The sequence below is a fragment of the Psychrobacter sp. TS_SC_6 genome, from assembly GCF_056156305.1.
This window is the reverse complement of record NZ_CM149590.1, coordinates 1153430-1384115: the sequence shown is the minus strand read 5'-3', so window position 1 is coordinate 1384115 and position 230686 is coordinate 1153430. Positions and strand designations below refer to the sequence as shown.

Annotated in this window: 173 protein-coding genes, 1 tRNA gene and 3 pseudogenes (2 of these 177 cut by a window edge); 86 read left to right on the top strand and 91 right to left on the bottom strand. The window is 42.8% G+C overall.

What is annotated here, in order from left to right:
- From AC0J5Y_RS05905 to AC0J5Y_RS05885, 5 genes are all read right to left on the bottom strand, one after another.
- A protein-coding gene (locus AC0J5Y_RS05905) for a YbfB/YjiJ family MFS transporter (protein WP_475131972.1) crosses the window boundary here: on the bottom strand, positions 1-450 show its beginning. 867 nt of this gene lie to the left of the window's left edge; only the first 450 of its 1317 coding nucleotides appear in the window; its start codon is at positions 448-450; the stop codon falls past the left edge of the window.
- 62 nt (positions 451-512) lie between these two features.
- The gene (locus AC0J5Y_RS05900; RefSeq protein ID WP_475131971.1) at positions 513-1868 is read right to left on the bottom strand and encodes an ABC1 kinase family protein; all 1356 of its coding nucleotides are present in this window, start codon (positions 1866-1868) and stop codon (positions 513-515) included.
- A gap of 74 nt (positions 1869-1942) precedes the next feature.
- Positions 1943-2737, bottom strand: a complete 795-nt coding sequence (locus AC0J5Y_RS05895; protein WP_475131970.1) for a HesA/MoeB/ThiF family protein — start codon at positions 2735-2737, stop codon at positions 1943-1945.
- Between the two features lie 21 nt (positions 2738-2758).
- On the bottom strand, positions 2759-3682 hold the full coding sequence (prmC, locus tag AC0J5Y_RS05890; RefSeq protein WP_475131969.1) for a peptide chain release factor N(5)-glutamine methyltransferase: 924 nt from the start codon (positions 3680-3682) through the stop codon (positions 2759-2761).
- Positions 3683-3729: 47 nt separating this feature from the next.
- Complete coding sequence (locus tag AC0J5Y_RS05885; protein ID WP_475131968.1) at positions 3730-5391, bottom strand: AmpG family muropeptide MFS transporter; 1662 nt, start codon at positions 5389-5391, stop codon at positions 3730-3732.
- 494 nt (positions 5392-5885) lie between these two features.
- Here AC0J5Y_RS05885 and AC0J5Y_RS05880 point away from each other — a divergent pair, with 494 nt between their 5' ends.
- Together AC0J5Y_RS05880 and AC0J5Y_RS05875 are read left to right on the top strand one after the other, a co-directional pair.
- A complete protein-coding gene (locus AC0J5Y_RS05880; RefSeq protein WP_475131967.1) occupies positions 5886-6815 on the top strand; it encodes a LysR substrate-binding domain-containing protein in 930 nt (309 codons plus the stop codon).
- 399 nt (positions 6816-7214) lie between these two features.
- Positions 7215-8234 carry an LLM class flavin-dependent oxidoreductase gene (locus tag AC0J5Y_RS05875; protein ID WP_475131966.1) on the top strand — a complete coding sequence of 340 codons (1020 nt, stop codon included), beginning with the start codon at positions 7215-7217 and terminating at the stop codon, positions 8232-8234.
- A gap of 124 nt (positions 8235-8358) precedes the next feature.
- Here AC0J5Y_RS05875 and AC0J5Y_RS05870 read toward each other — a convergent pair whose 3' ends face one another.
- The 5 genes from AC0J5Y_RS05870 to ispF form a co-directional block, all read right to left on the bottom strand.
- Positions 8359-9318 (bottom strand): AEC family transporter, encoded by a 960-nt coding sequence (locus AC0J5Y_RS05870; protein ID WP_475131965.1) that lies wholly within the window; start codon positions 9316-9318, stop codon positions 8359-8361.
- A 249-nt stretch (positions 9319-9567) separates the two neighbouring features.
- Positions 9568-11466 (bottom strand): tRNA uridine-5-carboxymethylaminomethyl(34) synthesis enzyme MnmG, encoded by a 1899-nt coding sequence (gene mnmG, locus AC0J5Y_RS05865; protein WP_475131964.1) that lies wholly within the window; start codon positions 11464-11466, stop codon positions 9568-9570.
- A gap of 279 nt (positions 11467-11745) precedes the next feature.
- Positions 11746-12273, bottom strand: coding sequence for a hypothetical protein (locus AC0J5Y_RS05860; protein WP_475131963.1), 528 nt, complete (start codon positions 12271-12273; stop codon positions 11746-11748).
- A gap of 255 nt (positions 12274-12528) precedes the next feature.
- The gene (gene grxD, locus AC0J5Y_RS05855; protein WP_475131962.1) at positions 12529-12879 is read right to left on the bottom strand and encodes a Grx4 family monothiol glutaredoxin; all 351 of its coding nucleotides are present in this window, start codon (positions 12877-12879) and stop codon (positions 12529-12531) included.
- Between the two features lie 149 nt (positions 12880-13028).
- The gene (gene ispF, locus AC0J5Y_RS05850; RefSeq protein WP_475131961.1) at positions 13029-13535 is read right to left on the bottom strand and encodes a 2-C-methyl-D-erythritol 2,4-cyclodiphosphate synthase; all 507 of its coding nucleotides are present in this window, start codon (positions 13533-13535) and stop codon (positions 13029-13031) included.
- 370 nt (positions 13536-13905) lie between these two features.
- On the opposite strand from ispF, the gene mnmA reads away from it, so the two are divergent.
- Both mnmA and purB read left to right on the top strand, forming a co-directional pair.
- A complete protein-coding gene (mnmA, locus tag AC0J5Y_RS05845; protein WP_475132102.1) occupies positions 13906-15018 on the top strand; it encodes a tRNA 2-thiouridine(34) synthase MnmA in 1113 nt (370 codons plus the stop codon).
- A gap of 105 nt (positions 15019-15123) precedes the next feature.
- Complete coding sequence (gene purB, locus AC0J5Y_RS05840) at positions 15124-16515, top strand: adenylosuccinate lyase (protein WP_475131960.1); 1392 nt, start codon at positions 15124-15126, stop codon at positions 16513-16515.
- Between the two features lie 124 nt (positions 16516-16639).
- Here the strand turns inward: purB and AC0J5Y_RS05835 are convergent, their stop codons facing one another.
- Positions 16640-16825, bottom strand: a complete 186-nt coding sequence (locus AC0J5Y_RS05835; RefSeq protein WP_475131959.1) for an NF038104 family lipoprotein — start codon at positions 16823-16825, stop codon at positions 16640-16642.
- Positions 16826-16956: 131 nt separating this feature from the next.
- Here AC0J5Y_RS05835 and AC0J5Y_RS05830 point away from each other — a divergent pair, with 131 nt between their 5' ends.
- Positions 16957-18129: a JmjC domain-containing protein gene (locus AC0J5Y_RS05830; RefSeq protein ID WP_475131958.1), complete on the top strand. Its 1173-nt coding sequence runs from the start codon at positions 16957-16959 to the stop codon at positions 18127-18129.
- A 304-nt stretch (positions 18130-18433) separates the two neighbouring features.
- On the opposite strand, the gene guaD is transcribed toward AC0J5Y_RS05830, so the two are convergent.
- From guaD to AC0J5Y_RS05795, 7 genes are all read right to left on the bottom strand, one after another.
- Positions 18434-19891 (bottom strand): guanine deaminase, encoded by a 1458-nt coding sequence (gene guaD, locus AC0J5Y_RS05825; protein ID WP_475131957.1) that lies wholly within the window; start codon positions 19889-19891, stop codon positions 18434-18436.
- Between the two features lie 212 nt (positions 19892-20103).
- A complete protein-coding gene (locus AC0J5Y_RS05820; RefSeq protein WP_475131956.1) occupies positions 20104-21066 on the bottom strand; it encodes an XdhC family protein in 963 nt (320 codons plus the stop codon).
- Between the two features lie 16 nt (positions 21067-21082).
- Positions 21083-23653 carry a xanthine dehydrogenase molybdopterin binding subunit gene (gene xdhB, locus AC0J5Y_RS05815; RefSeq protein WP_475131955.1) on the bottom strand — a complete coding sequence of 857 codons (2571 nt, stop codon included), beginning with the start codon at positions 23651-23653 and terminating at the stop codon, positions 21083-21085.
- 164 nt (positions 23654-23817) lie between these two features.
- Positions 23818-25494 (bottom strand): xanthine dehydrogenase small subunit, encoded by a 1677-nt coding sequence (locus AC0J5Y_RS05810; protein ID WP_475131954.1) that lies wholly within the window; start codon positions 25492-25494, stop codon positions 23818-23820.
- Positions 25495-26254: 760 nt separating this feature from the next.
- Positions 26255-26944 carry a 1-pyrroline-5-carboxylate dehydrogenase gene (locus AC0J5Y_RS05805; protein ID WP_475131953.1) on the bottom strand — a complete coding sequence of 230 codons (690 nt, stop codon included), beginning with the start codon at positions 26942-26944 and terminating at the stop codon, positions 26255-26257.
- Between the two features lie 11 nt (positions 26945-26955).
- On the bottom strand, positions 26956-30213 hold the full coding sequence (gene putA, locus AC0J5Y_RS05800) for a bifunctional proline dehydrogenase/L-glutamate gamma-semialdehyde dehydrogenase PutA (RefSeq protein ID WP_475131952.1): 3258 nt from the start codon (positions 30211-30213) through the stop codon (positions 26956-26958).
- Between the two features lie 762 nt (positions 30214-30975).
- On the bottom strand, positions 30976-32271 hold the full coding sequence (locus AC0J5Y_RS05795) for an NCS2 family permease (RefSeq protein ID WP_475131951.1): 1296 nt from the start codon (positions 32269-32271) through the stop codon (positions 30976-30978).
- A 510-nt stretch (positions 32272-32781) separates the two neighbouring features.
- On the opposite strand from AC0J5Y_RS05795, the gene tolQ reads away from it, so the two are divergent.
- The 5 genes from tolQ to AC0J5Y_RS05770 all read left to right on the top strand — a co-directional run bounded on the left by tolQ (position 32782) and on the right by AC0J5Y_RS05770 (position 37003).
- Positions 32782-33513 carry a protein TolQ gene (gene tolQ / locus AC0J5Y_RS05790; protein WP_475131950.1) on the top strand — a complete coding sequence of 244 codons (732 nt, stop codon included), beginning with the start codon at positions 32782-32784 and terminating at the stop codon, positions 33511-33513.
- On the top strand, positions 33510-33968 hold the full coding sequence (gene tolR / locus AC0J5Y_RS05785) for a protein TolR (protein WP_475131949.1): 459 nt from the start codon (positions 33510-33512) through the stop codon (positions 33966-33968). The genes tolQ and tolR overlap by 4 nt, the downstream gene beginning before the upstream one ends.
- A gap of 107 nt (positions 33969-34075) precedes the next feature.
- Positions 34076-35083: a cell envelope integrity TolA family protein gene (locus AC0J5Y_RS05780; protein WP_475131948.1), complete on the top strand. Its 1008-nt coding sequence runs from the start codon at positions 34076-34078 to the stop codon at positions 35081-35083.
- A 136-nt stretch (positions 35084-35219) separates the two neighbouring features.
- A complete protein-coding gene (locus AC0J5Y_RS05775; protein WP_475131947.1) occupies positions 35220-36512 on the top strand; it encodes a translocation protein TolB in 1293 nt (430 codons plus the stop codon).
- Between the two features lie 320 nt (positions 36513-36832).
- Positions 36833-37003 carry a hypothetical protein gene (locus tag AC0J5Y_RS05770; RefSeq protein WP_475131946.1) on the top strand — a complete coding sequence of 57 codons (171 nt, stop codon included), beginning with the start codon at positions 36833-36835 and terminating at the stop codon, positions 37001-37003.
- A gap of 91 nt (positions 37004-37094) precedes the next feature.
- On the opposite strand, the gene AC0J5Y_RS05765 is transcribed toward AC0J5Y_RS05770, so the two are convergent.
- From AC0J5Y_RS05765 to AC0J5Y_RS05755, 3 genes are all read right to left on the bottom strand, one after another.
- Positions 37095-37712: a flavodoxin family protein gene (locus AC0J5Y_RS05765; RefSeq protein ID WP_475131945.1), complete on the bottom strand. Its 618-nt coding sequence runs from the start codon at positions 37710-37712 to the stop codon at positions 37095-37097.
- A gap of 125 nt (positions 37713-37837) precedes the next feature.
- The gene (locus AC0J5Y_RS05760; protein WP_475131944.1) at positions 37838-38797 is read right to left on the bottom strand and encodes a purine nucleoside phosphorylase YfiH/LACC1 family protein; all 960 of its coding nucleotides are present in this window, start codon (positions 38795-38797) and stop codon (positions 37838-37840) included.
- Between the two features lie 52 nt (positions 38798-38849).
- A complete protein-coding gene (locus AC0J5Y_RS05755) occupies positions 38850-39995 on the bottom strand; it encodes an RluA family pseudouridine synthase (protein WP_475131943.1) in 1146 nt (381 codons plus the stop codon).
- A gap of 805 nt (positions 39996-40800) precedes the next feature.
- On the opposite strand from AC0J5Y_RS05755, the gene AC0J5Y_RS05750 reads away from it, so the two are divergent.
- From AC0J5Y_RS05750 to yfaE, 11 genes and pseudogenes are all read left to right on the top strand, one after another.
- A complete protein-coding gene (locus AC0J5Y_RS05750; RefSeq protein WP_475131942.1) occupies positions 40801-41880 on the top strand; it encodes an outer membrane protein assembly factor BamD in 1080 nt (359 codons plus the stop codon).
- Between the two features lie 178 nt (positions 41881-42058).
- The gene (locus tag AC0J5Y_RS05745) at positions 42059-44209 is read left to right on the top strand and encodes a DNA primase (RefSeq protein WP_475131941.1); all 2151 of its coding nucleotides are present in this window, start codon (positions 42059-42061) and stop codon (positions 44207-44209) included.
- A gap of 553 nt (positions 44210-44762) precedes the next feature.
- Positions 44763-46682, top strand: a complete 1920-nt coding sequence (rpoD, locus tag AC0J5Y_RS05740; RefSeq protein WP_475131940.1) for an RNA polymerase sigma factor RpoD — start codon at positions 44763-44765, stop codon at positions 46680-46682.
- 314 nt (positions 46683-46996) lie between these two features.
- Positions 46997-47356: a YbeD family protein gene (locus AC0J5Y_RS05735; RefSeq protein WP_475131939.1), complete on the top strand. Its 360-nt coding sequence runs from the start codon at positions 46997-46999 to the stop codon at positions 47354-47356.
- Between the two features lie 562 nt (positions 47357-47918).
- Complete coding sequence (nrdA, locus tag AC0J5Y_RS05730) at positions 47919-50195, top strand: class 1a ribonucleoside-diphosphate reductase subunit alpha (protein ID WP_475131938.1); 2277 nt, start codon at positions 47919-47921, stop codon at positions 50193-50195.
- Between the two features lie 118 nt (positions 50196-50313).
- Positions 50314-51636, top strand: coding sequence for an STAS-like domain-containing protein (locus AC0J5Y_RS05725; protein ID WP_475131937.1), 1323 nt, complete (start codon positions 50314-50316; stop codon positions 51634-51636).
- A 189-nt stretch (positions 51637-51825) separates the two neighbouring features.
- Complete coding sequence (locus AC0J5Y_RS05720; protein ID WP_475131936.1) at positions 51826-52077, top strand: type II toxin-antitoxin system Phd/YefM family antitoxin; 252 nt, start codon at positions 51826-51828, stop codon at positions 52075-52077.
- Positions 52067-52354: pseudogene (locus AC0J5Y_RS05715) on the top strand (type II toxin-antitoxin system RelE family toxin). Before AC0J5Y_RS05720 ends, AC0J5Y_RS05715 begins: the two are co-directional and overlap by 11 nt.
- Before the next feature lie 39 nt (positions 52355-52393).
- Positions 52394-52750 carry a hypothetical protein gene (locus AC0J5Y_RS05710; protein WP_475131935.1) on the top strand — a complete coding sequence of 119 codons (357 nt, stop codon included), beginning with the start codon at positions 52394-52396 and terminating at the stop codon, positions 52748-52750.
- A gap of 67 nt (positions 52751-52817) precedes the next feature.
- Positions 52818-53951: a class Ia ribonucleoside-diphosphate reductase subunit beta gene (gene nrdB, locus AC0J5Y_RS05705; protein WP_475131934.1), complete on the top strand. Its 1134-nt coding sequence runs from the start codon at positions 52818-52820 to the stop codon at positions 53949-53951.
- Between the two features lie 53 nt (positions 53952-54004).
- Complete coding sequence (gene yfaE / locus AC0J5Y_RS05700; RefSeq protein ID WP_475131933.1) at positions 54005-54271, top strand: class I ribonucleotide reductase maintenance protein YfaE; 267 nt, start codon at positions 54005-54007, stop codon at positions 54269-54271.
- Positions 54272-54389: 118 nt separating this feature from the next.
- On the opposite strand, the gene AC0J5Y_RS05695 is transcribed toward yfaE, so the two are convergent.
- Complete coding sequence (locus AC0J5Y_RS05695; protein WP_475131932.1) at positions 54390-55718, bottom strand: S1C family serine protease; 1329 nt, start codon at positions 55716-55718, stop codon at positions 54390-54392.
- Between the two features lie 259 nt (positions 55719-55977).
- On the opposite strand from AC0J5Y_RS05695, the gene AC0J5Y_RS05690 reads away from it, so the two are divergent.
- The gene (locus tag AC0J5Y_RS05690) at positions 55978-56796 is read left to right on the top strand and encodes a Nif3-like dinuclear metal center hexameric protein (protein ID WP_475131931.1); all 819 of its coding nucleotides are present in this window, start codon (positions 55978-55980) and stop codon (positions 56794-56796) included.
- A 779-nt stretch (positions 56797-57575) separates the two neighbouring features.
- Entirely contained in the window at positions 57576-58784 is a 1209-nt protein-coding gene (locus tag AC0J5Y_RS05685; protein WP_475131930.1) for a transglycosylase SLT domain-containing protein, read from the top strand.
- A gap of 97 nt (positions 58785-58881) precedes the next feature.
- On the opposite strand, the gene AC0J5Y_RS05680 is transcribed toward AC0J5Y_RS05685, so the two are convergent.
- From AC0J5Y_RS05680 to AC0J5Y_RS05670, 3 genes are all read right to left on the bottom strand, one after another.
- The gene (locus AC0J5Y_RS05680) at positions 58882-61935 is read right to left on the bottom strand and encodes a lytic transglycosylase (protein WP_475131929.1); all 3054 of its coding nucleotides are present in this window, start codon (positions 61933-61935) and stop codon (positions 58882-58884) included.
- A 175-nt stretch (positions 61936-62110) separates the two neighbouring features.
- Positions 62111-62605: a hypothetical protein gene (locus AC0J5Y_RS05675; protein WP_475131928.1), complete on the bottom strand. Its 495-nt coding sequence runs from the start codon at positions 62603-62605 to the stop codon at positions 62111-62113.
- A 380-nt stretch (positions 62606-62985) separates the two neighbouring features.
- A complete protein-coding gene (locus AC0J5Y_RS05670) occupies positions 62986-64164 on the bottom strand; it encodes a hemolysin family protein (RefSeq protein WP_475132100.1) in 1179 nt (392 codons plus the stop codon).
- 631 nt (positions 64165-64795) lie between these two features.
- Here AC0J5Y_RS05670 and yajC point away from each other — a divergent pair.
- From yajC to AC0J5Y_RS05640, 6 genes are all read left to right on the top strand, one after another.
- Complete coding sequence (gene yajC / locus AC0J5Y_RS05665; RefSeq protein WP_475131927.1) at positions 64796-65122, top strand: preprotein translocase subunit YajC; 327 nt, start codon at positions 64796-64798, stop codon at positions 65120-65122.
- 305 nt (positions 65123-65427) lie between these two features.
- A complete protein-coding gene (secD, locus tag AC0J5Y_RS05660) occupies positions 65428-67305 on the top strand; it encodes a protein translocase subunit SecD (protein ID WP_475131926.1) in 1878 nt (625 codons plus the stop codon).
- A 9-nt stretch (positions 67306-67314) separates the two neighbouring features.
- On the top strand, positions 67315-68559 hold the full coding sequence (gene secF, locus AC0J5Y_RS05655) for a protein translocase subunit SecF (RefSeq protein WP_475131925.1): 1245 nt from the start codon (positions 67315-67317) through the stop codon (positions 68557-68559).
- 207 nt (positions 68560-68766) lie between these two features.
- Positions 68767-70185, top strand: coding sequence for an MATE family efflux transporter (locus tag AC0J5Y_RS05650; protein WP_475131924.1), 1419 nt, complete (start codon positions 68767-68769; stop codon positions 70183-70185).
- A gap of 210 nt (positions 70186-70395) precedes the next feature.
- Positions 70396-71127, top strand: a complete 732-nt coding sequence (locus AC0J5Y_RS05645; RefSeq protein ID WP_475131923.1) for an AzlC family ABC transporter permease — start codon at positions 70396-70398, stop codon at positions 71125-71127.
- On the top strand, positions 71117-71476 hold the full coding sequence (locus tag AC0J5Y_RS05640; RefSeq protein ID WP_475131922.1) for an AzlD domain-containing protein: 360 nt from the start codon (positions 71117-71119) through the stop codon (positions 71474-71476). Before AC0J5Y_RS05645 ends, AC0J5Y_RS05640 begins: the two co-directional genes overlap by 11 nt.
- A 110-nt stretch (positions 71477-71586) precedes the next feature.
- Here AC0J5Y_RS05640 and purF read toward each other — a convergent pair whose 3' ends face one another.
- From purF to AC0J5Y_RS05585, 11 genes are all read right to left on the bottom strand, one after another.
- Positions 71587-73122, bottom strand: a complete 1536-nt coding sequence (gene purF, locus AC0J5Y_RS05635) for an amidophosphoribosyltransferase (RefSeq protein WP_475131921.1) — start codon at positions 73120-73122, stop codon at positions 71587-71589.
- A 253-nt stretch (positions 73123-73375) separates the two neighbouring features.
- Positions 73376-73873, bottom strand: coding sequence for a CvpA family protein (locus AC0J5Y_RS05630; RefSeq protein ID WP_475131920.1), 498 nt, complete (start codon positions 73871-73873; stop codon positions 73376-73378).
- A 98-nt stretch (positions 73874-73971) separates the two neighbouring features.
- Positions 73972-75006: a quinone-dependent dihydroorotate dehydrogenase gene (locus tag AC0J5Y_RS05625; RefSeq protein WP_475131919.1), complete on the bottom strand. Its 1035-nt coding sequence runs from the start codon at positions 75004-75006 to the stop codon at positions 73972-73974.
- Positions 75007-75171: 165 nt separating this feature from the next.
- Positions 75172-75573: a DUF4870 family protein gene (locus AC0J5Y_RS05620; protein WP_475131918.1), complete on the bottom strand. Its 402-nt coding sequence runs from the start codon at positions 75571-75573 to the stop codon at positions 75172-75174.
- A 232-nt stretch (positions 75574-75805) separates the two neighbouring features.
- Positions 75806-76366, bottom strand: coding sequence for a type II secretion system protein GspM (gspM, locus tag AC0J5Y_RS05615; RefSeq protein WP_475131917.1), 561 nt, complete (start codon positions 76364-76366; stop codon positions 75806-75808).
- Between the two features lie 2 nt (positions 76367-76368).
- Positions 76369-77679 carry a type II secretion system protein GspL gene (gene gspL, locus AC0J5Y_RS05610; protein ID WP_475132098.1) on the bottom strand — a complete coding sequence of 437 codons (1311 nt, stop codon included), beginning with the start codon at positions 77677-77679 and terminating at the stop codon, positions 76369-76371.
- 117 nt (positions 77680-77796) lie between these two features.
- Positions 77797-78255 (bottom strand): phosphohistidine phosphatase SixA, encoded by a 459-nt coding sequence (sixA, locus tag AC0J5Y_RS05605; RefSeq protein WP_475131916.1) that lies wholly within the window; start codon positions 78253-78255, stop codon positions 77797-77799.
- Between the two features lie 95 nt (positions 78256-78350).
- A complete protein-coding gene (locus AC0J5Y_RS05600; RefSeq protein ID WP_475131915.1) occupies positions 78351-79649 on the bottom strand; it encodes an NAD(P)H-dependent glycerol-3-phosphate dehydrogenase in 1299 nt (432 codons plus the stop codon).
- Positions 79650-79847: 198 nt separating this feature from the next.
- Positions 79848-80507, bottom strand: coding sequence for a nitroreductase family protein (locus AC0J5Y_RS05595; protein ID WP_475131914.1), 660 nt, complete (start codon positions 80505-80507; stop codon positions 79848-79850).
- A gap of 182 nt (positions 80508-80689) precedes the next feature.
- A complete protein-coding gene (gene zapE / locus AC0J5Y_RS05590) occupies positions 80690-81796 on the bottom strand; it encodes a cell division protein ZapE (protein ID WP_475131913.1) in 1107 nt (368 codons plus the stop codon).
- Between the two features lie 243 nt (positions 81797-82039).
- Positions 82040-82699: an alpha/beta hydrolase gene (locus tag AC0J5Y_RS05585; protein WP_475131912.1), complete on the bottom strand. Its 660-nt coding sequence runs from the start codon at positions 82697-82699 to the stop codon at positions 82040-82042.
- A gap of 350 nt (positions 82700-83049) precedes the next feature.
- Here AC0J5Y_RS05585 and AC0J5Y_RS05580 point away from each other — a divergent pair, with 350 nt between their 5' ends.
- The 3 genes from AC0J5Y_RS05580 to xseB all read left to right on the top strand — a co-directional run bounded on the left by AC0J5Y_RS05580 (position 83050) and on the right by xseB (position 85466).
- Complete coding sequence (locus tag AC0J5Y_RS05580; protein ID WP_475131911.1) at positions 83050-83418, top strand: hypothetical protein; 369 nt, start codon at positions 83050-83052, stop codon at positions 83416-83418.
- Between the two features lie 199 nt (positions 83419-83617).
- Positions 83618-85162, top strand: a complete 1545-nt coding sequence (gene xseA / locus AC0J5Y_RS05575) for an exodeoxyribonuclease VII large subunit (RefSeq protein WP_475131910.1) — start codon at positions 83618-83620, stop codon at positions 85160-85162.
- Between the two features lie 58 nt (positions 85163-85220).
- Positions 85221-85466, top strand: a complete 246-nt coding sequence (gene xseB, locus AC0J5Y_RS05570) for an exodeoxyribonuclease VII small subunit (RefSeq protein WP_475131909.1) — start codon at positions 85221-85223, stop codon at positions 85464-85466.
- 39 nt (positions 85467-85505) lie between these two features.
- Here the strand turns inward: xseB and pncB are convergent, their stop codons facing one another.
- Both pncB and AC0J5Y_RS05560 read right to left on the bottom strand, forming a co-directional pair.
- Entirely contained in the window at positions 85506-86747 is a 1242-nt protein-coding gene (gene pncB, locus AC0J5Y_RS05565; RefSeq protein WP_475131908.1) for a nicotinate phosphoribosyltransferase, read from the bottom strand.
- 855 nt (positions 86748-87602) lie between these two features.
- Positions 87603-89075: a coniferyl aldehyde dehydrogenase gene (locus AC0J5Y_RS05560; protein WP_475131907.1), complete on the bottom strand. Its 1473-nt coding sequence runs from the start codon at positions 89073-89075 to the stop codon at positions 87603-87605.
- Between the two features lie 429 nt (positions 89076-89504).
- Between AC0J5Y_RS05560 and lipB the strand changes: the two genes are divergently transcribed.
- The 4 genes from lipB (at position 89505) to AC0J5Y_RS05540 (ending at position 92753) form a co-directional block, all read left to right on the top strand.
- Positions 89505-90362 (top strand): lipoyl(octanoyl) transferase LipB, encoded by an 858-nt coding sequence (lipB, locus tag AC0J5Y_RS05555; RefSeq protein ID WP_475131906.1) that lies wholly within the window; start codon positions 89505-89507, stop codon positions 90360-90362.
- 186 nt (positions 90363-90548) lie between these two features.
- A complete protein-coding gene (locus AC0J5Y_RS05550; RefSeq protein ID WP_475131905.1) occupies positions 90549-91079 on the top strand; it encodes an inorganic diphosphatase in 531 nt (176 codons plus the stop codon).
- Between the two features lie 130 nt (positions 91080-91209).
- The gene (locus AC0J5Y_RS05545) at positions 91210-91674 is read left to right on the top strand and encodes a hypothetical protein (protein WP_475131904.1); all 465 of its coding nucleotides are present in this window, start codon (positions 91210-91212) and stop codon (positions 91672-91674) included.
- Positions 91675-91835: 161 nt separating this feature from the next.
- Positions 91836-92753, top strand: a complete 918-nt coding sequence (locus tag AC0J5Y_RS05540) for an SEL1-like repeat protein (protein WP_475131903.1) — start codon at positions 91836-91838, stop codon at positions 92751-92753.
- 395 nt (positions 92754-93148) lie between these two features.
- On the opposite strand, the gene AC0J5Y_RS05535 is transcribed toward AC0J5Y_RS05540, so the two are convergent.
- Positions 93149-94636 carry a PepSY-associated TM helix domain-containing protein gene (locus tag AC0J5Y_RS05535; protein WP_475131902.1) on the bottom strand — a complete coding sequence of 496 codons (1488 nt, stop codon included), beginning with the start codon at positions 94634-94636 and terminating at the stop codon, positions 93149-93151.
- 449 nt (positions 94637-95085) lie between these two features.
- Positions 95086-96705 carry an AbgT family transporter gene (locus AC0J5Y_RS05530; protein WP_475131901.1) on the bottom strand — a complete coding sequence of 540 codons (1620 nt, stop codon included), beginning with the start codon at positions 96703-96705 and terminating at the stop codon, positions 95086-95088.
- Between the two features lie 169 nt (positions 96706-96874).
- Here AC0J5Y_RS05530 and AC0J5Y_RS05525 point away from each other — a divergent pair.
- The 3 genes and pseudogenes from AC0J5Y_RS05525 to AC0J5Y_RS05515 all read left to right on the top strand — a co-directional run.
- A pseudogene (locus AC0J5Y_RS05525) lies at positions 96875-97024 on the top strand (helix-turn-helix domain-containing protein); the annotation flags it as partial.
- 1113 nt (positions 97025-98137) lie between these two features.
- Complete coding sequence (locus AC0J5Y_RS05520; RefSeq protein ID WP_475131900.1) at positions 98138-99637, top strand: SulP family inorganic anion transporter; 1500 nt, start codon at positions 98138-98140, stop codon at positions 99635-99637.
- Positions 99638-99719: 82 nt separating this feature from the next.
- Positions 99720-100583: a universal stress protein gene (locus AC0J5Y_RS05515; protein WP_475131899.1), complete on the top strand. Its 864-nt coding sequence runs from the start codon at positions 99720-99722 to the stop codon at positions 100581-100583.
- A gap of 329 nt (positions 100584-100912) precedes the next feature.
- On the opposite strand, the gene arsJ is transcribed toward AC0J5Y_RS05515, so the two are convergent.
- From arsJ to AC0J5Y_RS05500, 3 genes are all read right to left on the bottom strand, one after another.
- Complete coding sequence (gene arsJ, locus AC0J5Y_RS05510) at positions 100913-102145, bottom strand: organoarsenical effux MFS transporter ArsJ (RefSeq protein WP_475131898.1); 1233 nt, start codon at positions 102143-102145, stop codon at positions 100913-100915.
- A 2-nt stretch (positions 102146-102147) separates the two neighbouring features.
- A complete protein-coding gene (locus AC0J5Y_RS05505; RefSeq protein ID WP_475131897.1) occupies positions 102148-103158 on the bottom strand; it encodes an ArsJ-associated glyceraldehyde-3-phosphate dehydrogenase in 1011 nt (336 codons plus the stop codon).
- A gap of 81 nt (positions 103159-103239) precedes the next feature.
- Complete coding sequence (locus tag AC0J5Y_RS05500) at positions 103240-104073, bottom strand: metalloregulator ArsR/SmtB family transcription factor (protein WP_475131896.1); 834 nt, start codon at positions 104071-104073, stop codon at positions 103240-103242.
- 138 nt (positions 104074-104211) lie between these two features.
- Here AC0J5Y_RS05500 and AC0J5Y_RS05495 point away from each other — a divergent pair, with 138 nt between their 5' ends.
- Both AC0J5Y_RS05495 and AC0J5Y_RS05490 read left to right on the top strand, forming a co-directional pair.
- Complete coding sequence (locus AC0J5Y_RS05495; RefSeq protein WP_475131895.1) at positions 104212-105273, top strand: ArsO family NAD(P)H-dependent flavin-containing monooxygenase; 1062 nt, start codon at positions 104212-104214, stop codon at positions 105271-105273.
- A 53-nt stretch (positions 105274-105326) separates the two neighbouring features.
- Positions 105327-105524: pseudogene (locus AC0J5Y_RS05490) on the top strand (arsenical resistance protein ArsH); the annotation flags it as partial.
- Between the two features lie 52 nt (positions 105525-105576).
- Here the strand turns inward: AC0J5Y_RS05490 and AC0J5Y_RS05485 are convergent.
- From AC0J5Y_RS05485 to AC0J5Y_RS05465, 5 genes are all read right to left on the bottom strand, one after another.
- Positions 105577-105798, bottom strand: a complete 222-nt coding sequence (locus AC0J5Y_RS05485) for a hypothetical protein (protein ID WP_475131894.1) — start codon at positions 105796-105798, stop codon at positions 105577-105579.
- 1223 nt (positions 105799-107021) lie between these two features.
- Entirely contained in the window at positions 107022-107909 is an 888-nt protein-coding gene (locus tag AC0J5Y_RS05480) for an SDR family NAD(P)-dependent oxidoreductase (protein ID WP_475131893.1), read from the bottom strand.
- Positions 107910-108074: 165 nt separating this feature from the next.
- Positions 108075-109106: a tRNA dihydrouridine synthase DusB gene (gene dusB, locus AC0J5Y_RS05475; protein ID WP_475131892.1), complete on the bottom strand. Its 1032-nt coding sequence runs from the start codon at positions 109104-109106 to the stop codon at positions 108075-108077.
- Between the two features lie 130 nt (positions 109107-109236).
- Positions 109237-111285 (bottom strand): BCCT family transporter, encoded by a 2049-nt coding sequence (locus tag AC0J5Y_RS05470; RefSeq protein WP_475131891.1) that lies wholly within the window; start codon positions 111283-111285, stop codon positions 109237-109239.
- Positions 111286-111502: 217 nt separating this feature from the next.
- Complete coding sequence (locus AC0J5Y_RS05465) at positions 111503-111943, bottom strand: HIT family protein (protein ID WP_475131890.1); 441 nt, start codon at positions 111941-111943, stop codon at positions 111503-111505.
- Between the two features lie 238 nt (positions 111944-112181).
- Here AC0J5Y_RS05465 and AC0J5Y_RS05460 point away from each other — a divergent pair, with 238 nt between their 5' ends.
- The 3 genes from AC0J5Y_RS05460 (at position 112182) to AC0J5Y_RS05450 (ending at position 116609) form a co-directional block, all read left to right on the top strand.
- Entirely contained in the window at positions 112182-112955 is a 774-nt protein-coding gene (locus tag AC0J5Y_RS05460) for a hypothetical protein (RefSeq protein WP_475131889.1), read from the top strand.
- Between the two features lie 180 nt (positions 112956-113135).
- Positions 113136-115046, top strand: a complete 1911-nt coding sequence (gene ilvD / locus AC0J5Y_RS05455) for a dihydroxy-acid dehydratase (protein ID WP_475131888.1) — start codon at positions 113136-113138, stop codon at positions 115044-115046.
- A gap of 318 nt (positions 115047-115364) precedes the next feature.
- A complete protein-coding gene (locus tag AC0J5Y_RS05450; protein WP_475131887.1) occupies positions 115365-116609 on the top strand; it encodes a cation:proton antiporter in 1245 nt (414 codons plus the stop codon).
- 7 nt (positions 116610-116616) lie between these two features.
- On the opposite strand, the gene AC0J5Y_RS05445 is transcribed toward AC0J5Y_RS05450, so the two are convergent.
- The 4 genes from AC0J5Y_RS05445 to AC0J5Y_RS05430 all read right to left on the bottom strand — a co-directional run bounded on the left by AC0J5Y_RS05445 (position 116617) and on the right by AC0J5Y_RS05430 (position 121623).
- On the bottom strand, positions 116617-118101 hold the full coding sequence (locus AC0J5Y_RS05445; protein WP_475131886.1) for a serine hydrolase domain-containing protein: 1485 nt from the start codon (positions 118099-118101) through the stop codon (positions 116617-116619).
- Between the two features lie 162 nt (positions 118102-118263).
- The gene (locus AC0J5Y_RS05440; RefSeq protein WP_475131885.1) at positions 118264-118821 is read right to left on the bottom strand and encodes a protein tyrosine phosphatase family protein; all 558 of its coding nucleotides are present in this window, start codon (positions 118819-118821) and stop codon (positions 118264-118266) included.
- A gap of 49 nt (positions 118822-118870) precedes the next feature.
- Complete coding sequence (locus AC0J5Y_RS05435; RefSeq protein WP_475131884.1) at positions 118871-119788, bottom strand: MaoC family dehydratase; 918 nt, start codon at positions 119786-119788, stop codon at positions 118871-118873.
- A gap of 434 nt (positions 119789-120222) precedes the next feature.
- Positions 120223-121623, bottom strand: coding sequence for a 3-oxoacyl-ACP reductase (locus tag AC0J5Y_RS05430; RefSeq protein WP_475131883.1), 1401 nt, complete (start codon positions 121621-121623; stop codon positions 120223-120225).
- A gap of 653 nt (positions 121624-122276) precedes the next feature.
- Between AC0J5Y_RS05430 and AC0J5Y_RS05425 the strand changes: the two genes are divergently transcribed.
- Positions 122277-123854 carry an acetyl-CoA C-acetyltransferase gene (locus tag AC0J5Y_RS05425; protein ID WP_475131882.1) on the top strand — a complete coding sequence of 526 codons (1578 nt, stop codon included), beginning with the start codon at positions 122277-122279 and terminating at the stop codon, positions 123852-123854.
- Between the two features lie 209 nt (positions 123855-124063).
- Positions 124064-125077, top strand: coding sequence for a polyphosphate kinase 2 (gene ppk2 / locus AC0J5Y_RS05420; protein WP_475131881.1), 1014 nt, complete (start codon positions 124064-124066; stop codon positions 125075-125077).
- 106 nt (positions 125078-125183) lie between these two features.
- Here ppk2 and AC0J5Y_RS05415 read toward each other — a convergent pair whose 3' ends face one another.
- The 10 genes from AC0J5Y_RS05415 to rsmG all read right to left on the bottom strand — a co-directional run bounded on the left by AC0J5Y_RS05415 (position 125184) and on the right by rsmG (position 135043).
- Positions 125184-125531, bottom strand: a complete 348-nt coding sequence (locus tag AC0J5Y_RS05415; protein ID WP_475131880.1) for a PilZ domain-containing protein — start codon at positions 125529-125531, stop codon at positions 125184-125186.
- Positions 125532-125669: 138 nt separating this feature from the next.
- The gene (locus AC0J5Y_RS05410) at positions 125670-126788 is read right to left on the bottom strand and encodes a DNA polymerase III subunit delta' (RefSeq protein WP_475131879.1); all 1119 of its coding nucleotides are present in this window, start codon (positions 126786-126788) and stop codon (positions 125670-125672) included.
- Between the two features lie 131 nt (positions 126789-126919).
- On the bottom strand, positions 126920-127726 hold the full coding sequence (gene kdsB / locus AC0J5Y_RS05405; protein WP_475131878.1) for a 3-deoxy-manno-octulosonate cytidylyltransferase: 807 nt from the start codon (positions 127724-127726) through the stop codon (positions 126920-126922).
- Between the two features lie 48 nt (positions 127727-127774).
- Positions 127775-128893: a tetraacyldisaccharide 4'-kinase gene (gene lpxK / locus AC0J5Y_RS05400; protein ID WP_475131877.1), complete on the bottom strand. Its 1119-nt coding sequence runs from the start codon at positions 128891-128893 to the stop codon at positions 127775-127777.
- Positions 128894-128895: 2 nt separating this feature from the next.
- Positions 128896-130692: a lipid A export permease/ATP-binding protein MsbA gene (gene msbA, locus AC0J5Y_RS05395; protein ID WP_475131876.1), complete on the bottom strand. Its 1797-nt coding sequence runs from the start codon at positions 130690-130692 to the stop codon at positions 128896-128898.
- 131 nt (positions 130693-130823) lie between these two features.
- A complete protein-coding gene (locus AC0J5Y_RS05390; RefSeq protein WP_263240125.1) occupies positions 130824-131255 on the bottom strand; it encodes an ExbD/TolR family protein in 432 nt (143 codons plus the stop codon).
- An 89-nt stretch (positions 131256-131344) separates the two neighbouring features.
- On the bottom strand, positions 131345-132079 hold the full coding sequence (locus tag AC0J5Y_RS05385) for a MotA/TolQ/ExbB proton channel family protein (RefSeq protein ID WP_475131875.1): 735 nt from the start codon (positions 132077-132079) through the stop codon (positions 131345-131347).
- A 79-nt stretch (positions 132080-132158) separates the two neighbouring features.
- Positions 132159-133274 carry a ParB/RepB/Spo0J family partition protein gene (locus AC0J5Y_RS05380; protein ID WP_475131874.1) on the bottom strand — a complete coding sequence of 372 codons (1116 nt, stop codon included), beginning with the start codon at positions 133272-133274 and terminating at the stop codon, positions 132159-132161.
- 145 nt (positions 133275-133419) lie between these two features.
- On the bottom strand, positions 133420-134199 hold the full coding sequence (locus tag AC0J5Y_RS05375; RefSeq protein WP_475131873.1) for a ParA family protein: 780 nt from the start codon (positions 134197-134199) through the stop codon (positions 133420-133422).
- Between the two features lie 127 nt (positions 134200-134326).
- Positions 134327-135043 (bottom strand): 16S rRNA (guanine(527)-N(7))-methyltransferase RsmG, encoded by a 717-nt coding sequence (rsmG, locus tag AC0J5Y_RS05370; protein WP_475131872.1) that lies wholly within the window; start codon positions 135041-135043, stop codon positions 134327-134329.
- Between the two features lie 352 nt (positions 135044-135395).
- Here rsmG and AC0J5Y_RS05365 point away from each other — a divergent pair, with 352 nt between their 5' ends.
- From AC0J5Y_RS05365 to AC0J5Y_RS05355, 3 genes are all read left to right on the top strand, one after another.
- Entirely contained in the window at positions 135396-138335 is a 2940-nt protein-coding gene (locus AC0J5Y_RS05365) for an AAA family ATPase (protein WP_475131871.1), read from the top strand.
- A 119-nt stretch (positions 138336-138454) separates the two neighbouring features.
- Entirely contained in the window at positions 138455-139591 is a 1137-nt protein-coding gene (locus tag AC0J5Y_RS05360) for a helix-turn-helix transcriptional regulator (protein WP_475131870.1), read from the top strand.
- A gap of 86 nt (positions 139592-139677) precedes the next feature.
- Positions 139678-140346, top strand: a complete 669-nt coding sequence (locus AC0J5Y_RS05355; protein ID WP_475131869.1) for a TerD family protein — start codon at positions 139678-139680, stop codon at positions 140344-140346.
- 247 nt (positions 140347-140593) lie between these two features.
- Here the strand turns inward: AC0J5Y_RS05355 and AC0J5Y_RS05350 are convergent, their stop codons facing one another.
- Complete coding sequence (locus AC0J5Y_RS05350) at positions 140594-141571, bottom strand: ion transporter (RefSeq protein WP_475131868.1); 978 nt, start codon at positions 141569-141571, stop codon at positions 140594-140596.
- Positions 141572-142011: 440 nt separating this feature from the next.
- Between AC0J5Y_RS05350 and AC0J5Y_RS05345 the strand changes: the two genes are divergently transcribed.
- Positions 142012-142410 (top strand): OmpW/AlkL family protein, encoded by a 399-nt coding sequence (locus AC0J5Y_RS05345; protein WP_475131867.1) that lies wholly within the window; start codon positions 142012-142014, stop codon positions 142408-142410.
- Between the two features lie 163 nt (positions 142411-142573).
- On the opposite strand, the gene AC0J5Y_RS05340 is transcribed toward AC0J5Y_RS05345, so the two are convergent.
- Both AC0J5Y_RS05340 and aceE read right to left on the bottom strand, forming a co-directional pair.
- Complete coding sequence (locus tag AC0J5Y_RS05340; protein WP_475131866.1) at positions 142574-144322, bottom strand: 2-oxo acid dehydrogenase subunit E2; 1749 nt, start codon at positions 144320-144322, stop codon at positions 142574-142576.
- A gap of 22 nt (positions 144323-144344) precedes the next feature.
- Positions 144345-147158, bottom strand: coding sequence for a pyruvate dehydrogenase (acetyl-transferring), homodimeric type (gene aceE, locus AC0J5Y_RS05335; protein WP_475131865.1), 2814 nt, complete (start codon positions 147156-147158; stop codon positions 144345-144347).
- A 588-nt stretch (positions 147159-147746) separates the two neighbouring features.
- On the opposite strand from aceE, the gene AC0J5Y_RS05330 reads away from it, so the two are divergent.
- From AC0J5Y_RS05330 to AC0J5Y_RS05310, 5 genes are all read left to right on the top strand, one after another.
- A complete protein-coding gene (locus AC0J5Y_RS05330) occupies positions 147747-149360 on the top strand; it encodes a hypothetical protein (RefSeq protein ID WP_475131864.1) in 1614 nt (537 codons plus the stop codon).
- A 222-nt stretch (positions 149361-149582) separates the two neighbouring features.
- A complete protein-coding gene (locus AC0J5Y_RS05325; RefSeq protein ID WP_475131863.1) occupies positions 149583-150047 on the top strand; it encodes a hypothetical protein in 465 nt (154 codons plus the stop codon).
- A gap of 82 nt (positions 150048-150129) precedes the next feature.
- Positions 150130-152238 (top strand): beta strand repeat-containing protein, encoded by a 2109-nt coding sequence (locus AC0J5Y_RS05320; protein WP_475131862.1) that lies wholly within the window; start codon positions 150130-150132, stop codon positions 152236-152238.
- 142 nt (positions 152239-152380) lie between these two features.
- Positions 152381-157678, top strand: coding sequence for an SdrD B-like domain-containing protein (locus tag AC0J5Y_RS05315; protein ID WP_475131861.1), 5298 nt, complete (start codon positions 152381-152383; stop codon positions 157676-157678).
- A 436-nt stretch (positions 157679-158114) separates the two neighbouring features.
- Complete coding sequence (locus AC0J5Y_RS05310) at positions 158115-158678, top strand: hypothetical protein (protein ID WP_475131860.1); 564 nt, start codon at positions 158115-158117, stop codon at positions 158676-158678.
- Between the two features lie 114 nt (positions 158679-158792).
- On the opposite strand, the gene AC0J5Y_RS05305 is transcribed toward AC0J5Y_RS05310, so the two are convergent.
- The 4 genes from AC0J5Y_RS05305 to glpK all read right to left on the bottom strand — a co-directional run bounded on the left by AC0J5Y_RS05305 (position 158793) and on the right by glpK (position 163763).
- Positions 158793-159485: a TetR/AcrR family transcriptional regulator gene (locus AC0J5Y_RS05305; protein WP_011513381.1), complete on the bottom strand. Its 693-nt coding sequence runs from the start codon at positions 159483-159485 to the stop codon at positions 158793-158795.
- 212 nt (positions 159486-159697) lie between these two features.
- Complete coding sequence (locus AC0J5Y_RS05300; protein WP_475131859.1) at positions 159698-160723, bottom strand: endonuclease/exonuclease/phosphatase family protein; 1026 nt, start codon at positions 160721-160723, stop codon at positions 159698-159700.
- Positions 160724-161072: 349 nt separating this feature from the next.
- The gene (locus AC0J5Y_RS05295; protein ID WP_475132096.1) at positions 161073-161543 is read right to left on the bottom strand and encodes a glycine zipper domain-containing protein; all 471 of its coding nucleotides are present in this window, start codon (positions 161541-161543) and stop codon (positions 161073-161075) included.
- A gap of 627 nt (positions 161544-162170) precedes the next feature.
- Positions 162171-163763: a glycerol kinase GlpK gene (gene glpK / locus AC0J5Y_RS05290; RefSeq protein ID WP_475131858.1), complete on the bottom strand. Its 1593-nt coding sequence runs from the start codon at positions 163761-163763 to the stop codon at positions 162171-162173.
- 449 nt (positions 163764-164212) lie between these two features.
- On the opposite strand from glpK, the gene AC0J5Y_RS05285 reads away from it, so the two are divergent.
- From AC0J5Y_RS05285 to AC0J5Y_RS05265, 5 genes are all read left to right on the top strand, one after another.
- Positions 164213-165868, top strand: a complete 1656-nt coding sequence (locus AC0J5Y_RS05285) for a TolC family protein (RefSeq protein ID WP_475131857.1) — start codon at positions 164213-164215, stop codon at positions 165866-165868.
- Between the two features lie 116 nt (positions 165869-165984).
- The gene (locus tag AC0J5Y_RS05280) at positions 165985-166839 is read left to right on the top strand and encodes a YihY/virulence factor BrkB family protein (RefSeq protein WP_475131856.1); all 855 of its coding nucleotides are present in this window, start codon (positions 165985-165987) and stop codon (positions 166837-166839) included.
- Positions 166840-166887: 48 nt separating this feature from the next.
- Entirely contained in the window at positions 166888-168099 is a 1212-nt protein-coding gene (locus AC0J5Y_RS05275; protein WP_475131855.1) for an HlyD family secretion protein, read from the top strand.
- Positions 168100-168102: 3 nt separating this feature from the next.
- Positions 168103-169407 carry an ABC transporter permease gene (locus AC0J5Y_RS05270; protein WP_475131854.1) on the top strand — a complete coding sequence of 435 codons (1305 nt, stop codon included), beginning with the start codon at positions 168103-168105 and terminating at the stop codon, positions 169405-169407.
- The gene (locus AC0J5Y_RS05265; RefSeq protein WP_475131853.1) at positions 169407-170603 is read left to right on the top strand and encodes an ABC transporter permease; all 1197 of its coding nucleotides are present in this window, start codon (positions 169407-169409) and stop codon (positions 170601-170603) included. The genes AC0J5Y_RS05270 and AC0J5Y_RS05265 overlap by 1 nt, the downstream gene beginning before the upstream one ends.
- 105 nt (positions 170604-170708) lie before the next feature.
- Here AC0J5Y_RS05265 and sthA read toward each other — a convergent pair whose 3' ends face one another.
- Together sthA and ppsR are read right to left on the bottom strand one after the other, a co-directional pair.
- A complete protein-coding gene (sthA, locus tag AC0J5Y_RS05260; protein ID WP_475131852.1) occupies positions 170709-172352 on the bottom strand; it encodes a Si-specific NAD(P)(+) transhydrogenase in 1644 nt (547 codons plus the stop codon).
- A 196-nt stretch (positions 172353-172548) separates the two neighbouring features.
- Positions 172549-173397: a posphoenolpyruvate synthetase regulatory kinase/phosphorylase PpsR gene (ppsR, locus tag AC0J5Y_RS05255; protein ID WP_475131851.1), complete on the bottom strand. Its 849-nt coding sequence runs from the start codon at positions 173395-173397 to the stop codon at positions 172549-172551.
- A gap of 425 nt (positions 173398-173822) precedes the next feature.
- Between ppsR and ppsA the strand changes: the two genes are divergently transcribed.
- The 6 genes from ppsA (at position 173823) to AC0J5Y_RS05225 (ending at position 179293) form a co-directional block, all read left to right on the top strand.
- The gene (ppsA, locus tag AC0J5Y_RS05250; protein WP_475131850.1) at positions 173823-176207 is read left to right on the top strand and encodes a phosphoenolpyruvate synthase; all 2385 of its coding nucleotides are present in this window, start codon (positions 173823-173825) and stop codon (positions 176205-176207) included.
- 167 nt (positions 176208-176374) lie between these two features.
- Positions 176375-177361, top strand: a complete 987-nt coding sequence (locus tag AC0J5Y_RS05245; RefSeq protein WP_475132095.1) for an RDD family protein — start codon at positions 176375-176377, stop codon at positions 177359-177361.
- Between the two features lie 290 nt (positions 177362-177651).
- A complete protein-coding gene (gene rpsF, locus AC0J5Y_RS05240) occupies positions 177652-178047 on the top strand; it encodes a 30S ribosomal protein S6 (RefSeq protein ID WP_011513370.1) in 396 nt (131 codons plus the stop codon).
- 16 nt (positions 178048-178063) lie between these two features.
- Entirely contained in the window at positions 178064-178294 is a 231-nt protein-coding gene (rpsR, locus tag AC0J5Y_RS05235) for a 30S ribosomal protein S18 (RefSeq protein WP_010198808.1), read from the top strand.
- A gap of 20 nt (positions 178295-178314) precedes the next feature.
- Entirely contained in the window at positions 178315-178827 is a 513-nt protein-coding gene (rplI, locus tag AC0J5Y_RS05230) for a 50S ribosomal protein L9 (protein ID WP_011513369.1), read from the top strand.
- 220 nt (positions 178828-179047) lie between these two features.
- The gene (locus AC0J5Y_RS05225) at positions 179048-179293 is read left to right on the top strand and encodes a hypothetical protein (RefSeq protein WP_475131849.1); all 246 of its coding nucleotides are present in this window, start codon (positions 179048-179050) and stop codon (positions 179291-179293) included.
- Positions 179294-179359: 66 nt separating this feature from the next.
- On the opposite strand, the gene AC0J5Y_RS05220 is transcribed toward AC0J5Y_RS05225, so the two are convergent.
- Genes AC0J5Y_RS05220 through cobT form a run of 3 tightly spaced genes read right to left on the bottom strand, consistent with a single transcriptional unit; the run spans position 179360 to position 181848 of the window.
- Positions 179360-179911: a histidine phosphatase family protein gene (locus AC0J5Y_RS05220; RefSeq protein ID WP_475131848.1), complete on the bottom strand. Its 552-nt coding sequence runs from the start codon at positions 179909-179911 to the stop codon at positions 179360-179362.
- Positions 179912-179947: 36 nt separating this feature from the next.
- A complete protein-coding gene (locus AC0J5Y_RS05215) occupies positions 179948-180784 on the bottom strand; it encodes an adenosylcobinamide-GDP ribazoletransferase (RefSeq protein WP_475131847.1) in 837 nt (278 codons plus the stop codon).
- The gene (cobT, locus tag AC0J5Y_RS05210) at positions 180781-181848 is read right to left on the bottom strand and encodes a nicotinate-nucleotide--dimethylbenzimidazole phosphoribosyltransferase (RefSeq protein WP_475131846.1); all 1068 of its coding nucleotides are present in this window, start codon (positions 181846-181848) and stop codon (positions 180781-180783) included. Before cobT ends, AC0J5Y_RS05215 begins: the two co-directional genes overlap by 4 nt.
- Positions 181849-182070: 222 nt before the next feature.
- Between cobT and AC0J5Y_RS05205 the strand changes: the two genes are divergently transcribed.
- Positions 182071-183429, top strand: coding sequence for a GntP family permease (locus AC0J5Y_RS05205; protein ID WP_475131845.1), 1359 nt, complete (start codon positions 182071-182073; stop codon positions 183427-183429).
- Positions 183430-183499: 70 nt separating this feature from the next.
- Positions 183500-184636 carry a glycerate kinase gene (locus tag AC0J5Y_RS05200; RefSeq protein ID WP_475131843.1) on the top strand — a complete coding sequence of 379 codons (1137 nt, stop codon included), beginning with the start codon at positions 183500-183502 and terminating at the stop codon, positions 184634-184636.
- Between the two features lie 38 nt (positions 184637-184674).
- Here the strand turns inward: AC0J5Y_RS05200 and AC0J5Y_RS05195 are convergent, their stop codons facing one another.
- The gene (locus tag AC0J5Y_RS05195) at positions 184675-185544 is read right to left on the bottom strand and encodes a LysR family transcriptional regulator (protein ID WP_475131842.1); all 870 of its coding nucleotides are present in this window, start codon (positions 185542-185544) and stop codon (positions 184675-184677) included.
- Positions 185545-185636: 92 nt separating this feature from the next.
- On the opposite strand from AC0J5Y_RS05195, the gene AC0J5Y_RS05190 reads away from it, so the two are divergent.
- Together AC0J5Y_RS05190 and AC0J5Y_RS05185 are read left to right on the top strand one after the other, a co-directional pair.
- Positions 185637-186137, top strand: coding sequence for a lactoylglutathione lyase family protein (locus tag AC0J5Y_RS05190; protein ID WP_475131841.1), 501 nt, complete (start codon positions 185637-185639; stop codon positions 186135-186137).
- Between the two features lie 201 nt (positions 186138-186338).
- Entirely contained in the window at positions 186339-187163 is an 825-nt protein-coding gene (locus tag AC0J5Y_RS05185) for an enoyl-CoA hydratase (RefSeq protein WP_475131840.1), read from the top strand.
- A gap of 106 nt (positions 187164-187269) precedes the next feature.
- On the opposite strand, the gene AC0J5Y_RS05180 is transcribed toward AC0J5Y_RS05185, so the two are convergent.
- The 4 genes from AC0J5Y_RS05180 to AC0J5Y_RS05165 form a co-directional block, all read right to left on the bottom strand.
- On the bottom strand, positions 187270-187692 hold the full coding sequence (locus AC0J5Y_RS05180; protein WP_475131839.1) for a tetratricopeptide repeat protein: 423 nt from the start codon (positions 187690-187692) through the stop codon (positions 187270-187272).
- Positions 187693-187848: 156 nt separating this feature from the next.
- On the bottom strand, positions 187849-188187 hold the full coding sequence (locus AC0J5Y_RS05175; protein WP_181210205.1) for a RidA family protein: 339 nt from the start codon (positions 188185-188187) through the stop codon (positions 187849-187851).
- A gap of 42 nt (positions 188188-188229) precedes the next feature.
- Entirely contained in the window at positions 188230-189477 is a 1248-nt protein-coding gene (locus AC0J5Y_RS05170) for an NAD(P)/FAD-dependent oxidoreductase (protein ID WP_475131838.1), read from the bottom strand.
- Positions 189478-189714: 237 nt separating this feature from the next.
- A complete protein-coding gene (locus AC0J5Y_RS05165; protein WP_475131837.1) occupies positions 189715-191916 on the bottom strand; it encodes an ATP-dependent helicase in 2202 nt (733 codons plus the stop codon).
- Positions 191917-192084: 168 nt separating this feature from the next.
- Between AC0J5Y_RS05165 and AC0J5Y_RS05160 the strand changes: the two genes are divergently transcribed.
- Positions 192085-192324 carry a hypothetical protein gene (locus AC0J5Y_RS05160; protein ID WP_011513355.1) on the top strand — a complete coding sequence of 80 codons (240 nt, stop codon included), beginning with the start codon at positions 192085-192087 and terminating at the stop codon, positions 192322-192324.
- Between the two features lie 104 nt (positions 192325-192428).
- Here AC0J5Y_RS05160 and AC0J5Y_RS05155 read toward each other — a convergent pair whose 3' ends face one another.
- Entirely contained in the window at positions 192429-193919 is a 1491-nt protein-coding gene (locus AC0J5Y_RS05155; protein WP_475131836.1) for an aldehyde dehydrogenase family protein, read from the bottom strand.
- A 276-nt stretch (positions 193920-194195) separates the two neighbouring features.
- Between AC0J5Y_RS05155 and AC0J5Y_RS05150 the strand changes: the two genes are divergently transcribed.
- From AC0J5Y_RS05150 to AC0J5Y_RS05130, 5 genes are all read left to right on the top strand, one after another.
- Positions 194196-194834, top strand: coding sequence for a TetR/AcrR family transcriptional regulator (locus AC0J5Y_RS05150; protein WP_475131835.1), 639 nt, complete (start codon positions 194196-194198; stop codon positions 194832-194834).
- 308 nt (positions 194835-195142) lie between these two features.
- Positions 195143-196363 (top strand): iron-containing alcohol dehydrogenase, encoded by a 1221-nt coding sequence (locus AC0J5Y_RS05145; RefSeq protein ID WP_475131833.1) that lies wholly within the window; start codon positions 195143-195145, stop codon positions 196361-196363.
- A gap of 102 nt (positions 196364-196465) precedes the next feature.
- Positions 196466-197515, top strand: coding sequence for an NADP-dependent oxidoreductase (locus AC0J5Y_RS05140; protein ID WP_475131832.1), 1050 nt, complete (start codon positions 196466-196468; stop codon positions 197513-197515).
- Between the two features lie 207 nt (positions 197516-197722).
- Positions 197723-198403: a type 1 glutamine amidotransferase domain-containing protein gene (locus AC0J5Y_RS05135; RefSeq protein WP_475131831.1), complete on the top strand. Its 681-nt coding sequence runs from the start codon at positions 197723-197725 to the stop codon at positions 198401-198403.
- Positions 198404-198432: 29 nt separating this feature from the next.
- Positions 198433-199068 carry a glutathione S-transferase family protein gene (locus AC0J5Y_RS05130; RefSeq protein ID WP_475131830.1) on the top strand — a complete coding sequence of 212 codons (636 nt, stop codon included), beginning with the start codon at positions 198433-198435 and terminating at the stop codon, positions 199066-199068.
- Between the two features lie 308 nt (positions 199069-199376).
- On the opposite strand, the gene pdxH is transcribed toward AC0J5Y_RS05130, so the two are convergent.
- From pdxH to cysS, 5 genes are all read right to left on the bottom strand, one after another.
- On the bottom strand, positions 199377-200027 hold the full coding sequence (gene pdxH, locus AC0J5Y_RS05125; RefSeq protein ID WP_475131829.1) for a pyridoxamine 5'-phosphate oxidase: 651 nt from the start codon (positions 200025-200027) through the stop codon (positions 199377-199379).
- A 46-nt stretch (positions 200028-200073) separates the two neighbouring features.
- Positions 200074-201441: a phosphoglucosamine mutase gene (gene glmM / locus AC0J5Y_RS05120; RefSeq protein ID WP_475131828.1), complete on the bottom strand. Its 1368-nt coding sequence runs from the start codon at positions 201439-201441 to the stop codon at positions 200074-200076.
- A gap of 245 nt (positions 201442-201686) precedes the next feature.
- On the bottom strand, positions 201687-203159 hold the full coding sequence (guaB, locus tag AC0J5Y_RS05115; protein WP_011280629.1) for an IMP dehydrogenase: 1473 nt from the start codon (positions 203157-203159) through the stop codon (positions 201687-201689).
- 499 nt (positions 203160-203658) lie between these two features.
- The gene (locus AC0J5Y_RS05110) at positions 203659-203937 is read right to left on the bottom strand and encodes a hypothetical protein (RefSeq protein WP_475131827.1); all 279 of its coding nucleotides are present in this window, start codon (positions 203935-203937) and stop codon (positions 203659-203661) included.
- 612 nt (positions 203938-204549) lie between these two features.
- Positions 204550-206016 (bottom strand): cysteine--tRNA ligase, encoded by a 1467-nt coding sequence (gene cysS, locus AC0J5Y_RS05105; protein ID WP_475131826.1) that lies wholly within the window; start codon positions 206014-206016, stop codon positions 204550-204552.
- 225 nt (positions 206017-206241) lie between these two features.
- Between cysS and AC0J5Y_RS05100 the strand changes: the two genes are divergently transcribed.
- Positions 206242-206850 (top strand): cob(I)yrinic acid a,c-diamide adenosyltransferase, encoded by a 609-nt coding sequence (locus AC0J5Y_RS05100; RefSeq protein WP_475131825.1) that lies wholly within the window; start codon positions 206242-206244, stop codon positions 206848-206850.
- A 239-nt stretch (positions 206851-207089) separates the two neighbouring features.
- Here AC0J5Y_RS05100 and AC0J5Y_RS05095 read toward each other — a convergent pair whose 3' ends face one another.
- Entirely contained in the window at positions 207090-208043 is a 954-nt protein-coding gene (locus AC0J5Y_RS05095; protein WP_475131824.1) for a hypothetical protein, read from the bottom strand.
- Positions 208044-208439: 396 nt separating this feature from the next.
- Between AC0J5Y_RS05095 and AC0J5Y_RS05090 the strand changes: the two genes are divergently transcribed.
- The 7 genes from AC0J5Y_RS05090 to AC0J5Y_RS05060 all read left to right on the top strand — a co-directional run bounded on the left by AC0J5Y_RS05090 (position 208440) and on the right by AC0J5Y_RS05060 (position 217651).
- Positions 208440-209168, top strand: coding sequence for a glycerophosphodiester phosphodiesterase (locus tag AC0J5Y_RS05090; RefSeq protein WP_475131823.1), 729 nt, complete (start codon positions 208440-208442; stop codon positions 209166-209168).
- A 449-nt stretch (positions 209169-209617) separates the two neighbouring features.
- The gene (locus AC0J5Y_RS05085; RefSeq protein ID WP_475132093.1) at positions 209618-210796 is read left to right on the top strand and encodes an acyl-CoA desaturase; all 1179 of its coding nucleotides are present in this window, start codon (positions 209618-209620) and stop codon (positions 210794-210796) included.
- Positions 210797-211178: 382 nt separating this feature from the next.
- Entirely contained in the window at positions 211179-212645 is a 1467-nt protein-coding gene (locus AC0J5Y_RS05080) for a protein adenylyltransferase SelO (protein WP_475131822.1), read from the top strand.
- Positions 212646-212974: 329 nt separating this feature from the next.
- Positions 212975-215296 carry an NADP-dependent malic enzyme gene (locus AC0J5Y_RS05075; protein ID WP_475131821.1) on the top strand — a complete coding sequence of 774 codons (2322 nt, stop codon included), beginning with the start codon at positions 212975-212977 and terminating at the stop codon, positions 215294-215296.
- A gap of 161 nt (positions 215297-215457) precedes the next feature.
- Positions 215458-216630, top strand: coding sequence for a tRNA nucleotidyltransferase/poly(A) polymerase-related protein (locus AC0J5Y_RS05070; protein WP_475131820.1), 1173 nt, complete (start codon positions 215458-215460; stop codon positions 216628-216630).
- A 58-nt stretch (positions 216631-216688) separates the two neighbouring features.
- The gene (locus tag AC0J5Y_RS05065) at positions 216689-217492 is read left to right on the top strand and encodes a pteridine reductase (RefSeq protein ID WP_475131819.1); all 804 of its coding nucleotides are present in this window, start codon (positions 216689-216691) and stop codon (positions 217490-217492) included.
- Positions 217493-217574: 82 nt separating this feature from the next.
- A tRNA-Ile gene (locus tag AC0J5Y_RS05060) sits at positions 217575-217651 on the top strand.
- A 208-nt stretch (positions 217652-217859) separates the two neighbouring features.
- Here AC0J5Y_RS05060 and AC0J5Y_RS05055 read toward each other — a convergent pair.
- A protein-coding gene (locus tag AC0J5Y_RS05055) for an IS3 family transposase (protein WP_475129904.1) occupies positions 217860-218947 on the bottom strand; the annotation gives its coding sequence in 2 pieces (ribosomal slippage) (positions 217860-218695 and positions 218695-218947; 1089 coding nt in all).
- Between the two features lie 230 nt (positions 218948-219177).
- Between AC0J5Y_RS05055 and AC0J5Y_RS05050 the strand changes: the two genes are divergently transcribed.
- The gene (locus AC0J5Y_RS05050; protein ID WP_475131818.1) at positions 219178-219336 is read left to right on the top strand and encodes a hypothetical protein; all 159 of its coding nucleotides are present in this window, start codon (positions 219178-219180) and stop codon (positions 219334-219336) included.
- Between the two features lies 1 nt (position 219337).
- Here AC0J5Y_RS05050 and AC0J5Y_RS05045 read toward each other — a convergent pair whose 3' ends face one another.
- Complete coding sequence (locus tag AC0J5Y_RS05045; RefSeq protein ID WP_475131817.1) at positions 219338-220180, bottom strand: IS3 family transposase; 843 nt, start codon at positions 220178-220180, stop codon at positions 219338-219340.
- Between the two features lie 125 nt (positions 220181-220305).
- Positions 220306-220476: a transposase gene (locus AC0J5Y_RS05040; protein ID WP_475131816.1), complete on the bottom strand. Its 171-nt coding sequence runs from the start codon at positions 220474-220476 to the stop codon at positions 220306-220308.
- 75 nt (positions 220477-220551) lie between these two features.
- On the opposite strand from AC0J5Y_RS05040, the gene AC0J5Y_RS05035 reads away from it, so the two are divergent.
- Positions 220552-220761, top strand: a complete 210-nt coding sequence (locus tag AC0J5Y_RS05035; RefSeq protein ID WP_475131815.1) for a transposase — start codon at positions 220552-220554, stop codon at positions 220759-220761.
- 223 nt (positions 220762-220984) lie between these two features.
- Here AC0J5Y_RS05035 and AC0J5Y_RS05030 read toward each other — a convergent pair whose 3' ends face one another.
- Complete coding sequence (locus tag AC0J5Y_RS05030) at positions 220985-221932, bottom strand: IS256 family transposase, variant Zn-binding type (RefSeq protein WP_475132045.1); 948 nt, start codon at positions 221930-221932, stop codon at positions 220985-220987.
- Between the two features lie 131 nt (positions 221933-222063).
- Positions 222064-230686: the 3' portion of an Ig-like domain-containing protein gene (locus AC0J5Y_RS05025; protein WP_475131814.1), read on the bottom strand. Its footprint extends 7160 nt past the window's final position; only the last 8623 of its 15783 coding nucleotides appear in the window; its start codon lies beyond the right edge, outside the window; its stop codon occupies positions 222064-222066.

Genomic DNA, 230686 nt, shown 5'->3' with positions numbered 1-230686 from the left:
GCGCTCAAGACTGAATCTTTGAACGACCAAAGATGAGCTTAAAATCATCGCCACACCACTTGCGACACCTGATATCAGCCGAATGCCATACCATAAATTTAATGACATATTTGGCACGACCAACAGCATGGTAGTAATGACACTAATTATTGTCCATAATATTAGCATATGCCATGTTAGACGCTGTGGCACAAACATCGCGATAAGCGCGCCAATAAAGTAGCCAATATAGTTGATTGAAGCGAGCCAACCTGCAATGGTCGTGGATAGCGACAATTGCAACATAATATCAGGTAAAGTGGCTGTAAATAAAAAGCGTCCAAACCCCATTACCACTGCCATACAGTACATACCGATCAACGCAACAGCTGTTTCATTGGTGATAGTAATAACAGCACGGCTTTTGAGAGCAGTCATCATGACAGGGCCATTTTGTGGCAAAAAGCACACAATCCTTTGTGTTAAAGTAGTAAAAAATAATTATGAACAAGTATTACATATACTATTTAATCCTACGAAACATTGAGTGTTGGACGATTTTCTTGCTCATTTCTCTCCGCCTGTCCCAACATCTGCACGCGCTGATCACTAAACATATCCATATCAGGTGCAAGCGTACGCATAAAGCGGTCAAAATAGAGCATTTGCTTGGTCAATAAAGCAAAATCACGCGGAAAATGAATACCATGACGCTTACCGACCTCAACTATCTCCAGCATCATTGTATTCAGCTCATCCGCCTGCTCTTTCGTATTAAAGGGCACACCACTGGTAAAGGCTTTGTCCTCTGCCATGATGGTCTTCATCATACGCTGCAAATCATCACCCAATGCCACCACATCAACCTGATTACCACCATGTGTCATCTCCATATCTATCATATGGCGTGCCATCGCATAATAATCATTATCCTGCATGGCTTGCATCATTCCCATGCAAGCGCGCCAGCTTTCAGCCTTCAATTTACCGACAATACCGAAATCTAAAAATCCGATACGTCCATCAGTTAATAGCATTAAATTACCCGCATGTAAATCCGCATGGAAACTATTACACAGCATCAGGCTTGCAAACCAAGTATTGAGCGTATCTGCCATCACTTGGGCAGGATCAGTACAATATTGACGCATCAAAGTTTCATCTACCATAGAGACACCGTATAAGCGGCTCATGGTCAACACACGCTTGGTAGTGTAGGCCTCATAGACTTTTGGTGCCACCACGCGTGTATTGCCTGATACTGCCAAAAACTGCTGAAAGTCGCGAATATTTTGTGCCTCAGCGATAAAGTCTGTCTCCGCAAGCATACGCAAACGAATCTCATCAATAATCGGCGCAATGCTGGCAAATCTCATTGAAGGCATCAACAATTCCACCAACTTTGTCACGCCATGCAATACACCCAAATCCGTCTGCATAATAGTTTCGACGCCAGGTTTTTGCACCTTTAAGACAACTTCATCACCATTATGCAAACGCGCTGCGTGGACTTGGGCGATAGAAGCAGAAGCCAATGGTTTTGAGTCAATATAGGCAAACGTCTCTTCAAGTATGAGTCCATTAACAGCTAGCTCTTCTGTTAATACTTGCTCGATATAAGCATAAGACAATGGCGTGGTTTGATCCAAACAACTTTGAAAGGCTTGCACATATTCACGCGGAAATAATGACGGCGTACTGGCAATAAACTGAGCTATTTTGATATAAGTCGTACCCAGTTGCTCAAAAGTTTCTTTTAACAGCATGGCATCAGGCTTTTCGCCCTTCGCCACTCTAAGCGCTGATAAACCAGCGACACTTGCTGTTTGACGAACACGGTTAACGACATTAAAGGTATGTTTTAATAAATGCGGACGATGAATTTTCATAAAAGACAACTGTGGTCATAAGAAGGAGATTTGAGAATCGGCGATTATAACTGGTAAAAAATCATTGATTGAAATTAGGAAAAGATATTACAGACAGGACATTCTGACTCTTTTCGATATCCCATCAAGCGTTGCTGCATCAGACTACCATCCCATATCAGCAGTTTGTTTGTCAGTGGATTTTTGGTTAATCCTAGATATTGCAAAGCAGCATTGGCTTGTAGATTGCCTATGATAGCTGTGGTACTGGCAAGCACCCCTGAATTGGCACACGTATGTTCATCCGCCTCGGCATCTAATACTACCGAACCAAATACACAGTGATAGCAGCCGGTATTTAGATGTGGCTCAAACAGTGCCAGTTGCCCTTGCATTGCAATAGCAGATGCCGATAATAATGGAATCTGATAGCGCACACTAATACGATTGATGATGTCACGGGTAGCAAAATTATCCGTACAGTCTAACAATAGGTCTGGCGTACCGGACGCCATATCAAGTAACTCATAAGCATTGTCTTCACTCAATCGCGCTATCGTACTGCGAGCTGTGATTAAAGGATTGATACGCATCAACATTTGCGCAGCAGTTAGAGCTTTAGGTTTACCAATATCCTCCGGTAAAAACAATGTTTGACGCTGTAAATTACTGGCTTCAATCTCATCGTCATCAATTAGGTGAATATGCCCAAGTCCTGCACGCACTAAGGTTTCAGAAGCTGGGCAACCTAGCCCACCTGCGCCTATCATGACGACACGTGATGATTTTAGTCGTAGCTGAGCATCAATATCCCAGCCATCAAGTAATATTTGACGCGCATAACGCAGCAGCTCATCATCTAACAATATTTCTGTTTCTACATTACTCATATGGATTACCAGTACTCAATATTACAGCTTATTTTTATTAAACTGCCCAAACGTCACTCTATCGTTCCCACCAAAATCTTTAATCGTTTGTACATTATCGAAGTGATTGTCCGCAAATAACTGGCGCGCAGTATGCCCTTGATCAAAGCCATGCTCAATCGCTAATAGCCCGCCTACTTTTAGGTACTGAGGCGCATGATGGACAATATGTTCGATATCAGCCAAACCCTGATTAGGGGCGCTCAAAGCACTAATTGGCTCTGCTAATAAATCTGCTAAATGCTCATCCGCCTCATCAATATAGGGCGGATTTGAGACAATCACATCGAACAAATGTTCGTCCTGAGTAGAGAGTGCATCATACCAGCTACTATGGATGAACTCGATATCTACAGCATTACTGACCGCATTATACTGAGCAATTTTTAGCGCCTCTAGCGAGAAATCAACAGCAACGACTTGCCAGCTTACTGATTCCAACTTACAAGCTAGCTTTAACTCGTGAGCAAGACTGATGGCAATGCAACCAGAACCTGTGCCCAGATCAAGCAGACGCTTATGGCTAGCAGCAGCGTTAGGTACAAACTCTTTATTGGCAGTATTTATCCAATGTAGTGCTTGCTCAACCAAAACTTCAGTATCGGGTCTGGGAATTAAGGTATGTTCATTAACGGTAAAATCAAGCGACCAAAATGCCTGTATACCCGTTAAATAAGCCAATGGTATACCTTGCTGCATTTTGGTCACACCAGCATTAAATCGCTCAACCTCAGCAACACTTAGCTGATAGCTATCATCCGTTATTAAAAATAGCGCGGGTTTATCAATGATATATAGCAGCCAATCCGTTATCCAAAATGTTGGAACAGATAATTCTTCCGCCATTTGCATCGCTTGCTGCTTGATTTGCCATATTGTTACGTCTGCTGCTTTTTGCGCTGTCATAAATGACTCTTAATAATAATATCTGCTTTATTTTTATAACCTTTAACCTACTCTGACGCGCGCGGTGGCTCATTGGTATTGGTTAAAGTAGGATTGGCTTTGGTTAACTCAACACCTTTATTACTGCCACTATTACTATCGTCACTGCCATCACCATAAATATCATCATTGTCACCAATGACGATATATTTATCAACATAATAAATCAGCGCTAAAACAGGAATACCAATCAGAAAAGTAAACATAAAGAAGAAGGGATAACTGGTGCTATCAACGATAGTCCCTGAATAACCACCCACCACTTTTGGCAATAATGTCATTAGTGATGAAAATATTGAATACTGGACGGCAGTAAATCGAATAGATGTTAATGCAGATAAAAAGGCAATAAATACGGCACTAGCAAGACCAGCTGCAAGATTATCAAGGATTACTGCCAAATACATATACGGCAAGCTCCCAGGATGGTATGTCAGTAGAATAAATAACAAGTTGGTCACGCAAGCAAGGACTGCCCCAACCATCATTGCGCGCATGATACGCATTTTTTGTGCTAATAAACCACCTAAGAAACCACCGGCAATCGCCATAACAACACCAACCAACTTAACGGCGTTGGCAATATCAACTTTAGTGAATGCCATGTCTTGATAGAAGACATTAGAGATAACCCCAGCAACAATATCGGAGATACGATAAAGACCAATCAGCGCCAATAACAATAACGCCTTTTTACCGTAACGGCGGAAAAAGTCAGTAATAGGTTCAATCCATGTGGTCTTAGCAAACTCTTGCTCCACAAGATTGGCTTTTACTAAGCCGTAACCGATAATCAAAGCCGCTGCCAAACTCGATACCATACGCACTACTTCGATTAAGAAGCCTGCGAACACACTTTCTGTCTCGGGTAAGACCAAGCCTGAATTAGCAAATACCAGTACAAAACCTATGACTGATATAGCGAATACTAATACTAAACGGGTATATTCTGACGTTTTACGTTCAACAATCACTTGTTGTCTAATCGGCTCATGAATCACCAAGGTGGTAATAACCCCAATGCCCATCACCGCTGCCATAATCCAATAAGTATTGCGCCACGCCTCATAGCTATAAAAGCTCTCGGTAGAACCAAAGTAATCGGCTAAATATAATGCCCCAGCACCAGCGACGATCATTCCGATACGGTAACCGGTCACATACATGGCAGACAAGACCGCTTGTAGGCTTGGGGGTGCCAATTCGATGCGATAAGCATCAATAACGATGTCTTGTGTCGCTGATGAAAAGCCCAGTAGTACGGCACCTACTGCCATCAGAACTAGGCTGCCTTCATTCGCTGGATTGACACTCGCCATGATACAGATAGCGGCAATAATCATAATCTGCGAGACCAAAATCCAGCTGCGCCTGCGACCTAATAGTTTGGTTAATATTGGCAATGGCACTGCATCAATTAATGGTGCCCAAATAAACTTAAAGGCATAACCAAGCGCCGCCCAGCTAAACATGGTTACTACGCTACGATCAATCCCTGCTTCACGCAACCATAATGATAAGCTAGAGAAAATTAGTAAGATAGGAATGCCAGCGACAAAGCCCAAGAACAGCATGATAAGTGAACGCCGATCAAGATAAGCCTGCAAAGATTCGCTAAGTGACTTTTTGGCAATAGGAGAATTGGGCGGAATAGGTTGGACAGCAGACATAACGACTCACCAAAAATTTAGACAAAAAATACGACAGTGCGCTACTTTTTATCCAAAATTTTATCTACTGGCAGTGTGACATTGAGACTATCAGAATAAAAAAGGACAAAAAATTGCCTAGCTCTGTACAAAGAAAATGACATTTGCTGCAAAATTGAATAATGGTACTTGAGAATACTCAAATTGACTAGATGTTTTTCCACTAACTACTTGATTGAGCATATCGGCTATATTCTATAGCTTGCTTTGGTAAGTACATGTATCTTAACCTTTCTTAAATATAAATTAAGCTATAATTTTTTGGTTTACTCCTATTAGATTTCAACCTAGCGTATTCTTCAAGCGATTTTCCTATATTCCTTATATGTATAAATAGATACCTATTTATTATATACAAGAATAATAGCTTTGATTTACACTACACGCTTGTTATGTTTTTTGGGCGTTTTAACTTTTATAAAGACGACTGACTCTTTATATAATGGGATTAACTTATGGCAATCGACGTAGTGGTCAATCAACGGCATCTGCAAATTCAACTCAAACAGTTGGAGACAGTGTGGCATACCGTAATCAATGGCTATAATTTAAGTCAGGCGGCGACGGTACTGCATACCAGCCAATCAAGTCTTTCAAAGCATATCGCAGCTCTTGAGAATCAGCTCAAAACTGAAGTGTTCGTGCGCCAAGGCAAACGTTTAACGGGGCTTACGACAATGGGTACGGCGCTCATGCCGCATATTGAATCTATCTTTACCGAAATCCGTACGATTGAAAACCTCAGCCTCGACTTTAATAATCCAAATGTCGGTACATTGACAATTGCCACGACTCATACTCAGGCACGTTACGTCTTACCAAAAGTCGTGAAAGAATTTAAAGAGCGTTTTCCTAAGGTTAATCTCATCCTGCAACAGGCAGATCCTGAAACCATCGCACAGATGGTGATACGAGGGCAGGCCGATATTGGTATTGCAACCGAGTCCTTACTACATAATAACTATTTGCGCTGCTATCGCTATTATGACTGGACGCATCGTGTCATCGTGCCAAGCGATCATGAATTGGCAGGACTAGAATCTATCGACTTACCAACCCTTGCCAGCTATCCAATCGTGACGTATCACGGTGGTTTTACGGGGCGCGGCGCTATTGACAAAACCTTTAGCGATGCCGGTCTTGAGCCAGATATCGTATTGGCAGCACTTGATGCTGATGTGATTAGCACCTACGTAGGGCTTGGCTTAGGGATTGGTATCATCGCAGAAATGGCATTTGAGCCGAGCCATTATCAAAACCTAACTGCCATACCAGTGGATCACTTCGGACGCTTTACCAGTTGGATGGCAGTACGTGATGACGCAGAGATTCGTCAGTATGGACGGGCGTTTATGGAGCTGTGTCAAAAACAGTTCAGTCAGTAATGACTGCTGTTTTCACTAATACGTGTAGCTAGTATTTGATTATTAAGTCAGTAATATAAATAGAAGATCAAAGTACTCGTAATTAAAGATACTCATAAAAGCATCATTATCTTTAGATAGTGATGCTTTTTCTTGTGAACTATTCTTTTCTAGTCAATGTCTGACTAAATCAACTGTCCTTATCCTCTATAGCTCATATGATTAAGATTTGTTATCAGCGTGAATACTGACCTTTATATCTTATTTAACCGCCCCATTATATAGAAGGTAAAGCGTTCAAGACTTGCATAGTGATAATTATATCACTAGTTGAATAATAACTACGCAAGCTGAGGCTCTTATAAATTTATAATAAATAATACTGCCATTAATCATATGGCATCTAAAAACAGGTGATTTATGAGTAACTCTATTCCCTTATCCTTCTTAGATTTAGCCCCCGTTCCTGAGGGTAAAAGCATTGCTGAAGGTGTCGCCCAAACTGTTGAAACAGCGCAGCAAGCCGAAAAATCTGGCTTAAATCGCTATTGGATGGCAGAACATCATAATATGCCTGGTATTGCTAGTGCAGCGACGTCAGTTCTATTGTCGCATATTGGTGCTCAGACCAAGCGTATACGTATTGGCGCAGGTGGTGTGATGTTGCCCAATCATGCCCCGCTTGTCATTGCTGAGCAGTTTGGTACCCTGCAAGCATTATATGGCGACCGCGTAGACTTGGGTTTGGGTCGTGCGCCCGGTACAGACGGTGCAACTTTTCAGGCATTACGTCGCCAGATGCAAGATGCTGATCGCTTTCCACAAGATGTGCAAGAGTTGATGTACTTTTTGGGAAATGGCACAGATGATAGTCCCGTACAGGCGTTCCCCGGTGCAAACTCTAATATTCCCATTTGGATACTAGGTTCTTCCCTTTTTGGTGCGACCTTAGCAGCGCACTTAGGGTTGCCATATGTGTTTGCTTCACACTTTGCACCGCAAATGCTTGGGCAAGCCATCAATGCTTATCGAGAGCAATTTAGACCATCAGCTTACTTAGACAAGCCTTATGTCATGCTAGCGGCAAATTTATTGCTTGCGGACGATGATGCGACCGCCCATTATCACTTTACCTCAGCACAGCAGAGCTTTGTGCGCTTACGCCGTGGTGAAACAGGTCAAATGCCAAAGCCTACTCATGATATGGATAGTATCTGGAGCGCTGCTGAGAAAATGATGGTGGATAGTGCGTTGTCGGTATCGTTTATCGGTTCTGTTGAAACTGTCAAGCCAAAGCTTGCAGCGTTCCTTGCTACCTATCAGCCAGATGAGCTGATTGTTACAGCAAACGTCTATGACCAAGCGGCCCGTGTGCGCTCACTTGAGCTGGTCTCTGAGCTTAATTTGTTTGATTTACAACCAACAGAAGCATTTGTATAACTAAAAAAACCTCCTCTTCTTAAACGATGAAGAGGTTTTTTAATCAGGGTTTGATAAACTCTTGATAACTGTCTTTTGATTTAACCACTGTTTTATACGTATGTAGTCATTTATCAAACAGTGGTTAAATTAGCCCCATAGCGCGTAATATTGCTGCGCCAATCGCCATGCCAAACATACCAACTACTGTGGTAAATGCCAAAATATTGGCGGCTAAAATATCATTACCACCCATCGCTTTTGCCATCACATAGCTTGCTGCTGCTGTTGGTGATGCAACCATCAAAAACAGTACGCCCATATGTACGCCTGTTAAGCCAAAAGCAAAACCAACCGCTATAGCAAACAACGGTGCAATAACAATGCGTCCAATACTTGCCTGCATGGAAAGTCCAGAAGGATGCAACATCGATTTCAAATTAATACTTGCACCGGCACAAATCAGTGCAAGCGGTAAAGCAACTGCTGCTAATAACCCACCGGTGATATGAATCACACCCGCTATTGGTGGTAGTGGCAACGCCTTATAAGTAAAGGCTGCAACGAGTGCAATGATGAGCGGATTGGTAAATAGCTTTTTAATAATCATGGTACTACGACTGAGCCAAGTATCTTCTATACTCTTAGACACTCGGCTGAGCGTAATCACCGCTAAAATATTAAACAGTATTGTCACCACACCCATATATACCGCACCAATACTTAAGCCAGTCGTCCCATAGGCGTTGGCAACGGTTGCCAGTCCAATAATCGCCATATTGCTGCGAAAGATACCTTGTACAAAAACCCCTTGATTGGCAGGGTCGCTGATAAAGCGCTTGGCATAGAGCTCAGAGCCGATAAACAATATAAAGGTCACCACAATGCCAGCGCCTATCAATACCATTTGCTTCGCATAATCAACGTCACTATCGACCACACTAAAAAACAGCAGACATGGCAGACAATAATTAAACACGAAACTAGAGGCCTGATCGATAAACACCTGATCCGCCTCACCGCGTCTTTTCATAAAAAACCCTAACCACATTAAGGCAAGGTTGGGCAAGACGATGGTCATAGCAAAAATAATAGCATCAATCATAAATAGGCTCAGTTTAGTGACAAGCCCATCATAATGTGGACAATAGTGAGGTGAATTAATAGAAAAGATGTAAGTAATAACAATAGAGTTGGTAATTCGTAGAGCCAGTATAAAGAGAAAGCAGCAACCAAGACAAGTGAGTACACCTCTTTCTTTGAACAACGATAGTATTTTGGCAATAAAAAAGCCCATAACGATTTCTCGGCATGAGCTTTTTGCTTTTCTATTTTTTAAGTCATTGATACATTATTATGATGCATTCAATGCTGCTTGTACTTTTTTCTGTTTCTTGACCGTCATTGCTAGTAGCTGGATAGCAGCCGGTGTGACACCACTGATACGTCCCGCTTGAGCCAATGTTGACGGACGGACTTGCGCAAGTTTTTGGACAATCTCATTGGACAACCCAGACACCACACTATAATCAAAATCTATTGGTAGCGCTGTATTTTCCAACCTCTTCATCTGATCAATATCTTCTTGCTGACGATCAATATAGCCTGCATATTTGACAGAAATTTCAATCTGCTCTCCCACTTGGGCATCGACTTTCGAATCAGTGATGGCAGCGATATCAGCAAAATGAATCTGCGGACGCTTGAGCAAATCAAAAGCTGTTGCCTCTTTGGATAGCACCTCGCCTGTTTGCTCTGTGACCTTTTTACCCAATGCATTGGCAGGAGTTGCCCACATATCTTTAAGGCGTGCGGTTTCTGAAGCAATGGCTTCCATTTTTTCTTCATACGCTTGCCAACGCACATCATCTACTAAGCCAAGCTTACGACCGGTTTCAGTCAAACGTTGGTCAGCATTGTCTTCACGTAGCAATAAGCGATACTCGGCACGACTGGTAAACATGCGGTACGGTTCAGTCGTACCATGCGTAATCAAATCATCGACAAGCACGCCAAGATAGGCTTCATCACGGCGTGGTGTCCAGACATCAAACTCATTGTTTTCACAAGTGACTAGAGCGGCATTGGTACCGGCTAATAAACCCTGTACGCCTGCTTCTTCGTAGCCAGTTGTACCATTGATTTGACCGGCAAAGTACAAACGGTCAATCGATTTGGTTTCAAGCGTTGGTTTTAGGTTTTGCGGATCAAAATAATCGTATTCAATCGCATAGCCTGGACGGGTAATATGCGCGTTCTCTAAGCCTTTCATACTATGAATAAATTCTAACTGCACATCGAACGGCAAGCTGGTTGAGATACCATTTGGATATAGCTCGTGGGTGGTCAAGCCTTCTGGCTCAATAAAGATTTGATGACTGTCTTTATCAGCGAAGCGATGAATTTTGTCTTCAATCGATGGACAATAACGTGGACCAACACCTTCGATTTTGCCAGAGAACATCGGTGAGCGGTCTAGATTTTCACGGATGATATCATGGGTACGGGCATTGGTATGGGTGATATAGCAATTGACCTGCTCAGGATGCATGGACACATCGCCCATATAACTCATTACCGGTAGCGGTGTATCACCCGGCTGTACGGTCATCACACTAAAGTCAACACTACGCGCATCAATACGGGCAGGCGTACCTGTCTTTAGGCGACCAACAGGAAGTTTCAGCTCACGTAAACGATCAGCAAGCTTGATAGAAGGTTGATCGCCTGCGCGACCACCTTTTGAGCTCTCAAGACCAATATGAATCACCCCGCCTAAAAAAGTACCTGAGGTTAACACGACCGTTTGCGTATTAAAAATAATACCAGTAGCAGTTACAACCGCTGTAGCACGACCGTTTTCAACTAAAATATCATCGGCTGCTTGTTGAAATATATCAAGATTTGGCTGATTCTCTAACGTATGACGAATGGCGGCTTTATAAAGAATACGATCTGCTTGCGCTCGAGTGGCTCGTACAGCGGCACCCTTACGACTGTTAAGTACTCGAAACTGAATACCCGATTTATCCGTTGCCAGTGCCATTGCGCCGCCAAGTGCATCAATCTCACGCACCAAATGCGATTTACCAATACCACCAATCGCAGGGTTACAGCTCATCTGCCCCAACGTTTCAATATTATGCGTCAACAGCAAGGTTTGCGCGCCCATACGTGCAGCCGCCAAAGCAGCTTCTGTGCCAGCATGACCACCACCGATCACCACCACGTCGTAATTTTTTGGGTATTGCATGTATGCCTCACTTGACTCTTAACGTTGCTTTTATCCAGAAACCATTATCATAACGTGCATCAAATAGCATGGCTGCTGGCAAATAAACGTCAGTCGAATTTAAAAGAGATAACAGCTCAGACAAGCCATTAAAAATAGGTTAGATAACCGTCAATTATAACAATTTTTTATCATTTAAAAAACGTTATACGAAAAACTATTGAGATTAACGATCAAAAAATTTTGATTAACGTTGATAGCATTTACCAATGCTCATTCTCAACATTGATTTGTCAGGACTTATTTGCCAGGACTAAGCGGCACAATACGATCCGCCTGCCCACTCGCCAGCATATGTTGGCTACCATAGCCTTCTGGATTAATCTGTAAATAGGCGTTCATCTGCCCAATGGCATCGCTATCATCACTCGCCAATATATACTGTTTTATTGTCTCAACGGGTGGTAGTGGCAAGTTTTTTAATAATGCCAAACGCTGTGCGTTATCGCCTTTATTGACCACTAGCTCAATGAGTTGACGCGCATCAATGGGCAAATCTGGCGTATTCTGTGCCAATAATGCCAAATGATAAGCGCCGGCAGCATCTTGATCCGCAACGATACGCTGTTCAATCGCAATATAAGTGGCTTCTGTTGCGCCGCCTGCCACGCTGAGCTGATGAATACATTTAAGCGCTGAATGTGGCTCACTGCCAGCGATTTCAATGATGCGTAGTGATTCACTTTTTAGATGCTCGCGACGTTTTTCAATCGCCGCTTGCTCGGTATCTTGTGTTTGTGCTGCTTGGCTGTTTAATTCATTGGTCATAAAAGGCTCTTATTATTGATTCAGTGTGTCAATGTTTCGCTGTTTCGAACATCGATATTGAGAATAATATGGGGACAAAGTTGGCAAAAACAATCGAACTTGCTGCGTATCAATATTAAAAAATAAAAAATCCGAGCAACCTTTAATATGGCTACTCAGATTTGGGGGCTTAGATTCGAACGTCACTTATATATCAATATTTTAATACTACTCAAATATCTAGACATCAAACGTCAATATAAAGTGCAATCGATATTAAGCAGATGGGCTATTTGCTTCAACCAAAGGCTTAAGCTCGCCTGATTGATACATTTGTAAAATAATGTCTGATCCGCCCATCAATTCACCATCAATCCATAGCTGCGGAAAAGTTGGCCAATTAGCGATTTGTGGTAACGTTGCACGGATCTCTGGATTTTCTAAGATATTGACGAAAGCAAATGGGCGGCCAATTTGTGTCAAGACTTCAATCGCTTTGGCAGAGAAACCACACTGTGGGAATTGCGGTGAGCCTTTCATATACAGAATGACTTTGTTGTCTTTGATTTGGTTACGAATCAGTTGTTCAATATCGTTGGCAGCAGTATTTGGGGTTTGCTCACTCATAAAAACTCCTATTAATTAAAACTATTTATAAAAAAGACATTTAAAGTTAAATTTATCATGTGGCTGCTTTATGGGGCAATCACTGCAATATTACAAGCAGTATTGATCACTAGCAGCCATAATCATACGCACTGATATACTATTGAGAATTAAACGCCAAGCGCATTCGGCACCAATAATACCACGGCATTGGCCATAATACCCTCTTGCCGACCGGTAAAGCCCAATTTTTCAGTGGTGGTTGCCTTCACACTAATATTACCTACATCGGTCTGCAAGTCGCTCGCGATATTGGCACGCATGGCTAAATTATGCGGTGCCAGTTTCGGGCGCTCACACATCACGGTGATATCAGCATTGCCTAACATATAACCGGCAGCTAATACTTTGCCATACACATAACGAAGCAATACGCGCGAATCCAAACCTGCATTTGCCGCATCGGTATCTGGAAAATGTTGCCCGATATCGCCGAGTGCCAAGGCGCCAAGCAAAGCGTCAGCAAGTGCATGCAGTACCACATCACCATCAGAATGCGCAAGTAAGCTGTACGTATGATCAATAGGGACACCTGCCAGCACTACATATTGCTGCTGCTGACCGTTATTATGAAACGCATGAACATCAATACCTTGACCAATTTTTATCATTATCATTCCAAGTAAATTAGTGGTGATTAGGATAATTGAAAACCATTATCTAAATTTTTAAAGCGATTTTACCGCCAGTAAGGTGCCATAGCTCGCCACCAGTTTCAATTAACTGGTATAATATGACGCTTATTTTATCATAATACCCAATCCAAAAGAAAAACCGGCACTACCAACTTGCGAAGCCTATCATTATAGCTATTGCATTAATCTTCAGTGCCATCATAAATCTTGGACAAAGTATAAATAGTTGAGCCGTTCTATGTCAGCCATACCAAACACTTCTAGCACCTCAGTTTCTGCTTCTTTTGACGCCCATCGCCCTCTAACGCTTGCTGATATCAATGATCCTAGCACTAAGCATGTGATTGTTGGCATGTCAGGCGGTGTCGACTCTTCTGTCTCTGCCGTATTGCTTCAGCAGGCAGGCTTTTTGGTCGAAGGTCTGTTCATGAAGAACTGGGAAGAAGACGACGGCACTGAATATTGTACCGCAATGGATGACTTAGCAGACGCGCAAGCAGTATGCGATAAAATCGGTATTAAACTACATACTGCCAACTTTGCGATGGAATATTGGGATCGCGTCTTTGAGCATTTTTTAGCGGAATATAAAGCAGGTCGCACGCCAAATCCTGATATTTTATGTAATAAAGAAATCAAGTTCAAAGCATTTTTAGACTACGCCTTAACACTTGGTGCTGATTATATCGCTACTGGTCATTATACTCGCCGCAGTGTGAATTATAAGAATAAAGAAGGCGTTGAAGTAGCACAATTGCTACGTGGTCTGGATAACAATAAAGACCAAAGCTACTTTTTGCACGCGGTTGGCGGTGATAAAATTGCCAAAACTTTATTTCCAGTTGGTGAGCTTGAAAAACCGGTCGTTCGTCAAATCGCTGAAAAGCATGACCTGATTACCGCCAATAAAAAAGACTCAACTGGCATTTGCTTTATTGGCGAGCGCCGTTTTAAAGACTTTTTACAGCAGTACTTGCCGGCACAAAAAGGTGATATCGTCACTGACGATGGTCATACCATTGGTACGCATGACGGTCTAATGTATTACACCTTAGGTCAACGCGGTGGTATCGGTATTGGCGGTGTCAAAGACCGTCCTGAAGAGCCGTGGTTTGTGCTGGCAAAAGACTTAGATAACAATCGTCTTATTGTCGGTCAAGGTCACGAGCATCCTATGATGCTAAGCAATGAATTACAGGCTTATAAGCTTGATTGGATAGATGGTTTACCACCAACGGATATCTTTAGTCCTGATGGTTTGCGCTGTATGGCAAAATCTCGCTACCGTCAGCCCGACCAAGCCTGTCGCGTGTTTGCTAGCAATGAAGACGGCTCTGAGGTGCGTGTTGTTTTTGATGAACAACAACGTGCCGTTACTCCCGGTCAATCTGCTGTATTTTATATCGATGAGGTTTGTTTGGGTGGCGGTGTGATTGCTGCTATTGATGCGCCTTGTGGGTTTTAAAGCTATTTTTCTGTAAAAATTAAACGTTGTATTATTTGTTAGTTTGTAGTCATTTTTAATTTTTAACCCTTCTGATCACTACTTGTCACTACTTAAGGCATCTTTATGAATCTACTTACCGCACTCTCCCCAATCGATGGTCGCTATGCATCTAAAGCCGACAGCTTGCGCCCTTACTTATCTGAGTTTGGTCTCATTAAAGCGCGCGTGACCGTTGAGATTCGTTGGTTACAGTCATTGGCGGAAAACAATGCGATTGGTGAATTGGCAGCATTTGATACCGATACCAATGCGTTTTTGAATGCTATCGTTGATGATTTTAGCGAAGCTGATGCACAAGCGATTAAAGATATCGAAGCAACCACCAATCATGATGTCAAAGCGGTTGAGTACTTTATTAAAGACAAATTCCGTGGTCAGGCAGCACTTGAAGATTCATTAGAATTCATTCATTTTGCTTGTACCAGTGAAGATATTAACAACCTATCATACGCACTAATGCTTAAAGACAGCCGTGAAATCGTGGTTGCTAAAATGCAAGAAATAACTGATAGCATCGTTAATCTAGCAATTATCCATGCTGATCAACCGATGCTTTCACGTACTCATGGTCAAACGGCAAGCCCGACGACTCTAGGTAAAGAGATGGCAAACGTCGCTTACCGCCTAGCCCGTCAAATCAAGCAAGTCGGTCAAGTTGAGCTATTAGGCAAAATCAATGGCGCGGTCGGTAACTATAACGCTCACTATGCTTCATACCCTGACGTTGATTGGCAGACCCATGCAGAGAAATTTATTGATGAGCGTCTAGAATTGACGTTTAACCCTTATACCACGCAAATTGAGCCGCATGACTATATCGCTGAATTGTTTGACGCAGTAAAACGTTTTAATACTATCCTAATCGATTTCAACCGTGATATTTGGCAGTATATTAGCTTAGGCTATTTTAAACAGCGCCTAAAAGATGGTGAAGTAGGTTCTTCTACCATGCCGCATAAAGTCAACCCGATTGACTTTGAAAACTCTGAAGGCAATTTGGGCGTAGCCAATGCCATGCTGGCTCATTTGGGTGAAAAGCTACCGATTTCACGTATGCAGCGTGATTTGTCTGACTCTACCGTGTTGCGTAATATCGGTGTTGGCTTAGCGCAAAGCATGATTGCTTATGATGCGTGTTTAAAAGGCGTAGGCAAACTTGAATTAAACGCCCAACGTTTAAACGATGATTTGGACAGCGCCCAAGAAGTATTGGCAGAACCGATTCAAACGGTGATGCGCCGCTACCGTGTTGAAAACCCATACGAGAAGCTTAAAGCTCTTACCCGTGGTAATGCTATGACTCGTGAAGCAATGCTTACTTTTGTTGATGGCGATGAATTATCGGCAGTCAGTGAAAGCGATAAAAACAGTTTGCGCGAAATGACGCCGGCTACTTATATTGGTAATGCGGCTGAACAAGCACGCACGATTAAAGAATGGATTGCTAAAATTTAACTGGTAACCAGCTCATCTCTATCAAATGCAAAAAAGATATAAATGAGCACTCATTTATATCTTAATAAAAACCTTACTCTAAACACTATTATTTTTTAAAATACATAGTTGATGGGTGAGGTTTTTATTCTTTATCGTCTTTATCACTGCTATCACCCGGTATAATAGCTTTACCCACAGCCACTGTACCTTTAACCACACCTTTAGTGGTTTTATAAGCAACTTTAGCAGGTACGGTAACAATTTTATGTACACAAGCTTGCAGCAAAAACATACTGGCAATAATAACGATAAAATGCAATTTTTTCATAAATGTCCTAAGAATAATTACAGGCTCTGATGACAGTCATCAGATAAGCAATAATCATAAACTAATAAATCCTGCCTATAAAGCCATCATTTCTATTAATCTTATCACCAATTAACCATACGGATTTATCCATGACTTCTATCCCCCTTTGTTTACCGAGTACCATTACTCCTGAGCAATTCTTAAGCGATTATTGGCAAAAAAAACCCCTCTTGATTAAGCAAGGCTTACCACAACTCATTGGTATGTTTGAGCCGGAAGATATCTTAGGTTTAGCCATAGATGAAGACGCTACTGCAAGGTTACTGACTCAAGCTGCGAGCAAACAAGAAGGTCAGCCGCAATGGCAACTTAAAAAGAACCCACTAACTGAAACCGACTTTGATAACTTATCTGAGCAATGGTCAGTACTGGTACAAAATCTTGAGCAATGGTCGCCGGAACTTGGCGCCTTATGGCAAGCGCTTGATTTTATACCGCAGTGGCAGCGTGATGATATTATGGTGTCTTATGCGCCAAAAGGCGGCTCGGTTGGCAAGCATTATGATGATTATGATGTATTCTTAGCGCAAGGGTTTGGCTCTAGGCGTTGGCAGTTAGGTAAGTTTTGTGATGAGCAGACCCAATTTGTTGCCGATGAGCCGATACGTCTATTTGATGATATGGGCGAGATTATCTTTGATGAAATCTTAGAAGCCGGTGATGTGCTGTATGTACCACCAAAGCTCTCGCACTTTGGTGTTGCACAAGATGACTGTTTGACCTTTTCATTTGGCTGTCGTCGTCCAAACTTGATGCAAATCATTGACAGCCTTGCCGATGTGGCGACCAATGACAGCGCTTTATTTATACCAATGTTATTACCACAAGCTATGCAAGCGTCAGGGGAATTACAGACTGACAGTATTGAGGCGATTAAAAATCAATTATTACAACTGCTCCAATCTGAGCGCGGTGATACGATTATTCGCCAAGCCGTGTCTGAAGTGGTTAGCAAGCGTCAATATGATGTGCTCGTCCCTGAAGAGTCGCTGACGACTGATGAGATGATAGCTGCATTGGCAGCTGGCGCGACGTTACAAGCTGATTATAGCAATCGTTTGTTATACACTCAGGCGGAGAATGACATCGTTTTATATGCCAATGGGCAGCGCCTAGATGATTTGCATGAAACATCAATAGCACTACTGGTACGCTTATCTAATGGCGAGCATTTAAGCCTTGATGATATGGAAGGGGTTGACCCTGATGAAGTGATGGAGTGGTTAGAGAATGGTTGGATATGGATGAATCATCCAGAGTAATGCCATATAGTGAGTTCAGTATAAGAACAATACAGCGGGACTGGAATGAATTTTTCGCAGCCCCTGTCTGCGAAGGCACAGTAAGCAAGAAAAATTTATACCAGTTCAGCGTTGAAATATAATGTATCTGTTTTATTTAGAATCGACTATAGTTATTAGCCAGTTTTTATAGCATATTGGCTATTAAGCATGATTTAAAAATCATCAGCGCCTATTTACTAAGATTTGAATGTCTTGATGAATAGGCGCTGATTTTTATGTAAACATGCTAACTCAAGCAAAAAAATATTTTTAATACCTCCCTTTATCCAGCAACCGCTTTTTTATAAAGACTCACGCCAGCGATAATCGTTTCTTCAATCACCCTATCATCACCTAACATCATCAGCACAAATAACTGCTCATCAAGCGACTTAGTCTGTGTCATACGGCGCTCAATTAAATCAGTGCCTCCCATATCTATCACCACAAAATCTGCTTCTTTATTTGGCATAAAGTTACCGATTTTATCGTCTAACAACAATGACTGCGCGTTGCCTAAAGTAATTTGATATAAGCCTTGATGCGCCGATAGTGGATTACTCTGTAATTGCTGAATTTTATAGGCTTCTGATAACGTGGTCAGCATCGATAAGCTAGTACCTGCGCCCACGTCGGTTGCGATACTAACGCCGGTATAGCTTAGGGTTTTGGACAAATCAAACAGTCCACTGCCTAAAAATAAATTGGACGTTGGGCAATGGGCTATTTGGGTGCCAGTATCACGTAGCACTTCATATTCTGATGTCGAGAGATGAATGCCATGCGCCAACGTCGTATGCCTGCCAAGTAAGCCCATATCATGATAAACGTCCAAATAGCCTTTATGATTGGGATAAAGCTCACGTACAAAAGCGATTTCATCAAGGTTTTCAGCCAAATGTGTTTGCAAATACACACTGTCATAGCTGCAATATAGCTCACCTGTCATCTGTAACTGCTTTGGCGTTGAGGTAATGGCAAATCTTGGCGTAATCGCCACATGCTGACGCCCGCGCTCATGCCATTTATCGATGATGTTTTGTGTATCACGGATGCCCTGCTCTGTTGGCACACACAGATGCTCAGGCGCGTTTTTATCCATCAATACGTTACCCGTAATCATACGAGTATTCAGACGGCAGCTTTCGTTAAAAAACGACTCTACTGACTGCGGATGACTGGTTGAAAATACCAAGGCGCTTGTTGTGCCGTTAGCAAGCAGCTGGTTTAAAAAGAACTTTGCGGTATCATCAGCAATCTTTGCATCGCCAAAATTGGCTTCGGTCACAAAGGTATAATTGTTCAACCAATCAAGTAATTGCTCGCCAAACGCAGCAATCATATCTATTTGCGGATAATGCACATGGGTGTCGATAAAGCCTGGCATGATAAGCTGATTTTGATAATCATGGATTTGTACTGGCGCTTGATTGTCTTGGCGACTGGCGTTGCCGTACTGCGATATCATTGACGCACAGTTGCCATAATCTAGGACTCGACCAGTCGCATCATCGACAACCAAGGCACCATTGGCGATATACTCAGGATAAACCTTGACGCCTGCCACCACCGGCAGCAAAGTAACGTTTTTATCGATCACCGTAATGCTAGGACGCTTAGCATTGGTTAAACTATCATTGGTTAAATCAGCCGTCTCTAAATGAGCGCGCTTGGCTCTGGTAGCCAGATTCTCTTCCGTTAAATAATGCAGCAGTTGTGCTTGATAAATATGTATGGTCATAAAAAATCTCACAATAATAGATAAGTATTTTGGTTAAAAATTCATCCATATTATGTGTCTACCCTAATACAATCAAAGAAATACAAGCACAAAGCTACTGAGCGCAGCCTATATTTTATGATGGCTGACGAAGCTAAGAACGATGTCTTAATGTATTTAAGGCAGACAGATAAATAGAGAATTAGAAAAATTTTAATTAAGATAAATGTTAGTTATAAATCATGATAAAGCTGCATCACTTGCGCCGCGATAGAGATCGCGACTGCCATTGGCTCTTTTCCGCCAGTATTAAGCCCTATAGGCATGGTCAATTTATCGACTATTTGCTCACTGTAGTCACGGTGTAGCAGGCGATCTCTGAAACGCTTGGCTTTGGTCGCTGAACTGATACAGCCAAGATAAGGCAAGAAGCTGCTATCTATGCCAATTTTTACATAAGCATCGAGCGTGGCACGCACCAAATCAAAATCAAGACTGTGATCATGTGTCATGACCAAAATAAAATACTGAGTGCCTTTTTTCGTTGACGCATTCATCAAGGCACTTTCAATGCTCTTGGCAACAAACGGTTGAACAAAATCAACTGGATCTTCATCAATATGCGGGCGAATGTGAGTAGGCAGTTGATAAGTCACTTGCCCCTCTACAGTATCCGGATTATGGGTTAGATAACGCTCAAACATCTCAGCACGGCTATCTACCCAATCAACTTGACAAGGTAGCTCAGCAAGAATGTTCATTAAGGCTGCGGCTACATGCCCTGCACCGAATACCAATAACGACATGGGCGGCGTTACATTAAAGCATTCAAACATCACCGTGACGCTACCGCCACAGCATTGAGCCAATGTAGCGCCCAATGGATAATGCTTGGTATAAACGGCATCGCGGCGTACTGCCTGCGCCTTTGCAGATTTACCTTCTTTTAATGGTTGCGTGCTTCTAGCGTCAGTGCCATTAATTTCACTATTTAACAATTGCCTAGCGGTTATCGTCACGTCATGTTCAAGGCTACCGCCGCCTAAGGTGTCACAGCATGCATCAAGCGTCACGATCATTTTTGATTGAAGCTCGCGGGGTGCTGAGCCATTCACCGTAACGACCGTCGCCAAAACGTGCGCAATACCTTGCTGCTGATATTGCGCCAGCCCGTCATACCATTTTGTTAGTGGCATCGGAGTGCTTAGTGACTTATTCACTATGTGCCGGTCCGCGAGCCGTAGATACATTTGGGTTTTGTATCGCTTCAGGCTGATCATCCGTCAGCTTACCTTCGACTTCTGTTGGATTAACATCTTTACCGTGTACGACTTGCTGCGGCTTGACTTTATCATCATCAATACCGCAATTACCATCGGTTACTGTTAGGCTAGGAATCGTATCTGTATCCGTTTTAAAAGCGATTTCCCATTCTTGACCTTGCATGCGCATGACCGATTTTAATACCGCTTCTGGCGTTGCCGGCATGGTCAGCTCAGGGTTTTTCTGGTAATCACCTAAGCTTGCAATCGCGTTGTTAATCGCGCACCAAACGCTAGCGGCAAGCATAAATGGTGGCTCGCCAACAGCTTTAGAGTTATAAATAGTCTGCTCTTCGTTTTTACGCTTGAACAGTTTGACGCTCCATTGTTTTGGTAAATCATGCGCCGTTGGAATTTTATAATTGGCGGCACTGTTTGACGCAAGGTTTCCTTTTTTATCCCAAACCAACTCTTCAGCAGTAAGCCAGCCCATACCTTGAACAAAACCGCCTTCAATCTGACCGATATCAATTGCAGGATTAATCGACTGCCCGACATCATGCAAGATATCGCAGCGCAATACTTTATATTCACCGGTTAAAATATCAATCTCAACCTCAGAACAAGAAGCACCCAAGGCAAAGTAAAAGAATGGGCGACCCCACGCTTTTGAGCGATCATAAAATATCTTTGGTGTTTTATAGTAGCCAGTAGACGATAAGCTAACGCGGTGCTGATATGCGAGTAACACCATTTCAGCAAAGGTTAGTGTTTCTTTATCACCGATATGGACATGATTGCGCTCAAATTTGACATCCTCTACACTTACCTCAAAGTGTTCAGTAGCAAATTCAACCAAGCGATCTCTAATAGTAATACAGGCATTTTGTGCTGCTTTACCATTCATATCAGTACCTGACGACGCGGCTGTTGGCGAAGTATTTGGCACTTTATCGGTACGAGTTGCGGTTACTTTTACGGTATCCAAGTCGACATCGAATTCATTGGCAACGATTTGGGCAATCTTAATATATAGCCCTTGCCCCATCTCGGTACCGCCGTGATTGATTTGAATGGTACCGTCGGTATAGATATGAACCAAAGCGCCTGCTTGGTTTAGCGTCTGTACTGTAAATGAGATACCAAATTTGACTGGCGTTAGAGCCAGACCAAAACGTTTGTCACTGCCCTCAGCCTTCGCTTTTTGATTGGCGGCTGTGATTTGCTCACGGCGCTTAGCATAATCGTTGTCATCAGCTAACGTCTGCATAATAGTTGCCAAATCAAAATGCTCAATTGGCTGCCCATAATGGGTGCTTTGACCATTTTGATATAAATTGGCTAGTCGCACTTGCAAAGGATCTTTGCCCAAACTGTAGGCGATATCGTCCATCATGTATTCAGCAGTTAGCAAACCTTGTGGGCCACCAAAACCTCGATAAGCGGTATTTGATACGGTATGAGTCTTGCAGCGATGACCTGCGATCTGAGCCGCTGGATAATAATAGGCATTATCACAATGGAACATTGCCCGATCGACAATAGCATCGGACAAATCTGGTGAATAGCCACACAATCCTGATAGCTGCATATCAACGCCAAGTACTTGACCTGTATCATTGACACCGACCTCATAGCGATTGGCAAATTCATGGCGTTTACCCGTTACCACCATGTCATCTTGGCGGTCTAAGCGCATACTGACTGGCACATTATGGCGTTTGGCAACGATACCGCACAGACACGCCCATGCTGCCGCTTGGGTTTCTTTACCGCCAAAGCCGCCGCCCATTCGGCGCACAATTGTCGTCACGGCATGAAAAGGTAAATCGACCACTTCGGCGACCAGCTGCTGCACTTCGCTCGGATGCTGTGAGGAGGTATAGACTTCAAGCCCACCATCATCACAAGGGACAACGTATGACACCTGCCCTTCCAAATAAAAATGCTCTTGCCCCAGCATATGGATATGCCCAGCAATACGAATTGGCGCACCCTCAAGCTCAGCCTGAGCATCGCCGCGCGTCATAAAATGACTTGGGCGTACAAACTGCTCTTGCTTTAGCGCCTCATCAATAGTGAGGATTGCGGTCAGCGGCTCATATTCCACAATGGCTTTGAGCACTGCTTTTTTTGCTGCACGGTGACTGGTGGCAACCACCGTAAATAGCGTTTGACCGACATATTCTGTGATCTGATCGACCATGAGTGGATCGCCGTCAAACACTGCCCCGATATCAGTCTTGGCTGGTAAATCTTTAAACGTGATGACATCGATTACCCCGTCCGCTGCTTGTACGGCGCTCAAATCCATATTCAATACACGAGCATGCGCGTGAGCACTTTTACCAATGGCTAAATGCAGGGTGTTTTGTGGTTTTAACATATCGTCCACATAAGTGGCGGTACCCATAACGTGACTAATAGCACTGTCATGTTTGGCTTGGGTGCCAATCTTGTCTTTTGGTGGACGCTGTCTGCGGGTACTGTAGCTGTCAAATAATGAAGAATGGTGGCTCATAATGGCTCTCTCTTATATTTTTAGCAAAACCTATCTCTCTAACAATAGCGTTTTGACTGTATCTTTTAGCGATGCGAAAGTCAGGTGAGTGAGCATAATCAAGCAAGTTCAAACACTAGGACTGTCTATTTAGCTTTTGTCGAGCTTACTTGCTATATGTTGACTTACGCATCTACTGCTTGCACATCAGCAACCAATTGCTTACCACACTTGATGATTAACCGCTGCATCACATGCATACGATACTCACGGCTGGCTCTCACATCGGTCATCGGCGAGACATCATTAGGTAGCCTTTGTGCTGCCTGCTCGAAACTGGCAACATTTACTGCTTGTCCAATCAGTGCCTCTTGACACTCTGCTGCCAATAAAGGTATCGCCGCCATGCCGCCAAGTCCAAACTTTGCATCTTGGATAGTCATGCCATCCGCTGACAAATCAAGTCTCGCAGCCAGCAAGCACGCTGAGATATCATCTTCGTAACGCTTACTAATCTTATGAATATAGAGATACTGATGGTCTTGCATCAGCGGAATATGAACGGCAACCACGTAACTACCAGCACGTAGCTTGGTCTTTTTATAATCTAAAAAGAATTTAGATAAAGGAATGATTTCATCAATACTAGAGGCCTGCTTTGAATGGACATTATTTACATTGATATCATCAGTAGCCCTGTCAATAGCACTATCAATAGCAGCACAATGACGCAGATGAATATGAGCATCTAGTGCTAATAGCACGGGGGGCAAATCGCCAATCGGTGAAGCATTAGCGACGTTACCGCCGATGGTGCCCATATTCCGGATTTGCGGAGAAGCAATACGTTCAAACAAATTGGCAAATTCAGGAAAATGCTGCTCAAGGACTGGAAACATGCTCTTATAGCTCATGCCAGCACCCAATACTAAAGCTTGTACTTCACTAGCACTGGTTGACTGCTCATCCGTATTTAAGCTTAACGCTTGTAGCGACCAAGATTTTAGCTCGTCAATCGCTGATAGTTGTACGATAATATCGTGATCAACCAAGTGTTGCGTCACACTCAAACCTAAGTCCGTACCACCTGCCCAAATGGTCGCTTTTGGATTAGCCGCTAGTACTTGGTTAAGCTCAGCAACAGACTGTGGAATGAATAACTTGCGTGACCCTTGAGTAAGCGCAGGCTCAATGAAGTTGGTTGTTGTTACAGAAGATAAAGGCTGCTTATGCTGTTGTTTGATGGTTGCTATCGCATCGGTTGCCAAATGAATGCTTAAATTTTTTGATACAGTTTTATCCGTATCTCTTTGTCTACCAATCTCACTCATTGCCAAACCCGCCTCGATAATAGGACGATAGCCTGTACAGCGGCAAAGATTCCCACCAATTGAAGCCACGATATCATCGTAGCTTAAATCATCTGTGATTGTCCCTTTTGCGACTTGCAAACGATGATTCTCGTAGGTGCTGGCCAGCGTCATCACAAATCCAGGCGTACAAAACCCGCATTGCGAGCCATGGCATTCGACCATTGCTTGCTGCGCAGGATGCAATAAAGCACGTTCTGGATGATGTTCAGGATTATCCGCGATATAAGCTGACGTCATCAGATGATGGCCATCCATCAATGACAGTAGCGTGATACAGGCATTAAGGGTATAAAAAGGCAAATCAGAAGAATCTTCACCACTGCTGGGTAAGCGCTGCGCCATCACTGTACAAGCTCCGCAGTCGCCACTGCCGCAGCCTTCTTTGGTATCAGTCTGGCGTTCGTGCAAGCGCAAATACTCAAGCACCGTCGTGTTCGGATTGAGGTCAGTTAATTGCTTATATTGACCGTTCAAATAAAAATGAATCATAGCAATGCTCAGCTGTCAGAATAAAAAGAAGATAAAAGACTGCTTTATCTTTGATCGAATCATAAAAACTTAACAATCAGTATCTTAAAAGATAAGCGCACACAGATGCACTGCCCTTAAGTGAGTACTTAATTACCATGTTAATAAATTTATACGATGATGATTATCATACCTACATCAATACTGAGAGTTATAACTGTATTGAATAAGCTGACTGCCTATCTGACTACTGACTTGCTCAGGCTTAATCTGTTTGCGGTTTGAACTTTTTAATTTACCTATGATGTATGAGCATCTTTAGTAAATGCAAAAGCATTATCAAGGGTTTGGGTATCGTCTTAATGACGACTACTCTATCGGAAAATCGAGGAATATAAGCACCGTTAAAACATGCTTTCGAAGCTTAGCTTACGTCAACGTTCCGTGTTAAAGGGATTTATTAACCATTTAGTGAATAATTGCTGACTAAACGGTTAACTTATACTATCACCATCTTTGTTTAACTTACAACTCAAAAAATACCTTATTTTGGTTGAAAAGCCAAGAAACTTCATTACTACAATTAGTACGTACTAAAATACCTACCTATCCCACCTCTAAATTTACGCATAAAAAAACGATCAGCAATTATTCACCAAATATTTGGGAATAATGACTGATCGTCATTTTTACTATTCAAACTATTTCTGTACTGCTACTAACATCCTTTTAATTATCTGTAAGAATATCAACGATTTATACTATATTTTTGCTGTGCCTGCTATGTGCCAAGCTCTAACAAGCTTGCATTTCCGCCAATGGCAGTGGTATTAATGGTCTTTACACGCTCAGTGACGAAGCGGTATAGGTAGTCAGGCGTTAACATCTCTGAGAAGCCGTCCATATCAGTGACGCTAATAACTTGCGTCAACATACCATCAGTTTTGGCAAGCTCTTGACTGACCGCTTGTACTTCTTGTCGATTACCAGAGACGGCAACTTGCGCAAGGCGATCGATGTATAAAAGCGTGACGGTTTGCGAGTCATTGGCGACACTTAGCACATCATCACTGATGCCACTCTCATAGAGGATCTTTGCCGCTTCAATACACATCTCATCTTGGCTTGGGCAATGCAGTATCACCTCATTACCCGTTAATAAGGCTGCTAATAATTGCCCAAGTACGGCCATCGCGCGAGCGGATTCACCGCCGATAACCATGGTCTTACCACGACCCGTTACGTACAGATCATTTGACTCGCCGGTAGCACCAGTCATACGGTGCTCTTCGTCAAGCGTGGGTGCGGCGCTCAATAAATGATTGAACAGACGCTTTGCCTTATTGGCATCACCGGTCAACAATGCCAGTCTTGGTGCCGCTTCTTGCAGATAAGTGGCACGATTCACTGCGCCAAGTAAACGCCAAGTTTCACAAACTTGGCCATGATTTTTTTTGAATTCAGTCGCCATAGTGCTACTCCTTATGCGATTATTGTTTGAGTACTGGTTGCAGCAGTATTGTCTATTAGAGTTACTTGCTCATCAGCCAATTGATTTGTCGTTAAGCTCATTAGACGGGCGACATAATGTGGACCACCTGCTTTGGGACCTGTGCCCGATAGACCACAGCCACCGAACGGCTGTACGTTAACGACTGCGCCGATCTGGTTACGATTGATATAAGTATTACCGACAAAGGCACGGCGCTCGATATGCTCTACGGTGTTTTCAATACGGCTATGGATGCCCAAGGTCAAACCAAAACCGGTTGCATTGATGGCATCAATCAGCTTATTTAGATCACGTGCATCATAACGCAGTACATGCAAAATAGGACCAAAATGCTCTCCACCGATCACATCAATGCTTTTTACTTCTATCGCCGTTGGCAATACAAACGTTGATTGCTCTTGACTAACTTCTGAGCTATCACTCATCGGTGTCTGCGCCAAAATCGTAGCTGTTGGCTCAGCACGCATGCGTTCGATATGCGCTTCAAGTCCGCGCTTGGCATCAATATCAATCACAGGACCTACATCTGTGGTCGCATATAGCGGGTTGCCAACGACCAATTCAGCCATATTGCCTTGCAACAGCTCAATCAAATCATCTGCCATCTCTTCTTGCACACATAATATACGACATGCTGAACAGCGCTGACCTGCTGAACCAAAGGCAGATAATACCGCATCTCTAACGACTTGCTCAGGCAACGCCGTTGAATCCGCGATCATGGCATTTTGCCCACCAGTCTCGGCGATAAATACAGGCAGCTCACCGCTGACTTGAACATGGGCGTTTAAGCTTTGGTTGATGCGCTGCGCTGTTTGGGTAGAGCCGGTAAAGATAACACCCGCGATATTATCAGCAGCAGTCAATGCAGCGCCAACGTCGCCTGCGCCAATCACAAGTTGCAATGCTTCTACTGGTACGCCAGCTTGATACATAAGCTGCGCAGCAAAATGAGCAATGAGGCTGGTTTGCTCAGCAGGTTTTGCCACCACGGTATTACCTGCAGCCAGTGCTGCAACTACCTGACCGGTATAAATAGCCAACGGGAAGTTCCAAGGACTGATACAAATAAAGGTGCCACGTGCTTTATAAACTTGACGCGATGGCTTGCCTGCCAAATCCGTAAACTCATAGACGACATCATCTAAACGCTCGGCTTCATCCGCATAAAAACGGCAAAAATCAACCGCTTCTTTGATCTCATCAATGCTGTCTTGTAAGGTTTTACCTGCCTCAACTTGGCATAATGCCATCAGCTCTGCATAGCTTTCTTCATACAAGTCCGCTATTTTACGCAATATAGCCGCACGCTTAGTAGCAGCAACCGCTTGCCACTCGCCTTGTCCAGCGACTGCCGCCGCAATCGCTTGCTGTGCGATAGTAGCATTGGCATAAACGACTTCACCAGCGATGACATCGTGATTCCAAGGTGCACGTACAGCTTGCTTGTCAAGCGGTTGTGTGTCGCCATCTACTGTATTATCAATGACTGCATTGCCATTGATAACAGAAGTCGCTGACCAAGTCTTATGCACATGACTGTCAATAGCTGCTTTAAACGGGATCCATTGCGACTCTACGAAGATATTGGGACCGAAACTGGCACGGCGCGCACCATAAATAGCTAACGGTAACGGGATATCTGGGTTATGCAGTGTTGCATTGGCAAGCAGCTTGTCATAAGGATGTACAGTTAGCTTCTCAATTGGATAAGACTTGTCTAATAACTGATGGACAAACGAGCTATTGGCACCGTTTTCGAGCAATCGACGTACTAAATACGGCAGCAGATCTTTATGAGCACCAACCGGTGCATAGATACGCACAGGGATTTGATAAGCTTGTAAGATATGGTCATAAAGCGCATCACCCATACCATGCAGACGCTGGAACTCAAAGTCTCTGTGCGAGCTCATGGTCATGATTGAAGCAAGCGTGTGCGCATTGTGGGTTGCAAACTGTGGCCAAATAAGACCACGCAAATGCTCTGATAATAAGAAACGCGCGCAGGCAAGATAAGCGGTATCCGTGCCTTCTTTACGTGTCCAGACCGGATAACCTGAGAGACCTTTTTGCTGCGCCAACTTGATTTCTGTATCCCAATAAGCGCCTTTTACCAGACGTACAGGAATGCGGTCACCAACCTCAGTCGCCAAGCGCGCAAGCCAAACCAAAATAGCAATGGCACGCTTTGAGTAACCTTGAACGACCAAGCCCAAGCCATCCCAATCGGCTGTTAGATTGTCGCGGTATAGAGACTCAAATAATTTCAATGATATTTCAAGACGATCGGCTTCTTCAGCATCAATACTGAGGTCGACATTGACGGCGCGAGCCGCTTCAATCAACAACAGGCAGCGTTGACGTAACAGTCCCATGACTTGCGCTTCTTGCGTGGCTTCATAACGCGGATGCAATGCAGACAGCTTGATCGAGACTGATGGCTTCGGCATGCCCTCTTTAACCTTCACACTTGCAGTGGCTTTGATAGCATGCAAATAATCATTAAAGTATTTTTCAGCATCTTTATGCGTAATTGCCGCTTCACCTAACATATCAAAGGAGTAGGTATAGCCTTTATTACGATATGGCTGGCTGTTTTTATTAGCGCCTTCAATCGTCTCGCCAAGTACAAATTGGTGTCCCATAATACGCATGGCTTTTTGCATGGCACTGCGAATAACAGGCTCGCCCATCTTTTTGGTCATACGATCCAAAAATCCAGATGCCGTGGTATCACTATCGATGCTCACCACGCGACCTGTCATCATCATGCCCCACGTTGAGGCATTGACCATAAAACCATTGTCATTTTTTAAATGCTTTTTCCAGTCAGCGACGCTCATCTTGTCATGAATCAGCGCATCAGCCGTATAATTGTCCGGCACACGAATCAAGGCTTCCGCCAAGCTCATGAGCAAAACACCTTCTTGGGTATCAAGGCTATACTCAAGCAATAATGAGTCGACCATTTTTACCGCTTTACCATCATTGCGCACATGCTCAACCAGCTGACGCGTCTGCGTAGCTGCACTGTCACGCTCGGCATCTGTCGGTTTGGCAAGTGGCAATAACTGCGTCAACCAGCGCTCTTCATCCACGCTATACAAAGGCGATATACGCGTATGTAGCTCTGTTGATGACTGAGCAATATATTCTGGTGATAACAAATCAATAGGATTAAATAAAATCGGCTCTTGCGGGGTAAATTGCTCTACTGGGTTCATAACAACTCCATAACTTGAAAATCCATCATAAGGGATGCGCTGGGGCTTTTTAACATTGAAACTTTCTGACATTGTGGCGATAAAACAACGTCGTAACGCTAAAGTATTGAAACGTTTTATCATCTACCCTATCGAAAACAGCAGCCAATCACAATCAGCTACTAGTAAGCAGTGTATAACTCGGCGTCGATAGCATACATAATAATGAACAGAACACACGACAATATTGAAAAACGAGAAAATCCAGCATAAGCTGGAAAAGTTCAAGTAGATCATTTGACTGTGCAACGGACTACGTCAACAATACAAAGGCAACAACATAAAACTAAGCGGCATTAGTGCCTTCTTCTTGTTCGTAGTGAAAGGAGAGTGTTTGCAATATAAAGTGGCCATATGCAATGCTGATTCACTGATAAGAAAAACCTCTACGGCGTTGATTGAGGTGATGCGCTTAATATCCGCATATTACCATGAAATAAATTTTCAAACTAACAATATTGCGCATTTTAGCCAATTACAATAGTGTTAAAAAACAAACAGTTATTGACGCATTCCCAAACGTGACGCTTTGGTTATAATTTATGATTTACTATTCATGATTAATTGTTTTAGGAATCAAACAGTTGGCACGACTATCACCAAACAACAGGAAAATTAAGGATAAAAAACCCTTCTTATCATTTAATAATAAGAAGGGCTTAAACCATATCTCTATAGCAATATCGACCTTGCTTAACATTGAGCGTTAGTCAATGTAAAAAGCTAGATAAAGACGATCTTAACCAGTAATACTACTGTCAATATCCAAACCGGAATACTGATGTCAGAGAATTTACCAGCGATTACCTTGATGGCAGTAAAGGTGATAAAGCCAAGTGCAATACCGTCAGCGATAGAATAGGTCAAAGGCGTAAACAATAATACGACCACAACGGGCGCCGATTCTGTTAAGTCATTCCATTTGACATCTTTTAACGTCCCCATCATGAGTACTGCTACATAAAAAATAGCGCCTGCCGTCGCATATCCTGGAATCATACCAGCAAGTGGTGAAAAGAACACACTGAGTAAAAATAACACGCCAACTGTCACTGCCATCAGTCCAGTACGACCACCTGAGGCGATACCTGACACACTTTCGATGTAACTTGTCGTTGATGACGTGCCCAAGAAAGTACCAGCTACCGTTGCCGTTGAATCTGCTAGTAGGGCTTTACCCATATTCGGAATTTTACCATCTTTACCAATCAAACCTGCCTGAGTGGTGGTTGCAATCAGCGTACCCGCCGTATCAAATAAATCGACGAATAAGAAGGCAAAAATAACACTGATCATCGCCACATCAAACGCGCCAGCAATATCAAGCTGCATTAGCGTTGGAGCAATAGGTGGTGGCGCTGAAATAATACCTGAAAACTGCGTATTTCCTGTGAGCAGACTGATAAGCGCGACTAGTAAAATACCAATAGTGACCGCACCTGGTACTTTTTTATGTGACAAACCTACGATGACAATAAAACCAAGGGCTGCCATTGCAGGTGAAAACGAGGTCATATCACCAAGTCCTACCAGCGTCGCATCATTATTCACGATAACACCTGCGGTTTGGAGCGCGATAAAGGCCAAAAATGCACCAATACCAGCGATAACACCTTGTTTAATACTGACTGGAATAGAATTAATAATAATTTCACGGATTTTAAACAAACTTAATAGGACAAAGATACAACCTGACAGAAATACCGCACCAAGTGCCGTTTGCCACGCGTAGCCCATACCCAAAACCACGCCATAAGTAAAGAAGGCATTGAGTCCCATGCCAGGCGCTAGCGCAACTGGCAAGCGGGCATAAATCCCCATAATAAAACAACCAATGGCCGCGGCAAGGCAGGTGGCTACGAATACTGCGCCTTTATCCATACCGGCATCAGCAAGTACATTAGGGTTGACAAATATGATGTAAGCCATCGTTAAAAACGTGGTTACACCCGCTAAAATCTCTGTTTTGATCGTGGTATTCTGACCATCGATTCCAAAATATCGTTCAATTGCGTTCATAGGAGTCGTTTCCAAATTGCAGTGAGTAAATTATCATTATCAAATGGTATTGATAAATGTCGCTTCCAGATTGCGACGATAAATGTCGCTTTTAACTCAAACATAAAAATACACCTAAATTGCGACGATAAATGACGCTTCCAAATTGCGACTGTAAATGACGCTATAAACTACGGTTGGAGATGATGTTTTTAGTCCTTTAGCCACACAAGATTTGCTAAAAATAAAACCACTGTGAAAAATTACAGCAACAAATCATAACATTCTATGCAAATAAATAGATAATTTCAATGAATGCCATGAACTTGTCAGTAAAAGAGCAAAAAATAGTTGACCATATGGACAATATTATAAAATAATAGTGCTGTCACCATAAATTTTAGGAAAAAACTGCTCATTATGTAATTAACACATTATTAATGATATTTACCAAGATTAGCAGTACACTAGGGGGTTAATATCAACACCCTATTTCTAATGACTATTATTAATTATCCATGAGTCCTTTACATGCCTGAATCCTTAAATATTATTGACCTTATTACTCAAGCGAGCCTGCTGGTTCAGATCGTGATGGCTCTATTGTTATTAGCATCGTTACTCAGTTGGGTGATTATTTTTCGTATGGCTGCGCGGCTTGGCACTGCTAGAAACTTTGACCAACAGTTCGAGGCGTGGTTTTGGTCGGGTGAAGATTTGGCAAAATTATATCAAGGTATTCAGGGCTCACCTGAGCGCCAAGGTCTTGAGCAGATTTTCTATGTCGGCTTCTCTGAATACTTAAGAATGCACAAAAAACGTCAACCAAAAGATGACATTATTGATGGCGTTGAGCGTAAGCTTAGGGTGGGTCTTGGTCGTCAGCAGTTACTTTTGGAATCAGGACTTACAACGCTTGCCAGCATCGGCTCCGTTGCACCTTACGTCGGTCTGTTTGGCACCGTTTGGGGTATCATGAATGCCTTTTTGGGCTTGTCACAAAATGAACAGGCTACCCTAGCCGCTGTGGCACCAGGTATTGCAGAAGCATTGATTGCTACCGCTATGGGTTTGTTTGCCGCTATTCCTGCGGTATTGGCTTATAACCATTTTACCGCCAAATCTAGTCGATTGTATGATTCACGTGCCTTATTCTGTGATGAGATGACCGGTATGCTCCAGCGCGAAACCAGTAACGAAAGCCCGCAGCCTAGCACTCAATTAAGCAAAGCCAATCAGGGTACTCAGGTGGCTGGTCTATGAAACAAAGTCCCTATCGCCGTGAAAAAAAAGCACTGAATGCGGAGATGAATGTTGTTCCTTATATCGACGTAATGCTCGTGCTGCTCGTGATATTCATGGTGACCGCGCCGATGCTGATCACTGGCGTCGATGTGGATTTGCCAAAAGAGCAAACCAACACCATGAGTCAAAGCCAACTACCAGTCATTGTCTCTCTGACCGGTAATGGTGAGATTTTTATCAGTTATGAGAGCAATGTTGACTTACCTGTTAGTGAGTCTGAGCTGATTGATACCCTGTCGACTTTGCAAAGCCAGAGCAGCGATGCCGGTGCTCAACCAGTACAAGTAATGATTAATGCCGACCAAAACAATCAATATGGCGCTATCATGACCTTGATGGCAACGTTGCAACAAGCTGGCATCCAGAAGGTTGGGCTATTAACTGGCGCTCCATTGCCTACACCAGCGGTTTAATCATTTTATAGTATTAAAAAACAGCCGTTTTGGTGTAGCCGGTTAGAATAAAGCAGATAATCTGATGTAGCTTATCTTTTAGTATCACGTTTTTGAGTATCACTACCATGCACAAGGCTCCAACCGTTTATGTACCCACTGAACCCGAAGGCAATGGGCTAACCTTACCCACGCTGCTCAGTTTTCTGGCACATGGTCTTGTCATTGGTATACTTATCTATGCCTACCAAAATATGGACGTTGAGACCGCAGGTAGTATTGAAACGACCATGGTATCTCCTGAACAGTTAGCCGAGATGCAAGGTCAAATCCTTGCCAATCGCGCCGCCGCAGCCAGCGCCATGCAAGCGGAAAGCGGCTCAAGTAGTTCAGCTACGCCAGCAGAAGCCTTTGATGGTAGCGTCAGCACTCCAAATCCTGCTCAACCAAACTCTCAGCGAGTGCCTGTCTTCACACGCTCAGATGAATCTGCTACTAGCCCGATGCTAATGAGTGAAGAGCAGCATCAACGCCTGCTTGAGCAAAACCAAGACTATGAGCGCAGTATGGCTGAATGGGCCGCGCGCTTAGACGAATCCGTCTTAGAAGAACATGACCAAATTGAAAAAGAAAGACGACAGCAGCTGATTGAAGAGCAAAAAAGGCTTGGGGATTTCCGCAATAAACAAAACAATCCTCCCAAGATTAAACGTCCCACTGCTACCGACCGAAATATAGAAATCAATACGGGCGGCTCTAGTAGTTCAGGTCAAACCCTTAGTCTATCAAACGATGGGCAGTCAACTTTATCCGGTGATAGCACAACCTCAAGCCCTTCAAAAGGCAACAGCCGCTCAGCATCAGGTGGCAGTCGCGGTGCTAGTAATAGTGAAATCATTAATCTTATCAGACGTAACTATAATCCACCAACTGCAGCAAAGGGCTCAACCCAGCGTGCGACCCTCACAATTACGGTCAATGCCAGCGGTAATATCACCAACGTTACTGCGTCAGGACCGGATGAAGCTGTCAATGAAGCTGCAAAACAAGCCGTATTGAACACAGGCAGCTTACCAATCGATGCTGACGATCCCAAATACCCGACCTTTACTCTACAGTTTAAAGGTAGCAATTAATCAGTTGCTCATGTCTTATATTATTGATAACGTTACTTTAAACAGCTTGTACTGTAGAAAGGACTGCCCTATCTTTATGGCGGACTAATAACCTATAAAAATGACAATCATACTGTTTCAGGAGCTTAAATTACTCATGCGCACTCATAAAAAACTACTCATATCATTACTTGCTAGCGCCTCAAGCTTACTTATCGCACCAAGTGTGTTGGCAGCGCCTGTCGTTTTAGAATTGGATTACGAGATTCCTGTACAACAGAACCAAGTGGCTTTTGTACCTTTCGCTGGTGATAGCGTGTTATCGCCTATTATTGTCAATGACTTAAGCAAAACTGAGCTCAAAGTTACTAGTCAGAATCTACCGCAGCAGCCACGCAGTAGCAGCGAGCTGGCAGGGACATTACCGGTATGGCAAAGTATGGGGATTCCCTATCTTGTCGTAGGTAGCACGCGCAGTAGCCGCGGTAAAGTGGTGACCGATTATGAAGTGATTGAGGTTAAAACGGGACGTGTGATCGAAGGCAAGCAAACTTTAACCGCTGATAACAATAAAGACAGCATGCGCTATGCCGGTCACGTCATCGCAGATAAAGTGTACGAGCTCATTACCGGCATTCCAGGGGACTTCTCAGGACGTATTGCCTATATTGAAGAAATTGGTGCCGGAAAAGCAAAAGTCTCTCGCTTAAAAGTCATGGATGCCGATGGCGAAAACGCCAAAACCATTACTGAGGTTGCAGGCTCTATCTTCTCTCCAGCATGGTCACCCGATGGCAATCGTATCGCTTATTCAGTACAGCGAGATAAATCTTATCCTGTTATTTATGTGCAAAGCGTGAGCGGCGGCGGTGCAACGCCATTGACACCTTTCCCTGGTAGTAACTTAAGTCCTTCGTTCTCACCAGATGGCAGCAAAATACTGTTTTCGAGTAGTTTTGAAGGCAGTGCTGATATTTATGAGATGAGTGCCAGCGGCGGTCAACCAAGACGACTGACCAACTGGCCAAGCAGTGAAGTACAGCCAAGCTACGCCCCTGATGGCAGATCTTTTGTCTTTGTATCTGACAAGACTGGATTTAATAAGCCGCAGATTTATCGTTATGAATTTGGTTCAGGGCGCACAACCAAAGTGTCTAATAGTGGTTATGCGACCAGCCCACAATTTAGTAGCGATGGCACGCAAATTGCCTTTTTAAATGGGCGCTCAGCGGCTGTTATGAACAGCGGCGGCGCGGTCACTGCTAATTTGGGCAATACCGGTATCGATGAAGCACCGAGCTTTTCACCAAATGGTAAGCGTGTCGTTTATGCATCAAAGCAAGGTGGTAAGGGCGTACTGACCATCAAATCACTAAACGGTGGCGAAGCCTTTGGTAAATCTGGGCAAGGTACGATTCGCTCACCTGTCTGGTCAGCCAGCCCCAGATAGAGCTAGAAATTCGTAATGTCTTAACCAAGAAAAGTACACAATCGATGATTGGGCGCTTTTTTACATGAGAGTAAATCGATCAGCTTTTTGCTATTGTTAGCCAGTGGCGGATAATATTTACTCTTTCTTTTAAAACGTTGCACTCCTTATTTGAATCTAGGTTTTTTGCCTGTACATAATGGATACATAACGCCCATCCTAAACGCTTCTTATAGAGCGTACTACTTCCGTTTATAATGAGATAATATCTTGCACAATCCCGTGCATTGGTTATGATGAGCGCTATTTCACCGTCGCTGATTGCCTTTTGAGATATTATTATGAAGTCATTAACCTTGACCTATATATTCACAGCTGCCTTATTTATGACAGGTTGTCAGTCGTTTCAATTTGTCGAAAGCCCGATTCCTGTCAAAAACGCCCCGAGCAAAAATCTGTTGGTTAAAACTGCCCCAGTTGCAGATATTGCCGTTGAAAATAACGGGCACTAAGATAGATATAAAAAGCTGACAATAAAAAAGCAGATATCAGTTTGATATCTGCTTTTTGGTATTTAGTACTTAATAAATAGCTTGTGAATTTTTATGAGGCGGGCTGATGTTTTATGATGGTTTTTGCCAGATGATCGCCAAACCAAATCGCCGTATCTATATCACCCGCGCCTGGTGTTTCCTCAGGTGGACCATCAAGCGACTGGGTCATCAAACCCAAGTTACTCGATAAACGGTTTAAATCATCGGGCTCATGTCCGGTCGGTCTGAGTGGCAAGCCTATCCAGTTCATCCCATGCTGCATACTATAAAGACAAATCTGTTGTAGTACAGCAAGCTTATCGCCGCTAAGCCCACCTGAGTTGGCAAAACCTGCTGACCACTTGCCTTGCCATTTTCCATGATACCAACGTTTCGATGTCGCATCCATAAAAGTCTTAAAACCTGCTGTCACACTGCCCATATATACCGCACTACCAAAAACCAACAGATCTGCTTGATCTAAAAACTCCCAATCGACGTCATTGACATCGACAGCCTTGGCTTGCTCTTCAGGTAGTTGCTGACGAGCGCCCTTCACGATTGCTTCCGCGACACGCTGAGTATGACCGTAGTTACTATGGTAAATAACGGCCATCGATATATTAGATACGCTAAGAGAAGTCTCGCCAAGAGGTAGTACAATAGACGGTGTAACAGATGTATTCATATAAACTCTAATAATGGCTATAAGTAATAAAAAATAAAGAAATACGTTAGGCTGATGACCATAAATGATAAAAAGAGGCCTTTATCATACGGCGGCAACTATTTTAAATAGTTACATTCTAACTACTATATAGAAGCACTGCGCACAATAATCAAGGCCATTCGCCCTGTCGCAGGTTGCTGCAAATGGGTCTGACGTCGATAAGAATAGTAATGCCCGTCAGCATAACTACAAGGAATAGAGGACTCATTGCATACAATAATCCTTGCTGCCTGCAATTGATCCGCAGCAATTTTTGGCAAACCTATATTAATTTTTTCCGCATAGACTGGCGTATTTTCTGATAACTTGTCCGCTGTACTCGCTGCGTCTAACTCGCTAGTACCTGACGACATCACGTAGCGCTCATCAAAATTGCTTATTGCATCTGCCATCAAGGCATTATTCGCGATGCAACCTGCCAATAACTTATCTCGGACTTGGCGGCCCACTTCGTAATTATCTTGACTGATACAAACGCCTATCCATGCCATAATCTCGCCGCTGTCACTAAAGCGTTCAGCCGTTTCTTTGATTACGCCGCATGCCAGCCCTTGCCAGCCAGCGTGAATCGCCGCTATCTGCCCAGTTGCTGGCTGATAAAGAACGATCGGTACACAATCAGCCGTCATTATGGCAAGCCCAGTACCATCTTGTTTGCTAACCATAGCATCAGCTGCCATAGGCACCATACTCAGTACCGTAGCATCGGTATCATGTATATCATTACCATGGACTTGATTAACCCAATGTAGCGCTTTGACAGGCACGCTATGAACAGGTAGGTTTTGCTGCGAGATCATCTGCTCATTAATGGTAGCAAGCACACGCATCCGATTACTTAATACTACGCTTGCATCATCATTGACATGCAGCCCCAAGTTCAGCTTCCCATAACTTGCTCGCTGTCGTTGATGTGGCTGCTGATTGATTTTAGACCGAGATATATCAATACTTGCATAGTCTATATCAGAAAAAGCAGCTGTTTGAAACACAGCCACATCATCGAGCTGTGCTAGCAATGTCATGGGAAGCGTATTTTTCATGGCATATTTACCGTTTTAATAAAACGTATTTGTATCACTTATTCGTTATCGTTTATTCTTCGTCATAACCGTCACTTAAGACCGCCATTAGCTGCTGCATATCTTCAGGCATTGGTGTAGTGACCTCGATGTCTTCACCAGTCGTTGGATGAACAAAACCCAATGTATAAGCATGGAGTGCTTGACGCGGGAAGTTATTAATCGCTTGACGCTGCGCTTCTGTTAGACCAGCACGTAGCTGACGACGACCGCCATAGACTCTATCACCAACAATAGGATAAGTAATATGACTCAGATGCACACGAATCTGATGCGTACGCCCAGTCTCAAGCCCTATATCCAACAAACAATAGTTACCATTAAGCGCGGTTACATTCAACAGGTGAGTCACAGCTTCGCGTCCTGCAGTCATCACCGTCATTTTGGTACGCTGATTACGATGGCGTCCAATGGGCGCGTCAATACGGCGATGACGAGATAGACTCGCTGCATCCCCTGCGACCACACATTGGTAATGACGATACACTGACTTGTCCTTTAGCTGCTCCATCAGTGCCAGCTGTGCGGGTTTGGTTTTACCAATCAACAATAGCCCTGAAGTATCTTTATCAATACGGTGGACTAAGCCTGCACGCGGCAAATGGTGCTGCTGCGGATAGTGATACAATAGCGCGTTTACTAAAGTACCTGTTTGATTACCGGCACCTGGATGTACCACCATGCCGACTGGCTTATTGATGACCAATACGTCATCATCTTCATAAACCACGTCGATTGCGATGTCTTCTGGCTGATCCTCACTATGCTGCTCTAAAGTCGTCGACAGATGCAAGATATCGCCAGCTTTAACACGGATCTTAGGTTTTTGTATGCTACCGTTATAAAGCAAGCTGCCATCACTTACCCAGCCTTGTAACTGAACACGTGAAAAATCGGTAAATATTTTTGATGCCAGTTTATCAATACGCAAACCTGCTTCGTCTTCTATGACCGTATGCTTCACGTCAACCACAACAGGCACAGATTGCCCTGCGACCGAGACTTCATCATCGCCATGCTCGTCTTCGTCATTAAGCAGCTCATCATCTGACACGTTATCATCGTCCATATGCTCGTCAAATTGCTCATTGATGGTTAATAATTCATTGGGTATCGTGGATTCTGGCACAGGTGAACCTTGCGTTGATAAGTCTGTCATTGATGAATCTTCAGTGGATTGGTTCGCGGGTAAATTGATAGTCATAGCATCATGTATTCATAGCAGATTTATATATGGTAAAGCCTCTGACTATGTTCAGTCGGAGCACTTCATAAGAAAACAGATTGGCACTTATAGACCATAAATAATAATCGTGGTCAAAAATGACAATCATATCGCTCTAGTGTAACATGCTGAGCGTCTAAGCCCTATAGAAGCCTCGTGTTATCTGGCAATTTATAGCACTCATTAGCTCTCTAAAATATAACATGGCTGTAATTTACTGTATATTTGTCACTGTCAGCACTATTGAATATCGCTCGTTACAGCCGCTCATGGTAAACTAGCGGGCGCAAATCATGATAAGCGTGGCGATTCAAACGTTGTACTATATTAGTGGAATGCACTTATGGTATCACTGAAAAAAATGCCTTATAGAGTAAGCTGGCGGTGCGCCTAACTACAAAATAGCTCATGAAAAAATAGACGCAGCAAATGTTATTCTATAAAGTAAGCCATGTTTTGCTGTATGCTATAGAACTGTGTCGTTATTGCAGCTCTTTTATAAAAGCTTTACATATGATGCACGCCTTATTGCATAACATGTCTACAGAATAAATTTTTAATAAATTAATAACTATGTTTTTTAATGAGCGTGTTTTTATAACGATAATATGCATGCTTGGTGATTGGCATGTAAAATGATAGACCATTATTGATGCACCAAGCATCGTTTTTTATCATCAATCTACTAAATAGTATGATAGCGTCGCTGCTATTATACGCCTTGTGTCGGAGAAGAAGTATGCAAGCTGTTGGCAATACGTTTATCAAACTGTCCTCAATCACTTTACTTGCCCTAAGTGTCAACTTAGTGGGTTGTCAAACCTTTAAAAACCTGACTGGTGGTAAAGACGTGGATGCAGTGGTCACTGCTGAGAAGTCAGAGCAAGCGTACTATAATGACGCGATTACTCAGATTGATAAAGGTCGCTATACCCAAGCGATCGAAGATTTAACCAACTTGCGTACTTTTTATCCGACTGGACAATATGCCGAGCAATCATTGCTTGATATGATGTATGCACAATATGCCAGTGGTAACTATGAAACTGCGGCTGCCAGTGCTGAGCAGTTCATTCGTCTGTACCCATCTAACCCGCAAGTGAGCTACGCTTACTATGTGCGCGGCGTTGCCAATATGCAAGGCTCATCTGAAGGTTTAAAACTGTTTAAGCTCAACCAAGCGGAGCGCGATACCGCTTACTATCGTATTGCTTTCGCCAATTTCCAAGAGCTGTTGAACAAATACCCAAACAGTCCTTACGCACCTGATGCCGCTCAGCGCATGACGTTTATTTATAATCAGTTTGCTGAAAGTGAGATGAGCGCTGCTAATTGGTATATTGAGCGTGAAGCTTATGTGGCTGCTGTCAATCGTGCCAAATGGGTCTTCCAATATTACCCACTCAGCGAATCTGTGCCAGATGCGATTGCCGTCCTTGCTTATAGCCATGAAAAATTGGGTCTAACTGATTTAGCAAACGAGTATAAAACTTTATTGCAAATTAACTATCCGAACATGCTAAGCGCTGATGGACGCGTCAAGCTCAATACCAAACGTGAGCGTTCTCTAGTGAACAAATTAACTTTTGGACAGCTGAGTCGTTTTGATAAAGACACCACAGTTTCGACTGGCAATTATAGCGGTGCGACTAAAACTCAAGTCATTCGCAATGCCACTCAACTGAGATTGCCAAGCGACAATGCTGCAAATACAGCAGCCCCAAGCAGCACTTCTCCGCTGCGTCTGACCGATGACAGTCGTCGTGTACGCTTAGGGGCAGTTGAAAATGACAGCACCGATATGACCGATAGCAATTAATCGTATTTTGGTATAATTGATTAATAGCGTTTATGCGCTTTAATCAATCATGCTGTTATGGCGTCAGACGTCAACTAAAAATAAGGTCAACGATACGGTTGGCCTTATTTTTTCTGTTTTAGTTTTTGCATTATTTTGAGCATCAACAATATTGCACCTATGGTAAACTGTTTTTCGCATGAGTATCCCAAATCACATTCTTGAACAATTAAATAGCCAAGCTGATTTAGTCAGTATCATTGGGCGTCATACTACGCTTAAACGTGCTGGTAGTGAGTTTAAAGGCTGCTGCCCTTTTCATGGTGAAAAGTCGCCGTCTTTTTATGTCAATCCACAAAAAAACATCTACCACTGCTTTGGCTGCAGTGTCGGTGGTAACGCCATCAGTTTTTTACGTGATTATGAAAATCTCACCTTTATCGAAGCGGTCAGTGAGCTGTCCAAGCAGACGGGCATTGAAGTGCCAAAAGAAGAACAGCAAAACGTCAGCTATCAGCGTGCCTCAGTTAAACCAAAATCCAAGCCAAAATCTGCTATTAACCCAGCAACATCGGCAACGCATCTGCGAAAAAATGATAGTCAGCCAGTAACCAATAATCAGTCAGCCATAATCATGCCAGCTGATGATACGCAGACGCTAATTTATGATGACCACCATAGTTATGACAATTACCCACCGTTAGATGCTTACGATGCCGTCCCTTATGTAATGGATGGCTATGATGCTCACTATCCAGATGACAATGGCTATCCGCCTGCATGGTTAACCGGTGATGATGATACTGCTCTCTACAATAATAATAATATCTCTGATAAAGATGGCAACTTATATGAGCTGCTAGAGCAGATACAGCAGTTTTATCAACATAATCTTAGTATTCACCCTCATGCTAAGCATTACTTCTTATCACGCGGTATTAGCGATGAAATCTTCGAAACTTTTGGCTTGGGCTACGCGCCTTTTGGTTGGCAGCATCTTGAGCATCAGTTCCCACAAGATATCGAAGGTCTCAAGGCGCTTGGCTTAGTACGGCGCTCAGAATCTGGACGCGATTATGACCTACTTCGTGATCGGGTCATTTTCCCTATTCGAGACAATCAAGGACGTACCATTGGATTTGGTGGTCGGGCGCTTGATGATGAGGTAAAGCCCAAATATATCAACTCCTCCGACTCGCCCGTATTTCATAAGCAGCATGTACTATATGGCTATTACGAATCACGCCAAAAACGTGCAAATGACTGGCTAGTGGTTGAAGGCTATATGGATGTGATTGCCCTATATCAAGTCGGTATTTATGGTGCCATTGCGTCAATGGGCACGGCAATTAATGAGAGTCAAATTTCACGTCTATTAACGCTAAATCCAACATTAACCTTAAGTTTTGATGGTGATAGCGCGGGACAAAAAGCCGCTTGGCGTACGCTTGAAGTGGCGCTACCGGTGCTCAGTGATGAAAAAGAGCTACGTTTTTTAACGCTACCCAATAATCACGACCCCGATACCTTTATAAAAAGTCAGGGCGCGGATGCCATGCGTGAGCAGATCACCAACGCCATGCCGCTATCACAGTATATCTTTGCCTATCTAAGTGAGCGTCATGATTTGACTTTGGTAGAAGGTAAAGCCAAGCTCATGTCGCAAGTGCGTGCCTTGACCACCGCCTTACCAAAAGGCAGTAGCTTCCGCTACCTGCTCAATAATGACATTTATCAAAAGCTTGGCGGCAAACGCAGTCAGAACGTTGAGGCAAAAGATGCACTGCTAGATTTTGATGGTGAGATGACCATCAGCCAGCAATTACAGCTGTGCTTTGTCTTTCAACCGCGCGCCTTGATTGATGATCCTATCGAGTCGATTTGGCAAAAAGCCGGTATTAATGAGTTGCACCTGCCCGCTCATCTCAAGCAAAAAGCCTCGGCTGATGTTTTACGCCCGCTGGCTTGGGAAGATATGCAAGACACGGCATTACTTGATGTCGTCAGCACTATTAAGCGCTGCCTGAAACATTTACCAAAAGATGCCAATGCCGCGGCGCATTTTATATTATCTAACGTCAAACCCTTGACCCAAGAGACGCTTAGCCGCGATTGGGGCAGTTTCTATAAAGCCTTGACCAGTCGTAATATTTTAAGTCTTGATGGTTTGGTCGAAGAGTTGGTCAGCCAGCTGATTGAACGTCATATGAAGAAGAAAACACAAGATTTGATTAAGAATCCTGACAATATAAAACTGGCGATTGTCCGCAAACAATCTCAGTTATTAAATGACTGGTTACGTGCGCAGCAAGCAGAGCAATCGGCACAAATGGCGACGGTTAAATCTTAATATGGTCATTAGATTTTATTTATAAAACAGCTGCCCTTTAAAAGGGTCGACATTGTCCCCACTATTAGTGATTATGCACTGTTGTCTTAGCTTATTAAAACAGTCTGTTATTAAAACTATGTTTAACATGGAATAACTGGTAAATAATCAGTAAAAAACAGTTGGTAGATATCACTACCTCGTGCTTGATTACACTGGTCTGTGTTAAACTATGTCGCTATATATTTATAGCATGGCTTAATGAATAACGACAAAATGATGATACGCCCGTATGATTGAGCACAGTTTTAGGTATAAATTTTTAAATGTTATCGTTAAAGCGCATTTTAAAACATTTATTTTTAGGTATTAGCCTTTTGAAAATTGTTGAGCGTTAGCGGTTTTATAACATTGTAATTGTAGTATTTTGAGCCTTTATTCATATCCACTCATTTTTGATATTATTGACTACCTTTACGCCATATTTTGATCAATCGATTGATAAGATCAACGCACCCAGCGAGCGATAGCCAGTCACAATATAAAAATGTCCGATGCAAGTAAGCGAGTATTTATGAACGATAAGTCAGTTTCTAAGTCCACATCTCAACTGGCCACCTTAATCCAAATGGGTAAAGAGCAAGGGTATTTAACCTATGCTGAGGTGAATGACCAACTGCCCGACTCTATTACCGAAAGCGATCAGATCGAAGATATTGTACAAATGCTAACCGACGTTGGCATCAAAATCTTTGAATCCGCGCCTGATGCCGATGACATCTTGATGAACGATGACTCAAGTGATGATGACATGGCAGCCGATGAGGCAGCAGCGGTTCTAGCTTCTGTTGAAACCGAACCTGGTCGCACCACTGACCCTGTGCGTATGTATATGCGTGAGATGGGTACGGTTGATCTATTAACGCGCGAAGGCGAGATTGCCATTGCCAAGCGTATTGAAGAGGGTATTCGTGACGTACAGCATGCCATGTCTTACTGGCCGGGTACGGTACAGTTCGTCCTTGACGAGTACCAAAAAGTTCAAGATGGTGAAAAAAAGCTTTCTGACGTTATCACTGGTTTCTTAGACCCTGAAACCGAAGAAGACAAAATCGCGGCACAAGAAGCCAAAGAAGCAGCGAAGGAAGAACGCGAGCGCATCAAAGAAGAAAAAGAAAACCCGCCGATCATCAAAGAAAAAGCCAAAGTAAAATCTGGACTTGATGATGACGAGGAGGACGAAGACGAAGTAGAAGAGGACGCTGAAGAAGAAACCAGCGGTATCGATCCAGAAGAGGTGCGCCTACGCCTAGAAGAGATCGAGCACTTATTTATCAAAGCCAAGCAAGCCTTGCTCGACTATGGTCGCGGTAGTGCACAAGCTAATGAAGCTTATGAAGAGCTTGCTAGCCGCTTTATGATGTTAAAGCTGAATAATCGTCTATCTGACCAAGTCATGGCAATCATGCATGACGTCTATGACGATGTGCGTAAACATGAGCGTCAAATCATGCGCTTGGTGATTCGCCGTGGTCGTATGCCGCGTGAAGAGTTCCGTAAGACTTTTCCAAGTAATGAGACCAACGTTGATTGGTTGATTGAGCGTATTAAAGGTAAGCCTGCTTTTGCTGCCACGTTAGAGAAAGTCGCTGACGATGTTATCTTGTTACAACGTGCTATCCGTGATTACGAGTATAAGCTCGAGATGGAAATCCACGACATGAAAGATGTGGCGCGCCGTATGGCTGTTGGTGAAGCCAAAGCCCGCCGTGCCAAAAAAGAGATGGTAGAAGCCAACTTACGTCTGGTTATTTCAATCGCTAAAAAATACACCAACCGTGGTCTACAATTCTTGGATCTGATCCAAGAAGGTAACATCGGCTTGATGAAAGCGGTCGATAAATTTGAGTATCGCCGCGGTTATAAGTTCTCGACCTATGCGACTTGGTGGATTCGTCAGGCAATCACCCGCTCTATCGCTGACCAAGCACGTACCATCCGTATCCCTGTACATATGATTGAGACGATTAATAAAATCAATCGTGTCTCTCGTCAATTGCTACAAGAAATGGGACGTGAGCCAACGCCTGAGGAATTAGGCGAACGCTTAGAGATGGACGAAGCCAAAGTCCGTAAAGTGCTAAAAATCGCCAAAGAACCTATTTCAATGGAGACGCCAATCGGTGATGATGAAGACTCGCACCTAGGTGATTTCATCGAAGATGGTACGATCTCAAGCCCTGTTGACGATGCGACGGCTGCTGGTCTACGTGAAGCGACGCGTGATGTATTAGGCAACTTGACTGAACGTGAAGCACGCGTGCTCAAAATGCGTTTTGGTATCGATATGCCAACCGACCATACGTTGGAAGAAGTTGGTAAGCAGTTTGATGTGACGCGTGAGCGTATTCGTCAGATTGAAGCAAAAGCCTTACGTAAACTCCGTCATCCATCACGCTCTGAGCATCTGCGCTCTTTCCTTGAAAATGACTGATAAGCTCCCTATAAAGACAGTAGCTTTTTAGCATATTCTCTTTATATATCGTGGATATATATAGCCCAAAAGCTGAGCGCGTCTCAGCTTTTTTGTGGTTAATCGATAGTCGTTTGTTAAAATATAGTTAAAATATCTCAAAAACGCTACAGTGCTGCTGGTATAAATTTTTTGCAGCCTCTGTCTGCGTAGGCACAGCAAGCAAGAAAAATTAATATCAGCAGTACTTAATGTATCGATATTACTTTTCCCTGACTATACCAGCCAATTTTAAGACCTAAGCCCCATTATAAAATAGCACTGAGGAGTCTACCATGAGCGATAATCAACAAAATCCTAAAAAAGATGTCAACGTCTCCCAGATATCGTTAGGCAATGACAAAATCAAAGGCAAAAAGACCGATATTCAAAATCCTGATTTGTGGGATTTTCCGATGAACTACCCGATGAGTATTATCGGCAATGAAGGTGAACATGAGACTTTATTAAACGAAGTCAAACTCATTTTGGGCAGCCAGTTTCCTGATTTTGACTTAGCGTCTATGCAAGTCAAACCCTCAAAAACTGGGCGCTTCCATTCTATACGGGTGAACTTATACTTAACGACTGCTGAGCAAGTCAATACCCTATACGCGTCTCTTGATGCCGCTAAGACCGTACGCATTGTGATGTAACTTATGATTGGGTCGGCGATATCTCGATGCCGTCTAGCAAGCCCTACTCTTATGAGCGCAAATTCACATAAGATAATGACAATCGTCACTCATTTGGGTGGCGATTTTTTTTGGTTTGATGTACAATCTGCGCCCGCATTCTGCTTGCCATGACCACGTGTATTAGTCAACAATTGACGATAAAATAAAAATCAAAGTGTGAGTAGATTTTTACAAAAAATTTATTATTAAGCTCATTTGCGTCTAACCCTTATACCATCGTCCTTTGCCCAAATTCGGACAAGGTATAAGCCCTCAGCAACATAGTTTGCCGCTAAAATCAATATAGCATTTTCAAAATTTTCCCGCTATATTGTGTCCACCTATTAACAAACACGCTATATGTAGTGCTCAGTGATTTTAACCATCACTATGAGCCGTGGTAAGATTTTGCCTCAAAAAAACACTCTATCATGAGCATATGTATCGCGTTATAAAGCATGCTTGGCGTCCTTACACCGCGCGGCATCACTAATAAGTCATTCATTAAATAACTATCAAGCAATCAACTTACGAGGTCAGCATGACACATATCGATAAAATCCAAGTAACCAAACGTGATGGACGTTTAGAGCCTATCGAGTTAGATAAAATTCACAAGGTTATCGAGTGGGCAGCTCACGGTTTAGATAATGTGTCGGTATCACAAGTGGAGCTAAAATCCCACATTCAGTTTTATGAAGGCATCAAAACACGTGATATTCACGAAACCATCATCAAGTCAGCAGCAGATCTTATCTCTGAAGAGACGCCTGATTATCAGTATTTAGCGGCGCGTTTGGCCATCTTCCATCTACGTAAGATTGCTTATAATAAATTTACCCCGCCGCACCTTTATGATCATGTCAAAAAACTGACAGACGCTGGCAAATATGATGAGCATATCTTAGCTGATTACAGCCGTGCTGAATTTGACGAATTAGAAGAGTATCTCGATCACTGGCGCGATATGAATTTGGCTTATGCTGCCGTTGAGCAAATGGCCGGTAAATACTTGGTACAAGATCGCGTGAGCAAAACCGTTTTCGAGAGCCCGCAGTTCTTATATATGCTGGTCGGTATGTGTTTGTTTAGCCGTTACGAAAAGTCAGAGCGTATGAACTATGTAAAACGCTTCTATGATGCGACCTCAGAGTTTAAGATCTCACTACCGACGCCTATTATGTCTGGTGTGCGTACGCCATCGCGCCAGTTTAGCTCGTGTGTATTGATCGAATGCGGTGATAGCCTAGACTCCATCAACGCCACCACCAGCGCCATCGTGCGTTATGTGTCACAGCGTGCCGGTATCGGCATCAACGCGGGTCGCATCCGTGCCCTTGGTAGCCCTATCCGTGGCGGCGAAGCACAGCATACTGGTTGTATCCCGTTCTATAAATTGTTCCAAACGGCGGTGAAATGCTGCTCACAAGGTGGCGTCCGTGGTGGTGCTGCGACTCTGTTTTACCCATTATGGCATTTAGAAGTTGAGTCACTACTGGTACTCAAAAATAACCGCGGCGTCGAAGACAACCGTGTCCGTCATATGGATTATGGTGTACAGCTAAATAAAACCATGTATACCCGCCTCATCAAAGGTCAAGACATCTCGCTATTTTCACCAAGTGACACGCCAGGCTTATATGATGCGTTCTTTGAAGATCAAGACAAATTCGAAGAGCTATACACCAAGTACGAAAATGATCCAAGCATTCGTAGCCGTCAAATCCCAGCGGCAGACTTGTTTAGTCTGATGATGCAAGAGCGCGCCAGCACAGGTCGTATCTACATCCAAAACGTCGATCATTGCAACACGCACAGCCCATTTGACGCGACGGTAGCGCCGATTCGCCAGTCAAATCTCTGTATGGAAATCGCTTTACCGACTAAGCCACTTGATAATATCAATGACGAGACGGGTGAGATCGCCCTATGTACGCTATCAGCGGTCAACTTGGGTAAAGTTGAGCACGTCAGCGACATCGAAGAGCCAGCCGAGCTAATCGTTCGTGCGCTTGATGCCCTGCTCGACTATCAAGACTATCCAGTCAAAGCGGCTCAAAACGGCAGCATGCGTCGTCGTACGCTCGGTGTGGGCGTGATCAACTATGCGTATTACCTTGCCAAGAATGGCGTGCGCTATTCAGACGACAGCGCACTTGGTCTGACCCATCAAACGTTTGAAGCATTGCAGTTCTACCTCTTGAAAGCGTCAAACAAATTGGCAAAAGAGCAAGGCGCGTGCCCTGCGTTCAATGAGACCACGTACTCGCAAGGTATCTTGCCGATTGATACGTACAAAGCCGACTTGGATAAAATCTGCCAAGAGCCGCTACATCTCGATTGGGAAACGCTACGTGGCGAGATCACCGAGCACGGTCTACGCAACTCTACCCTAACCGCCTTGATGCCGTCTGAAACCTCAAGCCAGATCGCCAACGCGACCAACGGTATCGAGCCACCACGTGGTCTGGTCTCTATCAAAGCGTCAAAAGATGGCATCTTAAAGCAAGTCGTGCCTGAGATTGATAAGCTAAAAAATCAGTATGAGCTATTATGGCAAATGCCAAATAATGACGGTTATCTAAAGCTGGTCGCTGTCATGCAAAAGTTCGTCGATCAAAGTATCTCTGCCAATACTAACTACGATCCTGTTCGTTATGAAGGTGGCCGTGTACCGATGAAGATATTGCTAAAAGATTTGCTAAACGCTTATAAGATGGGTGTGAAGACGTTGTACTACCATAACACGCGTGATGGTGCGAACGATGCGCAAGCGGATATGGAAGATGATTGTGCTGGCGGGGCTTGTAAGATTTAAGCTATTGATGAATGGCGGGTTTGGCTTTTGGGTTAAGCTCGCTACTTGTCGCTGTCTAGGTCAAACTGCTCATATTTTTGAGAAATAGATATAACTTGAAATCATGAAAAGGAAAATCATGAAAAACCACGCTATGGTTAACGCAATGGAACCTATTAAAAAAGAACTGTTAAAGTCGAATATAGTTACTATAAAACTACCTAGAAGGTTTGGTTTTAAAAATCACGATATAATGGATTTTGATACAATCTTAAGTCTTTTTGACTGGAATATTAAGAATAAAGTTGTAGAAATAGATTTCCGAGAATGTACATCTGCAGACTACCAAGCTGTATCACTAATTGTTATTTATACTTGGCATTTAAAAAGTAATGGATGTAGAGTTAAACATCTTATCAATCATGGAACAGATCAACATTCGAGTGCTATGTGGAAAAATTTGGGGGCGTTGGGTACATTTAACGTATTAACTCAACCAAATCAACAGTTTGGTTACAACAAATACAAGCCATTATTTGCTTTAAGAAAAGATAATAGTTATAGAGATTTTAAGAATGTAATCAAAAATATAGAAGATTACACTAGTGTTTTCGATATATCTTATATCGATACACTTAGATATATCCTTAGTGAGTTGATGTATAACACTATGGAACATGGGTCAACTTATTCCAACAATCTTAATAGAAAAATACCGTCTTTAGTTCAAATGAGTTGGTATCAAAAGAAAGAAGTGATGAACTTTATTATCGTAGATCTTGGTATCGGTATTAAGGAGCACTTAGAGCAAGCCTACTCTGGTATAGAATCTGATGAAGAAGCTATTAGATTAGCTCTTCAACCAGAGAAATCAGGAACATTCAGCAATAGTAATACCTATTTATCCAAAAACAATGCTGGTATGGGTCTGTTCTTATCATCCAATATTATTAGGCGACTGCAAGGGGATCTCTATATTATTTCGGGTAATGGTCATGTTCATATTTCCCCTAGAGATATTACTTCTAAAACTCTAGAACATGAATGGAAAGGCACTATTGCTTTTCTTTCAATCCGAATTGGTAAAAACACTACAACAGATTTAGAGTCAATACTTCAAGAACTGAGAAGCCAAGCTGAAAATGAAAGAAACATTAGAAAAGATCAAGCCGATGAAGAAAAATTCGTCCTTTCAATGTACAACTATTTTGGTGATTACGCTGAAATTAAAGAAGATGCAATTAAAATCCGTGACAAATATTTGATACCAAAAATAAAAGAGGGAAAGAAAATCATTATTGATTGCAGACATATTAAAAGTGCCCCTCATAGCTTCTTAAATGCCTTACTTGCTACTCCTATAAAAAGCCTAGGCATTAATGCATACAAAAAGATAAAAGTTATCAATGCGGAATCAAATGTTAGAGAAACAATTGACTTCATTTTTGAAGACAACACTTAAGTCACTAAAACTATCAATAGATTAGCTAACGTAGGATAGGTTTTTAATCTTGATATTGAATTGTTTACAAAGCGGTAGGCAGAATGGCCTACTTGACATATTTAAAATGAATACAATAACAAATAAGACCAAATTTTCGTGCTAAAATCAGCCCTATATTTAGAGCGTAATTTTAACGGAGAATGCGTCATGCAACCAATATTTGCGACACAAACAGCCAGTATCTCAGAGCTAAAAAATAACCCTTCGGCACTGATCAAACAGTCAGATGGTGAGTCCATTGCGATTTTAAACCACAACAAACCCGTGGCTTACTTAGTTTCGACAGATATGTATGAGCGGATGATGGAAGCGATGGACGATATGGTATTGAGCCAAACCGTAAACGCACGGATGAATGATGGGCAAATACCTATCAAGGTCACGTTAGATGATTTATAGTCTTGAGTTTCACCTGTTAGCATTAAAAGAGTGGAAAAAGATAGCACCAAATATTCAGCAGTAGTTTAAGAAAAAATTACAGCAGCGACTCTCAAACCCTCATGTGCCTGCGTCAAAACTCTCAGGACATACTGATACTTATAAAATTAAATTACGCACCGTGGGCTATCGTTTGGTATATACCGTCAAAGATGACGTGGTGGTGGTTTATGTATTGGCAGTTGGTAAAAGAGAAAACAACAAAGTATATGACAGTCTGGCAACACGTCAGCCATAGTGAAAACACGTAAACAGCAATAAGAATAACGGAGGTCATGTGCACTATACCGCAATCATCAAAGACGGTGGTTTGTTTATCCCAAACGTATTTTCAGACCTAAACGATGGTGGCTCGCATATCGTACAAGTCGAGGTTGATATTGCAGCAGTGCGTCAGCAGTTAGAGGCGAGCGAAGCGCCAAAGGCAGACGCGCCGAGAGTACCCAAAAAGCAAGTAAAGAAGCAGACCAAAAAAGAAGTACAAAAAGCTTTAGAAAATGCTGACGCGAGTACACTACGCAAGAGCGCACTTGATGAATTAGAAGCCTTAGATGATGGTGAGCTAAGTGAGATGTTTAAAGCGTATATGAATGACGGACAGACGCCAGAACAGATATCTTTAGAGCACTTGTAATATAATCAAACCAAATCTAGTCAAAACCCTATAACTTAATAACCATATCAATGATAAAGGCAGTCCCATGACTTATTCGATTTTTTCCCAAACGCCAAACAATGCGCTAACAGAGCCGATGTTTTTTGGTAATCCGGTCAACGTGGCACGCTATGATCAGCAAAAGCATCCTATCTTTGAGCAGTTGATCGAAAAACAGTTATCGTTTTTTTGGCGTCCAGAAGAAGTCGATGTGTCACGTGATCGTATGGATTACGGCAATTTGTCCTCACATGAGCAGCATATCTTTATCAGCAACCTAAAGTATCAAACGTTACTCGATTCTATCCAAGGTCGTAGCCCAAACGTCGTGCTATTGCCATTGGTATCGATTCCTGAGCTTGAGACGTGGATTGAGACGTGGACGTTTTCTGAGACCATTCACTCGCGCAGCTATACACATATCATTCGTAATATTATCAATGACCCTGCTATCGTCTTTGATGACATTATGCAGAACGAGCATATCCTAGGGCGCGCGGCGGACATCGCTAAGTATTATGATGATTTGTATTACAGCTCATCGCTATATAACCTATATGGTGCAGGCACGCACACGATCAATGGTAAGCAAATTACCGTCGATTTAAAATCGCTAAAAAAGCAGCTTTACTTGTGTTTGATGGCAGTTAACGTCCTAGAAGCCATTCGCTTTTATGTGTCATTTGCTTGCTCGTTTGCTTTTGCCGAGCGCAAACTGATGGAAGGTAATGCCAAGATTATTAAACTAATCGCTCGTGATGAGGCGCTACATTTAACGGGCACTCAGCATATTCTTAACCTCATGCGCATCGGTCGTGATGATCCTGAGATGGTCGACATTGCCGCCGAATGTTTCGAGGAAAGCATCGAGATATTTCATAAAGCGGCTGAGCAAGAAAAAGAATGGGCAGGCTATCTATTCAAAGACGGCTCAATGATTGGTTTAAATAAAGACATTCTCTGCCAATACATCGAATACATCACCAATTTACGTATGGAAGCGGTTGGCTTGCCAGTGGCTTTCCCTAAATCAAAATCAAATCCGATCCCGTGGATTAATACATGGTTGTCGTCTGATAATGTGCAAGTTGCCCCGCAAGAAACAGAAATTAGCTCGTACTTGGTCGGTCAGATTGATTCAGACTTATCAGACAGTGACTTTGATGATTTTGAGTTATAGAAGATGGCATAAAAGACAGCGAAAAATGCTAGGGAAACAAACAGGATAAAACTATGACTTGGGTAATGACGAGTAAGAAGCAATTTTACTTGCATGATGACGAAAGCTTGCTTGATGGATTGCTACGCACCGGACATGATATCAATTATCAGTGTAAGGAAGGTTATTGTGGCAGCTGCCGCATCAAGCGTATCGCCAGCTCACACGTTATTGATTATCCTTTTGAGCCGCTTGCAATGATTGAAAAAGATGAAATCCTACCCTGCTGCTGTATAGTACAAGGCGTCATTCATGTCAATCATGAGCTGATAGGAAAGTAGCTGCTAAATCATTAACCATTCGATCAATCAAAACTTATTAAAAAAGCGCGCTATCCATAAAATAGCGCGCTTTTTGCGGTTATGCTTAGAGAACAGAGATATCAGTAACGAATTTTCTTTATAGAGGGGCACCGTCTCTTTCGAACAATAACAAAAGCTCCTCACGCATACGGTCACGCTCGGCTTCTGACATCATTGGGGTATCTTGTTCTGGAGCTTGTAAGCTTGGCGGCTGATTACCTCCGAGCATTTCATCTTGAATCATAACGGGCACGGTGACAGGTTCTTCAACTGGACGCTCCTCTAGCAATATCTTCACTTGCGCATTCTTACCTTGACGTAGGATTTGAGCATGCAGCGTGGTATTAGGTGCTTTACGAGCGACATACTGGATCAAGGTATTGGCATCAGTCATCTCAACCCCATCAATGGTCAAAACAATATCGCCAACTTTTAGACCGCTCTTAGCAGCTGGGCTCTTAGGAACCACGTTAAGTACCTCTACGCCTGTTGATGATTCGAGCTGTGTCGGATCGCGCAATTGTGACTGTATCTCAATACCGAGCCAACCACGACTGACCTTGCCATCTTTGATCAAAGCATTCATCACTTGCTCAACGATAGCGGTAGGAATAGCAAATCCAATACCCATAGAGCCACCAGAGCGTGAGTAGATAGCAGTATTAATACCAATCAGCTCACCACGTGCATCAACCAAGGCGCCGCCCGAGTTACCCGGATTAATAGCCGCATCAGTTTGAATAAAGTCTTCAAACTTATTGACGCCAAGCCCTGTACGTCCTGTCGCTGAAATAATACCTTGGGTAACGGTTTGACCGACGCCAAAGGGATTACCAATCGCTAGTGCTACATCGCCTACCAGCGTTGGTTTTTCACGAAAGCCCAACGGTGTAAGCCCAGTCATATCGACCTTAATCACTGCCAAATCACTATCTGGGTCTGTGCCAATTAATTTTGCACGGCTTTTACGACCATCATTAAGAGCAACGGTAATTTCATCGGCTTTCTCAATTACATGGGCATTGGTGACGATATAACCATCATCCGATACGATAACGCCTGAACCTAGGTTGGTATTGCCTTGCTCGTCTGACGGTGCGCCATGATATTCAAAAAACCGGCGCAACACCGGATCATTCATATAAGGATGTTCTGCCATCGTCTGCGTGGTATAGATATTGACTACAGACTGGGAGGCTCGGGCCACACCATTATGATAAGAGGCGATAGGCGTTGGTGAGTCCGATACCGGCTCAGAAGCTTGTTGCTCAGCAGGCGTGGTCTTTGGCGGCTCCCATTTTGCCTCCGATGCTGTCTTCATGCTCGCAAATAACCAAATAAAGGCGGCTGTAACCAATAGCAGTAAAATCCAAGGCAACCATTTTACTAGACCAACCTTGTTACTGGCATTCGGGGATGACGACATATAAAAACCTCTATAATTTCACATAGACAATCGGTATTAAGCCATATCAGGCATACGCCTTGATATCAGGCACTTTCACATGTGTAAATTATAGCTGTCCTCATAATACAATGGTAGCGCATCGTGTACCGTTTCAGTTATTGTGCTTGTCTATTCTTTTGCCGCCTCATGTTAAAATAGTGTTTACGAGAAATAATTCATTATTTATAAATATTTGAGCTACTGCAATTATCAATTAAAATTTTTATAAGGGAATACTATGAGCACGCACGATGTATTAATCACATCATCAAATACAATTATTACTGCACAATCCCTAACTGAATTTTGCGATGATTATTTATCAGCGAATGCGTTTAAAGATTATGCACCGAATGGTCTACAAGTAGATGGCGGGCGGCCTATTCAGCGTATTGTTACTGGTGTGACTGCCTGTGAAGCATTGATTGATGCTGCCATTGCAGACAATGCTGATGCGATTATGGTACATCATGGCTATTTTTGGAAAGGTGAAGCTGCCCCATTGACTGGTATGAAAGGTCAGCGTATTCGCAAGCTTATGCAACACGGCATCTCCTTAATCGGCTATCACCTGCCACTTGACGCCCACCCTATCATTGGAAACAACGCTAAGCTGGCTGAGTTATTAGACATGACCATCGTCGGCGCACTTTATCCAACTGAAACACATCCGGTTGGTAATATTGCCACCTGTACACCGCAGACAGCTCAAAGCCTTATTACTCAGATTACTCAAGCATTGGGGCGTATACCATTACATATTGCCGCTGATTATAAAATCAATACTAGTACCAGCGATAAATTAATCGAACGAGTTGGAATTTGTACAGGCGGCGCACAAGATATGATTGAGCAAGCGGCATTGATGGGCTGTGATGCCTTTGTCTCTGGAGAAATATCAGAGCGTACCACTCATATTGCCCGTGAGCTTGGCATTGACTATTTTGCTTGCGGGCATCATGCGACAGAACGCGGCGGCATTGAAGCATTAGGTAGGATTGTTGCTCAACAGTTTGACTTACCAGTGACCTTTATCGATATCGATAATCCTGCTTAAGCAGCAGAAACTTATTTTCTCCTAAAAAAGACAGGTAAGCAGATTTTCTTACCTGTCTTTTTTATTTTTGCCAGCAACAGAGTAAACGTATATTCACTAAATCGAAATTATGCGACAAAAAACAGGCCAAATTATTACCATCTATAGTGCTATTGTTAAGTTTTATCGCATTTTTCTTAACCACACTTGAATAATTAGAAGAATATCCGCATATTACTACCTGATAGAAAGAAAGTCTTGTCATGAGACTCCCCATTATTATAGCTTCCGGTTATGGCACTAAAATGCTGATTGAGGTCTAAAATCCTATTATTTTCACTTTTTAATAGGGATGTAGACGGCAATCGATACAATATCACCTCGGCTTATATCTTCTTGAGTGACGTGATATTTTCTCTTTTAGTGTTGCAGTAGCGGTACAGCAAACTGCTTGATGGTTTTTTAACCATTGGCTTTATTAATCAGTCTTATTTATCAGACAGATTAATTTGCTTGCCTTTATTGCTGGATAAACGATATGAGTGACCATTTACTCTCAACATAGTCAGAGTATTTAATTATCCATGCCAGTGTAATCACTGTGAGCATGGTTTGCTCACGCCACGTTCTTCCAATAATTTATTCATGACCTTACCGATGTTTTAAAGTGCCTTTTAAATAGTGTCGTTTAAATATTTTCAATCAAAGCATCTAAAACGCACAACCACTTATGCTGCTACTGGCATGAGTTGAGCGTGCATTTTTATGGTAAGTAGGATGGCTAAAACTAGGAGACATCCATGCAGCGAATTACTTATCGTGCGAAAGCATCTGCGCGAGGAGCTAAACGCCGTATATCATATGTATTGCGTCCATCTAAACGCTTGCTAAACACTAAAAGTAACATCGTTCCAGCTATAACACCAATCAAAATAACACGTTTTGCCAAAACCAAGAAGTTGGCACAAATCTCAAGCATTGCCTTACTCTCACTCCCTGCTGAGAGTTTGACGACCATGAATACCCAAGTACCCGCTTATGACCACGTCATGCTCGATAAAACCTTGACGATTGCTGCTGTCCCGGGCGATAGCACTTATTTTGCGACCGATGGCTTCCAACATGGCTTTGGCTACGATTTAGTACGTAGCTATGCTGATGAGCTTGGGGGAGAAGTCACCCTAAGAGCTTATGCCGATGAGGAAGCTGCGCTAAGATCATTACGATCAGGCGATGCGGATATGGCATTGACCACTGCCAGTACCCAATTAAAAAGCCAGCTGAATTTGTCATCCATTAATGTCAGCTGTGGTTATGATGCCAGTTTGACCAAAAATGGCTTGCATCCTAAAGTAAGCTGGACTTTTAATTCTGCCAGCGATCCGTTATCAAAAAAAGCCAGCTATTTTTTATGTGATAGCATCAAGCTCGATAACACACAAAAGCTCGCCGCCTTTTATAATCAAGACTTATTAAAAGATGCCTATAGCCAAGACCATTTCAAAACCACACTGACAGAAAAGCTGCCCGATTATCGCTCTTCTTTTGAAGAACAAGCGCGTAACTATAATCACGATTGGGAGCTTTTGGTTGCCATGGGCTATCAAGAGTCGCACTTGGATGCCAACGCCGTCTCTCCGACTGGTGTTCGTGGCCTTATGATGCTAACCAACAGTACAGCAAAGGCAATGGGCGTCTCAGATCGGGTGGATCCTTACCAGAGTATCGGTGGCGGCGCTCGTTATTTAGAGCAGATGAAAGATGACTTTGCTGATGTGCCAAAAACGGATCGTATCTGGTTTGCGCTTGCGGCTTATAACATGGGACCAAATGCGGTTAAAGGTATTCAACGTAAATTAAGCGCTCAAGGTATCGATGATAAAAGCTGGGCAAATATTTATGCGTATCTATCTGAGAATCAAGCGTCAAATAGCCGTTATGGTCAAGCGATGCATTATGTCAGTAATATCAGAAGCTATCTTGAAACAATAAAAACCGCCACGGTTTAATAAGAGTGAAATACTAACCCTTGATATCACCATAAAAAAAGCTGCTCTTTAATAAGAGCAGCTTTTTTATAGCAGCGTTGATGCCAATACAAACAAATTAACGATTAGGCACTGTTAAGCGTTGACCGCGTTGCAGCATCGTATCGACTGCAATGTTATTCATATCTGCAAGCTCTTTGGTTGAAACATCGTATTTACGTGCCAGACCAATCAAGCTGTCTCCTGCGCCAACCGTATAGCTGACTGTTACTTTTGGTACTTTAATGGTTTGACCACGTTGTAACTGAGCTTTGGTAGATAAATCATTGGTAGCAGCCAAATCTTCAACTGAAACACCAAAGCGACGCGCTAAGGCAATGAGTCCATCGCCAGATTGCACCTTATAGTTTTCTGTATTGCCAAGCTTTTTACCACTATTATTACTGGCAATTGGTGTGCTCTCCGCCTTACTGGTCGTCTCTGTGCTCACCGAGCTAGCACTCTTACTAGCAGAAGCGCTCACGCTACCTTTTGCAGGAATGGTGATCGTACGACCAAGTATTAAGTTAGAGTTGGTCTTAAGGTTATTGGCTGCTGCCAAATCACTTAAGCCAATATTGTAGCGCTGAGCTACACCCGTCAACGTATCGCCTGATTTTACCTTGTAACTGACTGCCTCATCATTTAGCTGACGATCAACCAATTCTTTTAATACAGGAAGCTTAATGGTTTGACCACGTTGCAAACGTGCTTTAGCATCAAAATTACTGTTTACGGCCGCAATGTCTTCTGCGCTCACCCCAACGCTATTAGCAATGCCAATCAAAGTATCGCCTGATTTGACTTTATAATTACTGGTTGCCGCTGAGCTTGAACTGTTGGTTTTGGTTGTGGTGTTGCTACTAGCAGGGCGCTGCTGTGTAGTCGTAGGTGCACTGTTAGAAGTAAAATCTACGCTTGCAGGTACTTTTAATGTTTGACCGACATATAATGAATCTGTCGTGCCAATGTCATTAAGACTGGCCAATGTCTCAGTCGTTACATTAAACTGACGCGCAAGTGCGATCAAGCCATCACCCGCTTTGACTTTATAGTTTTTGGTCGCAGTAGATGACTTCTTCGCTTTAGTAGATGGCGCGGCAGGTGTGCTGACTGGCGCTGTTACCTTACCTGGGATAAGCCATAGTTTCTGACCTCTTAATAGGTCAGCACGGCTGCTCAAATTATTATAGCTTGCTAGCTGCGTCACTGATAAACCAAAGCGATTGGCAGTACCTATAAGCGTATCGCCACCTTGTACCACATAACTTTCGGGCTGGCTCGCGACAGTGCTGCTTGTAGCACTCAATGGCTCGATAATTTTGGCATTATATAGATACAAAGTACTACCAGAGAGTAGCTTGGCACTAGCATCCATCTGATTCCATTCGGCAATATCGCGCCAGCTCACACCAGAGCGACTGGCAATATTAGCCAAAGTATCGCCACGTTTGACCGTATAAGTGGTACGTGTACCTTGTGGTTTCGGCTTACTAACCGAGGTTTTTGGGAAGCTTAGCTTTTTCTCTTTTCCAGTCGCCTCTAGGACAGATTGTTGTGTCTGTACGGCTGATAGATTGATATTACCGTCAGCATTAACGACATTGGTTTCAGGTGTATTAATGCGGATTTGACTGGCAATAAAATCACGCTCCGCTTTACTTAGTGGCGGCTCTTGAATGATGGTATTGTTTTGAGTAATTTGTGCCGATGTGGTCGGTAAGCTGTTACTACTAATTAGCTCAGCATTGATTTTTTTGGTTTCAGCTGAGGTTAAAGGCGGCTCTGTCCGTACTGAGGCGCTGCTACTATAAACTGAGCTGCTGGTCGTTGACGACGATGGCGGAATATAGCTGGTGGTTTGCTGCGGTACACTGGCGCTCGCGGCATAATCTGCAAGACCTTTACCAGTAGATGGCAATGAAGTGCTGCCAGTATAGGGCTTATTATTATAGCTTGGGGTTGTTGACCCAGAGTAGCTTGGGGTCGTCGTAACAGCATTATTAGACGCAAGGATATTGCTACTGCCGTTACCTCTTAATGCACTTAGCTTCGCATCTGTCGTGAGACTGATATCATTAGGAATAATAATACGCTGTGGACCTGATGAGTCGATACGCGCTGAGGTTAACGCTGTATTTAATCTTTGTAACTCATCATAGCTAACACCTGTAACTTGTGATACTTCGGCTAAGCTGACGCCATAATTAACAGGCACACTACGAAAATGCTGACGGTTGGCAATAGCAGGCAGATAAACACCATATTGCTCAGGCTTAGCGACGATTTCGGCAACTGCCAAAAAGCGCGGTACATAGTTCATGGTCTCTGTTGGTAATCTAAGCGACCAATAGTCAGTCGGTAGGCCTTGAGCTCTATTAGCATCGATCGCTTTTTGTACACGACCAGGACCGGCATTATAAGCGGCCAATGCCAGCTCCCATGAGCCAAACTGATTGTGTAACGCGGTCAAAAAGTCATAAGCGGCACGGGTTGACTCGATGACATCACGGCGACCATCGTAGGTGCTGCTTTGATTAAGACCATAGATGCGCCCTGTACTTGGAATGAACTGCCATAAACCTGCTGCAGCCGCGCTACTGGTACCACTTGGATCATAGGAGCTTTCAATCACAGGTAGTAAGGCAAGCTCGGTCGGGATATTACGACGCTCAGCTTCTCGTACAGTGTGGTATAAATAGCGACTGGCACGCGCTGTTAAACGATTTAGATAATCCTGTCTACTGGTAAACCAGCCTTTTTGCCCTTCAATACGCTGATTATAAACCGGCTGTCCACCGTTCATACGGTAGCCTGCGCGCAGGCGATTCCATAAATCACCATATTGCTGAATAGCAAGCTTATTGCCTTCAACCATAGTCATGTCGGTGGCTTCTAATAAATCAGCAAGCTCATCTAAGCTTTCAGCATCCAAAAATGCGGTTGAATAATCTGCATTTTCCGTTGGCTGAACTTGTGTGGTAGGACGCTTAGTCACCACAGCTGTGCTGCCAGTCGCCCCCGTCTTTTTCACCGCTGATGTATTACTACACGCACTGATAAGAAGAGTTGACACCGCAAGCGTCAATGGTAAAGCTATAAATGAGCGATATTTTGATGACACAGTAGACATGATAATGGAAGTTTCCTAACAACGAGAAGTGATGAAATAAAGTTGATTCACAGTATAGTACGCAATATCGAATAAAGACCAGCTCAATATAAAATATAATGCACAAAAATTAATGTGCCCTATCATTGATGACTAAAGGTTCTGCTCATTAGCTGACTTTACTATTAGACGAAGACTAATTAATCGTAACTTGGGATACAGCACGCAGAAGTATAGCGTCACCAGTAGACAAAGCCAGTGTCACTCTTGAAGTAGTAACAAAGGAGACCTTTTGACCATCTTTTAACCAGCTTTCATTGGTAGTTACATTGGCTTTTGCTTGTTCACCTGAAATTACAATGTTATCAACATTGATGTCATAGCGATAGTCTGAGGTATTGCCCCAACTATTTTGCAGCAGTTGTAAATAAGCCTCTTTGTCCAAACTGGTAGACTTGCCTTTTCTTGACAATGAAATCAATGCCTCATCAGAAACCAAACGCGCCACCTGATTAATATTTCGATTATTAGCGGCAGACTTCATAGCAGTCGCGTAGTTTTGTACCAAGGCTTCAGTCATGGTTGCTGCTTGCGCAGTGATAGTTATGGTGCTGACAGCAGCAACGATTGCTGCCAAGCTGGCACCTTTTATCATTAGAGCCAATAGCCCTTTTCCCCATAGTTGTTTCATGATATTCCTTAATGGTGGCTTTATAATCATTACTATTGAACGACGATGAAATAGCTACGATTTAATCATAGAGGCTATTTATATCCAACAGATCTATACCCTGAGCTTTTAACTACTGATGAGCTATTATCTTCAATCAATGCAGTAATTAACCAGCATTTCTATCGATGGGCATTTCTAATAAGTGCTTTTATATTAGATTTCTAGCAGCCGCTTATTAGGATACATTTAGCCTATCACTTAATTCTCACAGCCATGTGACACCCTGTGTAATTATTGCGACTACCTCAATAAAGTATACTTTTTGAATAAATAAGCTATCTCATAAAAAGCATGCGCTAAATTATTAGTAGTTTACGCAATAAAAACGGATTAAGTTTTTACTGGTTATTGTCAGCCGTATAGTCTTCATAATGCTCATCATCGCTCAGCTTCATACCCAAACGCTCTACTCGTTTGTCCATCATTTGCCGAGCCAATGCCTGCATATCTTCGACACGATCTATTTCATCGACAATCTCAAGACCCAATAAGGTCTCAAATACGTCTTCTAGAGTGACTAAGCCTTTGACTTCGCCGTACTCACCAACCGTAATTGCAATATGAATACGGTTTTTTAGCATGAGCTCTAATAAATCAAACAGTTTCATTTTGGAAAAGACAAAGGTAATGTCTCGTTTAAACTGATTCAATGGCTTATGCATCGCATGATTGACTTTTGCCAATAACATGTCTGTTTTTAATACAAAACCAGTAATGTTGTCTAGGTCACCATCATAAACTGGCAAGCGTGAAAACGTGAGTTTTGGCCGATCAACCAACAGCTCAGCAACGGTTTTATTTTCTTCAAATGCTAGCATCACCGAACGCGGGGTCATAATATCTTCGACCTTAATAGCCCCAAATGCCAGTAAGTTACGAATAATACGTGACTCTAGCGGGTCAATTTGTCCTGATTCTTCACCGATACTGGCAAGCGCGGCAAACTCACGGCGGCTAAATGCTTGCGGTTCTTTACCCCGTACCAGCAGCTTGGTGAGTTTTTCTGAGATCCAAATTAGTGGATATAGCAGTAAAATAATGCCACGTACAAAGTAGGCAACCAGACCACTTAACTGACGCCAATATACTGTTCCCAGCGTCTTTGGGATGATTTCAGATAAAAACAAAATGGCCAAGGTCATAACGGCAGAAAACAGCCCAAACCAAGCACTACCAAACACAATCGTCGCCTGAGCACCAGCGCCGATAGAGCCCAAGGTATGAGCCACCGTATTCAAGGTCAAGATAGCGGCCAATGACTGATCGATATTATCGACCTTCAAACGTCTTAGCATATTTGCTTTTTTTGGATTGCTCTCTTGAACATCTGCGATATAAGAAGGTGTCATGCTCAACAATGCGGCCTCTGATAAAGAGCACACAAAGGAGATACCGATAGCAACGACCACAAAAAATATCAACAACAGCACACTCATGGCAGTTGGCTCTGCTACCAAACTTTCTGTGACTACGCCCCCCGCTGCAAAAGCGGAATAAGGCAATGACAACATCAGCATTGCTAGCAGTGCTGATAGCCCAGAAACCGATTTAATAGGACTAAAACGTTCAGAATCGCGTGTCATCGCGGGAAGTTTGGCAGACGCTTCTTGACAAGCGCGTGGACGACATAATCGAGGTGTAAACATAAAAGAGGTAAACAAGTTAGGTAACCTAAACAAAGAAGTAGAAGGAAGTCACAATATATCATGAGCAGAGGCAAGCAGATAGAAAATATTATCTGATATGGTCTGGATCTGTGATATATAAATGAGCACATATCGCTCAGCCCAATGGCTTAAATCTTACTGTAAAAACTGGCGACTATTTGCTTTAGATAGTAGCATTGATGTGCTTATTTCACAATAAATTGCTATATATTTCAATAATCACAATACATTTGTGAATGATAGAAATACGGGTTTCGCTTGATGGCATATTAACTATTTACTATTGGGCTTGTTTTATAAGTCAATGGATTCTATATAGTGTAGACAGTTTAAAAAGTAAGATAGGCAAAATAATGCGCTATCAACATGCCTTTAGCTTAAGAAAAACACCCCCAGCTTATGATTAACAGTTACCAAGTCTGGGATTTTTTGCTACTATGCGTCTAAATTAATTGTTATCTATAACCTGTCGAGAGAAACTATGTTGTTATTTATCCAAACCGCTCATGCTGCTGAAACTGCCGGTGCGGCATCATTGTTCGGTCAAATCTTATTACCAGTTGCTTTTTTTGCTATTTTTTACTTTTTGGTGATTCGTCCACAATCAAAACGTACTAAAGAGCATCGCGCTATGGTAAGTGCTTTGACAGTCGGCAGTGAAATCATATTTGCTGGTGGTTTGATGGGTCGTATCAAACATTTGGAAGGCGATTATGCAGTGGTAAGCTTAAATAATAATACAGATATCAAGGTACAACGTGCTTCTGTTATTTCAGTATTGCCAGCTGGTACTATCGAAAGCGTTTAAACGTCATTAACATCTTTGATAATTGACATATGTGATCGTTAGAGTTAGTCAGCACGATAATAGCTGACTATTGCTGTATCAGCATCAATTAACAGTTGTAATGATTATAAAATGACCGTACATTATTTACGGTCATTTTTGGCTTTACCGTTTTATGCTTTATTATCATCGCGGATGATCACAGTGGTGGACTATCATGGCTTCTATGGCAGCCAAATAAGCACCTCACCATTGTTATCGCTAACTTCCCATCTGCTAACTTGTGGCCTGCGTCGCCAGTAGTTTATCAACCTAAAGAAGTGATTATGCAATATCCCGCTTGGAAATACCTACTCATCACCGTCGTACTTATCATTGCCGGTCTATACGCTGCTCCTAACTTATATCCTGACGAACCTGCCGTACAGATTACCAGTGCTGCAGCAGGCACACAGCTGTCTGATGGCATTTTAACGCAGTCACAAGACTTGTTAAAAGAAGCTGGCTTGAACTACCATGATGGTACGTTTAAAGGTAACAGTGCGTTGGTACGTCTTGACAATTCAGTCGATCAGCTCAAAGCTCAGGAAGTATTGAGAAAAAACTTGGGTGAGAACTATGTGGTTGCACTGAACTTAGCGCAGACAACGCCGCAGTGGTTGCGTGATATCGGCGCAAAGCCCATGAAACTTGGTCTTGATTTGCGTGGTGGCGTTCGTTTCGTCTTAGAAGTTGATATGGACAAGGCGCTCGAACAACGTCTGACCAGTGCCAGTCGCGATATTCGACGAGATCTAAGAGCTGAGCGCATTGCTGTTAAAGGTATCAAAAACGACAAGCGTAGCGTGGTATTGCATTTTTCTGATACAGACACTCGTAACCGTGCACAAAACGTTTTGCAAAGCTCGATGGGTAACACCTTTGCCCTGCAATCTTCTATCGATAAGCAAGGTCCTGCCCTAATTTTATCGTATAACGATGCCACTTTAGATGAAATCAACAGCTATGCGGTCAATCAAAACTTAACTACCTTACGCAATCGTATTGCCGAGCTTGGGGTAACAGAAGCTTTAGTACAATCGCAAGGCGCTAGCCGTATCGTCGTTGAGTTACCAGGTGTGCAAGATACCGCTGAGGCAAAACGCGTCCTTGGTCGTACTGCCAATCTTGAATTCCGTATGGTTGCTGAAGGTGCCGAAAATTATACAGGCGGTATTCCACCTGCCGGTACTGAAGCGTTTCCATTTGAAACCCTCGATGGTCCGCCAGTATTATTGGAGCGCCAAGCGATTGTCACTGGTGATAAAGTTACCAATGCTCAAACCGGTATTGATGAAAGCGGTTCACCTGAGGTTAGTATCACTTTAGACAGTGCTGGTGGTAAGCTGATGCAGAATGCTACCCGTACAGCGGTTGGCAAACAAATGGCAGTATTGTTCATTGAAAATAAACAGCGCATCGCTTATGAAGAAGATCCAGTAACTGGCGAGACGACTGAAATTCGGACGCCATATTCTGAAACAAAAGTCATTAACCGTGCAAATATCCAAGCAGTCCTTGGCTCATCATTCCGTATTACCGGTCTTGATAGTAGTGCTGAAGCGGCTGAGCTTGCGCTGTTACTACGTTCAGGCGCATTAGCGGCACCGATGTATTTCGTTGAAGAGCGCACCATTGGTCCATCACTGGGTCAGGAAAATATCGATAAAGGGTTATTTTCTACACAGGTTGGTTATTTACTAGTCTTTGCATTTATGATTATCTTCTATCGTCTATTTGGTGTGATCGCTAATATCGCCCTAGCATTTAACGTTATTATCATCATCTCTATTATGTCAATCTTAGGCTCATCACTGACGCTACCTGGCATTGCTGGTATTGTATTGACCATTGGTATGGCAGTCGATGCTAACGTTCTGATTTTTGAGCGTATCCGTGAAGAGCTGGCAAATGGAGTGAGACCGAAATCGGCTATCGTGGCAGGTTTTGATCGCGCCTATAGTAGTATTTTCGATGCCAATATTACAACCTTACTGGTCGCCTTTATCTTATTTGCGATTGGTACAGGTCCGATTAAAGGCTTTGCGATTACTTTAGCGATTGGTATTGTCAGCTCGCTGTTCACCGCAATTTTGGTAACCCGTGCACTGATACAAATTGCTTATGGTAAGCGTAAATCTATCAAACGTCTGAGCATCGGTTAGGAGAAAACTATGGCAATCGATAATAACAATCCTCTAGAAAAACAGAACAATCCTGAACCGAATGGCTCAAATAATGAAGCAACTACGCGTCGCCGTAAAAAGCCGCGCCGTGATGGCAAAGGTAGCAATACCCAAACCAATAACGCCACTGCTAAAAAATCAGCTAATAAAAATCCGCGTAGTGGCAAAAGCGGTGATAAAGATAGCCAGATGCTCGCCTCTGCTGCTATCGATCCTAGCTTAGCATTAGGTGATGCCGCTGACGATGCTGCTGCCTATGCCGAAGGCGGTATCAAAGCCGTCGGTGATCAGCGTATCATCCCTTTTATGAAGCTAGAAAAGCCAATGGGCATTTTATCAATTATTTTGGTGATTGGTAGTATCATTGCAATTGCGGTCAATGGCTTAAACCTTGGCCTCGATTTTACCGGTGGCGTGTCAGCAGATGTGCGCTATGAGCAATCTGTCGAGCAAGGTGATGTGGTTACTGCGTTAGCAGATAATGGCTTTGATGATGCAGTCGTGCAGTATCTAGGCACCTCGCAAGAGCTGCTAATACGCTTGCCACCCCAATCTGATAACATCGATGGTCTTAACACCAGCTTGAGCGAAGCGTTAGCGCTACCTAATAACAATGTTGAAATCAGCAACGTTAATATCATCGGTAGCCAAGTTGGTAACGAGATCTATCTAAGCTCAGTCATGTCGATTGTGCTCGCACTAGTGTGTATGCTGGGATATGTTGCCCTGCGCTTCCAGTTCAAACTGGCACTTGGCGCAGTATTGTCCTTGTTTCATGATGCTATCGTGACCATCGGTGTCTTTGCCTTATTTGGCTTCCCATTTGATTTAACAGTACTAGCAGCCATCTTGGCATTGATTGGTTATTCATTGAACGATACCATCGTTGTCTATGACCGTATCCGTGAAAATTTCCGCCGTGTCCGCGGTATTAGTCCGCGTCAAACGATTGATTTGTCATTGACAGAGACCCTACGCCGTACGATTATGACTATCTCAACCGTACTATTAGTGGTATTAGCGATGCTATTCTTAGGCGGCGATGGCTTATTCTGGTTCTCAGCGGCACTGTTTATTGGTTTACTTGCTGGTACTTATTCATCTACCTATATTGCAAGCTCGATTCCTCTAGCAATGGGTCTGTCACGTGATGACTTTATCGTCAAAGTAAAACCTGAGTTTGAAGAAGAAATCGTGACTTTCAATGATCCAAAGATGTTTGAACAAGATTGATACTGGTACCCCTGCTCATTTGGTAAATTCTCTATTAAGTAAGTAGTTAAGCATTATTATGACAAAAGCACCTAGATTCTAGGTGCTTTTGTCTATGTATGATAGTCAAAATCAAATCAATACCCAAAGCGTTTAGCGCTGCTATAAGTTATTATCCTTAGCACTACCTATGAGCATTCTTAATCTGCCTATCTAAGCGATTGTCTTATGTCATCTACCCTACCGCCAAGTGCTATGCCGCCTATTGATACTGGCTATGCGCGTATTATCGCTATTGCATTGCCAGTATTACTGGCAAATCTTGCCATGCCACTACAAAGCGTCATTGATACGGCGATTATTGGCAATATGAATGATACGGCAAAACTTGCTGGTATCGGGCTTGCAGTACAACTGCTGTCACTATTGCTCGTCAGTTTTAACTTTTTGCAATATGCCTCATCTGGACTTTCGGCTCAAGCTCTTGGGCAGTTGGCTAATAAAAACACTGCTCATAACGACACTTTAAAAAATAACTCTAGTCAGCAATCACCGCTGTTGTCCATCTTGCAGCGTGCTTTGGTGTTGGCATTTATGATTGGCGCGATTCTCCTACTGGCAAAACCTTGGCTCATTGATATTGGTTTACAAGCGCTCGCCGCCAATCCTGATAGTGGCGCTGCAGCAAAGACTTATTTAGATGTGCGCTTTTGGGGTGTGATAGCTGAGCTGATGAACTTTGCATTTATTGGCTGGTTTGCCGGTCAAGGCAAGACCCGTTATATGCTATATCAACAAGGCTTTATCGCCGTGATTAATATCATCCTGACGCTATTTTTTGTCTTTGCGATGGATATGGGTTTGGTCGGTGTCGCCTTGGGTACAGCGATTGCCTTTTGGCTGGGTGTAGTATTGGCATTATGGTTAAGTCGTCTACATTTAAAAATCTCTTGGCAGGCGTTATTTACCGCTGACCCGCAGCATTTTAGTAAAAATAAAATGCTTAGGCTATTTTCTTTAAATAAAGATATTTTTATTCGTACGCTTATTTTAACCTTAAGCTTCGCTTGGATTACTCGCCTCTCTGCCCAAAGCGGCGACGTCATACTCGCTGCCAATGCTATTTTACTACAAGTATTGAGTATCTCAGCCTTTGCCCTTGACGGCGTTGCCGTGTCCGCTGAGACCTTGAGCGGACAAGCAGCAGGTCGACGAGATTGGTCACGCTTTCGCATTATTGTGAAGCGTACCGGCATCGTGAGCTACGGTCTTGCTATCCTGCTAAGTGCGATATGGTGGCTTGCCATGCCCACATATCTACAGTTTATGACCAATATCGAAGCAGTTTTTACGCTCGCGTACGACTACCATTTATATGCTTTCCTGTTACCACTTGTTGGGGTTGGTGCTTACTGGTTAGATGGGATATTTTTTGGTTTAACAGCAGGTAGTATTATTCGCAATGCAGCCCTTATATTAGCGGTTATATTTTTCCCATTGAGTTGGTTGCTTTATCAGCAATGGGATATGACTGGTATCTGGCTCAGCGTATGGTGTTTATTGTTGCTAAGAATGCTGATACTCGCTGGGTTCTTATACCGCGCTCATCAAACAGGTGGCTATGCAAAACTCCAACTTGAGCGTTGACCAATCAGCATTACACTATTAAGCTCCCTTTAAAATTTAATATAGTTAAAATACCTTAAAAGTGCTACGGTACTGCTGGTATAAATTTTTTACAGCCTCTGTCAGCAACGGCACAGCAAGCAAGAAAAATTGATATCAGCAGTACGTTATGTATCGATATTGCTTTTCCCTGACTATAATAAACGAAAACAGTAAAAACTAGGACGTGACGTGAACACTCAATCAAATGAGATCAATCAGACTCAGGTACAGAGCTATGACTGGGCAGAAGGCTTTAAAAAAAGCTTACCAGTCGCCATGGGTTATTTGCCAGCGGGCATTGCCTTTGGTGTGCTGGCGCAAGTAGCTGGTATACCGGTATGGGCAACGATTATGCTTAGTATCGTCTTATATGCAGGCGCGGCGCAATATGCCTGCCTACCGATGTTAAGTGCCGGATTACCGATTGGTAGTATCGCTACCAACATCGCTGCTATTAACTTGCGTCATGTCTTTTATGGTATGCCATTATTACAATATTTACCAAAAAACAAAATAGCCAAAACCTATTGCTTATTTGCTCTTACTGATGAGACCTTTTCAGTGATGACCAGTTTACCGCACGAGTCGCGACAACCATTGATACTGCCTATAAGCTTATTCAATCAAAGCTGGTGGGTATTAGCAGGTGCGATTGGTGTAATGATTGGTAGCACGCTCAGTGATTTAGTACCGCATTTGGATTTTGCCTTGGTGTGTCTATTTGCGATTTTAGCTTATGAGCAATTTCAAAGCATCAAACGTTATTTCCCTATTATTATTGCTGTCATTGCTTTAGTCATCGCCTCGTTTTTTACCAGTAACTGGTTATTATTGGTAGCAATTACGATTTGTATGTTTATGATTTTGGCACGTGGTTTTTGGGTGCAGCCCAGTGTGCAAGGGGACAATCATGACCAGTAGTTATCTGATATTTGCAACGTTCGCCATGGCTGCCGTGACTTTTATCACCCGTGCTCTGCCCGCTTTGATACCTAAAAAGTTATTGGATACGCCTTGGCTACATCGCTTAAATGAAAGCTTGCCACTATCTGTGATGGTGTTACTGATTTTAACCAGTTTATCTTATCAAGGTTTGTCACAAAATACCGGTATCAATAGTGCAGAGATGCATTTACTGATGGCACAAATTGGCGCTTTATTATTGGTATTGTTTGTCTATCATATTAGCCGTCAATTACTGGTCAGCATGGTGGTCGGTATCACTGCGATTAATGGCTTTTTATGGTTGCTTAATGCTCTTTTGATTTAAATAATCACGCTTAAAACTATATATTTTGACAATAAATTTAATAGCAAAAAGGCTGAATTCATTGAGAATCCAGCCTTTTTTACTTACTTCATTTTAAAACATAAAGATGCTTAAAGTTCTTCTACACCCATCATATCTACTGGCGTATCAGCGACTATTTGTACCCCTTTTTTACCCTTTTTAGCAGTGTCGTTACGCTGCTCTTGCAGATGCTCAAGATACGCCTCATTGATTTGACCAGTGATGTAGCAGCCATTAAATACGGCACAATCAAAACCTTCAACTTTACTATGCTTAGTGTCTTTGACCGCTTCAATCAAATCGTCCAAATCTTGGAAAATCAAACGATCAGCGCCGATGATATCACGCACTTCTTCAACGCTATGTCCTGACGCGATAAGTTCGCTACGCACTGGCATATCAATACCATAGACATTGGGATACTTAACCGGTGGCGCTGCACTGGCAAAGAATACCTTGCGCGCGCCTGCATCACGTGCCATTTGGATAATCTCATGGCAGGTAGTACCGCGGACGATTGAATCATCCACTAAGAGTACGTTTTTACCTTTAAACTCTAGTGGCACTGCACTTAGCTTTTGACGCACTGACTTTTTGCGCTGCTGCTGACCTGGCATGATAAAAGTACGACCGATATAACGGTTTTTCATAAACCCTTCACGGTACTTCACATTCATCTTTAGCGCTAGCTCCATCGCTGAGGTACGCGAGGTATCAGGGATAGGAATGACCACATCGATATCATGATCTTCGCCCCATTCAGCAAGGATTTTATCGGCCAATTTTTCACCCATACGTAGGCGTGATTTATAAACGGAGATATTGTCCATAATAGAATCTGGACGGGCAAAATATACATATTCAAAGATACAAGGTGTATATTCTTTTTGCTCAACGCACTGATGCGTATGCAATTTATGGTCTAAATCAATAAATATAGCTTCGCCTGGCTTAACATCACGAACGATAGTAAAGCCTGAACCGGTCAGAGCAACCGATTCTGATGCCACCATATACTCTGTGCCGCCATTAGCTGCCATGCGCTTACCAAAGATAAGCGGACGAATGCCGTTTGGATCGCGAAATGCTAGCAAACCATGACCAGTAATCAAAGCGACTACGCCATAAGCGCCTTCAACACGGCCATAAACCGCTGTCGCTGCTTCAAAGATATCAGCAGGCGTTGGATGGGTTTTGCCTAGATTTTGCATCTCGTGTGCCAGCACATTGAGCAAAACCTCAGAGTCTGAGTCGGTGTTTAGATGGCGGCGATCCTCTTGATAAAGCGACTTTGCCAAGCTCTCAGCATTGGTCAAGTTGCCATTATGTGCAAGGGTGATACCATAAGGCGAGTTGACATAAAAGGGCTGTGCTTCAGCGCTGCTTGACGTACCAGCAGTCGGATAACGCACATGACCGATACCAAACTTACCGATCAGCTTTAACATATGGCGATTCATAAAAACGTCACGTACCATGCCGTTTTCTTTGCGTAAATATAAACGTCCATCCTGTAAAGTCACAATACCTGCCGCATCTTGCCCACGGTGCTGCAACATGGTTAAGGCATCATACAAAATTTGGTTGACCGGCTCATGAGCTGCGACCCCAACGACTCCACACATAGTTGTATCCTATTTTGAATTTGAACCACACATTAAAAACACAATAACGGCATCACTACTGATAAAATCGCTTTAGTTTGTGACCTATCATATGCCGCCAAGCTGATGATGTTTGCTAAGATTAAAATCTTTTTAAGAAGAGAATGATCTATGACACAAACGGTTGATGATTAAGCTAATAATTAAGCAGTGATAACTGATGGATGGTATTTTACGAATATTAGATGCGGTTGAATAGCTTTTTATTCAACCCTTATGATTGATTGACCTGATCCCAAGCCATCCCAAACATATCTGAGACGAGCGCTTTGCCGACAGGCGCATAAGGTAACAGCTCGGGTGCCAGTATAGATGTCTGCCACTGCGGCATTTGTACCAATAGCGGCGCACTAATACTAAGGATAACCAGTACCATTAACACGTTTTTAGCAGCACCTAGTAGGCCACCTGCTATCTTATCAAGTACACCCAAACGTAAGGTTTTTAAAACACCTGAAAAGACAAAGGCAACCAAGTGCATGATAGCCAATATCGCAATCACCACCAATAAAAAAGCAGCAGCCATCTGTAAGACAGGGTTCTGGATGATACTCGATAACTGCGGTGCTACGGAAGCGGCCAATCGACTTGCTGCAATGAGAGCGATAAACCAACCGACCAAACCAACTGCCGTCTTAATCAGACCCACTTGAAAGCCGCGCCATAAGCCTATTAGCACGACAATAGCAATCACAATGTCTAAACCACTCATGTATACCGCCTCGTTACTTTATATCTTTTGTATCAGGTGTTGAATTAAGCAATAGATAACAAACCTTCATATTTTTAATGTAATCCATATAGCTTAAATTAATTTTCCATCGCGTCGTAATAACCACCGATAGACTGTATACAAGACTGTACAAGCCCAGGCCCTTTATAAATAAGCCCTGAATAAAGCTGAACCATATCTGCGCCCGCCTCGATTTTCTTGACAGCTTTAGCGCCACTATCGATACCGCCGACCCCAATTAATGCCACTCTACCATCCAGCTGATCAGAGAATTGTTGTAAAATCTGCGTACTAATGTGGCTGACCGGACGACCTGATAAACCACCTGTTTGATTGCCATCGGGCAAATCCTCAACGCCTACGCGGCTCAATGTGGTATTGGTCGCAATCAAACCATCAATCTCGAAATCCAGCAGTTGCTGAGAGATATAATCTACCTGTAGTGGATCTAAATCAGGCGCAACTTTAAGAACCAATGGCACATAAAAACCGTATTCTGTTGCCAATTGACTGTGGCGGTTTTTGATCGCATCTAACAGATGGGTTAATGCTTCTCCGCTTTGTAGGTCACGTAAGTTGGCAGTATTTGGTGAAGAGATATTGACAGTGATGTAGGAAGCATGTGGGTAAACACGCTCTAAGCAGTAAACATAGTCATCAGCCGCTTTTTCAACTGGCGTTGCAGCGTTTTTACCAATATTAATGCCGATATTGCCTTTGTATTTACAGCGCTGCACATTTTCAATGAGGTAGTCGACACCTTCATTGTTAAAACCCATACGGTTAATAATAGCGTCTGCTTGTTTGAGCCTAAATAAACGTGGTCTGTCATTACCAGCTTGCGGCTTTGGCGTCACCGTGCCTACTTCGATAAAGCCAAAACCAAGCTCAGCTAAAGCGTCAATATAATCGCCGTTTTTATCCAGTCCGGCTGCTAGTCCAACAGGATTAGAAAACTGCAAACCCATGCAATCGGTCGGCTGCATAGATTGACCATAAACCAAACCTAAAACACGCGCTTTATGAGCTTTATCCAATAAGGATAAGGTCATTTCATGCGCGTGTTCAGGGTCCATATTAAACAAAAAAGGGCGAAGTAAGGCATAAGACATAGTAACGACAGACCCTGCTTGAAAGTGAAAATGAATAAAGAAAACCAATGTGGTCAAGCGCAGCGATTATATCAGCTTAGTCGAAATAAGACCAAAGTTTCATCAGCCAATTTTACTATAGAGAATATAGATAGCTACTCTCTATAGTAAGATATAGCTCAATTATTAAGGGACAGGTCGACCATCCGCTAGAGCAATCCAGCCTCGCACGATACGATATAAATGCCAAATAAAGGCAACACCCATAATAATAAAACCAATACTTGCTAGTAATACCGAGCCGACAGCGATATTCCCGCTATCCGCCATCATACTAACGCCAAAACTACCAAGAGCAAAAATAATGATGCCAATGCCAACGATAAACCACACAATACTGTACCAAAATGTTTTAATTTGCCAGTCAAAGTGCGTGGCAAGCCATGTGCCATCAGCATCACGACGTTTGGCATAATTCATAAAGATAGGCACAATCCATAGCAAACCGGCAGTAAAATAACTGAGTACATATAATAAATAGGTAATGTGGTTATAAGTTACTAAAGATCGGCTTTGTTTATTATTCATATTGTCACTCATCGGATTATTTATATGATCACCTGTCATGGCATATTGTGCTGATTATAAAACCCTACACATAAATGAGGCATGAATTTTAAAGTGAAACATTTGTTATAGCTACTTTATAGTGTCTAAGAAGTGCTTTTTCAATAAGGTCTGTTGTATAAATGGGTTTATGAGCATAAAAGCTATTGGCTACTTTTGAGTAAAATTTATCCCCATGATGCCCCTTGCCCCTTTATGATGAGGTCACGGTAGCCTGAACTTGAATCGCTTTAGTGAGTAAATCTTGCTGCATAGACAGCTGAGTGAATTGCCAGCCTTGTTGTTCAAGCTTACCAAGGGCAGCACTCACCACTGCTTGACTCGGATTGTTAAAGCTCAGTTGTACTGTTTCACCATTAGCAATTACTTGCGCATCTACAATGCCTGAGTTAGTCAACAGCGCATTGACACTACTAGCAGCAGGTAAGGCCTCTGCTCCATCAGTAGCATTGGCAGCCACTAACGCATTACTATCTATATTACCTGCTTGAGCACGCAACCAAAAATAATCAGCAACCTGCTCTTGGTACTCGCTTTTACTATTATTGGCTGCCTGATGAATGCTATAACCGCCATAACCGCCAACAAACAGTAGTAAAAAAGCAGACAGTAATAGCAAAGCCAACTGGTCACGAGAAGACAAGGCTCGCCAGCGTACAAATAGTAAGTTTTGATAGCCTGTCATTCGCGCTGACAATGCACTTGTCTGCAGCATCGTTGTGCTACTTTTGGTACGGCGCTGTAGTATTTTCATCATTACCCTTTATTGCCGACACTGCTGTTGTTGTCTACGATATTGACCGTTACTTGACCACTAAACTGCCCTTGCTCATTGCCATTCACTTGCTCTAGTTTTGCCATTAGACCTTGCGCGACGAGTGTGGCTGTAAACTGATCCAGACTGCCGCGATCCGGTGCTATTAAGGTAAAGCTAAGTGCTGAAGGCTGCATAACCAATGCTTGCGCCTTTAATGACGATTGTTTAATCAAGGGGGATATACGCGAAAGGACTGCCATATGTGACGCGGGTTCTTGGCTATCGCTACGCAATTTTGGCTCTAACTGAACTTGTAGTTTGGTACGCGTACTGAGTGGCTCATTTGGAAACCAAGACTGATATTGTGTCGCAATCTCAGTCTTGGTCGCAGTTGTTGCTTCACTATATTGATACCACTGCACCGCATCGGTCGCCATCTGCAATACGAGTGCCGATAACGCCACCATCAGCGCCACACGAAGATAAGGCGACAACTGCGAATCCGTTGACTTAACAGAAAAATTCAGTGCATGACGCTCTGGGTTATCTAATGGTTTTGGCGGCGTTACTAGTGTAGTGAGTAACAGTTGATACTCAGCTATCATGTCAGCTGTGATCGCCATAAAGCTGCCTGCTGGTATATTAGGTTGTGCGACTACATTTAGATTAGTAAGTCCATCATCAGCACCAGAAACGTCATGAGTATCGGCAATAATGTTATCCATATTACCAATGTCACCGATAGCAGGTACGATTAAGACCTCGCTTAAGTGCGGAAAGCGCTCAAAGATTAACGGCAAATAGCTGACGGCCATCCCTTGATATAAGGATTGGCGCAGCAGCATGGTTTCTTTATCTTGATATAAGGTGATTTGCTGCCCAGCCCCTTCTTCTGGTAAGGGCAGTAATAGAAAATCAGGCAGCAAAGCGACGATATTCATGCCAGCAAGCTTTGCGCTCTGTTGCCATAACTCGATATCAGTCTGTGCCAGCGCATAAAGATGATGCGTGTTGTTATGACTCATTTGCCGAATAGCCAATTGCTCAACAGGTATTAAAGACGTCTCTTCAAACAAGTACTGCTTGCCACTAGCTCCTAACTGCTTAAGCTGAGTGCTGTTTAGCTCCGTATCGACTTGTAACATATGAGTAGATGGAAAATAAAGACAAATGGCTTTTTGGCTATTTGCTTTATAGCGACTATAGATATCCTGTAGCTGCTGCCAACCCTCGACCAACTGCCAGTGTTGACTGTCTTCATGCCAAACGGCTAATGGACTGTGCTGCGCTCTTAACCAAACATGTAACACCAAATGTGTCCTCAATTATTAAAGCTATAATGTATCAAAGCTATCGTTTAGCTAAAATGCAGATGATTTAGGACCATCAACAGCAGCACACATATAAATCATCGATAATCACTTAGATTAATAAGGCTGATCCGGTACGAAGCGATCCGTCTCGCGTGCCATACCTGCCATCACAAAATCCATCTCAAACACCCGTGCTTCTGCCAAAGCAAAAGACTCAGGATAGTCATTGGTTAGTAACCCTGCGATATAAGCAACGATAGACATATGACAAACCACTACCAGACACTTAGCTTGAATGTCAGCAATCTCATTTAATGCTTGGCGCGCATCGTCAGATGGCGTGAGATTGTCTTGTATGCTCGATGGTACAGTCGGCAGTTGCGCTTGTAGTTCTGCCAGTGTTTGCTGTGCCCTCACATAAGGACTAACCAAAAAATAATCGGGATGATAGTGCGTAGTGATATATTTTGCGGTCTGCCTTGCTTGCTGCTGACCAAAATCCGTCAACTGGCGGGCACTATCAGGACGCATCTCGTCTTCTGCTTGACCATGACGCATCAAAATAATTTTCATAAGTTATCAGCCTTTTTTATTGTTGTTATATCGCCAGTGCAAATTATAAGTAACTCTCTTTTAGTGACACGCTATTACTATTGCGCTAACAACTCTTACGACTTATTACCCTGCGTACTTTTATCCTCTTTTGATTGATTGTTTGCAGTTTGCATTTGCGCCGTCAGCGAAGCATTACTGTGGTCATGCTCCATGACAAATTCAACATCACTACGGAACCCTGCTTCCATCAAATGCAAAGCAACACCAAGCGCCGCTTTGTCTTCATAAATGACGGCATGTAACGCATGAGTAATAGGCATATAAATACCTTCTTTAGTGGCTTTTTCGTGTACCTGCTGAATGGTATTAACCCCTTCCGCAGTTTGTCCCAATTTTTTGACCGCTGCATCAATCGTCATACCACGACCAAGCATATTACCGATACGATAATTACGACTTAACTCGGAGCTACAAGTGGCATATAAGTCCCCGACACCCGATAATCCTAAAAAGGTCAGCGGATTGGCACCAGCATGCACGCCAAAGCGACTCATTTCTGCTAAACCGCGCGTCAGTATCATCGCTTTGGTGTTTTCACCGACCTCGTAAGCAGCTGCCATACCCATAGCAATGGCGTAAATATTCTTTAGCGCGCCGCCAAGCTCCACACCGCGGATATCGTCACTAGCAAACACTCTAAAGAATGCACTATGTAACGCCGCTTGTACGGCATGACGTAGTGGCTCAGATTCACTAGCGATGACCGTGGCAGATGGCATATTTTTCATGATTTCTATAGCAAGATTTGGACCCGACATCACGCCAAAATTTACTTCAGGTAGCTCGTCTTTGATGATGTCACTCATCAGGGAAAAAGTATCTTTTTCCATCCCTTTGGTCAACGAAACGATTGATTGACCACTCATAAAAGGTGCGATACTTTTAAGCGTTTCGCGAAACGCCAATCCAGGTACGGCAATAAAGATAATATCTGTATCTTTGACCGCAGCTTGCAGCTCATGACTGTATTTTAGGCGGTCATCAAGCTTATAGCCTGGCAGGTATTTTTTATTCATTTGCGATTTTGCCATCGCTTTAACCGTACGCTTGTTGCGCACCCACAGCGTGGTATCGCAGCCATTACGTGCTGCTAAATTTGCCATGGCTGTGCCAAAGCTACCGCCGCCTAATACCACTAAACGCAGCTTGGTCGGATTTTTATGTATCGCCTCCATTTTTTTTGCTACAGCAGATTCCACGATGCTTGGATTTAACTTTTTACGTTTAAAACTAGATTTGGTGGCACGCTCAATGATACCAAACAACAATTTATTTTGTTTTTCAACCATTTTTTTTTCAGCTTGGGTGCTGTCTACGTTGGTATCTGTGCTTTTGTCATTAGCGCTTATCATATGCTTTATCCGTATTGACTGACTTTGTGATAAATTGATTTATGCTGAGTATACAGTGAGCGCAGCAAAATGTATGAACAATTATTTGTACAAATTAACAGTATTCTTTAGGCTATTAGTTCAGCCAAACAGCCATTCTCATTAAGTCATTACTTAGCTATGCTCTTGGTTGCCCACTATATTACGCAATAAAGACTTTTATTGCTCAAAGCGCGTCAGTGGTTCAATATCAATCGGCTTGCGCGTTGGCATATCACAAGGGCTGCTGCCGGTATAAACAAAAGCCGTGACATAATCATCTGCACTCACATCAAAATATGCTTTAACAGCAGGCTCATTACAGAGTAACCCCGTACGCCACACCGTACTAAAACCCTGTGCCTTTAGCGCTAAGATAAGGTTTTGAACCGCTGCCCCCGCACTAAGCATTTGCTCAAAAGGAGGCACTTTTTTATGCGCTTGCATTTGTGTGACGACAGTAATAATAACGGGTGCCCGTAATGGCATATTATAAGTTTTTTGCCGATCTTTCTCAGATAATGTCTCGCCTTCTTGTACCGCTTTGGCTTCAGCTGCCACCAAAAATGCACGACCTAGCTCATGACGAGCATTACCCTGTGTGATGATAAAGCGCCACGGCTGTAGTTTCTTATGATCTGGGGCAGTCACTGCACAATCAATAGCAGCTTTTATCTGGCTTTCTGTCGGTGCAGGGATACTCAGATTACCGATACTGCGCCTCGACTTAATCCAATTGATCAGTTGTTCATCAGTCACTTGTGAGTTGGTTACTATCGGACTTTCGGTATTGTTTGGCTCATCATTATTCTGGTTGTGACTCTTTTCAGAGATACTCATGGTCTATCCTTATTCATTATTATAGGTGTTTAATTGTTAAGTATATTTGCGCATTATAGGCAATATTATTATAATTTTATGGGATATAAGTAGAAACAAACTAGCTGCTGCTATATTGTTATAGAGTAGTCAACAGTATTGGACAACAACTGGTTTTCAACAGTTAAAGCATTGAATAAAATCTATACTGCATCCGAATCCTCAGTACGATGCTCCATTTTCAAATAATCTTCTGACTGCATCTCAAGCAGGCGCGAACGGGTACGTTCAATCTCGAACGCCAGTTTGTGTCCTTGATATAATTCAAGAATCGGCTGTTGCGCGCGCACCAATAATTTGACACGGCGATCATAAAATTCATCAACTAAATAAATAAAACGTCGTGTTGGGTCCCGTAAATCATCATCGAGCGCTGGTACGGCATTGATAAGTACGGTGCTGAACTGCTTAGCAATTTCGATAAAGTCCGATGCCGAACGCGGCTCCATACATAAATGACGGAAGTCGCAGAATAAGATGTCACTGGTACGCGCGTTAATTTTGATTTCTCGGCCATTAATGATGATCGGCTCGCTACTGAATTTTTGGTTGTTAGATAGGCTGGCAAAACGGTTGGCGAGCCAATGATGATTGGCTTTGGTCATAGGCGACTCGTACAGCTCAGCTTGTTGCAAGACACGCAAGCGATAGTCAATACCCGAATCGATATTCATAACGGTCGTATGACGCTCAACTTCAGCAATAGCTGGCATAAAGCGATCTCGGTGCAAGCCATCTTTATAGAGTCCAGATGGCTCAATATTTGATGTCGCTACCAACGTAATACCGCGATTGAATAGCATGGTAAACAAATCACCCAAAATCATCGCATCAGAGACGTTAGAGACAAAAAACTCATCAAAACATATAATCACCGCTTCAGCATAAATGATATCAGCGACTTTTTCTAACGGGTCGCTCTCGCCTTGCAGCTTATGTAGCTCCTGATGTACTCGCTGCATAAAATGATGAAAATGTTGACGCATCTTGCGCTCAATAGTCAATGAATCATAAAACATGTCCATCATCCATGTTTTACCACGTCCTACCCCGCCCCACATATACAAACCTTTAGGTGCAATAGGCTTTGCTTTTAAAAAACTAAAAAAGCTTTTTTTTTGTACCGCGTTATCATTGAGCTGATGGTAAAGACCATCCAAGTAACTCATCGCCAAATACTGCTGCTCATCACGAGTAAACTCATCCGTGCTGATGGCTTGCTCATAACGCTGTAAGGGAGATAAACTCATAATACGACTCATCATTAAACGAAATAAATATCAGAATAAAGTATTAATACCGACAATCGCTACTAACTTATGATTTTTACACTGAGATAGCAGCAACTGGTTTATCAGAATGGCTTATCACAACCATTCTTTAGGTTAACACAGCTTAAGGTTGTAAAAATAATCCGTTAACTCTTAACAATACTGATTAGCACAAAGCTATTTTAAGTAGCTCAAAGAGTACCAAGCGCTCACTAGCTAATACTATATGTCGCCATTATACGTATGCTGCTCCAAAAGCTTTTTCAGCTCAGACAAGCGCCCATGGAAAAAGTGTCCTGCGCCATCAACAACGCTTACAGGAATGCCCAGTCGATCAGCAAATTCTTGCATATTATCAGGGTCGATGACTTCATCTGCACTCCCATAAATCTCAAAGGTTTTATCAGCAGGTAGGTCTATATCACTGCTGTCATTTTTTTCGACTGAAGGAGCAATGAGAGCAATCTTAGATATCTCAAAATCATCCAGTCCCCATATATGAGGTAATACCAGTACTTGCTCAGCCACACGCGCCGTCACATAGCCACCAAAGGAGAAGCCGCCAAGCCATAATTTGCGTGCCGAAGTTTGCTCAGCAATCCATTGTAGCACGGTCATTGCATCAACTACTTCCCCATCAGCATAATCATGCACACCGGTCGATTGTCCAACACCACGAAAGTTAAAACGTACCACGTGCATACCATTATCACGAGCAAAACGGTACATGGTCGTCACCACTTTATTATTCATCGTGCCATCGAACAACGGATTGGGATGGCAAAGCAGCGCAACGGTATCCGTATTTGGGTTATTAGTATTGTTTTGTTGCCAAAGTGCGTCAACTTCTAACACGCCAGCAGGAGCGGGAATCAATTGCATATAATACTTATTAGTTAAGAATGAATCGCTCAATTATCCTAGATATGGTTTATATTTCAAGTGATTTGCTGTGTATTACCGCTATCTATCGAATTTTTACTATTAATCATAGAAAATTGTCAAAAAAATATAGCAAACAAACATTGCCTATGAGTTTTGGGCAAGCTTAGCGCACCTTTATAGCTGTCTATTTCGGTAGGTAATACAAGCGCAATATCGAACACAATAACTGTCTAGACACTCAATATATCAATAGGGTAAATTCATCATTTGATAAAAGCTTTAACGTATTTGCGTGTCACTTTTAGGTTTATGCTTTCATTTTACTTTACTGGAATTAGGAAACCCTTATGAAGACTTTTAATAAAACGGCTACTTTAGCAGCCACCTTAGTAGCTGCCCTCACTTTGAGTGCCTGTCAAACCACGCCTTCATCGCCGGTTATTCAACGTGCCAACTCTATTTATGAAACAACTGGTATTGCCAAGACCAAGATAAAAGCTCAGCAAAACGCGCTTGACAGCGCTCAGACTACTTGCCGAGGCAAACAGGTGATTATCGTTGAGGATCAGGTAAAATATAATGGTATTTTGAATGAGAGTACAGGGCGTATGATTGGTCAAGCGAGTGCTGTGCTTGGTACCATCCTTGGTACAGGCTCACCAAATCTGTCACGTGATGATGACTATGAGTATATGATCAGTTTCCGCTGTCAGTAAGTCATGTCGTAAAGCTGCATTTATATATGTAGTGTATTAGCGATAACTTAGAGCCAATAAGCTTGCGATAGAGATATAATATCAATCGCTGCTTGTTGGCTTTGCTTTTTGTGTGGAGGCTTTTAGGTTAAACTACCCTATCTTGTCTTTTACGTCACCTAGCTGTTCTCTAAGCCCTCACTACCTTTGGTCTATTATTATGCGCAAACCCAACCTGTCAAATACCAAGCACACTAAAGTATTAGCGCCTGCCAAAGATTTAGCGACCTTGGAGGCGGAGTTGGCAGAACAAGAAAACAGTGTAGAAAATAACTTAGAAGATACTGTCCTGCGCCTTAGTGATTACTTATCAGCGGTCGATATGGTGATCAAGCAAACTTTTAATCACCGTGTTTGGGTCAAAGCTGAGATACGAAATTTATCCAGCAAAGGCGGGCATTATTATTTTGAATTGGCAGAAAAAGATGACGATGGTAAAGTCATTGCCAGCTGCCGTGGCAATCTATGGCGCTTCAAAGCGGCGCGGGTTTTAGACAAGTTTGAGCGCGCAACGGGTATGCCACTGGATCGCGATTTGACGGTTTTATTAAAGGTATCGGCAGGTTTCCATGCGCAATACGGCTTCTCTCTCACCATTGAAGATATTGACCCAAGCTATACGCTAGGCGATTTAGCGCGTCAATATGCTGAGATGGTTGACCGCTTGGCGGGTGAAGGGTTATTAAACCTGAATCAGCAGCTGCCTACCCCATTTGATATCGAGCATGTGTTGGTTATTGCTCCTGAGAAAGCTGCAGGGCTAGGCGATTTTCAAGCGGACGCCAATAGACTCGCTAGTACAGGCGCTTGTCATTTCCATTATCATAACGCCACTTTTCAAGGTAATCATGCTCCAGCGGAAATTCGTCAAGCAATCATCAGTGCCCAGCAGCAGTTTGAAGATACTTATCAGCGCCTGCCAGATTTGTTAGTGATTATCCGTGGTGGCGGCGCTGTTGGTGATTTGGCTTACCTTAATGATTATGAGCTTGCCGCTTTAGTCGCTGAGCAACCTGTCCCTGTTTGGGTTGGGATTGGTCATGAGCGTGATAAAGTTATCTTAGATGAAGTGGCTCATACTAGCTTTGATACGCCATCAAAAGTCATTGCGGCTATCATGGCGCATTTAGCACAGCTGGTCACTCAGACCCTGCAATATCAAATGCAGATCAAACAAGCTGCTCAGCGTCAATTAAATACAGCCGAACAACACACTGCGCGCCAATTGAGCCAAATACAATCGCAAACCATTGGTCAATTAACAGCACTACAAAAAGACAGTGCTTATGCGTGGCGTAGTATCCAACAAAGTGCACATCATCAAGTGAAACAAGCTGCAAGACAAGCAAGCGAGCTGCATATACAGACTCAAGCCTCCGCTTATCAACAACTTTCACTCGCCTCTACTTATAGTAAAAATCCTCAGAAAATTATTATGCAAAGTGCTCAGCAGCAGTTAATACAAGCGAAGCGTGCTAGCGCACATCTGCGTGATATCGTACTTTTACATCGACCGTCTCGCATACTTAAACAGGGCTATAGCATGCTGACTGATGAACAGGACCAACGAATACTGACCAGTAGCAACCAGCTTTACCCGGAGCAGACCATTCATATCGTCCTAAAAGATGGTAAAGCAAAAGCACAAATCATTGACATCAAAATGGATAAGAAGCCCACAGAATTTACAGAAGCTTCAACTTAACCCCATAATAATATTTTACGCTTATTTATTACTTTTACTTTAGATATCAGGAAACCTTATGACTACCCCTATACGTAAACGCAAAAAAGCCGCCCCAAAAACTTTTAAGGCGGCCTACGATATCTTAAAAACTAATGCTGCTGAATTGCAGCAACAAGATGAGCCTGATATTGATAATCTCATGACCACTGTTGAAGAATCAATTGCCGCTTATCGCGTTTGCGAGACTCGTATCAACGCAGTACAACAAGCATTAGATGCCGCATTTTCTGAAGAAAACAAAACGGTTACAAGCGAGAGCTAAATAGCCGTTTTATAGTGCCTAAATGGCTTTTAATGAAAGCTATTCAGGCTCGTCAACTTCAAACACTTGGCGCAGATAGGCAAGATAGGTATCATTATTGATCATTGTCTTGCCTGGACTATCAGACAGTTTTGCGACTGGCTGACCGTTGCATTCAACCAATTTCAGAACAATATTCAATGGCGTGATGCCCATATCGTTGGTGAGATTGGTGCCAATACCAAAGCTGGTTTTGATTTGACCTTTAAAATACTGATGCAAATCCCACGCCTTATTCAGATCCAAGCCATCACTAAAGGTCAAAACTTTGGTTCTTGGGTCTATTTTTAGCTTTTGATAATGAGCAATCGCCTTATCACCCCAAAGATACGGGTCGCCGCTATCATGACGCAAACCATCAAAAAGCTTGGCAAAATACAAGTCAAAATCGCGTAAGAACGCATCCATGCCGACGACATCGGTCAGCGCAATACCCAAATCACCGCGATACTCGTGTACCCAAGCTTCAAGTGCGGCTTTTTGTGAGTCACGTAAGCGCACATCCAGTGCCTGAAATGCCTGCATAAACTCATGTGCCATCGTACCAATGGGCGTCATGCCAAGCTTTTTTGCCAAATAAACGTTGGACGTGCCGCCCACTATATTTGGCTCAGCTTTGTGCAAAGTTTCAACCACATGGGCTTGCCAGTCTTTATTAAACCGTCTACGTGTACCAAAATCAGCAACGATAAAAGGAGGAATATCACGGCTATTGCCTGCTTGTTCGGCAGCATAACGATGTAACAAATCCACTTTCTTCTCTAAGCGGTGCTGCCCTTCTTCAAGCACACTTACATCCGTTAATGCTTTGAAATATAACTCATTGACAATGGCTAGTACGAATACTTCGAAGAACATCGCCTGAATCATCGGACCTTCGATATCGATAAATAGACGACCTTTGTCATCGGTAGTCACCGTGATAAAACGACGTTTTAATTTAAACAATTCCAAGTAATCAACGAAGTCTGAACGCATAAAGCGCAAGCCACGTAAGTATTCTAGTTCATCTTCTAAAAATCGCAATTCACATAAGCTGTCTAGTTGCTGCTCTAAGGCATCTTTAATATCAGCAAGTGGATAAGCCGCATCTCTATTATTACGGCAGCGAAAGCGGTAGACACCATGAGTTTGAGGAAACTGATGTAGCATGGCTTGTAGCATAGTAAATTTGTACAAGTCGTTATCAAGTAACGAGGTAATAATAGGCTCAAAAGTGGTAGAAGTATGGGTAACGGTCATGTTACAGCCTTAAATACAAAAATGAAAAATCGCTGAGCGAAGCAAGCGATGAAATAGGTGGACATAACGATATATATTACTGATGGAACAATTATAAGCGTTTGAGTATAACGAAATTTAGGTTATTTTTCAGAGTTCACTATGGATTGAAGCAAAATTACTACGATTCATAGCGGTATTCATCATATTATTAGCTGCCTATCACCTATAAAAAGACGCTAAGAATACTCTTAACGTCTTTTTATAAAATATATTAAACCGTGGTATTTACTAAGGTTTTCAAGGTCTTTAAAACGATATATAGTCGATACTAAATAAAGTAGATACCTCATGTTCTGACGCGGCACTGGTATAAATTTTTCTGGCGTGCTATGCCTGCGCAAACAGAGGCTGCAAAAAATTCATTCCAGTTCCGCTGTATCGTTTTTATACGGAGCTTACTATACTTTAAAACACCGCTTGTGAACTGATCACTCTCTTAAATGTAATCGGTGCTTGGCAAGCCGGCACATCAGCTGATACTGGCAAAGACAGTAAGAGCAAGCTTAACAGCAATCAGCTAAATGTAATTCATTGGCGCACGGCGTTATTATCTTTATTATGAAAATAGCTGTCATTATCCTAATTTGAGCAATTAATAAGCCTATCATCTACTACTGATTTTTACCTCAAACAGACAAAACCATCGTTTAGTGTCACCATAAAGTGTGGCGATTTATAACACTGATAACAAATGGTTCTTTAGACAAAGAAATAGCACCTACCATAGTAGATGCTATTGATTGATTGATTGATTGATTGATTGATGAATGTGAGTAAATACTATCTCTTCAATAAGGCAACTATTTGAAACTGCTATTTCAAAAACAGCGCCATTGCCTTTTTAAATAAACCACCATAGGGCGGTAGTAAGATATTTAGACCATTCAATTTTGATTGCACAAAGATAGGTTTCATATGACTCAAACGATCAAACCCTGCTTTACCATGGTAAGCGCCTGTACCTGAATCGCCAACACCGCCAAACGGCAAGTCATGCTGCGCTACATGCATAATCACTTCGTTGATACATAGTCCGCCCGATACCGTATTGGTGCGTACCTTATCGATATCACGGCTATTATCACCAAAGACATATAACGCCAACGGTCGTGGACGGGCATTAATAAATGCAATCGCATTATCAAGAGTGTCATAGTGCATGAGCGGTAAAACGGGTGCAAATATCTCGTTTTGCATCAAATCACTCTCAGGCGCAGGTTCCCTGACAATAACTGGTGGCATAAGACGTGTTTCAAGATTAGACGTCGCATCAGTGAGTCTATATACACCTTCACTTGATAAATTCTCTAAATAGCCTTTAACACGCTTGAACTGCTGAGCATTAATAATGCGCGAGTAATCCGGATTGCTTTCAATATTGGGATAGTGTTTCTCCATCCACTCTCTTGCCAGACGCACAAATTCATCATGATATTGGCGCTGAATCAGTACATAGTCAGGCGCGATACATGTTTGACCAGCATTTAGGGTCTTACCCATCATCACTCGATTGACAGCATTTTCTAGATTCGCACCCTCTAGTACTATGACTGGCGACTTGCCACCGAGCTCAAGCGTGACGGGTGTTAGATTTGATGCTGCCGCTGCCATCACCTTTTTACCAACGGCGGTAGAGCCGGTATAGAGCAGGTGATCAAAAGGAAGCTCACTAAAGGCAGCTGCAATCTCAACTTCACCGATGACCACACAAACCATATCCGCTGAAAAATAACGTGAAATAGTTTCTGCAAACGTTTGCGCAAATTGCGGCGCGGCTTCACTCATTTTAATCATGATGCGGTTACCAGCGGTAATCGCGTCAATCATCGGTCCTATCGCCAAAAATAAAGGATAGTTCCAAGGTACCATGATACCAACCACACCTAATGGCTGTGGTAAAATCTCATTATGGGCTGGCATATATAGCGCTGAAATCGATACTCGCTGCGCCTTCATCCACCTTTTACCATGCTTTTTGGCATGACTGATACCCGTAAAGCTCGGAAACAACTCGGCAAATTGAGTTTCTGATTCACTACGATAGCCAAAATCAGCGCTGATAGCATTAGCAAGCAGCTGTTGATTGTCACTCAGCATCAGTTCTAGATTGTCGAGTTGGTCTCTACGCGTTGCCCAATCATTGATCGGCTGAGTACGGCTTAGATTTTGCATGCGTGAGAACTGTGCCTGCATATCTGCCACGGTTTTGATAATACTAAGTCCTTCGTGCTCATTGTATTTAGGATGCATCGCTTGAATCTGATTGTTTTGATCGCTGTCTGTCATATATCTTCCTTGTCGTATACGTGAGAGTCAGCACGTTTTGTCAAATTTAAGACTCTATAGCTATTATTAGACACTAAAAATCACTGATATCACTCTATTATCCTTATAAACGTGTTATCTATGCAACAAGGTCTAATAGTGAATAAGGCTAAAACATCATTTTCCTAGATATTATTTTTGTTTAGTACCATTTAATGTAGACCATTGATCCCTGAATGAACAGCATCTTTAATGCACCCATGGGTTTGTATGCGATGCGTATCTGCTCACTACAAGGTGAGTTTTTATGGCTATCTTATTCCTTTATACTTTCCCAGTTCAATATAATTAAAATTTGGGCGACAACATGAAAACTGCTACACTCAATGACAGTAACATTAACAGTAGATAGCCAATTTTACATAACAAAAACATAAGACAGCCACTCTCATGCCAAATACTATGCAGGCGCTTAAAACGCAACCACTTAATGAAAACCTCATCACAAATTCACTCACTACTGCTGACTATGTGGCTACTCTTGATGCCATGCTATCACGCACGTTGGAGCGTATTTCTCTTAAAAAAGAGCAAGGACTGCGTACGCCTGACGAGTTATGGATTGTCGATCACAATGACGTTTATACCCTTGGGCAAGCAGGTAAAGAAGAACATATCCTGCAACGTACTGATACGCCTATCATCAAAACGGATCGCGGTGGTCAGGTGACATGGCATGGACATGGTCAACTGGTTATGTATTGGCTGTTTGATTTGGAGAGTATCGGCTGGAGTGTGCGCAACATGGTCTCACACGCTGAGCAAGCGATTGAGGATGTGGTCAATGACTGTCTCAAGAGCACAGCATCAACTGACACCAACCATATCAGCGCCCGTGCCCGCCGTGATGCCCCTGGTGTCTATCTATATGCTGATATGGCTGCAGAACTGGACAGCGCTGATAATAGTGATGAGATAGAAGCTGATAGTACCATTATGATTGGCAAAATTGCATCGCTTGGCTTTAAAATCAAGCATGGCTTTAGCTACCATGGTATTGCCATTAATTTAGATTGTGATTTATCAGCATTTAATGCTATCAACCCTTGTGGTTATGCTGGCATGCAAATGTTGCGTTTGGCGGATTTTGTTAATATGGACCAAGCAACCAATACACAGCCGACTACTCTGCCGCTTACCGATGACAAAAAAACACTTAACTACGAGCAATTTACGCAACAGCTCATCGACAATATTGCAAAACGTCATGTAGGACAGATACCACTGCGTGAATTAGCGCCAAAATAGGTGTTTTTTGCATAATCCTTTTTTGCATAATATCGTGCGCGCTTAGACTTAAGCATTGTGAGAAAATTTGATTCAAACTTGTTATAATCGCACACGGTACAAATTGGGCGCAGTAACAAAACTTATACGCCGACTTTAACCCTTTACGATTCAAACATTCATAACAAAAGCACATTGGAGTATTTTATGGCAGATTTTAACAAAATTTTGGACGCAGGCGACGTCGACGGCGGCATTATTAATGTTGTAATAGAAATCCCAACTGGTAGTAGCCATAAAATTGAGTGGAATCGCGAGTTGGCCGTATTTGAGCTTGATCGTGTTGACCCACAAATTTTTGCAAAGCCTTGCAACTATGGTTTTATCCCACAAACTCTTGATGAAGATGGCGACGAGTTAGATGCGCTTATCATCACAGAACAGCCTTTGCCTACTGGTATTTTCTTAAAAGCGAAAGTCATCGGTGTGATGAAGTTTGTTGATGATGGCGAAGTCGATGACAAAATCGTCGTCGTACCTGCTGACGACCGTGATACAGGCAATGCTTATAACAGTCTAGAAGACTTACCAAAGCAGCTGATCAATCAGCTAGAATTCCACTTCAGTCACTATAAAGACCTCAAAAAAGCAGGTACAACGGTGGTTGAATCTTGGGGTGATGTAGAAGAAGCCAAAGAAGTCATTAAAGAGTCTATCCAGCGCTGGAAAGATCTATAAATTAAAATGAAATTGATAAAAATACCGCAGATATGATGATAACTGCGGTATTTTTTTGCTTGAATTTTGACTGTACAACAAGGTTATAATGCTCCAATCTACTTATTATCATGCTCAAATAAGGACAATCATGTTTGATTCTGATTCAGGCTCAAAACCTGCCAAAGTAAAATTACCGAAAACGGTGATTATGATGGTCGAAAAAGGCAATCTGGTCATGGCGATTAAGACGTTAGCTACTGACGAAGATATCAGTATGGATGCTGCAAAATCTCGCATCGATGCATACGAGCTGGCTCTCAAAAATCAGCAGCAGCAAAAATTAAACAGTATCGCTAATAAACAAGGTATTCCTAGTCAAGCCATGAGCTTTGATAGAGAAACAGTCGAAGATGATACTGAGCGCTTGATTAAGAGTAAGGTAAGAAGCACACCAACGGAGCGAAGCTTCCAAAGCCTACAAGAAGGCGTTGACAGTCAGCTCAATGATTTAGGTTATAAAAAACCCTTACTGCCCTACTGGGCAAAGCGACTACTCATCATTGCTATCATTATGGCAGGGTTATTTTGGATAATGTGGCGTGTGTTTGGTTAGTCTGTTCTAAATGGTTCCATTATAGTAGTCTTTTTTAAGTAGTCTATTGATAGGTTTAAATGGTAAAATAAGTGGTTTCCCTGGGCTGTAATATAAATATATTAATTATTTCCCTATTAATAAAATCAGTTATATCAACAAAATAACCTTGCAGAAGAAAAATGCCACTGAAATTACTAAAACTTAAGCTAAAGTCTTTAAAAAATCCGTCACACAATCGACAACGTTTGAATCCGAGAATTAAGCTATATCAAGAGTCAGCGAATCAAGGAGATGCTGAGGCCCAGTTTAACCTTGGTTTGACTTACAAAGATGGCCAAGAAGTCCAGCAAGATAATAAGATGGCAGCTAAATGGTATCAGAAGGCAGCGGAACAAGGTCACATCACTTCGCAGTTTAACCTTGGGCTGCTCTATCAAGATGGAAAAGGTGTCGAGCAAGACTTTGCTTCAGCGGTCAAATGGTATCAAAAGGCAGCGGAACAGGGTCACATCACTTCGCAGTTTAACCTTGGGCTGCTCTATCAAGATGGAAAAGGTGTCGAGCAAGACTTTGCTTCAGCGGTCAAATGGTATCAGAAGGCAGCGGAACAAGGTCACATCACTTCGCAGTTTAACCTTGGGCTGCTCTATCAAGATGGAAAAGGTGTCGAGCAAGACTTTGCTTCAGCGGTCAAATGGTATCAAAAGGCAGCGGAACAGGGTCACATCACTTCGCAGTTTAACCTTGGGCTGCTCTATCAAGATGGAAAAGGTGTCGAGCAAGACTTTGCTTCAGCGGTCAAATGGTATCAGAAGGCAGCGGAACAAGGTCACATCACTTCGCAGTTTAACCTTGGGCTGCTCTATCAAGATGGAAAAGGTGTCGAGCAAGATTTTGCTTCAGCGGTCACATGGTATCAGAAGGCAGCAGAACAAGGTCACATCACTTCGCAGTTTAACCTTGGGCTGCTCTATCAAGATGGAAAAGGTGTTCGTCAAGATAGAGCTAATGCAAAAGAATGGTATGGAAGGGCTTGTGATGGTGGTCTTCAGTTGGGCTGTGATTCTTACAGAGAACTAAATGAGCAAGGTTACTAATTTACCCAAATAAAAAGCAACCGTTGGTATTGTCTTTGGTATATATAAAATTGTTAAAACACTAGGTCAATGTCAGCAGGGTATATTGCTGCCAGTTTAATTCCTAATGTAGAGTTCAGGACTTAGCGATACATGACCGATGAGATACACTCGAATATTTTTCCTCGAAATTAAAATCTTACGGTATTGACTAACTAAAAATACCTCGAATTATCAACTTTAAGTACACCACAAGATATACTAACAGCCCATTGAAAACATAAACCCTTACACAGAGAGGCTTTAAGGGGTGTATTCAAGTCCCCAATAGGGTATCGAACCAGTTAAAGCACCTGATTGGTTCGGTGTACGTATACCAAAATTACCCTGTAACAACAGAATCTATCAAAGATAAATCATTTCAATAGCCTGTATAAAAATTTAACACGCGATATCAATAAAAAGTCTAATAAAGCGATGACAACAATAGCAATGATTGCCGTTGGGAATATGATAGCGACAATAAGTAGCGGAATGGTAAGCGTCCACCCTATAGTAAAACGCTGACTACGCGCCGGCGGATTGAGTCCCACCATAGTACTAGTTTGACGAGGACGTCGTTGCCACCACATCACATAGCCACTCACACAAATTGCAATTACAGAGAGGCAAAATAAAACGTTGGCTAATACGCTCCACCACCCCAGCGTCCCCATATGTATGGCAATACCTGCTGCCATAAATTTGCCAAACGCATTGTAATCATTGAAGCGTATATCAGCCAAAACCTTGCCCGAATAGCGATCAATATGTACCGTGCGGTCAGCCGTTGGGCTTTTCATATCATAGCTCATTGAGTCTTGGCTAATCGTCCACACGCCTGTCTCCCCTTGCGGTAGATTCAACTGATAACGTCCTACAAAACCAAGCTCACGAGCAAATCGATCTACGGTATCAATCATAATAGGTATATTGGGAGCGATACCGTTTTCACCCATAGTCGTACCTGATGCTGGCATCGGTGTTAACTCTAGTACCCAAGGCACGTCTTTGGTCTTTCCTGAATTTAATACGCTACCATGTGTGGGCGCTATGGCTGCTGGTGCGCCATGAACGTGTGGCGCGGCATCAGCATTATCCATATTCATACCCGCATGATGCTGACTGTGGTCAATCGAGACTGGCGTTGGCGCAACGCCCCACTTACCCGCAGGGAACTGATTCCACGATTGTACAATGCGCTCGCCCCAAATTCCTGCCCAAGCCATTCCCGAAATGCAGAAAAACAATAGCAAAACAGATATCCAGCTGCCTAATGTCGCGTGAATGGTTCGGAAAAAGGAACGCTTTTTCTTTAGATTGGTATCATCAGGAATCAACATCGCTTTTACAGACTTACGCTTATGCCACCACAAATACCAGCCAGTTAATATCATTAGAATTGTTAAGGAGGCAGTCGTTTCTTGAATATAATCACCGACTTTACCCAGCAGCAAATCACTATGAATACTGTCAAAGGTATAATACAAATTACTATTACTAGGTGTGCTGTTGAGGATATCCGCAGTATAAGGATTGACGGCTACCATATTGTCATGGTCTTCGGATATTACCTGAAACAGAGCTGCCTTATCCGTATCACGAGGGGCGATATATTTAACAAGGGTACTATTGGGTAGAGTATTGAGGGCGTTTTTAGCTTGGATAGAAATGGGCGCTTGCATTGCTGATTCGGGAACAGAAACGCTCAAACGGTCATTGTCTCGCCCTAGGGTGTTAGACATCACCAACATACCGAGCGCGGTACAAGCTAAAATTATTAAGAAAGGGGCAACAAACATTCCCGCGTAAAAATGCCAGCGCCACACGGTGAAATAGCGTTGATTGCTTGTTTCTTTATTCATGAGTAGAGATTCCAATAGCTTTATACTTTCTAACTTGGCAATAAAGTGGAGAGTTAATATCTTGTTCGCTCACGCTGACTTTGTGCTTTCTATTCGGAACCTAATGGTTTTTTGATGGTGCGATATAATAACAGATACTTTTTTCACCAGTGATATTAATTTCGGTATGTTGCAGATGTGAGCAACAGATATACCGTAACCAGTCTGAGCTTTTGATTAGAGCCGCTCACAGTGAAACTCAAGAACGTTATATGATGATGTTCGTTGGACAAACGAAGGATTGATTGACGGCAAGGCAGAAGTGTTTTCTAATTTACTTATTGGAAGAAGCCCTTTTTGTATAAGTTGGTCTTGATAAACTTACTTTAGCGGACTTGGACTTCTTTTTTTATCTTTTTTTCGCTCTTTTATTCCGAAATGGGGTTAATTAGCAAACCTTCAATTCACGACTATCTAGCAGGATAAAACGTCTCGGAACCGGGGCCAACTGGCAGACCAAATACAAACACCCAAAGGCAAAATAAAATAATCCAACCAACTAAGAACGCAACTGAATAAGGTAGCATCATCGCCATAAGTGTGCCGACGCCAGTATTTTTCTTATAACGAATAGCAACTGCCATAATGAGACCAAAATAGCTCATCATAGGGGTAATAATATTAGTAGCCGAATCTCCAATACGGTATGCGGCCTGTATCATCTCAGGCGCATAGCCAGTTAGCATTAGCATAGGAACAAATATTGGTGCCGTCACAGCCCATTGCGCAGACGCCGAACCAAGCATCAAGTTAACCACCGCACATATCAATATAAAACCGATCAATAAGAAAGGGCCTGTTAAACCGATATCGTTTAGGAAAGTTGCACCAGATACCGCCATTACAGAACCAAGGTTTGACCAATTAAAAAAGGCGGTAAACTGTGCCGCAAAAAAGACTAAGACGATATAAATACTTAGCGAGCTCATCGCATGGCTCATCGCATCTACTACATCTTGGTTGTTTTTTAGGCTACCAGTAATCTTTCCATATATATAACCGGGTATGGCAAAGAACACAAAAATGAAGACAACGATGCCCTTTAAAAATGGCGAATCTGACAACAGACCTGTCTCAGCATTACGCAGGATGCCGTCAGCAGGTACCACAGTCCAAGCCAGTAATAAGCAGAATACCAGCATACTAATACCAGCCCAAAAAAGTCCTTTTTTCTCAATAGCAGATACGTGCTCCGCTTTGGTATCTAATACTGAAGGATCATCGGCGTCCGTAGGATTATACTCACCAAGGCTTGGCTCAACGATTTTTTCGGTCACAAGATAACCCAAACCACTAATCAAAAACGTACTCACCATCATAAAGTACCAGTTGGCCTCTGCCCCAACGGTGTAAGCTGGATCGATGATGCGTGCTGCTTCTTGAGTAATCCCTGATAATAAAGGATCGACTGTACCAAGCAATAAATTGGCGCTATAGCCGCCAGACACACCCGCAAATGCCGCAGCGATACCAGCCAATGGATGTCGACCAAGCGAGTGAAATATAACCGCAGCAAGTGGTATCAAAACCACATAACCAAGCTCAGCGGCCGTGTTTGACATAATACCTGCGAACACAATAGTAAAGGTAACCATTTTCTTTGGCGCGTTTAATACCAGTCCGCGTAGTGCGGCTGATATCATTCCAGAACGCTCAGCGATACCAACACCAAGTAGCGCTACCAGCACCGTACCAAGTGGCACAAAACCAGTAAAATTGGTCACTAAGTTTTCAACAATACGAGCTAAGCCCTCGCCGTTCAATAAATTGACGACCTCAATAGTTCCATCAGCGCTACGGCCGCTTGCACCCTCTGGTCGTGGGTCGATTACCGATATACCAAAGTAAGACAGTACTGCTGAAAGAACCAGTAAAAATACTGACATCCATACAAATAAAATGACAGGATGCGGTAGTAAATTACCGAGCCACTCTACTCCTTTTAAAAACCGCTGCATGCGCGAGTCTTGCTCTGCTGCATCAAAATTATTATGTGGCGGATTGCCATTTGGCGAGTTACTTCCTTGCATAGCCGATTATCTCCTTCAAGATTAAGTACTTTTGATGTGCTTAAAGTGTATGAAAACACCGATAAAAGGTTATGATTTTAACATAATTTCAAAACAGAAACAAAAAATTTTGTCTTATAAAACAAATTGTTTAGAGTTCTGAGTAATGAATAACCGCAGTTCGAGATAAGGGCTTACGATTAGTGGTAAAAATCCAAACACAGTCAAACACAAGCGTATTAGAGAATTGGCCAGTCAAACCAATATGACAAAAGAAGAAATTGCTAAGGCAGTGGGTGCTGGAGTAGCTACCGTTTATCGGGTCTTAAAGCAGGGCTAATAGCTGAGGTATTCTAAATATCGACTCATTATGTCCACTCAAAGTGACCTTTGGTCTTGATCTAAAGGAATCGCAATGTCATACAAAAATCGTTTTGATGCAATAAGGCTTTATTATAATCATAATATTGCATTCATAATCGTTTTTGCGCAAAATGGCTTATCCATAATCGCTTGAGCCACTCATGATGAATACCCCTACCTCAGACCCTATTGGCGCAGCATGGATTACCCGTTTTTGGCAAATGAGGTGAGTTGGGACGATATTTTTTCTGTGGTTGTAGAGACCTTTAAAAATGGGAAAGATGAGTTGAATAGGTAGAGCAAGCCATGTTATAGGCAGGGAAGTTTACCCTGACAATTAACAGATCCTTTTACCTAGTTGTCTACCTTCAAACATGAAATGATAGTAACTTCCATTATTAAGATAATTTCATCATGTCAGGCACGGCTGACTGACTGACTGACTGACTGACTCAAGTAAATCAACCTTCGATATAGTCGGGACAGCTCCCAAAGCTCTATCTTCGATAATAGCGGAGTGGATAAAATATTCTATATGTGTTAGAATTGCGACACATATTATCTATAAATCCTGTTTGAGTCGTTTACTACAAAGATGAATACGCCACCCTAGTTGTACCCCCTCCTTATTAAATAATTGTTTCCTATAACAATTAACTATCATAGAGCGTTTGACGCTTTTATCTGTGTGCCCGCACTGCTTTTATATTTGTATTAATAATCGATTTATCTGTTAAGTTGCTAAGACCAGCACTAGAACAAGTAACTAAAAGCAAATAATACCCAGTAAGTTAGGATAATAACTTATTAAAGACAATGTGCCATATTTCCTTGTAATCACTATTTGATGGGCGTTGAGCCTAGCTGGGAATGTGTCAAATTTGCTATTTTAGATACCTCATACCGTGTCAAAAACTTGAGTTGCAAGGCAAGCACGCGTTATTACTATAGTTTATCAACTACTATTTTATAGACTAAAGTTTCATAGATTGAGCGAGTTTGACGTGGTCAATTATATTTTTGGGTTTGGTATTACTTTAGATACATGGATTATTGACGAGCAGAGCAGTTCTTAAAAACTGAGTGAAATATGTTGAGTACTATTAAAGAGCATTGGTTGTCCAATGTGAGAGGCGATGTCTTGGCCGGTATGGTTGTTGCCTTAGCCCTTATTCCTGAAGCCATTGCTTTTTCGATCATTGCTGGTGTTGACCCACAAGCTGGGCTTTACGCTTCTTTTTGTATTGCTGTAGTGATTGCTTTTGTCGGTGGTCGTCCGGCGATGATTTCGGCCGCGACTGGCGCGATGGCGCTACTCATGGTGACACTGGTTAGAGAGCATGGTTTGCAGTATTTGCTGGCAGCCAGTGTCTTGACAGGTGTGATACAGATTATCTTTGGCTTTTTAAAGCTGGGTAATTTGATGAAGTATGTGTCGCAATCTGTCATCCTTGGTTTTATCAATGCTTTGGCTATTTTGATTTTTATGTCGCAGATACCTGAGCTTGTACCGCAAGAGGGCTCAAACCTAGTCCATGTCTATGGTCTGGTAGCACTGGGCTTAATTATTATTTATGGTTATCCGTACATTCCCAAAATCGGTAAGATGATTCCGTCACCGCTGGTCAGTATTGTGTTGGTGACAGCGATTGCTATTTTCTTAGGTGCAGAAGCACGTACCATCAACGATATGGGACAACTGCCGGATACCTTGCCGATATTTTTGCTACCTGATATTCCTCTGAATCTAGATACTTTGCTGATTATTTTGCCGTATGCGATCAGTCTTGCGATTGTCGGTTTGCTTGAGTCTATGATGACCATGGCTATCGTGGATGATTTGACTGATACCAAAGGCGATCGTACGCAAGAATGTAAAGGTCAAGGTATTGCCAACATTGTCAGTGGCTTCTTCGGTGGTATGGCAGGTTGTGCGATGATTGGCCAGTCTATCATTAATGTAAAATCTGGCGGCTATACGCGATTGTCTACCTTGGTGGCAGGGGTGTTTTTATTATTATTGGTGGTGTTTTTAAGTGATTGGTTAAAGATTATTCCCATGGCAGCACTGGTCGCGGTAATGATTATGGTCTCGATTGGTACGTTTAACTGGGGTTCTTTTAAAGAGTTAAAAACCAAGCCATTACAGAGTAACATTGTCATGATCTCTACAGTTGCTGTGGTGGTCGCCACTCATAACTTAGCATATGGCGTATTAATTGGTGTGTTGTTATCAGCCTTATTCTTTGCCAGTAAGATCGAACGCTATATGAGCGTGCATACACAATTGGATGAAGCAGAACGAACGCGTTATTATTCCGTCAATGGTCAAGTATTCTTTTCATCGGCAGAGCGCTTGATTGAGTCATTTGATGTGAAAGAATCTATATCTAAAGTAGTCATTGATGTGACGCGAGCGCATTTCTGGGACGTGACGGCAGTTGCTGCCATTGATAAAGTCATTATTAAGTTTCGCCGTGAAGGTACTGAGGTCGAATTGATTGGTCTCAATGAAGCAAGCCAAGCGATGGTAGAGAAGTTTGGTGTTCATGACAAACCTGATGCTGATCAAAGCTTAGGTGCTCATTAATAGTGTCTACTAACAATAGTGTCCATCAAGCCTGTTAGTTTTGGTGAAGTGGACACTCCCAATTAAAATTTAAGGACAAATGATGAACACAGAACAGCATATTTTGGCCTGTATCGATGGTTCAGCCGTAACGGAATCGGTTTGTGATTATGCGGCATGGTATGCCAGCCGCTTGAATCTACCAGTAGGCTTATTGCACGTGAGTGATGTGCCTGCTTCAAACAGACGTGATTTATCGGGGGCAATTGGCATTAATAGTCGTCAGCTTCTGCTAGAAGAACTTACGCAACTCGATGAGCAAAGAGCAAGAATTGCTAATAGCTATAGCGATGCGCTGGTCAATGACGCAAAAAGTCATATTCAAAGTAGCTTCGATGGTGTAGATGTTAACGTCTATCAACGTCATGGCAAATTGCTACCAGCGATTGAACATTTCAATACAAAAAACCGTGTCATCGTCATGGGACGACGCGGCGAAGATCATAAAGACAGCCGCATCAATATTGGTAGTCAAATCGAAACGGTGGCGCGTGCTTCGAACGTTCCAATTTTGATTTGCTCAGAGACATTTAAATTACCTGCTTCTTATATGGTCGCGTTTGATGGCAGTAAGACGGCCATTAAAGCGGTCGATATTATTTCTAAAAGTCCATTGTTAAAGGGTCTGCAAGGGCATATCGTCATGATAGGTAATGATGATGAAACCTCTAAAAGAAGCTTGGCTATGGCCACTGAGCAGCTCACAGCGGCAGGTTTTACGATAGCAGCGCATCATCTGTCTGCCTCTGATGCGGTTGATGGATTACTCGACTTTCAAAAGCAAAATGCGGTCGATATCATCGTCATTGGCGCTTATGGTCATTCTAAATTTCAACAATTATTCATTGGTAGTACCACCACCAAGATCATTGCCAAGACGTTGTCGCCAGTCATTTTGATTCGCTAATTTCTAAATCTAGTGAGTTCAGTATAAACACGACATAGCGGGACTGGTATGCTTATCTCTAAACGAGAAGTTTCGCCACCTCTGTCTGCGAAGGCACAGCAAGCAAGAACAATTCATATCAGTTTCGCGTTGGAATATAATGTATTGGTTTTATTTAGAATCGACTATATAGTCAATTTATTAGAAAAAGAATACAACGAGGCTGGGATAAAATTTTACCACTGCTGCCTACACTAGCGCAGTCAGTGAGAAGCATTTATCCCAGCCTTATATCGTTATAAATGTGTCTTGATTTTGAATAAACAGTAGGTTTTCTGACAAAACCCTAGTCAATATGCCGCTGCTTTATAATGAGTCGGCAGTTTTAGGGACAATAACGCCGCGATTGCCACAAACGCACTAGATATCCAAAGACAAGCTTCTAAGCCAAATTCTTGGAAGACCCAGCCTGACAGCACCGTGCCAATCAATCTGCCCATCGCATTTGCCATGTAATAAAAACCCACATCCAGTGACACGCCATCACTATCAGCATAGCTGACAATCAGATAGCTGTGTAACGAAGAGTTGATTGCGAAAACCACTCCAAATATCAGTAGTCCAATAATAACGGATGCTTGGATGTGAAAATCAAAATATAAAGCCAGCGCGATGGCAGCAGGAATAAACGTCAGATAACTTGCCCACAAAAATGCCGCGCGACCCGTTGGCAACACGCCTTTTTTCTTGCCGGTAAAGTAAGGCGCAAGCGACTGAACAATGCCATAACCGATGACCCAGCTGGCCATAAAACTGCCGACCCACCAGTGACTCCAATTAAAGGTCGCCGCCAAAAACACAGGCAAGGCCACAACAAACCAAACGTCTCTCGCACCAAATAAAAACATGCGGGCAGCAGAGAGAGTATTGATGGCAGAGCTTTTAGAAAAGATATCTTTGAACTTAGGTTTGTTGGTCGCTTTGCCAATGTCTTCTTTTAACACCACCAAGCTAAATACCCAAACGATGGCCAATAATGATGCCATCAGTATCATAGCGCCTTTGAATCCAATCAAGGTCAGTAGCAAACCACCGATAAAAAAGCCCACGCCTTTTAGCGCGTTTTTAGAGCCTGTGAGTATCGCTACCCATTGATAGAGCTTGCTTTCAGCATCTTTTGGTACCAATAATTTGATGGCACTTTTGGCACTCATTTTGTTTAAGTCTTTGGCGATACCTGAGAGCGCTTGGGCGATCATCACATAAACCACGGTCAGCATATCAGCAGGCACAGCCAGCATGGCGAGGGCGATTATCTGTATGGCCAAACCAATATTCATGGTTTTATTTAGCCCAAGACTGGTGCCAAGCCAGCCACCAACCAAATTGGTAATAACGCCAAAAATCTCATAAAACAAAAACAGCATGGCAATACTTAACGGGCTATAGCCTAACTGATAAAAATGCAGCACGACGAGCATGCGTAGGGCGCCATCCGTTAAGGTAAACGCCCAATAGTTGCCAGTGATGACCAGATACTGTTTAACTTGTGTCGATAAGTTCTTGACGGATAGCAGTCCCATGATTAACCCTTATCTGCTAGACCAACCATCTGTACCAATTCAGCCGTTCTGTTGGCATAGCCCCATTCGTTGTCATACCAGACGTAGAGCTTTACTTGGGTGTCGTTGATGACCATCGTCGACAGCGCATCAACGATGCTTGAACGTGGATCGGTTTTGTAATCAATCGATACCAGTGGGCGAGTCTCAAAGCCCAATATGTCTTTTAGCTCGTTTTCGGACGCCTGTTTGAGTAATTCGTTGACTTCTTCAACCGTGGTGCCACGCGCCACTTCAAACACACAATCTGTCAGCGAAGCGTTGGCTAAAGGCACGCGAATGGCATGACCGTTTAGCTTGCCTTTTAGTTCAGGGAAAATATGAGTAATGGCGGTTGCAGAGCCTGTCGTGGTCGGAATCAAGCTCATACCGCACGCACGCGCTCGGCGTAAGTCTTTGTGCGGGGCATCTAGTATCGTTTGGGTGTTGGTAATGTCATGAATGGTGGTCATCGAGCCATGCTTAATGCCGATTTTTTCGTGCATTACTTTGACGACTGGCGCTAGGCAGTTGGTGGTACAAGAGGCAGCAGTGACGATAGGGTGAGTGTCTTTGTCGTATAGATGTTCGTTCACGCCCATGACGATGTTTAACACGCCTTCTTCTTTGACAGGGGCGGTGACCACCACACGTTTGACCCCTTGGTCTAGATACGCTTGCAGCAAGGCTTTGGTTTTTATTTTTCCTGAGGCTTCGATGACCACGTCGCACATCGACCAGTCGGTATCTTCGGTCGCTTTGTTTTGCGTACAAGGAACGGCTTTGCCATTGATAATCATCGACGTGCCTTCGTGGGTGGCTTCGTGATGCCAGCGACCATGCACAGAGTCAAACGTCATCAAATGAGCAAGGGTTTTAGCGTCGCCCGCAGGATCATTGATGTGGACGATCTCGATGTCGTCCCAATCAAATGCGGCGCGCATCGTTAAACGTCCCATACGTCCAAAACCGTTAATACCGACTTTAATAGCCATAAAATTGTCCTTTGTTTTGTCTAAATGTTGTCAGAAAAAATGATTAAAAATGCTCAGTTTTCTTTAAATATTAATCATTGATTATTTACAAAAGCTGTCTTTGTCTGGTCTGTTTTGCATCGTATCCAAGCGCGCGATTTCATGTTCAATCAGATGAGTATTATTTTCTGTTGTTTGCGCCACCACAGACTTTGCCCATAAAGGCAGCTCCGGATTGATGCGATAAAATACCCACTGGCCGTGCTTTCGATCAATGATGACGTTTGCCTTTTTTAGGACAGCAAGATTGCGTGAGACTTTGGGCTGACTGTCTTCTTCTAACGCTTCCATCAATTCGCAGACACACAGCTCACCATGATATTCGATCAGCATCAGTGCTTTGAGTCGAATGTCATCCGTCAGGCTTTTGTAAAAGGTAATAGGATCAAAATCAGGCAACGCCGTGTCTTCTTTATCGGTGGCAGAGGTATTGACAGCAGGTGTATTGACGGCAGTCTTTGGGCGGTTATGTTTTTCTACAGAAAGAAACATCGTTAAGCGATTGCTTAATTCACTCAATGTGCTGGTAAATGGATGGCTGCCCGTGCGAGACTTCGGATCGGGAATATCCCATGCCAGCTGTTTGCCAGTGTTGGGATAGCTTCGGCATTCGGTGCTGGCTTTTTCGCACAAGGTGATGACGTAATCAAAGTATTGACCGTCAAACTCATCGACGTGTTTGGATCTTAGTTCACTGGTATCAAAATCGAATTTTTCCAACGCTTGTATGGTTCGTTCATCGACTTCACCCTTTTCTATGCCTGCGCTATAAACCTCATAGATATCGCCAGCTTTGTACTTCAATAATGTTTCTGCCATTTGCGATCTGGCGGAGTTACTGGTACAAAGGAACAGTACTTTCTTTTTATTTTCCATAATGACACCCATTGATAAACACCTTTACATACGAATTATTATATATATAATAATTCGTATGTAAAGGTGTTTTTAGCTAGATTGCTAAATCCCAAAACGAGCAACCAACATTTTTGGTCGCAGAGACTGAGGACAGTTATGTCAACTAAAGTATTCGATACAATCATTATCGGCGGTGGTCAAGCCGGTTTAGCCATTGGCTATTATCTAAGACGCGCTAAGCTCGACTTCATTATTCTTGACGATCAAAACCAAAGTGGCGGCGCGTGGCAGCATACTTGGCCATCATTGCGACTGTTTTCTCCCGCCATTATGAGTTCTCTGCCAGGTCGTCTGATGCCAAAAGCGCAAGATGGCGAGTATCCACATCGAGATGAGGTGCTCAGTTATCTTGCTGACTATGAGCAACATTATCAGTTGCCGACATATCGACCTTATCAAGTAAATAGCGTCCAACACGACGATGAAAACAACTGCTTACGGGTAACGGACGGCAGTTACACATGGTTGGCAAAAACCGTGGTGAGTGCCACTGGTACGTGGCGCAATCGTACGATGCCCTCAATCCAAGGTCAGCAATCTTATGGTGGCGCGCAATGTCATTCTGCTGATTATGCAGGTCCTGACGAGTATAAAGGCAAGCGAGTTTTGGTGGTCGGTGGCGGTAACTCAGGCGCCCAAATCTATGCCGAGCTGGCTGACGTGGCAAACGCCAGTTGGGTGACACGTGAGCCACCATTGTTTTTAGCCGATGATGTCGATGGACGTGTATTGTTTGAAAGAGCGACGGCACGTATTACTGGCAACAATAGTGAGAATCCTGTGGGCGGTATCGGTGATATCGTCATGGTGCCCCCAGTCAAAGCTGCTCGTGACAAAGGCATCTTACATTCGCTACCCATGTTTCGTCAGTTTACTGAACAAGGTGTCATCTGGGCTGATGGTAGTGAAGAGGTGATAGATGCTATTGTCTGGTGTACAGGGTTTCGACCGCAGCTAGACCATTTGGCAGAATTGGCGGTTATCGAAGCAGATGGAACGGTACAGGTCAAACAAGGACAAGCAGTCAAGGAGCCGCGGCTATGGTTGTTTGGTTATGGCGACTGGGCAAGTCCAGGCTCGGCTACGCTGATTGGGGCAGGCAGAAGTGCGAGAGAAAATGTCCCAGCATTGCTGGATTTTTTAATAAGCGATGCTTAAAACAATCATTTACCATAGATAAGTAAGCCCTAATAATTCATAAATATGCCGATAATCAGCTGCATATTCTTGGGCATTGAATGCGCATGATTACTATCCCAAACCAGTCGTCTATTCTTAAAGCCTTTTTAAAATTTGATGATAACAATCAGATGCTCAATACGCCTTTATATCAGCGTATCATCGATGTTTGCGAGGAACTGGTAAAGTTCACTTGGCTGACCCGTGGTCGCACAAATTATCTACCCGATCACTGTAATTTTTTTGTATTCCATTAACTTCACTGGTTATAGCTCAAGGGTTCTAAGGTTTGCCATTGGGTTCATCCTCTGAATTTATAGCTACTTTCAACCGACGAATCACTGCGCTTAATAACATCTCGTCAATATCGGATAATGCGTTCAGTCCGTAGTCATAAGTTTTTAAAATCATAGCCTGTTGATCTTGGGTTAAGTGTACGGTTATATCGCCATCCTTAGTAAACTTCCTATAGTCTTGTAATTTTTTCTGATTGATATTACTCATTTTTTTCTCCTTTTCTTGTTTTAAAGAGAGTAAATATTTCTTTCACGCTCTTATTATTTTGAAGTGGGTGGGTGAACCTTATTCAAGTCATAATAACACTGAATTTTGTATCAGTACGGCAAGTTTTTCTAACTCCTAATGGGGAAGTCACTCCAAAAAATTTATCCGATACAGACCATGACTGAGAAAATGTACAAGATGATTGAGTATCAATAATAAATTGCCGTTCGATAAGTTATTTACCCATTTCAAACATACAATGCAAATTGCTATGGTACGTACGTGGGAACTCTATCTCACTGTGTTACTCCACACACAGTACATTTCCAGCGAGGGGCAATGCCAATATTATATAACGTTAAAAGTAACCAAAGACCGCCAGTAAATAAGCTTAAAAGTAAAACTGAACGCCACCTGACTTCAATTGGTAGTCGAAAATGAAGCATTACCCTACCGTAAGGTTCGCACCTTAAATATCTTGTCTCTGTTTGATTATCCATAATCTTTACCTAAAGCGAGATTTCCTCTAACCTTAGCTAATATACTTATTTAAAACAACCCAAACTATGTATTGTGAATCACCTCCGACTATCTCCGAGACTGATTCACTTAGCCCTAAAACCTTTGCTGCACCGCCTATGATTCGATTCCTCTACAGCGCGACAAACGCGATTTAAGATAATAGACGCAAAATTTTTTTATCGCTCCTGTAGAGAATGTTGGTCAATAATATTATGAGTGATCTTGCTGATTAACCATAAAGTAAAGTTATTTTAATAATTTATAAATAATAAACATTAAGTTACAGAGAAGGTGTATCATAGTAGATAAATTAAGGGGTAATTTATAACAAACGAAATATTTATAGTTCAAGTAGTAGCGATCTGTTTTCTGATTATTGGCTTAACAGCTACTTTAGTAATGAAGTTTACTTTGATGAATCTTACGGTTTTATGATGAATATCCACAGTTAGATTAAGCCCATTTAGGGCTTTTTTTGTACCTATAATTTGAATTTGAACAATGTACTAGGAATTAACCCAAACTGTGCAATCTGACCCTGCTGTCGATCGCGTACACTCATAATACCTATTATTCCCATAACAGACGTCAGGTTAAATAGAAATCCACTGCCTACTCCTCTATATCATTATCAATGCTTTTAAGGCACTAAAAAAGGATACCGAAGTATCCTTTTTTTGGTTATACATAATAAATACAATCTAGTGATGCTCACCCGGTAAGATTCTGGCAAAGGCACGTTGAGCAAGGTTCGGTTTTTTATCCGTGGTCTGAGCGGCACGAGTGCTCGGGAAAATGCGATAACCCATCGACTGAATACCAACGTTAATCGCTGGTGCCAATGAATAAGTCGCTGAGGCGAATTTGCCCATATTGCTGGCAATACTATTTGGCTTATGAACGATTGCTTTGGCGACCATCATTGCCGCTTCATCTGGCATAAGCGCTGGCATGTAACGATAAAGCTTAGTCGGCTCAATCATCGGCGTGCGTACCAATGGCATAAAGATATTGGTTATCGTCACATTATCCCCTTTCACTTCAGCTGCCAAACAGCGGCTAAACGCATCAAGAGCCGACTTGGAAGCGACGTACGCGGCAAAACGCGGACTGTTTGCCAATACACCAATGGATGAAATATTCACAATTTGACCCGTTTGACGTTCAATCATCGTCGGCAAAAACCCAAGAATTATTTTGACTGCGCCAAAGTAATTAATATCCATGGTACGCTCAAAATCATGGAAACGTTCAGTGGATTCGTGAACCGAGCGTCGAATCGAGCGACCGGCATTATTTACCAATACATCAACGTGACCAAAGTCCGCCAAAATTTGCGTACTAACTTTTTCAATGGCATCCATATTGGTCAAATCACAAGGATAATAACTTGCCTTACCACCAAGCTCCTCGATACTTTCTTTAACCGCTTTTAGCTTATCTTCAGTACGTGCCAACAAAATGACATGAGCACCGCATTCACTAAGCAAAAAAGCAGTACGCTCACCAATACCGCTTGATGCCCCCGTTATAATAATATTCTTGTCTTGAACTGCTTTACTGATTGCTTTTTTTGAGGGATTAGCCATGAAACATCCTTTTAAAAATTAGACTTCCGTTAATATTTACCTAAATCATAACAAAGAAATATAGGTTAAAGGAAATAAATAAGCAATAAAGCCAGTTTAACTGGATAGACATCGTTACTAGATGAAGTATGGATCACTTTATGCTCGACATATGCTCTTTACGGTTTATTCATGAGCATTCAAAAAATCCTCTACCACACGGAACTGTCCGGCGGTACTTTCCTCACCATACATGGCTTGCCTAAAGGCGTTAGAGTTCGGAATACCGGTGGTATACCAAGCAATGTGCTTGCGAGCAATACGGCAGCCTGAGTATTCACCATAAAAACCGTATAGCTCTTCTAAATGTGTCAGTACAATCTCTTTTATCTCGCTAACACTGGGTGATGCCATCGTTTCACCTGTGCGCAAAAAATGCTCGATATCGCGAAATATCCATGGTTGTCCTTGGGCAGCGCGTCCAATCATCACCGCATCACAGCCGGTCAGCTCATAAACGCGCTGCGCTTTTTGCGCACTATCGATATCGCCATTTGCAATAACTGGAATGCCAATACTTTCTTTGACCTCACGTATCAGCTCATAACGCGCCTCTCCGGTATACATATCTTCACGTGTGCGTCCATGGATGGCAATAGCAGCTATACCCGCTTGCTCTGCTCGCTTTGCAACACGCAAAATATTTTCACGTCCATTCTCATAGCCCAAGCGCGTTTTTAAAGTAACGGGCGCATCGACGGCATTCACCGCAGCATCTAGCAAGCGTGCAACTAAGTCTTCGTCTTGCAATAATGCAGAGCCTGCCAATTTACGGCAAACCTTTTTGGCAGGGCAGCCCATATTAATATCAATAATTTGGGCACCATTATCAATCTGATAACGCGCCGCTTCTGCCAATTTATCAGGTTCTGCCCCCGCTATCTGGGCAGAAATAGGCGCAATTTCATTATCAAAATTGGCACGATAGAGCGATTTTTTGCGCGCATACAATGCCGTATCAGCGATGATCATTTCACTGACTGCATGACCCGCCCCAAAGGATTTGCACAATCTTCGAAAAGGATTGTCTGTCACACCAGCCATCGGTGCAACTATCAAACGGTTCTCAATCGTCAAGCCGCCAATCACGAGGGGCTGCAATAAAGGATGGTCTGAGGTAGGATTAGACGAAAGTAAAACTGAAGAATCAATAGACATAAAAAACGGCTTGATTGGTAATGAAAACAAGCCGTTATTCTAAGGATTCGTGCGCATATTGCAAGGGATTACGTAATCATTTGCTCAGCTCATAAAGTTTATCAACCTTGAATTGTCCTGTTTAATATACCTATTTATCAAACACACTGCCCTGCTCAAGCGTTATATCTTCATCATGCTCTTGCATACGCCACGGTAGAATATCTGGTGAGACATTGACAAAATGTAGATATTTCTCAAACTGATCAATGATGTCATTAATAATCGACACTGATTCATAACCATATAAATCATAGGTCTGACCCCCACGGCGTAAATACACTTCAGCACGGTAATGGTGCTCTTGTGGCAATTTGTTTGCCATATCTTCGGTATAATAATCAGGAATATCGTGCTCTGATAAGCGAACCTCGTACCAGAACTCCACATTATCGCCACTTCTCAATTCTAATACAGCGCGGTTATTGATCTCATCATAATTGACATCAGGCAACCAGCCAGTTTCAGCAAACTTTTCAGCCACTTCGTTCATAGAAGATAAAATAGTTCCTTTGATATAACTAAGCACTTTATCGCGTGTTGGCTGCTCAGTCATATAATCAATACGCTCGCGCCAAGCCTCTAGCTTCAGAAGATGCGGCGGCAAATCGTTATCGTTACCTAAACTCTGGTTACGATGACCTTCAATACGTAGCGCACGCCACATCCCAAATATCGAAATCAATATAATAACGGCAAAGGGTAATGCGCTGACAATAGCGGCGGTCTGTAACGCTGTCAGTCCACCAGCGACCAGTAATGCTGCAGCAACTGCGCCTTCAGTCACTACCCAAAATGTACGTTGCCACCATGGCGTATCACTACGACCACCGGCTGCAAGCGAGTCAATCACCAACGACCCTGAATCTGATGAGGTCACAAAAAAGGTAATAATTAATAGTACTGTTAATGACGACACTATCTGAGTAAAAGGTAAGTTCTCTAATAATTTAAATAACGCAATTGCTTGGTTGTTCTGCACTTCAGTAATGAGCGCATCGTAGCCATCAACCATAATCATATGGAGCGCTGTATCACCAAAAACTGCGAACCAGAAGAACGTAAAGAAGGTTGGTACTAACATCACGCCTAATACAAACTCACGGATAGTACGACCCCGACTAATCTTGGCGATAAACAATCCGACAAAGGGCGCCCAAGCAATCGTCCATGCAAAGATAAAGAGTGTCCAACTGCCGATCCAATCACTCGATTGATAAGCTTGCAAGCTAAAAGTACGCTCAACGATATTGCCTAAATAGCTGCCTGTGTTTTCCATAAAGGCGTTTAGAATAAATATGGTTGGACCCACGATAAAAACAAACAGCATCAGCCCCGTTGCTAACATCATATTCAAAATTGAGAGTCGCTTTACCCCTTTATCCATGCCAGCGAGAACAGATACCAAAGCTGCTAGTGTCACCAGCGCAATGATAATCACTTGAACCGTCATACTGACTGGCACCGTATCGGGTAATAGATAATTTAAACCGGCATTGATCTGTGATACAGAAATCCCCAAACTGGTTGCAATACCGAACATCGTGCCCACAATGGCAAACACATCAACAGTGTGTCCAATCGGACCATAAATTTTATCACCAATTAGTGGATATAGTGTTGAGCGCATTGACAAGGGCAAGCCATGACGAAAAGAGAAGTACGCCAGTGATAAACCAACCACACCATAGATCGCCCAAATATGAAAACCCCAGTGAAAATAGGCAATTTGCATTGCTTCTTTGGCAGCTTCAATAGTCTGTGGTGTTGAAAGCGGTGGACTGGCAAAATGTATGACCGGCTCTGCTACGCCGTAAAACAGTAAGGCAATCCCGTACCCTGCTGAAAATAGCATGGCAAACCATTCAAGAAAATTGTACTCTGCCTCTGCATGATCTGGTCCCAGTTTAATACTGCCATAAGACGAAAATCCCAAGACAATGATAAACATCAAAAATATGGCGACTGCTAACATATAGAACCAGCCGAAAGTTTCGGTAGTAAAGTTGAGAACGGTACTAAATAGTTCGCCAGCAGACTCCGGATTAATGGCGGTACCAATGACCAATAGCAGCATAATGGCTGCTGCCGGCAAGAAAACAGGCAATAAGATAGTGGAACGGGAGGATTTGTTCTTCATAAGCGGATTCTTACTAACGGTCAAATAGACCTCATGTTTACCACAAACCGATTGCAAACCCCAGTATTGCTACCCACTTGTCACATTACTTGAACTATTGTTACAGCACTATTACCTAATAACAAAAAAGGCAACTTGTTAGTTGCCCTTTATTATCATCTAAAGAATAAGTACTATCTGTTCTTTTGACTCAGAACAATGATAGACGTTGTTAAAATTACTCAGTAATAATCGCTGCCAGTTGTTCAGCTATTTTCGCAAGCTCGGCATGATCTGCTTGTGTGACGGCATGGCGACCAAGCTCATGAATACTAGAAGGAATCAGGTGCACATGATAATGAAACACCGTCTGCCCTGCTTCGGCACCATTTAGCTGCATTTGGATAATGCCTTCACGATTAAATACCTGACGCTGGGCTTCCATAACTTTTTTAGCTGTCATGAACACAGCTGCCGCATATTCAGGTTCAAGATCAGCTAAGTCCACTGCTTTTTGCTTAGGAATGACCAAAACATGCCCCTTGGCTTGTGGCATGATATCCATAAAAGCAAGAGTCTTATCATCTTCATAAACTTTATGGTAAGGGATATCGCCATCGAGCATTTTGGCAAAAATATTATCGTCTTTATAGGTAGTTTGCGGATTGTCTTGGCTCATTATCTTATTCCTTTAACCTGTATTATTATTGAATCAAAGTTAGTATCAATTGGATAGCGAGTATGAAAAGAATACTTACACCGTTAAATATAGTGGACGAAATCTCACTTAAGTACAAGTGTCAGATAATCACTGATTGATCTTTATGCACTAACTTGTTGCTCTCGTTGATGATTAAATTATTGACGAGCCATGCGCGATAAATGTTATATTAATCTACTCTCTCGATGACCTTACCATGATGGATTTGACTGCCTTGCCAACTCAATTACCTAATATTACCGACGCTCATACGCAGTCTATCAATGACGCTACCACAAACAATGGTGAGCATGAGCAAACGCTTGGGGCAAATAACCCTCCAGCTACTGACCCAAATGCCATTATATTAGCGCAAGCATTGACTGATAAAGCCATCAGTTGGCGTATTCATAACTGTAAAATCAGTCAAAAGACCGTCACTCAAGACTTACCGCTGCCATTTTTATATCATTATGACAGTTTGGACGATGTCGTTAAGCAGACCCATCCTTTAACCCCAAAGCTACTGGCACAATTTAATACACCGATGACAGCGCAAGAAGCTGCCAAGCTAATTGGTATCGATGAAGTTCTCATATCCAATCCGTGGCATGTCAAAGTGATTGGCTCATTGGTGGTATTTAGTGAAGCATTACAACTCGCTGTCCGTTTGCATTGGACCAATACGGGTAAAGAGACGCAGCAGATTTATAATAAAGATAAAGATGCTGCTATCATTGCAGCCTTTAAAGAATGGCAGTTTTTTGGTCGTATTGATATCTTGTATAAAAACAACAAACAAGCGCTGATTAGTATTGACGAGCAGAGCATTGATACAGAAACCAATCAGCCGCTACCATTGACGATAGAAGCCAATATGGATTATCAATACCTACCAGCGACTCACGCCTTAGTCGTCATTGCCAAGCTCGAAGCAGATAAAGATGAGCTCCCTTGGTTTGAAACCGCTATTTTGGAGCGCATTGCATAAATGATTGACCATTAAGTCTTGTTTGTTATAGGTTAATTATTTTCAGTTACTCATATCTAATGGTATGGTAACGACTTAGTATTATTCACTAGGACTCTCCTAGTATAAAAAGCACACTATCAACATTGCAGCGGATGCTGCACATATTAATAAATCTCGCTCATTTGTAAGGAATACCACATGGACTATAATTCAAAAACCTCTACCGGCGGTCGTAATATGGCAGGTGCTCGTGCCTTATGGCGCGCAACTGGCATGACTGATGGCGACTTTGGCAAACCTATTATTGCCATTGCCAACTCTTTTACCCAGTTTGTACCCGGCCATGTGCATTTAAAAGATTTGGGACAAATGGTTGCACGCGAGATTGAAAAAGCGGGTGGCGTGGCAAAAGAGTTTAATACCATTGCGGTCGATGATGGTATTGCCATGGGTCATAGCGGTATGTTGTATTCATTACCGAGTCGAGATTTGATTGCTGATTCTGTCGAGTATATGGTCAATGCCCACTGCGCCGATGCGCTAGTATGTATTTCTAACTGCGATAAAATCACTCCGGGTATGTTAATGGCAGCCATGCGCCTCAATATTCCCGTCGTCTTTATTTCAGGTGGTCCAATGGAAGCGGGTAAAATTATTGCCAGCACGGTGGCACACAGTCATAATAATGATGGTAGTAGCGACGTCCATAGCACTGACAGTAAAGGTAATGCGATTCGTAAGCTTGACCTCGTCGATGCGATGATGGACGCGGCCGATGATAGCATTAGTGATGAAGATGTCGCTGCTATTGAAGCCTCAGCGTGCCCGACTTGTGGGTCGTGCTCTGGTATGTTTACTGCCAACTCGATGAATTGCTTGACCGAAGCCTTAGGATTGGCATTACCGGGTAATGGCTCGCTATTGGCAACCCATTCGCTACGTCGCGAGCTGTTCTTAGAAGCGGGTCGTACTATCGTGTCACTAGCCAAACGCCGCTACGAGCAAGATGATGATTCAGTCCTACCGCGCTCTATCGCTACTAAAGCCGCGTTTGAAAATGCCATGACTTTAGACATCGCCATGGGCGGCTCTACCAATACTATTTTGCATTTGCTTGCTGCTGCACATGAAGCAGAAGTCGATTTCAAAATGCACGATATTGACCGTCTAAGTCGTGGTGTACCTTGTTTGTCTAAAGTTGCCCCTGCTTCGCAAAAATACCATATGGAAGATGTACATCGTGCTGGCGGTGTCTTTGCGCTATTGGCCGAGCTTGACCGCGCTGGTTTGCTACATACCGACTTGCCAACTATCCATAGTGCCACAATGAAAGAAGCGATTGATAAATGGGATATTATGAATCCTGACAATCTTGAAGCACGTGCACGCTATATTGCAGCCCCTGGTGGCGTACGGACGACTGAGGCTTTCTCACAATCAAAAGAATGGTCAAATCTGGATGTCAACCGCGAATCCGGCTGTATTCGAAGTGCTCAACATGCCTATTCAACTGATGGCGGTCTTGCCGTTCTGTACGGAAACATTGCTGAACGTGGCTGTGTGGTCAAAACTGCCGGGGTTGATGACAGCATCTTGGTATTCACCGGACGTGCACGCATCTTTGAATCACAAGATGACGCAGTAGCAGCAGTGCTTGATGATCAAATCGTTGCAGGCGATGTGGTTATCATCCGTTTTGAGGGTCCAAAAGGCGGTCCCGGTATGCAAGAGATGCTCTACCCGACGACTTATCTAAAGTCTAAAGGCCTAGGCAAAGAATGTGCGCTGCTTACAGATGGTCGATTCTCTGGTGGGACATCAGGCTTGTCTATTGGTCATGCTAGCCCAGAAGCCGCTGAAGGCGGCGCCATTGGTTTAGTGCAAGAAGGCGATACTATCCATATTGATATCCCAAACCGTACCATCAATATGCAAGTCAATGATAAAGAGTTAGCTGCTCGCCGCGAAGAAATGGAAAGTCGTGGAAGTGATGCTTGGAAACCCGTCAGCCGAGAGCGTCATGTTTCTCCTGCTTTACGTGCCTATGCCGCCATGACTACCAGCGCCGATACAGGCGCCGTACGTGACGTCAGCCAAGTTGAACGTTAGACAATAATATTTAAGGACTATTCTTGAACTGAATTTATTAAGCCTGCGCAATGCAGGCTTTTTTTCACCCAAAAACAACACATCTGTCATTTTGATAACGATTTTTTGCAGTAATAGCGTTTTCTTTGCGTCATGATAAGGTTTTTTGATGACGATGATTTTTAGCCATAAAAAATATATTCGATAACAAATTGTTCGATAACAAATAAAATAAATACACGATATTATGACGCAGAACTCTATTTTATATTGAACTGACTATAGCTATTTAACAGCACAAAACAGCCTTCCACCAATATAGCGACATGCATAAAACTTATGATAGAAAACTATAACTTATTCTTATTGATCTTCGGTATCGCCTTTTTATTCGGTGCTCTATTTCCTATAGTATTTAAGCGCACTCCTATCTCCTTGCCCATATTACAAGTGGTTTTTGGCGCGCTAGTAGGCTACTTTTGGATCACACTAACATTTTTAGATCCCATTGAAAATGGTGTGGTTATTGAAAAACTCACCGAGTTTGTGGTCATTGTTTCTTTAGTCGGTGCCGGCCTAAAGATTGATACCCCTCTTAATTGGCATGCATGGCGTCCCACAATGCGTATGCTTTTGATTGCGATGCCAATTGGTATCTTTTCGATGGCAGCATTGGGTTATTACGCGTTTGGGTTAAGTTTAGGGGCAGCCATTTTACTCGGTGCTGTGTTAGCCCCTACTGATCCAGTATTGGCCTCTAGCATTCAGGTAGGTCCGCCCAATACAGGTAGTGAAGATACGCCACGCTTTGTTTTAACCTCAGAAGCAGGTTTAAACGATGGGTTGGCTTTTCCGTTTGTTTATTTAGCCATAAAAATAGCGGAAGCGTTTAGCGAAGGCAATCGTTTTACCCTTGAGATGCTAGGGTCGTGGTTTCTTCAAGATGTGATTTGGCAAATTAGTGGCGGTGTCATCGTTGGCGTGGTTGTCGGTAAACTATTGGCCAAGCTATTCTTCTCAAAATACACGGCTGATACCACTATCCCCCAGGGTTATGTGATCATCACACTGACACTACTGTCCTACAGTTTGGCCGAATTTGTACATAGTTATGGCTTTATTGCGGTATTTGTCGCAGCGTTTGCCTTTCGCCGCTCAGAGCATGAGCACGCTTACCATCAAAAACTACATGACTTCGCAGAACAATCTGAAGGCTTACTAATGTCTTTAGTACTGATTACTTTTGGTATATTTCTCGGTCAAGGGCTGCAGTCTGGAGTTGAATTAACGTGGCGCGTGTATCTCATCAGCTTCGCTTTTTTATTACTGATACGTCCGATTGGAGGTTACATTGCTCTATCAGGGTTGAACCTGCCGCGCACTGAAAAATACGCAATCTCAGCACTGGGTATTCGCGGTATTGGTACGTTGTATTACTTGTCTTATGCTCTCAATCAAGGCTTCTTTGGTGATGAAGATGCGCTTAAACTGTGGGTCGTCTGTTCAATTGTTATCTTGATATCCATCTTTATCCATGGACTGAGCGCCCAAAAGCTTCTTAAAGTGACGTCAAAAAACTCCTGAATAAGACTTATTGATTATCTTGCAATACGTCATCGACCATACTCAAAACCGCTTCCGTCAGCGCAAACTGGCGGATATCGTTGAGCATGGTCACATCAAAATTATGGACAAAGGCAAATGATAGCTGCCGCTCGAGGTCGCACCATGCAACTGAACCGTTATAGCCCATGTGTCCAAAACTTTGTGGCGCATGAAATTTTGTATCGTGAGTGTTTACCTCAAAATTATCACTATTACAAATACTAAAGCGGCGATGATAGCCCAAGCGCCAATCCATATGGGCTGGCATAACGGCATCCATACCAGTGACTTGCGGCGCTGATAGCTGCTTAAAGGTTGCCTCATCAATGAGTGTTTTCCCTTGCCACATACCACCACTAGCCAACATTGCATAAATCGTCGCCAGTGCATGTGCTGATGCGACGCCATTGGCAGCGGGGATAGTAGCTTGTAAAGTCTGCGGATGGTAATAGTCGATCGGCTCTTTGCTCGCAAGTAGCAAGGCTGCTTTATAGTTCCTGAGATTCAGCTGACTGTTATCAAAGTATAAACGGTTGATTTGTGCCGTATCTAATGTTGGCAATACTTTCCCTATCTGCTCTTTATTATCAGCTGGGACTGATTGGATTGCATACTGATTGGTTGCTTGTTGTTGCCAGCAGGCATAGCTCGGTAAACCGCTATAAGTTTGCAAGGTATCTACTGAATCTGGTTTTAAAACTGGTTTATGACGGCGGGAACGTGGCTGCGGTTGTGAACTTTCTTGTGCATTTTCTGACACCTTTTCTACTGACTCAAAGTTTTTAACCAATCGCGCAACCTTGTCGACCTGATTTTCTGGTACACCAAAGTAGCAGCTGTTGGCAATACCTAATGGCTCTGTTAGATAATGGCGTAATGCTTGAGCCAGTGTCATCGCAGTAACGGATTCTATGACGCCGCCCAGCACCCAACCATAGACCAAGGCGCTGTAAGCACTGTCGTATAATTCCGCCTGCTCAGGGGCAGTCACAGGCATTGCTGCAATTTTCTCTAGCATTATATTCCAATCAAGGACGGTTTCATTATCGAGGTCAATACTTTGAATCGAAAAAAGATTGGCTTGATGTGACATCACGCTGCGTAAAGTGATTTTCTCTTTATTTTGCGCGCCAAATGCTGACCAGTAATGGGAAATCGGTAGGTCATAATCCAGTTTTTTCTGTGATACCAATACATGAACCAGTGTCGCCAAGATGCCTTTGCCAGTCGAAAAGTTCAATGATAAAGTATCTGGATTCCATGATAAATCAGCACGTGCCAATCCCACACTTGCCTGTGCGATACATTTTCCAGCTTGATAAACCACTAATGCGCCGCCTGCTGGCGCATCATCAAGCTGCAAATCTGCTAGCAACTGTTGAAGCCGACGTTGGATATGATTGTCAGTATATGTACCTACAGTAGCGTGTTGATAGGTAGCGGTAGAGATGCTTTCATGACTATTTTTCATAAGTACCCTGTTCTATTTTATATTTATGAAGTTATTCAGTTTAAAGCCTGTCATACATCTTATCAGGATAAAAAATCTCTATCCTCCAAAATATTTTTATAATGTATGACACAATAAAAAAGGCAACTCTAAGGTCGCCTTTTTTATTGTATAAATAATGATTTAACGCGGCACTAGCAATCGATTATGAACCTCTTCTACAAGTTTAGTCAAACCATGACTACGCCCACGCTCCATAGCCGTATCCATTTTACGTCCACGTAACCAACCAGCCCGCAAAGCAATGGCAGCGCCAACGCGATTGCCAGAACCACAATGCATGGCAATTTTTTTGCCATGATACTGACGTAGTATGTTATCAAACGCCAGTATTTTAAGCTGTTTCAAATCAGCAGCGCCATTGATAGGTAAATGCTCGTATTGCATGCCTGCCTGCTCTACAGCTGTACTTTCATCAAATTTCAGCTCTTCATCAGGCTGCAAGTTAAGAACCAATTCGACACCCGCTGCTGCCAATGCAGCCACTTTTTTATCATCAAGCGCACCGCATACGATAGTATTTTCATCAGGACGAAAATATGGCTTGAATATGGTAGCAAGATTCACACCATTATCGGTAGTACTAGTATCGGTACTAATAGCGTCACCAAGTGCTGCTTTGTCTATCGCAACTGAATGCTCGGAGCATTCGGTGCTTTTTGAATTTTCAGGTAAAGTCATAAGGATAAATGTGTTCAATAGTAATGATTTTTGATATAAAAATTATATTTTACTTCGCTTCATCCTGCAAGGTAATCACACCAGCAAGATGCGGCTTGTCATTTTTTGCACTAAACAAACCAAACTGGCAAGTATCTGCTGCGTCTTCTAACTGAGCCAGTGGATCAGCAATAAGCTCTACTTCAGATGGTAAGAAAATAGGCAGCTTAAATGACACCTCAACCATACAAGCATCAGGCAGCTCACCCATCATTGCCAAACACTTAGCTTTTGACCACATACCATGAGCAATGGCTTTTGGAAAACCAAAGGCACGCGCTGATAATGGATGCAAATGTATCAGGTTAAAATCACCAGAGACGAACGCATAACGGCGACCGATATCTTCTGGCACTTCAAAAATACTGTGAACACCCTCTTTATTAATTGATGGCTTAACGGTTACTGGGCGCGGCGTACTCTTTTTGTCCTTACTGCTGGCAGGTTTTTTGCTGCGTGATAGATAAGTCGACGTGCCTTCCCAAATGATTTTGTCTCCTGCCCTTACTCTGGTGACAAAATCAAACTGCTGACCTTGGGCATGGTCACGCAAATTATCAAACATCACTGACATAGCAACCGTTTCACTCTGCTTAATGGCACGATACTGGGTCACGCTGTTATCGACATGAACCAGTCCTAGCATAGCAAATGGAAATGGCTCTTTGACCATCATATTCATCTGCAACGCCTGTGACAGCACCGAAAAATACGTAATTGGCACATTGCCATCGTCTGCAAAGCCGCAAATTTTACGATAATCATTTAGATTGCTTTGATCGATATGTAAATCATCTACAAAATACGTCGCTTGCGGCAACTCATCGCGGCTAACTTTACCATTATTACCGATAGGCAATAGGCTTTTGACAATATTTGCATAGGTAGTATGGGCTTTTGGCAACGCGTCATAATGTTTGTCTGACATAATACATCCTAAGTTGGGATTGAGTAGTTTTTTGATGGCATTTAACATGCTATAAATTCGATGACTAAAATATAAGATAAAATCCTAAAATAGGCGCAACGGTGTTTATAGTCGGTGAAAAGTAATATCGATACAACACGTACTGCTGGTGCAAATTTTTCTTGCTTGCTGTGCCTACGCAGACAGAGGCTGCAAAAAATTTACACCAGCAATACTGTAGCGACTTTAAAGTATTTCAACTATAGCTTCTTATGCCTTTGTTTTTATCATAAAAAAGCCACCCTTGGGCAGCTTTATTACAAGTTACGAGCAGTTTTTTCGTAAGCATATGTGAAGTAACGTCAATACCTTGTTTGATAAAGGCCATTAACAACCAACTTTATGGCTCATATAGCCTTCGCTATTATCTGCATTTTCGTATGGTATTAGGACAATTATGCACCCAATAAGCTTTGACCACAAACTCGGACAACGTTGCCATTTAGACCACCAGAAGCAGGTGATGCAAACCAGGCGATGGTTTCTGCAACATCGACTGGTAAACCGCCTTGGCTCATCGAGTTCATACGACGACCTGCTTCACGGATAGCAAATGGAATCGCTTCAGTCATTTGCGTTTCGATAAATCCTGGCGCAACCGCATTGATGGTCATGCCTTTTGCATTGTCTTCTAGCTGCTTGGCGGTTGCATTGACTAAACCAATGACACCAGCTTTTGAAGTCGCATAGTTGGTCTGACCCAAGTTGCCAGCGATACCTGAGATTGATGACACACAGACGATACGTGCAGCATCTTTTAGTACATCGTTATCTAGTAAATAGCGGTTGAGCTTAGCGATGCTGCCCAAATTGATATTGAGCACCATATCCCACTGTTTTTCATCCATATTTGCTAGTGTTTTATCGCGGGTGATACCAGCATTATGAATCACTGAATCCAAACCACCACGTTTTTGTGCAGCTTCTGCGATTTCTTTACCAGCATCAGCACTGGTAATATCCACTGTCAAAGCCGAACCACTAATTTCACTTGCCACTTTTTGCAAGTCAGCTTGCTGCTGTGGTACGTCCAAACAAATCACATGTGCCCCTTCACGAGCCAATACACGGGCAATTGCTTCACCAATACCACGACTTGCGCCAGTGACAAGCATGGTTTTGCCACCTAGTGGTTGGTTCCAATCGACATCGACATTGGAACCATTACTGACACGTATGACCTGTCCTGACACATAAGCTGAACGCGCTGACGTAAAAAAACGTAGCGTTGAGTCTAAATTTTGCTCTGCACCTGCTTTAACATAGATAAGCTGTGCAGTAATACCACGTTTAAACTCTTTACCAACTGATTTTACAAAACCTTCAAGGGCACGCTGCGCCAATGCGGCTTCGATATCAGTCAACGCTTCTGGTGGACGACCAATGACGATCACTCGACCTGATTTTTCGACACGGCGCGCAACGCTATGAAAGAACTCGTACACTTGTTTGAGCTCTTCAGCATTGCTAATATTGCTGGCATCAAACAATAAGACTTTAAACTTATCATCACTGCCAGTATTGGCTTTGGCTTTAACGCCTGCATCCGACAGGGTGTTTTTTGCGTCATCACCACTGTTTACAAACACTTCCGTATGTAGCTCTGACAAAATACGAGCCACTGACGCACTAACTGCATTGTCGTCGCCATTCGCACGTCCAACCAGCACACTACCACGTACCAAAGGCTGTCCACTATCAAAACGGTCAAGATCTACAGGCATTGGTAAACCTAGGTTCTTTGCGACCTTTTTACCAATAGACGACTGAACAAAATCACCATAACGGTCTGACATAATATAATCCTTCAATTGATGAGTAAAATAATAGTAAACAAGAATAAGATGTATTTATGATGAAATACGCGCTATTTAAAGTGCATTGATTATAAAAACTATCTATATAAAGCGGCATTAATATCATCATTTATAAATAATAAGTACTTATTAAATAGGTTAGAAACGGTCTTAACTATACACATTCATACCGAATAAGTCCAAAAACCCCTAATGTCCATAGCAATATGTAGACAAGCCAGTATATAAGATGGTCTATTTTTCTGCCGTTAAAGGACTTTGGTTTGTGCTAAAATAAGACCTATAAGTTATAGCAAACCCATTTATCGATAACAATATATTATCAAACCTACGATTATGCAATGGTTTTAATCAGTACTAGCCAGTTTATAAAGCTTGTATTTATCGCTGTAAACACTGCAATATCCACGGATTAAGCGTCACATCGTTTGCTAAAGATATACAGTAAGCTTATAAAAAGCAGTTTATGCTCTATGACGATAATGTGTAATATATATCACAATAAATGGTAATACGTATCTAAAGTATTTTAGGTATTTTAGGTATTTTTAGAATAAAGACTTATATCATTTAAATGTTTTTTTGATAACTTCCCTTTTCTACTTCTACCCATATTTTTTAAGGATAATATTATGAGTAACAAAAACAATAACCCAGATAGCCCTGTTATTGAAACCTCTGTGGTAAAAGCCAGTGATACTGCTGTAAAAACAGATGCCAAGGCAGCAGAACCAAAAGCTGAGAGCGCTAAAAAAGAAACCGTAGCAAAAGATAGTAATGCCACTGCTACGAAAGATGATAACGCAGCTAAAGAAAGTGCAGCAAACCAGAACAACGATAAAAAAGAAGCGCCTAAAAAGGCTGACGCGACTCCTGCTAAGAAAACAAATACTGTGGCTAAAAAAGCAAGTACGACTAAGCTTAGCTCAGGTCAGAACCGTGTGGCTATCTTAGGTGGCAACCGTATCCCATTTGCTCGCTCAAACGGCTCATATGCTGATGTTAGCAACACAGATATGCTCACTGCTGCGTTAGATGGTTTGGTCGAGCGTTATAATTTGCAAGACGAAAAAATCGGTGAAGTCGTTGCTGGTGCCGTTATGAAACTGAGCCGCGATATCAACTTGACTCGTGAAGCGACATTAAATACTGCACTTAACCCCCATACCCCAACGTATGATATCTCTCAAGCTTGCGGTACTGGCTTGCAAGCAACGTTTGCTTCTGCCAATAAAATCGCGCTTGGTATCATTGATTCAGCCATCACTGGCGGTGTTGATACTACTTCTGATGCGCCTATCGCAGTCGGCGATGGCTTACGTAAAGTATTGATTAAATTGGGCGCAGCTAAAGACAATAAACAACGCCTAAAAGCATTGATGGGTCTAAACCCGAAAGATTTACTTGATACACCGCAAAATGGTGAGCCACGTACTGGTTTATCCATGGGCGACCATCAAGCGATCACTACGCTTGAATGGAATATCAGCCGTGAAGCGCAAGATGAGCTTGCCTTTAATAGTCATCAAAACCTAGCACGCGCTTATGATGAAGGCTTCTTTGATGATTTAATTACCCCATATAAAGGTCTGACCCGCGATAACAACTTGCGTCCAGATACCACTTTAGAGAAGCTAGCTAAGCTCAAGCCTGTTTTTGGTAAAAAGAATGCCAAGCCAACCATGACCGCTGCTAACTCTACCCCATTGACTGATGGCGCATCTTGTATCCTATTGGGTACTGATGAGTGGGCGGCAGCACATGGTCTAAAACCATTGGCATATATCGTCCATCAAGAAACAGCGGCTGTTGATTTCATCGGTAAATCTGGTGATACAGAAGGCTTGCTAATGGCACCGGCCTATGCCGTACCACGTATGCTTGAGCGTGCTGGTTTGACCCTACAAGATTTCGATTTTTATGAAATCCATGAAGCTTTTGCTTCACAAGTGTTATCAACCCTTGCTGCATGGGAAGATGAGAAATTTTGTGAAGAGCGCCTAGGACTTGATGCGCCACTAGGCTCTATCGATCGTAGCAAGCTAAACGTTAACGGCTCATCACTTGCTGCAGGTCATCCATTTGCTGCAACTGGTGGTCGTATCTTAGCCACTGCTGCCAAATTATTAGATCAAAAAGGCTCAGGTCGTGCGCTTATCTCTATTTGCGCCGCTGGCGGTCAAGGTGTGACTTGTATCTTAGAAAAATAGTTTCTTAGCCGCTAGATAAGTAGCTTTAGAATCTTAAACCACCCTCTAATCTATAGATTAGAGGGTGGTTTTTTTTGTCTATACTTTGTTATTATAGAAACGATCTCTTAAAAAAGCCGATACGCCAAACAAAGGTAATATTTATGCGTAAGACAAAAGTTTTATTAAAAAAAATAAGGCAAGTCATTTTCGGCTCGGAAGAATTGGTTATGACAAAACCCTGTGTAACACCTGATTTTCAAGCTCTAACGACTAAGGAACAGTTAGATCAGTACAATATGGAGCAAGTCATCCTTTCTGAACGTATCGAAAAAGAAGTTCTTGATGATGAACTGCGTCGAAAAATGCACCAAGACTTAATCGATACGTACGATGAAGAACTTGAAAATGAAGTCGATGATTACATACGTGATTTTCGTTTTAACGGCTATGAGATGAGTGAGCAGGAAAAATTTGATCGTCGTATGTATTTTCAAGAATTGGTGCGGCTACAGCGAGAGCTTATAAAGTTACAAGATTGGGTGGTCGATCGCGGTGAACGCATTGTGGTGATATTTGAAGGGCGTGACTCCGCTGGCAAAGGCGGCGCGATTAAGCGTATTACTCAACGACTAAACCCGCGCGTTTGTAGAGTGGCTGCCCTACCTGCGCCTACTGAACGCGAGCAAACTCAGTGGTATTTTCAGCGGTATGTTGCCCAGCTGCCAGCTGCCGGTGAGATTGTGTTATTTGATCGCAGTTGGTATAACCGCGGCGGTGTTGAGCGAGTCATGGGGTTTTGCACCGACGCGCAGTACGAGGAGTTTTTTCAATCAGTACCTGATTTTGAACGTATGCTAGTACGGTCAGGTATTCGTTTGGTCAAGTATTGGTTTTCAATTACTGATGATGAGCAACATTCGCGCTTTATGAGCCGTATTCATGATCCCCTCAAACAATGGAAGCTCTCGCCAATGGACTTACAATCGCGTCGGCGCTGGGAGGATTATACCAAAGCAAAAGAGACCATGTTTGAGCGCTCTCATATTCCTGAAGCACCGTGGTGGGTTGTTGAAGGGAATAGTAAGAAACGCGCCAGACTAAACTGTATTGCCCATCTGCTCGAACAGATTCCTTATAAAGAAGTGCCTCGTGAAGAGGTCGAACTGCCTGAGCGCAAACGTGATGATGAATACTACCGCGAACCTATTCCTGATGATATGTATGTGCCACCGCGCTACTAATTATTAGCATTTACACTGTCTAAAAAATATTGCTCATAAAAAAGCCTTATAAAGAGTTATAAGGCTTTTTTTATACAGTCATTATGATTGCTGATAAATATTAAAACTACATAGTATAAGTAGCCTGCAAACTGTCAATCTTACCTGCCAATAGACGCTCAACTTCGTTCTTTATTCTTAATCCCGTAATGTCCGTGCCTATTTGGACTGCAAAACCTACTGGTCGACCACTTTGAGCTTTAGAATTAATCCAAACTACCTTACCATTCATAGGCAAACGCTCGTTAGAATTGGGCAAAGTAACCGCAATAAAAACTTCGTCACCCAGTTCTTGCGCTCGATCAGACGGCACGAACAATGCCCCATTGGTAACAAAGGACAGATAGCTTGCATATAGCATATCTATGTTTTCAATATGACAGGTTAAAATCCCACCACGTCCTGGCATTGCCATAGTCAGCTTCCTTTATCCATGAGGTTTACAGTATTTTTTCACACAGGGTTATCTTGTATAGTATTAGAGTATAAATACTGATAGTAAGTTTAATGGCACGCACTGATATGCGAGAGCATCTTTAGGCTTTGTAATCTATTACAGGCAAGTCAAATCTTGCATCAGCTTATCATAGGCGAATTTTTCTTGCACGTTTTGTTGTAGCGCAATTTTTGTCTGTTGTAAGCTATGCGCAAATAACTCTAACCCACTATCAGTAGGTTGATAATCACGTAAATTGATTGAAAAATTAATGTCTTTTTGCTGCGCTTCAAAGCCCAAACCAACACGGCGGATATCGATTATCATGAGTTCAGACAGCTGGATAAATTCGACAATACCAAGCTGGGTTTGCCAATAGTCACTTGCCGCCACGCTACTGCGCTTGCCGCTACGTAATGCTTGCCATGTTGTCAGCCATAGCGTGCGTTTACTATACAATGCCGCTTGAGCCAGTGCCACAGCTGCTAAAGGCGCACCATTTGCTAACTGGATAAGCTGCTCAGTGGCATCTGCACCAACTACTTCACGATGGATATTGCTACCCAATGCTTTAGTCACATAATCCACTGCAACAGCAGGGTCAATTGTTTGTAATGCCAATTGCTGAACACGGCTTTTAATCGTTGGGAGCAGCTGCGCAGGGGCATCACTAATCAGAAATAAATGGACTTGAGTTTGGGGTTCTTCCAAGGTTTTAAGTAGCGCATTGGCAGCGGCAATGGTCATTTTCTCAGCGTGATCTAATACGCAAATACGCATTCCCTGCCCGCCTTGATAAATAAAAGGCTGCAAGGCACGAATATCATCCACTTTTATTTTTAATGACGCGTTACCAGCTGTCTTAGCAGATTTTTTATCTTTTGTACTATTAGCTAGCGCTTCTTTTTGAGTACTGCTATCAGCATTGACTGGTAGACTAGCTAGCGGTAACACTTGTAAGCTTGGATGTGTACCTGATCTGAGCCATTGACAGCTCTCACAATGACTGCAAGCGCCGAGCGGATGCGTATCACGCGCGCGGCACAATAACCATGCCACCAATCGCCATACAAAAGCGCGCTTGCCCATGCCTTGCATACCAGCGGCTAACAGCCCATGAGGTAAAGATTGCTGCGGCGCTAGTACCCGCATTGTCAGCTGTGACCAAAGGTCGTGTTGCCATGGCAATAGTGGCGCAAAATACATATCATCGGTCATATTTGTCAGCTCACTCATGGCTATCGCTTAATATCTCTCAATTAAAAATCTGGGTTAAAGTATAATTTCTAAAAGTAACTTGGAATAAAAGTAACGTTATAAAATTTAAGTGAAAAAACTTTAATTATTTTTGCTTAGGCTATTGTACATTAATAATCTTGGAAATCTGTTAAACTCATGGCATTTAAACGATCCAAATCTTCTTGTGTATCGACACCTGCAGGTAATAAGCAGGCAGCGTTAGCAATGGCGATATGTCCACCATTTTCCAACACACGTAATTGCTCTAAGCTTTCTAGTATTTCAAGCGGCGTTTGTGACCAGTGGACAAATTGCTGTAGCAAACTGACGCGATAAGCATATAAGCCTAGATGACGATAAGCGTTTTTTGGCTGCAGTTTATTATTCTCACTGGTTAATACAACGTCACGATCACACGGGATTGGCGCGCGACTAAAATAAAGTGCGCGCTGTTGGTCATTGGACTTCTGACTGACAACTTTAACAACAGATGGGCGCATAAAAGTATCAAAGTCCTCAATTGGCTCACACAAAGTTGCCATGACGCTCTTTGCATCTTGTACCAATAATATTTTAACTTGCTCTAACAACAATGGCGGCACTAGTGGTTCGTCACCTTGCATATTAACCACTATATCATGGGCAGCCCAGCCTTTGATGGCAGCCACTTCAGCCAAACGGTCCGTGCCTGAAGCATGTTCACTGCTTGTCATCACCACATCAAAACCTGCATCTAGACAAACTTTTGCAATTGATTCATCATCGGTTGCAATACACATATCATCGGCAAAATTCGCCAATCGTGCCTTTTCAGCTACCCAAAGTATCATAGGCTTGCCATGAATGGTTAATAATGGCTTGTTAGGCAAACGTGTACTTTTGAGACGCGCAGGAATAACAATATGAGTTTTGACGGGCATAAGGGATGATGACATAATCTGTTCCTATAAAACCTTTTAAATCTTTGTACGATAAACGCTATATTATTGCTTTCTCATGCTTATATCGATGTCCAAGGTTTGTAATTGCTGTTGTAAACTCTCATAACAACTGTCTGATAATACTGCGGTCACTGGCAATACCCATAATCTGCTGACCACCTCTTTATGCTCATCACTCAGCGCTTGATTCATAATTGCTTGCATTATCAAAGCTCTTATTTTCACGGCATCTTTACTGGTTACAATAATAGGATGGTCAGTATACTGCAACAGTTCATCCAGACTAAAATCATAATGGTCAGGATAAGGATGCGGAATAACTTTAAAATCAAGATCATTTAAAGTATCAAAAAAACGCTGAGGATACCCAATGCCGCTCACCGCATGTACCTGACTGCCTTTTTCAGGTGCTATAGCTACTACGCCTAAATCATCTATCTGATTATTAGATGACCACAACAGTTCTAAATCATCTGGTTGTAAATGCATCGTTAAATGCTCAGTTAAGGGCTTATTATAGTCAAATTTATTATGTATTGATGATGCAGCTGGTTTTTGATGATAAATGACATTAGCCCCCTTTAATCTTGAAATGGGTTCGCGTAAAAATCCTGTCGGTAGCAACTGTTCATTCCCAAACCCTCGCGCCACATCTACCACAACCCATTCGATATCACGTTGCAGCGCATAATGCTGCAAACCATCATCAGCTATAATCAGCTGTAGATCCGGATAAGCCTCTAGCAAAATAGCAATCGCTTGCTGACGGTTAGGAGATACTGCCATGGCTGTTCCTGTCGTATTGACAATGAGACATGGCTCATCACCGACCACATTAGGGAGGCTCTCTCTATTAACCAATGCTGGCATCTGGCTACTATCACCGCCATAACCGCGACTGATAACCCCTACTTTAATACCTTGCTGCTGTAGATTACGGACCAAAGCAATAATTAATGGTGTCTTTCCGCTACCACCCACCGTGATATTACCAATCACCATGACTGGAATAGGCGCACGGTAACTGGCAAGAATACCTGCTTTATAAGCTTGACGGCGCAGTACCATCAACAGTGCATACAGCCAACTCACTGGCAACAGTAGCCAAAGCCAAGCTGCTTTGCGTTGCCATGCACGCGTTATTATCTTTTCAATATTCATAACTATTGAAAATCACGTGCATACATTTGCGCATAATGACCATGCAATTGCATTAGCTCAGCATGGGTGCCAAGCTCAACAATCTGACCACCATCTAGTACAGCAATACGGTCGGCGGACTCAATCGTCGTTAATCGGTGTGCAATCACCAATGTCGTGCGATTCTTCATAATATTATCAAGCGCTTTTTGTATATAATATTCTGACTCATTATCTAAAGCACTAGTAGCTTCATCCAATATCAAAATTGGCGCATCTTTTAGCAGAGCACGTGCAATCGATAAACGCTGACGCTGACCGCCAGAGAGCTGCAAACCTTCAGCACCGATTGCACTCTGATAGCCATTTGGCATTTGCATAATAAAATCATGAGCAAAAGCATCTTTTGCTGCTTGCTCAACTTCGACTGGGGTTTTATGAGCCAAACTGCCATAAGCAATATTATTAAAGACAGTCGTATTAAACAGTACCACTTGCTGATTGACCATCGCAATCTGGGCACGTAAGCTTTCAAGCTTAATGTCTTCAATAGGCATACCGTCTAGCGTAATCTGCCCTGAAGAAGTGGTTAACGTACGTGTGAGTAAGTTGACTAAAGATGATTTACCCGCGCCACTACGCCCAACGAGCGCTACTGTCTCGCCTGCACGTATATCCAAATTAAAGTCGTGCAGTGCTACGGTTGAGTCTGGATAAACCAAGCCGACATTACCCAGTTTAATCTCACCTGCTAAGGTAGGACTAAGCACACCAGTGTCCGCTTCTTCCGGCTCATCTAGTAAAGCAAATATCGATTCACCGGCCGCCAGCCCTCTTTGCAGTTGTTGATTGACATCCGTCAATGAGCGTACTGGCTTACTTAAGAGACCGGCTGCGGCGATATAAGAGATAAACTCACCTGCTGAGATATCATCTATCACCGCAGGACGTAATGCTAGCCAAACCACCACAGCCATTGCCATCGCCATCAATAACTGTACCGCTGGGGTATTGATGCTATTGGTCACAACGACCTTCATGCCTTGGCGCAGGTTTTTCTTAGACGTCACATCAAAGCGCTTAGACTCGTATGCTTGTCCGCCATAATTTTTGACCACTTGATAACCATTGATGACTTCATTGGTGATATGACTGACATCACCCATCGTTTCTTGAATACCTTTGGAGAGCTTCAAATAACGCTTTGACGCCACACGAATAAGCCATAAAATCGGTGGCAGCACAACGAATAAAATCAGCGTCAAACGCCAGTTGCTATAAAGCAAAAAGCCCATCAATGCAATCACGGTCAGACCGTCACGTAATAACGTTTTCATTGAATCGGTACTGGCAGCAGTCACTTGCTCAACATCAAAAATAAGCTTAGACGAAATCGTCCCTGCGGGATTGGCTAAATAGAAAGAGCTTGGCAGACGCAGTAACTTATTAAACACTTCTACGCGCAGCTCATAGACCAAATTTCGTGACACCAATGCCGTATAGTAATTACCCAAAAAGCTACCCACACCGCGCACAAAGAACAACATCACAATAATAAACGGAAACAAATCCTGCTTACTTTGATCGTTCTGATTGATAGCATCGGTGATATATTGCAAAAGTTTGGCAATCCAAATCTCGGTGGCGGCATTAATAGCAAAACCGATAATGGTGAGCAATATTGCCCACCAGTATGGTTTTAGATAAGCCAGTAAACGTATGAGCGTCTTGCGTTTAGGCGGATTTAACGTCACCACTGTTGGTGCTACTGATGTTTTAGCAGAAGTTTTTGTAGAGTCAGGTTGGTAAGCTTGGCTCATAAAAGCCTCAATATAGGTATAAGAACGAGAGTGAATGGCACTGATAAAACAATAATTTGCAATGATTTATATAGCCATAAAAAAGAGTGATGGTGCTTAATACTGAGAACACGCTATAAGCTTATTCAGATTTATTGCGGTAACGCTTGACCAAGTGGTACAACGGTACTAATGTTTATATTTAAAAAGCCCAGTTTTCCAGCGATATCCATCACCCGCACCACTGATTGATGCGTGGCATTGGCATCAGCGGCAATCACAAATAGCATATCACGATTACTGCCCGCCTCTTGCTGCAACATACTGGTGAGTTCCGCTTCATTGCTACTGGCAAGCGTAATACCATTGACCAAATAGCTGCCATCTTCTTGCACAGCTACCTCGATACTATTTTTCTCTTCAGTCAGTGCCACACCTTCCGCTTCAGGCAAAATAATATTTAAGCGGCTAAAGTGATTGAACGAGGTTGCTAGTAGCAAAAACACGATTAAAAATAATAAACAATCAATCATGGGGGTCAGGTTAATTTCAAGCGGCTCAACGGTTGGTTTTCTAAAGCGCATGTCACTCTCTTCAATAGTCGTGATATTCGATACTAATATTACCAATATAGCGTTTTTACAATGCCATTATGGCACTGCTAAAAACACAACTATAGAATAGCCGTTGCCGTTTTATCTAAACCAAATCTATCAATTGAGTGCTGATCTCTTATGCTAGCATCTACTGCAGTATGAGTAACTTGCTTAGATGTATTAGGAATATGGATGTTTTCTAACAATTGATAATCGTACAACTCTTGAACCATCAATCCTGCTTGGGTTTCAAATTGTGCATTGATATCGATGATACGGCGCTGAAAATAGCGGTAAGCTACCAACGCTGGGATAGCAACTATCATGCCAGCCGCAGTCGTAATCAGAGCTTGCGACACCCCTGCAGCAAGCATCGTTGGGTCTTGCATCGCACCATCAGTAATCGCTAGGAACGATGAGATAATACCCAGTACTGTACCCAACAGTCCAAGTAAAGGGGCAATCGCTCCAATAGTACCAAGCATATTGATGTTTTTTTCTAACTGATGTACTTGTACGCTGGCACGATTTTGCATATGCATCGTCATCGACTCTAAGCCGTATTGACGATAGAGCAAACCCGTTGCTAGGATATCGCCTAGCGCAGTCTTTTCTTTGACATTCATCAGCTGCGTACGACCAATGTCACCATTTTCACGGAGGCGAGTAATCAGCTGCTCACGCAATCTATTTGGGGCAACTTTGTTAAACTGTAAGGTATGGCTACGCTCAATAATAATCACTAATGCTAAAATAGAGCACAATACAATAGGTGTCATCAGCCAACCACCCGCTTTTACCAACTCCCACATATCAACTCTCTTTTATATTTTGATATAAATAGCTGTCATCAATATTATTTAAATAAGCATCAAAAATGAATTCAATATTTTAAACCTGTGCTTCTATATGCTTAATTAAAGCAGCTAATTGATCTTGACTGTGGAAGAATATCTCAACGCTACCCTGCCCGTCTTTTTTATGTTTCAGCTTTACTTCAGCACCGAGCATATCTGTCAGTCTTTGCGTCAAACGTTCAACATCACGAGACTGCACCTGTTCGCTGCGACTCGCTTTTGGCACTGGATGCAAGATAGATTTAACAAGCTTTTCAGCTTCGCGTACGGTCATACCGCCATCGATAATCTTTTGAGCAATGATAGGTTGCTGCTCAGACGATAAGGCCAAAAGTGTGCGCGCATGACCCATATCCAAAGCACTGGTTGCTAAATGGTCTTTGACGGCATCATGCAATTGATTTAAGCGTAGAAGGTTTGATACGGTAGTACGGGCTTTACCGACGACCTCAGCAATCATAGCATGGCTCATACCAAATTCAGTATGAAAACGCTGTAATGCGGCGGCTTGCTCAATCACCGATAGATCTTCACGCTGGATATTTTCAATCAATGCAAGAGCAATCGCAAGCTCATCTGACAACGCGCGCTCAATCGCTGGAATAACGGATTTGCCTGCCATTTTTGCCGCACGCCAGCGGCGCTCACCGGCAATGATCTCGTGAGTAACAAAGGCTTCGCTTTTATCTTCTGTGGCGAGTAATGGACGAATGACAATCGGCTGCATAATACCATGCTGTTCGATAGAAGATGCCAATTCTGCCAGTGCCGTTTCACTCATGTCACGACGCGGTTGATACTTACCAGCTTGCAAACGGGTAACATCGATTTGTACCAAACTGATTTGATCTTCAGATCCGTTATTTTCACTCACGTTCATACGGCTACTATTGGCAGTATTTTTACTTATTGTACGCGGTGTACGAGCTTTACGTTGATTGGCATCTTTTGGCTCAGAAGCGGCAGTAGATTTTGCATTAATGGCAGTTCTAACCGTCGCTTTTGTCTCTATTGGATCAGCTGGTAAAGCTTGCTCGCGCACGGCTATATCGTCTTGCAAGGCAGAGGCGGTGATTTGCTTTTCTTTTTTGATTGACCCTAATAAGGCGTCTAAACCTCGATGGGCAGCCAACCCTCTTTTCTTCGCCATGATTACCTATCCTCTAACGCTAAAATAAAAGCCAAATGTTTAAAATTCAATAATAAATACGATGTGCACAGGTTTGTTATCTGGCTGATTACTCCAGTGATCCATTATTTTTTATAATCAATCATTTTCTCTTATAACCACATAACTATCGACTTTGTTTCATGACTTCAGCAGCCAATTTCTGATAAGCACGTGCGCCCTTTGACCATCTCTCATAAGCAATGACCGGTAGACCATGCGCAGGCGCTTCAGCCAAACGGATATTTCTTGGAATAATGGTTTGATACATGATCTCACCAAAGTGCGCTTCCAGCTCAGCAGACACATCACGGGCGAGCGTATTGCGTGCATCAAATAATGTTCTGACCACGCCGCGAATATATAACTTAGGGTTCAACTCTGTTAAACGCTCTATCGTTTGAGACAAATCCGCCAAGCCTTCTAGCGCATAATACTCGCATTGCATCGGAATAATAACGCTATCAGTCGCCACCAACGCATTAATCGTCAATAAATTTAAGCTTGGCGCGCAATCTATAATCACATAATCATAGGCAAGTTTTTGTGCCGCTTTTCGAGCTTCAATCAACTCTGCCATTGCCGTCTTAAATAACTCATGGCTGTTGGTTTTGCTCATCAAAGTGATGTCCATACCCGCCAAATCACGATTGGCACCGATGACATCGAATCCTGCCGGACTGCTAACAATAGCATCAGATAAAGCCACCCCATCGAGGAGCACATCTGCTATCGTCATTGCCAACTCATTCTTATCGACACCCGTACCACTGGTCGCATTACCCTGTGGGTCTAAGTCAATGAGCAGTACGTGCTTGCGTTTGGCAGCCAAGCTGGCGGTCAAATTTACCGCCGTTGTGGTCTTACCCACGCCGCCTTTTTGATTCGCAATCGCTATGATTTCCATACACTCACTCAATTTAATTAGGATCTGTTACCAATTTTATTAACACGCGCTTTCGCTAAAAACATAAACCTGAACACAGCATCTACCATAAAAAAGATAGTTTTATGGTAAATGCTGTGCTCATAGCTTAGACATTTTTATAAGACAATTCAATTAAATGACGACTATCATGTAAACGTGGCACGTTTAATTTAATGGTCTTAAACTGCCAATTGTTACTTAAAGCATCTAACTCTTCTTCACTTGGCGCTTTGCCTTTCATCGCACACAGATAACCATTATCTGCCAATCGTGGCTTAGCCACTGCAACAAAATCTATCAAACTGGCAAATGCTCGAGAAGTAACCACATCATAGCTTGCCTCGTGCGCTTCAATGCGCGATGCGATAGGCTGCATATTACTCAAACCAAGCTCACTGCTCACTTGCTTAATAAAGCGGATCTTTTTCTGATTGCTATCAAGCGCTGTACATGAGCGCTCAGGCTGACAAATAGCAATAATCACTGCCGGCAAACCTGCGCCCGTACCAATATCGAGCAGCGACCCCGAGGGTAAATGAGTTATAATAGCCAAACAATCGATAACATGTTTAATAAGTGCTTCTATTGGATCAGTAATTGCGGTCAGATTATACGCTTTATTCCATAATAAAAGCTGGTCTAAATATAATAATAAGCTGCGCTGCTGCTGGATACTCAATGTGAGACCCAACTCGTCTATTGCTTGCGCTAAGATATTCGCCAATGTCGGTAATTGTGCGCCAAGCTTTACAAAGCCTGTCGGATCAATATGGATATTACCTATGTTAGCAGAGGGTAAAGAAGATTTAGTGGAGTCTGACATACAAGGGTTTATCCGTTTTTGACATGTGAACCGTCTATTTTATCATGCAGGCTGCTTATTGAATAGTTGCAGATTGCGCCAATGTGCGTCATCTTATACTATCTACGCCTATATTGAGCTGTTATTCTTCTTTAACTGTTCTACTATTAACATTTTATAATTACTATTAGTAAACTTTTATTCGCTAAGACATAATTACCCATGATACAAAATTGCGCTCAATGATTGCTTCAAAAAACAGCGATATCTTGTAAGATGTTCTATTACTATAAATGCTAATGTATCCATTGCCACATCGAAAAAACCAAAATCAATCACCATTCAATACTTTTAAGCGACTGACCCTATTCCTATGACAGAACAGACAAACATACCCCTGAATAAAGACCAACAAGACATTAGCGATAATACCGCAGAGGCTATAATGCCTATTAGTGACTCAAGTGACAAGCATATCCCTAAAGAGCCCTCAGCCAATAAGGAATCATTGGATAAGAATTCCTTAGATAAGAAAAAATTGGATAAAAGCTTAAAACGTAAAAAAACGGCTCGTAAGTCGGTAGAAAAAGAAAATATCCCTAACGCTACTGATGCGCCTATTACACCTCATCCCATATTCATAGAAGTCAGTCAACGCTGCCTCGTCGCGGCAAACCAGCTTAAGCGCTATAGTAAACCCAGTCTGCTACCAGCCGATACGCGTAGCGCACCAGATTTAGATATTGGTTTTGGACAACAGCGGGCGCTTAAGGCATTGCATACGGCACTCGATATTCATGCTAATGGCTATCATGTGTTTGCGGCTGGCGAGAATGGTTTGGGTAAACGTACGGTGATTAGTCGCTTGCTCAGTCTTATTGCAGCCGATGCACCCACGCCGGATGATTGGGTATATGTACACAACTTCACTGACCCTCGTACGCCACTGGCACTGCGTTTACCTGCTGGTCAGGCTGCTGTCTTGCAACATCAAGTCAATACTTTGTGGCAACAAGCCAAGAAACGGCTGAGTCAACGCTTTCGCAGCGATCAGTATCAAAGCAAGATAGAAGCCATCAAAAATGACACTCATCAAAAGGAAAGTCATGCCTATGATGTGCTCAATGCTGAGGGCAAGCAGTATGATCTAGCGTTAACGTTTCGTCCGTTTGATAATAAAGCCGTTTTTGTTCATCCAAGTCAGCTTGCAACAGAAGCGAGCGAGATGGATAATAAAGAAGGCAAACGCTCCAATAGTCATAAAAACAATACCCTTATCAATGAGGATAAGGAAGTGGCGACCGCTAGCACCGATAAGAGCGATGTTAAGGCTAATGAGAGTTCATATAGCAGCGAATATGAAACTGAGCTAAATAATTTCGCTCAAAAAAATCATATGCAAAAACGTCTGAGTCAGCTGACGATTGCTTTAGAGCAATTAGAAGATGAAGCCAATGATGCCATCGAGTCGCTACATCGCAATATTGCCAAGCGGGCGCTACAGCCGTTATTTACCCCTATTTATAAGCAGTTCAGTGCTCAACCACTGGTCGTTGAGTACCTAAAAATAGTTTTTGCCGATATGATTACTCATGTCGAGCGCATCGTTAATGGAGATGATGAAGAGTTTGTAACGGCATTGCTCGCCACGACACCTAGTCGATATGCGGTCAATGTTATTAGCAGTCATGAGCCTGATAGTGGTGCGCCCGTTATCTTTGAAGATCTGCCGACTCACTTAAATTTATTAGGTCATGTAGAGCAGATCACTCAGTTGGGTACGGTTACGACCGATGTCAGCATGATTCGTGCCGGCGCTTTGCATCGTGCTAATGGAGGTTACTTACTGCTTGAAGCGAGTCATCTGCTTGAGCATCCTTATGCTTGGCAAGGTCTTAAGCGCGCACTACAGTCTCGTAAAATTAAACTCTCAAGTCTTGAGCAAATGCTGACCTTAACAGGTAGCTTATCCTTATCGCCTGCGCCCATTGATCTTGATATAAAGGTCATTTTATTGGGTGAAGCTGACTTGTATTACGAATTACTGGAGCTTGAGCCGGAGTTTGATGCGGTATTTAAGGTACGTGCTGACTTCCACGATGATGTGGTTCGTACTCACGAGCACGAGCTCGCATTGGTCGGAAAGATGGCAGACATCATCGATTACGCCAATCTTTATCCATTTGATAGAAGGGCACAAGCTGCTTTACTTGAGCATTTAAGTCTCCAAGCAGAAGACCAAGACCGTCTGAGTCTGCACAGTGACTTACTGATTAAACTGTTGCATGAATCTAATCGTCATGCGCGTTTGGGTGGACAGGATATCGTCAGTGCCAAACATGTGGTACAAGCTATTGAGGATATGGATGAGCGCTCAGGATATTTGCGCGACCTCTATTGGGATGAGCTCAAAAACGGTCAGCAGCTTATTCAGACCCAAGGAGAGGCAGTTGGGCAAGTCAACGCGTTAACAGTGGTGAGCTATGCCGATAGTGAGTTTGGCATGCCTGCCCGTCTTACGGCAGTCATTCAGCCAAATATTGGTACAGGTGAAATCCTAGATATCGAGCGCGATGTTGATTTGGGCGGTAGCTTGCACGCCAAAGGTATGCTGATCATGACGAGCTACTTACGAGCGTTATTTAGTCAGCACCATGCGCTAAATTTTAGTGCCTCACTGGCGTTTGAGCAAAGCTATGCACATATTGATGGTGATAGCGCGACTGTTAGTGAGGGCTGTGCCCTATTATCTGCCTTAGCAAATGTACCGATCAATCAATCTCTTGCGATTACAGGTTCTATGAATCAGCTTGGTGAAGTACAAGCCGTCGGCGGCATCAATTCCAAGATTGCAGGTTTCTTTGATGCCTGCCGCGAGCAAGAATTAACTGGACAGCAAGGCGTGGTCATCCCTATGGCAAACGTCAAACAGCTTATGCTGCGCGACGATATTATTACCGCTGTCAAAGCTGGTAGCTTTCATATATATGGGGTGCACACGCTCAGTGAAGCGCTCACATTAATGACGGGATTACCTGTTGATACAGTGAATAAGAAAAGTCGCTACCGTAAAGAGACGCTGTTCGGTAAAGTGTTAAGTCGTTTGATGCTATGGGATGAAAACCAAAGCACAGATGATGATATTGACGATAAAAAATTAAAAAAGAAAGCCAAAAAAAATCGCCAAGCCAAACGCCAAAAAAAAGAAGATAAGAATAAAGTCTCTAAGAAAGAAAAAGCTATTAAAGAACAGCTTATTAAAGAGGATAACGACACCATCGTAGAAGAAGTTATTATAGATGAAATACGCTAGATATTAGGACGCTCTCTGCAATGCTATATAATAACCATCTGCTGATGTCCTTTCATGCTCATACCAATGTGAATAACCCGCTGACTTTATAATCGTGACATTACAAAGGTTATCTTTTCATGACTGTATCTCATACCGACATTGCTCATACTGACAACGATAACCGCGACAATCCACAGGTTACTGATGAGCAAGCAAACGCTGTTGCACTTTCAGACAATAAAGCCGCTGATGATGCAGTTGATAGTCGTCATGGCGCTGCGACAACAGCACGGCAATGGCAAGTGTTGTCACAATTACAACGTAATCGCTGGGTCGGCACCACTCATGTCTATGAGCAGCTGATACTGGCAGGTTTTGATATCAGTTTGCGCACAGTACAGCGCGACTTAAACGCCCTTGCCAAGCGTTTTCCTATCGAAAAAAATAACGCCAACCCACAAGGTTGGCGCTGGGAAGACGATGCACCGCTACAAAGCTTGCCGCATATGAATCTATCTCAAGCAGTTGCCTTTAACATGGTGGAAGCCAATCTAAGCCAGCTGCTACCGCCAGTTATTTTAGATGAATTGTTTCCTTGGTTTGATTTGGCACGTCGCCAACTTAAAAACAGCAAAGTGACTCATTCATGGATTGATAGGGTTCGCATTGAACCCGCGTCCCAACCTTTGATTGCGCCACATATTGATTTGGACAGTAAAGATAATATTTATCATGCTTTATTTTATCAATTACAAATCAAGGCCAGCTATACCCGTAGCAACAAATCCCAAGCCAGCGAATATACCTTAAACCCTATTGCTATTATCCAGCGCGGGGTAATTATTTATCTGCTCGCGACCCGCACTGATGATAGCGAAACTATCATTCGCACCTTTGCCCTACATCGATTTGTCAATGTTGAGATATTAGAGAACGCAGCAAAAACGCCTGATAATTTTCAATTGGATAACTATCTGGACGCAGGTGGTATGGGCTTTAGTCACCCCTTATTCCGCCAACTGCCCAATCATGGCAAATATACAGCGATTGAGCTGCAATTTACCAAACAAGCAGGTAAAAGCCTAACAGAAAGTAAGCTCAGTGATGACCAAATTGTGATCATCAATAACGATGAAACCTTGACCATACAAGCAACGGTGAATCTAACTTCTCAGTTGGTTTGGTGGTTACGAGGTTTTGGTAATGGGCTACTGAATGCCAAACCGGGACTGCTTTATCAAGCGGTACTAGATAAAGCAGTGGAAGATATCTAATTTTTTACGCCATTCCTGCAAACACTTTTATAGTTTCTACATCTACCTAACTCATTCATAAAAAACCAAGTATCAAAAGGATTACTATGTCGACCACTATGCCATCGCCACTACTTTCAGACAGCTTAAGAGGGCTGGGTTTGGACGCAGGAACTTTGTTTTTTGGTCTTAATTATGAATTTACCAAGGTTGAGCAGACAGGCTTATTTAAAAAAATAAAGAAGCGTTTTAATAAAAATGCAAATTCTATGGATCTTGATTTGGCTTGCGTGTTATATGATGACAACTGCACCATCAGCGATATCGTTTGGTTTAAGCAGCTGCGCGATAAAGCCGAATCGATATGCCATCAAGGCGATAGTTTGAATGGTAAAGACCGCGGCGACCAAGCGATGTATCTTGCGCCGCTTGATCAAGAGCAAATCAGGCTATATCTGGATGAAATCCCTACTCATATCACGCATATTGCTTTGATTGCCAACTCCTATTACGGACAACCTTTTACCAGAGTCAAAAAAGGCGAGATTCATCTCAGCGATGATGAAGGTAACCGCTCTTTTGAGGTCAATTTAAAGCAGCTGCCACGTGATTGCGTGACGCTGTGGGTTGCCCATTTGCGCCGAGAAGTAGATGACTGGCATCTAACGTTACAGAACCTGCCACTCCCTGCAACAGATTTGGCAATAGCAGCGCAACAAGTGGCGCATGAATTGGCTCGTGCCCTACCGATCCCGCAAGCCATCTATAGTCGGTGAAAAGTAATATCGATACAACACGTACTGCTGATATTAATTTTTCTTGCTTGCTGTGCCTACGCAGACAGAGGCTGCAAAAAATTTACACCAGCAATACTGTAGCGTTTTTAAGGTATTTTAACTATAGTTAAAAGAATGTGCCTCGCTTAATAAAAATGGTCAATCGCTATACAAAGCCATTGACCATTTTTTATTTTACATATAAGCGATTCAATACAGAAGGAAACCTATGATAAGTGGTATTCCTTTACAAACGCTCACCGCAATGTGGGCAAAAATTCTTTTGCTGCACGTCTCTTTCACGGCGCTCAAGCTCTTGCTCACGCAGTACTTGCAGCACAATATCCTGCGCTTGCTCTTTATCTAAGCCAAGCTCGCGGCGGATTTTTTCAATCATCATCTGATTTTGAACCAAATCAAAATTACTATCAATCAGCTGTCCCCTGAAATCCTGCTCAAGCTCTTCACGGCGCTGACTGAGCTCATTTGCCAAGCCGGTTGCCAAAATACCAGCAGGTAACGCTGCTAAACCAACACCCAATATAGTAATGATAGCGCCCAATATTTTGCCAGCATTGGTAATCGGCGTCACATCACCATAACCTACCGTTGTTAGCGTAACTACCGCCCACCACATGGCTTTTGGTATCGATTCAAACTCCTCTGGCTGTGCATGATTTTCTACTAGATAGATACCACTAGAAGCGGTCACAATCATAATTATTAAGATAAAAATAACCGCTTGGAAGGAGCCTTTTTCCTTACTAATAACCACCAACAAAATACGTAATGAGGCAAAATAACGAGTCAACTTAAGAATACGAAACAGACGTAAAATACGCAAGAAACGCAAGTCTATACTGACAAAGAAGTTCAAAAAGGCAGGTACTATGGCAATCAAATCAATCAATGCAGATGGACTTCTTAGCCAATCCCAGCGCTGTCGCCATATAGTATTGCTTGGCTTAGCTTCAGCAACGCTCCATAGACGAAGCAGGTATTCAATAGAAAATATTATAATAGAAAAATTTTCAAACCATGTAAAGTATTCTTGATAAGGGTAGTACCAAGTATCAACAGACTCTGCAATCACCGCAGTGACATTTGTCATAATCAAAAAAATAAGGAAATAATCAACACAGCGACTAAAGAGCGTATCATGCTCATCGTTTTGCAAAATATTATAGACAAAAAGACGCAAGCGCCGTATAGATTGGAATAGCATGCCGTCCCTATGCGGTGTAACACCGAGCTTGGATGAACAAAAAAGCCGTTATGAGAGTCTGATTATACTAACTTTGTATAATAAATGTAGACAACCAAGACCAATGTGATGACAACAGCAAAAAACGCTATGCGCAATAACCGTTCTTGAGCACGCCACTCATGACTACGTTTTTGGGCAGGTAACAAGGATAAGCCACAGATCGGGCAACAAGAATCTATTTGGTCTAACACTATCAATGAGAGAGCGTTGTCACAGCGCAGTGGAGAATTACTACAGTAGCCAAGCATAATAGATAACCGATCCTTTTATAAAGTAATGGCGTACCAATAATAGCAAAAACCTACAATCAAAATAGGTTATGCCATAAACTTTAACGTATCCAAACCTTTTTGATTGTAACTTTACGCACAAATATCTGAACGTTGAGGAATTAAACGATGAAACTACAATCCCTAGTTTTAACCGCTGCTATTGCACTTACTATGACCACTGCTTTTGCTGTGCCTGTGGGCACTTGGGCAGTTGCCGCTGGTACGCATTATGTCGATCCTAAAAATGATAATGGTAATGTTACTATAGGTGGTACAAATTATGCTATAGATGTTGATGGCGATGTCCGTCCAACCATCAGTGGTGAATACTTTATCGCTGATAATATTGGTGTTGAACTACTCGCTGCCATTCCGTTTCATCATGACCTTACCTTAACTGATGCTCGCTATATGGACATCAAAACTAACGCTACTTTAAATGGTACGAACATTGGCAAAATCGATATCAGCCCTGGGTTTACGGCGTTGTATTTGTTAAACAGTTCTAATTTGGAAGAATTATAAGCTAAATATCATGGATAGAAAAAGTCAGCTTAGTTGCTGGCTTTTTTGTGTCTATTATTTATTGGGGGAATTACCCTATCATTTGTTAAAATAACAGATAATAAAAAGACCATCCGTAGATAGTCTTTTTATTATTCATAAAACATTTAAGTAATACTAAAATTTATAGCAAGATACGGCGCGGGTCGGCAAGCAAGGTTGCGACATAGCGGGTAAATACTGCCGCATCAGCACCGTTAATCACACGGTGATCATATGATAATGACAATGGCAACATGAGGCGCGGCTCAAAAGTTTGCTTGGCAGCATTCCACTTCGGTTGCATCTTCGCTTCTGATGCCCCCAAAATACCAACTTGTGGCCAGTTCACCAGTGGCGTAAACGCCGTACCACCTAAGATGCCTTGACTTGAGATGGTAAAGCTTGCGCCTTGCAAGTCTTTAGTACTTAACTTCTTATCACGGGCCTTGATCGCCAGCTCACCGATTTCAATGGCAATTTGTTTAATGCCCTTTTCGTGCGCATTTTTAATCACTGGTACGATTAGACCATCATCTGTGGCTACCGCGATACCCATATTGACGCTTTTGCGTAGAATAATTTGGGTATTATCATCACTTAGGTGACTGTTAAAGCGTGGATGCTGAGTCAATGCATAAGCCGTTGCTTTGACGATAAAAGCTAAAATTGTCAGACCAATACCTTCAGCTTTCATACTACCTTTAAGCTCACTACGCAGTTGCTCTGTCTCAGTGATATCAGACAAATCAAACTGCGTCACCTGTGGTAAGTAAGTATTATAATTCAGCTGTGGAATCGACACCTTTTGCAAGCGAGTTAAATCTTGGGTTTCTGTTTCGCCCCAAATCTCAACGTTGCTCATATCAGGTAAGCTTGGTAAGCTGGCTCTAGATACACCGGCTCCAGTAGCTGGCGCAGCTTGTTTGGTCGTCAAGCTTTGCTTCACATGAGCAAACAAATCTTCTTTTAAGATACGTGCATTCAGTGCTGAACCTGTTACTTCACTAATATCCACACCCAACTGACGGGCAAGTTTACGCACAGCAGGACCAGCATAGACATCAACCATTTTTTCATTGATTTGTGCTTCGGTCAGCTTATTACCTGTGCTGCTCGTTGCAGTAGTTACAGTATTAACTACTTGTTTAGACGCAGTCGTTACTTGCTTGTCCGCTTTTTGGCTCGAATTTACCTTTTGTTCGCTAGCCGCTGGTTTTGCATCTTGCGACTGCTTATCTTCTACTTTGGTTTCACTGGTAGCATCAGCCTTGTCTGAGCTTTGAGCGATGATGACAATAAAGTCTTGACCATTGGCAACCATATCGCCCGTTTGTACCAGTATTTTCTCAACCTTGCCGGCTTGCGGCGCTGGTACTTCAACCGACGCTTTATCCGACTCAATCAGCAAGATAGACTGATTGGTAGTGACCATATCGCCAACACTGACCATAATCTCAGATACTTGCGCTTCATCAACGCCTAAATCTGGTAACGCATGCGTGGTCGCTGTAGCTGCTTGCTCAACAGGTTGAGCAGTATTTGACTCAACGGCTACCTTATCGCTCTGCTCTTCGATTTGCGTTTCTTCTTGCTCAGCATCAAGAGATTTCTCTTGATTGTCAGTGACAGGTGTTTCTACGCTTTGACTTTCATCTTGACTGTCAGTCTCGCTTTCAAGCTCGATTAGCACCATACCTTCACTGACTTGATCGCCAATCGCAACACTGATTTTAGTGACTTTACCAGCAGCAGAGCTTGGTACTTCAACTGAAGCCTTGTCAGACTCTAGTAAAACAATATTGTCGTCTTTTGCAATGACATCGCCAACTGCAACCATAATCTCACTGACTTCGGCGCTATCGACACCCAAATCCGGGGCTTTAATGTCCATGTTTTATTTCCTTGTCTTATGGTTATTTTTCTTCGACGTCATCATCATTCAGTAAAGTTGCATCGGCTTGATCTTCGGCGCGACCTTCACTGCTTATCTCTTCATCGTCTTCAGCAATGAATTCAGGTACAGGAGTCGGATTGACCTTACCAGGTGCTGGAGCGTCTGGAGAATGGTCATAATAAGGCTGCTGTTGCCATGCAGGCGGATGATCGATATCGATATTCAAGCTTGAGATGGCGTCCTTAACCAGACGCATTTCTACTTCGCCTTCATCAGCCAAGCGTTTTAGAGTCGCGACAACGATATGAGCGGCGTCGACGTTAAAGAAGCTACGCAGATTCTCACGAGTATCTGAGCGACCATAGCCATCAGTACCTAACGTGGTGTATGGCCGGCTATCTGGCAACCATGCACGGATCTGTTCTGAATAATTGCGCATATAATCCGTTGCGGCAACGACAATGCCTTCGTGCGGTGCAAGCTGCTCAGTAATCCATGGCACACGCTCTTCATCCATTGGATGTAGGCGGTTATAGTCATCACACGCCATACCATCACGTGTCAACTCATTAAAGCTCGTTACGCTCCAGACGTTAGATATGATATTAAACTCATCTTTTAAGATACGTGCCGCTTTTTGTACTTCACGTAAAATAACACCAGAACCTAATAGTTGAACTTGGGCAGAGCCATTATCTTCTAACAGATACATACCACGCTTGATGCCTTCTTCCACGCCTTCTGGCATGGCAGGTTGTTCATAATTCTCATTCATCACGGTGAGATAGTAGTAAATACGCTCGCCTTCAGCATACATGCGGCGTAAACCATCATGCATAATCACTGCCAACTCATAACCATAACAAGGATCATAGCTCACACAGTTAGGAACGACATTGAATAAAATTTGTGAATGTCCATCTTGATGCTGTAAGCCTTCACCATTTAACGTTGTGCGACCTGCCGTTGCACCAAGTAAGAAACCCTGTGCCTGACAATCACCAGCGGCCCAAGCCAAATCACCAATGCGCTGGAAACCAAACATAGAGTAGTAAATGTACATCGGAATCATCGGTAGCGCGTTTACAGAGTAACTGGTTGCTAGCGCAATCCACGCACTCATTGCACCCGCTTCGTTGATACCTTCTTCTAACATATGACCATCGATGGCTTCTTTATAACCCATCAAAGCTTCACTGTCTTCAGGCGTGTACTTTTGACCTACAGCAGAATAGATACCCAATTGACGGAACATACCTTCTAAACCAAAGGTACGCGCCTCATCAGGAACGATAGGAACAACGCGGTCTTGAATATCTTTGTTTTTTAACATTGCTGATAATAGACGCACAAACACCATGGTGGTTGATTGCTCTTTACCATTACTGCCTTTTAGAACACGATCAAAGATAGATAAATCAGGGATATTCAATGGAATATGACCACTACGGCGATTTGGCAGATGACCACCTAATGCTTCACGGCGACCTTTTAGATACTTCATCTCTGCTGAATCTTCAGCCGGACGATAGAACGGTAGCGTCTCTAATTGCTCATCGGTAAATGGCAAGTCAAAACGGTCACGGAAGTATACTAATGCGTCTTGATCAAGCTTCTTGACTTGATGCGATTTATTAACCGCTTGAGTGGTAGATAGACCATAGCCTTTAACTGTCTTAACCAAGACAACCGTAGGCTGACCTTTGGTTTTCATCGCTTCACTAAACGCGGCATAAACCTTCATAGGGTCATGGCCACCACGGTTCAGACGCGAAATATCTTCATCCGTTAAGGCATCTGCCATCTCTTTGAGTTCAGGATACTTATTAAAGAAATGCTCGCGTGTGAATTCAGGCGTACGCGCTTCATATAGCTGATACTCACCGTCAACTGTCTCTTCCATACGGTGTTTTAGAACGCCAGTATCATCTTTATCGAGTAAATTATCCCACTGACCGCCCCAAATGACTTTAATCACACGCCAGCCTGCACCGCGGAATACAGACTCAAGTTCTTGAATAATTTTACCATTACCACGAACAGGACCATCAAGGCGCTGTAGATTACAGTTAACGACCCAAATCAAATTATCCAGCTTTTCACGACCAGCAAGAGAGATAGCACCTAAGCTTTCTGGCTCATCAGTTTCGCCATCCCCTAAGAATGCCCAAATCTTACGGCCTTCTTTTTCTAATAACTTACGATTTTCCATATAGCGATGAACGTGCGCATGGTAGATCGACATGATAGGACCCAAGCCCATCGAAACCGTTGGGAACTGCCAATAGTCCGGCATTAGATATGGATGCGGATAGCTTGATAAGCCTTTACCACCGACTTCACGGCGAAAATTATCCAACTGATCTTCAGTCAAACGACCTTCAAGATAAGAACGGGCATACATACCTGGTGCTGAGTGACCTTGATAATAAATCATATCGCCGCCAAAATGATCGCTGGCTGCACGGAAGAAATGATTAAAACCAGTTTCATATAGCGTCGCACTAGAAGCAAATGAGGCTAAATGACCACCCAAATCGTCATCGTTTTTATTGGCGCGCATCACCATCGCCAAAGCATTGTAGCGAATCAAAGCGCGAATTTTGCGCTCGATCGTCAAGTCACCTGGGTACATTGGCTCATCTTCAACGGCGATGGTATTGATATAGGCTGTATCTAGACGGTTAAATGGCAGACCTTCTTGCACCCCCATATTATATAGGGCCTTTAATAAGAACTGTGCACGATCTTTATCAGCATGCTTAATCACAGACTCAAAAGCTTGCAGCCATTCCTGCGTTTCGCTGCTATCAGCATCCTTGTAATAATTCATCTTCTCTAATCCTTTTTTATCAGTCATCCCTACACGATGGCAGGGTATTATTAAATCACAGAGTTATACATATTTTCGTAAGCAAACGATTTACCTAATGCCTTCTTTTCTGCATCTCGTCATTCCATTATATGTCTTGGCTATTACAGACCAGTTGCTCATAATCAGCAACTGTAGCTTGGCATGGGGTTCAAAAAGACATCGTAGTAAAAGTAAACGACAGCCGATATGCGACTTTCATCATCAAATGATATTGACGCTCTATTATAGGGGTTTATTCACGTATTGTTTATAGCGATAAAGAAATGCCGATATAACAAGTATTTTTAAAATAAATACTGATTATGTTTTTTTAAGCATTTAAAAAATTTGTTGGGAGATTTTTGATGATGAGCGATGACTATGACATTTAGCAGCAAATATGTATTTGGTCATATTAAATCTGCCATTCATCCGTTTTTTTAGGAAATTTACAAAATTATTGCTTAATATGATGAATTAAGTAATATGCACATATTTTTGGTTATGTTTATCATGCGTATTTACATAAATAATTGTTAGTGAATATCAGTTTATAGGGATAGCAATATGTATCAGACTCAGCGCTTTGTAAATGCAATAGCTTCACAATTATTTGGTACATATCTATATCGAATGTTGGCGTTGATGACAGCGATGATTTTTCTTACGATCAGCAATTCATCATTTGCACTTGCACCCAATCCAGGTGCAACTTGTCCTGCCAACTTCTCTCAAGGCAACTTGACTAACGCTGACTACTCCAGTTTGGTATCTGCGGTCAATACCAATAATTACGTCACGGTTGCAGGCAATGCAGCAGGCAGTATTCCTTTACAGATCAGGATGAATACGGTTGAATCCAGCACGAGTACACAATTGAGTAATTTTGGTGTCATTAGTGCAGGTGGTCTCAATGCTATTAACGTTAGAAGAACGTTCCCTAATACGACTGCTTTTACAGACGTAAATCTTGATTTTCGTAATAGCATAACGTCTCAGCCAATTTTTCTTACTAACGTAGCTTTAAGTGCATTTGACATTGATTACGCTAACAGTAATGGCAATTCCTTTGATGATTATGTTCAAATTACAGGTGTCACACAGACAGGTACTACTATTGAAGGCATATTCCAGCCAGTAGTAGGCTCAAATATTGCTTATTTTCAAGGGTTATATACGACCAATATTTTTAACTGCCCAGCAAAAGATCTAGGTACAGCTTGCCAAGGTTCTATACAATTTTCTCAACCAGTCGCTTCAGTGAGAATTCGTTATACGAACACAGGTCGCCTTTCAGTATCATCAACCAACCAAGAAATTGACTTTCGTGTAGACAATTACTGTTACGTCCCCCAGTATATTTTCTCAGGTACAGTATTTGACGACAATGGTGGTATAACCCTTCCTCAAGCCAATGCTAATCAACCTAACTTTACGACTGGTACTTACAACAACGCCAATTATTTCAATGGGGTATTCAATACGCCTCCTGAAAGCGGTATTGCAGGGAGTACGGTCAGACTAGTGAGTTGTTCAAATACATCTACCATCTATGCCACGCAGCCCTCAGGTACGGGTGCTACCATTGGTGAGTATCAGTTCAGCGTACCTCTCTCAACATTTGGTACCAATAGAAGTATATGCTTGATAGAGAGTAGAACGGGAGCTACTTATCCTGTTCGAACCACTAGTGACAATATCAATACTGGATTTACAACTACGACTTACAATTATCCCAATAGGAATTTCGGTAGAGTCATCACAGAAAACGCAGCATTAGTCCTTAGAAAGTTTCAGTTTGTAAATGATTGTTCTACTGCGCTGAATTACAATAATATCACTACTACTTCCGATCCTAGAACAGGCTTTAGCACAGAAGGTATTAATGGCAATATTGTACCTGGACAATGTATCGCCTATAGAATAACGGCAACCAATCGTGCAAATACCCCTATCACCAATTCTGTCGTGCAAGATAGATTGCAAGAGAAAGGACAAAATGGTGCTTTGGTCACATCAATATTAGCTAATCCTGTAGCTAGCACAACTGATTATGCTTCTGATAGTGTTCCTATTGGTCAAAACGGTCTAGTCAAAACCAACCCCTTTCCTCTAAACCAAAGAACAAGCCGTGACTTCTATTTTAATACTAAGTACGGCACAACGAATGGAAATCCTTAATAACGAATTGTTATATCGATTCGTTCTGTTTCACCAGCTCTAAGATTCTTAATCGTTATTAAATCGACTTACCGTCAGGGAACTTAAAACTACCTTTTGTCGTGTTTATAGTGACACCATGTTATTTTTTTGTGAAAATGCGCTATGGAAAGGCAATTCAACCTTATAGCAAATAGTTAAAAAAGATAGCTCTAATACCAATGTTTTGAGAAAGGATTTTATATGAAACGTTTTGACTTTTTACGCAGTGCTTTATTGGCAACTTTGACCTCTACTTGTTTATTGGGGGCTGCTCATGCAGAAGATGCTCTAAAGATGCAGCTGACAGCCAATCAAGTAGTGACTAACGCTGAAGGTAAAATAAGTTATGTGCCTGTACGTACTGCACCCAAGGGAACCGTCATTCAGTATAAAGCCAATTACTTTAATACGATTAACAAAGATATTCAAGACTTAGCAGTGGTCCTGCCTATCCCTGCCAATATGACATTCACTGGTGAGGCAAGTCCTGCTAGTGCCCAAGCTAGCATCGATGGCAAGAACTATATGGATATGCCACTGATGCGTAAAGTCAATGGCAAGATGGTCAAAATACCGTTTTCTGAATACCGTACTTTGCGTTGGAATATCAAACTGTTACCCGCACAGAAATCAGCTGCTGTTGCTCTAAACACAGTTGTAGATTGAACAAATTAAAAATCAATGCTCATCTCCTTTATTTTACTATAATCAACCGCTTTGCCTTTAAACCTTACCCTTGGAGTCATACATGAAATCAAATACTTTTAACTATAGCTTGCTTGCTGTCGGTATTACCGCAGCAATGGGTATCTCTGGTGCTAATGCAGCTACTCCTAATACTACTGGTGGTGTTAGTGCAGGTGCTGCTGCCATCAATAACGTTGCAACCGCAAACTATAGTGTTGCTGGTATCGCTCAGCCAAACGTGACGTCCAACATCGTGACTGTCAACGTTAGCGAAACGGCTAACTTTGCACTCACGTCGACTGTTGATGATGGTAGCTTTGGTGACGATACTGCTATCAATCAGACTGCTACGCCAGGTGGTACGACTACCTTTACTCATAATTTAACCAACACGGGTAACGTGACGGATACTTATACCGTTAATACCACAGGTAATGACTCAGCACTAGTAACGGCTACTCCAGACTATGCTTTAGGTACTGCGTCTATTACGTTTACTATTGTACAAGCAGATGGTACTGCTTTAACTCCTGCTCAAGTCACCGCTTTAAATGGTCAAGCACAGACAGGCACCATAGCTAATGGTGGTACTATTAAACTACAGCCAGGTACTAGAGCTAATCTAAGCTACGAAGCAGCTACACCAGCCGCTCGTAACGGTAATGACAAAGGCGTTGGTACATTAACAGCAACCAGTACGTTCTTCACTACTAATAATGCACCTGGTGCGACATTGGTGAACGAAAACCAAACTATCGTGAGATTGCCTACCTTCAAAATTGCAAAAACAGCGACGAGTACTGTCGATTTGACAGTGGCTAATCCGCAGATCAACTATAGTATCGTAGTGACTAACGCGACTACTGACTATAGTACTGCTGCGACTGATATTGTCATCAGGGATGTCCTTCCTGTAGGTTTAAGTTTGCCTAACAACGCTGCATCAGACGTGACCGTAACTGGTGGCGCTGGTACCGCTACGATTTCTACTGTTGGTACTCGACAAGCTATTAATGTTGCCGTAGCAAACTTAGCAGTTGGCGCAAGTCGCACAATTACTTTCACGGTCAACGTCAATAGAGAACAGTATACAGCTGCTAATAGTTCAGCAACGAACAACGTAGAAGTCTACGATAAGTTCGTCGGTGCAGTTAGCCCGTTAATTGCTGCTCCTGTACTTGGTACTGACTATGATATTTTGGATAGTACAAATAACAATATAGATGTTACTAGAGTACCTGCTGCTGCGGATCTAGCTAACGGAGATGGTATAGATACTGCTGGTGTAACTAACTTTACCAGACGAGCGGTTATAGTGAGCAATCCAACGACTAGAGAAATCCCCCCTGCCTCAGGCACTGCTAGTCAAGCGACCCATTCAACTCTTATTACTAACAGCGGTCAAGATGCTGAAGGTACCAATACTAATCCATTGACTTTCACTATTGCTGATGGTGGCAATAATGAGGCTGTCAGACCGGTTACTGGTCCTGTTAGTGCTATTTATACGCCGCCTGGTAATGGAGCCCCGGTTACTGTAACGCTGCAACCTACCGTTGCTGGTGGTAATACGTACACTCTTAATAGCTCTACACTACCAACCGCTCAATTTCCAAATGGTATTGCACCTGGTGGCACGTTAGTGATCAACTATAATGTGTCGTCGGGCAATGTAACCACTCCTGCCACTGCTGCTGATGCGGCAGCTGTTGGTAGCACTGAAACGACTATCGTAACTTTGACCCCAGCTGGTACTAATCCACCTGCTGCGACTTCAGTGACTGATACGACTAACGTTAGAGGCTTAGCTTTAGTGAAGGCTCAATCATTAGATACGACTTGTTCAGGTACGGTTGCTGCAGGCACATTCGTTCAAACTGTGCTCAATGCAACCCCTGATCAATGTGTCATCTATCGTATTCAGGCGACTAACACTTCTTCAGCGGCATTAGGTTTTAATATTACTGGTGTAACGATTTCGGATTTGTTGTCTAACTTCTCAGCGGGTGCGGATTTAGTAGCTAATTCACCTGCTACTTCTGTGACTGCTTCATCTACTGCAGGCACACCTAGTACCACTAGTACTGCGGTTCTTGGTACTAACTACACACTAGTTCCTGGCGGCGTTGGCACCTTGACCTTTAAAATCAAAATCAAAAACGCTCGTTAATTTATATTTAATATTGCAAAGTCTATAAGCTTCACAAGACGCTTATAGACTAACGCTCTAGCTTGAACTAATAAGAGATTAGTCAAGCTAGAGATGCTCTACCCTGTTACTCACTTATATTTTATTGGATAAGCGACATATTATGACCTCTAGTGTAATCAATACGTCTAAAAGCTTAACATCAGGCACAGCCAAGGTTTCGGCTCTGACGCTTGCTATGTTGCTTATGCAATCAAATATGGCTTTTGCTGCACCTAATACTGCTGTACAGACTATCGCTAACATCGCTAACGCAAGCTACTACGTCGACAGTCAAGCTGCCATCGTCATCTCTAGCACCTCTAACCAAGTGAATGTTCAATCGTCTGCTTTTCCTCAGTATGGTATTAGCCTAACCTCGCCGCCAACAAAGACTATCGCCCCTGGCTCGACCGTTAGTTGGAAAAACCTTCTAACCAATACCAGTTACAGTGATCAGACTATCGATTTGAGCCTGACTATACCTAATAGTTTATCGAACGTAAAACTCTATCAAGACTTGAATAACAACGGACGCTTCGATGATGGTGTCGATAAAGAGATTAAGTTAGATAACAATTTAACCGCTCAGATTACTTTAGGTCAAAGCGAGAGCATTGAGCTTACTATACAAGCATTATCTGATACCAATGCTAAAGCCGATGATATTGCTAGCATCAAGCTCGGCGCTACTGTTGTCGAAGACCCTTCTATTACCGCTTTAGTAGCTGACGATCTTGTTATCGTTGAATCACGACTCGATTTTATGCTTGATTCATGGGATGGTTACAGAAGAACATCTCAAGCAGGTGAAAATGTTTATCTTGAAGCCAGCTGTGCTAAATGTAATGTGCAAGATGACGTACGTGATCAAGTATGGTTAACCATCACTTCTCCTAAGACTGGTGATACGTATTCACTTAAAGCTATTGAGACTGGTGATAATACTGGCAAATTCCGTATAGAAGCACCGACAGAAAATAATGCTAATGCCATTAATGACAATATTATTCAGACGCTAGAAGGTGATAATTTACTCGCTAAGTTAGATGCTTATGTCGATGAAAATGGTGTAAAACAGCAAATTACGGAAGATATCAATAGCACTATCGCCATCGTTGATGAAGACCCTAGCTTGCAGGTCACTAAAGAGGGTGACGTTAAAAGTGCTGAGTTTGGCGATTATGTCAACTATACGATTAATATCAAAAACAATGGTACCAGTACGGCTTATAACGTTGAATTAAAAGACGCATTGCCGCGCGGTTTTGACTATATTAAAGGTAGCGCCCGCGTTACTATTCCTACGACGACTATCAATATCAATCAAGCGCAAACTACTGAGTTCAAAACGGAAGGCAAATATCAAGTCCTAAATCTAGGTAACTTAGCCGCTAACGAAACTAGAGAGATCACTTACCGCGTCCTTATCGGTTCATCGGCATTAGGTGGTGATGGTATCAATCGTGCGACTGCTGTTGCTACTACTGAGCAAGGTCAGGGCTTGGTATCAAGAGAAGCCCAGTGGAAAGTAGAAGTCGATCGCGGTGTTATGAATACTGACGGTATCATCGTTGGTAAGGTCTACCATGACATCAACCGTGACGGCATCCAACAAAAAGACGATGGCGAGCTTGGCGTTGCTGGTGTGCGTATCTATATGGAAAATGGTAACTTCGTCGTCACCGATTCTGAAGGCAAATATAACTTCTATGGTATCAGCGCCAAGACACACGTCCTAAAAGTTGACCGCACCACTATTCCAAACGCCACAGAACTGGTCACTCAAAGCAACCGTAATGCTGGTGATGCTGGTAGCCGTTTCGTTGACCTCAAATATGGTGAGCTGCATCGTGCCGACTTCGGGATCGTTGGCGGTATGGCGGACAGCACTGAACAATTAAACGCAGAGCTTGTAGCACGTAGCAAAAGTATCGGTGCCAAAAACGATCGCTTAGAGCAAGCGGTTAAAAGCGAGCTAACTTTAGATCCTGACTATAATCGCGACGATAAAGACAATATCAATGCCAGCGGCTGTAAATCTAATGATGTTTTAGATGGAGGAATTCAATGCGATTCAGCCATCGTCAATGAAATGGTCAACCCATCTGCAAATCGCGTTGAGATGGCAATTACTAAAATTGCACCTCCTATAGAAAAAGAGTTAGAAGAATACCTTAAAGAAGTAGTAACTAATAACGTCTCTTTCATTAATTTGAGTGAAGGTCAGCAGCTCAGCACTTATAAACAAATGGTACAGGTACAAGCCCCACTGGGTTCTATTTTCACTCTATATGCCAACGGTAAAGCCATATCAAGAGAACACATCGGTAAAACGGCTGAACAACAAAAGCAGAATGTCACTGCATTTGATTATTACGCGGTCGATTTAAAGCGTGGTACTAATACCTTACGCGGTGTTGCAACTGACGTGAATGGCAAAGTTATTTCTGAACAAACTATCAAGGTATTAACACCGGATATTTTACAATCTATTAGCTATCGTACCCAAAAACAACTGGTGGCAGCTGATGGCGTCAGCGAATATCAAGTCGTTATTAGCTTAAAAGATCGTGACAACCGTCCCTATATTGGCTCTACTTCGCTTACGCTTGATACCAATATTGGCCGTATCAACTTGGCAGATAGCAGTAAAGACCAAGCCGGCACGCAAGTTACTGTCAATGGTGGTGAGCTGTTGATCTCCGTAACTGCGCCAAGCGTACCCGGTAAAGGTGAGATGATCATCGATACCGGCAGTACTAAGCAAGTAATTCCGCTACAGTTTACGGCTCAATTGCGTCCATTAATAGCTGTTGGTATCGTTGAAGGCGCAATATCGCTCAAAGACTTTGATGGTAGTCATATCACTGACGCACAAGGTGCATTTGAAAAAGAGCTTCGCGAAATAGCCGGTAACGATGATTACTCAGCGACCGGTCGTGCGGCAATGTTCCTAAAAGGTAAAGTACGCGGTGATTATCTATTAACGCTTGCTTATGACAGCGACAAAAAAGGCGAGCGCCTGTTCCGTGATATCGAGCCGGGCGAATACTATCCCGTTTATGGCGACTCATCAGCCAAAGGTTTTGATGCGCAATCGACGAGCAAGCTATATGTACGTCTAGATAAAGGTCGCTCATTTGCCATGTATGGCGACTTGAAGACTCAAATTGACAACGATGAAGGTATTCAGCTCGGTCAATACAATCGTACGCTGACTGGTGTCAAAGCTCAGTTTGAAGATAGCAACACGCGTATTACTGCGTTTGCTGCTGAGACTAGCACCTCACAGCGTGTCAATGAAACTCGTGGTTTGGGTATTTCAGGTCCTTATCCGCTTTCTAATGATTTTGATGCATTATTAGAAAATTCAGAAACTATAGAAGTAATCATCCGTGATGCTAATAATCCCGGACGTATCGTACGCCGTGAGACCTTGACGCGCTTTGCTGATTATGAAATCGATCCTATTAGCCGTAGCTTATATTTAAAATCACCGATTGCTAGCCAAGATATCGATGGCAACCCTATCTACCTACGTGTCACTGTCGAAGTCGATGAAGGTGGCGAGAAATACTGGGTAGGTGGCGTCGCTGCTAAGCAACAATTGACTGATAAAATTGCCATCGGTGGCAGCTATATTAATAGTGATGATCCACTGAATAAAGAAGAGCTTGCTAGCGTTAATACTGTGGTTAAGTTTAATGACAAGCTAAAACTGGTCGCAGAATATGCCAAAAATAAAGCTGAAGATCTAAACTTCCAGCCGAGCAATCAGATCAATGTCACAGAATTAGAAAATAAAGACGTCAAAGGCGATGCACTACGTATCGAGCTTGACTATGACGATAAAAAAAATACTCGTGCAAAAGCCTATTATAACGATACCGATATCGGTTTTGTCACTGGCGCGTCACCACAAACTGCTGGTCGCACTGAATCTGGCATCGAGATCATCCACGCTTTAAACGAGAAAAAGACTGCGCTTAAACTTGAAGGCGTACGCACAGAAAATCATATTACTGATGCAAGTACTGAGGGTGTACAGGCCAGTATCGAGCAGCTTTTAAGTAAAAATATCGTTGGTGAGGTCGGTGTACGTTATTACAAACAAGAAGGTACTTCACGTAATATCCAAGCAGCAACTGATGTGGTAGATATTACTAATGATACTTTTGCAAATGATGACATCATCAATCAATCTGCGCTAAGCAACATCAGCAACACTGAAAAAGACATGGAAGGCACCACTGCCCGCGCCCGTCTAACCGCGCGTTTGCCAAAGCTGAATAACTCATTGGTATTTGCTGAGTATGAGCAAGATATTGAACACAGCTCACGCAACGCAACCTCTATCGGCGGTGAAACAGCACTGGGTAATTTAGGTCGACTTTATGCTCGTCATGATTTAATCAATAGCTTGTCTGGCAGCTATGGTTTAGACGATTCTGAGGAGCGTCAACGCACTGTTGTTGGCTTTGATGCCACTTATATGAAGGATGGCAAGGTTTATAGTGAATACCGTCTACGTGATGCCATCAGTGCTCGCGAAGCGGAAGCTGCCATTGGTCTAAAGAATAAATGGTATGTGCAAAAAGGCTTAACGCTTAATACTTTACTCGAGCGTGTCGAATCTTTAGAGGGTGAGAAAGACAGTACCTCAACTGCAGCAGGTTTTGGCGTTGAATACCTTGCTAACGAAAATTATAAAGCATCAGGGCGCTTAGAAAAACGTTGGGGCGATACCAGTGACACCTTATTAGGTAGTGCTGGCGTTGCTTATCGTTATAACGATGAAGTTACGTTATTAGCCAAAGATATTTATTCAAAAGTTGATTATGGTGATGGTCATCGGACTATCAATCGCTTTCAACTTGGTGCCGCCTATCGCGACTACGATAGCAATCAGCTTGATATGCTGGCCAAGCTTGAATATCGCTTAGATGATAATGCCACTGGTGACGACCCTTATCAAAAGGATGCTATTATCTGGTCATGGAGCGGTAACTACCATCCAACGCGACCATTAACGTTATCAGGTCACTATGCAGGTAAATATACTGAATACGATGCTCAAGGTATCGCAAGTGACAATACCGCTCATGCTGTGTATGCTCGTGGCTTATATGATATTAGCGAGCGCTGGGATATTGGTTTACAAGCAGGTACTTATTGGAATAAGCAAGCAAATGACCTAGCCTATTTAGTTGGCGCTGAAGTTGGCTATAGTCCAATGAACAATTTATGGTTATCGCTTGGTTATAACTTCATGGGCTTTGAAGATGAAGACATCGCTTATGACGATACTACCATCGAGGGCGCTTACTTTAGACTACGCTTCAAGTTTGATGAAGATCTATTTAAGCGTGAAGACCCACGTAAAAATCAACGTGTAGCACCTGTATCCTCTACATTATAAGACGGTCGATTAAAAAGGCACCATCTTGAGTGACTTTTTTCTGGAATCGTTTTTCCTTATTCGCATGCACTAAAGAAAGATAAAGACTTTGAAATCTTATTCCAATAGCACTATATTTTTGAAGTAAATTGACTATAGCATTTGATAAGCGATAAAATCAGTCTCAAAATTGCCAGCACCGATACTCATCAGCTTACTACAAGGTTTTCGCGTTATGCTTTACTCCACTATTAAAGTAGCTACTTATAAAAACCCAATATGTGCTGCGTTTTCAGCTGTTTTGCTATTATCAACGACTTCATGTGTATCAACCACAGCTACGACTCTTCAAAAAAGTACTCATATCACTACTATAGGCACCTCTGATTACTGCCAGAGTCAGGATTTAAAAGCGACATATAAAAACCAAAATACGCAGCAACGGGCGATGAGCTGTATGTTAGCAGAACTACAGCATTATCAGCAAAAAGATAAAACTGCGCAGCAACAGTACTTTGCTTATAAAGCTCAAGCTTGGCTCAACTATGCCATCCATAAAGACAGTATGAATAGTCGCTCACCGGCTGGATTAGAAGCGGCAAAATCTGCAGAAGCTATTTTGCAAGCATTAAAAAAAGGCACAGAAAACGATCTTGTTCTTATCCAAAATATATCTGCCTCATCAGCGCTAATGCGACCTGATTTATGGGCAACATTAAGCGCCCTCAAAGACAGCAGTGGTATTGCAAGCGCTCCCCGCGAAATAGCATTTAGTGAAGTGGCATTAATCTGGGCAGCGACCGACCAATGTGAACATAATTCACGGCAGGCAGGCAGCCAATTTCGTATGGCTGATCGCTGGCTTGAACAAGCACGTGAAGCTTTTGTTAATGCTCACGATTCTAAAGAAAACGTGGCATTAGAAGGGCTTATCGTACGTTATTATGAGCAATACTCGCCTTTCGATGCAAGTGGTGATCGCTGTAATGGACAAGTATTGCCGACACTTGATCAAATGTAGAAATTTTATTCACTATAAGTATTTTATAAAGCTTATACATAAAAATTTAGCAAAAAAATCCGACATTTAAATGTCGGATTTTTTGATGTCTGTCTTTAAAACTTAGTATACAGGCTAACGGTCTTTACGCGGTAGCTTCTCTGGTAAGTAACAACGTAGATAAGCGATAGATGCCGTATTCGCTTCTTGCAGATACTTATCGGTAATACGCTCATGACGACGATAAGAAACAGTAAAGATCGCATTCACGATACTAAAAGTAATCAATAACACATCCTGAATATCTTCAAACTTAGGCACTTCATAGCGTTCAGCCAAACGATCATAGACCAATTTTACTACTTGGTGATCCATGTGCTCGCCAAAACTGTCGCCTTCAAAATCAGGTGTATTGGTATCATAAATTAATTTGGCTTTGGTTTGATCTTCATCAAAAATTTGTACACAGCGATCAATCAGCGCTGTAAGATACCCTTGCCATCTATCATATTTAACCGTCTCAACGGTTCTCAATACATCTAAAATATCAATAGCATTTAAAAAACGCAGCGCCAAGAAAATGGCTTCAATATTAGGGAAGAAATGATAAGCAGACGCTCGTGGAATACCCGCTTCTTCGCAGACAGCAGCAAGCGTAATATCATTAATAGATTGGGTTTCACTCAACTTTTTAGCACCCATCAACAATTTTTGACGACGGGCGCGTCCTTGCTGACTGGTAAATTTAAACTTATTCGGCACCAGCTTTTTTGCCAGCTCCGAATCTACTAGTACATCTTCAATTTTGTCGTCTTTATTTTCACTCATGATAAATCTCTTAATGTTATGTCACATCTTTAAAAATATAGTGTCCATCGGATAGTATGCGCCCTAAATCAAAGCACCATTTCTATCAATCACATATGGATTGATAACAACGCTACTATACTCAACGAAGAGGCATAATAAACGCTTGTACACTATCAAGCAAGGAACAAGAATAGGTTAAAAAAAATTCAGTAATTAATTATAAAATAGCATTAATTGTGAAGCTTTATTTTCGCTCTTATAATACCATGGTCGATCACTCTATCTGCATAATCCCACTTTAAATGGTCATTAAAGTAGTCAACCCGTTCCACCTGACCAAGCGAAAACTTACTATCAGGTAAAAATTCTTCAGAGACAAATAACTGATCAATCACTTCTGGCATACCTTGATAGATATGAGTATATGCTACATCTTTCATCCAACCATAACGGGCTTGAATACGAGCAGCATCAAAAAGCGCGACGTCTCGCATGCTCTTGTCATAGTTGACCTCGCCAGTCTCAGTCATCAGCTGGGTGGTCACGCTTTCAGTCACATCATTCATATCACCGAGCAAAATCAAGGGCTCACGAGTATGCTGTAACCTATCTATGATAGAAAGCCTGATAGAAGCCGCTTCTGCCGCACGCATACACAAACTGCGTAACTTGGCACGAATACGAATGTTTGGATCATCCATATCTTCTAACAAATTACCAGCCTCATCACGTAAGAAAAAAGCACGTTTACTTTTTAGATGAGCGGTAATAATCGTTATGGGCTGACCAAATGCATCTACGCGCAATGCAAGGGGCGGACGATTAAAGCGCTGATAGGGACCAACATCAGGGATATCAATGACCGCTTTTGGGGCAATCTCTTCAAGCAAACTGGTCTCTAAGTGCGCAAACCGACTAATGATACCGACAGCAGGCGTATTTTGCGCCCCTTTACCTTGCGTATATGAATTTACGCTGTCATTACTTGCCAGCGGAATAACGACATGTTCAGGCTTAAAGCCCAATGATACTGCTAAAGCTTCGAGCGCTTCACTGTCCCAGACTTCTTGGACCGCAATGATATCAGCGTGTGCCTTTGACAGTAGATCTGTGATACCGCGTAACTTATGTTCGTATTCGTGATTAGTATATGCAGGTGCGTTTGGATAATAGAGACGATCAGGATTTGCAAAATTAAGCAGATTGGCAGTTGCTATGTAAAACTGCTTATGATTACTTTCGTTATTATTGGTCATAAACTGCCTATTATTCTATAATTATTTTTACATATGGTTTCTAATTATTAGCAGTCGGCTAATTTTAACAATAAAGTATATTATATATTCATACATAGTAATATACAGTAAAAAAGCCTCCAAAGAAATCTTTGGAGGCTTTAAAATAGCATAAACTTAAATTATTGCGTCTATTAACAAAAGATGTCTACAATAGAACTAAATCCTGTAATAAGACAGTAAGCTTTAGTCGTGTTTGCTTACTTGAAGCAGATATACTATTAGCAGCATTTGAGTATTATTGGCTGACCACTTTTATAAAATATCTATCCTGAGTACTTAATATTTTATTAAAATCAGCGTAAATACATTAAGAAATGCGGTTCCACGCATCACGAGATGCCCTACGTGCCTCATTCCATTCCATACGTGATTCACCTTTCACATTGTTCCATGAGCGCTCTAAATCTGACTCATGATCTTCAAAGCGGGCGTCGGCAGGATAACGTGCACGGTTAGCATAGCCTACCGCGTAAGCTGGATGCAAATCACGATCAAAGTCATGACCTTCTTGATAGTAATCGGCATTGGCATACTCTGCACGCCAATATGCTTCTTCACGCGTTGGATCAATCGCTTCGGCTGCTGCATGACCTACCCCACCACCGACAATTGCACCAATTGCTCCACCAATGAGCGTGCCTAATGGACCTGCCATCGTGCCAATAGCAGCACCTACTGCTGCGCCGCCAATACCACCAATGCCAGTACCTACAGGGTGTGAGCCTGGCTCGCCTGTGATTGGATCAGCATTGAGATCACTTCTTGCTTCTTTCGACATGTGCTTGACAGCAGTACGATCAATCGCATCATGATCCTCTATAATGTTATCATTCTCATGTCTAATAACAGTATTGTTGATTGTCTGATCATTACCAGTCAGTCGGCGCTCATTGTCATCGATAATACGCTCTCTATCACCAACTTCAAGATAGTCATCAGTAATCACACTATTATTTAGGTCTGTAATACGGCCATCGTTATTCATAATATCTTCCTTAATTGACTTGTTATATATTCTATTTATCGTCACTCCACTTAATAGCAATACAAGCTAGATTAAGCGTTTTATTAAATCCTCTAAAGTATAGGAACTGAGTTCAAAGACAGATAGGTCGAATATGTAAACTGTGTCAAAATCACGATGGTATTGCGTTACAATCTGTATAGTTGAAATACTTTAAAGTCGCTACAGTATTGCTGGTGTAAATTTTTTGTAGCCTCTGTCTGCGTAGGCACAGCAAGCAAGAAAAATTTACACCAGCAGTACGTGTTGTATCGATATTACTTTTCACCGACTATATCTGTACAAAAATTTTGTCATCTGACGTAGTTTCTAGGTGAGTCGATTATTCAATATTGAAAAACGGCTATTGAGTAATAAACAAAACACTATCTATCATAGTAATCAAGGCACTATTAATGCCCTACTGATAGCTTGTTGCCATTTATACAAATGCTTTTCACGCACATCTATAGACATTTTAGGTTCAAAAACTCGATCTACCTGCCATGAGGCCTTCATCGTTATATCATCATATAAACCTGTTTTTAAGCCAGCAAGTAAAGCGGCTCCTTTTGCAGTAATCTCTGTGTCTCTTGGACGCAGTACCGGCACATTCAATAAATCTGCTTGGAACTGCATCAATAAATCATTGTTTGCAGCGCCGCCATCTACTCTTAACTCAGTGAGTGGATGCGGGCTGTCTTTTTGCATCGCAATGAGCACATCGTATGTTTGATAAGCAACCGCCTCGAGTGCTGCCCTTGCAATATGAGCTTTGGTCGTCCCACGGCTCATCCCCGTGATACTCGCACTGATATCCGAGCGCCAATAAGGCGCCCCAAGCCCTGTAAATGCAGGGAGTAAGACTACATCGCCACTACTCTCAACTTGCCGTGCTAAATGTTCAATGTCACAGCTTTGTTGAATCATACCCAGATTATCACGCAGCCACTGGACAATGGCACCTGCCATAAAGACACTACCTTCTAAGGCATAAGTGACTTCCTTTTTTGGCGGTTGTAACATGCGTCGTCCTGATTGGACGATTTGATCAAATGAGAGACTCTCTGGACGATTTGACGTAGATTTTCGTTGCCAAGCGATAGTGGTCAATAGTTTATGCTCACTGAGCTTGGGTTTTTGGCCAATGTTCATCAGCATAAAACAGCCGGTGCCATAAGTATTTTTGGCCATGCCTGCATCGAGACAACCTTGTCCAAATAGCGCCGCTTGCTGGTCGCCCAATACCGCATGAATAGGAATCTGCTTGGCAAATAGTCCTTTTTTGGTTTTACCAAAATCGCCATCAGAGGGCAAAACTTTGGGCAACATAGCCATCGGTATCGCAAAAAGAGCGCACAAGTCTTCTGACCATGCCATTTTATGAATGTCATATAACAAAGTACGAGAAGCATTGGTCACATCAATGACATGCTCACCACCTGTAAGCTTGTATATGAGCCAACTGTCGATGGTGCCGACCGCTATTTCGCCTTTATTGGCACGCGTACGCCACTTGGGATTGTGTTCTAGCAGCCAAGCGATTTTGCTGGCGCTAAAATACGGATCTAAGCGTAAGCCTGTAATACGTTGTACGTCACTTGCTATATCGTCTTGATGGCTATTGTTCGTGCTGGTAGAAAGCTCAGTTGTAAGGGTTTTGCAATAGCTTGCAGTACGTCTGTCTTGCCAAATGATTGCAGGTGCTAAAGGTTTGCCCGTTTGTTTATCCCAAATAACGATAGACTCACGCTGATTGGTAATCGCGATACTATTAACATCGGTCGCGAGTAGTCCTGCTTGATTGATCACATCGTGAGCACAACTGATTTGAGTTTGCCAAATTTGCTGTGCGTCTTGCTCAACAAAACCTGCTTGCGGTGTTTTTAAGGTCGTCGGCTGCTGTGCCATTTTAATTGAACGCGCATGATCATCATACAATATCGCTCGACTTGACGTTGTGCCTTGGTCTAAGGCCAAAATATATCCTGCCATCATTCACACCCTGTTTTAACTTACTCATTTATATTTTATAGTTTTCTATTTGTCGCTAGCACCTATTTATGATGCTTGATACCATGTCGTAGAAAAACCAGCAAACTTGCAAATTCAAAAAATATTAACACTTAACCTTCTGATATTTAACTCAATCTATTTTTATTGCCTATTAATAAGTGATGCTATCATTTGTCATAGAAACAGATGTTTAGCACAAAAGCATTGTTCGTTCAATGCAAAGCAAGAGAATACTGAGCATTGACTGGTCACTATTGTGACATTACAGTGTACGCCTTATTGTTAATGACAAAATTCTAGTCTCTAACAATCTATAGTATCGCTCTCGATTTATAGCAATAAGTTATAAATAGTAATAGGTTATAAATAATGACTACTGTCAGCAACTCTACAATACCTTGCATTCTAACTAATGGCTTGTACGACTTATGAAATTTGCCTTATCGACGTTGTCTAATGCTGTGATTGCTGTGGCATTTATAAGTCTAACGGTATCTACCGCCGCGAACGAAAACTATAATAATGAATGGCAACATGACATAACGCCAGTCGCAGTGACACAAATTATCGACGCTGACAGTTCTGACAATCAAATCATTGCTCAACGTCGAACAGCAATGACAAATATTGATACTGATAAAGTTGAGCGCCAAACTGGTCTGACGACGTTAATTGATCCTATCACTCATAAAAGTGTTGATAACAGTTATCCATTAGAAGTCTCTAGCCTATTAAGCCTTGAACAAGCTCAAAACATTCTATTGCAAGTGTCACCAAAAATTGCTGCCAATCAAGCCGCTATTGCCGCTAGTGAGTATCAAACGGACGCACTTAAGACCATAGATAACCCGTTGGTATTTGCCAGAGTATCAGCCAGCGCCTATAACGTAGATACGGATATTGACTTATCAACTCTCAAAAACGGCATTATAAATGACGCTAATGTTAATGTAGGCGACATCGTTCCACCCCTTCCAGATTTACCAAATTTCGGTGAATTGGTCGGTGAGCGTCTCCCAGATTCTTATGAGTTAAAGCGTTCAGGCTCAACGACAGGTGCAGGCATCGGTGTGGTATGGCCCATTTATACCGCTGGACGCGCAGCAGCATTAACGGGCGTATCTAATGCCCGTACCCAAGAAGCGCTAGCAGACAGCACACTCGATAAAAACGAGCTATATAACACCTTGATTGAACGCTATTTTAAAGCGCAACTGGCCATCATTGCCGCTTACTTACGTGACGATGCTTATGATACGTTACAGCAGACCGACCATATGGCAGAGCGCTTGTTTGAAGAAGGCTTCATCTCACGCGTTGATCGCTTAGAAGCACAATCAGCACTTGCCGACGCAAAAAGCGAATCGGTGAATGCTAATAATGATGCGCGTCTTGCGATGATGGCTTTGCAGCGTCTATTGCGCACTGATTATCGCATTAAACCTCGCACACCTTTGTTTGTCTCAAGCCGACCCTTACCTGATGTCAGTTACTTTCAAGATTTGGCACTGACCAATCACCCAGGTCTACAAAAAGTCGCTGCCAAACGTGCTCAGGCTCAACAATTGCATGCGCTGTCAGATACCGGTTACAAGCCAACTGTGATGCTGTATGGCTACGGACAAATTGAAAAAGACCCAAGCTGGGTCGCTGGCGTCTCGGCAAGTTGGAAGTTATGGGGCGGTCTGGATAAAACCGCGTCTCTGGCATCAAGTAACGCCAAGATACGCCAAGCTGACTTGTCTGAGATTGAAGTCAGTGACAACCTATTATTACTGGTTGAAAAAAACTGGCATGATGTGAATAACGCCCAATCACGCTATCAAGCCCTACAAAGCAATGTAGAGCTTGCGGCAGAAGTCTTGCGTTTACGTAGGCTTGGACTACAAGAGGGCTTGAATACGCCAGTCGAGATTGCCCAAGCGCAAACGCAGTCACTAAAAGCACGTACGGAGCAAGCGCAAGCAGCTTATAGCTATGTTCAATCACTTGCTGCTCTTATGCAAAGCTGCGGTACACCACTCGCCTTTAACGCTTATCTCCATGCCGCCGATATCCAATTGCCCACTTTGTATACTGAATGATGATTTTATATTAAAAATCGTAGGGTGCGTTGATAAGCGCTTATACTGACCATCATACAACCATTCATCACCCTACTATTATTAATCCTATAGTGAATAACTGTCTTATGAAAAAAATGACTTTCAACTTAACCAATTGGCTATCATCTTTATTAAACACATGGCGTATTGCGAATAACTCTAATATTTGGGCACATTGCGCGAGCGTTGGGTTTTTTGGTTTTTTATCTATTTTTCCCGTCATGGCTGTATTTGTACTGATTTATGGTCTTGCGTTTTCACCCATTGAGATGCAAGAACAAATCTCACTTTTACGTGCCTTTATACCAGATACTGTCTATGAAGTTCTTAATACGCGCTTAAGCGACTTAGCCTCTAATACTTCATCCACTCTCACTTTCAGTCTACTTATCTCAACCTTACTCGCCCTTTATGCAGGCTCAAAAGGCATAAAATCTTTGATTATTCTGATCAATCTTGCCTTTTATATCACTCAAGAACGCAGCTTGATACAAGGCACGATTCGAGCGGTTGGTTTGACCTTTGGGGCGGTTGTGGTTTTGATTATAGCGATATCCTCTATTGCTATTATTCCTTTGGTAGCCGCCTATTTCCCCTTTCCACAAGTAGCTAAGACGATTGCGCTTTGGAGCAGATGGCCAATATTGGCTGGCATCATATTCTTAAGCTTTTTGGGATTATATCGCCTCGCCCCGAACCGTGATGCCATCCCCCTAAAAAAACTGATGCCAGGTGCTGCTTTGGCGACTGTTTTTTGGATTGTATTGTCTGTGCTGTTTTCGATTTACGTCCAAAACTTCAATAACTATAGTGCTGAGTTTGGTGCGCTTTCAGCTGCTGTGGTCATTATGCTGTGGCTGTATTATTCAGCATTTATCATCGCTTTTGGTGCTATTTTTAATGCTGAAACCATAGAAAACGCCAAGCCTTATGCTGTTCGTGTGTACTAGCAACAAACCTTTTATTATCAACTTTGTTACTTTAGGAATCTGCCTGTCATGACTGAATTACCACACGAATCAGACAACTCACGCAAACCAAATGATTCAACCGAGTCAGTGACCTCTCAAAATGAGCAGGCTTCAATCGATTCGACAGAGGATGTGCCTGAGGCAGAAGCAGAAGCAGAAGCAGAACAGCCTACACCTGCCTATAATCGTAATAACGCTAAATCCAAAAAAGCTGCCTTGATTAAAAAAGGCGTTCTCGCCTTGATTGTTCTGATAATAATCGGTGTGATTGCTTATGGTTTATATAAGAGCAATCAACATAGCGAGCCTACAGTCGTGACATTGCAGGGACAAATGCAAATGCAGCAAACGTCTATCGCGGCAAAAGTACCGGGACGTATTGCAAAAATATTAGTCACAGAAGGTGATGCAGTAACGGTCGGTCAACAGCTAATAGAGATGGACTCGCCTGAGATTAATGCAAAAATCAATCAGGCGCGCGCTGGCAAACAAATGGCACAAAGCCAGCTGGATAAAGCTGAAAATGGGGCACGTCCGCAAGAAATCGCTCAAGCAAAAGCAGCGTGGCAAGCTCATAAAGCGGCATCCGACTTGGCAGAAAACACTTATCAGCGTGTTAATCGTCTGTATGAAGAAGGACTAATGGCGCGACAAAAGCGTGATGAAGCCTATGCACAATATTTGGCAACTCAAGATCAAACCGAAGCGGCGCGCCTACAATATGAGTTAGCGACGGAAGGCACACGTAGTGAAGATAAGTCAGCGGCGACTGCACAAGTTGCGCAAGTCGATGCCCAATTAGAAGAAGCAATGGTAGCAAAAGAAGAAGCCAACTTAAAAAGCCCAATCTCTGGTGTCGTCGATAATGTCATCGTCAATGCAGGTGAAGTAATCGGTCAAGGTGTGCCGCTGCTAACCTTAGTCAATACCAATGATCAATGGGTCGTCTTAAATGTCACGGAAACCTACTTAAATCAGTTTGCGATTGGTCAGCGGTTCATGGGTACTATTCCCGCTTTATCATCACCTGAAAAACCTTATACCAAGCAATTTACTGTTTATGCTACTTCAACCTTGTCTGACTTTGCCACTTGGCGACCGACTAATAATGACGATGGTTTTGACGTTCGTACCTTTGAAGTGAAAGCCCGACCGACTAACCCTGATAGACGTATTCGCTCAGGTATGAGCGTAGTTGTACGTCTCAATCCTGCCCTCGTTGATCGGAACCAAGAGTAAGCTATGCGCCTGACGAAGCTAAAGGATGCGTTTGTACGTAGTGCGGCTTACGAGCGACGGTTTTTGGTAAAAAATCCGTGGGACTTGGCAATGGTGTTTTGGATACCGCTGGCTACTGTGCTATTGATTTGGTGGATTTTTTCACAAATACAAATCACAGACTTACCTATTGGCGTGATTGATAATGATCAGGGCCCTGTTGCCAATACGGCATTGCGGTATTTGGAAGCCAATCCTAATTTGACGGTAAAGCATCTATATCATACGCCTGCTGCGGCAAAAGCTGCTATCTTGCAGCGTGATATCTATGCAGTCGTCATTATCCCTGAAAATTTTTCTCGTAATATCTTATTAAGTAAGCCTGCTCCTATCGTACTCCAAGTCAATGCCCAATATGGCACTCACTCGGGCATTATCCAAACCAGCGTACAGTCTGTCATCGGTACCTTATCCGCAGGCGTTGAGATAAAGCGCTTGGTCAAGCAAGGGATGGCTCCATCACAAGCTACGATTGCCTACTCTCCTATTAGCATTCAACGTATTAGCTTGTTTAATGCTGCGACTGATTATCAGCAATTTTTGGCATCGACAGTCATTCCTGCTCTGCTGCATATTTTGGCAATGGTGATTGGCGCAACGACAATCGGCCGTGAATTGCGTGACAAGCGAATCGGACGCTGGTATAACTTTATCAATGGCAGTCATGTTCATTTGATATTACCACCTAAAGATGATCAACCTAATAATGACAGCCAACTTAGTCCATTAGATAATGTCTCAGCCAGTCAAAACCAAGCATCACAAGAAGTAAGTATATCGGTATTAATATTTGGTTTATTGGGCAAATACTTTTGGCCGCTACTGGCTTATAGTATTTGGTCGATATTGGCTTTATGGCTGGCAGCGCCGCAACAATCAATTGCTATTAGCGGGCTCATGGTAACCTATATAAGCCTTGTATTATTAATGATGTTATCTTTCTGGCTTGGCGCTATGTTTACCTTAGGCTCCTTCTCATTGCGTATGGGTTTATCGGCGACGGGTTTTATCTCAGCACCTTCTTACGCGTTCGCTGGGGTAACATTTCCTTACGTCGCTATCAGTAAGAATGCCCAGCATTGGTCAGATGTGCTGCCGCTCACCCATTATCTTAAGCTGCATATTGCACAGTTACAGATGCAAGCGCCCGTCATCATATCCTTACCGGTTGTTTACGGGCTGACGCTAGCAACACTCGTTACGCTATATTTAACGGCCTTACTAAGCAAACGCGCATTAGCGCATCCTGAACGCTGGGGAGCACGCTGATGTCATCCAATTCAAATCATAAATCGTCTACTAAAATAGTAGTATCAGAGGAAATTCTGGCATCACCAAGCTTCTTTGGCAGCTTTTTACAAACCATAAAAGACGTGTTTTCTGATAAAGGTGTGCTGTTACTATTGATGATTGCACCGATTATTTATGGTTTCTTCTATCCTTGGCCGTATTCTACGGAAGTGGTCAATCACGTACCTGTTGGCATTGTTGATAAAGACAATAGTCCTTTATCGCAAACAATCGTTCGCTATGCCAGTGCCAGCCCGCAATTAGATACAAAACGCTTTTTAAATGAGCAGCAAGCCATCGATGCCATGTGGGCGGATGACATCGCAGGCTACATGATTATTCCAAGCGGACTTGAACAGCAAGTGTTGTCAGGCAAAGCCGCTAGCGTCAGCGTACTTGGTAATGGCGGCTATTTTTTATTAAATAAAAACGTGCAAATGGGGTTTTTGCAAGCAGTTAGTACTGTCTCAGCTGGCATTGAGGTAAAGAAAAACGTGGCACAAGGGGCATACTTAGCGACTGCTTCTGCCAAAACCCAAGCCGTACCGTTAAGGATTATTCCTTTATATAATCAAACGGAAGGTTATGGCGCTTACGTCGTGCCAGCGGTGTCTATTCTTATCTTGCAGCAAACGCTTTTGATGTCAACGGCGATGTTGATTGGAACATGGTACGAGCAGAGGCGTCATCGAACTAACATTCGTGGCTGGCTTGGACGGATTGCAGCGCTAAGTATGTTTAGCTTTGTGATTGGCTGTTTTTATTATGGCTGGGCATTTGAGCTTCATGACTATCCGCGCGGGCAAAACATGCTCGGCAGTTTATTATTCTTGCTGCTATTTTGTCCGACAGTCGCCACACTTGGTTGCGTGCTTGGACTTTGGTTTCGCCAGCGCGAGCGTAGTATGCAAATTTTAATCTTTAGCTCATTACCAATGTTTTTTGTCAGTGGCTATCCGTGGCCTGCCCATCAGCTTCCTGAATTCTTGCAAATTATTCGTTGGTTATTGCCAACGACACCAGGTATCAATACTTCCGTGCAGCTTAACCAAATGGGTGCCAGTATCGCGCAAGTAGCAACAGGATTTTATGCGTTGGCAGGATTGTGGATTTTTTACTTTATTCTACTGTTGCTATTCCGCTGGTTCATTGCAGAGCGCAAAAGCGCTTATTAAAACCAATCACATGTAATTTATACTTAATAATATTTGTAATGATAAAAAAAGCGCCTGTATAATTACAGACGCTTTTTTATTGACTCAGTTTAATATCATTAATCGTTAGAACACACGATTAAGACCGTTCAAAGCAGCGACTCGATAAGCTTCTGCCATCGTTGGATAATTAAAGGTGGTATTTACAAAGTATTCAAGCGTGGCATTACATTTCATCACAGCTTGCCCAATGTGAATAATCTCTGAGGCATGATTGCCGTAGCAATGAATGCCTAAAATCTCTAAAGTCTCACGGTGGAACAAGATTTTTAAAACGCCTGAACGCTCACCAATGATTTGCGCACGCGCCAAGTGCTTAAAGAAAGCCTGACCGACCTCATAAGGGACTTTGGCATCAGTTAGTTCTTGCTCTGTTTTACCGATACATGAAATCTCAGGAATGGTATAGATACCTGTTGGTACGCTCGATACGGGCTCTGCATCACGGTCACCGACCATAAATGCCGCCGCACAGCGCCCTTGGTCGTAAGCGGCAGACGCTAATGAAGGCCAACCGATAACGTCGCCCGCTGCATAAATATTTTCAACTTCGGTACAGTAAGTATCATCAACCTTCAGCTGACCACGGCTATTGGCCTCTAGACCTAGGCATTCTAAATTTAAGCCTTCTGTGTTACCTGAACGTCCATTCGACCATAAAATAGCGTCTGACTTTATTTTCTTACCACTTTTTAGGTGCAAAATCACACAGTCATCGTGCGTCTCTAAATGGTCAATCTCTTCATTGCTGCGGATAACCACACCAAATTGACGGAAATCATGAGCAATGGCGTCACTGATTTCACTATCCAAATAGCTTAGCAGCTGATTTTGGTTATTAATCAAATCTACTTTATAGCCAAGACCGGTGAAGATAGACGCATACTCACAGCCAATCACGCCAGCGCCATAAATAATGATTTTCTTAACGACATAATCCATCTGTAGGATTTTATCAGAATCAAATACGCGTGGATGATTAAAGTCTAAGATATCAGGGCGATATGGGCGGCTACCGACCGTAATGATGGCTTTATTGAAGGTGATCGTTTCAAAGGTATTTTCATCAATCTCGATACGTATCGTGTTTTTATCTATAAAATTTGCCCAACCATGGATCACTTCGATTTGGTTGCGCTCATAGAATCTGGTGTGCGTCTGAACCTGTTGTAGAATCACTTTTCGAGCTTTAGCTAACACGATATTCAGCGGGACTTGATGATAGTCCATGGACTTAGTAAACATCTGGTCACGGCGAAAGTTAATCAAGTTAAAAACGGACTGGCGCAAAGCTTTGCTTGGAATCGTACCAACGTGGGTACAGTTACCGCCTACTTGCTCGCGCGGGTCAATAACCACTACTTTCTTGCCCGATTTGGCAAGTTTCATGGCCGCAGCTTCACCCGCAGGACCTGCACCCAATACGACCGCATCATATTCAAACTCATGCTTATCGCTTTTTAGACGTTGTGAATCTTTAGTAAAGCCCGATTTTACGTCGATACGTGTATCATCTAGTGGATTGACCAAATCTGGATGATGCATGATATCTTCAGTAACTTGCTCATGCGTTTGTTCGATTTTCTCTTTCTTATTTTTCCCTTCAGTATGCTCGGGGTTTGGCACACGACCACTTTCCTTATTAGATACTTCAGTTTTAATATCTTTACCAGTATCATTGGTCGCGTCGCCTATCGTTTTGCTTCCCATCGTGTCCTCTTTATTCATTTATGAATCTGTTTTTTAGCTCGCGGACGCCTTCATCTTTATAAATGTCTAGATAAAAATATCCATGGTGCTAAAGTGTGTCCACCATACGTGGTGATACGTTATTTTGCAATACAGCCACCACTACAACTGTTTTTTCGAAGGTATTGTTTTTCAGAAAAATAGGGGCCGAGCTCAATTAGCCAATTCGGCGTTTGAGACCAGTCATCTGCAATATACGTGTGGCAATCTCTTCAACGGACATCTCTGACACATCAAGGCTTGGAATCCCCTGTGAGGTATAAATTCCTTGTATTGCACGCTGTTCTTGCTGACATTGCTGATAGCTTGAGTAGCGACTACCCGCGCGGCGCTCTTGGCGGATTTTTACCAAGCGATCCGTATCGATAATCAGACCAAATAGCTTGTCTTTGTGCTCACGCAATGCTTTAGGTAACTGGTTGTCGTTTAGGTCTTCTTCGGTTAAAGGATAATTGGCCGCTCGAATACCAAATTGTAGTGCCAAATATAAGGAGGTTGGCGTTTTACCAGAGCGTGAAACGCCAATCAAAATAATATCTGCGGCATGATAATGACGGGTACGCGCGCCGTCATCGTTATCTAAAGCAAAATGCACCGCATCAATACGCTCTTTATAAGTCTCAGAGTCGACGTTATCATGTGCATGACCTGAATGCCCATCTGGCTCCACGCCCGTCTCTTCTGCTACGCGACCGATGAGACCTTCATACATGTCAAGATTACAACTTTGTGCTGAATTAATTTTCTCACGAATCTCAGGACTGACAATAGTATCAAACACCAATGGCAGCAAGCCATCTCGCTGATAGGCAGTATTGATTTGCACAACCGCATCTTCAGCACGTTCTAGATTATCCACATAAGGCAACACTCGAGTCTCAAAGGGCACTGAAGCAAATTGACTTAAAATAGCACGCCCAAGCGTTTCTGCTGTAATCGCCGTGCCATCAGAGATAAAAAACGCCGTTCTTATGTTTTGAGCGTTATCCAACTCTAGGGCTTTCATATTTTGAATCGTAGAACTGGGTTGTGGTGACGAATGATTTACATACATAACGTTGATACCTTATTTTTAAATCCTTGGTTGAAACCTCAGTAGCAGCCTTTCGTGTTTAGCATCTAGCGCTTCATAATTTGGTCATATGCGTCTTAAACTTAATCCTCATATTATACGCACAATAGACGCTTAATAGTAATCAATGTTACAGGCGTAGACTTAGACTTACATAGATTTTTTTAAGACTCGGCTCACTGTCAGATCGATATTTATTGTGCCAAAACTTATAATCTATCCCAATAAATATGTAGCAAATCTCACAATTTGTAGCTTTTTCATCATTTTTTTGCTTCAAGCTCTCGAAATTCTCAAAATATAGGGGTATAATCGACCATTATAATCTTTACTAAATAACCTTATTTTCTGGAGTTATCATGGCAGCGCAATCTACAGCACTTGTAATTAACCTTGATCAGTTAGGAAAAGACGACATTGAAATGGTCGGTGGCAAAAACGCTTCACTTGGTGAAATGATCAGCCATCTATCTGATTTGGGCGTTAGTGTTCCAGGCGGCTTTGCCACAACTTCAAATGCTTTTTACCAGTTTCTAACAGAAACAGGCTTACTTGACAAAATCAACAACGAGCTTAAAACCTTAGATGTTAACGATGTCAATAAACTTGCTGAAACTGGCAAAAAAATCCGTACTTGGATTATTGAGCAAGAACTGCCAAAAGATCTCGAGCAAGCGGTTCGTGATTCATTTGAAGAGATGAGCGATGGTAAAGAAATCGCGGTTGCGGTACGTTCTTCTGCTACCGCTGAAGATTTGCCAGACGCCTCATTTGCCGGTCAACAAGAAACTTTCTTGAACATTCGCGGCATTGATAACGTCCTTATTGCGATTAAAGAAGTTTTTGCTTCTCTTTATAATGACCGTGCTATCTCTTATCGTGTGCACAAAGGTTTTGAGCACGAAGGTGTAGCGTTATCTGCTGCTGTTCAGCGTATGGTTCGCTCAGAAACTGGCGCAGCTGGCGTTATGTTTACCCTAGATACCGAAAGTGGTTTTGATCAAGTGGTCTTTATTACTTCAAGCTATGGTCTAGGTGAAATGGTTGTACAGGGCGCCGTAAATCCTGATGAATTCTATGTGTCAAAACAATTACTTGCCAACGGCAAACCTGCGATTATCCGTCGCAACCTAGGTAGCAAGCACAAGAAAATGATTTATGGTGATGAAGGTAGTACCACCAAATCAGTAAAAGTCATTGATGTCGAAAAAGAAGATCGTATGCAGTTCTCTTTGTCTACTGAAGAGCTGACATCCCTTGCCAAGCAAGCCATGACCATTGAAAAACATTATGGTCAAGCAATGGATATCGAGTGGGCAAAAGACGGTGATACCAATGAAATCTTTATCGTTCAAGCCCGTCCAGAAACGGTTAAGAGCCGCCAAGACAGCAATGTCATGGAACGTTATATCATTGACACGACTAACGCTAAAGTATTGTGCGAAGGTCGCTCAATTGGTCAACGTATCGGTTCAGGTAAAGTCCGTATCGTCAGCAACCTAAATGAGATGGATAAAGTACAAGAAGGCGATGTATTGGTATCAGACATGACGGATCCGGATTGGGAACCAGTCATGAAGCGTGCTTCTGCTATCATTACCAACCGTGGTGGTCGTACTTGTCACGCAGCAATTATCGCTCGTGAGCTAGGTGTTCCAGCAATCGTTGGTTGTGGTAATGCCACTGAGCTATTGGTCGATGGTCAAGACGTGACTGCTTCTTGTGCTGAAGGTGATACTGGCTTCATTTATGAAAGTCAGATTGATTTTGAAGTACAGACCAACTCTGTAGAGTCTATGCCTGAGCTTGCCTTCAAAGTCATGATGAACGTTGGTAACCCAGATCGCGCCTTCTCATTTACCCAAATGCCGAACGAAGGTATCGGTCTTGCCCGTCTTGAATTCATCATCAATCGTATGATTGGTGTGCATCCAAAAGCACTACTAAACATGAACAGCTTGCCACGTGAGATATCACAAGCAATCCAAGAGCGTATCGCAGGTTATGCTTCACCAGTTGATTTCTATGTGGACAAATTGGTCGAAGGTATCTCAACACTAGCCGTTGCCTTTATGGATCAGCCAGTTATCGTTCGTATGTCAGATTTTAAATCAAACGAATACGCTAACTTATTAGGTGGTAAGTTATACGAGCCATCAGAAGAAAACCCAATGCTTGGTTTCCGTGGTGCTAGCCGTTATGTGTCTGATAACTTCCGTGATTGCTTCGAGCTTGAGTGTAAAGCGCTAAAACGCGTGCGTGATGAGATGGGCTTGACCAACGTCGAGATTATGATTCCATTCGTCCGTACCGTCGGCGAAGCCAAACAAGTCATCGAATTGCTTGAGAAAAATGGTCTAAAACGTGGCGAAAATGGTCTACGCATCATCATGATGTGTGAGCTACCAACCAACTGCTTACTAGCAGAAGAGTTCCTAGAGCATTTCGATGGTTTCTCAATCGGCTCAAACGATTTGACCCAATTGACCCTAGGTCTTGACCGTGACTCAGGTATCGTCTCACATCTATTTGATGAGCGTGATCCTGCGGTTAAAAAGCTGTTGTCAATGGCAATTAATGCCTGCCGCAAGCAAAATAAATATGTCGGTATCTGTGGTCAAGGTCCATCAGACCATCCAGATCTAGCTTTATGGCTCATGGAGCAAGGCATCAGCTCAGTATCTTTGAACCCTGACTCAGTACTAGATACTTGGTTCTTCTTAGCGGGTGAAGAAGCGAAGTAAACTGTAACGTTACGTCACAACGTTAATTCACACCGTCATTTAAGATACAATCATTAGGGTCTATTTGATTTTTTCAAATAGACCCTAATATAATGTATAACCAATAGTGACTGAAAAGCAGTTTTTTAAAACAGTGACTTAAGACATGACTAACTATGCAGGCAATTATGCAGATTTTCCTTGCTCGAAATAACGTACAAGCCGGTCCATACACTTTGGATCAGCTCAATATTATGCTCACCTCTGGTGAAGTGCTATTAGATGATTTGGTCTGGCATGACGGCTTAGATCAGTGGCAGCGTGTTGGTAACTTGACTAACAATCAATCCTTTTACCGCCCAACTCATGTAGCGATGCCTGAGGTTAATGATTCTATTATTAACAACGTTACTATCTTCCCAGAAGACGATGCAGTAGATACCAATAAAGACAAACAATCGGTATCGCTAGATCGTTTATATGGCAAGCCCGAACGTTCAAAAGAAACGGCTAAAAACATCAAAGCAGATATGACAACCAATCGTCATCACACACCAAATAACAACGTGTCATTAAATAAGTCTAACGCGACCAAGGCTGCTTCAGCGAAAGATAAAGTGGTGGGTAATGTGATACTGGCTCCCATCATGTCACGGATATTGGCAACGGCGCTGAATGCTTTACTATATTTATTAGCTATTTTTCCACTAGTCATGGCATTGACCAAGATGGATGTCGATTATACCAAGTTCCAAAATATTCAGGATATGGATGCGGCTTATCAGTACTCAGTGACATTGATGGAAAGCTTACCTAGCAGCACGTTGATGATCTCGCAGGTCATGGTCTTTGGTTTATTTGCTTTGCAATTGTTATTTATCACTTTGCGTGGTCAATCGCTAGGCAAAATGATTACGGGTATTCGCGTGGTTGATCAAACTACCCATCGTTTGCCATCATTTTTAAAGCTTATTGGTATGCGTACCTTTTTGCTGTTTATCATCTATAACTTACTATTCTCGTTTACCAGCTTTTTAGGGTTTGTTATTGTTGCTATTCATTATTATATGGCGTCTAAAAGCCCTGAGAACATTGGTTGGCACGACAAATTAGCCAAAACTTTGGTAGTTAAAGCAGATAGTAGTCAATTGATAAAAGAGCCAAAAATAAAATAATCTTATTTTTGATGATTAACAATATCTCTTAGGTCTGCCATAAAAAGCGACGTATCAGCGTTGCTTTTTTATTGATAAAGAAACAAGGTATTCGATTAATATTTTTTATTAACAGCTGCGCATTGATTAACCTTTGTGTTCATCAGTGACTACTGTTATAATACGGCGCTTTATAAACTAAGCTTATTCTCTGTTAATTATTTATAATAATAGGTAGGATTTGAGCTTACCTTATAAATCTCCTTGCTATTAACATAGGGTTAATAGCTACTAATCCGTAAGGAGTCATAATGCGACATTACGAACTGGTGTTACTTGTACACCCAGACCAAAGCGACCAAGTGGTCGGCATGGTCGAACGCTATATCAAGTTAGTTCAAGACAACAACGGCACTATCCATCGTTTAGAAGATTGGGGTCGTCGTCAACTTGCTTACCCAATTAACAAGATTCACAAAGCTCATTACGTTCTTTTCAACATTGAAACTGACGGCGAGACTTTAGCTGAACTTGAAGAATTATTCCGTTATAACGACGCGATCATTCGTAGTCTAGTTATGCGCCGTGATGATGCTGTCACTGAAGAGTCGCAGTTAGCCAAGAATGCCGATGAAAAACGCGCACGCAAAGCTACTACTCGTCGTCCAGACAGTAATGATGACAACGACAACCACAGTGATGACTAATTAAAGGAGCATAATCATGGCACGTTTTTATCGCCGTCGCAAATTCTGCCGTTTCACTGCTGAAGGTATCACTCACATCGATTATAAAGATGTTGAATTGCTAAAACAGTATATCAGTGATAATGGCAAAATCGTACCAAGCCGTATTACCGGTACGTCTACTAAATATCAGCGTCAACTAGCGACTGCTATCAAGCAAGCTCGTTATTTATCGCTACTTCCATACACTGATAACCATCAGGGTTAACCGTTAACTAGGAATGACTCATGCAAATTATTTTGTTACAGCGTATCGTCAACCTTGGCAAACTCGGTGAAACTGTCGATGTAAAACCAGGTTACGGACGTAACTTTCTTATCCCTTTGGGTAAAGCACTACCTGCTACTAAAGCTAACATTGAAAAGTTCGAAGCACGTCGTGCTGAACTTGAAGCTGAAGAAGCAAAAGAAGTAGCAGTTGCTCAAGAACGTGCTGACGCATTAACTGACGTTAATGTTATCATGCGCGCTAAATCAGGTGACGAAGGCAAGCTATTCGGCTCTATCGGTACTCGCGATATCGCTGAAGCATTGACTAACTCAGGTCTAGAAGTTGACCGTGCTGAAATCAAGCTACCTGAAGGCACTTTGCGTCAAATTGGTGAATACAATGTTGATATTCAACTACATCATGACGTAACCGCTACTATTCTAGTTACCATTCTTTCTGAAGATGGCGACAATGAAGATTTAGACGAAGACAACGCTGCAGACGAAAACGAAGACTATTCTGAAGAGTAATCTTTAGCATACTAAGTTTTAGTCGCAATAAAAAACCAGCAACTTTAGGTTGCTGGTTTTTTTTGTGTTGATTTTGGACTTCGTTATTTATATTTGTACTGATACAGACAATAAACACTGTACACGCAATGACAAAAGACTATTGATAACGTCTGTTGTATTCTAATCCTACTAGTCACTATGCTGACGATTATATTTTATGAATGAAATTTAGGATACCATGATAAATACTGATGACACTTTACGATGTATTCAAGGCAATGGCTTTTATACCGAAGGCAAAACTTATAAGGTTGGTAGAATCGTTAATAATAAGTACTTCCAAATATTAACCGCTAATAATACTGATCATTGGTATGCGACCTTAGATGACAAAGGCATTTATGTGAGTTTTGATTCGGCTATAGCAGCAACTGAAAGAGCATGTTTTGAGAAGATCAATGATCTATCAAATGACTGTCAGTAGCATTTCAACACTTTCAAGCTATAATCAAAGATTAAAAACGGTCATTATAATGACCATTTTTTTTGGTTAAATATCTATACAACTACAGGATAAATATCCTACAGAGTGTGGCCAGTTAATTGCAAGGTTTGGTACTTCTTGACCAGCCGCTATCATCTTAGCGGCATTGATCCAACCAGCATGACCAATAGAAAGTATGGGTGCGCTTCCTTGTTCAGCCAAAATTTTATTTAACCATCGCTCAACACGGTCAAATAGCTGTTGCAGACTTTCGCCATTATCGGGTGCATAGTCAGCAAAGTTATTACACCACTCATCAATGTGTTGTTTCTCAATTTGCGCCCAAAATTTGCCATCCCACGCGCCAAAGTTAATTTCAGCTAGCTCAGGTGCAATCTTATATTGAAAACCGCGCTGTGCCAGTAGCTCTCCAACTTTTAATGAACGCTGTAACGGGCTGACCCAGATTATTTTTGGTAAGTGATGCAGACGGACAAAGCGCTGTACTTTATTAGCCAGGCGTTTTAGTTTACGTCTATTGACCTTTATATCTGTCTGTCCAATGCACAGTCCGTTAGTAGCAATAGGTTTTGGATGACGCCAAATATACAGAATCATGAGTGTGAGCATCCTTTTTTAACCATCTTTTGTACATCAGATAAACGGTATAGAAGCTGCAAGCCCTATATAAATGGCAATCTCACTCAGTTGCTGAGTAGCCCCTAAACCATCACCCGTATAGCCATCCAAACGCCTGCGTAATAAACGGCGCATATAGTCCGTTGCAACTATGCCGAGCAATAAAGCCAATAGCCATTGCCATATACCTATCTGCTGCATGGTATTTGGCAGTAGCCCTATCAGTAAAATAATAGCCAATAGTAGCCAACCACTGCTATATATAGCTTGTAATGGTGTCAGCTGCTGTGCCATCGGTTTTGCTTTGGCATGCTCAATTTCACCACCATAAGGCAATAGCGTCAGTAAGCTAATACAAAGTAAACGTGACGCCGTATGCCCAATAATGAGTGCAACGATAGCAACGGGTGTTGGCATCGCAGTAAGTAAGCTAATTTTAAGCAATAGCGCTAAGACCAAACCTAATACGCCATAAGTGCCTAAGCGCGAGTCTTTCATAATCTCTAAAGTGTGCTCGCGAGTGAGTCCGCCACCTAGCCCATCGCAACTATCGGCAAGTCCATCTTCATGAAAAGCCCCTGTTAAATTGATACCAAAAGCCGTACTTATCACTGCCGCAACTAGTGGTATGAATAAGAGACTGCTAAGCCAAAACACGCCAGCACAAAGCAAACCTATCAATAAGCCTACCGCTGGAAAATAACGGCTGCTTTGGTGCAGCCACTGCGGATCATAATGGCTAAAAGACGGGACAGATATACGTGTTAGAAACTGAACAGCAACCAATATCAATCGGGCTTCATAACGAAGTCGCTGCAATACAGACAGCTTTGAGGATGAGCTTGGTATCACTTGCTTTGCTCACTGATACCAGCATCACTAAAGCTTGCCATCTCATTGATAATGGCGCAAGCGGATTGTAATAGTGGATACGCTAATGCCGCACCACTGCCCTCGCCTAAGCGCATACCCATATTGAGTAATGGCTTAGCATTCAGCAGTTTTAATAAATGCGCGTGCCCTGGTTCAACTGAGTGATGTGCAAAGATAGCATATTGAGCAACGCCCGGCGCTAAGCGCTCGGCGACAAGCAAGGCGACACTAGCAATAAAGCCATCAATTAATAAAATACGACGCTCACTGCTGGCCTGAATAAGCGCCCCTGCCATCATAGCAACCTCAAGCCCGCCTAATGCAGCAAGCACATCGAACGGTGATTGCGCTTCACGGTGACGCTCTAAAACTTGCGTTAAAATAGTCGCCTTGTGCTGTAATCCCGCATCATCAAGACCAGTGCCACGACCGATACAGTCGGCAATGCACAAGTCGCCCAATCTCGCCAGCAAAAGACTTGCCGCTGACGTATTACCGATGCCCATTTCACCAACAATCAATAGATTGCCTCCCATGTCCTTAACCACGCTCATACCACTCTCTAATGCAGCCAAGCATTCTGCTTGTGTCATCGCAGGTTCTGTCAGCGCGTCGCGGCTACCATGTCGAATTTTATAATCTAGCAGTTGCGGATGGTCTTTAAAAGGAGAATTGCCAAAATCCGCGTCTACCCCAGCATCGACTACTTTTAGCTCAATATCATGCTGACGTGCCAAGACATTGATGGCAGCGCCGCCTTGCAAAAAGTTATAAACCATCTGTGCAGTGACTGCACTAGGATACGCGGACGTGCCGTGCTTGGTTAAACCATGATCGGCGGCAAATACTCGAATTTGAGGTTGCTCAATCTTTGGCATAATTGTGCCTTGAATCATACCTAACTGTAGAGCGAGCATCTCTAAACGTCCAAGTGCGCCAATTGGTTTGATTTTCTGGTCAATGATTTGCTCTAGCTGCTGGCGTAGCGCATTATTTTCGATATTGGGAATTATCGGGGCATTAAATATGTTCAAAGGAAGCATCCTAAATCTGGTACATATCAAACAAAACCCACATACTAGCAAATTATCTCTGCTTTACCATGAATAAAATCAAATATGAGCCTAATAGATTTCCTAGCAACGTAGATTTACTATAGAATATGTCCCTTTAAAAATTCATATGACTATTGATGCTTCATAAAGTGCACGCTGCATGAGCCTCATAATTTGTCATAAGACATTAACAACTATATAGAGACAGTGATGATCGTATTTTGGCTGGTGCTGACCATTCTTTTTATTATTTTTGCCACCGCAAAACTTAAGTGGCATCCTTTTTTAGTATTGATACTATCTGCCTTTTTGGTCGCACTGTTTTACCAAGTACCGCTTAATACAGTTGCCAAAACTATCTCTGATGGCTTTGGGGGCATCTTAGGATATATCGGTCTGGTCATTGTCTTTGGTACTATTATTGGCTTAATACTTGAAAAAACGGGTGCCGCCATCGTAATGGCAGAAACGGTCATCAAAGTCTTGGGACCACGCTTCCCTACTTTGACAATGTCTATCGTAGGTGCCGTAGTATCTGTACCAGTGTTTTGTGATTCAGGCTATATTATTTTAAACTCGTTAAAAGAGTCTTTGGCTGAGCGCTTAAAAGTATCGAGCGTGGCGATGAGTATTGCTTTAGCAACTGGCTTATATGCCACTCATACCTTTGTACCACCGACACCCGGTCCAATTGCAGCAGCAGGAAACTTGGGACTTGAGTCAAATTTGGGCTTGGTCATCATGGTTGGTGTGGTTGTGACAGCCGTTGCCGTCCTTGCTGGTTGGCTGTGGTCCAATCGCTTTCTCAACGCCACGCCTGACAATGTCGATGCACTTGACGCGCCAGCTGCGACTGTGCCGGCTAATATGAAAACTCGTGACGAGTATAGCAAGCTACCGTCAGCGACCATGGCGTTTTTACCTATTATCGTGCCTATTGTCTTGATTTGCTTATCGTCTGTTGCTAATTTACCTAGTACGCCATTTGGTGCTGGCAGCCTCACAGATATCTTAGTATTTATAGGGAATCCACTAACCGCCCTACTGATTGGTTTATTCTTATCATTTTTACTCATCAATACTGAACAAAAAACACAGCAAATCAGCGACAGCATCTCTCAAGGCTTGGTGGTCGCAGCGCCTATTCTTTTAATCACTGGTGCTGGCGGCGCGTTTGGCGCTATGCTAAAGGTCACACCAATTGGCGATTATTTGGGTACGACCTTATCTGCCTTGGGGCTTGGTATTTTTATGCCATTTATCGTCTCTGCCGCACTAAAAACTGCGCAAGGCTCAACCACGGTTGCTTTGGTGACCACCTCTGCGATGGTCGCACCACTATTAGGTCAAATAGGTCTCGATAGTGAGCTTGGTCGCGTATTTTGTGTGATGGCAATTGGTGCAGGCGCGATGACTATCTCACACGCTAATGACAGTTTCTTTTGGATTGTTAGCCAGTTTAGTCGTATGAGTGTGGCACAGGCTTATAAAGCCCATTCTATGGCGACTGGTATTCAAGGCGTGACTAGCATCCTCTTTATTTGGTTATTAACCTTGGTATTTATCTAACATCTTAGCTAAATTGTTAAAAGTTAAGTTATTAAAAAAGAGATTCAAAAAAACATTTAAAGAGAAAGTCATGAAAATTTTAATCGCCCCTGACTCATTTAAAGAAAGTGTAGAGGCACTGGATGTTTGCCGCGCCATTCAATCCGGCTTCAGCCAAGTGTTTCCAGATGCTGACTATAAGCTATTGCCGATGGCAGATGGCGGTGAAGGGACTTCTGCAGTATTGTCTTACATATTAGGTGGCCGTTGGAAAGACGTGCGCGTCCATGATCCTTTAATGCGACCGATTAGCGCAAAATATTTATTATTGCCTGATGCAACTGCGGTCATCGAAGTTGCTCAAGCTTGTGGTTTACATCTCTTGACTGTGGCAGAGCGCAATCCAGTCATCGCTAGCAGCTATGGCGTTGGCGAGCTGATTGCAGACGCTTTAAGGGAAGGTGTCAAACGTATTATTATCGGCCTTGGTGGTAGTGCCACCAATGATGCAGGACTTGGCATGCTAACCGCACTTGGCATGAGGTTTCATGATAGTGATGACAATATGCTAGCCCAAGGCGGCGGCGCGCTTGCCAACTTGCAACGATTAGATGCGACAAGCTTCCATACTAGCGTGTTGGAGACAGTGTTTGAAGTAGCCTGTGATGTGACCAACCCTTTATGTGGTGAATTGGGTGCCAGCGCCATATTTGGTCCTCAAAAAGGCGCTAGCCTACAGCAAGTTAATGATTTGGACCAAGCGTTAAACCACTTTGCGAGTATATGCGAGCAGAATGGCTACCAAGATTATCAAGAGATAGCGGGTGCGGGCGCAGCAGGTGGTCTTGGCTATGCGTTAATGAGCTTTTGCCAAGCTGAGCTGAAATCAGGTTTTGATACAGTGGCAAAAGTTACCAACTTATCACAGCACATTGCTGATGCAGATTTGGTCATCACTGGTGAAGGCAAGCTTGACGCTCAGTCTGCCATGGGTAAAGTAGCTGGTGGCATTAGCCATATTGCCAAAGCCAGCCATACGCCAGTGATTGCGATTTGTGGCAGTGTTGATGGACTAAAACCGGCTCAGACCAGTCAGTTTGATGTCATCATGCCCAGTATCCAAAAGCTAGAGTCCATCGAGAACGTCTTTAAAAATGCTTATCATAATATTGAAATCACCGCCGCCAATATTGCTGCTGCGATAAAATTGGGTCAAAGTATCAAATAGGCCTTATAGGGCTACTTAAGATGCTCTCTTAGACGATGTTACAGCCATTTCTTTACCTCATTGAGGATGGTTTGCATCCTATTTGGTAGTACTTGCTGGCGGCGTATAGCAAGATACAGAGTTTCACTAACTGAGACTGGCAGCTGATGACATTTAAGCAGCTGCGGGTTTGGATACGCGGCAACTGCGTGCGCTGGTAACACGGTAAATCCAAGCCCCTTACTCACTGGCTCTAAAATCATACCTATCTGATTAGAAAAACCTTTTTTAATAAAGTCATTGATGTGTTCAAACTTAGGATAATTGGCGCTCAATAGCAAATTGGCATGATGTGCGCCATCAGGATGATCAATAAAGCCAAGCTCGGTAAGCGCTTCCCAGCTTGGCTCAATCGTCGAGACTGGTGTCACCAGTTGCAGCGCTTCTTGAGCCACCGGCTTGCAGCTGACCGTCTCATCATCTGAGATAGTTGTCATAAAACCTATATCAATCTCATGCTTGGAGATCGCCTGCTCTATATCTGTATTAGGGGCAAAACGGTAATCAATCACCAACTGTGGATGCTGCTCTTGTAGTTTTAACAGCTTAGGATAGAGCTTTAAACCAACACTTCCAGGCGACATAATTCGCACCAATCCCTCATAAGCCAAATCCTCACCAATACGCTGCTCTAAGCGTGATAAGCGCTGCAAGATATCCTGTGCCTCTCGATACAACTGCTCACCTGCATCGGTCAATGAAAACTGCTTACCTTGACGAATCAGCAAGTCAACATCCAACTGATTCTCAAGTTTACGTATATGCTGACTAACCCCTGACTGCGTCATATATAGACGCTCAGCAGTATGAGTAAAATGCCCAACTTCTACCAAAGTGCAAAAAGTACGTAGCCATATGATATTTATCATTACAATATATACTTATCTTTATAATAAATGATAATTTTACGTAATAGATATAACTTTGTAAACTGCTCCCATATCAAAAAGGAGTACAAACCATGGATAATGTTTATCCAAGAAGCTTTTCACATATTGGTCTTTCTGTGCCTGACCTCGATGCCGCCGTCAAATTTTATACCGAGGTGATGGGTTGGTATACCATCATGGAGCCGACCGAAATCACTGAAGATGACAGTGCTATTGGTGAGATGTGTACGGAAGTCTTTGGTGCAGGTTGGGGCAGCTTTCGTATCGCTCATTTATCGACTGGCGACCGTATTGGTGTAGAGATTTTTGAATTTAAAAATCAAGAAAATCCTGACAATAACTTTGAATACTGGAAAACAGGTATCTTTCATTTCTGTGTTCAAGATCCCAATGTGGAAGAGCTCGCCGAACGTATGGTTGCCGCAGGTGGTAAAAGACGGATGGAGAAACCTCGTTATTATTACCCTGGCGAAAAACCCTATCGCATGATTTATATGGAAGATCCGTTTGGTAATATCGTTGAGATATACAGCCATAGCTATGAGCTGATTTATAGTGAAGGCGCTTATTAAGAGTCATTAGTAGTATGTTTTTGAAAAATTATTGCTTTAAAACATTAAATAGCGCTCTTATCATATAAGGGGGCTATTTTTATGTGGGCTATATCAGTATTACTGACTTCTTGCTTAACCAATTAAGCATGCTACTATTTGGGTTATTATTTAATCAGCTTTTGCGCTAATTTTAAATACCTCTATTATCAAGGACGATAAATGACCCAATTTAACCCTATTCAATCAGTGACTCCCTCGACGAATACCAATGAGCTATTAGTTATTAGAGAAAACTTAGGTAGCGTTGTGACGTTGAGACTCAACAGCCCCAAACAATTTAATGCGTTATCGGTTGAATTGTTAGCTGCGATACAAGCGGAGCTGGACAGCATTGCGAATGACACAACTATACAAGTGCTAGTGATTGCCGCAAATGGCAAGGCATTTTGTGCTGGACATAATCTAAAAGAGATGCGTGCCAATCCAGATGAAACATTTCAGCGTACCTTATTTGAGCAATGTAGTCAGATGATGCTCACCATCAATCAAATGCCACAAGTGGTGATAGCTAAGGTACAGGGCATCGCCACTGCTGCTGGCTGTCAACTGGTCGCAGCCTGTGACTTAGCCGTCGCCTCAGACAATGTCAAATTTGCCACCTCTGGTATCAACGTAGGGCTTTTTTGTTCTACCCCAGCCGTCGCCGTCAGTCGCAACCTATCTCGTAAGCAGGCATTTGAGATGCTGATTACCGGTGAGTTTATCGATGCCCATACGGCACTACAGCAAGGATTGATCAATCGCGTAGCAAGCGCTGAGCAATTAGACCAGACGCTACAATCTCTGATAGACGCCATTACCGCCAAATCCTCAGTCGCGCTAACCACTGGCAAAACCATGTTTTACAAACAACTAGATATGGAATTGGCAGAGGCTTATGAGTATGCCAGCGAGGTAATGAGCTGTAATATGATGGCGGATGATGTGAGTGAAGGGATTGACGCCTTTATCGAAAAGCGTCCTGCCGTATGGACAGGACGATAAGAGCGATATAATGATTTTATAATACAAAATGTCTCTGGTTGCTTTGGCAGCGCCACTTTTTTAAATAACAAAGGCGTTTTTTAATAAGAAATGGCAATAATTAAGATTACTCAGCTAATAATTTGGCAAGCATCTTATTTATCTCACTTTTGAATGCTTTATCGTCGAGCTTACTGGCAGTTATTTTAGCACTCTGTAAGCTTTGAATCGCTGCCTCTGTCTGTCCAAGCTCGTTCTGTAATTCAGCCATTGAAAAGGCAATCGATGATAAATGCTCTTTTGATTGAATCACTGCTGCTTTATCGAAGGCCTTCTGGTAAATAACTAGTGCCTCATCCAAATCTTCCGTAAAATCTGCCAATGTCTCCCACTGCTCAGGGTGATCCTTATTGCCTTTCTCATTTTCAATGCACAAGTCTTTCAGCTGTACATACAGCGTATCAAATGTTTTTTTATCATTGGCACTGTCCGCTTCTAATAGCTTTTCTGCCAACACATAAATTGAGTGATAGATTTTATTGTTAATCATTTTTTTATAACCCTTTTTGCTGCTCATCAGATAACTGTCGATACTGTCAATGAGGTTAATTATAGACTACTTGCATACGTTACTCATCAGAAAGGGCATGATAGTCATATCACGCCCTCTCATCATTATTCAGTTTTAAGCAGCAGGTACTGCTATTTACTCAGCAGCGATAGCAGTAATCTCAACCAATAGCTCAGGACGTGCCAAGGCAGATTCACCGCAAGCACGAGCTGGTGGTTGTACGCCTTCAAACCACTTGTCCCATACTTCATTCATTGCCGCAAAATCCGACATACTCTTCACCCAGACAGTCGCCATTAGCAGCTTTGATTTGTCACTACCGACTTCTTGTAACAAGCTTTCGATCTTCTCTAGGCAAGTTAAGGTTTGGGCTTTGATATCATCTTCAGCGTTACCCACTTGACCACATAGATAGACAGTTTTGTTGTGCACCACAATCTTACTCATGCGCTCACTACTATGAAGCTTTTTCATTATTTTTTACCCTTATAAATGTGTATGTATAGGCTATATGCGTTACTTAGAAAAACGTTCAGCGCTAAATGGCTTGATATCGACCAATAGCGGTTTTTCATGAATCATCTCTTCAACGAGACGACCGGTCATCGGTCCTAATGTGAAACCTTGATGACTGTGACCAAAGGCAAACCACAATTTATCGTGCTTAGGCGCAGGACCTATGACTGGCTTCATATCTGGCATACAAGGACGTGATCCTGCCCATGCTTCGCTCTCAACCGCATCTTCTAATGGCAGGATTTTTCGCGCCAGTTTAAGCACGGTTTTTAACTGTCCAAAATTCTTTGGCGCATTCATAGTGGTCATCTCAGCACCAGTGGTAATACGGATACCTTGTTGCATCGGCCCCATAACAAAACCTTTATCCATATCAAACATACTATGATGGATGGTGTTCTTTTCGTTGACTTTAAAATGCTGATGATAGCCACGCATCGGGAATAATGGTAAGTCATAACCAAGCGGCTTGATGAGATCATTAGACCAAGGTCCTGCTGCGATGACTAATTTATCACTATAGAAAGTCTCGGTATCAGTGACAATCTTCCAGCCGCCATCTTCTTGTACAATTTCTTGAACGCCAGTTTCTTTGATAGTGCCGCCCATTTCTTGGAAATTTCTTGCATAGGCTTTAACCAGAAAGCTTGGGTTTGAAACCTGCCAAGAATTCAACCAATGAATTGCGCCGACGAACTCGTCAAAATTGGCGCTAGGCTCCATGACTCTTAATTCTTCAACTGTCAATACATTATGTTCAACACCTTGATTACGCGCATCGATAGCTAGCGCGATGGCTTCTTTAAAAGTTTCTTCAGAGCGATGTAATTGCAACCAACCATCGCGGGTGATCAGCTCATCTGCACCAGAGGCGCTAATCATGGTTTGATGTTCGCTTGTGCAATGCTCAATCAGTGTTTGCCACTCGCCTTCGATTTTTTTAACTGAGGCAGGTGTAGAGTATTTCCAGTATTGCAACAGCGCTTGATGATAACGAAGAATAGCTGGTATGCGATAGCGGATATCAGTACCTTGGTTTGGCAATACACGTATCATCTCAGTCAGCTGGCGCGGAAACGGATGCGTATGAATCGCCTCACGCTGAATTAAGCCAGCATTGCCGTATGAAGTTTCTGAGCCCGGTAGCTTTTTGTCTATAAGCAAGACTTCAGAATTGTTTTTTTGTAGATGCCAAGCAACCGAGGTGCCAACCATACCTGCACCGATAACGATAACTTCATGACGCATAACATATCCCTTTTTATGGCTTTGATACAGAGTGTTTAATAGATGAATATAATGGGTAAGGTGGTCATAGTAACGCATTGAAAGATATTTTAAACCCTTATCTGTTAAATATTTTTACGAATAAACACTTTTGGTTATATCTTTTTATACAAGGTATTTTTGATAGGAATAGTGACAACCTAATAAAAAACAAAAGTCATTTTTTAAGCTATTTTCCAACGTTTAGAGCATTTTTTATCACCACCAAACTGGATCAGCACTCTCTTCTAAAGGCTGTTTGACCGTTAGTACTGTTATCTTATCAGCAGGTACTTCAGCGATAAACCGTGACACTTTATCAAAATAGCCTGAATAGCTCGAAAAATAATCGGGCGCAGTTAAGAACAGTCTGCTTTTTGCACGACTACAAGCAACATAAAACAGCTTACGCTCCTCTTCTAATTCCTCAAAATCGCTTAGTGAGCGGTAATGCGGTGTTATACCATCTACTAAAGAGTTAACAAATACCACTGGCCATTCAAGTCCTTTGGCACTATGAATGGTCGAAATGGTCACTTTGTCCCTGTTTTTGTCGATACCTTCTTCGCCTTTTTCAGGCGCGCCTGCGGTAGCAACCGAATCATTAGGTGGATCAAGTGCCAGATTTTCTAAAAATTTATCTAGGCTATCATGCTCTAACGCTAGATTTTTGAGCACACGGAAGTCTTCGCTACGCTCACGCCAATTGTCTTCATTGATTTTTAAAACGGGCAGGTAAAAATCTAGAATTAGCTCGATAATAGCTTCAACTGATTCTGCTTGACTGGCTTGACTTAGCATTTTATACAGTGGCTCAAGTTGCGTGCTTTTTTTGGCAAACTTTGTTGTTAATAACGGCTCAAAAGAGCTATTGTCAGCATTAATCGCTTGGGTCAAGCGCGTCGCCGTTACCGCCCCCACGCCTTTAAATAAGGTCAAAATACGGTGCCATGCAATGGTATCATTGGGGTTATAAAGTATCTTAACAAACGCTAAGACGTCTTTAATGTGGCGTCGTTCAATAAAACGAATCCCACCCACCACGATAAACGGAATATTACGTTCCATAAATTCTAGCTGGACGTAGTTGGATTGAAAGGAGGTTCGGCACAATACCGCAAAGTCTTGATAATCATAATCTGATTTTAATTCGATAATTCTATCAGCAATATACTTTGCTTCTTTGCTTTCATCGCTAAGTCGACGAAATATTGGTTTTACGCCTTCTATAGAAACGCCCGAGTACAGCTTTTTTTGATAGCCTAGCGTAATTTGTGCGGATAAGGCATTGATATAGTCAAGCACTGCTGGCGTACTACGATAATTTTGCTCAAGCTTAATTAACTTTGCCTCAGGATAGCTCTCGCCAAACAATAAGATATTTTCATAATTGGCGCCGCGAAAGGCATAAATACTTTGGTTGTCATCACCGACCACCATCAGCGATACTGATGCAGGCGCACAGATGAGGTCAATCAGCTCTTTTTGCGGAATATTGGTGTCTTGATATTCATCCACCATGACATAACGATATTGCTTTTGTAGCAGTTGGCGAAAGGTATCATTATGTTTTAAATGACGCACCACTTGGCTAATGATGTCATCAAAATCATATAAATGGTTGGCGCGCTTATACTCATGAAAATCAACGGCTAGCTGCTCAATAATGGGAATATGAACAGCGATATCAGGATAACTGTTTTCGATTAAATCGCGAATATGAATACGGCGATTTCTAGAGGTTGAAAAGATATTTTGTAACGTTTTTTTGCGCGGAAATGCTTGATTGGTTATTTTGGTCGGATACTTTTTTTCCTTATGAATGAGATCGATGGCGTCTTCACTGTCACCTGTATCTAGAATGGTAAATCTCGGATTGATACCAAGCAGACCTGAATATTGGCGTAATAGCATATTACAAAAAGAGTGAAAAGTGCCACTGGTAATATCATTCAGCGCTTTATTCTTTGGCAATTTATCTTCTACCAAATCCTCATTTAATCTTTGAGCAAAAGATGGTGTACTTGCTAGTAAAGCTCTAGCACGACCTTTGATTTCGTTGGCTGCTTTACGAGTAAAGGTTAATAGTAAAATCTCTTTTGGCGACACGCCATTTTCTATCAAATAACTGGTTCTATAGGTCAAAGTCTTGGTTTTACCAGAACCGGCACCAGCAATCACCAACACCTTGCCCTCAATAGTCGTTGCGGCCAATAGCTGATTGGCATTAAGCTCACTGGCATAATCTACTTGCAACCCTAAATGACTGGCAAGCCTTTGCTCTAATACCTCAGCATCCGCATTTATCAGATTCACTTCGAGCTTCTTAATTGCCTGCTCAAGCCGCGTAATCTTAGGTTTCATTTCAATGAAATTTTGCGGATAATTATAATGGTAGGTAGCAAAAATGGTCGTGGTCATTATAGGATATTACCTTTGATATAGTTTGGCGTGCCATTCATTATAAAGTAAGATGATGATTTTAGGGGCTGTCTTAGCATTGGTAGATGGCATTGGTAGATGGCAACCATACACTCATTGACTATAACTAAGCCGACTGCTTAAATGATTTATCCCTAGGAGAATATCATGACTGAAAAAACCGAAGAAAACGCTGCTACTCACAAGCGCAAATTAATTGATAAATTTTTGATAAAATTGACCAAAGAAGAACCGCAGATGTATTACGCCACGACATCTGAGATTGCACGCAGTCTTTATAGCATGTTAAAAGAGCATACCAATCGCTTAACCGTTGAGGAACAAGCGCTTATCAGACATATGACTATTGAAGAGATACAAGGGCTATTAGGCTTTCATGCTAAATGAGAAAATAAGATTCTTATGACTGCACAAAAAAAGACTGTCCTATAGGCAGTCTTTTTTATTAACACTTGGATTCAACATTCAATTAGAGCTTTAATAATCAATGCTTAAAAAGGATAATCGCGCGGCGTATGCTGCACTGAAATCCAATGCAAGGTAGTAAACTCTTCTAATATCCACTCACCATTAAAGCGTCCGATACCTGAGTTTTTCTCGCCACCAAATGGCGCGTTGCTTTCGTCATTCACTGAGATATCATTTATATGGGTCATGCCAGCTTTGATACCACGAGCAAAGCGCAAGCCTTTTGCCATATCTTGAGTAAATACCGCACTCGATAAGCCATACATAGAGTCATTAGCAATCGAAAGCGCATCGTCTTCATCTTTGGCACGAATAATACCAACCAAAGGACCGAATACTTCGTTGCAAGACAAATCCATCTCACGTGTGACGTCGCTAAAGACGTGTGGTGGCACCACTTGACCTTTTATCTCACCACTTAATAGCATTTTTGCGCCTTCATCTTGCGCTTTAGCGATTTTTTCTTTTAGCGACTCGACTTGTTTTCTATTGATAATCGGACCGACTGCCGTATCAATTTTACTAGGATCGCCAACATTCAAGGTCTTAACGTGTGCCACAAAACGCGTAACGAAATCGTCATAAATCTCATCTTCGACAATGATACGGTTAATCGCAATACAGATCTGACCTTGATGTAAGAATTTACCAAAGGCAGCGGCTTTTACGGCTTGCTCAATATCAGCATCTTTTAGCACGACAAACGGGCTATTACCACCGAGCTCTAGCGCCACTTGCTTGATATAGTCGCCGCCATTTGCCAACTCACCGATATGCTTACCCACAGAGGTCGAACCGGTAAATGAAACCAAACTCGGAACATGATGGGTGACCATTGCATCGCCTATCTCGCTTCCGCTACCAACGACAACGTTTAACAATCCTTTTGGTAAACCCGCTTCTTCGAATATTTTTGCAAGCAGCAACCCACCGGTAATCGGTGTATCACTAGCGGGCTTCAACACTACTGCATTTCCCAATGCCAATGCTGGCGCAATAGAGCGCTGGGTTAGATGTAGTGGGAAGTTCCATGGGCTAATCACAGCAATCACACCCATCGGTTCACGATAGATAAAGTTTTCTTTACCCGGTGTGTTCGACGGGCGAATCTCACCATGGACACGATTGGGAAAGCTTGCGGCTTCAAGGGTAATCGCCCGCGCACTGCTAAACTCGACCATCGCCTTAATACGGGTACTGCCCGACTCTTTGATTAGCCAATCAACAATCTCATCTTGACGCTGATCAAAAATACTAACTACTTTATAAAGGATAGCAGCACGATCGTTCGGAGTTCGCTTTGCCCACTGCTTTTGAGCCTCACTCGCCGCTTGATAAGCTTCATCCAGCTGTTTATCCGTTGCTTGTTGAATTTCTACTAACGTCTCACCGTTAAAAGGGTTGGTATTGGTATTGATACTATCGTCATCACCCTTTTTCCATTCGCCTGATATATATTGAAAATGAAAATCCGTATAAACATTTACCTGCGTATTTTTAGTTACTGTTGACATAATTGTTCCTATTTTTTTATTTAATAATATTATTAGAGTGTGGCTATAACGTATCATGGCCGCCTATTAGGTTCCGTAACACGTTTAATAAGCAATAACAGCATACGATAACAAACGTAACTTGCTAGACGACTGGTCTAATGCTAACATAAACCCTATAAAAATTAGAATCTTTTAAATCTCTTGTTTGTTGAACAAACGTAACTTGCCAATTGATACTTATAAATTTGTTAAATTATCTTAAATATTAGTCTCTCTGAGGAGAACATAAGTCACATGTCTATACCCAATGCTATAAAACATACTCAACTAGACAGTTCGCTATCTGATGTCGCATTATCAAACACCAGAGACCATCTGTTAACGACGGGATATAAGCTCATCGCACAAAAAGGCTTTACCGCAGTTGGCATTAAACAAATATTAGATACGGCAGGCGTGCCCAAAGGCTCTTTTTATCATTATTTTGCGTCAAAAGAAGCCTTTGGTGAGGCGATTATCAGCCACTACTTTACCCAGTATAAGCAGCGCCTTGATACTATTGGTTCACAAGATGTTAGCGCCCAGCAGAAATTGTATGACTATTTTCAAAACTGGTATGACACGCAGCAAAGTGGCTGCGCTCATGAGAAATGTTTGGTGGTAAAGCTTAGCGCTGAAGTGTCAGATATGTCGGAGCCAATGCGTAAAGTCCTATATTCGGGCTATCAGCAAACGATTACATGGCTTGCAACCCAAATCAAATCAGGCTGGGCGGACGGTTCTGTGCCTCATCCTGCTAATGTAGCGGCTGAAAGTGTGGCAAAACGTTGGTACTTTGCCTGGCTTGGTGCCAGTTTAGTGACCAAAATTAGTCAAACGGATACCCCATTAGCAGAAGTGTGGCTGATGACTACTACTGCAATGGGTCGCTAATTTTTTCACTTTAGAGTCACTATTTTTATCCTTGTTTAACTTACCATGACCTAGTGTTGAACAAGGATATCTTATTAATAGTTTGTCTTAGGAAAAATATTAATCACTACTATTAAAGGTCCAACTGAATAATTCGATTGAATTAATATTGGCTAAAATGCTTATACGATAGTTTTGTAACTATTTACTATAATTACTAGACGACCGGTCTAATTAATATATAATGCGGACAGATGCAAATAATTTGCAGACTTTATTTTCAGTTTTTAAATCCCTTTTCATACTCAAAAAAGCATATTAGGAATCTTATGAATAACTTCCAATATTACAATCCCGTTCGTATCGTCTTTGGTGAAGGTCAAATCGAAAAGTTGGCTGAGCTTGTACCAACAGATGCCCGCGTACTGATTACCTATGGTGGCAGTTCAGCACAGCGTACAGGTACGTTAGATGAAGTTAAAACGGCATTAGCTGCCAGTGGCAATCGCGAAATATTCGAGTTTGGTGGTATTGAAGCCAATCCAGAATTTACGACGCTATTAAAAGCCGCTGATATGGTCAATGAGCACAATATTGACTTCTTATTAGCCGTTGGTGGTGGCTCTGTACTTGACGGCAGTAAGTTTGTCGCGCTCGTATCGTCATTGACTGAAGAAGACGGTACAGTATCACGCGATAAAGCATGGGATGCACTGACCAGTTATTGCAGAGATATCGATACAGCAGTGGATTTGGGCGCGGTATTAACCATTCCAGCGACTGGCTCTGAGATGAATTCAGGCGGCGTGATTAACTATAGTGAACGCCAAGCAAAACTGCCATTTGGTAATCCACTTGCCTTCCCTAAATTTTCAATTTTAGATCCAACCAAAACCATGACTTTACCTGAACGTCAAGTAATGAATGGTGTGGCTGATGCCTTTGTTCATGTGATGGAACAGTACCTGACCTATCCGGTCAATGCAAAAGTGCAAGATGCCTTTGCGGAGAGCTTATTAAAGATTCTAATTGAAGAAGGCGCAGCGGTAAAAGCTGATCCAGAGAATTTAGAGACCCGCAAAAACATCATGTGGACAGCAACCATGGCGCTAAATGGTTTGATTGGTACTGGGGTACCGCAAGATTGGACAACGCATATGATTGGTCATGAATTGACGTCATTGCATGCGATTGACCATGCCCGCACGCTGACCATCGTTTTGCCATCGGTACTGCGTGAGCTTAAAGACAGCAAAAAAGACAAATTGCTTCAATATGCACGTAACGTTTGGAATATTACCGCTGACAATAATGGTAATGAATTAAATAATGATGCCATCATTGAAGCTGCCATCAAGCAGACTGAAAACTTTTTCCGCGAGCTTGAACTGCCGGTCAGCCTAGCAGATGTCGAGTTAGATGCTGCTGCCATTGATCCTATTATCAAGCAATTAGAAGTGCATGGTATGGTGAAATTGGGTGAGCATGGTAAAAACGACTTGGCAGTATCACGTCGTATTCTAGAGCGTGCTGTTAGCAGTAACGCTTAGTCGTTTTATAAGTTAGCAACAAACAACGGTCACTCCGTTCAGTATTGAATGACCGTTACATTAAAGATAAATGAACTAATAAATAAAATAAGGTGCTTTATCATGAGCTTCAATGAACAACAAAATCAACAACAAAACCGTCAAATCAAACTTGCCAGCCGCCCACATGGTGCACCAACTGCCGATAATTTTGAATTGGCTACTGGCGAGATTCCAAAACCCAATCAAAGCGAGATGCTATTACGCACCGTATATCTATCGCTTGACCCATATATGCGCGGTCGTATGAGTGATGCCGCAAGCTACGCTGACCCACTAGAAATTGGCGATGTCATGTCAGGTGGAACGGTTGCCCAAGTTGTCGAGTCTAACATCGATAAATTTTCAGTTGGTGATTTGGTCGTATCGAACTCGGGCTGGCAGGACTATAGCCTCAGTGATGGCGAAGGCGTCCTAAAGCTCGATAAAAATATGGCAAACCCTTCTTATGGCTTGGGCGTACTTGGTATGCCCGGATTCACCGGCTACATGGGTTTGACTGATATCGGTAAACCAAAAAAGGGCGAAACCTTAGTCGTCGCGGCGGCAACGGGTCCTGTTGGCGCAACGGTTGGACAAGTCGGTAATCAATTAGGCTTACGTACTGTTGGCGTTGCTGGCGGTGCTGAGAAGTGTGCTTACGCGGTTGAAGAATTAGGATTTGATGTTTGTCTTGATCATAAAGCCGATGACTTTGCTGAACAACTAGCAATCGCTTGCCCAGATGGTATCGACATTTATTATGAAAATGTCGGTGGTAAGGTATTTGACGGCGTATTGCCATTATTGAATGCCCATGCACGTATTCCAGTATGTGGCTTGGTATCACAGTATAACGCCACTGAATTGCCGGACGGAAAAGACCGTTTGAGTGTCCTGATGGGTAATATTCTAAGTAAACGTCTAACCATCAAAGGCTTTATTATCTTTGAAGAATACGGCGATCATTTCCCAGAATTTTTAGCTACGATGAGCAAATGGATTGAATCAGGGGATGTTAAAACCAAAGAGCATCAAGTCGATGGTTTAGCACAAGCCCCACAAGCTTTCTTTGACATGCTTGACGGTAAGAACTTTGGTAAAACAGTGATTAAAGTGGCTGACGTTCAATAGCTGATAGCTAACATAAAAAAATCATGAAAATAACCAGTTAACAACATAACTTGTTAAGACAGCTACTGAAAGTCATTCTTAAAAGATGAATACTGTCAGCAGTCGGTTTTTTAGGACTAAAGATTTTTAATACCGACTGCAACACAGTACTGATAGGCATTAATAATAAACCTCAATAATAACTTTCAACAATAAACAGGGACAATTATGAATATTTTAATGGTACTAACTTCACACGATAAATTGGGCGATACTGGTAAGAAGACTGGCTTTTGGCTAGAAGAATTTGCCGCGCCTTACTATGCTTTTTTAGATGCCGGTGTCAATATCACGATTGCCTCTCCTGCAGGCGGTCAACCACCACTTGACCCAAGTAGTGACACGCCGGATGCTCAAACTAAAGACACCAAACGCTTTAAAGAAGATTCTGAAGCCCAAGAACGCCTAGCAACGACTAAAAAATTGGCAGATATGAAAGCGGAAGATTTTGATTCAGTATTTTATCCTGGTGGTCATGGTCCAATGTGGGATTTAGCCGTTGACAAAAACTCGATTGAATTAATTGAGACGTTTATCAAACAAGATAAGCCCGTTGCTTTTGTCTGCCATTCTCCTGCCGCACTCAAAAACGTTAAAATCGATGGCGAGTATCTGGTCAAAGACAAAACGGTCACAGGCTTTAGTAATACTGAAGAAGAAGCAGTTCAGCTCACTGACGTCGTGCCTTTCTTATTAGAAGATGTGCTAAAAGCCAATGGCGGAATCTATGAAAAAAGCGCTGATTGGGAATCATTTGTGGTCGAAGATGGTTTACTGATCACGGGTCAAAATCCAGCGTCATCAGAAGAAACCGCCAAGCGTTTAATGGCTAAAATACAGGCTCAGTAGCATCAAATCCACTGCAAAAGGCTAACTAAATGATTCGCTTACATCACCTCAATCAATCACGCTCATTACGGACGTTATGGCTTTTAGAAGAATTGGGACAACCTTATGAAATTATTAGCCACCAGCGTGATGCCAACACGCATCTAGCACCAGATAGCCTAAAGGCAGTACATCCTCTTGGTAAGTCTCCGGTTATTGAGATGGATGGCGAGCTATATGCAGAGTCAGGTGCGATTACTGAGCTGTTGATTGAGCGGTTTGCACCTGATAATCTGCGCCCTGCTATCGATAGCGCAGATTATGGTCATTACTTGCAGTGGATTAACTTTGCTGAAAGCTCACTGATGCTCCCGCTTTTGCTTGAATTATTTACCAATAAAGCAGGTGCTGGTGATAATGCATTTTTAAAAGGGTATATCGCTCAAGAAAAACACAGGCTATTAAGTTATCTAAATGATGAGGTCGCTGGGAAATCCTTTATCGTGGGCAATAAGCTCAGCGGTGCCGATTTTATGCTGTCGTTTGATTTGATTATGCTTCTCAAGCGTAAAGCGTTAGAGGATTATCCTCATATTAAAGAATACGCGCTACAACTGGCAAGCCTTGATAGCTATCAGCGCGCCATGTGTTTAGAAGCAGATTATGATATGACTACTCTGACATAAACCACACGGTTAAGCGCGTACATGCGAACGATAATCAAAAACTATGACGAAATAGCTCAAGCTTTTCTTGGGCTATTTTTACTTATACGGCATCTTTAAAATTCTCTATTATGTTTATGAGACCCTTTAGGAGCGCGTCACGAACGAAGACGAACCGCTTTTATGACGCGAGCGCACCTAACAAAATAGCTACACTATAGAATAAATGAAAAAAGCCATTTTCTTTGCCATATGAATATGACATGTAAAGTGGCTTTTTTATAGATACAAACTTCTTCTAAGCCCATATCATGCGTTATTGTTTATGTTTAAGGCAATAAGCGTTTGGTGCTAAAGCTACCATCCGCCTCTTTATGATACACAATGCGGTCATGCATTCGATTGGCGCGACCTTGCCAAAACTCCATCTCATTGACAGTAATCTCGTACCCCCCCCAAAAATCGGGTGTTGGTACGGCTGCGCCTTCTGGATATTCTGTTTTCAATTGCTCAAACGTCTGCTCCATTACATCGCGATTGGCAACTTCACCGCTTTGTGGTTGGCTAACCCATGCACCTACTTGGCTATCGTGCGGGCGTTTTTGAAAGTAAGCAGCAGATTTATCAGCATCAATTTTAGCAATACTGCCGCTGATACGAATCTGACGCTCAAGCTTGTGCCAAAAAAACAGCGCTTCGGCATTGGGGTTTTCAGCGATATCTTGACCCTTGGCACTTTCATAATTGGTATAAAAAACGATGTCTTTATCTGTAATTTCACGTAATAGAACAATACGCACGCTGGGTTTATTGTCCGCCCCGCATGTTGCTAAGCTCATCGCATAGGGTTCTTGAACTTGCGCCTCTACTGCTTCTTTCATCCAAACATCTAACAGCTCAAACGGTGATGCTGGTATTGATTGTTGGTCTAGTTGACCTTTCTCATATGACAAACGCTGATCGCTAAAGTCTATACTCATGATTGTCCCTTATTTTGCTATTCTAGTGTGCTTATATCAAAGACTATCAACCCAATATGGATTTGATTTTATCTGCCAAATCATTCGCCATCACATCACACTCTATCTCATCATCTGATTCAACCATGACTCGAATCATCGGCTCTGTACCCGATTGGCGAATAAGCAAGCGACCGCGACCTTCTAAAGTGGTACGAGCTTTATCAAAAGCAACCACTAGCTCTTCATGCTCGAACGGATCTTGCATTTGAGACAAGCGTACATTGACCAGTTTTTGTGGCAATACTTCAAAGCCTTCAGTTAAATCACTTAGCGCTTTGCCTCTGGCTTGCATAACTGCAAGTATCTGCAAACTTGCAATAATAGCGTCACCAGTCCGGCTTTTATCTAAGCATAAAATATGACCTGACGGCTCACCGCCCAATATCCAACCGTTGGCCTCAAGCTCTTGCATCACATAACGATCGCCTACTTTTGCCCGTGTAAACTCAATATCAGCCGCTTTTAGTGCCAACTCTAAGCCCATATTGCTCATCAGGGTGCCAACCACACCTGCCGCCTTCGTCTGACCTTGGGTTGCGAGCACATACAAGATACCATCACCATCGACCAGTTTACCGGATTCATCGACCATCACGATACGGTCGCCATCACCATCTAAGGCAATACCGACATCGGCTTCGTATTTTAGCACTGCTTCTTGCAAACCTTTGGGATGGGTTGAGCCACAATTAGCATTGATGTTAACGCCATCAGGCTTATTATTAATGGCAATAACATTTGCGCCCAGCTCACGCATGACGCGAGGCGCCACACTATAGCCTGCACCATTGGCACAGTCGACAACCACAGTCAGATGATCTAAATCATATTGATAAGGAAAGCTGCCTTTACAAAATTCAATATAGCGACCTTTCGCATCATCGATACGATTATTTTTACCCAATTGTGCCGGATCAAGAATAGGCATTACGGCATCGTTATTACCGTCAGCCGCCATAATAGCGTCCAACTTATCATTGATAGCATTTTGCATTGCATCAGTTAATTTTTTGCCATCGGCTGAGAAGAATTTGATGCCATTATCATAGTATGGATTGTGTGAGGCAGAAATAACCACGCCTGCATCGGCATTAAAGCTACGGGTTAAATGTGCGATAGCAGGTGTGGGCAATGGCCCTAACATATATACGTCGACGCCAGCGGCATTAAAGCCGGCTTGTAGTGCGCCTTCGATCACATAGCCTGACAACCGGGTGTCTTTACCAATCACAACACTTGGTTTGCGCGCTGAATTTTGATTGTTTTCTATCAGTACCAATCCTGTGACATAACCCAATTTCAAGATAAAGTCTGGCGTAATTGGCAGCTCACCAAATTTACCGCGAATACCATCAGTGCCAAAGTAGCTCATTATTATTGTTCCTTAGGTTTAAAAGTAAAAGCCCCGACGTGGAAGCAGGCTCAGTAGCTTCAATCATTCACTGTCATCAATAATTTTGATAAGACAAACCGTTATCAATTATTAGAATAATCTATGATTGTATTTTACAAAAAAAACAGCCAACAATAACAAGGCATTGTTGGCTGTTTGTATCTTAACGTCGCTTGACACTTTACAGCTGCGAGTCATCGCATCCTATAGCGGCAAAGATATAATTAGTCGACTCGATAGTTAGGTGCTTCTTTGGTAATCTGCACATCATGGACGTGTGATTCTTTCATACCCGCTGAGGTAACTTTGATGAACTGTGGTTTGCTGCGCATATCTTCAATCGTGGCACAGCCGGTATAACCCATAGATGAGCGCAAGCCACCAACCAATTGGTTAACGATACCAGCGACTGGACCTTTATACGGTACACGCCCTTCGATACCTTCTGGTACCAATTTTTCTACGCCGTCTTTGGCATCTTGGAAGTAGCGATCTGATGAGCCGTTTTGACCTGACATCGCGCCCAAGCTACCCATACCGCGGTAAGCTTTATAATAGCGACCTTGGAACAACTCAACTTCACCTGGCGCCTCTTCTGTACCTGCCATAAGTGAGCCAACCATGATGCATGACGCACCAGCAGCAATGGCTTTTGCCATATCACCTGAATAGCGAATACCACCATCAGCAATCAATGGAATACTGTCTTGCAAAGCGCTTGCAACACTATCAATCGCCGAGATTTGCGGTACACCGATACCAGCGATGATACGTGTGGTACAGATAGATCCTGGACCAATACCAACTTTGACCGCATCAGCACCAGCATCACGTAAGGCTTTTGCCGCATCGCCTGTTGCGATATTGCCGCCAATCACTTGTACATGAGGGAAATGTTTTTTAATCCAAGATACTTTATCAATCACGCCTTTTGAGTGACCATGCGCGGTATCAACAACGATGATATCGACGTCAGCCGCAATCAATGCTTCAACGCGTGCTTGAGTATCAGCGCCCGTACCAACTGCTGCACCCACACGCAGGCGACCTTGCTCATCTTTACAAGCATTTGGATTGTTTTCAGCTTTAGCAAAGTCATTGACTGTAATCAGACCGCGCAAACGGAAATCATCATTAATGACAATAACTTTTTCAATACGGTGCTCATGTAATAGTCTTTTAATGTTTTCATTGCTCTCACCTTCTTTAACGGTGACGAGCTGCTCTTTTGGCGTCATGATATGGCTGACAGGCAATGATAGATTGGTTTCAAAACGCCAGTCACGATGGGTGACGATACCGACTACTTTATCAGTGCCCTTCTCAACCACTGGCACGCCTGAGATGTTATTGTCTTGGGTCAGTCGCAATAACTCACCGATGGTCATCTCTGGATGCACAGTAATAGGATCCACCACCGTACCTGCTTCGAATTTCTTGACGCGGCGCACTTGCATCGCCTGCTTATCGATATCCATACTCTTATGCAAAATACCTAAACCACCAAGCTGTGCCATAGTAATGGCCATCTCAGACTCAGTGACTGTATCCATAGCAGCAGAAATGAGCGGTAAATTCAGCGTGATACTTTTTGTTAAGCGGGTCGTTAGATTAGCAGCTTTTGGCAATATTTCCGAATAAGCTGGCAATAATAAAACGTCATCAAAGGTTAAGGCTTCATCGACAATTCGCAACATACAGACCCCTAGTAGTGGTTATTTTGATGGGTGGGCAATACAGCATCAAGACAATCAACGAAAATTCTATCAAAATCATAAGGTTATAAACCTAACAGAAAACAATAAAACCGTGGGGAACAAATGCTAAATACAAACATTCGCTCAGCACATCATCAATTTATCATTGCTCGTTAAATCATTGGCTCAGCAGACTGGCTAATACAGCACCCTTTACCTGCTCCAAAATCTAACTATACAATGCTTAACAACTGAATTATCCCTTAAAAATAACGCCATATTATAACAAATTATACAGGCTTTCGCATAACATATTTGTCAGCTTATTTTTTATGCGACTGCTGCTATTGTCTTTTGAGAATAAAAGCATTACTCCATTTATTTGCTTATAGATATCACTACCCTTTACAATCAAACGCTCAGCCGGCAGATACTCTTTTTGTTGCTCATACAAATAACTCAATTTCTACTCACGCACTTCATATTCAAGTGTCCATGCCTATATTGGGCTATTAGCAGCTTGGCTGCAACGGGGCTTAATCATCGTCTCTGACACAGACACCGTAAACATTTCAGGCTCTGTTTCACCATCCCATAATGCATTGCTTTTTATAAGCTCAATATATCTCTGTCGAATAGCATTAATATCAGCTCCCGCAATACCAGCTGAGGTTAATAGTGTCTTGCCAAGTCTATCGATATTGGTAAATTTGCTCAAACCAATCCAGAACCCGCCCAAAATCATGACAAAGATAAAAACCCTACGGAATATGGACATATGAGTAGTGCTGACAAGATAATAGGACCGGTTGAGGAGGCCAAAGCATCTACATACGGAAAGTCGCCCGAAATTAAGCTATAAACCGATCAGAAACTGAAGTTAAAGATCAAAGGGACCGTCAGCTTATTAACCAATAAGAAATCAAGCTGTTTGACCAAATCCAATGCTTGATTCGACTGTGATTCGTTATCAATCAAGTTTATATTTAGTGCATAAGCAGAAATGTACGCCATATTTAATAGGATAAGTAAGCTGCCAATTATAAATATAGTTGAAATACTTTAAAGTCGCTACAGTGCTACTGGGATAAATTTTTCGAAGCCTCTGGAGTGCAAGGCGCACAGCAAGCGAGAAAAATTGATACCAGTAGTACAGGACTATTGATGTATCGATTTTACTTTTCATTGACTATAAAGAGCCGTCGCGGTAGAAACTGGGCATGAGACTGTAGAGAGTGAGTCCTGAGAAATCCAAAAGGAGTTGGCATACAGAAACCTTGCTAATAAGTATGAGATGAAGCCAATGCAGAAGGCAAAAAAAAGCCAGCAGATAGCTGGCTTAATTTATTACTGTTTGAGAATGAACAAACGCAAAAAACTAATGCTTACATTAAGCACGGCGCCAAGTGGTGCCCGCACGACTGTCTTCAAGCTCAATACCAGCCTCTTTCAACTGCACACGTATCTCATCAGCACGCGCAAAGTCTTTATTGGTTTTAGCATCAGTACGCTCGATGATTAATGTATCGATAGCATTATCTGTTAAACCATCAGCTGGGGCTTCACCAATGACGGCTTGTAAAAACTGCTGCACTGGTTGCTGTAAAATATTGAGCGTTTGCGCCAAGGCTTTTAGTTGCTGCGCTAATTGCCATGCAGTCTCTATGTCTTCTACTTTGCTGGCTTTGTTAATATCGCGTGCCAGACCAAATAAGACGCTAATCGCCGTTGAGCTATTAAAGTCATCATTCATAGCTTTAATAAAAGCTTGTCCAGCAGCGCTTGCATAGGCATCATTAATCAATGTCTCATTGATAGTAAGCGTTTGACCTTTTTGTTGTTCAGCAACTTTTAATGCTTGATAAAATCTGCTTAGGCTATTATGAGCTTCATCTAAGGCACTATCAGAGAAATTCACTTGACTGCGATAATGACTCGACAATAAGAAGAAACGCACCGTTTCCGGTAAATATTTTGCCATCACATCACGAATCGTAAAGAAGTTACCCAATGACTTAGACATTTTTTCGCCATCAACATTGATAAAGCCAACATGCATCCAGTTGCGCGCGTATTCACAGCCAGTCGCTGCCTCAGACTGAGCAATCTCGTTTTCATGATGCGGGAACTGCAGATCATGACCGCCGCCATGGATATCAAAGGTATTACCAAGGCATTTGGTCGACATCGCTGAGCATTCAATATGCCAGCCTGGACGCCCTTGACCCCAGGCTGATGCCCATTGCGGCTCATCAGGTTTTGCCGCTTTCCATAACACAAAGTCAAACGGATTGCGCTTGTCGTTTTCGACCTCAACCCGTGAACCTGCCTGCATATCGTCAAGGTTACGTTTTGACAATTTGCCATAACCTGCAAAGCTATCGACTGCATAGTAGACATCACCATTATCACCCGCGTAGGCATAATCATTGCTAACCAGCGTCTCAATCATCTGCTGCATCTCATCGATATGATCGGTCGCACGCGGTTCTGCATCAGGGGACGAGCAGCCAAGTGCTGTCGCATCTTCATGCATGGCAGTAATAAAACGCTGAGTCAATGCACCAATCTCTTCACCATTTTCGGCAGCACGAGTGATGATTTTGTCATCAATATCAGTAATATTACGCACGTAATTTACGTCATAGCCCAATTGTGCAAGCCAACGGACTGCCATATCAAAGCCAACCATCACTCGAGCGTGACCGATATGACAATAATCATAAACCGTCATGCCACACACATATATGCCAACTTTGCCCGTGGCAAGCGGTTTGAATGCTTGCTTGCGTCCAGTAAGTGAGTCATAGATGACGAGCTGAGACATCGCGTCTGCAAGAGGTGTGGTCATAGTCATAAAGCCTTTAAATTAAAAGTATAAGAGAAAACAAGCCTAGCAATCATGTCCGCCTAGCCAATAAAAAAACACTGATATAAGCAAATCATGCATAAATTAAGGATAAAGAGAACATCAATATAAAACTTAACCCATTATCTTAGCGAAAATGCTCGTAAAATACTACAATGAGCGCGCAACTAAGGCTCTGTAATGATAAAAATACTGACAGTTAAGGATAAAAATATGGGCAATCGTTTAAGCAAAATTTATACGCGTACTGGCGATGATGGCAGTACCGGCATGGCAGATGGTAGTCGCGTCAGTAAAGCGGATATCCTATTTAGTGTGATGGGTGATATTGATGAGCTCAACTCGCATATCGGTTTAGTACGCGCGCAGCTAACGCAAACGGCCATTGAGCATACTCAACAAGCTGACTTTGCTCAAGCTTTGGTCATTATCCAACATTTATTATTTAATATCGGTGGTGAGCTTGCTATGCCAGAATATGAAGGCGTAAATACGATTCATATTGAGTGGCTTGAGCAGCAGATCGATGCGATGAATACGACGTTACCACCGCTAAAAGACTTTATTTTACCAACAGGCTCATTATTGGTCAGCCAGTTGCATGTGACACGTACTGTTTGTCGCCGCGCTGAGCGTCAAGCGGTATTACTAAAACAAGCGCAGCCACAAGCCATTCGACTGACAGCGGTCAGCTTTATCAACCGTTTGTCTGATTGGCTCTTTGTCGCCGCACGTTTTTGTACAGACCCCAAGCAGGTCTCTGAAGTCTTGTGGGACAGCCAAGTATTACAAAAATTCGCTGATATAGTCAGTGAAAAGTAATATCGATACAACACGTACTGCTGATGTAAATTTTTCTCGCTTGCTGTGCCATTGATGTCAGAGGCTGCAAAGAATTTACACCTGCAATCCTGTAGTGACTTTAAAGTATTTTAACTACAGTTGAGCCATTTAACGAACCATAAAAAAACGCCTGCAATAAATAGGTTGCAGGCGTTTTTTATTGAAATACTGAATTGAAATATTGAAACGATGCTTATCGATATGTAGTAGCAATAAGATTAATAAGTTGCTTCTTTATCTTCAATAATGACCATATCAATGCTTTCATCTTTAGGCGTTGCTTTTGGCGCTTCTGGAGCAGCAGGTGTAGGAGTTACTGTACTAGGCGCAGTAGTACTACTTGGCGTCTTTGCACTTTGACTGCTGTCTTGATTAACAACTGGTGGCTTAGCAGGTTGTGCTGGACGCACAGGGGCAGCTGGCGTTGCCGCTCTTGGCTGACTAGTATTATTATTGCTCTGTGTATTCTGTGCTGGTTCGCGGCGGCGTTCAGGTTGCTGAGTGGCACGTTGGGCGCGCTGCTCTTCCATTGCTGACTGGAGTGTTGAGCTGGCGACCACTTCTGATACCACTGTTAATAATGCCGGCTGTCCTGCGATACGTGTACGTACTTGACCACCTTGCGTACCAACAACATAGGTGAAAGCATCATCAATGAGCATATTGTTATTAATACGAATATTGTCATTGGCTAAGCGCGATTGCAAACTTGGCTGATTATTAGCGGCTTGCACTTGGCTGGCTTGATATAAGTCTTCACTTGGCAGAGTCATGCTGACGCTTGCCTGACAGGTTGTCAGACCATTTTCATTGGTTGCTTGCAACACGGCAGCATTTTGTATATCGATGATAATACCGTTTGCTTTAGTAGAAACCATACCGCTGCCTAAGCCAATCTCTGCATCGTTGGCATAACTGACTGCTAAAGTTTGGGCTTGTTGATTGAGCGTATTTTTCAAAGCAGATTTGAGGCGGTCTTGTACCATAGGATCATCACAGCTCACCGCCGTGGCAGCAGCGTTTTCACCAACCTGTGTTTCTTGCTCAGTCACTTCTACCGTTTCGGCATCGTCTTTTTCTGAGCGATCACAACCAGCAAGCGCTAAACCACATACCATGCCGATACCAGCAACTTTATACCATTTGCTCACACTTTTATTTGCTACGCTCATATCTCTTTTGCTCCAATTTACTGATTCGTACCGTCGCTCACGGACAGTATTTGACATTTACACTATAAAACTCAAATCTAGCAGAAACCGGCATTGCGATAGATTTGAAAACCACATTATTATACGGTGTTTGCAGGAGATGGTCATCCATATAGCCTACTGATGTACAAATAACGTTCAACATTGTGTCCGAAATCTGGCTTTAGTTGCAAAAAAGCTACAAATATATATTTACTTAAACAAATATTAAGTTGATGACAGAAAGTTTTATCAGTATGAAATTTTTATAAATGCTTTATTCGATACGCTTTGATACGTGATAGCGTTGGATGCAGTTAATAACAGACGATATAATATTTCCATTATAATGCTCAAGATATGTGATGGTCACTGGTTATGATAGATCTTAAGAACACCTTACTACTTGGTCATCGCGGCGCGCGCGGTGAAGCATTAGAAAATACCTTATCAGGTTTTGAATATGCGCAAAATTTGCAAAGCTTTGGTTTGGCAGGTGTAGAGTTCGATGTACAACTTAGCCGAGATGGACAGCTCATCGTCTTCCATGATGAAACACTTGAGCGCATGTGCGCGCAGCAATCGCGTCTAGATCAGCTAAATGTGAGCGAAATACAGCGTCAGTGTCAGTTTGGGCAGCCAATTATCACGTTGCTTGACATTGCTTCTGCCTTAAATATCTATACTTATATTGAGCTTGAGGTTAAAACCCATAGTCGCACTGATTATGCCAAACTCGTAAAAGCCTTGATGCGTAACCTCATTGATAGCCCACTTGCCAATCTACCGATTGTGCTAACTAGCTTTGATGTTGAGCTGCATGCCCATTTACAACGTAATACTTTCATGAGGCATATACCACGTGGATTGCTCATTCGAGAGCCTAAACTACTGAAACAGGCTCCTAATACTGCCTTACAACTTGGCTGTAAGCAATTAGGTATCCACTATCCGCTTTTGAAGCGTGAAGTCATACAGTATTGTCATCGCTATGACTTACCTGTGAGTGCATGGACGGTCAATGATATTGAGACTATCAAGCAGCTTATAAATTGGCAAATTGATGTGATTATTACCGATTACCCAAGCTATTTATTACTGCATTAACGCACTACCCCTATTTCTAAACTCGCTTTTGTGGTGTACATATTCATTGTTTAAATTACATTTTTCTCTTATAGCTGATAAGTCATGGCTTATTTGCCATAATACCTACTATAATTCATACAAGTTATTGTTATTTAGTAATATTTTTATAGTGTATAAGTGTTCACTTTACTAAGTATTTAAGGTAATATAGACACTTAAATTAATACCGTTAGGGATATTATATGATTGCAAAAAAAGCACTTGGCTTACCGCTTAAAGGCTTACGTTTCGCTATCAAATCTGGTGACACATTTGTCAAAAATGCCAGCATTCAAGTCACACGTTTTAAAACACGTTTTGATGAGAATAAAGCAAAAAACTCACTCGATGAGATGCCAGTTGCCAAACGCAACTATGCAAGCGCCTCTAAGCAGACTGAACTGTCTACCGATGTAGACAATATCGATATGCGTGAGTTTGAGTTTACCAAAGCACCGATTAACTGGATTCCAGCGACTATCCTGGTAGCCACGCCTATTGCTGCAGCAATTATTACGCCATGGTATCTGTTCACCCATCAAGTCAGCGCACCGGTTTGGGGCGTATTTGGTGCGTTTATGGTTTGGACGGGCATCAGTATCACAGCTGGTTATCACCGTTTACTATCGCATCGTGCTTATAAAGCGCATCCAATCGTCAAAAACTTTTTATTGCTAGGTTCTACCTTTGCGGTACAAGGTTCAGCGTTTGATTGGGTTTCTGGTCACCGTACACATCATCGTCATGTCGATGATCGTTTAGAAGATCCGTATTCAGCAAAACGTGGCTTTTTCTTTAGTCATATGGGTTGGATGCTACGCAATTATCCTAGCGGAAAATTTGACTATAAAAATATCCCTGATCTGACCAAAGACAGAACGCTGCAAATTCAGCATAAGTATTACGGTTTATGGGTCGCTGCATTGAACATTGGTGCAGTCGCCGCGATTGGTTGGTTATTGGGTGATGTTTGGGGTACTTTGGTCATCGTCGGTTTGCTACGTCTGGTACTGACGCATCACTTTACCTTCTTTATCAATTCACTATGTCATATGTTTGGGTCGCGTCCTTATACTGATACCAACACTGCCCGTGATAACTTCTTCTTGGCTCTATTTACGTGGGGTGAGGGTTATCATAATTATCATCACTTCTTCCAATACGATTATCGTAATGGCGTAAAATGGTGGCAGTATGATCCAACCAAATGGCTCATCGCTGGTTTATCAAAGCTGGGCTTGACTACTGAGCTACGTACTGTTGATGACACCACTATTAAACATGCTGAAGTACAAATGCAATTCAAAGCGGCTCAGCAGCAGATTGATACGGTCACATCAAGTGGTATTGATATTCCTCATGCGATGAAAAGCTTTCAAGATCGTATTAAGTTTGAATACGATGCCTTTACGCAAACAGTTGAAGAATGGCAAGCACTAAAAGCAAAAACCATTGAGCTAAAAAAGACCGAGTTTGCTGATCGCTTGCATGAAGTTGAAGATGAGTTAAAGCAAGATTATGCTAAGATTGAACAAAAAATATTGGCGCATAACAGCAACCTAAAAACAGCATTTCGCTCTATTGGTCAAAACACCAAAGCTGCTTAATTGCTCATCACTAAACACTCTATTTAACGTTTCTCCTTCCCTCTATCTGTAAAAGATAGGGGGATTTTTTTGTACGGTATTAAATACCATGTCTATTGATAAATATAGTTAAAATATCTCAAAAACGCTACAGTGCTGCTGGTATAAATTTTTTGCAGCCTCTGTCTGCGTAGGCACAGCAAGCAAGAAAAATTAATATCAGCAGTACTTGATGTATCGATATTACTTTTCCCTGACTATAGTGAGGTAATAATTAATCATGATTTACAAGAGAAGGACAGAGCGCAATGCTGCTATATCAAGGCTATGTTATAGTGAGTTTACTCTATTCATAACTTAAATTCCCTCTCCCAGCTTTTATCTTTAAATTGGAACGGCTCTTATGCGCTATCAAAACACTTATGCTCAATTGGACACCCGTCTTTATCATGAGCAACTGCCAAACCCATTAGACAATCCTCGTGTCGGTCATTTTAATATTCAAGTTGCTGAGCGGCTGGGTTGGACGGAAGATGCAGATTTGATGAATCGTTGGGTTAAGATACTTGGTGGACAGTACGTGCCAGCTGAATTTCAGCCTTTATCAATGGCCTATGCCGGTCACCAGTTTGGGCAATGGGCGGGTCAATTGGGTGACGGGCGAGGCTTATTAATGGCGCAAGTACTCGATAAAAACAACCAATTACAAGACTTACATCTAAAGGGTGCAGGCTTGACGCCCTATTCACGTATGGGCGATGGGCGTGCGGTACTACGTAGTACCATTCGTGAGTATTTATGTGCTCATGCGCTCACTCAGCTTGGTATCGCTTCTTCTAATGCATTGGGATTTGTGGTATCAGATACCAAAGTGCGCCGCGAAAAAATAGAAGCTGGAGCGGCTTTGATGCGAGTCGCTGACAGTCATATTCGCTTAGGTCATGTTGAGTGGATTGCCAGCTTTGCGCCTGATTTGCTGGGCGAATTTACCGACTATATGATTGATACTTATTATCCAGAGTGTCGTGATGGTGACAAGCCAGTCTTAGCATTTTTACAAGCGGTGGTTGAGCGTACCGCAAGGATGATAGCGGATTGGCAACTGATTGGATTTGCGCATGGTGTTATGAATACGGATAACTTATCTATTACTGGCAGCACCTTAGATTTTGGTCCGTTTGGTTTTATGGAACGCTTTAACCCTGCTTGGATCAATAATCACTCTGACCACACGGGACGCTACGCTTATCAAAACCAGCCTGCCATCGGTCATTGGAATCTCAATGTTTGGTTACCGCACTTTATGCGTCTAGACGGTGTGACGCGCGAGACGTTAGCAGATTGTCTAGCACCTTACGAGGCGACTTTTATGCAGCATTATCAGCAAGGACTGTGTCGTAAGCTTGGGTTGCCGCATCAGCCTGAAAGCCTAAGTTTGGCATTTGAATGGTTGACACTGTTAGAGGATAATCTACTCGACTATACCAATAGTTTCCGAGCATTATTAGGATTAATCGCACCTGATAAGCATCCTTATGAGCAGCAGTTGCTTGCAACCATGGCGGCTGAGCTGAATCCTGAAGCACAGCAAGTCTGGCAAGACTGGTCAATTAGTTATTTGGCACAATTAGAGCTTGTACCTTTTGACCAAGCTATCGATGACATGCGAACCAACAATCCGGTTTATGTCTTGCGCAATAGTATGGCGCAGCGTGCTATCACAGCAGCAGAGCAAGGACAGTTTGAAGAACTAAATAGAGTATTCGAGTTGCTTGCTAGCCCTTATACGCTAAATGATAGCGCCATTGACCTTGATACTCTGCCGCCTGCGCCTCATGCACCGCAAATGCCAATCAGCTGTTCATCTTAATATATATTTATTCTGTAATATTTTGAAATATTTTGCATTTAGGGTTGATATTCGAGTCATTTTTTTGGCATTATCAACTAGCTAAATAATGAATATCAATTTATTATATTGTGTGCGCAGTTCATAGTCCTTAGCTAGGCAAATTATTGGCGATAATGTAGACTATCTATTTTGCACTATTGTTGTTTTTTGCTGATGTTTAAGCGCCGCATAGCACCTCTTAACAATCAATGTACACTCATGATCATATTCAATGGTTATTGAGAATTAGGCATTAGTTTTTATCACCATTTAATTTATTCCAATTTATCCTAACCATGGCAATTATTATGAATGACGATATCACTTTGAATACGGACACCCCTAGTACGGAAAAAGAGCAGTTTGAACAAGCTGCCTTACATTACCATGAGTTCCCTCGCCCTGGTAAAATCTCAGTTACTCCTATCAAGCAATTGGCAAACCAACGTGATCTGGCGCTCGCCTATTCACCAGGTGTGGCAGTACCTTGTCTTGAGATTCAAAGAGACCCATCTCTTGCGGCAAAATATACCGCACGTAGCAACTTAGTTGGTGTTATTACCAATGGCACAGCGGTGCTAGGTTTGGGAAATATCGGTCCATTGGCATCCAAGCCTGTGATGGAAGGCAAAGGGGTTCTATTTAAAAAGTTCGCTGGTATCGACGTTTTTGATATTGAAATTGCACAAAACGATCCGGACAAATTCATTGAGGCGGTTGCTTCTTTAGAACCTACGTTTGGTGGGATTAACTTAGAAGACATCAAAGCGCCAGAATGTTTCAAAATCGAGCGCGAATTGCGTAAACGCATGAACATTCCGGTATTTCATGATGATCAACATGGTACGTCAATCATTGTTGCAGCAGCAATGCTCAACGCTTTATTGATTACTGGCAAAAAAATCGAAGAGATCAAAATTGTTTGTTCAGGCGCAGGCGCAGCAGCCATTTCTTGCCTAGACATCATTTGTGCGCTTGGCGTGAATAAAAACAATATCTTTGTTTCAGACTCACGCGGTATCATCAGCACCAGCCGCGAAAACCTTGACGAAACCAAACAGCGCTATGCTCGTGATACGTCTGCGACCACTATCGAAGAAGTCATGGACGATGTTGATATGTTCCTAGGGCTATCCATGCCAGGTACGTTATCAGAAGATATGGTTCGCCGTATGGCAAAAGATCCTATCGTCTTTGCACTCGCTAACCCAACGCCTGAAATCATGCCAGAATTGGCGCATGCTGTGCGTCCAGACGTTATCATGGCAACAGGTCGCTCAGATTATCCAAACCAAGTAAACAACGCGCTATGCTTCCCTTATATTTTCCGCGGCGCATTAGATGTTGGTGCCACGACCGTTAATGAAGAGATGAAAGTGGCTTGTGTTAAAGCCATCGCTGCAATGGCACACGTTGAAGCCACACCAACCACCAGCGCCAGAAATATCGAAAAAATGCAACGTTTCGGTCGCGATTACTTAATCCCAGGCCCTCTAGAGCCAAACTTAATCATTGAGATTGCCTCTGCTGTCGCTAAAGCAGCGATGGACTCAGGTGTTGCAACTTTACCTATCGATGACATCCAAGCGTATCGTCAGCGTTTATCTGAGTTTGTTTATAACTCAGCATTTGTGATGAAGCCTATTTTTGCTCGTGCCAAGTCAGCGCCAAAGCGTATTGTTTACTGTGAAGGTGAAGACAACAATGTACTGCTTGCGGTGCAAGTCGTTGTTGACGAACAACTGGCAAAACCGATTCTGGTTGGTCGTCCTGCCGTCATTGAAGCCAATATCGAAAAATTGGGTTTGCGTCTAAAAGATGGTGAAAACATCACTATTATTAATCAAGATGATGATCCGCGCTACAAAGATTACTGGCAGGGTTATTACGAGAAAAACAAACGCCGCGGTGTCAGCATTGAGCTTGCACGTCGTGATGTCCGTCGCAAAACCACCTTAATTGGCTCGCTGCTGGTCGATAATGGCGATGCAGATGGCATGATTTGTGGTACATTCAGCCATTATCAACTGCACCTAGAATACGTTCAAAGTGTTATTGACAAAAAAGAAGGCGTTAATGACTTTTATGCCATGAATGCCATCTTAATGCAAGATCGCAATATCTTTATCGCTGATACTTATGTACATGAAGACCCAACAGCTGAACAGTTGGCTGAAATGACAGTTTTAGCGGTCGATCAACTACGTCGTTTTGGTATCACGCCACGTGTCGCGCTAGTTTCGCATTCTAACTTTGGTGCTTCGAACCGTGCCAGCGCTGTCAAAATGCGTAAGGTGTACCAGTTACTGACTGAGATGAAGGTAGACTTTGAGTTTGAAGGCGAAATGCAAGGCGATGCGGCGCTTAACGAGATTATTCGTTCAAACCACATGCCATCAAGTCCATTAAAGGGTGCGGCAAACCTGCTTATTTTGCCAACGCTTGACGCGTCAAATATCGCCTTTAACCTACTTAAGACGGCAACCAGCAGCGCTTCTATTGGTCCAATTCTGTTAGGCACAAGCAAACCAGTACATATTCTAACGCCATCAGCCACCGCACGTGGTGTCGTCAATATGACAGCCCTTGCAGTGACTGAAGCTCAGGACATGGAAAACGAAAACCAGTAATATATGACACACATCATAAAAGTGTGAGCATATTATTAAAAAGGTTTCTATAACTTATTTATAGATACCCTCTGCTATACTAAAACCAGTCAATGCTTAAGGTATTGGCTGGTTTTTTTTAAAAACTTAGGTTAATTGGTAGTAAATATAAAGAGAATATTATGCAAGTGTATCTCGTCGGCGGTGCAGTACGTGATCAGCTATTAGGCCGTCCTATCAAAGATAAAGACTTCGTCGTCGTCGGTGCTACCGTTGAGGCCATGCTTGATGCAGGATTCCAGCAAGTGGGCGCGGACTTTCCTGTGTTTTTGCATCCTACCAGCCATGAAGAATACGCCTTGGCTCGCACTGAACGTAAACAAGGCGTAGGCTATCAAGGCTTTAGTGTTCACGCCAGCCCTGAGGTCAGCTTAAAAGATGACCTGCAACGTCGCGACTTGACGATTAATGCAATGGCAATAGAAGTCACCAGTTTAAACGATGACACTCCCGTTAATGGCGAGGTGATTGACTATTATGGCGGATTGGCCGACATGGAGACAAAAACCTTGCGCCATGTCTCCGTTGTATTTAGCGAAGACCCGCTAAGAGTGTTACGCACTGCTCGCTTTTATAGCCGTTATTATGATTTGGGATTTACCGTCGCCGCTGAAACCTTAACGTTGATGCGCCAGTTGGTTCACTCTGGAGAACTTGCACATTTGAGTGCAGAGCGCATCTGGCAAGAATCGAGCCGTGCAATGATGCAGCTCTCCCCCCAGATATACTGGCAGCAACTGTTCGAAATCGGTGCGCTTACAGAGTACTTTGCACCGTTACATCAGGCTTGGAATGATGATCAGATACGAGAGACAGTGCAAACATCGCTATATTTCGCCGGACAAATGCAGTTGAATTTGTCACAACGTTGGGCGCTATTAATAGCTAGCCTTAAGCCATCGTTATTTCAGATCAAACATACTGAAGCCATAACAGCTGTCAAAAGTATTAACGATATAGGTAATATGACTAAAGTACCAAAGGCACAAACACAATTTGCCAGTTTGTTCGTACAACAAGCTGACCAATTAAGCATTATAACCCAACTCAGTGCTGCCGAAAAAATTGATCTTATTCAAGCTTGCAGCGCTCACAAAGAGCCTGAAAAACTCTCGCAGCTCTTGGTCACAAGCCAAGTATTGCAGTTATCTATACAGCATCGTCAAATGATGTTGGCATTAAATAGCTTTCACAGTATTGGTATGAATGATATTGATCAAAGTCTCAAAGGTCTAGCGATTGGTAAAGCCTTGCGTCAATGCAGAATTGAGCATTTACAAACGCAAACAGCCTGACATAAAAAATTAAACACTCTTTAAAATTTTAAAACCATATCCTAATTAAAACTCTATTATGATTCAAACATCTAAAAACACTCAGCCTATGATGGCATCTGCCCCCGTTATGCTTGTCACAGGTAGTGCTAAGCGTATCGGTGCTGCGATTATTCGTGCGGCTCATAAGCAAGGCTATCGCGTCATTATCCATTGTCATCATAGTGAGCAAGAGGCACATGCATTAGCAGACGCGCTGAATGATACTTGCGCTCATAGTGCTGTGGTTATTGTCGCGGATTTGGCAGTGGTAAATCAGGCAGACACTCTCAAGCACCTGACCCAAACCATCATGCAGGCGTTTGGTCAATTAAATGTACTGGTACATAATGCCTCTCGCTTTTACTCTACCCCCCTTGGCAGTATTAATTATGACCAATGGGACGAGCTGCTGTTGACCAATGCCAAAGCGCCATTACTCTTAAGTCAAGCGCTATATCCTTATCTAAAAAATCAGCAAGGCTGTATTATTAGTCTGCTTGATATTCATGCACATGATAAGCCGTTTGCCAATTATACGGTTTACAATATGGCAAAAGCGGCGCATCGGATCATGGTGCAGTCTTTAGCACTGGATATGGCGCCTGATGTACGCGTTAATGGGGTCGCGCCTGGGGTCAATATTTTACCCGATTCAGATAGTGATCAAGCGATTGATAGCGAGCAGCAAAATAAGATTATAAGCTCCATTCCTATGCAGCGAATAGGTATCCCTGCTGACATTGCGCATAGTGTGCTCTATTTGGCGAATGCCAGTTATGTGACGGGTGAGATAACAACCGTAGATGGAGGCCGAAGTTTGACGCTGGCTGGTGGTAATTAGTAATAATCCATCAAATAGTATGCGCTATCTGCTAACTTTTACTTGAAAATATATAAAAATCAGGTATCATGGTGCGTCTAAAGGGCCCATAGCTCAGTTGGTTAGAGCAGAGGACTCATAATCCTTTGGTCGTAGGTTCAAGTCCTACTGGGCCCACCAAATTCAAACCCCGTAAACGCAATGTTTATGGGGTTTTTTGTTGTCTAAAATTTATGCGAACGCATTGATGTAATTATTTTTTGGTGTAATGGACATTTTTGATACTATAGTCGGTGAAAAGTAATATCGATACAACACGTACTGCTGGTGCAAATTTTTCTTGCTTGCTGGGTAACCCTCCCAAACTTAAGACACCTAATAAATAGAATTAAGCTGCCTGATTGAGTTTCTGTATCGGTGTAAAACCGCCATTGCCCATGTTTGGGCGCTTATGATTATAATGGTATAACCAGTTTTCTGCTTGTGCGCGTACCTGCTCTAGATTATCAAACAGCTCCTGATTTAACCAATCATATCTCATGGTTCTGTTAAAGCGCTCTACATACGCATTTTGCTGTGGATTGCCAGGTTCAATATAGCTTAAGATGATGCCTTGCTGCTCAGCCCAGTCTTTGAGCGCATTGCTGATGTATTCAGGGCCGTTATCGCATCTTATCTGCACAGGTTTGCCTCGGTACTCAATAAGCTGATTAAGACTGCGTATGACCCTTTGCGCCGGTAGCGAGAAGTCGACTTCAATGGTGAGTGCCTCACGGTTGTAATCATCAATGACATTGAACAGTCTAAAGCCGCGGCCATCAGTTAAGCCGTCGTGCATAAAGTCCATGCTCCAGCTTTGGTTAATCCTATCAGGTACTGCTAATGGTATTGGTTTAGCACGTTTAATGCGACGCTTAGGCTTGATTCTAAGGTTGAGTTCAAGCTCGCAGTAGATGCGATATACCCGCTTATGGTTGTAAGGCAGTCCCATGACATTACGCAGGGTTAAAAAGCACAAGCCAAAGCCCCAGTTCTTGTTCTCATCAGTCAGTTTGATAAGTAAGTCCGCTATTTGCTGGTTCTCATCTGTTACCACCGACTTGTGATAATAACAGGTGACGCTGATGTTAAAGATGCTACAAGCCCTGCGGATACCAATACCACGATCTTCAATGTAGTGACAAACCAACCCTTTGCGCCTTTGGGGCGCTACCACTTTTTTGACATGGCATCCTGTAGAATATCGGACTTAAGACATTCATCAGCGTACATCTTTTTAAGGCGGGCATTTTCAACTTCAAGTTCTTTAAGACGGCTGATAAGTGTGGCATCCATGCCGCCATACTTTGAGCGCCAGTTATAAAAGGTACTTTGGCTGATGTTATGCTCACGGCATAGCTCGGTAATAGGGACGCCTTGTTCGGCTTGTTTTAGGATGTTGACGATTTGGTTGTCGCTAAAGCGTGTCTTTTTCATAGGATTCTCCTGCTGGTGTATTTTAGTAGTTAATCTCTATTTGTAAGTGTTCTTATTTATTGGGGGGATTACCGCTGTGCCTACGCAGACAGAGGCTGCAAAAAATTTACACCAGCAATACTATAGCGACTTTGAAGTATTTCAACTATATCTTGATACTTTGACCTTTATAGTAATTAAAGTATGATAACTACTGACACTATGGTTATGTACTGCTGCATGGGTGATATATGAAGGTTAAACTTACCAAAAAATTTATTGATTCAATAGACTATACCGCTAAAGGTACTGATATCTATATGGATGATGTATTGACGGGATTTGCACTACGTGTAGGTAAGCAGTCTAAACGCTATACATTACATAAGCGCATTGTAGTGGTCAACTAATTTAGGACAGCTGATAAGAGGTTTGGTTAAAGTAACGTCTCTCTTTTTCAGCTGGTGATAAATAATCGTTAAACGCATGCGGTCTCACGGTCTGATAATAGCCCCAGATGTAATCAACAATGGCGCTTTTAGCCTCAGCGATATCCTCATAACCGCCCTTTGGCATCCACTCTGTTTTAAAGCTTCTGAAGAATCTTTCGGTCGGAGCGTTGTCCCAACAATTTCCACGACGGCTCATGCTTTGCGTCATACCCTCACAACTTGCCACGGACTCAGCGAATTTCTTACTGGTGTAATGGGTCCCTTGATCAGAATGAAACAGTACCCCGCTTGGCCTTAATCGCGTCTGATATGCCATTTGCAGCGCTTTACTTGTCAACACGCTGTCAGGGGAATCTGATACGGCAAAGCCAACCACACGGCGGGCATATAAATCTAAAACAACTGCTAGGTAGCACCAGCCACCTTTGATACGGATATAGGCCACATCACCCGTCCAGACCTGATTCGGGGCAGTTGGACTAAATCTGCGTTTTAGAATATTGTCATGAGCTTGGTGTTCTTCGTCAGCTCGCTTGTATTTATGTGTTTTTAGCTGGCAACTGATGAGCCCCATACTTCTCATAATCTTAGCAGCTAAGTAACGTGTCAGCTTGATGCCATGTTCATTCATTGGTATGGCGGCAATGCTGCGAGCACCAGCTGATTGCTTTGAGTCATTAAATATTTGGCGTATTAAGGCTTTAAGTTTGACCATTTCAATATTTATCGGCTTTGGCTGCAAGCCATAGTAATAGCTACTCTTAACCATGCCGAACAGGTCACACAATTGAGTTTTACTCATCTGTTTGTCTTGCTCTGCCAGCTGACTTATCAGCGATAATCGCTCAGACTGTCCAAGGCTAGCAGAGCTGAAGCCTCACTCGAGCATAGCTCTCGTCTTGCGTCGGGACGAAGCAGTGCTTCGTTTTATCCCTCCTCATTTAAGATGTCGCGCGCCATAGTCAGCCATTTCTGTAAGGTGGATTTGCCAATGCCAAGTGAATCAGAAAAGTCGGGGATGCTACGGTTGTGATCAGTGACTAAGCTGATGGCTTCAAGTTTGAATTCTCGGGTATATTGGTTGCGTTTGTTGGTCATACTAGTTTCCTCTTTGGGGTAGTATAGCCTCTTATGCGCTGTCCAGTTTTATTATGCCACTACAGCGTGATCATTATGGATAACGCGACCTTCCATAAGCGAAAAGACATAACTGAACTCATAGAAAGTGCCGGTCATACTATTTTATGGTTACCCCCTTACAGCCCTGACTTAAATCCTATCGAGCAGATGTGGGCTTGGGTCAAACAAAAACGTAAAGAGTGGCGTCTAGATTGTATCGATACTTTGTTCTTTTATTTCCTCTGGCTATGTGGCAGTTTTTAAGTTCGTTTACTATATAGTCGGTGAAAAGTAATATCGATACAACACGTACTGCTGGTGCAAATTTTTCTTGCTTGCTGTGCCGTTGCTGCCAGAGGCTGCAAAAAATTTACACCAGCAATACTATAGCGACTTTGAAGTATTTCAACTATATCTCAAAATAAGGTGTAATGGACAAAATTCATGCTAAAAAGTAGAAGGTAGTCGCTAATGGACATAATTCATGCTATTTGAGAGACTTTGATGCTAAAAATTCTTTAATAAACCGTAACTTACGCTGCTCATTTAGACCGTGATGACTGTGTAATTGTCGCTTTAACTCACTGAATAATCCTTCAAGAGAATTGGTGGTGTTTGGTATGTCTAACTGCTCACATTCTTGATAAGTGAATAGCCAATCGCTATTGGTTCTGAGACTACGATAAGCACTTCTAAGACGCTTGTGGGTGTACCAACTTCTACCAGTATCTTCATTGATGCTACGCTCACTAATGTAGTCATCATGAGTCAAATACCACTGATCTAAGCGCTTCATGAAGTCCGCTTTCTCAAGCTTAGTTAAGTCTAAAGCAAGCCCTCTAAGCTCAATACTAGCGATATTCTTAGGTCGACGAGTGAGATAGCGAGTTACTATTTGTATTTGATGAAACTGGCACATCTGGCAAGGGGTGTGGGTAAATAACGTCCGCAGTCCTCGTCTACCATCGCAGGTAATGCTTTGTATATCAACGCCTAACGATGCTAGATGATCCACTCCTTGTTTGTAGGCACTGTTGGTTTCATGACTGACTATCGCGTAGTAAAGAACGGCTTTAGTGGTATTGTCCATAAAGACCATTAAACCGAACTTGCGACCAAAGTAGGTGGTGTCCATGATGATGTTAGCAGTCGTAGGACGTTTAATTTGATAGTCAATACTGATTGTGTCTAAGCGTCTTTGAATGGTTTTAAGACTACAGCTATACTTGTCAGCCAGTTGTTTGTAGGTCTGTTTTCCTTGGGTGTATTCAGTCCAAAGGGTTTGGTTATTGAGTCTTTTACCACCTAAAAACTGCCGTCTGCAAGCTAGACATTGATACTGTTGTTTACCAAGCTTGCGTCCATTCTTTTTGATGTGTTTATCACGACAAAAAGGGCAGTTTTTTGATTCATGGCGTTGATTCCTTGCAAATATAGACAGTATATAGCTTTAGGTCCTATCCCAGCATGAATTATGTCCATTACACCCAAAATAACTAAACAGACAGCATAAAAAACGCCTCCATTTCGGAAGCGTTTTAAAGATTAAGATTTAATTATTTAACATTAGATAATATTAGTGATATCAGTATCGATATAAATCTGTGTAGAGATATCGTTACCTGCTTGCCATACATTGAACATCTCACCGTCTGAGGTAACCTGTTCAACATTTGACCAACTATCACCTTCTAGATTGACCGTATCATCGCTATCACCTCTAATATAAATAGCGGAATTAACGTCTTTAGCTGCTACGTTCAAAGTATTAGCACCAATGCCGCTGATATCAATGATATCAATGATATCAATGATATCAGACAGGCTAATAACTTGATCTGCGCTCTCAAAGCTAAGTATATTGAGTCCATCGCTTGAGGTGGTTAGGAATGTATCAGGAAGTTCAATAGTGTTATCAGTAGCAATTGTGAAGCTTTCATCTAGCAGCATGCTACGTGCAGCAAACGCCCCAATGTTAGCATTGTAGTCAAGCGTAATATCGAGACTTGCAGTAGAGATTTCGCCATTTGGTGCAGTAACTGTATACTCGAAGCTATCAATATTACCAAACGTACCCGTGAAATTAGGACTGGCTACGTAGTTATAACTACCGTCTGGATTTATGGTTAGTGTGCCATACGTTCCATTGATAATACTGCCGCCAGTCTCTACAGGCAAATTATTCACTGCCGACACGACCGTTCCGGCTGTAATAATATCTACACCATCAGCACCTATGTCGGTAATGACATTTCCACCTACGGAGGCACTAATCGTTGCAGGTGGGTTGTAGCTGGTGATGACATCAGACGTAGTACGAATCGTAAGGTCACTCAGTAATGAGGCGTCTAAAAGTCCACCGTTGTTACCGAGAGTAACATAGTAAGTTCCACCACCTTCAAACTCTGGTAATGGTAGATCATTTGCGTTCCATATGGTAGGTAAAATACCCGTTCCATCGAGCCAGTTAGCTTGTTCATAAACAAGTATGGCCTGAGAGCTACCTTCTTCTACTCTATAGACTAGAAGATCAAAATCGATATCTCCTAGATCTAAAACAACTGATAGACTCAAGAGAGCAGAGCCACTACCATCCACCGTTACCTGCCGAGTGGTATTTTCAGCTATGTTAAAAGAAAGTGCATTACCACCATTCAGTAGACTTACGTCAATTGTGCCCGCAAGAACACCAACATTGAGAAGTCCTCCTACAGAAGTACTCTGTAGAGCTATATTAGTAGTCGATGTCTGGAAACCTATATCTAATGCAACATCATTGTCAAACGCTACTGGCATAGTCGTATCAACAGTGATAGTAGCTGTCGCAGCGATGATGCTTACGTTGCCCGCAGGGTCTGTTGCAGTAGCGCTCAATTGCTCAGCGCCTTCTCCCATTGCCCTCACTTCTGCTCTATCAACGTTCACGCTCCAGTTACCATCAGCATCAACAATAGCAGTACCTAAAACATTATTCGAGCCGTCAGTCAAGGTGATCGTATCACCTGAAACCCCTGTACCAGTTACCGCAAAACTTGCCGCTGCCTCAGTACCGTTAACGACGTTATCGCCAGCAATAGGATCATCGATCGTTGGGGTATCTGGCGGCGTCGTATCGATGACCTCATCGAAATTGATCACCAACTCTGCTGTATCACTAACAAATCCATCAGAAACCGTATAGGTGAATGTCTCTGTCTGACCTGATGATGCAAAATCGCCGTTCGCCGTATAGGTATAACCACCATTGGAATCAATAACCAAAACACCATACTGACCTTGTATCGTGAATGTCGTTGTATCAACAACCGTCACAGAAGTAGGCTCTGATCCAGTATTATTACTATCGATATCAATCAGTACGCCGCCAAGCACGTCATCCTCACCTGGTTCACCTACTACCAATGGATCAGGATCAGGATTAATGACATTACCCATAATGACAGTGTCATCTGCATAATCAAACTCAGTCACTGTGGCAGTGATATCCGTCGTTTGGAGTAAGGTCAAAGTGTTACTCAGTAGTGCTTCGGCCACTGCATCAAGTACTGGGTCAATTACACCTTCAAGTAAACCACCTACTAGTGCATTTTCTTGAAGTACACCTACTAGCTCACCAATCCCTAGCTCACCAGCTGCCTGCAATGCAACTTCGAGAATACCTCTAACAGTAGTTCCCAATTGTAAAATAGGAAAATCAGAGTTCAATGCGTTCTCTAATGCACTCAAGACAGTATTTTGGTTATCCGATCCTAATACTACACCAGCATCGCCTAACTCTGACAATGTAAGGTCATTAACTAAGGTTTCTAGAACGCTTCGATTATTACGTACAACTATTCTATAATTATCTGGTTCTAAACCAGACACCGTTGCTGTTAAGGTATTGTTGCCCGTTAACCCTAACAGTTCTAGACCTATTACATTGCCTACTAGTGGCTCATTACCTGTAGTGCCAACATAAACAAGTTGATCGGCGCTATTGTAGATCTCTATATTCACCGCATCTGCTACGGTAACTAATGCTGTCTGACTGACTTCGATACTAACTGTACCACTTGCGCCTGCATTCACGGTAAAGCCAAGATTACTCTCTGTACCACCCGTCCCTTCAAACGCTCCAAGTATGACCAAATCAGAACCACTGACTGGAGCATAATAGGTGACCTGTAATGCTCCTAGATCCAAATCGTCCAGATCATCGCGAGCAATGAAATCTGCGTTTAGAGCAAAATCGACAGCCACACTTGGCGCACTGACATTACCAGCAGCATCCGCCACTGTCGCCACCACGCTATAAGCGCCATTAACACTAATGCCATCTACACCATTTGGAATGGTGATATCTACCGTACCATTGCCACTGTTAACATCAAGATCATCTGCGGTCACTACATAATCAACGGTGATAGACGTACCGCCAGCATATGTCACAGTCAAGGTCACGATATCACCTACTAAAGTACCCGTTGGTAATGCCACCTGAGTCTGAATACCATCTAAGAACTCAGTCGCATTCACGCCACCAGCAGCCTCAGGAATGACCACGACTGGCAACGGTTGAGCTGCGCCATCTCCTCCAGGTGCAGTGGTATCTACTGTGATGGTTTCGACAGGCGCATTACCACTCACATTACCAGTACCGTCTATAATATTGTAACTTAGGTCATGATTACCATCTGTAAGCGCAATGATCGGTATCAAAGTAACGCTACCATCATCGTTGGGCACCATGGTTGAAGCGACTATTTCCCCATCGACTACCAATTGCGGTGTGCCACGGCTGATTTGATCGGCAGGTACAATGACACCTGGCGTATTGTCATTAGTAATACCAAAATCTGCGATGATTTCTGGAGGATCTAGCAAATCACCGCTACCATCATTGGCCACGTTGTCAGTGATGACAGGGGCATACAAAGGCGCAGTACTATCAACACTAATATCTGCAATTACAGTACCACTTTCATTACCCGCTTTATCTCTGATACTGGCAGCTACCCTATCGCCAGGATCAACATCTAGTGAGTAACCTATAAATAGTATTTTTCGAGTTATCAAGATTTCTTGATCATTAACAATTAAGATATCGCCAAGTTGCGCATCATTAGGCACTTCGACAACGACAGTGACCGTGCCATCCGCATTTAAATCCTCATCGCTATATGTGCCGTTGAGGCCATTTGGTGTAGGTACGTTAATAATAGGTGCAGAAGGTGCAATTGTGTCACCTAAACCGACAACTAACTGTGGTTCAGAGCTATTATCTGAAGCGTCTGTAGCAGTAACTTGCACCTGTTGATCTTTATCAAGAGCAGGTTTGATTGTTACTTCGAAATTACCTAATGAATCCGCTAAGGTTGCAAAATCAGCCCTTCCATCTCCATTTACATCAACACCAACGATCGCGCCTGCTTCGGTCGTACCTGTAATAATGGTGCTATCAGGTTTACCATTGCCATCTTCGTCTGGGCCATTAGCAATTGCATCGACCGTCAGAATGGGGGCCTCTGTATCACCAACTCTCGCAAAATCTTTACCAATCCCTGATTGAGTACCATCTTGGTATGTGATTACGGCTCTAACAAACAATGTCTGACCTTGTGCTGGAATATCTACAGAAGTAATAAAGCCATTATTAATCATGTCTTGAGTAATAACAGTATCAACGCCATTAACGGTTAAGATATCATCTACTTGAGCGTCATCTGTTAGCGCAATAGCAACCGCTACTTTGCCTGCCTCAAGTAAGTCGGAACCCGTGATCAACGCATCATCCCCTTCCAAGATGTTAACAAAAGGAATATCGTCACCATCTGCGCCATCGACACCATCAACGCCGTCTGCACCGCTTAGGTAGTTGATCAAATCAACGACGGTGGCAGTTGCTGGCAATACATTCGCGGCAATCAATAACTCAAGAGCAGATTGTCCATCTGCACCGTCCGCACCATCAACACCGTCTGCACCGCTTAGGTAGTTGATCAAATCAACGACGGTGGCAGTTGCTGGCAATATATTCGCGGCAATCAATAACTCAAGAGCAGACTGGCCATCTGCACCGTCTGCACCGTCCGCACCATCAACGCCGTCTGCACCGCTTAGGTAGTTGATCAAATCAACGACGGTGGCAGTTGCTGGCAATACATTCGCGGCAATCAATAGCTCAAGGGCAGATTGTCCATCTGCACCATCAACGCCATCAACGCCGTCTGCACCGCTTAGGTAGTTGATCAAATCAACGACGGTGGCAGTTGCTGGCAATACATTCGCGGCAATCAATAGCTCAAGAGCAGACTGGCCATCTGCACCGTCTGCACCATCAACGCCGTCTGCACCGCTTAGGTAGTTGATCAAATCAACGACGGTGGCAGTTGCTGGCAATATATTCGCGGCAATCAATAACTCAAGAGCAGATTGGCCATCTGCACCGTCTGCACCATCAACGCCATCCGCACCGTCTGCACCGCTTAGGTAGTTGATCAAATCAACGACGGTGGCAGTTGCTGGCAATACATTCGCGGCAATCAATAACTCAAGAGCAGATTGTCCATCTGCACCGTCTGCACCATCCGCACCATCAACGCCGTCTGCACCGCTTAGGTAGTTGATCAAATCAACGACGGTGGCAGTTGCTGGCAATATATTCGCGGCAATCAATAGCTCAAGAGCAGATTGTCCATCTGCACCGTCTGCACCGTCTGCACCATCAACGCCGTCTGCACCGCTTAGGTAGTTGATCAAATCAACGACGGTGGCAGTTGCTGGCAATACATTCGCGGCAATCAATAGCTCAAGAGCAGACTGGCCATCTGCACCGTCTGCACCGTCTGCACCATCAACGCCGTCTGCACCGCTTAGGTAGTTGATCAAATCAACGACGGTGGCAGTTGCTGGCAATACATTCGCGGCAATCAATAGCTCAAGAGCAGACTGGCCATCTGCACCATCAACGCCGTCTGCACCGCTTAGGTAGTTGATCAAATCAACGACGGTGGCAGTTGCTGGCAATATATTCGCGGCAATCAATAGCTCAAGAGCAGACTGGCCATCTGCACCATCAACGCCATCAACACCGTCTGCACCGCTTAGGTAGTTGATCAAATCAACGACGGTGGCAGTTGCTGGCAATATATTCGCGGCAATCAATAGCTCAAGAGCAGATTGGCCATCTGCACCGTCTGCACCGTCTGCACCATCAACGCCGTCTGCACCGCTTAGGTAGTTGATCAAATCAACGACGGTGGCAGTTGCTGGCAATACATTCGCGGCAATCAATAGCTCAAGAGCAGACTGGCCATCTGCACCGTCTGCACCGTCTGCACCATCAACGCCGTCTGCACCGTCTGCACCACTTAGGTAGTTGATCAAATCAACGACGGTGGCAGTTGCTGGCAATACATTCGCGGCAATCAATAGCTCAAGAGCAGATTGGCCATCTGCACCGTCTGCACCGTCTGCACCGTCTGCACCATCAACGCCGTCTGCACCGCTTAGGTAGTTGATCAAATCAACGACGGTGGCAGTTGCTGGCAATATATTCGCGGCAATCAATAGCTCAAGAGCAGATTGGCCATCTGCACCATCAACGCCGTCTGCACCGCTTAGGTAGTTGATCAAATCAACGACGGTGGCAGTTGCTGGCAATACATTCGCGGCAATCAATAGCTCAAGAGCAGACTGGCCATCTGCACCGTCTGCACCATCAACGCCGTCTGCACCGCTTAGGTAGTTGATCAAATCAACGACGGTGGCAGTTGCTGGCAATACATTCGCGGCAATCAATAACTCAAGAGCAGATTGTCCATCTGCACCATCAACGCCGTCTGCACCGCTTAGGTAGTTGATCAAATCAACGACGGTGGCAGTTGCTGGCAATACATTCGCGGCAATCAATAGCTCAAGAGCAGATTGGCCATCTGCACCGTCTGCACCGTCTGCACCATCAACGCCGTCTGCACCGCTTAGGTAGTTGATCAAATCAACGACGGTGGCAGTTGCTGGCAATATATTCGCGGCAATCAATAGCTCAAGAGCAGACTGGCCATCTGCACCGTCTGCACCGTCTGCACCATCAACGCCGTCTGCACCGCTTAGGTAGTTGATCAAATCAACGACGGTGGCAGTTGCTGGCAATATATTCGCGGCAATCAATAACTCAAGAGCAGATTGTCCATCTGCACCATCAACGCCATCAACGCCGTCTGCACCGCTTAGGTAGTTGATCAAATCAACGACGGTGGCAGTTGCTGGCAATACATTCGCGGCAATCAATAGCTCAAGAGCAGACTGGCCATCTGCACCGTCTGCACCGTCTGCACCATCAACGCCGTCTGCACCGCTTAGGTAGTTGATCAAATCAACGACGGTGGCAGTTGCTGGCAATACATTCGCGGCAATCAATAGCTCAAGAGCAGACTGGCCATCTGCACCGTCTGCACCGTCTGCACCATCAACGCCGTCTGCACCGCTTAGGTAGTTGATCAAATCAACGACGGTGGCAGTTGCTGGCAATATATTCGCGGCAATCAATAACTCAAGAGCAGACTGGCCATCTGCACCATCAACGCCGTCTGCACCGCTTAGGTAGTTGATCAAATCAACGACGGTGGCAGTTGCTGGCAATATATTCGCGGCAATCAATAGCTCAAGAGCAGACTGGCCATCTGCACCATCAACGCCATCAACACCGTCTGCACCGCTTAGGTAGTTGATCAAATCAACGACGGTGGCAGTTGCTGGCAATATATTCGCGGCAATCAATAGCTCAAGAGCAGACTGGCCATCTGCACCGTCTGCACCATCAACGCCGTCTGCACCGCTTAGGTAGTTGATCAAATCAACGACGGTGGCAGTTGCTGGCAATACATTCGCGGCAATCAATAACTCAAGAGCAGATTGTCCATCTGCACCATCAACGCCGTCTGCACCGCTTAGGTAGTTGATCAAATCAACGACGGTGGCAGTTGCTGGCAATACATTCGCGGCAATCAATAGCTCAAGAGCAGATTGTCCATCTGCACCGTCTGCACCGTCTGCACCATCAACGCCGTCTGCACCGCTTAGGTAGTTGATCAAATCAACGACGGTGGCAGTTGCTGGCAATATATTCGCGGCAATCAATAGCTCAAGAGCAGACTGGCCATCTGCACCGTCTGCACCGTCTGCACCATCAACGCCGTCTGCACCGCTTAGGTAGTTGATCAAATCAACGACGGTGGCAGTTGCTGGCAATATATTCGCGGCAATCAATAACTCAAGAGCAGATTGTCCATCTGCACCATCAACGCCATCAACGCCGTCTGCACCGCTTAGGTAGTTGATCAAATCAACGACGGTGGCAGTTGCTGGCAATACATTCGCGGCAATCAATAGCTCAAGAGCAGACTGGCCATCTGCACCGTCTGCACCGTCTGCACCATCAACGCCGTCTGCACCGCTTAGGTAGTTGATCAAATCAACGACGGTGGCAGTTGCTGGCAATACATTCGCGGCAATCAATAGCTCAAGAGCAGACTGGCCATCTGCACCGTCTGCACCGTCTGCACCATCAACGCCGTCTGCACCGCTTAGGTAGTTGATCAAATCAACGACGGTGGCAGTTGCTGGCAATATATTCGCGGCAATCAATAACTCAAGAGCAGACTGGCCATCTGCACCATCAACGCCGTCTGCACCGCTTAGGTAGTTGATCAAATCAACGACGGTGGCAGTTGCTGGCAATATATTCGCGGCAATCAATAGCTCAAGAGCAGACTGGCCATCTGCACCATCAACGCCATCAACACCGTCTGCACCGCTTAGGTAGTTGATCAAATCAACGACGGTGGCAGTTGCTGGCAATATATTCGCGGCAATCAATAACTCAAGAGCAGACTGGCCATCTGCACCATCAACGCCGTCTGCACCGCTTAGGTAGTTGATCAAATCAACGACGGTGGCAGTTGCTGGCAATATATTCGCGGCAATCAATAGCTCAAGAGCAGACTGGCCATCTGCACCGTCTGCACCGTCTGCACCATCAACGCCGTCTGCACCGCTTAGGTAGTTGATCAAATCAACGACGGTGGCAGTTGCTGGCAATACATTCGCGGCAATCAATAGCTCAAGGGCAGATTGTCCATCTGCACCATCAACGCCATCAACGCCGTCTGCACCGCTTAGGTAGTTGATCAAATCAACGACGGTGGCA

What these genes read in the sequence shown, in the direction of transcription:
- purF (WP_475131921.1), bottom strand. Translation starts at nt 73,122, where the DNA reads ATGTGTGGAGTCGTTGGGGTCGCAGCTCATGAGCCGGTCAACCAAATT.
- AC0J5Y_RS05835 (WP_475131959.1), bottom strand. Translation starts at nt 16,825, where the DNA reads ATGAAAAAATTGCATTTTATCGTTATTATTGCCAGTATGTTTTTGCTG.
- xdhB (WP_475131955.1), bottom strand. Translation starts at nt 23,653, where the DNA reads ATGAGCCACCATTCTTCATTATTTGACAGCTACAGTACCCGCAGACAG.
- AC0J5Y_RS05310 (WP_475131860.1), top strand. Translation starts at nt 158,115, where the DNA reads ATGTTAGCAGAACTACAGCATTATCAGCAAAAAGATAAAACTGCGCAG.
- AC0J5Y_RS05200 (WP_475131843.1), top strand. Translation starts at nt 183,500, where the DNA reads ATGAAAATTTTAATCGCCCCTGACTCATTTAAAGAAAGTGTAGAGGCA.
- yfaE (WP_475131933.1), top strand. Translation starts at nt 54,005, where the DNA reads ATGACTTGGGTAATGACGAGTAAGAAGCAATTTTACTTGCATGATGAC.
- msbA (WP_475131876.1), bottom strand. Translation starts at nt 130,692, where the DNA reads ATGAGCCAAGCTTACCAACCTGACTCTACAAAAACTTCTGCTAAAACA.
- AC0J5Y_RS05460 (WP_475131889.1), top strand. Translation starts at nt 112,182, where the DNA reads ATGATGGATTTGACTGCCTTGCCAACTCAATTACCTAATATTACCGAC.
- aceE (WP_475131865.1), bottom strand. Translation starts at nt 147,158, where the DNA reads ATGAATTATTACAAGGATGCTGATAGCAGCGAAACGCAGGAATGGCTG.
- AC0J5Y_RS05140 (WP_475131832.1), top strand. Translation starts at nt 196,466, where the DNA reads ATGAGCTTCAATGAACAACAAAATCAACAACAAAACCGTCAAATCAAA.
- AC0J5Y_RS05760 (WP_475131944.1), bottom strand. Translation starts at nt 38,797, where the DNA reads ATGAAAAATACGCTTCCCATGACATTGCTAGCACAGCTCGATGATGTG.
- AC0J5Y_RS05440 (WP_475131885.1), bottom strand. Translation starts at nt 118,821, where the DNA reads ATGACTTTACCTGAAAATTCAAAAAGCACCGAATGCTCCGAGCATTCA.
- AC0J5Y_RS05345 (WP_475131867.1), top strand. Translation starts at nt 142,012, where the DNA reads ATGAAACTACAATCCCTAGTTTTAACCGCTGCTATTGCACTTACTATG.
- tolQ (WP_475131950.1), top strand. Translation starts at nt 32,782, where the DNA reads ATGCCTGAATCCTTAAATATTATTGACCTTATTACTCAAGCGAGCCTG.
- AC0J5Y_RS05530 (WP_475131901.1), bottom strand. Translation starts at nt 96,705, where the DNA reads ATGCAAGGAAGTAACTCGCCAAATGGCAATCCGCCACATAATAATTTT.
- AC0J5Y_RS05805 (WP_475131953.1), bottom strand. Translation starts at nt 26,944, where the DNA reads ATGGCGACTGAATTCAAAAAAAATCATGGCCAAGTTTGTGAAACTTGG.
- AC0J5Y_RS05755 (WP_475131943.1), bottom strand. Translation starts at nt 39,995, where the DNA reads ATGACAGACTTATCAACGCAAGGTTCACCTGTGCCAGAATCCACGATA.
- AC0J5Y_RS05155 (WP_475131836.1), bottom strand. Translation starts at nt 193,919, where the DNA reads ATGTCAACAGTAACTAAAAATACGCAGGTAAATGTTTATACGGATTTT.
- AC0J5Y_RS05340 (WP_475131866.1), bottom strand. Translation starts at nt 144,322, where the DNA reads ATGGACATTAAAGCCCCGGATTTGGGTGTCGATAGCGCCGAAGTCAGT.
- AC0J5Y_RS05170 (WP_475131838.1), bottom strand. Translation starts at nt 189,477, where the DNA reads ATGCGTCATGAAGTTATCGTTATCGGTGCAGGTATGGTTGGCACCTCG.
- AC0J5Y_RS05480 (WP_475131893.1), bottom strand. Translation starts at nt 107,909, where the DNA reads ATGGCTAATCCCTCAAAAAAAGCAATCAGTAAAGCAGTTCAAGACAAG.
- dusB (WP_475131892.1), bottom strand. Translation starts at nt 109,106, where the DNA reads ATGTCTATTGATTCTTCAGTTTTACTTTCGTCTAATCCTACCTCAGAC.
- AC0J5Y_RS05580 (WP_475131911.1), top strand. Translation starts at nt 83,050, where the DNA reads ATGAAGACTTTTAATAAAACGGCTACTTTAGCAGCCACCTTAGTAGCT.
- guaD (WP_475131957.1), bottom strand. Translation starts at nt 19,891, where the DNA reads ATGACCATACATATTTATCAAGCACAACTGCTGCATTATTTAACGGAA.
- AC0J5Y_RS05725 (WP_475131937.1), top strand. Translation starts at nt 50,314, where the DNA reads ATGAAAAACCACGCTATGGTTAACGCAATGGAACCTATTAAAAAAGAA.
- mnmA (WP_475132102.1), top strand. Translation starts at nt 13,906, where the DNA reads ATGTCAGGCGGTGTCGACTCTTCTGTCTCTGCCGTATTGCTTCAGCAG.
- AC0J5Y_RS05875 (WP_475131966.1), top strand. Translation starts at nt 7,215, where the DNA reads ATGAGTAACTCTATTCCCTTATCCTTCTTAGATTTAGCCCCCGTTCCT.
- AC0J5Y_RS05350 (WP_475131868.1), bottom strand. Translation starts at nt 141,571, where the DNA reads ATGCTATTCCAATCTATACGGCGCTTGCGTCTTTTTGTCTATAATATT.
- putA (WP_475131952.1), bottom strand. Translation starts at nt 30,213, where the DNA reads ATGAACCCAGTAGAGCAATTTACCCCGCAAGAGCCGATTTTATTTAAT.
- AC0J5Y_RS05810 (WP_475131954.1), bottom strand. Translation starts at nt 25,494, where the DNA reads ATGATTCATTTTTATTTGAACGGTCAATATAAGCAATTAACTGACCTC.
- AC0J5Y_RS05750 (WP_475131942.1), top strand. Translation starts at nt 40,801, where the DNA reads ATGCAAGCTGTTGGCAATACGTTTATCAAACTGTCCTCAATCACTTTA.
- AC0J5Y_RS05050 (WP_475131818.1), top strand. Translation starts at nt 219,178, where the DNA reads ATGAAGGTTAAACTTACCAAAAAATTTATTGATTCAATAGACTATACC.
- AC0J5Y_RS05385 (WP_475131875.1), bottom strand. Translation starts at nt 132,079, where the DNA reads ATGTGGGAGTTGGTAAAAGCGGGTGGTTGGCTGATGACACCTATTGTA.
- mnmG (WP_475131964.1), bottom strand. Translation starts at nt 11,466, where the DNA reads ATGCAATACCCAAAAAATTACGACGTGGTGGTGATCGGTGGTGGTCAT.
- AC0J5Y_RS05365 (WP_475131871.1), top strand. Translation starts at nt 135,396, where the DNA reads ATGACAGAACAGACAAACATACCCCTGAATAAAGACCAACAAGACATT.
- ilvD (WP_475131888.1), top strand. Translation starts at nt 113,136, where the DNA reads ATGGACTATAATTCAAAAACCTCTACCGGCGGTCGTAATATGGCAGGT.
- AC0J5Y_RS05095 (WP_475131824.1), bottom strand. Translation starts at nt 208,043, where the DNA reads ATGAGCGTAGCAAATAAAAGTGTGAGCAAATGGTATAAAGTTGCTGGT.
- yajC (WP_475131927.1), top strand. Translation starts at nt 64,796, where the DNA reads ATGTTGTTATTTATCCAAACCGCTCATGCTGCTGAAACTGCCGGTGCG.
- AC0J5Y_RS05535 (WP_475131902.1), bottom strand. Translation starts at nt 94,636, where the DNA reads ATGAATAAAGAAACAAGCAATCAACGCTATTTCACCGTGTGGCGCTGG.
- xseB (WP_475131909.1), top strand. Translation starts at nt 85,221, where the DNA reads ATGACTACCCCTATACGTAAACGCAAAAAAGCCGCCCCAAAAACTTTT.
- AC0J5Y_RS05355 (WP_475131869.1), top strand. Translation starts at nt 139,678, where the DNA reads ATGTCGACCACTATGCCATCGCCACTACTTTCAGACAGCTTAAGAGGG.
- AC0J5Y_RS05245 (WP_475132095.1), top strand. Translation starts at nt 176,375, where the DNA reads ATGCAGATTTTCCTTGCTCGAAATAACGTACAAGCCGGTCCATACACT.
- rsmG (WP_475131872.1), bottom strand. Translation starts at nt 135,043, where the DNA reads ATGTCAGACTCCACTAAATCTTCTTTACCCTCTGCTAACATAGGTAAT.
- AC0J5Y_RS05770 (WP_475131946.1), top strand. Translation starts at nt 36,833, where the DNA reads ATGAAGTCATTAACCTTGACCTATATATTCACAGCTGCCTTATTTATG.
- AC0J5Y_RS05680 (WP_475131929.1), bottom strand. Translation starts at nt 61,935, where the DNA reads ATGTCTACTGTGTCATCAAAATATCGCTCATTTATAGCTTTACCATTG.
- AC0J5Y_RS05425 (WP_475131882.1), top strand. Translation starts at nt 122,277, where the DNA reads ATGAGTAACAAAAACAATAACCCAGATAGCCCTGTTATTGAAACCTCT.
- AC0J5Y_RS05830 (WP_475131958.1), top strand. Translation starts at nt 16,957, where the DNA reads ATGACTTCTATCCCCCTTTGTTTACCGAGTACCATTACTCCTGAGCAA.
- AC0J5Y_RS05515 (WP_475131899.1), top strand. Translation starts at nt 99,720, where the DNA reads ATGAACACAGAACAGCATATTTTGGCCTGTATCGATGGTTCAGCCGTA.
- guaB (WP_011280629.1), bottom strand. Translation starts at nt 203,159, where the DNA reads ATGTTGCGAATTGTCGATGAAGCCTTAACCTTTGATGACGTTTTATTA.
- AC0J5Y_RS05560 (WP_475131907.1), bottom strand. Translation starts at nt 89,075, where the DNA reads ATGACAGACAGCGATCAAAACAATCAGATTCAAGCGATGCATCCTAAA.
- AC0J5Y_RS05720 (WP_475131936.1), top strand. Translation starts at nt 51,826, where the DNA reads ATGCAACCAATATTTGCGACACAAACAGCCAGTATCTCAGAGCTAAAA.
- AC0J5Y_RS05270 (WP_475131854.1), top strand. Translation starts at nt 168,103, where the DNA reads ATGCGCCTGACGAAGCTAAAGGATGCGTTTGTACGTAGTGCGGCTTAC.
- AC0J5Y_RS05410 (WP_475131879.1), bottom strand. Translation starts at nt 126,788, where the DNA reads ATGAGTGAGCTGACAAATATGACCGATGATATGTATTTTGCGCCACTA.
- AC0J5Y_RS05205 (WP_475131845.1), top strand. Translation starts at nt 182,071, where the DNA reads ATGATCGTATTTTGGCTGGTGCTGACCATTCTTTTTATTATTTTTGCC.
- AC0J5Y_RS05305 (WP_011513381.1), bottom strand. Translation starts at nt 159,485, where the DNA reads ATGAGTGAAAATAAAGACGACAAAATTGAAGATGTACTAGTAGATTCG.
- AC0J5Y_RS05360 (WP_475131870.1), top strand. Translation starts at nt 138,455, where the DNA reads ATGACTGTATCTCATACCGACATTGCTCATACTGACAACGATAACCGC.
- AC0J5Y_RS05685 (WP_475131930.1), top strand. Translation starts at nt 57,576, where the DNA reads ATGCAGCGAATTACTTATCGTGCGAAAGCATCTGCGCGAGGAGCTAAA.
- AC0J5Y_RS05380 (WP_475131874.1), bottom strand. Translation starts at nt 133,274, where the DNA reads ATGGCGAAGAAAAGAGGGTTGGCTGCCCATCGAGGTTTAGACGCCTTA.
- AC0J5Y_RS05545 (WP_475131904.1), top strand. Translation starts at nt 91,210, where the DNA reads ATGTTTGATTCTGATTCAGGCTCAAAACCTGCCAAAGTAAAATTACCG.
- AC0J5Y_RS05470 (WP_475131891.1), bottom strand. Translation starts at nt 111,285, where the DNA reads ATGAAGAACAAATCCTCCCGTTCCACTATCTTATTGCCTGTTTTCTTG.
- AC0J5Y_RS05150 (WP_475131835.1), top strand. Translation starts at nt 194,196, where the DNA reads ATGTCTATACCCAATGCTATAAAACATACTCAACTAGACAGTTCGCTA.
- prmC (WP_475131969.1), bottom strand. Translation starts at nt 3,682, where the DNA reads ATGACAGCGCAAAAAGCAGCAGACGTAACAATATGGCAAATCAAGCAG.
- AC0J5Y_RS05520 (WP_475131900.1), top strand. Translation starts at nt 98,138, where the DNA reads ATGTTGAGTACTATTAAAGAGCATTGGTTGTCCAATGTGAGAGGCGAT.
- AC0J5Y_RS05110 (WP_475131827.1), bottom strand. Translation starts at nt 203,937, where the DNA reads ATGTCCATATTCCGTAGGGTTTTTATCTTTGTCATGATTTTGGGCGGG.
- secF (WP_475131925.1), top strand. Translation starts at nt 67,315, where the DNA reads ATGGCAATCGATAATAACAATCCTCTAGAAAAACAGAACAATCCTGAA.
- rpsR (WP_010198808.1), top strand. Translation starts at nt 178,064, where the DNA reads ATGGCACGTTTTTATCGCCGTCGCAAATTCTGCCGTTTCACTGCTGAA.
- cobT (WP_475131846.1), bottom strand. Translation starts at nt 181,848, where the DNA reads ATGCTTCCTTTGAACATATTTAATGCCCCGATAATTCCCAATATCGAA.
- AC0J5Y_RS05180 (WP_475131839.1), bottom strand. Translation starts at nt 187,692, where the DNA reads ATGATTAACAATAAAATCTATCACTCAATTTATGTGTTGGCAGAAAAG.
- kdsB (WP_475131878.1), bottom strand. Translation starts at nt 127,726, where the DNA reads ATGTCATCATCCCTTATGCCCGTCAAAACTCATATTGTTATTCCTGCG.
- AC0J5Y_RS05040 (WP_475131816.1), bottom strand. Translation starts at nt 220,476, where the DNA reads ATGACCAACAAACGCAACCAATATACCCGAGAATTCAAACTTGAAGCC.
- AC0J5Y_RS05445 (WP_475131886.1), bottom strand. Translation starts at nt 118,101, where the DNA reads ATGAAAAATAGTCATGAAAGCATCTCTACCGCTACCTATCAACACGCT.
- AC0J5Y_RS05100 (WP_475131825.1), top strand. Translation starts at nt 206,242, where the DNA reads ATGGGCAATCGTTTAAGCAAAATTTATACGCGTACTGGCGATGATGGC.
- AC0J5Y_RS05225 (WP_475131849.1), top strand. Translation starts at nt 179,048, where the DNA reads ATGATAAATACTGATGACACTTTACGATGTATTCAAGGCAATGGCTTT.
- rpoD (WP_475131940.1), top strand. Translation starts at nt 44,763, where the DNA reads ATGAACGATAAGTCAGTTTCTAAGTCCACATCTCAACTGGCCACCTTA.
- AC0J5Y_RS05765 (WP_475131945.1), bottom strand. Translation starts at nt 37,712, where the DNA reads ATGAATACATCTGTTACACCGTCTATTGTACTACCTCTTGGCGAGACT.
- xseA (WP_475131910.1), top strand. Translation starts at nt 83,618, where the DNA reads ATGCGCAAACCCAACCTGTCAAATACCAAGCACACTAAAGTATTAGCG.
- sixA (WP_475131916.1), bottom strand. Translation starts at nt 78,255, where the DNA reads ATGAAAATTATTTTGATGCGTCATGGTCAAGCAGAAGACGAGATGCGT.
- AC0J5Y_RS05880 (WP_475131967.1), top strand. Translation starts at nt 5,886, where the DNA reads ATGGCAATCGACGTAGTGGTCAATCAACGGCATCTGCAAATTCAACTC.
- sthA (WP_475131852.1), bottom strand. Translation starts at nt 172,352, where the DNA reads ATGGGAAGCAAAACGATAGGCGACGCGACCAATGATACTGGTAAAGAT.
- AC0J5Y_RS05090 (WP_475131823.1), top strand. Translation starts at nt 208,440, where the DNA reads ATGATAGATCTTAAGAACACCTTACTACTTGGTCATCGCGGCGCGCGC.
- AC0J5Y_RS05065 (WP_475131819.1), top strand. Translation starts at nt 216,689, where the DNA reads ATGATTCAAACATCTAAAAACACTCAGCCTATGATGGCATCTGCCCCC.
- AC0J5Y_RS05650 (WP_475131924.1), top strand. Translation starts at nt 68,767, where the DNA reads ATGTCATCTACCCTACCGCCAAGTGCTATGCCGCCTATTGATACTGGC.
- AC0J5Y_RS05070 (WP_475131820.1), top strand. Translation starts at nt 215,458, where the DNA reads ATGCAAGTGTATCTCGTCGGCGGTGCAGTACGTGATCAGCTATTAGGC.
- AC0J5Y_RS05330 (WP_475131864.1), top strand. Translation starts at nt 147,747, where the DNA reads ATGTATCAGACTCAGCGCTTTGTAAATGCAATAGCTTCACAATTATTT.
- tolR (WP_475131949.1), top strand. Translation starts at nt 33,510, where the DNA reads ATGAAACAAAGTCCCTATCGCCGTGAAAAAAAAGCACTGAATGCGGAG.
- cysS (WP_475131826.1), bottom strand. Translation starts at nt 206,016, where the DNA reads ATGACTATGACCACACCTCTTGCAGACGCGATGTCTCAGCTCGTCATC.
- AC0J5Y_RS05745 (WP_475131941.1), top strand. Translation starts at nt 42,059, where the DNA reads ATGAGTATCCCAAATCACATTCTTGAACAATTAAATAGCCAAGCTGAT.
- AC0J5Y_RS05320 (WP_475131862.1), top strand. Translation starts at nt 150,130, where the DNA reads ATGAAATCAAATACTTTTAACTATAGCTTGCTTGCTGTCGGTATTACC.
- AC0J5Y_RS05625 (WP_475131919.1), bottom strand. Translation starts at nt 75,006, where the DNA reads ATGTCTTATGCCTTACTTCGCCCTTTTTTGTTTAATATGGACCCTGAA.
- glpK (WP_475131858.1), bottom strand. Translation starts at nt 163,763, where the DNA reads ATGGCAGGATATATTTTGGCCTTAGACCAAGGCACAACGTCAAGTCGA.
- nrdA (WP_475131938.1), top strand. Translation starts at nt 47,919, where the DNA reads ATGACACATATCGATAAAATCCAAGTAACCAAACGTGATGGACGTTTA.
- AC0J5Y_RS05870 (WP_475131965.1), bottom strand. Translation starts at nt 9,318, where the DNA reads ATGATTGATGCTATTATTTTTGCTATGACCATCGTCTTGCCCAACCTT.
- AC0J5Y_RS05695 (WP_475131932.1), bottom strand. Translation starts at nt 55,718, where the DNA reads ATGTCGTCATCCCCGAATGCCAGTAACAAGGTTGGTCTAGTAAAATGG.
- ppsR (WP_475131851.1), bottom strand. Translation starts at nt 173,397, where the DNA reads ATGAAAGCCCTAGAGTTGGATAACGCTCAAAACATAAGAACGGCGTTT.
- AC0J5Y_RS05135 (WP_475131831.1), top strand. Translation starts at nt 197,723, where the DNA reads ATGAATATTTTAATGGTACTAACTTCACACGATAAATTGGGCGATACT.
- AC0J5Y_RS05640 (WP_475131922.1), top strand. Translation starts at nt 71,117, where the DNA reads ATGACCAGTAGTTATCTGATATTTGCAACGTTCGCCATGGCTGCCGTG.
- zapE (WP_475131913.1), bottom strand. Translation starts at nt 81,796, where the DNA reads ATGAGTTTATCTCCCTTACAGCGTTATGAGCAAGCCATCAGCACGGAT.
- pdxH (WP_475131829.1), bottom strand. Translation starts at nt 200,027, where the DNA reads ATGAGTATAGACTTTAGCGATCAGCGTTTGTCATATGAGAAAGGTCAA.
- AC0J5Y_RS05220 (WP_475131848.1), bottom strand. Translation starts at nt 179,911, where the DNA reads ATGATTCTGTATATTTGGCGTCATCCAAAACCTATTGCTACTAACGGA.
- AC0J5Y_RS05670 (WP_475132100.1), bottom strand. Translation starts at nt 64,164, where the DNA reads ATGCTGATGTTGTCATTGCCTTATTCCGCTTTTGCAGCGGGGGGCGTA.
- AC0J5Y_RS05085 (WP_475132093.1), top strand. Translation starts at nt 209,618, where the DNA reads ATGCGTGAGTTTGAGTTTACCAAAGCACCGATTAACTGGATTCCAGCG.
- glmM (WP_475131828.1), bottom strand. Translation starts at nt 201,441, where the DNA reads ATGAGCTACTTTGGCACTGATGGTATTCGCGGTAAATTTGGTGAGCTG.
- AC0J5Y_RS05175 (WP_181210205.1), bottom strand. Translation starts at nt 188,187, where the DNA reads ATGAAAAAGCTTCATAGTAGTGAGCGCATGAGTAAGATTGTGGTGCAC.
- AC0J5Y_RS05415 (WP_475131880.1), bottom strand. Translation starts at nt 125,531, where the DNA reads ATGGCAATGCCAGGACGTGGTGGGATTTTAACCTGTCATATTGAAAAC.
- AC0J5Y_RS05195 (WP_475131842.1), bottom strand. Translation starts at nt 185,544, where the DNA reads ATGATAAATATCATATGGCTACGTACTTTTTGCACTTTGGTAGAAGTT.
- AC0J5Y_RS05620 (WP_475131918.1), bottom strand. Translation starts at nt 75,573, where the DNA reads ATGAATAATAAACAAAGCCGATCTTTAGTAACTTATAACCACATTACC.
- lpxK (WP_475131877.1), bottom strand. Translation starts at nt 128,893, where the DNA reads ATGAATATTGAAAAGATAATAACGCGTGCATGGCAACGCAAAGCAGCT.
- AC0J5Y_RS05630 (WP_475131920.1), bottom strand. Translation starts at nt 73,873, where the DNA reads ATGAGTGGTTTAGACATTGTGATTGCTATTGTCGTGCTAATAGGCTTA.
- rplI (WP_011513369.1), top strand. Translation starts at nt 178,315, where the DNA reads ATGCAAATTATTTTGTTACAGCGTATCGTCAACCTTGGCAAACTCGGT.
- ispF (WP_475131961.1), bottom strand. Translation starts at nt 13,535, where the DNA reads ATGATAATGATAAAAATTGGTCAAGGTATTGATGTTCATGCGTTTCAT.
- AC0J5Y_RS05595 (WP_475131914.1), bottom strand. Translation starts at nt 80,507, where the DNA reads ATGAGTATCTCTGAAAAGAGTCACAACCAGAATAATGATGAGCCAAAC.
- ppk2 (WP_475131881.1), top strand. Translation starts at nt 124,064, where the DNA reads ATGACAAAACCCTGTGTAACACCTGATTTTCAAGCTCTAACGACTAAG.
- AC0J5Y_RS05145 (WP_475131833.1), top strand. Translation starts at nt 195,143, where the DNA reads ATGAATAACTTCCAATATTACAATCCCGTTCGTATCGTCTTTGGTGAA.
- AC0J5Y_RS05430 (WP_475131883.1), bottom strand. Translation starts at nt 121,623, where the DNA reads ATGTCAGACCGTTATGGTGATTTTGTTCAGTCGTCTATTGGTAAAAAG.
- AC0J5Y_RS05075 (WP_475131821.1), top strand. Translation starts at nt 212,975, where the DNA reads ATGAATGACGATATCACTTTGAATACGGACACCCCTAGTACGGAAAAA.
- AC0J5Y_RS05885 (WP_475131968.1), bottom strand. Translation starts at nt 5,391, where the DNA reads ATGTCTGCTGTCCAACCTATTCCGCCCAATTCTCCTATTGCCAAAAAG.
- AC0J5Y_RS05375 (WP_475131873.1), bottom strand. Translation starts at nt 134,199, where the DNA reads ATGGAAATCATAGCGATTGCGAATCAAAAAGGCGGCGTGGGTAAGACC.
- secD (WP_475131926.1), top strand. Translation starts at nt 65,428, where the DNA reads ATGCAATATCCCGCTTGGAAATACCTACTCATCACCGTCGTACTTATC.
- AC0J5Y_RS05285 (WP_475131857.1), top strand. Translation starts at nt 164,213, where the DNA reads ATGAAATTTGCCTTATCGACGTTGTCTAATGCTGTGATTGCTGTGGCA.
- AC0J5Y_RS05495 (WP_475131895.1), top strand. Translation starts at nt 104,212, where the DNA reads ATGTCAACTAAAGTATTCGATACAATCATTATCGGCGGTGGTCAAGCC.
- AC0J5Y_RS05550 (WP_475131905.1), top strand. Translation starts at nt 90,549, where the DNA reads ATGGCAGATTTTAACAAAATTTTGGACGCAGGCGACGTCGACGGCGGC.
- AC0J5Y_RS05295 (WP_475132096.1), bottom strand. Translation starts at nt 161,543, where the DNA reads ATGTCGAAAGAAGCAAGAAGTGATCTCAATGCTGATCCAATCACAGGC.
- AC0J5Y_RS05165 (WP_475131837.1), bottom strand. Translation starts at nt 191,916, where the DNA reads ATGACCACGACCATTTTTGCTACCTACCATTATAATTATCCGCAAAAT.
- grxD (WP_475131962.1), bottom strand. Translation starts at nt 12,879, where the DNA reads ATGAGTGAGCAAACCCCAAATACTGCTGCCAACGATATTGAACAACTG.
- gspM (WP_475131917.1), bottom strand. Translation starts at nt 76,366, where the DNA reads ATGAAAATACTACAGCGCCGTACCAAAAGTAGCACAACGATGCTGCAG.
- AC0J5Y_RS05540 (WP_475131903.1), top strand. Translation starts at nt 91,836, where the DNA reads ATGCCACTGAAATTACTAAAACTTAAGCTAAAGTCTTTAAAAAATCCG.
- AC0J5Y_RS05585 (WP_475131912.1), bottom strand. Translation starts at nt 82,699, where the DNA reads ATGCAATTGATTCCCGCTCCTGCTGGCGTGTTAGAAGTTGACGCACTT.
- AC0J5Y_RS05485 (WP_475131894.1), bottom strand. Translation starts at nt 105,798, where the DNA reads ATGAGTAATATCAATCAGAAAAAATTACAAGACTATAGGAAGTTTACT.
- AC0J5Y_RS05080 (WP_475131822.1), top strand. Translation starts at nt 211,179, where the DNA reads ATGCGCTATCAAAACACTTATGCTCAATTGGACACCCGTCTTTATCAT.
- AC0J5Y_RS05795 (WP_475131951.1), bottom strand. Translation starts at nt 32,271, where the DNA reads ATGAACGCAATTGAACGATATTTTGGAATCGATGGTCAGAATACCACG.
- AC0J5Y_RS05190 (WP_475131841.1), top strand. Translation starts at nt 185,637, where the DNA reads ATGGATAATGTTTATCCAAGAAGCTTTTCACATATTGGTCTTTCTGTG.
- AC0J5Y_RS05780 (WP_475131948.1), top strand. Translation starts at nt 34,076, where the DNA reads ATGCACAAGGCTCCAACCGTTTATGTACCCACTGAACCCGAAGGCAAT.
- AC0J5Y_RS05045 (WP_475131817.1), bottom strand. Translation starts at nt 220,180, where the DNA reads ATGAGTAAAACTCAATTGTGTGACCTGTTCGGCATGGTTAAGAGTAGC.
- AC0J5Y_RS05860 (WP_475131963.1), bottom strand. Translation starts at nt 12,273, where the DNA reads ATGACCAATGAATTAAACAGCCAAGCAGCACAAACACAAGATACCGAG.
- arsJ (WP_475131898.1), bottom strand. Translation starts at nt 102,145, where the DNA reads ATGGGACTGCTATCCGTCAAGAACTTATCGACACAAGTTAAACAGTAT.
- AC0J5Y_RS05820 (WP_475131956.1), bottom strand. Translation starts at nt 21,066, where the DNA reads ATGCCACTAACAAAATGGTATGACGGGCTGGCGCAATATCAGCAGCAA.
- AC0J5Y_RS05390 (WP_263240125.1), bottom strand. Translation starts at nt 131,255, where the DNA reads ATGCGCTTTAGAAAACCAACCGTTGAGCCGCTTGAAATTAACCTGACC.
- AC0J5Y_RS05300 (WP_475131859.1), bottom strand. Translation starts at nt 160,723, where the DNA reads ATGACCAATAATAACGAAAGTAATCATAAGCAGTTTTACATAGCAACT.
- AC0J5Y_RS05775 (WP_475131947.1), top strand. Translation starts at nt 35,220, where the DNA reads ATGCGCACTCATAAAAAACTACTCATATCATTACTTGCTAGCGCCTCA.
- AC0J5Y_RS05500 (WP_475131896.1), bottom strand. Translation starts at nt 104,073, where the DNA reads ATGGAAAATAAAAAGAAAGTACTGTTCCTTTGTACCAGTAACTCCGCC.
- AC0J5Y_RS05900 (WP_475131971.1), bottom strand. Translation starts at nt 1,868, where the DNA reads ATGAAAATTCATCGTCCGCATTTATTAAAACATACCTTTAATGTCGTT.
- AC0J5Y_RS05315 (WP_475131861.1), top strand. Translation starts at nt 152,381, where the DNA reads ATGACCTCTAGTGTAATCAATACGTCTAAAAGCTTAACATCAGGCACA.
- AC0J5Y_RS05435 (WP_475131884.1), bottom strand. Translation starts at nt 119,788, where the DNA reads ATGTCAGACAAACATTATGACGCGTTGCCAAAAGCCCATACTACCTAT.
- AC0J5Y_RS05185 (WP_475131840.1), top strand. Translation starts at nt 186,339, where the DNA reads ATGACCCAATTTAACCCTATTCAATCAGTGACTCCCTCGACGAATACC.
- purB (WP_475131960.1), top strand. Translation starts at nt 15,124, where the DNA reads ATGAATCTACTTACCGCACTCTCCCCAATCGATGGTCGCTATGCATCT.
- rpsF (WP_011513370.1), top strand. Translation starts at nt 177,652, where the DNA reads ATGCGACATTACGAACTGGTGTTACTTGTACACCCAGACCAAAGCGAC.
- AC0J5Y_RS05450 (WP_475131887.1), top strand. Translation starts at nt 115,365, where the DNA reads ATGATAGAAAACTATAACTTATTCTTATTGATCTTCGGTATCGCCTTT.
- AC0J5Y_RS05675 (WP_475131928.1), bottom strand. Translation starts at nt 62,605, where the DNA reads ATGAAACAACTATGGGGAAAAGGGCTATTGGCTCTAATGATAAAAGGT.
- pncB (WP_475131908.1), bottom strand. Translation starts at nt 86,747, where the DNA reads ATGACCGTTACCCATACTTCTACCACTTTTGAGCCTATTATTACCTCG.
- AC0J5Y_RS05690 (WP_475131931.1), top strand. Translation starts at nt 55,978, where the DNA reads ATGAGCACGCACGATGTATTAATCACATCATCAAATACAATTATTACT.
- AC0J5Y_RS05505 (WP_475131897.1), bottom strand. Translation starts at nt 103,158, where the DNA reads ATGGCTATTAAAGTCGGTATTAACGGTTTTGGACGTATGGGACGTTTA.
- AC0J5Y_RS05275 (WP_475131855.1), top strand. Translation starts at nt 166,888, where the DNA reads ATGACTGAATTACCACACGAATCAGACAACTCACGCAAACCAAATGAT.
- AC0J5Y_RS05160 (WP_011513355.1), top strand. Translation starts at nt 192,085, where the DNA reads ATGACTGAAAAAACCGAAGAAAACGCTGCTACTCACAAGCGCAAATTA.
- lipB (WP_475131906.1), top strand. Translation starts at nt 89,505, where the DNA reads ATGCCAAATACTATGCAGGCGCTTAAAACGCAACCACTTAATGAAAAC.
- AC0J5Y_RS05280 (WP_475131856.1), top strand. Translation starts at nt 165,985, where the DNA reads ATGACTTTCAACTTAACCAATTGGCTATCATCTTTATTAAACACATGG.
- AC0J5Y_RS05895 (WP_475131970.1), bottom strand. Translation starts at nt 2,737, where the DNA reads ATGAGTAATGTAGAAACAGAAATATTGTTAGATGATGAGCTGCTGCGT.
- ppsA (WP_475131850.1), top strand. Translation starts at nt 173,823, where the DNA reads ATGGCAGCGCAATCTACAGCACTTGTAATTAACCTTGATCAGTTAGGA.
- AC0J5Y_RS05130 (WP_475131830.1), top strand. Translation starts at nt 198,433, where the DNA reads ATGATTCGCTTACATCACCTCAATCAATCACGCTCATTACGGACGTTA.
- AC0J5Y_RS05265 (WP_475131853.1), top strand. Translation starts at nt 169,407, where the DNA reads ATGTCATCCAATTCAAATCATAAATCGTCTACTAAAATAGTAGTATCA.
- AC0J5Y_RS05325 (WP_475131863.1), top strand. Translation starts at nt 149,583, where the DNA reads ATGAAACGTTTTGACTTTTTACGCAGTGCTTTATTGGCAACTTTGACC.
- AC0J5Y_RS05735 (WP_475131939.1), top strand. Translation starts at nt 46,997, where the DNA reads ATGAGCGATAATCAACAAAATCCTAAAAAAGATGTCAACGTCTCCCAG.
- nrdB (WP_475131934.1), top strand. Translation starts at nt 52,818, where the DNA reads ATGACTTATTCGATTTTTTCCCAAACGCCAAACAATGCGCTAACAGAG.
- AC0J5Y_RS05465 (WP_475131890.1), bottom strand. Translation starts at nt 111,943, where the DNA reads ATGAGCCAAGACAATCCGCAAACTACCTATAAAGACGATAATATTTTT.
- AC0J5Y_RS05035 (WP_475131815.1), top strand. Translation starts at nt 220,552, where the DNA reads ATGGATAACGCGACCTTCCATAAGCGAAAAGACATAACTGAACTCATA.
- AC0J5Y_RS05600 (WP_475131915.1), bottom strand. Translation starts at nt 79,649, where the DNA reads ATGATAAGCGCTAATGACAAAAGCACAGATACCAACGTAGACAGCACC.